The sequence below is a fragment of the Micromonospora sp. NPDC005257 genome (assembly GCF_042872445.1).
Taxonomy (GTDB): domain Bacteria; phylum Actinomycetota; class Actinomycetes; order Mycobacteriales; family Micromonosporaceae; genus Micromonospora.
This window is the reverse complement of the sequence record NZ_JBIAKL010000004.1, coordinates 277,577-471,026: the sequence shown is the minus strand read 5'-3', so window position 1 is coordinate 471,026 and position 193,450 is coordinate 277,577. Positions and strand designations below refer to the sequence as shown.

General features: G+C 72.4%; 179 protein-coding genes, 1 tRNA gene and 1 pseudogene (1 of these 181 only partly in view). 71 read left to right on the top strand and 110 right to left on the bottom strand.

The window, feature by feature from the left end; all coding sequences use genetic code 11:
- Positions 1 to 149: 149 nt before the first annotated feature.
- The 6 genes from ACFYO8_RS12055 to ACFYO8_RS12030 are packed head-to-tail and all read right to left on the bottom strand — an operon-like array spanning position 150 to position 5,258.
- Positions 150 to 1,511, bottom strand: coding sequence for a DUF58 domain-containing protein (locus tag ACFYO8_RS12055; protein WP_355047167.1), 1,362 nt, complete (start codon positions 1,509 to 1,511; stop codon positions 150 to 152).
- Entirely contained in the window at positions 1,511 to 2,509 is a 999-nt protein-coding gene (locus tag ACFYO8_RS12050) for a MoxR family ATPase (RefSeq protein WP_355047168.1), read from the bottom strand. Before ACFYO8_RS12050 ends, ACFYO8_RS12055 begins: the two co-directional genes overlap by 1 nt.
- Entirely contained in the window at positions 2,509 to 3,093 is a 585-nt protein-coding gene (locus ACFYO8_RS12045; protein ID WP_355047169.1) for a hypothetical protein, read from the bottom strand. The genes ACFYO8_RS12050 and ACFYO8_RS12045 overlap by 1 nt, the downstream gene beginning before the upstream one ends.
- A complete protein-coding gene (locus ACFYO8_RS12040) occupies positions 3,090 to 3,818 on the bottom strand; it encodes a DUF4129 domain-containing protein (RefSeq protein ID WP_355047170.1) in 729 nt (242 codons plus the stop codon). The genes ACFYO8_RS12045 and ACFYO8_RS12040 overlap by 4 nt, the downstream gene beginning before the upstream one ends.
- A 20-nt stretch (positions 3,819 to 3,838) precedes the next feature.
- Positions 3,839 to 4,552, bottom strand: a complete 714-nt coding sequence (locus ACFYO8_RS12035) for a uracil-DNA glycosylase (protein WP_355047184.1) — start codon at positions 4,550 to 4,552, stop codon at positions 3,839 to 3,841.
- Positions 4,553 to 4,571: 19 nt separating this feature from the next.
- On the bottom strand, positions 4,572 to 5,258 hold the full coding sequence (locus ACFYO8_RS12030; protein ID WP_355047171.1) for a dienelactone hydrolase family protein: 687 nt from the start codon (positions 5,256 to 5,258) through the stop codon (positions 4,572 to 4,574).
- Positions 5,259 to 5,496: 238 nt separating this feature from the next.
- Between ACFYO8_RS12030 and ACFYO8_RS12025 the strand changes: the two genes are divergently transcribed.
- Complete coding sequence (locus tag ACFYO8_RS12025) at positions 5,497 to 5,814, top strand: helix-turn-helix transcriptional regulator (protein WP_354864932.1); 318 nt, start codon at positions 5,497 to 5,499, stop codon at positions 5,812 to 5,814.
- Positions 5,815 to 5,896: 82 nt separating this feature from the next.
- On the opposite strand, the gene ACFYO8_RS12020 is transcribed toward ACFYO8_RS12025, so the two are convergent.
- From ACFYO8_RS12020 to ACFYO8_RS12010, 3 genes are read right to left on the bottom strand one after another with little or no spacing between them, the layout of a single operon-like run.
- On the bottom strand, positions 5,897 to 6,874 hold the full coding sequence (locus tag ACFYO8_RS12020; protein ID WP_354864930.1) for an HAAS signaling domain-containing protein: 978 nt from the start codon (positions 6,872 to 6,874) through the stop codon (positions 5,897 to 5,899).
- The gene (locus tag ACFYO8_RS12015; RefSeq protein ID WP_041798804.1) at positions 6,871 to 7,203 is read right to left on the bottom strand and encodes a PadR family transcriptional regulator; all 333 of its coding nucleotides are present in this window, start codon (positions 7,201 to 7,203) and stop codon (positions 6,871 to 6,873) included. Before ACFYO8_RS12015 ends, ACFYO8_RS12020 begins: the two co-directional genes overlap by 4 nt.
- A 48-nt stretch (positions 7,204 to 7,251) precedes the next feature.
- Entirely contained in the window at positions 7,252 to 7,440 is a 189-nt protein-coding gene (locus ACFYO8_RS12010) for a hypothetical protein (protein ID WP_355047172.1), read from the bottom strand.
- 178 nt (positions 7,441 to 7,618) lie between these two features.
- On the opposite strand from ACFYO8_RS12010, the gene ACFYO8_RS12005 reads away from it, so the two are divergent.
- Entirely contained in the window at positions 7,619 to 7,807 is a 189-nt protein-coding gene (locus ACFYO8_RS12005; protein ID WP_176921700.1) for a hypothetical protein, read from the top strand.
- A 102-nt stretch (positions 7,808 to 7,909) separates the two neighbouring features.
- On the opposite strand, the gene ACFYO8_RS12000 is transcribed toward ACFYO8_RS12005, so the two are convergent.
- The 5 genes from ACFYO8_RS12000 to eno are packed head-to-tail and all read right to left on the bottom strand — an operon-like array spanning position 7,910 to position 11,920.
- A complete protein-coding gene (locus tag ACFYO8_RS12000; protein WP_355047185.1) occupies positions 7,910 to 8,839 on the bottom strand; it encodes a Ppx/GppA phosphatase family protein in 930 nt (309 codons plus the stop codon).
- A 42-nt stretch (positions 8,840 to 8,881) separates the two neighbouring features.
- Positions 8,882 to 9,391 (bottom strand): amino-acid N-acetyltransferase, encoded by a 510-nt coding sequence (locus ACFYO8_RS11995; RefSeq protein WP_354864926.1) that lies wholly within the window; start codon positions 9,389 to 9,391, stop codon positions 8,882 to 8,884.
- A gap of 1 nt (position 9,392) precedes the next feature.
- Entirely contained in the window at positions 9,393 to 9,950 is a 558-nt protein-coding gene (locus ACFYO8_RS11990) for a DUF501 domain-containing protein (RefSeq protein WP_151011594.1), read from the bottom strand.
- A gap of 22 nt (positions 9,951 to 9,972) precedes the next feature.
- Positions 9,973 to 10,608 (bottom strand): septum formation initiator family protein, encoded by a 636-nt coding sequence (locus ACFYO8_RS11985; RefSeq protein ID WP_354865282.1) that lies wholly within the window; start codon positions 10,606 to 10,608, stop codon positions 9,973 to 9,975.
- A 28-nt stretch (positions 10,609 to 10,636) separates the two neighbouring features.
- A complete protein-coding gene (gene eno / locus ACFYO8_RS11980) occupies positions 10,637 to 11,920 on the bottom strand; it encodes a phosphopyruvate hydratase (protein WP_354864924.1) in 1,284 nt (427 codons plus the stop codon).
- A 212-nt stretch (positions 11,921 to 12,132) separates the two neighbouring features.
- Between eno and ACFYO8_RS11975 the strand changes: the two genes are divergently transcribed.
- Together ACFYO8_RS11975 and ACFYO8_RS11970 are read left to right on the top strand one after the other, a co-directional pair.
- Entirely contained in the window at positions 12,133 to 12,825 is a 693-nt protein-coding gene (locus ACFYO8_RS11975; protein WP_354864922.1) for a hypothetical protein, read from the top strand.
- The gene (locus ACFYO8_RS11970) at positions 12,822 to 13,652 is read left to right on the top strand and encodes an NUDIX domain-containing protein (RefSeq protein ID WP_354864920.1); all 831 of its coding nucleotides are present in this window, start codon (positions 12,822 to 12,824) and stop codon (positions 13,650 to 13,652) included. The genes ACFYO8_RS11975 and ACFYO8_RS11970 overlap by 4 nt, the downstream gene beginning before the upstream one ends.
- A 48-nt stretch (positions 13,653 to 13,700) precedes the next feature.
- Here the strand turns inward: ACFYO8_RS11970 and ACFYO8_RS11965 are convergent, their stop codons facing one another.
- The 4 genes from ACFYO8_RS11965 to mfd all read right to left on the bottom strand — a co-directional run bounded on the left by ACFYO8_RS11965 (position 13,701) and on the right by mfd (position 20,884).
- A complete protein-coding gene (locus tag ACFYO8_RS11965; protein WP_355014904.1) occupies positions 13,701 to 15,320 on the bottom strand; it encodes a DUF885 domain-containing protein in 1,620 nt (539 codons plus the stop codon).
- Between the two features lie 112 nt (positions 15,321 to 15,432).
- Positions 15,433 to 16,407: a nucleoside triphosphate pyrophosphohydrolase gene (locus ACFYO8_RS11960; RefSeq protein ID WP_355014903.1), complete on the bottom strand. Its 975-nt coding sequence runs from the start codon at positions 16,405 to 16,407 to the stop codon at positions 15,433 to 15,435.
- Entirely contained in the window at positions 16,404 to 17,174 is a 771-nt protein-coding gene (locus ACFYO8_RS11955; RefSeq protein ID WP_354864914.1) for a hypothetical protein, read from the bottom strand. The genes ACFYO8_RS11960 and ACFYO8_RS11955 overlap by 4 nt, the downstream gene beginning before the upstream one ends.
- Positions 17,175 to 17,221: 47 nt before the next feature.
- The gene (mfd, locus tag ACFYO8_RS11950; protein ID WP_355047173.1) at positions 17,222 to 20,884 is read right to left on the bottom strand and encodes a transcription-repair coupling factor; all 3,663 of its coding nucleotides are present in this window, start codon (positions 20,882 to 20,884) and stop codon (positions 17,222 to 17,224) included.
- A 157-nt stretch (positions 20,885 to 21,041) separates the two neighbouring features.
- Here mfd and ACFYO8_RS11945 point away from each other — a divergent pair, with 157 nt between their 5' ends.
- Positions 21,042 to 21,947, top strand: coding sequence for a cyclase family protein (locus ACFYO8_RS11945; RefSeq protein WP_355047174.1), 906 nt, complete (start codon positions 21,042 to 21,044; stop codon positions 21,945 to 21,947).
- Between the two features lie 198 nt (positions 21,948 to 22,145).
- Here ACFYO8_RS11945 and ACFYO8_RS11940 read toward each other — a convergent pair whose 3' ends face one another.
- The gene (locus ACFYO8_RS11940; protein WP_355047175.1) at positions 22,146 to 23,186 is read right to left on the bottom strand and encodes a S66 peptidase family protein; all 1,041 of its coding nucleotides are present in this window, start codon (positions 23,184 to 23,186) and stop codon (positions 22,146 to 22,148) included.
- Between the two features lie 84 nt (positions 23,187 to 23,270).
- Here ACFYO8_RS11940 and ACFYO8_RS11935 point away from each other — a divergent pair, with 84 nt between their 5' ends.
- Entirely contained in the window at positions 23,271 to 23,477 is a 207-nt protein-coding gene (locus tag ACFYO8_RS11935; protein ID WP_355047176.1) for a hypothetical protein, read from the top strand.
- Positions 23,478 to 23,600: 123 nt separating this feature from the next.
- Positions 23,601 to 26,387: a phosphoenolpyruvate carboxylase gene (gene ppc / locus ACFYO8_RS11930; protein ID WP_354864904.1), complete on the top strand. Its 2,787-nt coding sequence runs from the start codon at positions 23,601 to 23,603 to the stop codon at positions 26,385 to 26,387.
- Between the two features lie 122 nt (positions 26,388 to 26,509).
- Here ppc and ACFYO8_RS11925 read toward each other — a convergent pair whose 3' ends face one another.
- Complete coding sequence (locus ACFYO8_RS11925) at positions 26,510 to 27,295, bottom strand: hypothetical protein (RefSeq protein WP_354864902.1); 786 nt, start codon at positions 27,293 to 27,295, stop codon at positions 26,510 to 26,512.
- Between the two features lie 54 nt (positions 27,296 to 27,349).
- Here ACFYO8_RS11925 and ACFYO8_RS11920 point away from each other — a divergent pair, with 54 nt between their 5' ends.
- Together ACFYO8_RS11920 and ACFYO8_RS11915 are read left to right on the top strand one after the other, a co-directional pair.
- Positions 27,350 to 28,528, top strand: coding sequence for a DNA recombination protein RmuC (locus ACFYO8_RS11920; RefSeq protein ID WP_354864900.1), 1,179 nt, complete (start codon positions 27,350 to 27,352; stop codon positions 28,526 to 28,528).
- Between the two features lie 148 nt (positions 28,529 to 28,676).
- Entirely contained in the window at positions 28,677 to 31,967 is a 3,291-nt protein-coding gene (locus ACFYO8_RS11915; protein ID WP_355014902.1) for a S8 family serine peptidase, read from the top strand.
- A gap of 59 nt (positions 31,968 to 32,026) precedes the next feature.
- Here the strand turns inward: ACFYO8_RS11915 and ACFYO8_RS11910 are convergent, their stop codons facing one another.
- Both ACFYO8_RS11910 and ACFYO8_RS11905 read right to left on the bottom strand, forming a co-directional pair.
- Complete coding sequence (locus ACFYO8_RS11910; RefSeq protein ID WP_355014931.1) at positions 32,027 to 32,437, bottom strand: hypothetical protein; 411 nt, start codon at positions 32,435 to 32,437, stop codon at positions 32,027 to 32,029.
- A gap of 38 nt (positions 32,438 to 32,475) precedes the next feature.
- The gene (locus tag ACFYO8_RS11905) at positions 32,476 to 33,471 is read right to left on the bottom strand and encodes a 4-hydroxy-3-methylbut-2-enyl diphosphate reductase (RefSeq protein WP_354864896.1); all 996 of its coding nucleotides are present in this window, start codon (positions 33,469 to 33,471) and stop codon (positions 32,476 to 32,478) included.
- Positions 33,472 to 33,559: 88 nt separating this feature from the next.
- Here ACFYO8_RS11905 and xseA point away from each other — a divergent pair, with 88 nt between their 5' ends.
- Both xseA and ACFYO8_RS11895 read left to right on the top strand, forming a co-directional pair.
- Positions 33,560 to 34,834, top strand: a complete 1,275-nt coding sequence (gene xseA / locus ACFYO8_RS11900) for an exodeoxyribonuclease VII large subunit (RefSeq protein ID WP_355014901.1) — start codon at positions 33,560 to 33,562, stop codon at positions 34,832 to 34,834.
- 10 nt (positions 34,835 to 34,844) lie between these two features.
- Entirely contained in the window at positions 34,845 to 35,057 is a 213-nt protein-coding gene (locus ACFYO8_RS11895) for an exodeoxyribonuclease VII small subunit (protein ID WP_355094288.1), read from the top strand.
- Positions 35,058 to 35,125: 68 nt separating this feature from the next.
- Here ACFYO8_RS11895 and ACFYO8_RS11890 read toward each other — a convergent pair whose 3' ends face one another.
- Together ACFYO8_RS11890 and ACFYO8_RS11885 are read right to left on the bottom strand one after the other, a co-directional pair.
- The gene (locus ACFYO8_RS11890) at positions 35,126 to 35,965 is read right to left on the bottom strand and encodes a hypothetical protein (protein ID WP_355094290.1); all 840 of its coding nucleotides are present in this window, start codon (positions 35,963 to 35,965) and stop codon (positions 35,126 to 35,128) included.
- A gap of 93 nt (positions 35,966 to 36,058) precedes the next feature.
- Positions 36,059 to 36,745 carry a DUF4245 domain-containing protein gene (locus tag ACFYO8_RS11885; protein WP_354864889.1) on the bottom strand — a complete coding sequence of 229 codons (687 nt, stop codon included), beginning with the start codon at positions 36,743 to 36,745 and terminating at the stop codon, positions 36,059 to 36,061.
- A gap of 147 nt (positions 36,746 to 36,892) precedes the next feature.
- On the opposite strand from ACFYO8_RS11885, the gene glpX reads away from it, so the two are divergent.
- Together glpX and ACFYO8_RS11875 are read left to right on the top strand one after the other, a co-directional pair.
- Complete coding sequence (gene glpX / locus ACFYO8_RS11880) at positions 36,893 to 37,924, top strand: class II fructose-bisphosphatase (protein WP_357706474.1); 1,032 nt, start codon at positions 36,893 to 36,895, stop codon at positions 37,922 to 37,924.
- Positions 37,921 to 38,904: a DMT family transporter gene (locus tag ACFYO8_RS11875; RefSeq protein WP_387187248.1), complete on the top strand. Its 984-nt coding sequence runs from the start codon at positions 37,921 to 37,923 to the stop codon at positions 38,902 to 38,904. Before glpX ends, ACFYO8_RS11875 begins: the two co-directional genes overlap by 4 nt.
- On the opposite strand, the gene ACFYO8_RS11870 is transcribed toward ACFYO8_RS11875, so the two are convergent.
- Positions 38,901 to 39,839, bottom strand: coding sequence for an NAD-dependent epimerase/dehydratase family protein (locus tag ACFYO8_RS11870; protein ID WP_357706472.1), 939 nt, complete (start codon positions 39,837 to 39,839; stop codon positions 38,901 to 38,903). The genes ACFYO8_RS11875 and ACFYO8_RS11870 overlap by 4 nt on opposite strands.
- A 138-nt stretch (positions 39,840 to 39,977) precedes the next feature.
- Here ACFYO8_RS11870 and ACFYO8_RS11865 point away from each other — a divergent pair, with 138 nt between their 5' ends.
- Positions 39,978 to 40,664: a TetR/AcrR family transcriptional regulator gene (locus ACFYO8_RS11865; RefSeq protein ID WP_357706469.1), complete on the top strand. Its 687-nt coding sequence runs from the start codon at positions 39,978 to 39,980 to the stop codon at positions 40,662 to 40,664.
- 12 nt (positions 40,665 to 40,676) lie between these two features.
- Here the strand turns inward: ACFYO8_RS11865 and ACFYO8_RS11860 are convergent, their stop codons facing one another.
- From ACFYO8_RS11860 to ACFYO8_RS11835, 6 genes are all read right to left on the bottom strand, one after another.
- Positions 40,677 to 41,645: an NAD(P)/FAD-dependent oxidoreductase gene (locus tag ACFYO8_RS11860; protein WP_357706467.1), complete on the bottom strand. Its 969-nt coding sequence runs from the start codon at positions 41,643 to 41,645 to the stop codon at positions 40,677 to 40,679.
- Between the two features lie 104 nt (positions 41,646 to 41,749).
- Positions 41,750 to 42,406, bottom strand: a complete 657-nt coding sequence (locus tag ACFYO8_RS11855) for a rhomboid family intramembrane serine protease (RefSeq protein WP_354864881.1) — start codon at positions 42,404 to 42,406, stop codon at positions 41,750 to 41,752.
- Between the two features lie 105 nt (positions 42,407 to 42,511).
- Complete coding sequence (locus ACFYO8_RS11850; RefSeq protein ID WP_354864879.1) at positions 42,512 to 43,213, bottom strand: transglycosylase SLT domain-containing protein; 702 nt, start codon at positions 43,211 to 43,213, stop codon at positions 42,512 to 42,514.
- A 233-nt stretch (positions 43,214 to 43,446) separates the two neighbouring features.
- Positions 43,447 to 44,853 carry a PhoH family protein gene (locus ACFYO8_RS11845; protein ID WP_354864877.1) on the bottom strand — a complete coding sequence of 469 codons (1,407 nt, stop codon included), beginning with the start codon at positions 44,851 to 44,853 and terminating at the stop codon, positions 43,447 to 43,449.
- Between the two features lie 311 nt (positions 44,854 to 45,164).
- The gene (locus ACFYO8_RS11840) at positions 45,165 to 45,590 is read right to left on the bottom strand and encodes a hypothetical protein (protein WP_354864875.1); all 426 of its coding nucleotides are present in this window, start codon (positions 45,588 to 45,590) and stop codon (positions 45,165 to 45,167) included.
- Positions 45,587 to 45,928: a hypothetical protein gene (locus ACFYO8_RS11835; RefSeq protein ID WP_354864873.1), complete on the bottom strand. Its 342-nt coding sequence runs from the start codon at positions 45,926 to 45,928 to the stop codon at positions 45,587 to 45,589. The genes ACFYO8_RS11840 and ACFYO8_RS11835 overlap by 4 nt, the downstream gene beginning before the upstream one ends.
- Positions 45,929 to 46,192: 264 nt before the next feature.
- Here ACFYO8_RS11835 and ACFYO8_RS11830 point away from each other — a divergent pair, with 264 nt between their 5' ends.
- The 3 genes from ACFYO8_RS11830 (at position 46,193) to otsB (ending at position 48,044) form a co-directional block, all read left to right on the top strand.
- The gene (locus ACFYO8_RS11830) at positions 46,193 to 46,633 is read left to right on the top strand and encodes an XRE family transcriptional regulator (protein WP_354864871.1); all 441 of its coding nucleotides are present in this window, start codon (positions 46,193 to 46,195) and stop codon (positions 46,631 to 46,633) included.
- Between the two features lie 163 nt (positions 46,634 to 46,796).
- Positions 46,797 to 47,150, top strand: a complete 354-nt coding sequence (locus ACFYO8_RS11825; protein ID WP_354864869.1) for a hypothetical protein — start codon at positions 46,797 to 46,799, stop codon at positions 47,148 to 47,150.
- A gap of 69 nt (positions 47,151 to 47,219) precedes the next feature.
- Positions 47,220 to 48,044, top strand: coding sequence for a trehalose-phosphatase (gene otsB / locus ACFYO8_RS11820; protein WP_354864867.1), 825 nt, complete (start codon positions 47,220 to 47,222; stop codon positions 48,042 to 48,044).
- A gap of 44 nt (positions 48,045 to 48,088) precedes the next feature.
- Here otsB and ACFYO8_RS11815 read toward each other — a convergent pair whose 3' ends face one another.
- From ACFYO8_RS11815 to ACFYO8_RS11800, 4 genes are read right to left on the bottom strand one after another with little or no spacing between them, the layout of a single operon-like run.
- Positions 48,089 to 48,859: an isoprenyl transferase gene (locus tag ACFYO8_RS11815; RefSeq protein ID WP_354864865.1), complete on the bottom strand. Its 771-nt coding sequence runs from the start codon at positions 48,857 to 48,859 to the stop codon at positions 48,089 to 48,091.
- Between the two features lie 31 nt (positions 48,860 to 48,890).
- Positions 48,891 to 50,096: a geranylgeranyl reductase family protein gene (locus tag ACFYO8_RS11810; RefSeq protein ID WP_354864863.1), complete on the bottom strand. Its 1,206-nt coding sequence runs from the start codon at positions 50,094 to 50,096 to the stop codon at positions 48,891 to 48,893.
- A gap of 47 nt (positions 50,097 to 50,143) precedes the next feature.
- Positions 50,144 to 51,001 (bottom strand): hypothetical protein, encoded by an 858-nt coding sequence (locus ACFYO8_RS11805; protein ID WP_354864861.1) that lies wholly within the window; start codon positions 50,999 to 51,001, stop codon positions 50,144 to 50,146.
- A gap of 40 nt (positions 51,002 to 51,041) precedes the next feature.
- Complete coding sequence (locus ACFYO8_RS11800) at positions 51,042 to 52,883, bottom strand: phosphoenolpyruvate carboxykinase (GTP) (RefSeq protein ID WP_354864859.1); 1,842 nt, start codon at positions 52,881 to 52,883, stop codon at positions 51,042 to 51,044.
- A gap of 134 nt (positions 52,884 to 53,017) precedes the next feature.
- Between ACFYO8_RS11800 and ACFYO8_RS11795 the strand changes: the two genes are divergently transcribed.
- A complete protein-coding gene (locus ACFYO8_RS11795; RefSeq protein WP_387187502.1) occupies positions 53,018 to 53,908 on the top strand; it encodes a GtrA family protein in 891 nt (296 codons plus the stop codon).
- Positions 53,909 to 53,970: 62 nt separating this feature from the next.
- A complete protein-coding gene (locus ACFYO8_RS11790; RefSeq protein WP_355014930.1) occupies positions 53,971 to 54,660 on the top strand; it encodes a GtrA family protein in 690 nt (229 codons plus the stop codon).
- Between the two features lie 57 nt (positions 54,661 to 54,717).
- Here ACFYO8_RS11790 and ACFYO8_RS11785 read toward each other — a convergent pair whose 3' ends face one another.
- On the bottom strand, positions 54,718 to 55,287 hold the full coding sequence (locus ACFYO8_RS11785; protein WP_354864857.1) for a PH domain-containing protein: 570 nt from the start codon (positions 55,285 to 55,287) through the stop codon (positions 54,718 to 54,720).
- Between the two features lie 109 nt (positions 55,288 to 55,396).
- Positions 55,397 to 56,269, bottom strand: a complete 873-nt coding sequence (locus ACFYO8_RS11780) for a biotin--[acetyl-CoA-carboxylase] ligase (RefSeq protein WP_354864855.1) — start codon at positions 56,267 to 56,269, stop codon at positions 55,397 to 55,399.
- A 96-nt stretch (positions 56,270 to 56,365) separates the two neighbouring features.
- Here ACFYO8_RS11780 and ACFYO8_RS11775 point away from each other — a divergent pair, with 96 nt between their 5' ends.
- On the top strand, positions 56,366 to 57,949 hold the full coding sequence (locus ACFYO8_RS11775) for an acyl-CoA carboxylase subunit beta (RefSeq protein WP_354864853.1): 1,584 nt from the start codon (positions 56,366 to 56,368) through the stop codon (positions 57,947 to 57,949).
- Positions 57,950 to 57,992: 43 nt separating this feature from the next.
- Here ACFYO8_RS11775 and ACFYO8_RS11770 read toward each other — a convergent pair whose 3' ends face one another.
- From ACFYO8_RS11770 to ACFYO8_RS11755, 4 genes are read right to left on the bottom strand one after another with little or no spacing between them, the layout of a single operon-like run.
- On the bottom strand, positions 57,993 to 58,865 hold the full coding sequence (locus ACFYO8_RS11770) for a hypothetical protein (RefSeq protein WP_355014900.1): 873 nt from the start codon (positions 58,863 to 58,865) through the stop codon (positions 57,993 to 57,995).
- Positions 58,858 to 59,361, bottom strand: coding sequence for a SigE family RNA polymerase sigma factor (locus tag ACFYO8_RS11765; RefSeq protein WP_354864849.1), 504 nt, complete (start codon positions 59,359 to 59,361; stop codon positions 58,858 to 58,860). Before ACFYO8_RS11765 ends, ACFYO8_RS11770 begins: the two co-directional genes overlap by 8 nt.
- 59 nt (positions 59,362 to 59,420) lie before the next feature.
- Positions 59,421 to 60,404, bottom strand: coding sequence for a 2-dehydropantoate 2-reductase N-terminal domain-containing protein (locus tag ACFYO8_RS11760; RefSeq protein WP_355014898.1), 984 nt, complete (start codon positions 60,402 to 60,404; stop codon positions 59,421 to 59,423).
- A gap of 58 nt (positions 60,405 to 60,462) precedes the next feature.
- A complete protein-coding gene (locus ACFYO8_RS11755) occupies positions 60,463 to 61,206 on the bottom strand; it encodes a M50 family metallopeptidase (protein ID WP_354864845.1) in 744 nt (247 codons plus the stop codon).
- A gap of 239 nt (positions 61,207 to 61,445) precedes the next feature.
- Here ACFYO8_RS11755 and ACFYO8_RS11750 point away from each other — a divergent pair, with 239 nt between their 5' ends.
- On the top strand, positions 61,446 to 62,198 hold the full coding sequence (locus tag ACFYO8_RS11750) for a GH25 family lysozyme (RefSeq protein ID WP_354864843.1): 753 nt from the start codon (positions 61,446 to 61,448) through the stop codon (positions 62,196 to 62,198).
- 63 nt (positions 62,199 to 62,261) lie between these two features.
- Here the strand turns inward: ACFYO8_RS11750 and ACFYO8_RS11745 are convergent, their stop codons facing one another.
- On the bottom strand, positions 62,262 to 62,474 hold the full coding sequence (locus ACFYO8_RS11745; protein ID WP_354864841.1) for a hypothetical protein: 213 nt from the start codon (positions 62,472 to 62,474) through the stop codon (positions 62,262 to 62,264).
- A gap of 87 nt (positions 62,475 to 62,561) precedes the next feature.
- Positions 62,562 to 64,550: a protein kinase gene (locus ACFYO8_RS11740; protein ID WP_355014897.1), complete on the bottom strand. Its 1,989-nt coding sequence runs from the start codon at positions 64,548 to 64,550 to the stop codon at positions 62,562 to 62,564.
- 91 nt (positions 64,551 to 64,641) lie between these two features.
- Between ACFYO8_RS11740 and ACFYO8_RS11735 the strand changes: the two genes are divergently transcribed.
- A complete protein-coding gene (locus ACFYO8_RS11735; protein WP_355014896.1) occupies positions 64,642 to 64,854 on the top strand; it encodes an acyl-CoA carboxylase subunit epsilon in 213 nt (70 codons plus the stop codon).
- 103 nt (positions 64,855 to 64,957) lie between these two features.
- Positions 64,958 to 65,410, top strand: coding sequence for a hypothetical protein (locus ACFYO8_RS11730; RefSeq protein WP_355014895.1), 453 nt, complete (start codon positions 64,958 to 64,960; stop codon positions 65,408 to 65,410).
- A gap of 292 nt (positions 65,411 to 65,702) precedes the next feature.
- Here ACFYO8_RS11730 and ACFYO8_RS11725 read toward each other — a convergent pair whose 3' ends face one another.
- On the bottom strand, positions 65,703 to 65,957 hold the full coding sequence (locus ACFYO8_RS11725) for a hypothetical protein (RefSeq protein WP_354864833.1): 255 nt from the start codon (positions 65,955 to 65,957) through the stop codon (positions 65,703 to 65,705).
- Between the two features lie 803 nt (positions 65,958 to 66,760).
- Between ACFYO8_RS11725 and ACFYO8_RS11720 the strand changes: the two genes are divergently transcribed.
- Genes ACFYO8_RS11720 through ACFYO8_RS11710 form a run of 3 tightly spaced genes read left to right on the top strand, consistent with a single transcriptional unit; the run spans position 66,761 to position 69,209 of the window.
- Positions 66,761 to 67,879, top strand: coding sequence for a S8 family serine peptidase (locus ACFYO8_RS11720; RefSeq protein WP_355047181.1), 1,119 nt, complete (start codon positions 66,761 to 66,763; stop codon positions 67,877 to 67,879).
- Positions 67,880 to 67,889: 10 nt separating this feature from the next.
- Positions 67,890 to 68,546, top strand: a complete 657-nt coding sequence (locus tag ACFYO8_RS11715) for a Maf family protein (RefSeq protein WP_354864831.1) — start codon at positions 67,890 to 67,892, stop codon at positions 68,544 to 68,546.
- A gap of 9 nt (positions 68,547 to 68,555) precedes the next feature.
- A complete protein-coding gene (locus ACFYO8_RS11710; RefSeq protein WP_354864829.1) occupies positions 68,556 to 69,209 on the top strand; it encodes an O-methyltransferase in 654 nt (217 codons plus the stop codon).
- Positions 69,210 to 69,222: 13 nt separating this feature from the next.
- Here the strand turns inward: ACFYO8_RS11710 and ACFYO8_RS11705 are convergent, their stop codons facing one another.
- The 4 genes from ACFYO8_RS11705 to ACFYO8_RS11690 all read right to left on the bottom strand — a co-directional run bounded on the left by ACFYO8_RS11705 (position 69,223) and on the right by ACFYO8_RS11690 (position 73,044).
- The gene (locus tag ACFYO8_RS11705; RefSeq protein WP_354864827.1) at positions 69,223 to 70,530 is read right to left on the bottom strand and encodes an MFS transporter; all 1,308 of its coding nucleotides are present in this window, start codon (positions 70,528 to 70,530) and stop codon (positions 69,223 to 69,225) included.
- A 62-nt stretch (positions 70,531 to 70,592) separates the two neighbouring features.
- Positions 70,593 to 71,348 carry an ABC transporter permease gene (locus ACFYO8_RS11700; RefSeq protein WP_355047183.1) on the bottom strand — a complete coding sequence of 252 codons (756 nt, stop codon included), beginning with the start codon at positions 71,346 to 71,348 and terminating at the stop codon, positions 70,593 to 70,595.
- A 17-nt stretch (positions 71,349 to 71,365) separates the two neighbouring features.
- Positions 71,366 to 72,325: an ATP-binding cassette domain-containing protein gene (locus ACFYO8_RS11695; protein ID WP_387257174.1), complete on the bottom strand. Its 960-nt coding sequence runs from the start codon at positions 72,323 to 72,325 to the stop codon at positions 71,366 to 71,368.
- A 128-nt stretch (positions 72,326 to 72,453) separates the two neighbouring features.
- On the bottom strand, positions 72,454 to 73,044 hold the full coding sequence (locus tag ACFYO8_RS11690; protein WP_387257203.1) for a PadR family transcriptional regulator: 591 nt from the start codon (positions 73,042 to 73,044) through the stop codon (positions 72,454 to 72,456).
- A gap of 133 nt (positions 73,045 to 73,177) precedes the next feature.
- Here ACFYO8_RS11690 and ACFYO8_RS11685 point away from each other — a divergent pair, with 133 nt between their 5' ends.
- A complete protein-coding gene (locus ACFYO8_RS11685) occupies positions 73,178 to 74,929 on the top strand; it encodes an acetyl/propionyl/methylcrotonyl-CoA carboxylase subunit alpha (RefSeq protein WP_387257172.1) in 1,752 nt (583 codons plus the stop codon).
- A 70-nt stretch (positions 74,930 to 74,999) separates the two neighbouring features.
- A complete protein-coding gene (locus tag ACFYO8_RS11680) occupies positions 75,000 to 76,439 on the top strand; it encodes a GuaB1 family IMP dehydrogenase-related protein (protein WP_354864819.1) in 1,440 nt (479 codons plus the stop codon).
- A gap of 12 nt (positions 76,440 to 76,451) precedes the next feature.
- Here the strand turns inward: ACFYO8_RS11680 and ACFYO8_RS11675 are convergent, their stop codons facing one another.
- Positions 76,452 to 76,991, bottom strand: coding sequence for a TetR/AcrR family transcriptional regulator (locus ACFYO8_RS11675; RefSeq protein WP_354864817.1), 540 nt, complete (start codon positions 76,989 to 76,991; stop codon positions 76,452 to 76,454).
- An 87-nt stretch (positions 76,992 to 77,078) separates the two neighbouring features.
- Between ACFYO8_RS11675 and ACFYO8_RS11670 the strand changes: the two genes are divergently transcribed.
- Positions 77,079 to 77,522: a DoxX family membrane protein gene (locus ACFYO8_RS11670; RefSeq protein ID WP_354864815.1), complete on the top strand. Its 444-nt coding sequence runs from the start codon at positions 77,079 to 77,081 to the stop codon at positions 77,520 to 77,522.
- 48 nt (positions 77,523 to 77,570) lie between these two features.
- Here the strand turns inward: ACFYO8_RS11670 and ACFYO8_RS11665 are convergent, their stop codons facing one another.
- Positions 77,571 to 79,193, bottom strand: coding sequence for a DHA2 family efflux MFS transporter permease subunit (locus ACFYO8_RS11665; protein ID WP_354864814.1), 1,623 nt, complete (start codon positions 79,191 to 79,193; stop codon positions 77,571 to 77,573).
- Positions 79,194 to 79,247: 54 nt separating this feature from the next.
- On the opposite strand from ACFYO8_RS11665, the gene ACFYO8_RS11660 reads away from it, so the two are divergent.
- From ACFYO8_RS11660 to ACFYO8_RS11645, 4 genes are read left to right on the top strand one after another with little or no spacing between them, the layout of a single operon-like run.
- Positions 79,248 to 79,763 (top strand): MarR family transcriptional regulator, encoded by a 516-nt coding sequence (locus ACFYO8_RS11660; protein WP_354864812.1) that lies wholly within the window; start codon positions 79,248 to 79,250, stop codon positions 79,761 to 79,763.
- Positions 79,764 to 79,818: 55 nt separating this feature from the next.
- Positions 79,819 to 80,343 (top strand): MarR family transcriptional regulator, encoded by a 525-nt coding sequence (locus tag ACFYO8_RS11655; protein ID WP_355014893.1) that lies wholly within the window; start codon positions 79,819 to 79,821, stop codon positions 80,341 to 80,343.
- Positions 80,337 to 82,070 carry an ABC transporter ATP-binding protein gene (locus tag ACFYO8_RS11650; protein WP_355014892.1) on the top strand — a complete coding sequence of 578 codons (1,734 nt, stop codon included), beginning with the start codon at positions 80,337 to 80,339 and terminating at the stop codon, positions 82,068 to 82,070. The genes ACFYO8_RS11655 and ACFYO8_RS11650 overlap by 7 nt, the downstream gene beginning before the upstream one ends.
- Positions 82,067 to 84,121, top strand: a complete 2,055-nt coding sequence (locus ACFYO8_RS11645; protein ID WP_355014891.1) for an ABC transporter ATP-binding protein — start codon at positions 82,067 to 82,069, stop codon at positions 84,119 to 84,121. Before ACFYO8_RS11650 ends, ACFYO8_RS11645 begins: the two co-directional genes overlap by 4 nt.
- A gap of 70 nt (positions 84,122 to 84,191) precedes the next feature.
- On the opposite strand, the gene thrS is transcribed toward ACFYO8_RS11645, so the two are convergent.
- Positions 84,192 to 85,406: a threonine--tRNA ligase gene (gene thrS, locus ACFYO8_RS11640; protein WP_354864804.1), complete on the bottom strand. Its 1,215-nt coding sequence runs from the start codon at positions 85,404 to 85,406 to the stop codon at positions 84,192 to 84,194.
- A gap of 502 nt (positions 85,407 to 85,908) precedes the next feature.
- Between thrS and ACFYO8_RS11635 the strand changes: the two genes are divergently transcribed.
- Positions 85,909 to 86,532 carry a DedA family protein gene (locus tag ACFYO8_RS11635; RefSeq protein WP_354864802.1) on the top strand — a complete coding sequence of 208 codons (624 nt, stop codon included), beginning with the start codon at positions 85,909 to 85,911 and terminating at the stop codon, positions 86,530 to 86,532.
- Positions 86,533 to 86,691: 159 nt separating this feature from the next.
- Complete coding sequence (locus ACFYO8_RS11630; RefSeq protein WP_354864800.1) at positions 86,692 to 87,345, top strand: DUF998 domain-containing protein; 654 nt, start codon at positions 86,692 to 86,694, stop codon at positions 87,343 to 87,345.
- Between the two features lie 21 nt (positions 87,346 to 87,366).
- Here ACFYO8_RS11630 and ACFYO8_RS11625 read toward each other — a convergent pair whose 3' ends face one another.
- Positions 87,367 to 88,770, bottom strand: coding sequence for an NAD(P)H-quinone dehydrogenase (locus ACFYO8_RS11625; protein ID WP_354864798.1), 1,404 nt, complete (start codon positions 88,768 to 88,770; stop codon positions 87,367 to 87,369).
- A gap of 106 nt (positions 88,771 to 88,876) precedes the next feature.
- Here ACFYO8_RS11625 and ACFYO8_RS11620 point away from each other — a divergent pair, with 106 nt between their 5' ends.
- Entirely contained in the window at positions 88,877 to 89,332 is a 456-nt protein-coding gene (locus tag ACFYO8_RS11620) for a gamma-glutamylcyclotransferase (RefSeq protein ID WP_354864796.1), read from the top strand.
- A 74-nt stretch (positions 89,333 to 89,406) separates the two neighbouring features.
- Here the strand turns inward: ACFYO8_RS11620 and ACFYO8_RS11615 are convergent, their stop codons facing one another.
- From ACFYO8_RS11615 to ACFYO8_RS11600, 4 genes are read right to left on the bottom strand one after another with little or no spacing between them, the layout of a single operon-like run.
- Positions 89,407 to 90,369 (bottom strand): GNAT family N-acetyltransferase, encoded by a 963-nt coding sequence (locus ACFYO8_RS11615; protein ID WP_354864795.1) that lies wholly within the window; start codon positions 90,367 to 90,369, stop codon positions 89,407 to 89,409.
- 42 nt (positions 90,370 to 90,411) lie between these two features.
- Complete coding sequence (locus ACFYO8_RS11610) at positions 90,412 to 91,152, bottom strand: hypothetical protein (RefSeq protein WP_354864794.1); 741 nt, start codon at positions 91,150 to 91,152, stop codon at positions 90,412 to 90,414.
- 43 nt (positions 91,153 to 91,195) lie between these two features.
- On the bottom strand, positions 91,196 to 92,122 hold the full coding sequence (locus ACFYO8_RS11605) for a hypothetical protein (protein WP_354864792.1): 927 nt from the start codon (positions 92,120 to 92,122) through the stop codon (positions 91,196 to 91,198).
- Positions 92,123 to 92,124: 2 nt separating this feature from the next.
- Positions 92,125 to 92,754, bottom strand: coding sequence for an MBL fold metallo-hydrolase (locus ACFYO8_RS11600; protein WP_354864791.1), 630 nt, complete (start codon positions 92,752 to 92,754; stop codon positions 92,125 to 92,127).
- Positions 92,755 to 92,878: 124 nt separating this feature from the next.
- On the opposite strand from ACFYO8_RS11600, the gene ACFYO8_RS11595 reads away from it, so the two are divergent.
- Positions 92,879 to 93,859, top strand: coding sequence for a DUF4349 domain-containing protein (locus tag ACFYO8_RS11595; RefSeq protein ID WP_354864790.1), 981 nt, complete (start codon positions 92,879 to 92,881; stop codon positions 93,857 to 93,859).
- Here ACFYO8_RS11595 and ACFYO8_RS11590 read toward each other — a convergent pair.
- Complete coding sequence (locus ACFYO8_RS11590; protein ID WP_354864789.1) at positions 93,816 to 95,075, bottom strand: amidohydrolase; 1,260 nt, start codon at positions 95,073 to 95,075, stop codon at positions 93,816 to 93,818. The genes ACFYO8_RS11595 and ACFYO8_RS11590 overlap by 44 nt on opposite strands.
- Positions 95,076 to 95,548: 473 nt before the next feature.
- Positions 95,549 to 97,132 carry a methylmalonyl-CoA mutase family protein gene (locus tag ACFYO8_RS11585; protein ID WP_354864788.1) on the bottom strand — a complete coding sequence of 528 codons (1,584 nt, stop codon included), beginning with the start codon at positions 97,130 to 97,132 and terminating at the stop codon, positions 95,549 to 95,551.
- Between the two features lie 202 nt (positions 97,133 to 97,334).
- Here ACFYO8_RS11585 and ACFYO8_RS11580 point away from each other — a divergent pair, with 202 nt between their 5' ends.
- Positions 97,335 to 99,344 (top strand): serine/threonine-protein kinase, encoded by a 2,010-nt coding sequence (locus ACFYO8_RS11580; RefSeq protein WP_354864787.1) that lies wholly within the window; start codon positions 97,335 to 97,337, stop codon positions 99,342 to 99,344.
- Between the two features lie 49 nt (positions 99,345 to 99,393).
- Complete coding sequence (locus ACFYO8_RS11575; protein ID WP_354864786.1) at positions 99,394 to 101,058, top strand: phospho-sugar mutase; 1,665 nt, start codon at positions 99,394 to 99,396, stop codon at positions 101,056 to 101,058.
- A gap of 86 nt (positions 101,059 to 101,144) precedes the next feature.
- Here ACFYO8_RS11575 and ACFYO8_RS11570 read toward each other — a convergent pair whose 3' ends face one another.
- Together ACFYO8_RS11570 and upp are read right to left on the bottom strand one after the other, a co-directional pair.
- On the bottom strand, positions 101,145 to 101,819 hold the full coding sequence (locus ACFYO8_RS11570) for a GPP34 family phosphoprotein (protein WP_354864784.1): 675 nt from the start codon (positions 101,817 to 101,819) through the stop codon (positions 101,145 to 101,147).
- 99 nt (positions 101,820 to 101,918) lie between these two features.
- Complete coding sequence (upp, locus tag ACFYO8_RS11565; RefSeq protein ID WP_354864782.1) at positions 101,919 to 102,551, bottom strand: uracil phosphoribosyltransferase; 633 nt, start codon at positions 102,549 to 102,551, stop codon at positions 101,919 to 101,921.
- A 136-nt stretch (positions 102,552 to 102,687) separates the two neighbouring features.
- Between upp and deoC the strand changes: the two genes are divergently transcribed.
- From deoC to ACFYO8_RS11515, 10 genes are all read left to right on the top strand, one after another.
- Entirely contained in the window at positions 102,688 to 103,647 is a 960-nt protein-coding gene (gene deoC / locus ACFYO8_RS11560; protein WP_354864780.1) for a deoxyribose-phosphate aldolase, read from the top strand.
- A gap of 5 nt (positions 103,648 to 103,652) precedes the next feature.
- A complete protein-coding gene (locus ACFYO8_RS11555; RefSeq protein ID WP_354864778.1) occupies positions 103,653 to 105,083 on the top strand; it encodes an aldehyde dehydrogenase family protein in 1,431 nt (476 codons plus the stop codon).
- Positions 105,076 to 105,900 (top strand): aldehyde dehydrogenase family protein, encoded by an 825-nt coding sequence (locus ACFYO8_RS11550; RefSeq protein ID WP_355047201.1) that lies wholly within the window; start codon positions 105,076 to 105,078, stop codon positions 105,898 to 105,900. Before ACFYO8_RS11555 ends, ACFYO8_RS11550 begins: the two co-directional genes overlap by 8 nt.
- Positions 105,901 to 105,952: 52 nt before the next feature.
- On the top strand, positions 105,953 to 106,411 hold the full coding sequence (locus ACFYO8_RS11545) for a BlaI/MecI/CopY family transcriptional regulator (RefSeq protein WP_354864774.1): 459 nt from the start codon (positions 105,953 to 105,955) through the stop codon (positions 106,409 to 106,411).
- 10 nt (positions 106,412 to 106,421) lie between these two features.
- Positions 106,422 to 107,327, top strand: a complete 906-nt coding sequence (locus tag ACFYO8_RS11540) for a M56 family metallopeptidase (RefSeq protein ID WP_354864772.1) — start codon at positions 106,422 to 106,424, stop codon at positions 107,325 to 107,327.
- A 102-nt stretch (positions 107,328 to 107,429) separates the two neighbouring features.
- Positions 107,430 to 108,677 (top strand): cytochrome ubiquinol oxidase subunit I, encoded by a 1,248-nt coding sequence (locus ACFYO8_RS11535; protein ID WP_354864770.1) that lies wholly within the window; start codon positions 107,430 to 107,432, stop codon positions 108,675 to 108,677.
- 11 nt (positions 108,678 to 108,688) lie between these two features.
- Entirely contained in the window at positions 108,689 to 109,696 is a 1,008-nt protein-coding gene (locus ACFYO8_RS11530; protein WP_354864769.1) for a cytochrome d ubiquinol oxidase subunit II, read from the top strand.
- The gene (gene cydD / locus ACFYO8_RS11525; protein ID WP_354864767.1) at positions 109,693 to 111,378 is read left to right on the top strand and encodes a thiol reductant ABC exporter subunit CydD; all 1,686 of its coding nucleotides are present in this window, start codon (positions 109,693 to 109,695) and stop codon (positions 111,376 to 111,378) included. The genes ACFYO8_RS11530 and cydD overlap by 4 nt, the downstream gene beginning before the upstream one ends.
- Positions 111,379 to 111,469: 91 nt before the next feature.
- Complete coding sequence (cydC, locus tag ACFYO8_RS11520) at positions 111,470 to 113,251, top strand: thiol reductant ABC exporter subunit CydC (RefSeq protein WP_387189039.1); 1,782 nt, start codon at positions 111,470 to 111,472, stop codon at positions 113,249 to 113,251.
- A gap of 62 nt (positions 113,252 to 113,313) precedes the next feature.
- Positions 113,314 to 113,997: a permease prefix domain 1-containing protein gene (locus ACFYO8_RS11515; RefSeq protein ID WP_387257169.1), complete on the top strand. Its 684-nt coding sequence runs from the start codon at positions 113,314 to 113,316 to the stop codon at positions 113,995 to 113,997.
- Positions 113,998 to 114,068: 71 nt separating this feature from the next.
- On the opposite strand, the gene ACFYO8_RS11510 is transcribed toward ACFYO8_RS11515, so the two are convergent.
- Positions 114,069 to 114,410: a helix-turn-helix transcriptional regulator gene (locus tag ACFYO8_RS11510; RefSeq protein ID WP_354864763.1), complete on the bottom strand. Its 342-nt coding sequence runs from the start codon at positions 114,408 to 114,410 to the stop codon at positions 114,069 to 114,071.
- 114 nt (positions 114,411 to 114,524) lie between these two features.
- Between ACFYO8_RS11510 and ACFYO8_RS11505 the strand changes: the two genes are divergently transcribed.
- The 3 genes from ACFYO8_RS11505 to ACFYO8_RS11495 all read left to right on the top strand — a co-directional run bounded on the left by ACFYO8_RS11505 (position 114,525) and on the right by ACFYO8_RS11495 (position 119,302).
- Complete coding sequence (locus tag ACFYO8_RS11505; RefSeq protein ID WP_387257167.1) at positions 114,525 to 115,511, top strand: DNA primase; 987 nt, start codon at positions 114,525 to 114,527, stop codon at positions 115,509 to 115,511.
- A 40-nt stretch (positions 115,512 to 115,551) separates the two neighbouring features.
- The gene (locus tag ACFYO8_RS11500; RefSeq protein WP_354864759.1) at positions 115,552 to 117,960 is read left to right on the top strand and encodes a transposase; all 2,409 of its coding nucleotides are present in this window, start codon (positions 115,552 to 115,554) and stop codon (positions 117,958 to 117,960) included.
- Between the two features lie 121 nt (positions 117,961 to 118,081).
- Complete coding sequence (locus tag ACFYO8_RS11495; protein WP_354864757.1) at positions 118,082 to 119,302, top strand: ABC transporter substrate-binding protein; 1,221 nt, start codon at positions 118,082 to 118,084, stop codon at positions 119,300 to 119,302.
- A 122-nt stretch (positions 119,303 to 119,424) separates the two neighbouring features.
- On the opposite strand, the gene ACFYO8_RS11490 is transcribed toward ACFYO8_RS11495, so the two are convergent.
- The 4 genes from ACFYO8_RS11490 to ACFYO8_RS11475 form a co-directional block, all read right to left on the bottom strand.
- Positions 119,425 to 120,018, bottom strand: a complete 594-nt coding sequence (locus ACFYO8_RS11490; protein ID WP_269702284.1) for an ATP/GTP-binding protein — start codon at positions 120,016 to 120,018, stop codon at positions 119,425 to 119,427.
- Between the two features lies 1 nt (position 120,019).
- Entirely contained in the window at positions 120,020 to 120,397 is a 378-nt protein-coding gene (locus tag ACFYO8_RS11485; protein WP_354865266.1) for a DUF742 domain-containing protein, read from the bottom strand.
- A gap of 100 nt (positions 120,398 to 120,497) precedes the next feature.
- Positions 120,498 to 120,902 (bottom strand): roadblock/LC7 domain-containing protein, encoded by a 405-nt coding sequence (locus ACFYO8_RS11480; protein WP_013283992.1) that lies wholly within the window; start codon positions 120,900 to 120,902, stop codon positions 120,498 to 120,500.
- Positions 120,899 to 124,558, bottom strand: a complete 3,660-nt coding sequence (locus ACFYO8_RS11475; RefSeq protein ID WP_354864754.1) for a nitrate- and nitrite sensing domain-containing protein — start codon at positions 124,556 to 124,558, stop codon at positions 120,899 to 120,901. The genes ACFYO8_RS11480 and ACFYO8_RS11475 overlap by 4 nt, the downstream gene beginning before the upstream one ends.
- Before the next feature lie 385 nt (positions 124,559 to 124,943).
- Between ACFYO8_RS11475 and ACFYO8_RS11470 the strand changes: the two genes are divergently transcribed.
- A complete protein-coding gene (locus ACFYO8_RS11470) occupies positions 124,944 to 125,357 on the top strand; it encodes a hypothetical protein (RefSeq protein WP_355093523.1) in 414 nt (137 codons plus the stop codon).
- On the opposite strand, the gene ACFYO8_RS11465 is transcribed toward ACFYO8_RS11470, so the two are convergent.
- From ACFYO8_RS11465 to ACFYO8_RS11450, 4 genes are read right to left on the bottom strand one after another with little or no spacing between them, the layout of a single operon-like run.
- Positions 125,358 to 126,434 (bottom strand): adenosine deaminase, encoded by a 1,077-nt coding sequence (locus ACFYO8_RS11465; protein ID WP_354864750.1) that lies wholly within the window; start codon positions 126,432 to 126,434, stop codon positions 125,358 to 125,360.
- 50 nt (positions 126,435 to 126,484) lie between these two features.
- On the bottom strand, positions 126,485 to 126,916 hold the full coding sequence (locus ACFYO8_RS11460; protein ID WP_354864749.1) for a PPOX class F420-dependent oxidoreductase: 432 nt from the start codon (positions 126,914 to 126,916) through the stop codon (positions 126,485 to 126,487).
- Between the two features lie 56 nt (positions 126,917 to 126,972).
- Positions 126,973 to 127,542, bottom strand: a complete 570-nt coding sequence (locus tag ACFYO8_RS11455; RefSeq protein WP_354864747.1) for an NAD(P)H-dependent oxidoreductase — start codon at positions 127,540 to 127,542, stop codon at positions 126,973 to 126,975.
- Positions 127,530 to 128,156 carry a hypothetical protein gene (locus ACFYO8_RS11450; RefSeq protein WP_354864745.1) on the bottom strand — a complete coding sequence of 209 codons (627 nt, stop codon included), beginning with the start codon at positions 128,154 to 128,156 and terminating at the stop codon, positions 127,530 to 127,532. The genes ACFYO8_RS11455 and ACFYO8_RS11450 overlap by 13 nt, the downstream gene beginning before the upstream one ends.
- Before the next feature lie 57 nt (positions 128,157 to 128,213).
- On the opposite strand from ACFYO8_RS11450, the gene ACFYO8_RS11445 reads away from it, so the two are divergent.
- Positions 128,214 to 128,687, top strand: coding sequence for a MarR family transcriptional regulator (locus ACFYO8_RS11445; protein WP_354864743.1), 474 nt, complete (start codon positions 128,214 to 128,216; stop codon positions 128,685 to 128,687).
- A 3-nt stretch (positions 128,688 to 128,690) separates the two neighbouring features.
- Positions 128,691 to 129,542 (top strand): putative RNA methyltransferase, encoded by an 852-nt coding sequence (locus ACFYO8_RS11440; protein ID WP_354864741.1) that lies wholly within the window; start codon positions 128,691 to 128,693, stop codon positions 129,540 to 129,542.
- Positions 129,543 to 129,548: 6 nt separating this feature from the next.
- Here the strand turns inward: ACFYO8_RS11440 and ACFYO8_RS11435 are convergent, their stop codons facing one another.
- From ACFYO8_RS11435 to ACFYO8_RS11370, 14 genes are all read right to left on the bottom strand, one after another.
- Positions 129,549 to 130,229, bottom strand: coding sequence for a DUF4272 domain-containing protein (locus ACFYO8_RS11435; RefSeq protein WP_354865264.1), 681 nt, complete (start codon positions 130,227 to 130,229; stop codon positions 129,549 to 129,551).
- A 100-nt stretch (positions 130,230 to 130,329) separates the two neighbouring features.
- Positions 130,330 to 131,610, bottom strand: a complete 1,281-nt coding sequence (locus ACFYO8_RS11430; RefSeq protein ID WP_354864739.1) for a thymidine phosphorylase — start codon at positions 131,608 to 131,610, stop codon at positions 130,330 to 130,332.
- 77 nt (positions 131,611 to 131,687) lie between these two features.
- Positions 131,688 to 132,389 carry a cytidine deaminase gene (locus ACFYO8_RS11425; protein WP_354864737.1) on the bottom strand — a complete coding sequence of 234 codons (702 nt, stop codon included), beginning with the start codon at positions 132,387 to 132,389 and terminating at the stop codon, positions 131,688 to 131,690.
- A gap of 137 nt (positions 132,390 to 132,526) precedes the next feature.
- Positions 132,527 to 133,423 (bottom strand): hypothetical protein, encoded by an 897-nt coding sequence (locus ACFYO8_RS11420; protein WP_354864735.1) that lies wholly within the window; start codon positions 133,421 to 133,423, stop codon positions 132,527 to 132,529.
- A 61-nt stretch (positions 133,424 to 133,484) separates the two neighbouring features.
- Positions 133,485 to 137,507, bottom strand: a complete 4,023-nt coding sequence (locus tag ACFYO8_RS11415; RefSeq protein ID WP_354864733.1) for an SGNH/GDSL hydrolase family protein — start codon at positions 137,505 to 137,507, stop codon at positions 133,485 to 133,487.
- Between the two features lie 171 nt (positions 137,508 to 137,678).
- The gene (locus ACFYO8_RS11410) at positions 137,679 to 138,959 is read right to left on the bottom strand and encodes an ABC transporter permease (RefSeq protein WP_354864731.1); all 1,281 of its coding nucleotides are present in this window, start codon (positions 138,957 to 138,959) and stop codon (positions 137,679 to 137,681) included.
- Positions 138,960 to 138,961: 2 nt separating this feature from the next.
- Positions 138,962 to 140,149, bottom strand: a complete 1,188-nt coding sequence (locus tag ACFYO8_RS11405; protein ID WP_387187496.1) for an ABC transporter permease — start codon at positions 140,147 to 140,149, stop codon at positions 138,962 to 138,964.
- Between the two features lie 173 nt (positions 140,150 to 140,322).
- Positions 140,323 to 141,939, bottom strand: coding sequence for an ABC transporter ATP-binding protein (locus ACFYO8_RS11400; protein ID WP_354864727.1), 1,617 nt, complete (start codon positions 141,937 to 141,939; stop codon positions 140,323 to 140,325).
- Positions 141,940 to 142,100: 161 nt separating this feature from the next.
- Positions 142,101 to 143,171, bottom strand: a complete 1,071-nt coding sequence (locus tag ACFYO8_RS11395) for a BMP family ABC transporter substrate-binding protein (protein ID WP_354865262.1) — start codon at positions 143,169 to 143,171, stop codon at positions 142,101 to 142,103.
- A gap of 278 nt (positions 143,172 to 143,449) precedes the next feature.
- Positions 143,450 to 143,791 carry a hypothetical protein gene (locus ACFYO8_RS11390; RefSeq protein ID WP_354864725.1) on the bottom strand — a complete coding sequence of 114 codons (342 nt, stop codon included), beginning with the start codon at positions 143,789 to 143,791 and terminating at the stop codon, positions 143,450 to 143,452.
- A 167-nt stretch (positions 143,792 to 143,958) separates the two neighbouring features.
- Positions 143,959 to 145,770 carry a glycoside hydrolase family 13 protein gene (locus tag ACFYO8_RS11385; protein WP_355093519.1) on the bottom strand — a complete coding sequence of 604 codons (1,812 nt, stop codon included), beginning with the start codon at positions 145,768 to 145,770 and terminating at the stop codon, positions 143,959 to 143,961.
- Positions 145,771 to 145,911: 141 nt separating this feature from the next.
- Positions 145,912 to 146,817, bottom strand: coding sequence for a sugar ABC transporter permease (locus ACFYO8_RS11380; protein WP_354864721.1), 906 nt, complete (start codon positions 146,815 to 146,817; stop codon positions 145,912 to 145,914).
- Positions 146,814 to 148,457, bottom strand: coding sequence for an ABC transporter permease subunit (locus ACFYO8_RS11375; RefSeq protein WP_354864719.1), 1,644 nt, complete (start codon positions 148,455 to 148,457; stop codon positions 146,814 to 146,816). The genes ACFYO8_RS11380 and ACFYO8_RS11375 overlap by 4 nt, the downstream gene beginning before the upstream one ends.
- The gene (locus ACFYO8_RS11370; RefSeq protein ID WP_354864717.1) at positions 148,457 to 149,707 is read right to left on the bottom strand and encodes a maltose ABC transporter substrate-binding protein; all 1,251 of its coding nucleotides are present in this window, start codon (positions 149,705 to 149,707) and stop codon (positions 148,457 to 148,459) included. Before ACFYO8_RS11370 ends, ACFYO8_RS11375 begins: the two co-directional genes overlap by 1 nt.
- A 199-nt stretch (positions 149,708 to 149,906) precedes the next feature.
- Here ACFYO8_RS11370 and ACFYO8_RS11365 point away from each other — a divergent pair, with 199 nt between their 5' ends.
- Positions 149,907 to 150,983 carry a LacI family DNA-binding transcriptional regulator gene (locus tag ACFYO8_RS11365; protein ID WP_354864715.1) on the top strand — a complete coding sequence of 359 codons (1,077 nt, stop codon included), beginning with the start codon at positions 149,907 to 149,909 and terminating at the stop codon, positions 150,981 to 150,983.
- Positions 150,984 to 151,263: 280 nt separating this feature from the next.
- Positions 151,264 to 152,907, top strand: a complete 1,644-nt coding sequence (locus tag ACFYO8_RS11360) for a glycoside hydrolase family 13 protein (RefSeq protein ID WP_354864713.1) — start codon at positions 151,264 to 151,266, stop codon at positions 152,905 to 152,907.
- 156 nt (positions 152,908 to 153,063) lie between these two features.
- On the opposite strand, the gene ACFYO8_RS11355 is transcribed toward ACFYO8_RS11360, so the two are convergent.
- A complete protein-coding gene (locus tag ACFYO8_RS11355) occupies positions 153,064 to 153,507 on the bottom strand; it encodes a hypothetical protein (protein WP_354864711.1) in 444 nt (147 codons plus the stop codon).
- A gap of 69 nt (positions 153,508 to 153,576) precedes the next feature.
- Positions 153,577 to 154,308, bottom strand: a complete 732-nt coding sequence (locus ACFYO8_RS11350) for a hypothetical protein (RefSeq protein WP_354864709.1) — start codon at positions 154,306 to 154,308, stop codon at positions 153,577 to 153,579.
- 89 nt (positions 154,309 to 154,397) lie between these two features.
- On the opposite strand from ACFYO8_RS11350, the gene ACFYO8_RS11345 reads away from it, so the two are divergent.
- Both ACFYO8_RS11345 and ACFYO8_RS11340 read left to right on the top strand, forming a co-directional pair.
- Positions 154,398 to 154,871, top strand: a complete 474-nt coding sequence (locus ACFYO8_RS11345) for a hypothetical protein (RefSeq protein WP_354864708.1) — start codon at positions 154,398 to 154,400, stop codon at positions 154,869 to 154,871.
- A gap of 77 nt (positions 154,872 to 154,948) precedes the next feature.
- Positions 154,949 to 157,870, top strand: a complete 2,922-nt coding sequence (locus ACFYO8_RS11340; RefSeq protein WP_354864706.1) for a hypothetical protein — start codon at positions 154,949 to 154,951, stop codon at positions 157,868 to 157,870.
- Positions 157,871 to 157,970: 100 nt separating this feature from the next.
- Here ACFYO8_RS11340 and ACFYO8_RS11335 read toward each other — a convergent pair whose 3' ends face one another.
- The 5 genes from ACFYO8_RS11335 to ACFYO8_RS11315 are packed head-to-tail and all read right to left on the bottom strand — an operon-like array spanning position 157,971 to position 162,025.
- On the bottom strand, positions 157,971 to 158,345 hold the full coding sequence (locus ACFYO8_RS11335; RefSeq protein WP_354864704.1) for a GntR family transcriptional regulator: 375 nt from the start codon (positions 158,343 to 158,345) through the stop codon (positions 157,971 to 157,973).
- Entirely contained in the window at positions 158,342 to 159,283 is a 942-nt protein-coding gene (locus tag ACFYO8_RS11330; RefSeq protein WP_354864702.1) for a YhjD/YihY/BrkB family envelope integrity protein, read from the bottom strand. The genes ACFYO8_RS11335 and ACFYO8_RS11330 overlap by 4 nt, the downstream gene beginning before the upstream one ends.
- 56 nt (positions 159,284 to 159,339) lie before the next feature.
- The gene (locus tag ACFYO8_RS11325; protein WP_387187217.1) at positions 159,340 to 159,927 is read right to left on the bottom strand and encodes a 2'-5' RNA ligase family protein; all 588 of its coding nucleotides are present in this window, start codon (positions 159,925 to 159,927) and stop codon (positions 159,340 to 159,342) included.
- Positions 159,928 to 159,949: 22 nt separating this feature from the next.
- Positions 159,950 to 160,975 carry a tryptophan--tRNA ligase gene (trpS, locus tag ACFYO8_RS11320; RefSeq protein WP_354864700.1) on the bottom strand — a complete coding sequence of 342 codons (1,026 nt, stop codon included), beginning with the start codon at positions 160,973 to 160,975 and terminating at the stop codon, positions 159,950 to 159,952.
- Between the two features lie 33 nt (positions 160,976 to 161,008).
- Positions 161,009 to 162,025, bottom strand: coding sequence for a hemolysin family protein (locus ACFYO8_RS11315; RefSeq protein ID WP_354864698.1), 1,017 nt, complete (start codon positions 162,023 to 162,025; stop codon positions 161,009 to 161,011).
- A 177-nt stretch (positions 162,026 to 162,202) separates the two neighbouring features.
- Between ACFYO8_RS11315 and galE the strand changes: the two genes are divergently transcribed.
- Entirely contained in the window at positions 162,203 to 163,189 is a 987-nt protein-coding gene (galE, locus tag ACFYO8_RS11310; protein ID WP_387187214.1) for a UDP-glucose 4-epimerase GalE, read from the top strand.
- Positions 163,186 to 164,340 (top strand): galactokinase, encoded by a 1,155-nt coding sequence (gene galK, locus ACFYO8_RS11305; protein ID WP_355093515.1) that lies wholly within the window; start codon positions 163,186 to 163,188, stop codon positions 164,338 to 164,340. Before galE ends, galK begins: the two co-directional genes overlap by 4 nt.
- Before the next feature lie 48 nt (positions 164,341 to 164,388).
- Here the strand turns inward: galK and ACFYO8_RS11300 are convergent, their stop codons facing one another.
- The 8 genes and pseudogenes from ACFYO8_RS11300 to ACFYO8_RS11265 form a co-directional block, all read right to left on the bottom strand.
- On the bottom strand, positions 164,389 to 165,690 hold the full coding sequence (locus tag ACFYO8_RS11300) for a GTP-binding protein (protein ID WP_354864694.1): 1,302 nt from the start codon (positions 165,688 to 165,690) through the stop codon (positions 164,389 to 164,391).
- On the bottom strand, positions 165,690 to 166,601 hold the full coding sequence (cysD, locus tag ACFYO8_RS11295; protein WP_354864692.1) for a sulfate adenylyltransferase subunit CysD: 912 nt from the start codon (positions 166,599 to 166,601) through the stop codon (positions 165,690 to 165,692). Before cysD ends, ACFYO8_RS11300 begins: the two co-directional genes overlap by 1 nt.
- Positions 166,602 to 166,680: 79 nt before the next feature.
- Positions 166,681 to 167,514 carry an inositol monophosphatase family protein gene (locus tag ACFYO8_RS11290; protein ID WP_354864690.1) on the bottom strand — a complete coding sequence of 278 codons (834 nt, stop codon included), beginning with the start codon at positions 167,512 to 167,514 and terminating at the stop codon, positions 166,681 to 166,683.
- A 53-nt stretch (positions 167,515 to 167,567) separates the two neighbouring features.
- Entirely contained in the window at positions 167,568 to 168,158 is a 591-nt protein-coding gene (pth, locus tag ACFYO8_RS11285) for an aminoacyl-tRNA hydrolase (RefSeq protein ID WP_354864688.1), read from the bottom strand.
- Positions 168,159 to 168,250: 92 nt separating this feature from the next.
- Positions 168,251 to 168,946 carry a 50S ribosomal protein L25/general stress protein Ctc gene (locus tag ACFYO8_RS11280; RefSeq protein ID WP_354864686.1) on the bottom strand — a complete coding sequence of 232 codons (696 nt, stop codon included), beginning with the start codon at positions 168,944 to 168,946 and terminating at the stop codon, positions 168,251 to 168,253.
- Positions 168,947 to 169,229: 283 nt separating this feature from the next.
- On the bottom strand, positions 169,230 to 170,210 hold the full coding sequence (locus ACFYO8_RS11275) for a ribose-phosphate diphosphokinase (RefSeq protein WP_354864684.1): 981 nt from the start codon (positions 170,208 to 170,210) through the stop codon (positions 169,230 to 169,232).
- A 54-nt stretch (positions 170,211 to 170,264) separates the two neighbouring features.
- Positions 170,265 to 171,830 (bottom strand): annotated as a pseudogene (glmU, locus tag ACFYO8_RS11270) (bifunctional UDP-N-acetylglucosamine diphosphorylase/glucosamine-1-phosphate N-acetyltransferase GlmU); the annotation flags it as partial.
- Positions 171,831 to 171,863: 33 nt separating this feature from the next.
- A tRNA-Gln gene (locus ACFYO8_RS11265) sits at positions 171,864 to 171,934 on the bottom strand.
- A 170-nt stretch (positions 171,935 to 172,104) separates the two neighbouring features.
- Here ACFYO8_RS11265 and ACFYO8_RS11260 point away from each other — a divergent pair.
- The gene (locus tag ACFYO8_RS11260) at positions 172,105 to 172,767 is read left to right on the top strand and encodes a TetR/AcrR family transcriptional regulator (protein ID WP_354864680.1); all 663 of its coding nucleotides are present in this window, start codon (positions 172,105 to 172,107) and stop codon (positions 172,765 to 172,767) included.
- Position 172,768: 1 nt separating this feature from the next.
- Here the strand turns inward: ACFYO8_RS11260 and ACFYO8_RS11255 are convergent, their stop codons facing one another.
- Positions 172,769 to 173,239 (bottom strand): nuclear transport factor 2 family protein, encoded by a 471-nt coding sequence (locus ACFYO8_RS11255; RefSeq protein WP_354864678.1) that lies wholly within the window; start codon positions 173,237 to 173,239, stop codon positions 172,769 to 172,771.
- 109 nt (positions 173,240 to 173,348) lie between these two features.
- Here ACFYO8_RS11255 and ACFYO8_RS11250 point away from each other — a divergent pair, with 109 nt between their 5' ends.
- Complete coding sequence (locus ACFYO8_RS11250) at positions 173,349 to 173,939, top strand: TetR/AcrR family transcriptional regulator (RefSeq protein ID WP_354864676.1); 591 nt, start codon at positions 173,349 to 173,351, stop codon at positions 173,937 to 173,939.
- On the opposite strand, the gene ACFYO8_RS11245 is transcribed toward ACFYO8_RS11250, so the two are convergent.
- The 6 genes from ACFYO8_RS11245 to ACFYO8_RS11220 all read right to left on the bottom strand — a co-directional run bounded on the left by ACFYO8_RS11245 (position 173,940) and on the right by ACFYO8_RS11220 (position 179,772).
- Entirely contained in the window at positions 173,940 to 174,413 is a 474-nt protein-coding gene (locus tag ACFYO8_RS11245; protein WP_354864674.1) for a DUF4383 domain-containing protein, read from the bottom strand. It lies immediately after the preceding gene.
- A gap of 115 nt (positions 174,414 to 174,528) precedes the next feature.
- A complete protein-coding gene (locus ACFYO8_RS11240; protein WP_354864672.1) occupies positions 174,529 to 174,984 on the bottom strand; it encodes a DUF4383 domain-containing protein in 456 nt (151 codons plus the stop codon).
- Between the two features lie 97 nt (positions 174,985 to 175,081).
- On the bottom strand, positions 175,082 to 176,881 hold the full coding sequence (locus ACFYO8_RS11235) for an ABC-F family ATP-binding cassette domain-containing protein (protein ID WP_354864670.1): 1,800 nt from the start codon (positions 176,879 to 176,881) through the stop codon (positions 175,082 to 175,084).
- Between the two features lie 65 nt (positions 176,882 to 176,946).
- Complete coding sequence (locus ACFYO8_RS11230; protein ID WP_354864668.1) at positions 176,947 to 177,900, bottom strand: 4-(cytidine 5'-diphospho)-2-C-methyl-D-erythritol kinase; 954 nt, start codon at positions 177,898 to 177,900, stop codon at positions 176,947 to 176,949.
- Positions 177,901 to 177,986: 86 nt separating this feature from the next.
- Entirely contained in the window at positions 177,987 to 178,856 is an 870-nt protein-coding gene (gene rsmA / locus ACFYO8_RS11225; protein WP_354864666.1) for a 16S rRNA (adenine(1518)-N(6)/adenine(1519)-N(6))-dimethyltransferase RsmA, read from the bottom strand.
- Between the two features lie 13 nt (positions 178,857 to 178,869).
- On the bottom strand, positions 178,870 to 179,772 hold the full coding sequence (locus tag ACFYO8_RS11220; RefSeq protein WP_354864664.1) for a TatD family hydrolase: 903 nt from the start codon (positions 179,770 to 179,772) through the stop codon (positions 178,870 to 178,872).
- 115 nt (positions 179,773 to 179,887) lie between these two features.
- Here ACFYO8_RS11220 and ACFYO8_RS11215 point away from each other — a divergent pair, with 115 nt between their 5' ends.
- The gene (locus ACFYO8_RS11215; RefSeq protein ID WP_355093497.1) at positions 179,888 to 180,739 is read left to right on the top strand and encodes an alpha/beta hydrolase; all 852 of its coding nucleotides are present in this window, start codon (positions 179,888 to 179,890) and stop codon (positions 180,737 to 180,739) included.
- A 53-nt stretch (positions 180,740 to 180,792) separates the two neighbouring features.
- On the opposite strand, the gene metG is transcribed toward ACFYO8_RS11215, so the two are convergent.
- Positions 180,793 to 182,595: a methionine--tRNA ligase gene (metG, locus tag ACFYO8_RS11210; protein WP_354864661.1), complete on the bottom strand. Its 1,803-nt coding sequence runs from the start codon at positions 182,593 to 182,595 to the stop codon at positions 180,793 to 180,795.
- 128 nt (positions 182,596 to 182,723) lie between these two features.
- Between metG and ACFYO8_RS11205 the strand changes: the two genes are divergently transcribed.
- Positions 182,724 to 183,551 carry a hypothetical protein gene (locus ACFYO8_RS11205; protein ID WP_387188880.1) on the top strand — a complete coding sequence of 276 codons (828 nt, stop codon included), beginning with the start codon at positions 182,724 to 182,726 and terminating at the stop codon, positions 183,549 to 183,551.
- A 12-nt stretch (positions 183,552 to 183,563) separates the two neighbouring features.
- On the opposite strand, the gene rsmI is transcribed toward ACFYO8_RS11205, so the two are convergent.
- Positions 183,564 to 184,403, bottom strand: a complete 840-nt coding sequence (rsmI, locus tag ACFYO8_RS11200) for a 16S rRNA (cytidine(1402)-2'-O)-methyltransferase (RefSeq protein WP_387187209.1) — start codon at positions 184,401 to 184,403, stop codon at positions 183,564 to 183,566.
- A 92-nt stretch (positions 184,404 to 184,495) separates the two neighbouring features.
- On the opposite strand from rsmI, the gene ACFYO8_RS11195 reads away from it, so the two are divergent.
- From ACFYO8_RS11195 to ACFYO8_RS11185, 3 genes are all read left to right on the top strand, one after another.
- Complete coding sequence (locus tag ACFYO8_RS11195) at positions 184,496 to 186,166, top strand: phospholipid carrier-dependent glycosyltransferase (protein WP_354864655.1); 1,671 nt, start codon at positions 184,496 to 184,498, stop codon at positions 186,164 to 186,166.
- Between the two features lie 286 nt (positions 186,167 to 186,452).
- Positions 186,453 to 187,748 (top strand): VWA domain-containing protein, encoded by a 1,296-nt coding sequence (locus tag ACFYO8_RS11190; protein WP_354864653.1) that lies wholly within the window; start codon positions 186,453 to 186,455, stop codon positions 187,746 to 187,748.
- Positions 187,749 to 187,750: 2 nt separating this feature from the next.
- Positions 187,751 to 188,527 (top strand): peptidase, encoded by a 777-nt coding sequence (locus ACFYO8_RS11185; protein ID WP_354865256.1) that lies wholly within the window; start codon positions 187,751 to 187,753, stop codon positions 188,525 to 188,527.
- Positions 188,528 to 188,595: 68 nt separating this feature from the next.
- On the opposite strand, the gene ACFYO8_RS11180 is transcribed toward ACFYO8_RS11185, so the two are convergent.
- The gene (locus ACFYO8_RS11180; RefSeq protein WP_354864652.1) at positions 188,596 to 188,871 is read right to left on the bottom strand and encodes a hypothetical protein; all 276 of its coding nucleotides are present in this window, start codon (positions 188,869 to 188,871) and stop codon (positions 188,596 to 188,598) included.
- Between the two features lie 126 nt (positions 188,872 to 188,997).
- Here ACFYO8_RS11180 and ACFYO8_RS11175 point away from each other — a divergent pair, with 126 nt between their 5' ends.
- From ACFYO8_RS11175 to ACFYO8_RS11165, 3 genes are all read left to right on the top strand, one after another.
- On the top strand, positions 188,998 to 189,654 hold the full coding sequence (locus ACFYO8_RS11175) for a 4'-phosphopantetheinyl transferase superfamily protein (protein WP_355093495.1): 657 nt from the start codon (positions 188,998 to 189,000) through the stop codon (positions 189,652 to 189,654).
- 364 nt (positions 189,655 to 190,018) lie between these two features.
- Positions 190,019 to 190,891 (top strand): hypothetical protein, encoded by an 873-nt coding sequence (locus tag ACFYO8_RS11170; RefSeq protein ID WP_354864648.1) that lies wholly within the window; start codon positions 190,019 to 190,021, stop codon positions 190,889 to 190,891.
- Positions 190,892 to 191,051: 160 nt separating this feature from the next.
- Positions 191,052 to 191,516 (top strand): hypothetical protein, encoded by a 465-nt coding sequence (locus tag ACFYO8_RS11165; protein ID WP_354864646.1) that lies wholly within the window; start codon positions 191,052 to 191,054, stop codon positions 191,514 to 191,516.
- 36 nt (positions 191,517 to 191,552) lie between these two features.
- Here the strand turns inward: ACFYO8_RS11165 and ACFYO8_RS11160 are convergent, their stop codons facing one another.
- Together ACFYO8_RS11160 and ACFYO8_RS11155 are read right to left on the bottom strand one after the other, a co-directional pair.
- On the bottom strand, positions 191,553 to 192,416 hold the full coding sequence (locus ACFYO8_RS11160) for an alpha/beta hydrolase (protein WP_354864644.1): 864 nt from the start codon (positions 192,414 to 192,416) through the stop codon (positions 191,553 to 191,555).
- A 110-nt stretch (positions 192,417 to 192,526) separates the two neighbouring features.
- On the bottom strand, positions 192,527 to 193,450 hold the 3' end of the coding sequence (locus tag ACFYO8_RS11155) for a cellulase family glycosylhydrolase (RefSeq protein ID WP_354864642.1). The gene runs 1,212 nt beyond the window's last position; the window shows 924 of its 2,136 coding nt (coding positions 1,213–2,136); its start codon lies beyond the right edge, outside the window; its stop codon occupies positions 192,527 to 192,529.

The window sequence follows — 193,450 nt, the reverse complement described above, 5'->3', positions numbered from 1 at the left end:
GCGGGACTCCGCTTCGCTGCGTTCCTCGCGCTCACCGGGCTGCCTCATCGTTCGCGACTGCGGGACTCCGCTTCGCTGCGTTCCTCGCGCTCACCGGGCTGCCTCATCGTTCGCGACTGCGGGACTCCGCTTCGCTGCGTTCCTCGCGCTCACCGCAGCCCTGCCTTCGGGGCGGTCGCCAACCTGGCCACGTCGCGCAGCACCTCGTCCAGGCTGCCGGAGCCCGCCCAGCGCACCACCGGCACCCCGTGCTCCCGGAGCTGGCCGATCATGGTGTCCCGGTCCAGCCGCCACAGCCGGTACGCCACCTCGGCCCAGCCCCGCTCCTTCGGCACCGGCAGCTCGGCCGGCAGCGTGTCCACCGCCACCACGAACCGCCCGCCCCGGGCCAGCCGGGCCAGCATCTGCGCGGACCGCTCGTCGAGCAGCGGCGTGAGCACCACCACGAGCGCGTCCGAGGAGAGCACCTGAGGGCCGAAGACCTGGTCGTACGGTTCGTGCGGGGACGAGTCGGCCTGCACGTCGAGCAGCCACTCCAGCACGGTCAGGTACTGCCGCCGCCCGGTGGCCGGGCGCAGCCGGCGGGCGGACGGCCCGTACTCCAGCATCGACACCCGGTCGCCGCGGTGCAGGTAGTGCTCGGCGATCGCGGCGGCGGCCCGGACCGTGGTGTCCAGCACCGAAGCGGTCCCGTTCACGCCGCCGGAGCGGCCCGCCTCGGCCAGCACGTCCAGCAGCAGCACCACCTCGGCGTCGCGGTCGGACAGGGTGGCCGCGACGTGCAGTTGCCGGGCCCGCAGCGACACCCGCCAGTCGATCCGGCGCAGCCGGTCGCCGGGCGCGAACACGCGTACCCCGGCCAGTTCGCCGCCCTCGCCCGGCCGCCGCGAGCGGTGCGCGCCGACCAGCCCGGCGGCCCGGGGCATCGCCTCGACCGCGTCGAACGACTCGGTACGCGGATAGATCCGGGCCCGGATCGGCTCGGTGATCACCGCGCGGGAGACCAGCAGCCCGTCGGCGGCGGCGACCCGCGCCCCGGCCGGGCCGATCGGGTGCCGTCCCCACCGCAGCGCGGTGCCGGTCAGTTCCACGTCGACGGCGCTGCCCGGGGGTACCGAGGTGACGAACGGCCGGTCCGCGCCGCCGGAGCGGCTCACGTCCAGCCCGGTGCCGCCGAAGCCGACCTGCTCCACCCGCAGCCAGCGCGACATCCGGGTGCGGACCACCGCCAGGTCGTATCCGACCAGGTCGGGGTTGGCCACCGCGACCGTCGCGGCAATCGGCGAGCCCTCGACCAGGCGGGTGTCCGCGACGCCCAGTTCCAGCTCGGGCAGTCCGGCGGGACGGCGGCGCAACGCGTACGCGGTCCCCAGCGCGAACGGCGTGGCGAGCACCACCAGATCGATGCGACCGAGCAGGACGGCGGCGACGAGCAGCACGCCGGTGAGCAGCACGGCCCGGCCGAGCGCCCAGGTGGGCGCCCAGCCGTTCGCCGCGTCGGCCCGGTCCATCAGCGTCCGGCGGCGTAGCTGGGCAGCGCGCCGCTGGCCGGGGCGGGCGTCGACTCCAGCACCTCGCCGACCACGAAGGACGGATCGACCCGGCGCAGCCACATCTCCGGCCGTAGCGTGATCCGGTGCGCCAGAGCAGGCGCCGCCACCGCCTTGACGTCCTCCGGCACCACGTAGTCGCGGTTGGCGAGCACCGCCCGCACCCGGGACAGCAGCAGCAGCGCCAGCGAGCCGCGCGGGGACGCGCCGACGAGCGCCGACGGGTGCTCCCGGGTGGCAGCGGTGAGCGCCACGATGTAACGACCGATCGAGTCCTCCACCACCACGTCCTCCAGCGCGGCCTGCATCGCGCGCAGCGTGGCCGCGTCCACCGCCGGCTTGATCTCGGCCTCCTCGCGGCGGCGGGCGATCCGGCGGCGTAGCACGTCCCACTCCTCGTCGTGACTGGGGTAGCCGAACGACACACGCAGCAGGAAACGGTCGAGCTGCGCCTCCGGGAGCGGGTACGTGCCCTCGTACTCGATCGGGTTGGCGGTGGCGAGCACGTGGAACGGCTCGTCCAGCTTGTAGGTCACGCCCTCCACCGAGACCTGCTTCTCCTGCATCGCCTCCAGCAGCGCCGACTGCGTCTTCGGCGGCGTCCGGTTGATCTCGTCGGCGAGCAGCAGGTTGGTGAACACCGGCCCGGCCCGGAACGCGAAGTCGCCGCTGCTCTGGTCGTAGAGGAACGAGCCGGTCACGTCGGCGGGCAGCAGGTCCGGGGTGAACTGGAGTCGCCGGAAGTCCAGCCCGAGCGCCTGCGCGAAGCACCGCGCGGTGAGCGTCTTGCCCAGGCCGGGCAGATCCTCCAGCAGCACGTGACCACCGGCGAGGATGCCGGCCAGCACCAGCTCCAGCGAGTCGCGCTTGCCGACCACGACGGTGCCGACCGCGTCCAGGACGGCCCGGGCGAGCCGGCCCACCTCGGCGGGGGCCATGCTCCGGTCCACGTCGTTCATCAGATCTTCTCCAGTTCGGCGACGATCGCCGCGAGGTCGCGCGGCGACGGAGGGCGGCGGACGGGGGTGGCGAGGAACGTCCACAGTGGCTCGCCCAGCACCGACCGGGCGCGGGCCGGGTCGGACTCACGGGTGACGCCGTGGCGCTGGCGCAGCCGTTCGTCGGCCAGCTCGCCGAGGCGGGGCAGGATGCGCTCGTTGAACCGGTCCCGGTTGTCGGCACACCAGTCCAGCGGGCGCTCCCAGCCGTTGATCGCGACACGCAACGCGTCCCGGACGGACCAGTTCCAGGTGCCGGGCTCCTCACCGGCGGGCGCCCGGGCCCCCGCGCGGGGCGGCGGCGGGGGTGAGAGCGCGGTGGTGACCCGGCGTACGGCGAGCACCGCGAGCACACCCGCCACGATGATCCAGATCGGCACCCGCAGGCCGACCGTGCGCAGGACGACCACTGCCACGACCACGATGGCGGCGGTGACCGCGGCGGCCCGCAGCAGCAGCCGGGCCCGGCTGCCGCCGGAGGGCCGGGTCTCCTCCCCGGCGGGCTCCTCGCCGAACGAGAGCAGGTCGTCGATGCTGGTGCTCACGACGCCTCCCCCGTCGCCAGGCTGGTCAGCTCGCCGCGCAGCCGGCGCAGCGCGGCACGGGCCTGGTCCCGGGTGCGCTCGTCGACCGGGTGCGTGGCGTACCGGGCTTCCCGGTAGACGTGCGCGAACCCGTCCAGCACGTCGGCGCTGGCGATCGCCGGGATGCCGGCCGCCGGGTCGCCGCGCAGCAGCCGCGCAACCAGATCGGTCGGGGTGTCGCCGGTGCGCCGGGGCACGCCCACGTCCTCGGCGGCCTCCTCCAGCCGGACCCAGCAGGCGATGACAGCGGTTCGCGGGTCGGTGGCACGGTCGTCCAGTTCCTCCAGCCCGGCGTCCAGGGCGGCCACCACCTCGCGGGCGGTGCCCTCGGCGGTCCGCCGGGTGCGCCGGACCGGCACCGCGCGTGTGGTCCGGCGCAGCGCGCCGCCTACCACGGTGTAGAGCACGTAGCCGACGACGCCCAGCACGATCACGGCCACCAGGGCCACGGCGGCGGTGCCCAGCCAGTCGGCCACCCCGCTCGAGGAGGGGATGCCGGCTTCCCGGGGCTCGACGGGGATCGTCGGCGGCGCCTCGGACGGATATTCCGGGACGTACGGGATGTTCTCCACTGGCGGGATCCGGCTGGCGCCGATGGCGGAGTGGCCGGCGGCGAACGCGGCGGCCACGAGCAGCGCCGCCACCGCGACGACCGGCCACCACCTGCGCAGCACGCCGAAATCCATCCCACCGCCTCAGGTGTCGCTCAGTCCACCCCGGACAGGTGCTTCGCCCGGGTGAACACGTCGTCCAGCATCGAGGGCGTGAGCCGGCCGGTGAAGGTGTTCTGCTGGCTGACGTGATAGCAGCCCAGCAACTCCGGCACGGACTCGCCGGACCAGTGTGCCCCATGACCGAACGCCGGTCGCGGCGTGGGCGGCCGCTGCCCGTACATCTGACGTAGCACCGGCCACCACGCGGCCCAGGCGAACGCGCCGAGCGCGACCACGACGCGCAGCGTGGGACGGATCAGTTCGACCTCGCGGTGCAGCCACGGCGCGCAGGTGTCCCGCTCGGCCGGGGTGGGTTTGTTGTCCGGCGGCGCGCACCGCACGGCCGCGAAGATGCGGGTGTCGCGCAGCGTCAGGCCGTCGTCGGCGGAGACGCTCGTCGGCTGGTTGGCCAGCCCGGCGCGGTGCAGCGCGGCGAACAGCACGTCGCCGGACCGGTCCCCGGTGAAGATCCGGCCGGTGCGGTTGCCGCCGTGCGCGGCGGGCGCCAGGCCGAGGATGGCGATCCGCGCGTCCGGCGGGCCGAGGCCGGGCACCGGCCGCCCCCAGTAGTCCTGGTCGCGGAACGCCGCCCGCTTGACCCGGGCCACCTCCTCGCGCCACGCCACCAGGCGTGGGCAGGCGAAGCAGTCGCTGACCGCGCCGTCGAGGTCGGCCAGGTCGGCCGCCCGCGCGGCGCGGGCGACCACGTCCTGCGGGGTACGCGACTCAGCCAAGCTTCGCCCGGAACAGTTCCAGCGTGCGGGCCCAGGCGGTGGCGGCGGCCCGCTGGTCGAAGTGCTCCGGCCGGTCCTCGTTGAAGAACGCGTGCGCGGTGCCCGGGTAGTCGAACGTCTGGCAGGTGCCACCGGCCGACTCGATGGACCGGCGTACGCTCTGCACCCCGTCGGCGGCGGAGAGGCCGTCCGCCTCGGAGCAGTGGATGAGCGCCGCCTTGCCGGCGTAGTCGGCCCAGTCGGCGGCCATGCCCTCCCAGGGCAGTCGCGGGTAGAACCCGGCGGTGGCCACGATGCGCTCGGAGGACGTGCCGGACCACAGGGCCAGGCTGGCGCCCGCGCAGAACCCGGCGCAGCCCACCTTGCCGGCGACCTCCGGCCGGCTCGCCAGGTATTCGGCGGCGGCGGCGATGTCGGTCGCCGCCTCGTCCATCTGAGAGCTGTTGAGCATCAGCTGCGGCTCGGTCGGCTTCACGGCCGGCCCGCCGTGCCGGAAGTCGGGCGCGAGGGCGACGAAACCGGCCTCGGCGAAGCGGTCGACCACGGCCCGGACGTGGGGCGCGAGACCCCACCAGTCCTGGATGACGATGACCGCCGGGCTGGCCGCACCGCCGGAGGGTATCGCGAGATACCCCTCGCTCGTCCCCCCGTTGCCGGTGAAGCTCACCATCTCGCCCATGGGCCCGTCCTCCTTGCGGTCAGTCAACGTTGGCTGGTCGCACAGTTGGCTGTTACGTGCCGGTAGCGTGCCACGCGGTCACCGGCCCGGGGAAGACGGAACAACAGTGGCATTCACCTCCTGTCGACCTGCCGGACAGGTACACACACCGGGTATAGCGATTGCTAAACTGGCCGCGTGGTAGCTGGAGACTGGGACGTCTACCTGGTCGACGAGGTGCACGAGAGGAGGGGAACGCATGAGCGACTACTCCCGATGGCAGGACATCCGCGCCGACCACGTCGCCCGGGCCGGCGGGGAAGGCGCGGTCGACGCGGGTAAGCAGGAACTCCTCGCCGAGGTCATCGGTCACCGCCTCGCGGAGGTACGGCGAGCGCGCGGCCTGACCCAGCAGCAGGTGGCCGACCGGATGGGCGTCACCAAGGGACGGGTCTCCCAGATCGAGCAGGGAAAGATCTCCGGCCAGGAAGTGGTGGCGCGGTTCGCCGCAGCGCTGGGTGGCCGGCTCCACCAGGCGATCTACTTCGACGACGGTGACATCGCCGCCATCGCCTGACAGCGAATCCCCGCGAGATCTTGGAGGGTTCCGGCCCCTGTGGGGGCCGCTTCCTACCAAGATCTCGCGGGGTCGAGCGCGCTCAGGGCGTCGACGTGGGTTGCGCGGAAGCGCTGGGGGTTGACGCAGAGGGCGCGGCGGGCGTCGGGGCCGCGGACGGGGTGACGCTGTCCGTGGGCGCGAGTGCGGGCGGGGCGATCGACGGCGAGGCCGGTGCGCCGAACGGGGCCAGTTCCGGGCAGTACGGATAGGCGTTGCGGGGTGCGGGCACCGCGCCGGACGAGTCCAGGCAGTTCGGCCAGCCGAGCCGGATCGGCACGCCGTTCTGGTCGAACAGCTGCGCGTCGCGGATCAGCAGCCCCTGCTGGTCGTAGACGAAGACGTCCTCGATGCGCTCGTACCGCCGGTCCACCGACGTCTGCTCGTAGCCGCTGTAGACGTCGGAGCTTGCGTTCCGGTCCACGTCGACGAGCACCGCGAAGCCGAACAGCAGCAGCGCGACCGTGCCCAGCCTGTGCAGGCGACGCGGCCAGCCGGTGAAGCCTGCGGAACGGCGGCCGAGCCACAGTGACGCGACCACCGCGCCGATGAGCAGCAGCAGCCCGGCCGACGCGTTGTCGTTCGGCCGGGGCAGCAGACCGGGCCGGGCACCGTCCACCATCACGCTGATCAGCAGCGCGGCCAGCCAGCCGCGGAGCAGCCACCAGGCCGGGCGCAGCGGACGCAGGAAGTCGCTCACCGTCGCGTGCCCGAGCAGCGGGCCGAGCTGGCGGTCCAGCAGTCGCATCTGAGTGGCCGCCTGAGCCCGCGCCTCGGCCAGGCGGTGGAAGCGCGCCGGTCGCCGCCCCTCCTCGGCGCCGGCGGCGGCGCGCAGCTCGGCCGCGTACGCCTCGGGGGTGCCCAGCCGGTCCACGAGCGCGCCCTCGCCCTCGGCGGCCACCTCGGCGAGGTGTTCCGGCAGGTCCTCGGTCAGCTCGTCGCGGACCCCCGGCGGCAGGTCGGCGAGCGCCGCGCGTACCCGGTCGACGTAGTCCGTGATCTCCTGCCCAGTGACGGTCATGCCGCCATCCCCCGATCGTCGAGCAGTGCGTCCATGGTGGTGGCGAACGAGCGCCAGGTCTTGCCGGAGCGGGTGAGCTGGTCACGCCCGGCGGTGTTCAGCGAGTAGTACTTGCGGTGCGGCCCGGACTCGCTCGGCACCACGTACGTGGTGAGCAGGCCCGCGGCGAACAGCCGGCGCAGCGTGCCGTAGACCGAGGCGTCGCCGACCTCGGTGAGGCCGGCCTCGCGCAGCCGCCGCAGGATGTCGTAGCCGTATCCGTCCTCGTCCTTGAGCACGGCGAGCACCGCCAGGTCGAGCACGCCCTTGAGGAGCTGCGTGGTATCCACGCTCAGCACACTAGTGCGCATTGCGCACTAGTGTCAACGACACAACACCTACTGACGGGCGGTCCACCCGATGAAACGGTCGAACAGGTCGGCCGGATTCGGGTTGGTGCGAAGCAGGTCGGCGGTGGCGTCGAACAGGCAGCCCGCCATGTGGATCGACAGCGCGACGCGGTCACGCCGGTAGTCCAGCAGCAGCAACAGGCGGGCCGGCTGACACGGCCAGGGGGCCGCGCACACCCGGCACAACCACAACGGCCGCATGGGCACGTGCGGCCGCACGACCCGGCGACCGCGATCGGGTACGGGAGAACAGTTCCGCACGCTCACCCCTCGATCGTGTCGCCTCTTGTTGTCTACGTCAATAGTCTCCGTAGTTGTCGCTGTGTGGCGACGCCGACGCTGCCATCGTCAACGCGTGGAGCTGGTAGGCGTGTCGGAGATCCGGGCGATGCTCGGTAACGTGTCGCGCCAACGCGCGTCAGTGATCGCCAATCAGCGGAACTTCCCGGAGCCGATCGCCGTACTGGCGATGGGCAAGGTCTGGCGGAAGTCGGACGTCGAGAAGTGGATCAGGGAACACCGCCCCGACCTGGCGACGGACTAAGGCCCGGCCCCTCCTCGTCGACCAAGGAGTAGGCGTCCTCACAGGCGCCCCGACAGGACACAAACTCCTTGATCACGCCTGAGGAGGCAGCGGGGACGAGGGCTAGGCGAGGCTCCAGGCGATGCCGTCGAGGATGTCGTGCTCGGAGGCGACCACCGACCGCATACCGGCCCGCTCCATGATGATCCGCAGCACCAGCGCGCCCGCGCCGATCACGTCGGCCCGCCCGGGGTGCATCACCGGGTACGCCAGCCGCTGCTCACTGCTCTTGCCGAGCAGGTCGGCGGTCACCTCGGTCACCTGCTCGTACGAGATGCGGGCGTGGTGGATGCGGCTCGGGTCGTACTCCCGGAGCCCTTCGGCCAGGGCGACCACCGTGGTGACCGAACCGGCGAGCCCGACCAGCGTGGCGGCCTCGCGGCCGGGCACGGCGGCGAGCGCCCGGTCGACGGCCGCCGCGATGTCGGCCTCGGCGGCGGCGATCTCGGCCGCGCCGGGCGGGTCGCCGTGCAGGTGCCGTTCGGTCATCCGGACGCAGCCGATGTCCACCGAGATCGCGCCGCGCACGCCCTCGGCGCGGGTGCCGACGACGAACTCGGTCGAGCCGCCGCCGATGTCGACCACCAGGTACGGCGGCTCGGCGTCGGCGGGCAGGCCGCGCACCGCGCCGGTGAACGACAGCCGCGCCTCCTCGTCGCCGGTCACCACCTCGGGCGGTACACCGAGCGTGCGCTCGACCATGGTCCGGAAGTCGGCGGCGTTCGAGGCGTCGCGGGAGGCCGAGGTGGCGCACATGCGTACCCGCTCGGCGCCGGACTTCTCGATCTCGGCCGCGTAGCCGGCGAGCGCCACCCGGGTCCGCTCGATGGCCTCCGGGGCGAGCATGCCGGTCTGGTCGACGCCCTGCCCCAGCCGGACGATCTCCATCCGCCGGCTGACGTCGCGCAGCGGCGCCGCCTCCCCCGCCGACGGGTCCGGCAGATCGGCGATCAGCAGTCGGATCGAGTTGGTCCCGCAGTCGATGGCGGCCACACGCGCACTCACGGCGCCCACCCTACGGCAGCCCGCGCCCGGTCAGAGGCGCAGCAGCATACGGGTGTTGCCGAGGGTGTTGGGCTTGACCCGTTCCAGGTCCAGGAACTCGGCGACGCCCTCGTCGTACGAGCGCAGCAGCTGCTCGTAGACGGGCTGCGGGACGGGGGCGCCGTCGATCTCGCGGAAGCCGAACGAGCCGAAGAATCCAGTCTCGAACGTGAGCACGAAGATCCGGGCGATGCCCAGCTCGCGCGCCGAGTCGATCAGCTCACCGACGATCCGGTGCCCGATCCGGTGGCCCCGGCAGGACGGGTCGACGGCCACCGTCCGGATCTCGGCCAGGTCCTCCCACATCACGTGCAGCGCGCCGCAGCCGACCACTGTGCCGTCCGGCGTCACCGCGACCCGGAACTCCTGCACGTCCTCGTACAGCGTCACCGTGGCCTTGCTGAGCAGCCGACGATCGTCGGTGTAGGTGTCCACCAGCCGCCGGATCCCGCGCACGTCCGTGGTGCGGGCCCGGCGGACCGTGATCTCGTCGGCGCTCATCTCACTGGACCGCGGGCACGTCCACGCAGGGGCCGGCCGCCCACCACTTCTCCACCAGCGCCAGCGTCTCGTCGCCGAACGGGTTGACCCCCGGCCCGGCGGCGAGCGCGTGCCCGAGGTGCACGTGCAGGCACTTCACCCGCCCCGGCATGCCACCGGCCGAGATGCCGGCGATCTCCGGCACCTCGCCGATCGCCTCCCGGCGGGTCAGGTAGTCCTCGTGCGCCGCCCGGTACCGCGCCGCCAGCTCCGGATCCTCGGCGAGCCGCTCGGCCATCTCCTTCATCAGCCCGGCCGACTCCAGCCGGCTGCACGCCGCCGTGGCACGCGGGCAGGTCAGGTAGAACAGCGTCGGGAACGGCGTGCCGTCGGCCAGCCGGGGCGTCGTCTCCACCACGTCGGGCAGGCCGCACGGGCACCTGTGGGCCACCGCCCGGGTGCCGCGCGGCGGGCGTCCGAGCTGCGCGGCCACCGCGGCCAGGTCGGCCTCGGTGGCCGGCTGGCGCTCCGGCGGGGGTACGGAGTCCGCCGCCGGCTCCTGCGGTGGTACGACGTTCAAGGTTGTGCCTTTCGTGTGGTGCTCACTTGTCCCCGCGATCGGCGTTCGCCGCCTGCACACTCGACCAGAGGGTGTCGTACCAGGGCTCGGGCGGTTTCGGCGCCCCCGGCTTGACGTCCTTGCCGGCGTCCTTCGCGGCGCCCTCCGGGTCGGAGAGCACCACGAGCAGCGTCTCGCCCGGCTTGCCCATGAAGAACCGTTCCCGGGCCTGCGTCTTGACGTACTCCGGGTCCTTCCACTTGGCCGCCTCGGCGGTGAGCCGCTCGATCTCGGCCCGCTGGGAGTCCTGCGCCGCCTCCATCCGCTCGATGTCGGCCTGCTGGTCCAGGTAGACCCGGACCGGATAGGTGTACGCCAGCGCGAGCGCGATCAGCACCGCGAAGAGCACTGTGGCACGCCCGGTGAAGCGCCGGGGTTGGGGTGCGGTGAGCCGCTTGACCGGACCACCGGCGGCGGTGCGCCGGGCCGCGGCGGGGCGGCTCGCGGGGCGTACGCCGTCGGTGGCACGGGACGCGCCGGGTGACCGGCCGGCGGCGCGCGCCTCCGCGCGGACGCCGTTGTCGCGTGCCGTGGACCGGACCCGGGCCCCGCCCGCCCGGCCCGGCTGACCCGGCCGGCGGGCGGGCCGCTGGCCACCCGGTGTGCGGCGCTGCTGCATCGTCACACCCCTCCCCCGGAGCGCTCGCTCAGGCCGAACGGTAGCGCGGGAAGGCGCCCGCGCCGGCGTACCGCGCCGCGTCGGCCAGCTCCTCCTCGATCCGCAGGAGCTGGTTGTACTTGGCCACCCGGTCCGAGCGGGCCGGCGCGCCGGTCTTGATCTGCCCGCAGCCGGTGGCGACGGCCAGGTCGGCGATCGTGGTGTCCTCGGTCTCGCCGGAACGGTGGCTCATCATGCACTTGAAGCCGGCCCGGTGGGCCAGGTCGACGGCGTCGAGCGTCTCGGTGAGCGAGCCGATCTGGTTCACCTTGACCAGCACCGCGTTGGCGGCCCGCTCGGCGATGCCCCGGGCGATGCGCTGCGGGTTGGTCACGAACAGGTCGTCGCCGACGATCTGGATGCGGTCGCCGAGCGCGGCGGTGAGGGTGGCCCAGCCGCTCCAGTCGTCCTCGGCCAGCGGGTCCTCGATCGACACGATCGGGTAGTCACCGGCGAGCTTCGTGTAGTAGTTGCTCATCTCCTCGGCGCTCTTGGCGCTGCCCTCGAACGTGTAGGTGCCGTTGTCGAAGAACTCCGTGGCGGCCACGTCGAGCGCGAAGACGATGTCGGTGCCGAGCCGGTAGCCGGCCTTCTCCACCGCCTCGGCGATCAGGTCCAGCGCGGCGGCGTTGGTGGGCAGGTTCGGGGCGAAGCCGCCCTCGTCACCCAGGCCGGTCGACAGGTCCTTCTTCTTCAGCACCGACTTCAGCGCGTGGTAGACCTCGGCGCCCGAGCGCAGCGCGTCCCGGAACGTCGGCGCGCCGATCGGCGCGATCATGAACTCCTGGACGTCGACGTTCGAGTCCGCGTGCGCGCCACCGTTGAGGATGTTCATCATCGGCACCGGGAGCAGGTGCGCGTTCGGGCCGCCCAGGTAGCGGAACAGGCTCAGCTCGGCGCTGCCGGCGGCGGCCTTGGCCACGGCCAGGGAGACGCCGAGGATGGCGTTCGCGCCCAGCTCGCCCTTGTTGTCCGAGCCGTCGATGTCGATCATCTTCTGGTCGATCAGCCGCTGCTCACTGGCCTCGTAGCCGATGAGCTGGTCGACGATCCGGTCCTCGATGTTGGCGACCGCCTTCTCGACACCCTTGCCCAGGTAACGATCCTTGTCACCGTCGCGCAGCTCGACCGCCTCGAAGGCGCCGGTGGAGGCGCCGGACGGCACCGCGGCACGGGCGATCGTGCCGTCGTCGAGCCCGACCTCGACCTCGACCGTCGGGTTGCCCCGCGAGTCCAGGATCTCCCGGGCGACGATTCCCTCGATGGTTGCCACTGAGTCGCTCCTCGTTTGTGTGGTTCCGGTCCGTATGGGCCGCGACGGTGCGGCTGAGGCAGGTGTTGAACGCAGCGTATCGGTCCCCGCCCCGCCGCACGCCGCTCGGGGCGGCCCCCGGGGCGCCTGCTGAGACGGACATTCCCGGATTACCGGTCGTCAACCGGCAACCGGTTTGCGATACGTTGCGCCGATCGACAAGGCTGGGCATCATGCCTGCCGCCACGACGACTCTCCGCGTGCTCGCCGCCTCGGTCATCGCGTCGCTCTCGGTCACCGGCTGCCAGGCCCTGGACGACGCGAACGTCGCGCTCGGCCGCTCCGACCTGGTAAACGACCTCGCCGCGCGGATGGACCGGGCGCTGGAGCAGACCTGGGCCGCCGACTACCAGATCGACGGCGGCCGGACCGCCTCGATCGCGCAGACCAAGAAGCCGCTGCGCTCCACGTACACCTGGCCGGGCGGCAAGATCACGGTGACGCAGGAGTCGGTGACCCGGTGCGCGAGCACCGCCGCCCGCACCTCCTGCACCGTCACACCCCCGGTGCTCACCGCCGGCAAGCCGTCGGTGGTCGTCTACGACGAGGCGCGCAAGGAGGGCCTGGTCACGCCGCCTGCGGTGATCCGGCTGCTCACCGAGGCGGCGCTCGATCCGCAGGCGGTCATCGAGCAGAGCGACACCACGCTCGCCGGACGCCACGCCACCTGCGTCGACGTCACCCACGACGGGGAGCGCTTCAGCGCCTGCGTGACGACCGAGGGCGTGCTGGGGAGCTTCTCCGGCACGCTCGACGGCAAGCCCGCCGAGGTGACGCTGAGCCGCTACACCGAGAGCGTCGAGGCCGCCGCGTTCGCCGTGCCGGCCGGCGCCGGTGTGGTGGACCGCCGCCCCGCCACGTCGTGACCCCGTCCGGGTTCCGGCCCGTCGCCGACCACGGGCGGCAGCCGCAGCCGCACGACCTGGCGTTGCCGGTCGCCGGCCGGAAGCTGCTGACCGGCCCCGACGACGCGCAGCCGCTACGGGTCGGCGCGCTGCCCGGCGACCTCGCCTGGACACCGGTCGGCACGCTCGACGGCGTACCGGCCTGGGCCGCCGAGGTGACCGATCCGGAGTCGCTGCCCGGCCGGTGGCGCAGCTGGCGTGGCCTCGCCGCCGAGCTACCCGCACCGCAGGCGGACCTTGCCGGGCGGGCGCTCGCCGTGGTCACCTGGCGGCGTACGCACAGGTGGTGCGGCGCGTGCCGGGCCGAGCTGGCCGACGTGCCGGGCGAGATCGCCCGGCGCTGCCCGGAGTGCGGGCTGACCGTGTTCGTGCCGCTGTCCGTCGCGGTGCTGACCGCTGTCACCCGCCCCGGCCCCGCCCATGGCGCCGACGAACTGCTGCTGGTCCGCCACGCGCACGGGCCGACGCAGCTGTGGGCGCTCGTGGCCGGGTTCGTCGAGGCAGGCGAGTCGCTGGAGGCGGCGGTACACCGCGAGGTCGCCGAGGAGGTCGGCTTGACACTTCGGCGACCGGCCTACGTGGACAGCCAGCCGTGGGCGCTGTCCGGGCCGGGCACGCTGCTCGCCGGTTTCACCGCCGAGGTGACCGACCCGGCCGCCGAACCGGCCGCCGACGGCACCGAGCTGACCGAGGCGCGCTGGTTCCCGGTCGACGCGCTGCCCGCCGAGCTGCCGCCCGCGTACTCGCTGTCACGCTGGCTGATCGACGCGGTCGCCGCCGGTTCGTGACCGCCGGCCGGGTTGCCGCCGGAGCGGTGGCCGCCGGAGCGGTGGCCGTCACACCCCCAGCAGCGTCCGCAGGTGGCGCGGCGGCGGGCAGTCGTGCGCCAGCATGGCGTCGTGCCAGTCGCGCAGCGGCATGTCGTCCGGCCGCGCGGCGGCGATGCCGGCCATCTCGCTGTAGCCGACGAAGTATGTGGAGAGCTGCGTCGAGGTGAGCAGCGCCCGCCGCCACTTGCCGGACGCCTCGCCCTCCTCCTGGAAGCCACGCCCGGTCATCAGCGCCATCGCCTCGGACTCGGGCAGGTCGTCGCAGTGCACGAGCTGGTCGAGCAACGCGTTGATGGTCATCCGGAGCTGCATCTTGAGCTGCTGCAACCGCACCGGCAGCCCGCCGAAGCCGAGCCCTGCCATCAGCTCCTCGGCGTAGACCGCCCAGCCCTCGATGAACACGCCCGACTCGGTGAGCGCGCGCACCCGGGTCGGACCGTCGTACCGGCGGGCGTGCGCGAGCTGGAGGAAGTGACCGGGCATCGCCTCGTGCACGGTCAGGTTGCGGATCATGTGGTCGTTGTATTCCCGGTAGAACGACTCGACCCGCTGCGCCGGCCAGTCCGCCGGGGTGGGCGAGATGCAGTAGAACGTCGGCACGTCGGCCGTCTCCAGCGGGCCCGGCGAGTCGCAGTAGGCCACCGCCACGCCGCGCGCGAACTCCGGCATCTCCTGGATGACGCACGGGTCGCCGACCATGCTGACCAGGTCGTGGTGGCGGACGAAGTCACTCGCCTCGTCGAGCGTCACCGAGGCCAGGTCGACGATCGTGGCGTCGTCCGGGTGCTCGGCGGCCAGCAGGTCCAGCGCGCGGCGTACCGTCTCGTCGTCGGCGGGACCACCGACCAACTCGACCGACGCCGCGCGGATCTCCTCGGTGACCCGGTCGAGGTTGGCCCAGGCGCGGCGCTGCACCTCGGCGGCGCTCAGCTCGGTGTCGAGTGTGTGCCACAGCCGCGCCTCCCACCGCCGCCGGCCCAGCCGCGGATCACGCCCCGGGCCGGCGTCGGCGGCCAAGCCCTGCCGCAGCCAGGCCACGAACTCCTCCAGCGCGGCGATCGCCGCGGTGGCCGCCGCGCCGACCCGCTCACGCAGCGCCGGTGCCTCGGCCAGCAGCCCGGGCACCTCGTCGCGGATCAGCGCCGCCGTACCGGTGAACTGCCCGACCGCCGTCTCCGCGTGGACCCGCGGCATGTCCCGCAGCGTCGCGCGCGCTGTCGACAGCGCATCGGGTACGGCCGACAGACGCCCGACGAGACTGGTCAGGCGCTCCTCGGCCGGGGCGAAGGGACGGGCCAGCAGGGCGTGCAGCAGCGGCCCCGGGTTGTGGCGCAGCGGATCCCACTCGTGGCTGCGGATCTCGGTGGCCTCGAACAGGCCCCTGTCGACGAGACTGGTGAGCAGCGCGTGGTCGACGCCCTCCGCCGGGTCGAGCGCGTCCGGGTCGATCTCCGCGAGCGCGTCGGCGGCGTCCTTGAGCATCGCCTGGTCGGCGGCGAGGGCGTCGGCGGAGAGGTTTGGCAGCCGGTCGTCGTAGCGGTGGTCCCCGGCGGAGGTCGCCAGCCCGGGCCGGCTCTCCAGCAACGCCTCCACGATCCGCTCCGCCAGCGGTACGAACGACTCCATCCCTCGACCCTACCGGCGGGCGGACGTTATCGGCGATCTTGCACTTTGCGCCCAGTCGGACGGGACATTTGCGACACCTTCGGGGCCGCAACTGCAAGATCGCGAGGGCTGGTCAGGTGGGGCGCTCGGCGGCTCGGACGGCTTCGGCGTACGCCAGGGCGGCCCGCCGCAGGGCGGCCTCGGGATCGATGCCGGCCTGCCGGGCGGCGGCGACGGCGGCCAGCAGGCTCGCGCCGAGCCGGGCCTCCGGGTCCACCTGCGACTCGGCCAGCGGGGGCGGTACGGCCAGGCCGACCCGGCCGGCCCGGTCCAGGATCTTCGCGGCCAGCGAGAGCGCCGGCTGGCTCAGCGCGATGCCGTCGAGCACCGATTCGCGGGTCTTCTCGGCCCGCTTGATCCGCTCCCAGTTCGCCTCGATCTCCTCGATCGAGCCGGCCGGCTCACCGGAGAAGACGTGCGGGTTGCGCCGCACCATCTTGTCGACCAGAGTGCCCGCCACGTCGTCGACGGTCCAGCTCTTGCCCTCCGGCAGGTCCTCCGCCAGCCGGGCGTGCAGCAGCACCTGGAGCAGCACGTCGCCCAGTTCCTCGCGGAGCGCATCGGTGTCGTCGGCGCTGATCGCGTCGTACGCCTCGTAGCACTCCTCCAGCAGGAAACCGGCCAGGGTGCGGTGGGTCTGTGCCCGCTTCCACGGGTCGCCGCCTGGCGAGGCCAGCCGGTCCATCACCTCGACCGCGTCGAGCAGCCGGGCGCCGGGCGGATCCCACGAGCCGTACATCAGCTCCAGTTCGGCCAGGCCGGGCTCGCGGGCCAGCCTCAGGCCGAGTTCACGGGCCAGTCTCTCGTCGCCGGTCGGGCCGGCCAGCCACACCGCCCCACCGTGCGCCGCCGCGGCGTCGAGCAGTGCCTGGGTCGCACCCTCGGTCACGACGTTCACCTCGGCGCCGGCCATCCGGACGGCCCGGGTCAGCTCGCTCTCCCCGCCGGCGAGGACCGGAGCGGAGCGTACGGCGTCCCAGGCGGCCGAGGTCAGCAGTCCGGCGGGCAGCCGGGGCGAGGTGACGAGCAGGATGATGCGCGCGGTCATGCGGCTCCGGGAGCCGGCGAACCGGAGGCCGGCGCCTCCGGCGTCGAGATGTCGGTGACCGGGCCGTCCTGGTTGACGTACGGCAGGGAGTAGAAGACGAACGACTGGCCGGTGTTCACGAGCGACGGCACGCCGGTCACGCCGAACCGGGGGTTGACGCGGACGTCCGTCTTCTCGGCCTGCTGCTGAAGCGCGTTGCTGAGGGCGGTGGCGGTGCGCACGAACCCGGCCTCGCCGAACGCCTGACGAACCTGGTCGACGCTCAGGCCCGGCTGGATCGCCCCGGCCTTCTCGATGGCTTGGTAGACGGCCATCAGGGACTCGTCGCTGAGGTCGGCCGGGGGCAGGCTCTGCTGGAGCGTGCCGGAGAGGTCGACCCACTCGCCCCACAGCTTCGTGTACTCGGTGGTCGCCGGCATGCGCAGCTCCTGCTGGAGCTGCTCCGGGGAGATCTGGTCGGCGACCTGGAGACCCTTCTCGGCCGCCACGCGCTTGCCCAGGTCGATCGCGACCAGCAGGTTCAGCACGTCCTGCCGGGTCACCGGAGACCGCAGCTCCGCCGGCGACGGCGTCTGCGGCGACTGGCTACGGACGGCGTCCGCGTACTGCCGTTGCGCGTCCTCGTAGATCGCGTCGACCCGGTCGACCGAGTACCGGTTGTCGCCGACGTATGCGGCGACGTCCGGGGCGGAACGGCCACAGGCGGCGAGAGAGAGCGCGGCGAGGACCGCGACGCTGACGGCGACGAGGGAACGGCGAGCACGCATGAGGGTCACTCTCTCACGCCCCGTACCGGCCTGTGACTCCACCCACCTCATCCCGCACCCGCCACGGAACCTGCGGGGCTGGCAGAACCGGCCAGCTCCTCGGGCTTGCCGAGGACGTCTGCCAGGAGCTGCCCGCACCACTCCAGCAGCGCCTGGTCGCGCAGCGGCTCGCCGCCGATCCGCCGGGTGCTCGGCCGGGGCACGCTGACCTGGTCGAGCGCCTGCTTGTAGACCGAGTCCGGGTGGTAGCGCTTGAGCCGCATCTGCTTCGAGTCGGGCAGCGGCAACGGGCCGAACCGGATGTGCTTGCCCTGCATCGACACGTCGGTCAGCCCGTAGCGGCGGGCCAGCAGCCGGAACCGCGCCACCGCGACCAGGTTCTGCACCGGCGCGGGCGGCTCGCCGTACCGGTCGGTCATCTCGGCGACCACCTCGCGCAGCCGTTCGGAGTCTCGCGCCTCGGCGAGCTTGCGGTACATCTCCAGGCGCAGCCGCTCCACCGCCACGTAGTCGTGCGGGAGGTGCGCGTCGATCGGCAGGTCGACCTTGACCTCCGTCTCCTCCTCGGTGCTCTCGCCCTTGAAGGCGGACACCGCCTCGCCGACCATCCGGACGTAGAGGTCGAAGCCGACGCCCTCGATGTGGCCGGACTGCTCGCCGCCGAGCAGGTTGCCGGCGCCCCGGATCTCCAGGTCCTTCATCGCCACGTACATGCCCGCACCGAGTTCGGTGTGCTGGGCGATGGTGGCCAGCCGCTCGTGTGCGTTCTCGGTGAGCGGCTTCTCCGGCGGGTAGAGGAAGTAGGCGTACGCACGCTCCCGGCCCCGGCCGACCCGGCCGCGGATCTGGTGCAGCTGGGCCAGGCCGAGCAGGTCGGCCCGCTCCACGATGAGCGTGTTGGCGTTCGGGATGTCGATGCCGGACTCGACGATGGTGGTGCAGACCAGGACGTCGAACTCCTTCTCCCAGAAGCCGACCATCACCTTCTCCAGCGCGTCCTCGCCCATCTGGCCGTGCGCCACCGCGACCCGGGCCTCCGGCACCAGCTCCCGCAGCTTGCGGGCCGTCTTCTCGATCGACTCGACCCGGTTGTGCAGGTAGAAGACCTGACCGTCGCGCAGCAGCTCACGGTGGATGGACGCGGCCACCTGCCGGTCGTCGTACGCGCCGACGAACGTGAGCACCGGGTGCCGCTCCTCCGGCGGGGTGGCGATGGTGGACATCTCCCGGATGCCGGTGATCGCCATCTCCAGTGTGCGCGGGATCGGGGTGGCCGACATGGCGAGCACGTCGACCGAGGCGCGCAGCGTCTTCAGGTGCTCCTTGTGCTCGACGCCGAACCGCTGCTCCTCGTCGATGATCACCAGTCCGAGCGACTTGAACCGGGTGGACGCCTGGAGCAGCCGGTGGGTGCCGATGACGATGTCCACGGTGCCGGCAGCGGCCATCTCCAGCGTCTGCTCGGTCTCCTTCGGCGTCTGGAACCGGGACAACTGCCGGATCGACACCGGGAACTGGCTCATCCGCTCGGCGAACGTGTTGTAGTGCTGCTGCACCAGCAGCGTGGTCGGCACCAGCACGGCCACCTGCTTGCCGTCCTGCACCGCCTTGAACGCCGCCCGTACCGCGATCTCGGTCTTGCCGTAGCCGACGTCGCCGCAGATCAGCCGGTCCATCGGGACGGTCTGTTCCATGTCCCGCTTGACCTCCTCGATGGCGGCCAGCTGGTCGGGCGTCTCCTGCCAGGGGAACGCGTCCTCCAGCTCCCGCTGCCACGGGGTGTCGGGGCCGAAATTGTGCCCCTTGGACGCCTTGCGCGCCGCGTAGAGCTGGATGAGCTGCGCGGCGATCTCGCGTACCGCCTTGCGGGCCCGTGCCTTGGACTTCTGCCAGTCCGAGCCGCCCATCTTGTGCAGCGTGGGCTGCTCGCCGCCGACGTAGCGGGAGAGCTGATCGAGCTGGTCGGTGGGGACGAAGAGACGGTCGCCGGGCTGGCCGCGCTTGCTCGGCGCGTACTCGATGACCAGGTATTCGCGGCTCGCGCCGTTGACGGTGCGCTGCACCAGCTCGACGTACCGGCCGATGCCGTGCTGCTCGTGCACCACGAAGTCGCCGGCCTTCAGCTCCAGAGGGTCGATGGTGTTGCGCCGCCGGCTGGGCATCTTGCGCATGTCGCGGGTGGACGTGCCCCGGCCGCCGGTGACGTCGTTGCCGGTGAGCAGCACGAACTTCGACGCCTCGTCGACGAACCCGGCGGTCAGGCAGCCGCAGGACACCAGCAGCTCACCCGGCGCGGGCGCGGTCGGCACCTCCTCGGTGAGCCGGGCGCCGAGACCGGCGTCGCGCAGCACCTCGACGGCCCGCTGGGCGGGGCCGTGCCCCTCGAACACGAGCGCGATCGACCAGCCCTCGCCGGCCCAGCGCAACAGGTCGTCGACCACCCGGGCGGTCTCGCCGTGGTAGAGCGGGGCCGGCTGGGCGGCCAGGCTCACCGCGATGGCGTCGTCGGGCGTGACGTCGACAGCGGCCGGCTCGTCCTCCCAGGGCTGCCGGGCCGGTGCCGCGTCCGCCTCGACCAGGCCGAACGGGGCGAGCGTCCACCAGGGCTGGCGCAGGGCCCGGGCCGCCGCGCGTACCTCGGCCAAGGTCTTGAAGGCGGCGGCGCCGAGGTCGACCGGGGCCTGGCCGCCGACGGCGGCCGCGGCCCAGCTGGCCTGAAGGAACTCCTCCGAGGTACGGACCAGGTCGTGCGCGCGGGTGCGGATGCGCTCCGGGTCGCAGAGGAGTACGTGGGTGCCGGCCGGCATGCAGTCCACGAGGAGTTCCAGCGCGTCCGCGCCGATCAGCGCCGGGGCCAGCGACTCCATGCCCTCGACCGGGATGCCCTCGGCCAGCTTGTCCAGGATCTCGGCCAGTTCGGGGTGCTCGGCGGCGAGCGCGGCAGCCCGCTCCCGCACCGCCGGGGTCAGCAGCAGCTCCCGGCACGGCGGCGCCCAGAGCAGCGCGACGCCTTCGATGGTGCGCTGGTCGGCGACCGCGAACGTGCGGATCTCCTCCACCTCGTCGCCCCAGAACTCGACCCGGGACGGGTGCTCGTCGGTGGGCGGGAAGATGTCCAGGATGCCGCCGCGTACGGCGAACTCGCCGCGCTTGGTGACCAGGTCGACCCGGGCGTACGCCATGTCGGTGAGCCGGCGGGCGACCTCCTCCAGATCGGCCTCGTCGCCTGCGGCGAGCCGCAACGGCTCCAGGTCGCCGAGGCCCTTGAGCTGTGGCTGGAGCAGCGAGCGGACCGGCGCGACGACCACTCGCAGCGGCCCGGTGCGGCCGTACGCGTCGGCGGCGTCCGGGTGGGCGAGTCGGCGCAGCACGGCAAGGCGCCGCCCGACCGTGTCGGAGCGGGGCGACAGCCGCTCGTGCGGCAGCGTCTCCCAGGACGGGAAGACCGCCACCTGCTCCGGCGGCAGCAGGCTGCCCAGCGCGGAGGCCAGGTCGTCGGCCTCACGGGTGGTGGCGGTGACCGCGAGCACCGGGCGGCCCGCGCCGCCGGCCGGTTCGTCGGCGGCGACCGCGGCCACCGCGAACGGGCGCAGCGCGGCCGGGGCGGTCAGGTCGAGCCCGTCGACCTGCGCGGCACCGGAGCGCGCCAGGTCACGCGCCCGGGCCAGCCCCGGGTCGGCCAGGGCGGCGGAGAAGAGTCCGGTGAGCATCAGTGATCACTTCCAGCGGCTTCGACACACGACGACGACCCCGCGTCCAGCCGGACGGGGGGTGCACGGTTCGAGCCTATCCCCCTCCCCCGACGTTCCGGGGCCGCCCGGCTTGCGGATCTTGACGCTGCGCCACGGCACGTGATGCGGTGGGCGGATGGTCGAGTATCGGGCGGTCTTCGACGCCGAGGTGGACTTCGCAAACGGTGGTGGCCTGCGCACGGACGGGTTCCGGCTGGACGTGCCGCACCCGGATGTCACAGACGACGAGGTGGCCGCGCTGCTGGTCCGGCACCTCGGGCTGCTCATGGTCGGCGAGGTACGGATCACCAACCGGACCGTCGTCGAGGAGCCGCACAAGGGCGGACGCGGGGTGACCGCAGCGGCCACCGGCGGCGGGCGGCGGCTGGTCGAGTTGAGCCACGTGGTCACCGACGGCATGGTCACGCTGCCTGGTTGGCCCGGCCCGGCGATCAGCGAGTGGCTGACCCGGGAGGCGTCCCGGGGGCGGTACGCGCCGGGGGTCGAGTTCCAGGTCGGTCGGATCGACATGATCGCCAACACCGGCACGTACGTGGACACGCCGTCGCACCGCTTCGCCGACGGGCCGGACCTCACCGGGGTGCCGCTGGACCGCCTCGCCGACCTGCCCGGCCTGGTGGTACGCGTGCCGGCCGGTACGCGGGCGGTGGACCGGCTGCTGCTCGCCCCGTACGACGTGGCCGGGTGCGCGGTGCTGCTGCACACCGGCTGGGACGCGCACTTCGGCACCGACGGGTACGCCGGACCGGACGCGCCCTACCTGACCGGCGACGGCGCGCGGTGGCTGGCGTCGGCGGGCGCGGCGCTGGTCGGCATCGACTCGATCAACATCGACGACATGACCCCGGCGGCGGCCGGTCAGCGCCCGGCGCACACCGGCCTGCTGGCCGCCGGGGTGCCGATCGTCGAGCACCTGACCGGCCTGGAGGAGCTGCCACCGAGCGGTTTCCGGTTCACCGCCGCCCCGCCGCGGGTGGCCGGCATGGGCACGTTCCCGGTCCGCGCCTTCGCCGTCGTGTGATCCTCGCCGAGGCGCAGTAGATCTCTCCGCCCACCCGACCGCCGCCAGCAACGAGTGGAACGCCATGGGTGCCAAGACGGGCCCGGGACACCCATGGCGTTCCACTGACCGGCACTTCGATGCGTGAGTGGAACGGCATGGGCGTCAAACGGGGACGTAGACACCCATGCCGTTCCACCGAGCCGGCGAGCGGCGGGCTCAGTAGCGCACGGCGATGCGGCGCTCGATCGCGTCGACGCGGATCTCGCCGCCGTACGGGATGATCAGCTGCGGGTCGGTGTGGCCCAGGTCGACGTCGAAGACCACCACCGGGTCGTCGGTGTAGGGGACGAGCGCCCGCAGGATCGCCGCCCGCTGGTCGGCGGCCCACGCCATGCGCTCCGCGACGGTGTGCGGCCGGTCGAAGTCCCACGCCTTCGGGCGGCCCACCACGATCGCCGGGACGGCGGCGAGCAGACCGCGCTCGCCCATGTTCCGCACGATCCGGAAGACCTCCTGCGCGGGCGGCAGCTCGTTGGACGTCTCCAGCACCAGCACCGACCCGGCCAGTTCGGCGGCCGACGGAATCCGGCCGGTGGCCATCAGCCAGTGCACGATCTCCAGGCAGCCGCCCCACGTGCGGCCCTGCACGACCCGGGCCGGGCCGTGCCAGCGCCAGCCCTCGGACGGGTACATCGGCGGCTCCTCGGCGAGCGTGGCCGGGTCGCGCCAGTCGCTCGGCTCGTCGCCCCACTCGGAGGCGGGGGTCAGCTCGTACCAGCCGGAGGTGAACAGCGCGGCGCGCAGCGAGTCGAGCGTGAGCGGGTGCGGCTTGCCGGAGCGCCCGAGGTGCACCAGCACGGACCCGCCGTGGTAGCCGACCACGCCCAGCCGGTACAGGTGGTTGAGCACGTTGGTGTTGTCCGAGTAGCCGAAGTAGGGCTTCGGGTTGGCCCGCAGCACGTCGTCGTTCAGGTGCGGGGTGACGGTGATCAGGTCGTCCCCGCCGACGGTGGCCAGCACGGCGGTGATCGTCGGGTCGGCGACCGCGGCCGTCAGGTCACGTGCCCGGTCGCGCGGGTCGGCGCCCATGACGCGGGTGGTCGGGTACTCCACCGGTTCCAGCCCCAGCTCGTCGCGGAGCCGGCGCAGCCCCAGCTCGTACACGTGGGGGAAGAGACCCGGCAGGCCGGCGGAGGGTGAGACGACCGCGACGCGGTCGCCCGGCTTCGGTTTGGGGGGATAGATGGGCGCCTGCATGCCCCGACGCTATCGGCCCGGGCCAGCGGTTTTCGCTCGACGAAAGCCCACGAGCCGGGCATATGGCCGCAATAGGCTGAGCGCGTGGAGGACGAGCCGGAGCTGCGTAGCGCCCGCACCGACACCGACCTGTTCAAATCGGCCATCTACTTCGACTGGCGCGGCGGCGGCTGGGCGCTGACCGGCCTGCTGATCTGGGTGGCCACCGGCCTGGCCGGGCTGCTCACCGCGACCAGGTTCCACGCCCGGCCGCGCCCGGAGCCGGGTCGGTACGCCGTCGACCGGGGCTGACCGGCGGGCCGTCCCAGAGTGCAGATCATCACGCCGTCCCCCTCCTGTCCACCGGGGGTACGCGGATACGATCCAGAGGAGTCGGACAGCGCTGTCCTTCGTCCTCGCGTAAGGAGCGCAACCGTGACCGACCAGCACGACCACGACGGCCCCGACGCCGCTCTCCGGGCCGACATCCGCCGCCTCGGCACGCTGCTCGGGCAGACCCTGGCCCGCCAGGAGGGCCGTCCGCTGCTCGACCTGGTCGAGGAGATCCGCGCCCAGGTCCGCTCCGACGCGCCGGCCGCGGCCCAGCGCCTCGCCGGGCTCGACGTCACCACCGGCACGAAGCTGGCCCGTGCCTTCTCCACCTACTTCCACCTGGCGAACATCACCGAGCAGGTGCACCGCGCCCGGGACCTGCGCCGTCGCCGCGCCACGCACGGCGGCTGGCTGGACCAGGCGGCCAAGATGATCGCCGAGCGGGGCGTACCGGCCGAGGAGATCGCCGCGGCGGCCCGGCGGCTTGCCGTACGCCCGGTCTTCACCGCCCACCCGACCGAGGCGGCCCGCCGGTCCATCCTGTCCAAGCTGCGCGCGGTCGCCGACGAGCTGGACACCGAGACCGCTAACGCGATCCTCTACGGCGCCAGCGACGAGGGCCCGGCGAACCGCCGCCTGGCCGAACTGCTCGATCTCATGTGGCAGACCGACGAGCTGCGGCTGGACCGGCCGGACCCGACCGACGAGGCGCGCAACGCCATCTACTACCTGCGGGACCTGTACGCCGAGGCCGCGCCCCAGGTCCTCGACGACCTCGCCGACACGCTGCGCACGCTCGGCGTGGAGACGTCGCCGACGTCCCGCCCGCTGAGCTTCGGCACCTGGATCGGCGGCGACCGCGACGGCAACCCGTTCGTCACGCCGGTGGTCACCCGCGAGGTGCTGCGCATCCAGCACGAGCACGGCATCGCCGCCACCGAGAAGGCGATGGACGAGCTGATCACCGAGGTCAGCGTCTCCCGGCGGCTGCGCGCGGTGTCGCTGGACCTGTCCGCCAGCCTGGCCAAGGACCTGGACGCGCTGCCCGAGGTGGCGCCCCGGTTCCGCCGGGTGAACGCGGAGGAGCCGTACCGGCTCAAGGCGCGGTGCGTGAAGGCGAAGCTCGCCAACACGCGCGAGCGGCTGCGCGCCGACACCCCGCACGTACCGGGACGCGACTACCGGGGCTCGGCCGAGCTGATCGCCGACCTGGAGCTGCTGCGCGCGTCGCTGGCCCGAAACTCCGGTCAGCTCACCGCCGTGGGGCGGCTGGCCTCGACCATCCGTACGGTGTCCGCGTTCGGCCTGCACCTGGCCACCATGGACATCCGGGAGCACGCCGAGAAGCACCACGAGGTGCTGACCCAGCTCTACGAGGCCGTCGGCGAGGTGCCCGACTACCCGGCGTTGTCCCGGCTGGAGCGCACCAAGCTGCTCGCCGACGAGCTCACCGGCCGCCGTCCGCTCTCCACCCAGGACAGCCCGCTCACCGAGTCGGCCCGCAAGACGTTCGACGTGTTCGCGGCGATCCGCGAGGCACAGGACCGGTTCGGCCCCGAGGTCATCGAGTCGTACATCATCTCGATGACGCTCGGCGTGGACGACGTGCTCGCCGCAGTGGTGCTGGCCCGCGAGGCCGGCCTGGTGGACGTGCACTCCGGGCGTGCCCGCATCGGCATCGTGCCGCTGCTGGAGACCCCGGCCGAGCTGAACGCCGGTGGCGAGCTGCTGGACGAGCTGCTGTCGCTGCCCGCGTACCGGGCGCTGGTGGCGGCGCGGGGCGATGTGCAGGAGGTGATGCTCGGCTACTCCGACTCCAACAAGGAGGCGGGCATCACCACCAGCCAGTGGTCGATCCACCGGGCGCAGCGCGCGCTGCGGGACGTGGCCGCGCGGCACGGCGTGCACCTGCGGTTGTTCCACGGCCGGGGCGGCACCGTCGGCCGGGGCGGCGGCCCCACGCACGACGCGATCCTGGCCCAGCCGTACGGCACGCTGGACGGCGCGATCAAGGTGACCGAGCAGGGCGAGGTCATCTCCGACAAGTACACGCTGCCGGCGCTGGCCCGGGAGAACCTGGAACTGACGGTGGCCGCGGTGCTCCAGGCCACGCTGCTGCACACCGCGCCCCGGCAGCCGGCCGAGATGCTGGAGCGCTGGGACGCGGCCATGGACGTGGTGTCGGAGTCGGCGTTCCGGTCGTACCGGTCGCTGGTCGAGGACCCGGACCTGCCCGCGTACTTCTGGGCCTCCACCCCGACCGAGTTGCTCGGCGCGCTCAACATCGGCTCCCGGCCGGCGAAGCGCCCGAACACCGGCGCCGGCCTGTCCGGCCTGCGGGCCATCCCGTGGGTGTTCGGCTGGACGCAGACCCGGCAGATCGTGCCGGGCTGGTTCGGCGTGGGCTCCGGGCTGGCCGCCGCGCGGAGGGCCGGACTGGCCGACGTGCTCGCCGAGATGAACCGCAACTGGCACTTCTTCCGCACGTTCCTGTCGAACGTCGAGATGATGCTGACCAAGACCGACCTGACGATCGCCCGACGGTACGTGGAGACGCTGGTGCCGAAGAAGCTGCACCCGATCTTCGACAAGATCGAGCAGGAGTACGAGCTGACCAAGCAGGAGGTGCTGGCGGTCACCGCGTCACCGGCGCTGCTCGACAACTCCCCGGTGCTCCAGCGCACGCTCGCCGTGCGGGACACCTACCTGGAGCCGCTGCACCACCTGCAGGTGGCGTTGCTGCGGCAGTACCGCGAGTCCGGCGCGGCCGGGCGGGCGGTGGCGACCGCGCCGGGTGGGCGACGCGCCCCGAACGACGGTACGGCCCTGGAGCGGGCGCTGCTGACCACCGTCAACGGCATCGCCGCCGGCATGCGCAACACGGGCTGATCTGTAAGGAAGGGCCCCCTCTTAACGCCTCGTGCATAAGAGGGGGCCCTTCTTAACGCGTGCGCCGAGCGCGCCGCCAGCAGCGCGTCCGAGGCGCGGCGTCCGAGGCGCGGCGGCGTCGGCTAGAAGTCGCCGCCGCCGAAGTCGCCGCCGCCGAAGCCACCGAAGTCGCCGCCGCCGCCGAAGTCGCCTCCGGCGTAGTCGCCACCGCCGCCCATGTCGCCACCGCCCGCGTCGCCGCCCTGGTCGCCGAAGTCCTGGCCGTCGCCGAAGCCCTCCTGGTAGCCGGCGTCGTAGCCGGGATCGGCGAACGCGGGCGAGAACAGCGCGTCCGCGATCAGCATGCCGCCGACCACGCCGACACCCGCGCCGAGCGCGGTCTTCCACCACGGCGTGGAGTACCAGCCGGCCGGAACCGGCCGCCCCTGGAACCGCCCACCGGGGTAGTAGTAGGGCGTCGCGTTCCCCGGCTGCGGGCCGGCCCGGAACGTCTGCCCCTGCACGTCGACCTGGCGTTCCTTGGTGAGCGCGCCGGCGCCCTGGGCGGAGGCCAGCGGCGGCAGCTCCGGGCCCGGGTCGATGCCCATCGCGGTCCGCGCCGCCCGGATGTACGCCAGCCCTTCCAGCGCGGTCTCCCGGGCCAGCCCGAACTGGCGCGGCGTGCTCGCCTGCTCCAGCTGTGAACCGGCAGCGTTGTACCGCTCACCGGCGTCGGCGAGCGCCTGCCGGACCGCCGGGGCGTCGCCGTGCAGGTTCATGAGCTGGCCGCCGAGCCGCTCGTACCAGCGCTGCGCCTCGGCGCGGGCGTCGGCCAGCTCGTTCGCCCGCCGCGACCTGCTCCCCCGTCTCCAGAACACGAACGCACCTCCGAGCAGCAGGATCAGGACCAGCCACAACGCGAACTCCATGACTCAAACGTACCCACCGGGCGCTCGTCGTACCCGTTTGGCAAGCTCTTGGCCATGAGCTTTGCGACGCTGGCCGTGGTGCTGCTCTGCCTCGCCGCGGGCGGCGCGGTGGGCTGGCTGGCCGCCCGGGCGCGTGCGGCGGCGGACATCGCCCGCCTGGAGGCGACGCTCGCCGCCACCAAGGCCGGCGAGGGGCGGCTGGAGCAGTCCATGCGGGCGCTCAGCTACGAGGCGACCGCGCAGTCCCAGGAGGCGGTGGCCCGCGCGGTCGCGCCGCTGCACGACACGCTGCGCCGCTACGAGCAGCGGGTGGCCGAGCTGGAGCGGGACCGGGTCGACGCGTACGCCGAGCTGCGCGAACAGGTGCGGTCCATGAGCGCCGTCTCCGGCGAGCTGCGCACCGAGACCAAACAACTGGTCGCCGCGCTGCGCGCGCCGCAGGTGCGGGGCCGCTGGGGCGAGCACCAGCTCCGCCGGATCGTCGAGGCCGCGGGCATGCTGGAGCACTGCGACTTCAGCGAGCAGGTCACCGCCGCGACAGACCACCAGGGAGTACGCCCCGACCTGGTGGTACGGCTGCACGGCGGCCGGACGGTGGTGGTGGACGCGAAGGCGCCGTTCGACGCGTACCTCACCGCGATGGAGGCGCGCGACGAGCGCGGGCGCGACACCCACCTGGACGCGCACGCCCGGCACCTGCGCGCGCACGTGAACGCCCTGGCCGCCAAGTCCTACTGGTCGGCGTTCGACCAGACGCCCGATTTCGTGGTGTTGTTCGTGCCGGCCGACCCGTTCCTCGACGTGGCCCTGCAACGCGACCCCACGCTGCTGGAGCACGCCTTCGCCCGCGACGTGGTGCTCGCCACCCCGGCCACGCTGGTGGCGCTGCTGCGCACAGTGGCCTACTCGTGGCGGCAGGAGGCGCTGGCGCGCAACGCCGCGACCGTCCACTCGCTGGCCCGCGAGCTGTACGGGCGGTTGTCCACACTGGGTGACCACGTCGGCAAGCTCGGCAGTTCGCTGAGCGGGGCGGTGACCGCGTACAACAGGGCGGTGGGCTCGCTGGAGGCGCGGGTGCTCGTCAGCGCCCGCAAGCTGGCCGAGCTGGGCGTCTCCGACGACGAGCTGGCCACACCCGCGCAGGTCGAGCTGGCGCCGAGGCAGCCGCAGGCGCCGGAGCTCCTCGAGATGCCGTCCACATCGTCCGATAGGTCGACGAACGTCGACCTTTAGCACGACGCACGCGATGACGTAGGCCGATCCGCATCACGGAGTGATCACAAACCCGGGCCGGGTAGTGACACCTGCCGTCGTGACACGCAGGATCACCGTCACACGTGCCCTGTCCCTCGAGGGCCCTGTTCTCTGGAGGAAGAGAACGTTGAGTAAACCCCGCACGCGCAGCCGGCGGTCGTCCGCCGCGCTCCTGGCCTCGGTCCTCGCGGCCGGCGCTCTGACCGTCGGAGGTGGCGCCGGCACCGCGAGCGCCGCCCCCGCCCCCCAGCCCTCGCAGCCGACCGCCGCGAAGGCACTGGGCGCACACGACGCCAAGCTGCTCGACGAGGCCGAGGCGAAGAACGCGCCGACCGTCACGATGATCGTCGCGGCCAAGAAGGGCTCGACCAAGAAGGTCGTCGACGGCCTGACCGGCCTTGGCGCAACAGTCACCCAGCGGTACGACCAGATCGGCTACGTGCTGGCGAAGGTCCCCACCGCCAAGGCGCTCAAGGCCGCCACGCTGCCCGGGGTCGCCGCCGTCGACCTGGACGAGACCATCAAGCTCCCCGACCCGGCGCCGGAGGCGGCACCGAAGGGCGCCAAGACCGCCGCGCAGGCCCAGACGCTGGCCGGGCCGGGCGGCGACACCGGTGCGGTGAACCCGTACATGCCGACGAACGAGACCGGCGCGGAGGCCTTCAAGGCCGCGAACCCGCAGTGGGACGGCCGCGGCGTCACCATCGGCATCATGGACTCCGGTGTGGACCTCGACCACCCGGCGCTCCAGCAGACCACCACCGGCGAGCGCAAGATCGTCGACTGGGTCACCGCCACCGACCCGCTGGAGGACGCCTCCTGGCGGCCGATGCTGACCGAGGTCAGCGGCCCGACGTTCACCACCTCGCTCGGTACCTGGACCGCGCCGGCCGGCAGCTACCGCTTCAACGTGTTCCGCGAGAACATCACCGCCAACAGCGACGCGCGCGGCGACCTCAACCGCGACGGCGACACCACCGACTTCTGGGGCGTGCTCTACAACCCCACCACGGGTGACGTCCGCGTCGACGCGAACCAGAACAACGACTTCACCGACGACGAGGTGATGCGGCCGTACAAGGAGAAGTTCCAGGTCGGACGCTTCGGCACGGACAACCCGGCCACCGCCGTACGCGAGCAGATCCCGTTCGTGGTCGAGTACCGGCGCAACGTCGACACCACCCCGGTCGGCGGCCCCGGCCTGGTCGACTACGTCAACATCGGCATCGTCGAGAGCACCCACGGCACCCACGTCGCCGGCATCACCGCCGCCAACGACATGCTCGGCAACAGCGCCTTCGACGGCGCCGCCCCGGGCGCCAAGCTGGTCTCCGCCCGCGCCTGCTCCTGGGGTGGCGGCTGCACCGCGGCGGCGCTCACCACCGGCATGGCCGACCTGGTGATCAACCGCAAGGTCGACGTGGTGAACATGTCGATCGGCGGCCTGCCCGCGCTCAACGACGGCTCGAACGCCCGCGCGGTCCTCTACAACGACCTGATCAACAACTACGGCGTGCAGCTGTTCATCTCGGCCGGCAACTCCGGCCCGGGCCTGAACACGGTCGGCGACCCGTCGGTCGCCACCGACGTGGTCAGCGTCGCGGCCAACATCAGCAAGGACACCTGGCTGGCCAACTACGGCTCGGTGGTCCGCAAGGACAACGCGCTGTTCAACTTCTCCTCGCGCGGCCCGCGTGAGGACGGCGGCTTCAAGCCGAACATCGCCGCTCCGGGCTCGGCCATCTCCACCGCGCCGACCTGGCAGCCGGGCAACCCGGTGCCGGAGGCGGGCTACCCGCTGCCCCCGGGCTACCAGATGCTCAACGGCACCTCGATGGCCGCCCCGCAGGCCACCGGCGCCGCCGCGCTGCTGCTGTCGGCCGCCAAGGCGACCGGCAAGGGCGTCACCCCGGCCGCGCTGCGCCGGGCCGTCTACACCTCGGCACAGCCGATCGCGGACGTCCCGACGTACGCGCAGGGCTACGGGATGTTCGACGTGCCGGGTGCGTGGAGCCTGCTCGCCAAGGGCGTGGCGACCCGCACCTACACCTCCGAGGCGTCGGTCTGCACCGAGCTGTCGCCGAACCTGACCCGCTACGACCGGGCCTCCGGCACGTTCGTGCCGACCCCGAACGTCGGCACCGGCCTCTACAACCGCTGCGCCGCCGACCGCGGTGGCCAGAAGGTCAAGGAGAGCCGCTACTACGAGGTGAAGCTGACCCGTACCAGCGGCCCGAACAAGGGCATCAAGCACGAGGTCGCCTTCCGCGGCAACGACGGCACCTACAGCGCCCCCAAGGTGGTCTGGCTGCCGCTGAACACGACCGTCACGGTCAAGGTGAAGGCCAAGCCGATGACGGCCGGCGCGCACGGCGCCATCATGACCGTCGACGACCCGGCCACCAACGTGGTCGACTTCGAGGTCGCCGCCGTCGTGGTCGCCTCGAACCCGGTGGCCGCTCCGGCGTACTCCTTCTCGGCCGAGGGCTCGGTCGAGCGGAACAGCTCCCGGTCGTACTTCGTGACGGTGCCGCAGGGTGCGGGCGCGCTGCAGGTCAACCTGTCCGGCGTCGCGACCGGCTCGCAGACCCGGTTCATCGCCATCAACCCGTACGGCGTGCCGGTCGAGAGCACCGCCAGCACCGCCTGCTTCACCAACTTCTCCGACGCCGCCGTCTGCAAGCCGCAGGAGCGGGACTACCAGAACCCGATCCCGGGTGTGTGGGAGATCGAGGTGGAGGCGCGTCGCACCTCGCCGGCGCTGGACAACCCGTTCCAGCTCCAGGCCCGCGTGCAGGGCGTGAAGGTGGAGCCGGCCGTGGTGCAGCTTCCGTCGGTCACCGCCGGCACGCCGGCTCCGGTGAGCTGGAAGCTGACGAACACGTTCGGCCCGGTCCAGGTGACCGGCGTCGGCGGCCCGCTGGCCAGCGTCCGCACCGAGCGGCCGAGCATCACCCAGGGCGCCAACCAGGAGTACCTGGTGGAGGTGCCCGCGGGCGCCACCTCGTTCACCGCACGCATCGGCAACCCGTCCGACCTGAGCGCCGACCTGGACCTGACGGTCTTCCGCGGCACCACCCAGGTGGGGCAGTCGGCCGACGGTGACTCGGAGGAGGCGGTGACGCTGACCAACCCGACGCCCGGCACCTACCGGGTCGTGGTCGCCGGTTACTCGATGAGCGACCCGAGCACCGCGTACGACTACCGGGACTCGTTCGCGTCCCCGGCGCTGGGCACGCTCTCCGCGCCGTCCACGCCGCTGTCCCTGGCCAACGGCGCCACCGCCACCCTCACCGGTTCGGTGACCGCCCTGTCCACCCCGGCCGCCGGCCGGGAGCTGTACGGCGACATGGCCGTGACCACCACCGAGGGCGCGGTCGTCGGCCGCGGCTCGGTCGAGGTCCTCGCGGTCAACTGAGCCGCTGACACGACGGAGCCCCGTCCCCCGTACGCGGGGGGCGGGGCTCCGTCGTGTCGTCAGGCGGGGCGGGCGGACTCGACCACGAACGGCGTGCCCTGCTGGCAGGTGGTCATCATGCCCGGCTCGGGGCGGCCGGTGACCTCGACCCGGGCACCGGCCTTCAGCACGTCGCGCGGGCCGCCGACCAGCAGGTGGCCGTCGAGCAGCAGGCAGTTCGGCTCGACGCCGGCCTGCACGGTGCCGGAGATGACGGTGCCGCCGACGCCCGGCGGCGTGGACGGGCCACCCTTCCATGAGGGGTTCGGGCGGCTCGGGCTGATGCCGGGGTCGGGCTGGCTGGTCACCGGGGCGGCTCCCGTCGTACTCGGGCTCGGGCTGGAATCGGCGGACCCGTCGCCGGGTGCGGCGCAGGCGGTCAGCGCGAGGCCGGCGAGCAGTGCGACGAGCACCGTACGAGGAGTCTTCATGATCGGTTGGACGCGGCGCACGGCCGATCCGTTCCCGGTCAGCCGCGCGCCGCGGCGGCGGCGGCGGCCTTCATGTCGCGCTTGAGCTCCTGCGGCAGCGAGAAGGTCAGCCGCTCGTCCGCCGTGGTGATCTCCTCGACGTCGCCGAAGCCGCGCTCGGCCAGGTGCGCGAGCACCTGCTGGACCAGCTCGTCGGGCACGCTCGCGCCGGAGGTCACACCGACCGTGCCGGCGCCGGCCAGCCAGGCGTCCTCGATCTCGTGCGCGAAGTCGACCAGGTAGCCGGCGCGGGCCCCGGCGTCGAGCGCCACCTCGACCAGCCGGACCGAGTTCGAGGAGTTGCGCGAGCCGACCACGATCACCACGTCGCACTCCGGGGCGATCTCCTTGACCACGTGCTGGCGGTTGGAGGTCGCGTAGCAGATGTCGTCGCTGGGCGGGGATTGGAGCAGCGGCAGCCGCTTCTTGAGGCGGGCCACGGTCTCCAGCGTCTCGTCCACGGACAGCGTGGTCTGGGACAGCCAGACCACCTTCTCCGGGTCACGCACGGTGACCTTGTCGACCCCGTCCGGGCCGTCGACGAGCTGGATGTGGGCGGGCGCCTCACCGGCGGTGCCGATGACCTCCTCGTGCCCCTCGTGACCGATGAGCAGGATGTCGTAGTCCTGCGCGGCGAAGCGGCGGGCCTCGTGGTGCACCTTCGTGACCAGCGGGCAGGTGGCGTCGATCGCCCGCAGCGAGCGCTGCTCGGCCTGCTCGTACACCTCGGGGGCCACGCCGTGGGCGGAGAAGATGACTGTGGCGCCCTCCGGCACCTCCTGGTTCTCCTCCACGAAGATCGCGCCCTTTGCCTCAAGCGTGCGCACCACGTGCTTGTTGTGCACGATCTGCTTGCGCACGTAGATCGGGGCGCCGTAGAGCTTCAGCGCCTCCTCGACGGTCTGCACCGCCCGGTCCACGCCCGCGCAGTAACCGCGGGGGTTGGCCAGGAGCACGCGCTTGCCGGTCCGGGGAGTCGTCTCAGCGTCATTCACAGGGCCCATCGTACGTGCCGTTCTCCCGCGCGGCAGTGGCCGCGAGGCGCGCGCGGGCGCTGTCGGTCCCGGGCCGTAGGGTGGGCGGGTGAGCGCAGGCGAGGAGGGGCGGGGCACGTCTGAAGGGCGGGGCACGTCTGACGGGCGGGGCACGCCTGACGGGCGGAGCACGTCCGAGGAGCCGTGGCCGGTCCGGGTGGTCAGCCAGAAGGTCGGCGCCTGGATCGCCCGCCTCGGCTGGGTGTGGGTCGACGGCCAGGTGGCGCAGATCAGCCGCCGCCCCGGCGCGAGCACCGTCTTCCTCACGCTGCGTGATCCGTCGGCCGACCTCAGCCTCACCGTCACCACGAACCGGGACGTGCTGGACGCGGGCGCGCCGGAGCTGCGCGAGGGCGCCCGGGTGGTGCTGCACGCCAAGCCCGAGTTCTACGCCGCCCGGGGCACGCTGAGCCTGCGGGCCGACGAGATCCGCCAGGTCGGTCTCGGTGAGCTGCTGGCCCGGCTGGAGAAGCTCAAGAAGCTGCTCGCCGCCGAGGGCCTGTTCGACCGGGCCCGCAAGCGGCGGCTGCCGTTCCTGCCGGGCCGGGTCGGCCTGATCACCGGCCGCGCCTCGGCGGCCGAGCGGGACGTGCTGACAAACGCCCGCCGCCGGTGGCCCGCCGTCGACTTCCGCACGATCAACGTGGCGGTGCAGGGGCCGAGCGCGGTGCCGGACATCGTCGGCGCGCTCAAGGTGCTCGACGCCGACCCGGCCGTCGACGTGATCGTCATCGCCCGGGGCGGCGGCGGCCTGGAGGACCTGCTGCCCTTCTCCGACGAGGCGCTGTGCCGGGCGGTCTTCGCCTGCCGCACACCTGTGGTCAGCGCGATCGGCCACGAGACGGACGCGCCGCTGCTCGACTACGTGGCCGACGTACGCGCCTCCACCCCCACCGACGCGGCGAAGCGCATCGTGCCGGACCTGACCGAGGAGGTCCGGCTGATCGGTCAGGCCCGGTCCCGGCTGGAACGAGCGGTGCGCCACCTGGTCGACCGCGAGCAGCACCGGATCGACCTGCTGCGCTCCCGTCCGGTGCTGGCCCGCCCGCAGGTGATGGTCGAGCAGCGGGCGGTGGACGTCTCGGCGCTGCGCGACCGCGCCGGCCGGTCCCTGGAGCACCGGCTGCGGGGCGCCACCGACGACCTGCGGCACACGCTGGCCCGGCTGCGCGCGCTGTCGCCAGCGGCGACGATGGAGCGCGGTTACGCGATCGTGCAGCGCGCCGACGGCCACGTCGTCCGCGCGGCCTCCGAGGTGGCGAAGGGCGATGCACTGCGGGTACGCCTCGCCGAGGGCGAGCTGACCGCCACCGTCGACGGCTGAGGGAGACACGATGACCGGGACGAAGCAGGACGAACAGCTCAGCTACGAGCAGGCCCGCGCCGAGTTGGCCTCGGTGGTGGAGCGGCTGGAGGCGGGTGGCACCTCGCTGGAGGAGTCGCTGGCTCTCTGGGAGCGCGGCGAACAGCTCGCCGGGGTGTGCCAGCGCTGGCTGGACGGCGCCCGCGCCCGCATCGACGCCGCCCGCCAGCGCGCCGAGGGCTGACAAGGCGAATCTCGGGCAGTTCCCGTCCGGAACGGGACGGAAACTGCCCGAGCTCTCGGAGCGGACTGTCAGCTGAACAGGCCGTACAGCTCAGCGGGCGCCTCGACGACCTGGGCGGCCGAGGGCTTCTGGGCCGGGGCCGCGTTGCCGTAGTCGGTGTAGGTGATCTTCAGGTCCTGCGCGGCGCTCTGGCCGGCGGCCGGGATCTTGAGCACCATCTCGCTGAGGCGGCCCTGCGTGTCGACCTTGGCGGTGAACGGTACCGACTGGGCCTGCGCCCCGAGCGCGGTGATCACGGCCGGGTCGAGTGAGCCCGCCTGGGCGGCCTTCGACACGTCGACGGTGCCCTCATACGCGCCCTCGCCGGTCTGCCGTACCTCGGTGATGCCCTGGGTGAGCACGGCGCTGCCGGCCGGGTCGAGCTTCTCGAAGTCGAAGCCCAGCGCCCGGTTGCCCTTGATCCGGTTCTGGTCGAGGTGGTGGTACTTGCCGGTGTTGAGGTTCTTCACACCGGGGATCTGCGCGGCAGCCGTACCGCCGAGTTCCAGCTTGACCCAGCTGTCCGGCTTGGCGTGGATCAGGTCCAGCTTCATCATCAGGTCCGACGACGGGTCGCCGATGGTCATCCGCATGTCGGCGCTCTGGCTCGGCTCGTGCACCTGCCCTTCGGCGGTGGAGCCCGCACCGGTCATGGTGAACTTGAAGTTCCCCTCGCGGATGGCGTTCGTGGAGTCGAGCAGTGCCTGCTTTGCCGCACTGCTCGACGCCGTGGCGCTCGGTGCGACGCTGCCGGAGGCGCTCGGGGTCGCGGAGGCGTCGGACGTCGTCCCGTTGCCGTTGCAGGCCGCCAGGCCGGGAATGAGCAGCGCCGCGGCGAACGCGGTAGCGCTGAAGCGTCGTATCTTCACGTCAACCTCTCCAGGTGGGTCGTCCGGGCTCGATGTCCCTTCTGTTCCCGGAAGCGGCCTTCCGCAATCCCGCGTCCCCCGGAGGAAGGACGGTCAGCGCAGCGACGTGGCGAGTTTGCGCAGCTCCGCCTCGCCCGCGTCGCCGACCACGATCACGGTACGGTTCGGCTCCAGCAGGACGAGCGCCTGCTCGTTGCCGCGTGCGGTGTAGCGCTGCCAGCTCAGCTCACCGGGCAGGTCGGCCGCGCCCTGCGGCTGCCCCTCGGGCAGCTCGGCCGGCAGCAGCTTCTCCGCCGGGACGTTGCTCTCCACGAGCTGCGCGCCCCGGCCCTCCGGGGTCACGTACCCGATGCGCAGCGTCGAGCCGTCCCCCTCGGTCCGGAAGCGGGCGTTCACCGTCCGCCAGTCGTCGCCCAGCCCGGTCGGCTCGCCGACCGGGAACGCGTTCGCGGAGCGGGCCTGCTCCAGCGCGGGCGCCGGGTCGACGGTGACCGGCGAGTCGCCGCCGAGGAAGCCACGGTAGAAGGCGAGCAGCAGCGCGATCGGGACCAGCAGGATCAGCAGGGACAGCGCCATGTCCTTCGGCGACCGCTCGGACCGGGCCCTGCCGCCCGCCGGGGCGGGCGCGGGCGCACCCGCTGCCGGTGCCACGGCGGCGGGCTCGACAGCGGCGGGCCGACCGGCCGCGGGTGCCTCGGCCGCGGGCTCGACCAGCGCGGACTGGCCCTCCGGCGGGGTGGCGTCGGTCGGTGGGCGGTCGGCAGGCTGTGCGGCTTCCACCCGGCCATTGTCGCAGCCCACCGGGGGGCGTGATCCTGGCCTCCTCCGCCCCGCCGGGACGGCGAACCTGAGATCGTGTGAGGATCAGCGACAAAACCGGCGGTGGTGACCGCCGGTCCCACCCCGCAACGTCGCGAGGAGGCCGCCATGACAACCACCAGGACGCGGACGCCCCAGGATCTCGACCGCAACCTCGCCCTCGATCTGGTCCGGGTCACCGAGGCCGCGGCGATGGCCGCCGGCCGCTGGGTCGGCCGGGGCGACAAGGAAGGCGGCGACGGCGCAGCGGTCGACGCCATGCGAAAGCTGATCAACTCGATTCCGATGCGCGGCGTCGTGGTGATCGGCGAGGGCGAGAAGGACAACGCCCCGATGCTGTTCAACGGCGAGGAGGTCGGCGACGGGACCGGTCCCGAGGTGGACGTGGCGGTCGACCCGATCGACGGCACCACGCTGATGAGCAAGGGCATGCCGAACGCGCTGGCGGTGCTCGCGGTGGCCGAGCGCGGCGCGATGTTCGACCCGAGCGCTGTCTTCTACATGGAGAAGCTGGCGGTCGGCCCGATGTACGCCGACGTGGTGGACATCAACGCCGGGGTGGCCGAGAACATCAACCGGATCGCCAAGGTCAAGGGCACCGACGCCGCCGAGGTGACGGTCTGCGTGCTGGACCGCTCGCGCCACGACGACCTGGTGAAGCAGATCCGGCGTACCGGCGCCGGGATCCGGTTCATCTCCGACGGCGACATCGCCGGCGCCATCGCGGCGGCGCGGGGCGAGTCGGACGTCGACGTGTTGATGGGCATCGGCGGCACCCCGGAGGGCATCACGGCGGCGTGCGCGCTCAAGTGCATGGGCGGCATGATGCAGGCCAAGCTCTGGCCGAAGGACTCCGACGAACGACGCACGGCGCTGGACGCCGGGCACGACCTGGACCGGGTGCTGTTCACCGACGACCTGGTCACCGGCGACAACTGCTTCTTCGTGGCCACCGGCGTCACCTCGGGTGACCTGCTGCGCGGCGTGCGGTACCGCTCCGGTGGGGCGTACACGCAGTCGATCGTGATGCGCTCCAAGAGCGGCACGATCCGGGTGATCGACTCGTACCACCGGCTGGAGAAGCTCGCCCTCTACTCGGCTGTCGACTTCGACGGCCGTCCACTGGCCGAGCAGGAGTGAGCCGGACCGGGACGGCGGCACCACCGGCGCCACCGACGCTGTCGACCGGACGACGTGTCGCCGGTGTCGGGCTGGCCACCGCCTCGGGCGTGATGGTCGCCGTCCAGTCCCGGATCAACGGCGAGCTGGGCGTACGCCTGGCCGACGGGATCGCCGCCGCGGTGGTCTCGTTCGGCGTGGGTCTGCTGACCCTGCTGGTGCTGGTCCCCGCCACCCCCGGTGGCCGGCGGGGACTGGCCGCCCTGCGTGACGCGCTGCGCGCCGGCTCGCTGCGGCCGTGGCAGTGCCTGGGCGGCGTGTGCGGCGCGTTCCTGGTGGCGACGCAGGGGCTGACCATCGGCACGCTCGGCGTGGCGGTCTTCACCGTCGCGGTGGTGGCCGGGCAGTCCGGCAGCAGCCTGCTCGTCGACCGGGCCGGCATCGGCCCGACCGGCCGGCAGCCGGTTACCCCGAACCGGCTGATCGGGGCGGTGCTCACCGTGCTGGCGGTCCTGCTGGCGGTGGGCGACCGGCTCGGCGACCCGAAAGCGCTGGTGCTGGCCGTGCTGCCGCTGGCGGCGGGGGTGGGCATCGCCTGGCAGCAGGCGGTGAACGGGCGGGTCCGGGCGGCGGCGGGCAGCGCCATGACCGCCACGCTCGTGAACTTCACCGTGGGCACCGCGGCGCTGCTGCTCACGTTCGCGGTGGACCTCGCGGTACGCGGCCGCCCGGACGGCATGTTCCCCAGCGAGCCGTGGCTCTACCTCGGCGGCCCGATCGGCATCGTGTTCATCGCGCTGGCCGCCGCCCTCGTCCGGTTCACCGGGGTGCTCCTGCTCGGCCTGGCCACCATCGCCGGGCAGATCGTCGGCGCGGTGCTGCTGGACCTGCTGCTGCCGACCGCCGCCTCGCACCCCGGGCTGGACACGCTGCTCGGTGCGGCGCTGACCCTGGTCGCGGTGCTCGTCGCCGCCTTCGGGCCCACCCGCCCGCGCCCCTAACGGGCGGCGGTGGGCGCGGGGGCGCGCAGGCCGGTGACCATCTCGTCGACCACCCGGTCCAGCGGCGTCCCCTCGATCCCGAACGTCTCGACGGCGGCGGTGGAGTCCATCACGAACGGTCCGGCGAACTGGTGCGCGGTCTCCCGCATCTCCTTGGCGAGCGGGTCGGCCAGGCCACCGAGCCAGAGCACCGGGTAGGGCATCCGGGTGAGCCGGGGCGCCGGCGCTCCGGCCCGCTTCGCCGCCCGGTCGGCGAGCGCCCGCATGGACACCGGGGATGCGCTCGGCACGTGCCAGGCCCGTCCCCAGGCCCGCGGGTCGGTGGCGGCTGCGACGAGGGTACGGGCGACGTCCCCGACGTACGTCCAGGTGTGCGGGGCGTCCCAGGCCACCGGCAGGAACACCCGCCGTCCGGCGAGCACCTTGGGCAGCACCATCATGGGCAGCGAGTTGCCGCCGAGGCCGATGTAGTCGGAGCCGCGTACCTCGGTGATCCGGGCCCGGCCGGCGCGGTGGGCGGCCACGGCGTCGGCCCACATCCGGTTGCGGACCCGGCCCTTGACGCCGGTGGCGGCGAGCGGGGTCGCCTCGGTCATCGGGGCGTCGACCGGGCCGTACCCGTAGAGGTTGCCGACGGTGGCGAGCACGGCGCCGCTGCGCTCGGCGGCGGTGAGCAGGGCGGCTGCGAGCGGCGGCCAGTCCGTCGCCCAGGTGTGGTACTCCGGGTTGGCGCAGTTGTAGAGCGCGTCCGCGCCCTCGGTGAGCGCGGCGAGCCGGTCCGCGTCGGCGGCGTCGGCGGCCACCCGCTCGATCGCCGCGTGCTCGGGGCCGGTGCCGCGCCGGGTGATCACGCGCACGCGCTCGCCGCGCTCGGCGAGGAGGCGGGCGGTGGCGGTGCCGACGGGGCCGGCGCCCACGATCACGTGCAGTGCCATGGCAGGTCCACCTTAACTGAAGCAGTTGTCCAAAGCGAGAGCAGCGCTCTCGAAACAGAGCATGACTCATGGAGCCCGCTGCGTCAAGAGCACTGCTCTCTCTTTTGATTGCCGCTCTCTCCATGGCAGAGTGGAGACATGGTCGCTCCCTCGCTCCGCGCCCGGGTCCGCGCCGGGATGATCGAAGAGATCAAGACCGCCGCCCGTCGCCACCTGGACACCGACGGCGCGAACCTCTCCCTGCGCGCGGTCGCCCGGGACCTCGGCATGGTGTCCTCGGCGATCTACCGCTACTTTCCCAGCCGCGACGACCTGCTCACCGCGCTGATCCTGGAGGCGTACGACGCGCTCGGCGACGCGGTGGAGGCGGCCGACACCGCCGCCGACCAGACCGACCTGCGCGGACGCTGGCTCGCCGCCTGCCGGGCAGCCCGCACGTGGGCGCTCGCCCACCCCGCCGAGTACGCGCTGCTCTACGGCAGCCCGGTGCCCGGGTACGCGGCCCCGGATGAGACCGTCCTGCCGGCCCAGCGCCCACCGGTGACGCTGGTCGGCATCCTGCGCGACGGGCTGGCGTCCGGCCGGCTCGCCCCGCCCGACGAGGAACTACCCGAGCCGCTGGGTGGCGACGTGGCCGAGCTGGTCGACCTGCTCGGCATGGACGTGCCGCCCGCGCTGCTGGCCCGTGGCATGGCCGGCTGGACCCAGCTGTTCGGGCTGATCAGCTTCGAGCTGTTCGGCCGGATCAACCGGGCGCTGCCGCACCGCGACGAGTACTTCGACCACCAGATCGGCCTGATGGCGGACCTGGTCGGCCTGCCCTGACGCCGGTCGGCGTCAGGTGCCGTCGGAGGAGTGGCCGGGGAACAGGTGCGCGGTCGGGTCGATGACGACAGCCGCGTTGTTCACCGCGGTGGCGGCCTCGCCGAAACCGGTGGCGATCAGGCGGACCTTGCCCGGGTATTCGGTGATGTCCCCGGCCGCGAACACCCGGGGCAGGTTGGTGGCCATCGCGCTGTCCACCACGATGTGCCGCCGGTCGAGCTTCAGCCCCCACTCGGCGAGCGGGCCGAGGTCGGCGGTGAAACCGAGCGCCGCCACCACCGTGTCCACCGGGAGCGTCTCCACCTCGCCGCCGCGTACGGTCAGCTCGGCACCGGTGACCGTCTCCTCGCCGTACAGCCGGCTCACCTCGGCGTTGACCACGATCCGCACCGGCAGCGCGCGGACGCGCTCGATCGTGGCGGCGTGTGCCCGGAAGCGGTCCCGCCGGTGCACGAGCGTCACCGACCGCGCCAGCGGGGCGAGCGTGGCGGCCCAGTCGAACGCCGAGTCGCCACCGCCGACGATGAGCACGTGCCGGTCGGTCAGCTCGACCGGCTGCGGCACGAAGTAGACGATCCCGCCGCCGGTGAAGCTCTCCGCGACCGGCAGTGGCCGGGGCGTGAAGCTGCCGAGCCCGCCGGTGACCAGCACCGCGCCGCAGTTGAGCTGCTCACCGCCGGCGAGGCCGAGCACCGGCCGGCCGTCGAGGTAGGACAGCTTCTCCGCGCGTACGCCGAGCCGGTAGTCGGGGTGGAACGGCGCGGCCTGGGCGACCAGGTTCGCGACCAGCTCGCGGCCCTTGATCGCGGGGAAGCCGGCGACGTCGAGGATCAGCTTCTCCGGGTACATCGCGGTGACCTGACCGCCCGGTTCGGGCAGCGCGTCGATCAGCGACACGGAGAGTCCACGGAAACCGGCGTAGTAGGCGGCGAAGAGCCCGGCGGGACCGGCCCCGATCACGGCGACATCGACCTCGCGCATGGCGTACCGTCACTTTCCGCTTCGGATCACCCGTGCTGATGCGGAAACGGTAGGCGGGCGGGTGGCCGTGGGCAAGCACGTCCCGCGCTTCGATCAACGCGCCGTCAAGGCAGCGTCATCCTCGGTGACCCGAGACGGTCGTACTCGCCCGCGTCGTTGCGGCGCCGGAACAGAATCGCCGCGACCACGCCGCCGAGCAGCCCGAACAGGTGGCCCTGCCAGGAGACGCGCTCGTCGGTGGGGAGGATGCCGAGCAGTTGCCAGCCGTAGAGCAACCCGACCAGCAGGCCGACGGCGAAGTTCCACCAGCTCCGCTCCACCACGCCCCGGGTGAGCAGGATGCCGAGGTAGCCGAAGATCACGCCGCTGGCGCCGACCACCACCGAGTTGGGCGAGCCGGTGAACCAGACGCCCAGGCCGCTGACCAGGATGATGACCGCGGTGGACCAGAGGAACCGCCGGGTGCCCGCGGCCAGCACGAACGTGCCGAGCAGGATCAGCGGGATGCTGTTGCTGTAGAGGTGGTTCCACCCCGCGTGCAGGAACGGCGAGAAGAAGACGCCGTCCAGCCCTTGGAGCCGCTGCGGGATGATGCCGGCGGTGTAGTCGAGACCGAGTCGCAGGCCGACGTCGAGCGCCTCGACGAGGAACAGCACCGGCACGACCGCGCACATGGCGACGAAGGCCCGGCCGAGCGCCGCGTAGAACGCGTCGGTGCCGAACCGATGGGGGTCGCCACTTGGGCCGCCGTGCCAGGTCACCTACCAAGTGCTATCAGCAAATGCGGCGGGCCGCCAGTCGGGCGGCGGTACGACGACGGCGGGACACCCCGGTCTCCCGGTGTGTCCCGCCGTCGTGGTGCTGTGTCAGTACCAGCCGGAACTCTGCGACTTCTGCCACGCGCCACAGGGGGTGTCGTACCGGCCCTTGATGTAGCTGAGACCCCAGGTGATCTGGGTCGCCGGGTTGGTCTTCCAGTCGTCGGCCACCGAGGCCATCTTGCTGCCCGGCACGGCCTGCGGGATCCCGTACGCCCCGGAGGAGCTGTTCGACGCCTTCGGGTTCCAGCCGCTCTCCTTGGTCCAGAGCTTGTCCAGACAGGGGAACTGGTCGATGCCGAAGCCCTTGTCGAGCATGATGGCGCAACCAACCTTCCGGTTGCCGCTGTACTCCGCGCACGAGGACGGGATCGGGCCGTTGTACGGCTTGACCTTCGCCTCCTTCTCGGCCGCCTCCGCCGCCTCCGCCGCGGCGCGCTCCTTCTTGCGGGACGCGGCGGCCGCCTCGGCCTTCCTGGCCCGCTCGGCGGCCTCCTTCGCCGCCGCGGCGGCGCGCAGCTTCGCCTGGTACTCGGCGGCACGCTTCCGGGACGAGTCCAGGCGGTGGTCGGACAGCCGCTCACGCTGGTACGCGTGCTCCGCCTGGTCGACCTCCAGGCCGACCTGTGCGGTCAGGGCCTGCTGCCGGCCCTGTCGATCCTCGCCCAGATAAAAGCCGCCGGCAACGCCCACGGAGAGCAGTGCGACAGCGGCCGTACGGGCGCCGAACCGGCTCCACAGCCGACTCACGAGGTTTCCCTTCGTCGGGGGCAGGGACACGGCACACGTGGGTCCACTGTCGGTCACGCCGGGTGCCGTGAGCGCACCGGTACCGGTGTGACTCCGGGCCGTGTCCGGCTCTGGAGTGGTAGGCGACGCTCGATGGACACCATTGCGCACGGTGAGGCCGGTGGGAAATGGCCGGGCCGAAAAGTGATCTGCGTCACCATCAATATCGTGATGAAATAGGACAAAACCGGCGGTCAGCCTGGGATGTCCTCCAGCAGATCGGTAACCATGGCGGCGATCGGCGAGCGCTCCGATCGGCTGAGCGTGACGTGCGCGAAGAGGGGATGCCCCTTCAGCGCCTCGATCACCGCGGTCACCCCGTCGTGCCGGCCGACCCGCAGATTGTCCCGCTGGGCCACGTCGTGGGTGAGCACCACCCGCGACCCCTGACCGATCCGGGACAGCACGGTGAGCAGCACCCCCCGCTCCAGCGACTGCGCCTCGTCCACGATGACGAACGCGTCGTGCAGGCTGCGACCGCGGATGTGGGTCAGCGGCAGCACCTCCAGCAGGCCGCGCGAGGTGACCTCCTCCAGCACGTTCTCGTGCACCACCGAGCCGAGCGTGTCGAAGACGGCCTGCGCCCAGGGCGACATCTTCTCCGACTCCGACCCGGGCAGGTAGCCGAGTTCCTGACCGCCGACCGCGTACAGGGGACGGAACACGATCACCTTCTTGTGCCGGCGTCGCTCCATCACCGCCTCCAGGCCGGCGCAGAGCGCCAGCGCGGACTTGCCCGTGCCGGCTCGCCCACCGAGCGACACGATGCCGATGGACTCGTCCAGCAGCAGGTCGAGCGCGATCCGCTGCTCCGCCGAGCGTCCGTGCACGCCGAACGCCTCCCGGTCGCCCCGGACCAGCCGGATCGTCTTGTCCGGCAGCACCCGGCCCAGCGCCGAGCCCCGCGCCGAGTGCAGCACCAGGCCGGTGTGGCAGGGCAGACCCGCCGCGGCGTCCACGTCGAGCGTCTCCCCCGCGTACAGCCGGCCGACCTCCTCCTCGGCCAGGTCCAGCTCGGCCATCCCGGTCCAGGTCGGATCGCTGGCCTGGCCGTGCCGGTACTCGTCGGCGCGCAGGCCCACCGAGGCCGCCTTCACCCGCAGTGGCATGTCCTTGCTGACCAGCGTGACCTCGCGGCCCTCGGCGGCCAGGTTGAGCGCCACGGACAGGATGCGCGCGTCGTTCGACTCGGTGCGGAAGCCGGGCGGCAGCACGCCGTCGTCGGTGTGGTTGAGCTCCACCCGCAGCGTCCCGCCCTGGTCGTTGGCGGGCACCGGGCGGTCCAGCCGGCCGTGCCGCACGCGCAGCTCGTCCAGCATGCGCAGCGACTGACGAGCGAACCAGCCCAGCTCCGGGTGGTGCCGCTTGCCCTCCAGCTCGGAGATCACCACGAGCGGCAGCACCACCTCGTGCTCGGCGAAGCGGTGGAACGCCGCCGGGTCGGAGAGCAGGACCGAGGTGTCCAGGACGAAGGCCGGGCCGGCTGGTCGGGGCTCCTCGGCCTCGGCGGCGGCGCCGCGGCGGCTGCGGGTGGTCCGGCGGGTCGGGGCGGTCGAGGCCGGGGTCTGCTCGGCTCCGGCGGGGGTACGGCGAGTGGTCACAGGCCTGCTCCGCGGATGGGCACCCGGCCACCCGAGTTCCGCCTCTTCCGGTGCCCGGAGGACACGGGGTCGGATGCGGGCCCCGTGCGCGAGGACGCAGGTCCGGGCTGTCCGGCTGGCCCGGGAAAACCCCGCGCCATGCCTAGACGCTAATCGCCTCGGGGCCGCGGGGCTAGAGGCGCGCGTGGATCACCGCATGGTCTACGCGGGCGAACACCTGTGCGAGTGACGGGCGGACCGCAACCGGCCGGGATGCATGCCCCCTGCGCGCACCCCGGCCGGTCGTCTGGCGCCGCGACGCGGCGCGGGCCTCAGCCCTGCCGGCGCACCAGCGTGCCGGCCCGTGGCCCGGCGCCGGCCGCGCCGAACGACGATCCGGTGTACGTGGTGCCCACCCGGCCGGCGGCGCCGAGCTGGGCGGTCGCGGTGACCCGGACCGCCGGGGCGGAGCCGGGCCGGGTGGCGACGGCGGCGGGTACCGAGGTGCCGGCGAACGGCACCGCCGAGCGCCCGGCCGAGGTCACCACCGTCGGGCCGGGACCGGACAGCGCCGAGGCGATCGCCGCCTGGGCGTCGCGCCGGCGGCGGTTCCAGGCGCCCCGGTCGCCGTCGAAGTAGCCCTGGCGGTAACCGAACCGGTAGCCGATGCGGTAGCTGAGCTGGCCGTGCAGGCGCCCGGCCGCGTAGCAGGTGGAACCGAGCACGAGGACGAGCACCACGGCGAGAAAGGGGGTCATCGCTCGTCCGTCCCGGGCAGCGGGCCGACCACCAGCAGCCGCTCCAGGTCGTCGGTGCTGACCTCCTCGATCAACTCGACGCTGATCCGGCATTCGTCGAGAACCACCTCGGCCACCGACGCCCGGCGGATCTCCCCGCCGGAGTCGTAGACCCGCACGCTCAGCTCGGGGCAGCCGAGGTGGGTCCGCCAGGCGTCCCACTCCCCCCGGTCGCCGACGCTGAGCGAGAGGTACCGGCACCCGCGGGCGAGATAGAGACGCCAGGGGGCGCTCAGCCCGGCGGACACTCCGTCCGCGATCAGCCCGAAGGCCTGGGCGCGGGTCGCGAGCTCGGTCACGAGACCCCCTCGGCACCCGCGGAGTGACGCATGTGAGCACTGGTCGTCTCAGGCACGTGACACACCGTAAGTTGTCTCATGAGCGTGACAGTATCAGCTTTTCAGGCCTTTGCCGCCGTACTCGCGTCCATCTATTGTGGCCGGGTGACACCCCTCCTGAGCAGCACTGGATCGTTTACCGGAAATTCCCCGACAACGTCCCGTCGGCGTGACAGCAGCGTGCCGAGCCACCCCCTCGGGACCGACTGGCCGTACCGTCACGGGGTGACCGAGACGGCCAACGCACGGAAGATCGCCTTCGCCACCTTCGTCCGGCGCGCGCTCGACGACGCCCGCGCGCTGCGCGCCTGGAGCGGCACCGAGGTCTCCCGGCGCACCGGCGTCTCCCGCCAGACCATCAACCGATGGGTACGCGGCGACTGGGCCAGCGACCCGGAGGCGGAGCGGGTGGTCGCCTTCTGCGAAGGGCTCGGCCTCGACCCGATCGCCGCGTTCACCGCGCTCGGCTGGGACCGGGCCGCCGGGCCGCGCACCGAGCCGACGCCGCCCCCGATGGACCCGGATGTGGAGGCGTTGCTGCGCCGGCTGGTCGACCCGAACGTCTCCGACGCGGAGAAGTTCCACATCCGAGAAACCATCCGTTACCTCGCATATCGCCCCACCCTGCCGGGTGGTGTCCGAAATAGGGGGAAACAGGCGGGCTAGTTCCTCAGATGGCGAAAGAACGGAAGAGCAGACCCGATCGTTTCGCCGCGGGGACGGATCGGACCCGCTAGCGTCCACGTTTGTACTGCTAGGGGCTCGTCATCGGCGGGGGGACGGGACACAGCCGAACCCAGCCCAGCGGGACAGAAGGAGGGGTCTGTCGATGACCCTGAAATGGTTGGCAGTCGTGGTCGCGGTGGTGTCGCTGACATCGTGCGTGACCGGCAACGTGGTGGTCGGCGTACTGGACGGCGGGCAGCTCCCACTGGTCGTCAACCTCTTCGCGCTCACCACGGCCGGCACCGCGGTGATCCTCGCCGTCGTCGCCGAGCTGCACGATCGGCTCAACGACCGGGTCAGCGCGCTCACCGAGTTCCTGGTGGCGCGGCTCAACGAGATCGAGGCGCACAGCGGCGACCGCAACACCGGCTTCGTGGAGGGCTACCTGCTCAGCCACGGGCAGGAGGCAGCCGTGGTGCCGTTCGGTCGCCGGGGACGAGGAGCCGCCGAACGCTGATCCCCACGTCGTTCCGACGTCGCATCTCGGCCACGAATACGCCGCCCGGCGCGGGGTACGCTGACGCGCGTGCCGCCGTTGAATCTGGGCAACCAGCAGCCGAAGACCCCGTTGAACGCGGAGCACGCCTGGCGTGCGACCGCCGCCCGCGCGGGTGACATCGTCCTCTTCTTCGACTTCGACGGCACCCTGGCGCCGGTCGACGACGATCCCACTGCCGTACGGCCGGCGCCCAACGTGCTCACCGCGCTTGAGGCGCTCGCGCCGCACGTGCGCCGGATCGCGATCGTCTCCGCCCGCCCGGTGGACTTCCTCCGCGGTCACCTCGGCGGCCTCGCCGGCATCGACCTCTACGGGCTCTACGGCCTGGAGCACAGCCACTCCGGCGGCGAGACGGTCACCGAGCCGGCCGCCCTGCCATGGGTGCCGACGATGTCCGAGCTGGCCGAGCAGGCCCGCGCCGAGTTGCCGCCCGGCGCGCTCGTCGAGTTCAAGCGGCTCTCCGTGGCGCTGCACTGGCGTACCGCCCCGCAGCTCGGCGAGCTGGTGCAGGAGTGGGGCCGGGCCCAGGCCGAGCGGCTGGGGCTGCGCGCCCAGCCGGGCCGGATGGTGCTGGAACTGAAGCCCCCGGTCGACCGGGACAAGGGCATGGTGATCGGCGAGACGGTCCGGGACGCCGGTGGCGCCTGGTACTTCGGTGACGACGTCTCCGACATCAAGGCGTTCGCCGCGCTGCGCGCCCGCGCCGCCGACGATCCCGAATTCCTCGGTGTCTGCGTCGCTGTCGCCAACCCGGAGACCGGTCACGAGGTGGCCGACGCCGCCGACCTGACCCTCGACTCCCCCGCCGCCCTGGGCGACTTCCTCACCGCCGCCCTGCCCCACCTCCGCTGACGCCTCCCCGCCGAGGCGCCGGGGACGCGCGGCGGGCGGGGCGGTCAGGTGCCGAAGCGGCGTTGGCGGGTGGCGTAGGAGCGCAGGGCACGCAGGAAGTCGACCTTGCGGAAGTCGGGCCAGTTCAGCTCGCAGAAGTAGAACTCAGAGTGCGCGCTCTGCCAGAGCATGAAGCCGGAGAGCCGCTGCTCGCCACTGGTCCGGATGATCAGATCCGGATCCGGCAGCCCCTTGGTGTAGAGGTGCTCGGAGATGTGGTCGACGTTCATCGAGGTGGCCAGCTCCTCGATCGTGCCGCCGTTCGCCGCGTGCTCCAGCAGCAGCGAGCGGACCGCGTCGGCGATCTCACGCCGCCCGCCGTACCCGACCGCGATGTTGACCTGAGCCCCGCCGTCGCGGTCGCGGGTGCGCTCCTCGGCGGCCTTGAGCGCGGCGGCATGCTGCGCCGGCAGCACGTCGAGCGCGCCGACCATCCGCAGCCGCCAGGGGTTGCCCTCCTCGGCCAGCTCGGTGCTCAGGTCCTCGATGATCTGGAGCAGCGGGTCCAGCTCGGCGGCCGGGCGGGAGAGGTTGTCGGTGGAGAGCAGCCAGAGTGTGACGTGCCCGACGCCGGCCGCGTCGCACCAGCGGAGCAGTTCTTTGATCCGCTCGGCGCCCATCCGGTGGCCGTCGTTCGGGTCGACGAAGCCCATCTCCCGGGCCCATCTGCGGTTGCCGTCGCACATCACGCCGACGTGTGCGGGTACGGGCTTGCCCGCGAGCTTCGCCGTCAGCCGGCGCTCGTACACGGAGTAGAGGAGTTTCCGCAGAGTCATCACCTTGCAGGGTAGCGACCCGCGGGAGAGATCAGTGTCTCGGTGGCATATCACCTGAGGGCGAACCGCTCCGGCGCGGTCGCGGCAGGTCCGCCCCGATCGCCAGGAGCGTGCGCGCGTCCAGCCGGCCGTCGCCGAGCCCCAGCTCGACCACCGTGCGGTAGACGCGTTCGTCCCGCCCGGCCGCGCCGATCGCCGCGTCGACCACCCGGCGCCGCCGGGCCAGCCACGCCGCCACCGAGCTGTGCCGCAGGTGGGTGCCGAGCCGGGCGCGCAGCGCGGCGGCGTACGCCCGGGCGGCCCCGGCCGGGAAGCCGGCCGCCGCCGCACCGGCCAGCGCACCCGAACGCAGCGCGTAGAAGATGCCCTCACCGGTGAACGGGTTGATCAGCGACAGTGCGTCCCCGGCCAGCACGACCCGTCCCCGGCCCGGCGCCGGCCGGTGCGTGGACAGCGGCAGGTGGTGCGCCCGCAGGCCGGTCACCGTGGCCGGGTCGACGCCGGGGAGCAGCGCGGCCATCCGGTCCAGCAGGTGCGCGCGGGTCAGCGGCTCGCCGCGCAGCACCTCCCCGTACCCGACGTTCGCGCGACCGTCTCCGATCGGAAAGGCCCAGGCGTACGCGGGCCAGCGCGCCGCCGAGGTGACGATCAGCTGTTCCGGCGGCCCGGCGGGCGCGGGCGCGTAGCCCCGGATCGCGAGCGCCAGGTGCCGGTCCGGGTTGACCGGATGCCCGAGCGCGCGGCGTACCACCGATCCGGCGCCGTCCGCGCCCACCACCGCCCGCGCGGACAGCTCACCGTCGAGCAGCACCCGGTCGGCGGCGATCTCCACCCGGCGTACCGTGTGCCGCCGCAGCTCCGCGCCGGCCGCCACCGCCGCCGCCACCAGGCGTGCGTCGAACACCTGGCGGGGCACCGTGTACGCGGGCCGGGGCAGTCTCCGCGCGACGGCGCCGCCACCGGGGCCGACCAGGCGCAGCGCGGGCAGCGGCGGGTAGCCGTCGACCGCGCCGGTCACGCCCAGCTCGGTGAGGACGTCCAGCGCGTGCGCGGCGATGCCGTCGCCGCACGCCTTGTCGCGGGGGAAGTCGGACCGGTCGAGCAGCAGCACCCGCGCCGCCCCGGCCCGCCGCGCGCCGAGCGCCGCGGCGGCCCCCGCCGGCCCCGCCCCCACCACGACGACGTCCCACACCCCCTCATCCTCCCCGCCGCGCCGCCTTCCTGGGGCGTCGATCATGAAGTTGACGGCAGTCAAGGAGATCGAACTCGCCGGCAACTTCATGATCAACGGAGTGGAGGCGGGGTGCGGGTGGCGCGGTTCAGGGAGTAGAGGGTCAGGGCGGCGGCGGTGACCAAGGGGGCGCCGTCGCGGATCAGGCCGTCGACGCCGAGCAGCCACCAGCACAGCGGCAGATCGATCGCGAGGACGCCCAGGGTGACCACGACCAGCGCTCGGCGCGCCCACGGGCGGTCGCGCAGCAGGAACGCGGTGCAGAACAGCACGGCGTAGCTGACCGCGATGCCAGCGCCGAACCAGAGGATCAGGGCCGGCACGGCGGACAGCCGCCCGTCCAGCACGGTGCCGGTGGCGACGAGTGCCGGCACCAGCATCAGCGGGCTGTAGGTGAACGCCGCGACCCGGGCGGTGAGCAGCCAGCCGTTCGCCTGCGGGCGCTTCGGGGTGACCTCCCGCCAGGCGATCGTCCCACCCTCGACGACCAGGCCCTTGCGGTGCCGGACCAGGTGGGCGCGGATCGTCTCGGAGCGGTACAGCAGCACCACCACGGCGACGCAGAGCGCGGTGAGCACGGCGAACCCGGCCAGGCCGGGCAGCGCGGGCACCCCCTGCCGGGGCACGATCAGCCGCCCGACCGCGAAGATCGTGGTCACTGCCAGGATCAGCCCGAACGGCCGGGCGCCCACCCGGCCCTGGTTGACCTGCCCGATCAGCAGCAGGAAACCGAGCGACCGGAGCATCGCCCAGCCGGTGCGTACGGCCAGGCCGAACTCCTGCTCCGGGGCGTACCAGTAATTCAGCAGCTCGACCACGACGGTGGCCGCCGCGGTCACGGCGAGCAGCGTGGTGAGCGCCCGGACGGCGGACGGCCGCCGGACCTCGACAGGTTCAGCGGCCGTCCTCATGGCATCCGATGTTGCCCGGCTCGGGCAACAGGCACACCTGTTACTTCTGCGGCTCCGCGTCCAGCCGGGCGCGCAGCGCGTCCAGCTCGGCCCAGAGCACGCCGGGGAGCTTGTCCCCGAACTTCTCGAACCACTCGGTGACCAGCGGCAGCTCGTTGCGCCACTCGTCCGGGTCGACCTTCAGCGCGATCCGGACGTCCTCCGGGGTCATGTCCAGGCCCTCGACGTCGAGCGCGTCCTGCGCCGGGACCATGCCGATCGGCGTCTCCACGGCCTCGGCCCGGCCCTCCAGCCGCTCGATGACCCACTTGAGCACGCGGGAGTTCTCGCCGAAGCCCGGCCAGAGGAAGTTGCCCTCGGCGTCCTTCCGGAACCAGTTCACGTAGTAGATCTTGGGCAGCTTGGCCTCGTCGCCGTCCGTGCCCTTGCCCATCTCGATCCAGTGCCGGAAGTAGTCGCCGCCGTTGTAGCCGATGAACGGCAGCATGGCCATCGGGTCACGGCGGACCACGCCGACCGCGCCGGAGGCGGCGGCGGTGGTCTCCGAGGAGAGCGTGGCGCCCATGTAGACGCCGTGCACCCAGTCGCGCGCCTCGGTGACCAGCGGGATGGTGTCCCGGCGACGGCCGCCGAACAGGATCGCGTCGATCGGGACGCCGTTCGGGTCGTAGTAGTCGTCGGCCAGGATCGGGCACTGCGTGATCGGCGTGCAGAAACGGCTGTTCGCGTGCGAGGAGAGGTTCTCGCTCTCCGGCGTCCAGTCGTTGCCCTTCCAGTCGATCAGGTGCGCCGGCGGCTCACCCATGCCCTCCCACCAGATGTCGCCGTCGTCGGTGAGCGCCACGTTGGTGAAGATCGAGTTGCCCCGGTCCAGCGTCCGCATGGCGTTGGCGTTCGTCTTCCAGTCGGTGCCGGGGGCGACGCCGAACAGGCCGTACTCCGGGTTGACCGCGTAGAGGCGGCCGTCGGGGCCGAACCGCATCCAGGCGATGTCGTCGCCGATGGTCTCGACCTTCCAGCCCGGGATGGTCGGCTCCAGCATGGCGAGGTTCGTCTTGCCGCAGGCCGACGGGAAGGCGCCGGCGATGTGGAAGACCTTGCCCTCCGGCGAGGTGATCTTGAGGATCAGCATGTGCTCGGCCAGCCAGCCCTCGTCGCGCCCCATCACGCTGGCGATACGCAGCGAGTAGCACTTCTTGCCGAGCAGCGAGTTGCCGCCGTAGCCGGAGCCGTAGGACCAGATCTCCCGGGTCTCCGGGAAGTGCGAGATGTACTTGGTCTCGTTGCACGGCCACGCCACGTCCTGCTCGCCCGGCGCGAGCGGGGCGCCGATGGAGTGCAGCGCGTGCACGAAGTCGACGTCGTCGCCCATCGCCTCCAGGACCGACGACCCCATCCGGGTCATGATCCGCATCGAGGCGACGACGTACGGGCTGTCCGTGATCTCCACGCCGAACATGGGGTTCTCGGCCTCGACCGGGCCCATGCAGAACGGGATGACGTACATGGTGCGCCCGCGCATGCTGCCGCGGTACAGCTCCGCCATCGTCCGCTTCATCTCGGCCGGCGCCATCCAGTTGTTGGTGGGGCCGGCGTCCGCCTCGTCGACGGAGCAGATGAAGGTGCGCTCCTCCACCCGGGCGACGTCCGTGGGGTCGGTACGCGCGTAGAACGAGTTGGGCTTCTTCTCGGGATTCAGTCGGATCAGGGTGCCGTTCTCGACGAGCTCGTCGGTGAGGCGGCGCCACTCCTCGTCAGACCCGTCCACCCAGACCACGCGGTCGGGGGTGGTCAGTTCCGCGACCTCACGAACCCAGGCGAGCAGCTTGGGGTGGGATGTCGGGGCCTGATCGATACCCCGAACAGCAGCCGGAGCAACCATGTCACATCTCCTTGTGGTCGACGCTGACCGATCTATGGGGTGCACGAGTTCCGGCGGCCGGTACGCCGCCTCGTGGAAACCTGGGATTGGGCTCAGCGTAAACCGGACTGGCTCGTCAGTCAGTGGGACTGGTTGTGAACAACTGCACAAGGTACGGCCACGCTGCGGCTTCACGATCTGATACCCGCTTTCGCGAGCAGTTTCACGCAAATCCTGCGGCGAACCTTCGGCGGCCCACTCCGTCACGGAGTGACCGTGACGCCCGATCACGGGTGCGTGTACGAACATGTCGCGAAAGACGATTCCGTGATGCGCTCCACAGATTCGCACAGCGCGTTACGCTCTGCTCACGGGTATCGAGAACGGGCGACGCTCCCCGACCCGGGCGGTCCGAGTGCGCCGGCCGCGGCGAAGCCGTCGTGGCCGACTCGCCGTTGGAGTCCGCCCCGTTACCGGACAACCGGTACGCTCAGCGGGTGGCCGCGACGATGACCGGAGACCAACCGGGGGCTCCGCAGACCCGCCGGGGTCCGATCGGAGCACTGCTCGACCGCTTCGGCCACCTCATCCAGGAATTGAGCAAGTTCGCCACCGTCGGCGGGCTCGCCTTCGTCGTGGACTTCGTCCTCTTCAACTACCTGTCCAGCGGCCGGGACATGCCGCCACTGGCCGCGAAGACCATCTCCACGGTGATCGCCGCGACCGTCGCCTTCCTCGGCAACCGGTTCTGGACGTGGCGGCACCGGCAGCGGTCGAACCCGGCCCGCGAGTACGCGCTGTTCTTCTTCTTCAACGCTGTCGGCCTCGGCATCGCGGTGGCCTGCCTGGCGATCAGCCACTACGGGCTGGGCGCGCTCTGGCCCGCGGTGTTCAAGACCCCCCTGGCCGACAACATCGCCAGCTTCATCGTCGGCACCGGCCTGGGCACGCTCTTCCGGTTCTGGTCGTACCGAAGGTTCGTCTTCGTCGAGACGGGAACACCTCCCGTTCCGGCAACGAGCCACGACCGAGAGTCCGGGGCGTGACGACCCGCCCATCCCGACCCGCCGGGCCCAGCCGGCCCAGCCAACTGCCTAAGGTGTTCCGCATGCCTGGAGTCCGTCTGCTGCCCGAGCGCTGGCAGAAGTTCATCCATGAGGCGCTCAAATTCGGCATCGTCGGCGGCATCAACACCGTCATCAATTACGCGGTGTTCAATGCTCTCGCACTCACGGTTTTCCGCGACGGCCAGCTGAAGGCGACCGTGATCGCGACCATTGTCGCCACGATCACGTCGTATCTGATGAATCGCCACTGGACGTACCGTGATCGACCGAAATCGGCACTCCGGCGCGAATACGTCCTGTTCTTCCTTTTCAACGGCGCGGGCCTGATCATCGAGCTCGGCGTCCTGGCCCTGGCCAAGTACGGCCTCGGCGTACACGGCCTGCTCGCCCTGAACGTCGCCAAGACCATCGGTGTGCTGCTGGCCACGCTGTTCCGCTTCTGGTCCTACCGGACCTTCGTCTTCCAGCCGGTCGCCCAGCACGCCGAGGAGACCTGGCACTCGGTCCCGCGTGACGAGTGGGACAACGTCGCGGAGATGGACCCGGTGGCCGAGCTGGCCGAGTCGGTCAGCGAGCTGGAGGAGGAGGAACCGCCTCCGGGCCGGCCGGCCGACTACGCGCCGCCCCGGGGCCGCCCCGCACCTGCGGACTCCGGACTGGGCGGCGCGCTCGGCTCCGAGCTGGACGCCGAAATCGCCGCGGAACTCCAGCCCCGCCGCGCCCGCCGCTGAACGACGGAAAGGCCGGCGCCCCTGACGAGGGGGTGCCGGCCTTCTCCGTCGAACGGGTCAGGGCTGGTCGCGCAGGGACTTGCCCTCGGTCATGTCGGCCAGGATCTCGCGCATCTCGCCGTCGCCCAGGCTGTGCTTGTCGTGATGCGCCTCGACCAGCTCGTAGAGCTTCGTCTGCACCCGGTCCACACCCGGCACGTCGTGCAGCACCGACTGGCCGCGCTCACCGGCCGACTCGATGGTCAGCGTGCCGCAGCCGAGCAGCCGCTCCACGAAACGCTGATGCATGGCGTGGTCGTTGATCCGGGTCAGCGGCAGATCCCGCCGGTTGCGCGACAGCACCCCCTGCTGGAGCAGCACCCGCTCGTTCGTGAACAGGTAGTGCGTGGTGCGCCAGACCAGAAACGGCCACAGCCCCAGCCACAGCACGAGCGCCAAGCCGACCGCCGCGATCACGTAGAGCGCGATCGCGCCGCCGCCACCGTCGGGCAGCAGGAGCCACCCGACGACGACCGCCGCGACGGCGAGCACGAGCACGAGGACCGGCCGGATCAGGGCCTTCCAGTGCGGGTGCAGGTGCAACACGACGTGCTCGTCCTCGGTGAGCACGTCTTCGGGGAACGCCACGGCGGAACCTCCTCGCAGAACCGGACGCGCTGACCGTAACCGGTCGGGGCATCCCGTCGGCATCGGCCGCGCGGACGGCTGCCCGTGGTTGTGGAGAGAGGGCCCTTCCTTACCGCAGGTGCAGCACGTCTCCCGCCGCGAGCCGCAACGTCTCCCCGTCGGCGTCGATCAGGAGCTGCCCGTCTGCGTCCACGCCGGTGGCGGTGCCGTGCGCGTCGCTGCCGTCGGGCAGCAGCACCCGCACCCGCCGGCCGATGGTGGCGCACCCGGCCAGGTACGCCTCGCGCAGCCCGCTGGCCTCCGCATCACCTCCGGCGTCACGCCAGCGCTCGTACCAGTCGGCGAGCGAGCGCAGCAGCGCCCGAAGCAGCGGATCCCGGTCGGTGGCGGTGGCGCCGGCGAGCTGGAGCGACGTGGCGGGCAGCCCGGTCGGGTTCTCCGGCAGCTCGTCGGCGCGCAGCGTCACGTTCAGCCCCACACCGACCACGGTCGCGGGCGGCCGGTCGGTCTCCCCCGGCACCGCCTCGGCCAGCACCCCGGCGCACTTCGCGCCGTCCACCAGCAGGTCGTTCGGCCACTTCAGCCGCGCGTCCACCTCGGCCAGCAGGCGTACCGACTCGACCAGCGCGACACCGGCGAGCAGCGGCAGCCAGCCGTACGCGGTGACGGGCACCGGCGCCCAGCCTCGCTCGGGGACCGCCTCTCCGGGCCGCAGCAGCACGCTCGTGGCGAGGCCGGCGCGCGGCGGCGACTGCCAGACGCGGCCCCGCCGTCCACGGCCGGAGGTCTGCCGCTCGGCGACCACCACCAGACCCTCCGGCTCGCCGGCTCGCGCCGCGGCCACCGCGTCCGCGTTCGTCGAGCCGGTCTCGGCCAGCAGCTCCAGCCGGCGCCAGGGCCCGTTCGGCGCGATCAGCGCGCGCCGCAGCCGGGCCGCCGACAGCGGCGGTCGGTCCAGATCGGTGTACGGCGAGCCGGGCATCCCGCCAGCCTACGGCCACCGGGCTCGCCGGTCGCCGGGAAGCGGTGAGGCGCACTGCACAGCCTCTTCCACCTGAACCATCGTTATATTCCACGGGTGACTACCGACACCGGGTTCAACATCCACACGACCGCCGGCAAGCTGGCGGACCTGGAGCGACGGCTCGACGAGGCGGTGCACGCCGGGTCGGCACGGGCGGTCGAGAAGCAGCACGCGCGGGGCAAGAAGACCGCACGCGAGCGGATCGAGATGCTGCTCGACGAGGGCTCGTTCGTCGAGCTGGACGAGTTCGCCCGGCACCGATCGACGAACTTCGGGCTGGAGAAGACCCGCCCGTACGGCGACGGCGTGGTGACCGGCTACGGCACCGTGGACGGCCGGCAGGTCTGCGTCTTCTCGCAGGACTTCACCGTCTTCGGCGGCTCCCTCGGCGAGGTCTTCGGCGAGAAGATCGTCAAGCTGATGGACCTCGCCATGAAGATCGGGTGCCCGGTCGTCGGCATCAACGACTCCGGCGGCGCGCGGATCCAGGAGGGCGTCACGTCCCTCGGGCTCTACGGCGAGATCTTCTTCCGCAACGTACGGGCCAGCGGCGTCATCCCGCAGATCTCGCTCATCATGGGCCCGTGCGCGGGCGGCGCCGTCTACTCCCCGGCGGTCACCGACTTCACCGTCATGGTCGACCAGACGTCGCACATGTTCATCACCGGCCCCGACGTGATCAAGACGGTCACCGGCGAGGACGTGGGCATGGAGGAGCTGGGCGGCGCCCGCACCCACAACGCCCGCAGCGGGAACGCGCACTACCTCGGCACCGACGAGGAGGACGCGATCGAGTACGTCAAGGCGCTGCTGTCGTACCTGCCGTCGAACAACCTGGACGAGCCGCCGGTCTTCGACGCCCCGGCGATCCTCGACGTCACCGATGAGGACCGGGAGCTTGACACGCTGATCCCGGACTCGGCCAACCAGCCGTACGACATGCACCGGGTCATCGAGCACGTCCTCGACGACGGCGAGTTCCTCGAGGTGCAGCCGCTGTACGCGCAGAACATGGTGGTCGGGTTCGGTCGCGTCGAGGGGCGCCCGGTGGGCGTGGTGGCCAACCAGCCGATGCAGTTCGCCGGCACGCTCGACATCGCCGCGTCGGAGAAGGCGGCCCGGTTCGTGCGCACCTGCGACGCGTTCAACGTCCCGGTGCTGACCTTCGTGGACGTGCCCGGCTTCCTGCCCGGCACCGGCCAGGAGTGGGACGGCATCATCCGCCGCGGCGCGAAGCTCATCTACGCGTACGCCGAGGCCACCGTCCCGAAGGTCACGGTCATCACCCGCAAGGCGTACGGCGGCGCGTACGACGTGATGGGTTCCAAGCACCTCGGCGCGGACCTGAACTTCGCCTGGCCGACCGCGCAGATCGCGGTGATGGGCGCGCAGGGCGCGGTCAACATCCTCTACCGCTCGGAGTTGGCGAACGCCGAGGACCCGGCCGCCGTCCGCGCCGAGAAGATCGCCGAGTACGAGAACACGCTCGCCAACCCGTACATCGCGGCGGAGCGCGGCTACGTCGACGGGGTGATCCCGCCGCACGAGACGCGTACCCAGATCGTGCGGGCGCTGCGGGTGCTGCGCACCAAGCGCGAGACGCTGCCGCCGAAGAAGCACGGCAACATCCCGCTGTAGTGCGCCGGGTGCCCCCGCCGGTCCAGCGGCGGGGGCACCGGCGTCAGCAGCCCGGGTTCGAGGCCACGCACATCCGCTCGGCCGCAACCCGGCCCATCTGTTTCACCTGCTCCTCCGTCACCCGCGGCTCCGGGACATCGGTGCGCAGCCCGCCGGACGGGATCAGCACCGCCACCAGGTCGCCCACCCGCAGGACCAGCCGGTCCTCGGCCAGCGGCGGATAGCCGGGCGGCTGGCCGGTCACCTCGTCCTGCGGCACGGTGACCTCGTGCCGCAGCAGCAGCGCCTCATCTCCGGCGAAGCCGCTCGCCGCGACGTACCAGCGGTGCACGACCTCGGCGCCGGTCATCCCCCGCTCGGTGTAGACCTGGCCCGTCGTCCGCCACGCGCCGCAGGCCGCGACAGTGCCTTCCAGGTCGGCGACGAACCGGTCCGCCGCGCCCGGCGCCATCCGGTAGACGTCCTGGGTGAGGACCGTTCCGATGGTGGTCGCGGGCTCGGTCGGCGGTTCCATCAGGGTCTGCGACCGCGAGTAGCGCGAGCGCGGTTCCTCAGCCGGCCGCCCCTGTTCCCGGGCGCAGACCTGGAGGAGGTCGTCGACCCGGACCGGCTCGTCGAGGCCGGTCTCGCTGAGCCGCTCACCGGTCGGAGCGGGTATGTCGGCCGGTTCCAGCATCGCCTCGGCCACGATCTCCCCCGGCCCGTCGACCGCACCGGCGGCGGGCGGTGGCGACGCACCGGTCCGGTCCACCAGGGTCGCGGTGAGCGCCGCCACGACCACCACCGAGACCGCGGCGAGCGCGGCAGAGCGCCGGCTGCGCCGCCGGGCCGTGGCCCGGATGGCCTCCGGCTCCGGCCAGGTGACGTCGCGCAGGTCCCGGTGCAGCAACTCCACGAGCGCGACGTCGTCAGGCATCTGCCGCCTCCTCTTCCAGGTCCACCACGGCGAGCAGCTCGGCGAGCGCGGTCCGCCCCCGGAACAGCCGGGCCTTCACGGTGCCGATCGGCGCCTCGGTCTCCCGCGCCACCTCGGCGACCGGCATGCCGAGCAGGTAGTGCATGGCGATCGCGGTGCGCTGAGCCTCGGGCAGCCGGCGCAGCGCGGCGACCACCTCCAGCGTCTCGGTGCTCGGCGCCGGCACGTCCGCCACCGCGCCGTGCCGCAGGTAGGCGCGCGCCCGGCTGCGCAGGCTGCGCCAGCGGCTCACCGCGATCCGGCTCGCCACCACCCGCACCCAGGATTCCGGGTCGTCGTACCCGCGCACCGTGGACCACCGCTGCCAGGCCCGGATGTACGCCTCCTGCACGGCGTCCTGCGCCTCGGCGAGGTCGCCGGTGAGCACGTAGACGAAGCCGAGCAGCCGCTGCCGGCTGCCCCGGTAGAACTCGTCGAATCCGTCGCTGTCGGGCACCTGCCACCTCCCCGTGTTCGTGAGGGGACACGCCTGGCGGCGCGGCGCGGGTTGCCCGCTCAGCCGACCAATTTCTCCAGAACGCCTCGCGGGAAGCCGCCGGCCGGGATCCGGTCGCGGACCGCCCGGCGGACCGCGACCTGCACCGCCGCGTTGGCCGGGGTCGGCACGCCGTGCAGGCGCCCGAGCAGCACGATCTCGCCGTTGAGGTGGTCGGTCTCGACCGAGCCCGCGCCCCGGGCGAGACTCTGCCAGGTGGAGCCGCCGGAGCGCTCCTCGCCGCCGACCGGCCGGTGCGACACCCGGTCACCGCGCTCGGCGGCCTCCTCCTCGACGGTGGTGTGGACGATGCCGGCCGCCGCGAGCGCCGCCTCGCCCTCGGCGCGCACCCGCTTCGACAACGACTCGGGCACCTCCCGGCCGAGCAGCGCCTGGAGGCCGTTGCCGAGGTTGGCGAGCAGCTTGCCGTACTTCCAGCGCATCACGTCGTCGCGCACCGGGGCGACGAACCCGGCGACGGTCAGGTCGGCGGCGACCGCCCGGCTGGTGTCGTCGGCGCCGCTCGGGTAGCGGCCGATGTGCAGCATGCCCGGGTGCGGGTGGCCGTTGGCGACCACCACGCCCGGCTCCAGGTGGGTGGCGGGCAACCAGACGCACACCGGGTGTACGCGGGCGAAGCGGCGCAGCGCTTCCGGCTCGTTGGCCACGCCGTTCTGGGCCAGTACGACCGGCAGCCGTTCGCCCGCCGTTCCGCCGCCCTCGACCGGGGCGTCCGCCCAGGTGTCGAGCGCCGCCACGGTGTCCTGCGACTTCACGGTGAGGACCAGCACGGTGTCGGCCGGCAACGGCGGGCCGTCCGGCCCGGCCACCGCCGGGAGCCGGACGGTCACGGCACGGTCGGGCGTGCGCAGCGTCAAGCCCCGCTCTCGCAACGCGTCCAGGTGCGCGCCGCGGGCCACGAGTGTCACGTCGTGGCCGGCGTCGGCCAGGAGTACGCCGATGGTGCCGCCGACCGCGCCCGCTCCGATGATCACGTATCGCACGGTCCGATTCTGCCCTGCCGGGAGGCGGCCCGCTCCGCGACGCGGTGTGACGCGATGATCAGGCGGTGAGGCCCGTGTCGGCCAGGATCGGGCCGGCCAGCAGCAGCGCGCCGGCGGCCAGCGCGCCGACGCTCACCAGCAGGAACACACCCACCCAGAACAGCGCCGGGAACGGCGTGATCCGGGCGAGCTGGTCGGCGTCGGACTGCGGCATCCGGCCCCGGGCGCGCTGCCGGTGCAGCTCGAACACCGGCCGTACGCCGCCGAGCAGCAGGAACCAGACCGACGTCCAGGCGAACGCGGCCTGCACCTCGGGCGAGGTGTACCAGGACACGGCGAGCACCACGCCGCCGGTGACCAGCAGCGACAGCACGCCGAACAGGTTGCGGATCATCACCAGCATGCCCAGCAGCAGCGCGACCGCGAGCCAGAGCAGCAGCGTGATCCGGTTCCCGGCCAGCAGCCACGCGCCGCCGAGGCCGAGCAGCGATGGCGCGACGTACCCGGCGAGCAGGGTGAGGATCATCCCGGGCCCGGTGGGACGGCCAGCGGACAGCGTCAGCCCGGAGGTGTCCGAGTGCAGCCGGATGCCGTGCAGCCGCCGGCCGGTGAGCAACGCGACGAGCGCGTGGCCGCCCTCGTGCGCGATCGTCACCGCGTTGCGGGCGACCCGCCAGGGCAGCCGGGCCACGACCACCGCGAGCGCGACCACGGCGGTGAGCACCACGAGCAGGGGCGGCGGGTCCGGCTGGGCGCTGGTCAGCGTGTCCCAGAGCGTGGTGAGACCGTCGATCAGGGGCATGGGCGGGGAGCCTACCGGCCCGAGCCGTGTCGCTCGACCGATGAGCCTCACAGAGTGTGAGACGACGTGGACCGATGACGGCGTGATCCTCGACGGTGGCCACCACGTCGAGGTCGCGGTGGCCGCGCCACCTGGGCCAACGACAGCCGTCGATGAAAATTTCCTTCTCCCTATTGTGATCTAGGGCATTAACCTCCAAAGATGGACATCAATCAGTGCATGTCCCTCTGGAGGCAATCATGGCCCGTACCAGACTCTCCGTACGCCGGCTTCTCGCCGCCGGCCTGGCCGCCGCCGCCACCGCGGCCGTGGCCCTCGTGGCGACCGCCGGACCGGCCGCCGCCGCGACCACGCCGGGGATCGACGTCTCCCGCTACCAGGGCGGCATCAACTGGACCAGCGTCCGCAACTCCGGCATCCAGTTCGCGTTCATCAAGGCCACCGAGGGTACGAGCTACAAGGACCCGAACTTCAACGCGAACTACGTCAACGCGTACAACGCCGGGGTGATCCGGGGGGCGTACCACTTCGCCCGGCCGAACATCTCCGCCGGTTCCACCCAGGCCAACTACCTGGCCAGCAACGGTGGCGCCTGGTCGGCGGACAGCCGTACGCTGCCCGCCGCGCTGGACCTGGAGGGCAACCCGTACAGCGGCGGCTACTGCTACGGCCTGAGCACCACCGGCATGCGCAACTGGGTCCAGGACTTCCTCAACACCTACCGCTCCCGCACCGGCCGGTACGCGGTCATCTACACCACGACGAGCTGGTGGAACCAGTGCACCGGCAGCTGGAGCGGCCCGTGGGCCAACCACCCGCTGTGGCTCGCCCGCTGGGCCAGCTCGCCCGGCACCCTGCCGGCCGGCGCTCCGTTCTATAGCTTCTGGCAGTACACCAGCTCTGGCTCCGTCTCCGGGATCAGCGGCAACGTGGACCGCAACTACTGGAACGGCGACCGCAGCCGGCTCATCGCCCTGGCCAACAACACCTGACGTACGTGCGACACAAGTGGGACCGCCTCTTCACGAGGCGGTCCCGCTGTCGTCGTACCCGGGTCAGGCTCTGCGGCGCGCGGTGGCCGGGACGGGCACCGGCGTGCGGCGCGTCAGGCGCCACGCCGCCACACCGGCGACCGTGAGCGTCAGCACGCCGAGGACCGCGACCGGCGCGGACAGGCCGGCGGCGACCAGGAGCAGTACGACGTCGCCGAGCGCAACGAGCATCCACAGTGCCAGCCGCGGGCCGGTGTACCTCCGTCGGTAACCCATGTCGCGCCTCCTTCCGTCGTTGGAGGAATTCATACCCCCGAGGACGGAAAGCCATGCCAGCGAGTTTCGTGACCGGTGGGATTCCGGTCAGTTCCGGCGGTCCGGCACGAAGCCCTTGGTGATGATCTCCCAGTTCGCCAGGTTGGCGTCCCAGTCCTTCGCGGGCACCTCCCAGCGCAGCGCGAAGCCCCGGTTGCTGGCCGTCGCCACACCACGGTTGCGCACGTGGAAGCGGGTGTCGCCGTTGCGCGTCTCCAGCCAGTCCCAGTCGGCGCAGGTGCGGAAGTAGGGGTCGCACTTGGTGATGCCGACCAGCTTGTAGTCCCGGACGCGGGAGGCGCGGTACGGCTCCTGGCCCTTCCAGTCGGTGTACGCGTCGTCCTTCGGGTTCGGCGTCCACTGGATGAACAGCACGCGCCGGGCACCGCCGACCTCGTAGAGCACGACGTTGTCCCCGCCGACCCGCGCCTGGAAGTTCTCCGGGATCGGCACCTTGAAGCCGTTCGGGCCGGTGTAGAGACGCCAGCCGGCCGGCAACGCAACCCCGGACGCCGACGGGCTGGCCGACGGCGTGGGGCTGGCCGACGCACTGGTCGCCGGGGCGCTCGGCGACGCGCTCTCGCTCGGCGCGGGCGGCGGCGCCGCCGACGCCGAGGTGCCGGCCGTCGGTTCACCGCCGTCGCCGTCGTCACCGTTGTTCAGCAGCGGCACGGCCACCACCAGGCCGACGAGCAGCAGCAGGACCAGCGCGCCGATCAGCAGGTTGCGCCGGTTGGGCGCGGACTTCTCGACCGGCAGCACGGTGGCCCGGCCGGTCGACGGCGCCGGATCGGCGGAAGCCGGGCCGACCGGCGCGGAGCCGGACGTGGCCGGGCTGACCGGCACCGGAGTGCCGGTGACCGGCTCGCCGTCGAGCCGCGTCTCGTCAAGCGCCGGGTCCACGCCGTCCACCCGGGCCCCGTCGTCCACAAGCGTCTCGTCGGCCGAGGGGGCCGGATCGAGCTTCGCCGTCGGGTCGGCGGGCGGCGGGGTCACCTTCGCCGTGGGCCCGGCGTCCGAAGTGGGCGCCGGCGCCTCAGCTGCCGGGTCGGCGACTGCCGCCGTACCCCCGGTCGCGGCGACGCCGGACGCGGCGCTCGCCGCGCGTTCGGCCTGGTCGGCCGGGCGCGGCGCGGGCACCAGCGGCGGACGCGGCACACGCGGACCGTTCGGCCCCGGCCGGCGTACGCCGTCCAGCAGCGAGATGCTCTTGGCCCGTCGCCCTCCGGCCTTGCGCAGCATGCGCTCCGCCACCTCGGCGGTGATCCGCTCCTCCGGGTCCTTGCGCAGCAGGCCCTGGAGGAGCGGCTTCAGCGGCCCGGCGTTGCGCGGCGGCGGCATCGGCTCGGTGGCGAGCGCGGCCAGCGTGGCGATCGCCGACGGACGCGCGTACGGCGACTTGCCCTCGACAGCGGCGTAGAGCGTGGCGCCGAGCGACCAGAGGTCGGCCTCCGGGCCGGCCGTGCCTTCGCGGGCGCGCTCCGGAGAGATGTACGCGGGCGAGCCCAGCACCATGCCGGTGCGTGTCACGTTCGGGTCGCCGGGGATGGTGGCCAGGCCGAAGTCGGTCAGCACCACGCGGCCGTCCTCGCCGAGCAGCACGTTGCCCGGCTTGACGTCGCGGTGCATGACGCCGGCCTTGTGCGCGGCGTTCAACGCGTTCAGCACGCCGAGGCCGATCTCGACCGCCTTGGCCGGGGTGACCGGGCCGTCCTCGGCGATGGTGTCCTGCAACGACTTCGACGCCACGTACTCCATGACGATCCACGGATCGCCGTCGGTGCGCAGCACGTCGAAGATGCGGACCACGTTGACGTTGTTGAGGCGGGCGATCGCCCGCGCCTCACGCAACGAGCGCTCGCGCATCTCGCGGCGCTCGTCCGGAGTGAGACCGGGTGGCGGGACCAGTTCCTTGATGGCCACGTCCCGGTGCAGCACCTCGTCCCGCGCCTTCCAGACGCGGCCCATGCCGCCTTGACCGAGCGGCGTGAGAAGCCGGTATCGGTCTGCGACGAGTTGGGGGAGCGCGTTCGACATCGCAGAAACCGTACCCGGCGGCTGCGACGCTCACACCGTCGGCACGCCACTGTACGGCGAAGATCGAATTCACGACGCGTACCCTTGGGTCATGCCTGCCGAGGAGCCGCTGTTCCGCATCGTCCGTGGCGTGCCCACCGCCGAGGAGCTGGCCGCTCTGGTCGGCGCGATCGTGGTGCGCACCCGCCCGGCCCAGGCCGCCGCGCCGGCCCCCGTGTCGCACTGGGCGCACAGCGCGCGGCCCGCGCCGGCCGGCCCGATCGCCGGCCCCGGCGCGTGGCGGGCCTCCGGCTTGCCCCGCTGACGTCCCGTTCCGTCCGCCCGGCAACCCGTGTGGGGCTGCCGGGATCCACGTCGAGCCATTAACCTCACTCAGGGAAACCGTGTGGTGACGGGCAGGAGGCTCGATGATCCCGGAGGACAACCGTCCGGCTGGCTGGCTACGCGGCTACGGCGGCATCGAGGCCGACATCCGACAGATGCGGGAGTTCGCCGGCCGCCTCCAGGACGAGGTGACACGCAACTACTCGCCGCACCTGTCCTACATCGCCGACGACATGAAGGCCCCGGTGCCCAACCCGGCCGACGCCTTCATCGAGCTGGTCCAGTTCCTCCAAGCCCACCACGACACTCAGACGGCGGCGGTCAGCGCCGTATGGGACCTCGCACCGGCGACCGGCCGGCTCGCCGACGCCGCCGGACGGATCGCCGCTCGCTACGGCGACGCCGACGCGTTCTCCTCCGCCCGCGTGGCCGACGTGGAGCGAGCACTCGCCGGGCCGTCCAGCACCGTCGCCCGCCCGATGCCACCGCTTGCCGACCCCACCGCCCCCGAGCAGGGCCGGGTGAACCTGCCGTGATCGAACGGGGCAGCGGACGCACCTCCGGGCTGACCGACTGGCGGCTGATGGACGTCCTCAGCATGTGGGCGTGTGTGCAGGACCAGGACACCGCCGGCCAGTGGAAGCAGGTGGCCGGCTGGCGCAAGGTCTGCGACCTCGCGCTGACCCACCTGAGTCGCCTGCGGGAATACCGGCGCGGCCTGGCCGAGGCGTGGCCGCCGGAGACCAACGGCGCCGCGCGGGCGTACATCGCCGAACTCGACCAGCTCATCGACCGCGTGCAGCGCACCCACGACGCCGCAGCCGCGAACTACGACGCGCTGGCAGCAGCCGCCCGCGCCATCGGCAGCGCGCGGGCCGAGCTGCAACCACTGCACGAGGAGTACGAGAAGAAGCTGCGGCAGAAGCAGGCGTACGAGGCGACGATCGCCGACACGAAGGCGGTGGCGGGCAGCCGGTTGCCGGAGCGGCCGCCGGTGACCGACGACGATCTGGAGCAGTTGAACGTACGGGCGCGCGGGTTGATGACGGGGTTGAGCGGCGAACTCCAGCAAGCCCAGGTCATGCTCCAGCGCCCGCCTGCTGTTCCTCGACCTGGCATCGAGACGAATAACCCAGATATCTATGGGGCCAGTGGGGCAGCACCTGTTATCCCGCCAATCGCTCCGATTGCTCTCACAAGTCCAAGCCGAAGGTCAAAGCCATCGCCGCTTGGTGGCGCTTCCAATAAAAGGTCACAAAGTCCCCCCGCGGTGGGCGTCGGACCAGTCCTTGGCAGCGCCGGCCCCACCCTGACCCCTTCTCAAAATATCGCCACACCAAACGCTCCGCTGACTCCCCCGGCGTTGCCAAACTCGGCTCCCCTGCCGCCGACCGCTCCTGGCACTCTAGGCGCTAACCCATCTTCGCGGGATACTCGACACCCCTTCACTGGCAGATCAGGTTCAAGCGAGGCGCCGAAGAACGCCTTCCCCCGAACGCAGCCGAACGGATTAATCGGTCAGCCAACCGGCCCGGCTATCGTCCCGCCATACTCTCCAAATTCCACGCCCCGCAGGGTGAATCCCGTAGGAGGCGTTATCGGAGGTGGAGGCGCGGGCACCGCGCCCACCGGCAATGCTGGATCGCGCCCCGGAATTGGACGAAACTCAATGATGAGCCCAATGGGCGGACCACCTCTTGGCGGCTATCCCTCCACGAGCAACCGATCCAGTCGCCAGAACGAGCCGGGTGGATCATCCCCAACGTGGGATCCAGACCATCCCTGGGAGACCGATAAAGGGGTTAGTCCGGTCGTGCTACCCCCGACCGACGACGGTCCGATTGATCCAGGACCATCCATCGGTCGAGATCGTTGACTGATTCACCATGCGCGTAGCCCTCTCGATCTTGGCCGCGGCCAGCTTCATCGCAGTTCAGACAGTGCAGCCAGTCGCGTCAGCGGACGCGTCGCGCATCCGAAAAGATCAGTGGCATCTTACCTTCCTCAAGGTAAACGAAGCCCATAAGATCTCTCGCGGAGCCGGCGTCCTAGTGGCCGTCCCTGATACTGGCGTTGACCCCCATCCGGACCTCTCCCGAAACCTGCTTAGAGGCAAGAACGTTCTGACAGGCACCGGAGATGGTTTGCATGACGCAAACAGCCACGGAACCGCCATGGCGGGGCTCATCGCGGCCCATGGCTCCAACGGGACAACCGGCGCACTCGGCATAGCGCCCGAAGCCAAGATTCTCCCAATCATATCGTCCACATCGGACAACTACGGCGAGGCTGACAAGCTCGCCGAGGCAATAGACTATGCAGTCACGCAACACGCCGGGGTGATAAGCATCTCCAGCGCAGGTGTCACAAGCGATGAACTGATCCGTTCAGTGAATAATGCACTGGCCGCCGACATAGTCGTTATCGCAGGCGTTGGCAATCTCCCCGAAGCCGCCATGATCGGTTATCCAGCCGCAGAGAAAGGCGTCATCGCCGTAAGCGGGACCGATCAGGCCGGGAACCATGCCTCAATCGCAGTCACAGGATCTAAGATCGATGTCGCCGCTCCTGCTGTCGATATCTACAGCACGAGCTACGGCGGCAAGTACTCGAAGGGCACGGGGACCTCCAGCGCAACCGCGATCGTTGCCGGGGCTGCTGCTCTTATCCGCTCCAAGTATCCCGACCTCCCCGCTGCGGAAGTCGCCCATCGGCTGACCGCCACCGCCGTCGACAAGGGACCGCCGGGCCGCGACGACCAGTACGGCTACGGCGTGATCGACCTAGTCGCCGCGCTCACCGCCGACGTCCCCCCGCTCGGCTTCGAGTCCTCGAACGTCACGCCACCGGCATCGGCGGAGGCAGCCCCGGACAAGGGCGACGACAGCAGCGCGACCGTACGCGGGCTCGCCACCCTGGGTGTGCTGGTGGCAGCGGGCGGCGGGTACCTGTTCTGGCGTCGGCGCCGACGTGCCGACGACCCGCCGCCGAGGGTCAGCCGGTAGCGTCGTCGGGGTGTCGACCTCCGTACCGGTGCGCCTCGTGCTCGCCTCGCAGTCCCCCGCCCGCCGCAAGTTGCTCCAGGCGGCCGGAATCGAGCCCGACGTGCTGGTGAGCGGCGTGGACGAGTCGCAGGTGGTGAGCGATCGGGCCGAGGATCTGTGCCTGGAACTGGCCCGGTTGAAGGCGCAGGCGGTACGCGATCGGCTGCGGCCCTCGGCGGACGGGCGCACGCTGGTGCTCGGCTGCGACTCGGTGCTCGCCTTCGACGGCGAAATCCTCGGCAAGCCTGATGACGCGGCGGACGCCACCCGGCGGTGGCAACGTATGCGCGGGCGAAGCGGCGTCCTGCACACCGGGCACTGCCTGATCGATGTGACTCACGGGTCCCGCGCCGAGGGGGTCGCCTCGACCACCGTGCACTTCGCCGACATCAGCGACGACGAGATCGCCGCGTACGTGGCGACGGGCGAGCCGCTGGCGGTGGCCGGCGCGTTCACCATCGACGGGCTGGGTGGGGCGTTCCTGACCGGGATCGAGGGTGACCCGGGCACGGTGGTGGGGTTGTCCCTGCCGCTGCTGCGCCGGCTGCTCGCCGAGGTGGAGCTGAGCATCGTCGACCTGTGGACGAAGGTCGCGCCCGGGGGCCAGGAGATCGAACATCTCGGCTAACGTCCGGACATGACCACGAAGACGCTGCCGCTCACCCCCGAACTGCACGCCTACCTGGTGGCCCACGGGTCCACGCCGGACGAGATCGTCCGGGAGCTGGCCGAGGAGACCCGGGCGGCCCTGCCGGCCGAGGCGGTCATGCAGGTCGCGCCGGAACAGGCTGCGTTCCTGACGTTCCTGACCCGGCTCCTCGGCGTACGGCAGGCGGTCGAGGTGGGCACGTTCACCGGCCTCTCCTCGCTGGCGATCGCCCGAGGGCTGGCCGAGGGCGGCCGGCTGACCTGCTTCGACATCTCCGAGGAGTACACGGGCGTGGCCCGGCGCTACTGGGAGCGCGCGGGTGTGCAGGACCGGATCGAGCTGCGCATCGGTCCGGCCGCGGACACGCTGCGGGAGCTGCCCCGCGAGCGTTACCTGGACTTCGCGTTCATCGACGCGGACAAGGTCGGCTACCCGGTCTACTGGGACGAACTGGTGCCCCGGATGCGTCCCGGCGCGCTGATCGCCGTCGACAACACGCTGCGCGACGGCCGGGTCCTGGCCCCGTCCAACGCCGACGACCGGGCGATCGCCGCCTTCAACGACACGGTCGTCGCTGATGTGCGTGTGGAGGCGGTCATGCTGCCGATCGCCGACGGGGTCACGCTCGCCCGGGTGCGCTGAAGCCCTGCGGCTCTCAGGCCGGTAGGGCCGCCGGGCGCAGGGCACGGCCCAGCCGCACGGTGAGCAGCACCGCCACCGCGATGAACGCGGGCAGCAGCAGGAACGCCGGGTGCGGGCCGACACCGTCGGCCACCCACCCGAGCGCCACCGGCGCGATCCCGAAACCCACACCCATCGAGTACGCGGACCAGCCCGCCGCCTTGTCCGCGGCCGGACCGGCGACCGCGAGCGCGATCGAGATCGCCAGCGGGTAGTGCAGCGCGTTGCCGAGCCCGAGCACCACCAACCCGGTGACCGCGAGCCAGCCGACGGTGCTGGCCCAGAACAGCGCGAACCCGGCCAGCGAGACGGTGAGCGCGCCGAGCAGCAGCGGCACCGGCGCCCAGCGCAGCGCGGCCCGGCCACCCGCGAGCCGGCCGGCGAACATGCCGCAGACGATCGCGGCGACCGCCGCCGACGCCCCGCCCGCGCTCAGCCCGGCATGGGTCCGCAGCACGTCGGCCGTCCACAGGGACAGGCAGACCTCGATCGACCCGGTGACGGACATCAGAACCCAGGCGATCCAGTACGCGCGCGGCAACCGCCCCGACGCCGAACGCGCCCCGGAGGCGGGCATTTCCGAAGCGGGCACGGCCGAGGCGGGCACGGGAGAAGCGGGCAGAGCGGCGTCAGACGCCCCGGATGCGGGGACTGCGGGTACCCGGGTGGAGCCGGCCACGGGGACGGGGACGCCGGCAGCCGCGACAGCGGGGGCGCGTCGCGGCTCGCGTACCCGGAAGGCCAGGGTGGCGAGCGCGACCAGCGTGATCAGGCCGACCTCGACGGCCATCAGCGGTCGCCAGCCGAGGCCGGCACCGACGCTGGCGCCGATGACGAGCGGCGCCAGGATGCCCATGCCGGCGCAGGCGGCGTTGGCCTCGGTGAGCGCCGCGGGCGCGGCGGGTCCGTGCCGGGCGGTGAGCACCACGTTGACGCCGCTGATGACGAGCATGCCGGCGGTGGCGACGACAGCTACGGCGACGATGGTGGCCGGCAGCGGGCGGAGCAGGCCGAGCGCTGCGGCACCCGCGGCCACACCGGCGAGGCCGAGCCAGATGGCCGGGCCGCGCCCGAGCCGGCGGGCGATCGGGGCGAACAACGCGCCGCCGGCGAGCGCGCCCACCGCGATGCCGGTGCTGTGCAGGCCGGCGACGGCGGCGCCGGTGCCCTGTTCGTCGCGGAGCAGGGGTACGACCGGGCCGAACCCGTAGAGGAAGAAGCCCCACAGACCGAGCTGGGCGTAGGTCAGCCAGGTGATGCGGTCACGGGTGAGGCGAGGCACCGGCCCACGCTACGCGCGCCCGGCCGATGCCCCGCCCCTGCTGAGAGGTAGGTCTCCCCTGCTCAGCGGACGCTGCGGGCGAACTGGCGGGCGGCCCAGAAAACACCGGCGGCGGCGAGCACCGCGATGATGCCGAGGCCCTGCCAGACCCGGTCGTTGCCGAGGTCGCCGTTGAACAGCGCGCGGGTGCCCTCGACCGCCCAGGAGAACGGGTTCCACTTGGCCACGCCCTGGAGCCAGCCGGGCGCGAAGGTGAGCGGCAGCAGGATGCCGGAGAGCAGCAGCACCGGCTGCGCGACGGTGTTCATCAGCGGGGCGAGCGCGTCCTCGCTCTTGACCTTGAGCGCGATGCCGTAGGAGACGGCCGAGGTCATCAGCGCGATGAGGGCGAGCATCAGGTACGCCAGCAGCAGGTTGCCGATGAACACGCGCAGGTCGAACGCGAGCGCCAGCAGCGTGATGATGACCGCCTGCACGAGGAGCGAGACCACGTCGCGCAGCGAGCGGCCGAGCAGCAGGGCGAGCCGGCTGACCGGGGTGACCCGGGAACGCTCGATCACGCCGGCGCGCAGCTCGGCGATCAGGCCGAAGCCCTGGAACAGGCCACCGAAGATGGCGAGCAGCACGAGCAGGCCGGGCACGAAGATCTTGTACGCGGCGGCCTGGGTGGGCGCGTTCAGCGCGGGCTTGAGCAGCGGGGCGAACAGGAGCAGGTACATCACCGGCTGGAAGACGCCGACGAAGATCCACACCGGGTTGCGCAGGAGCAGCAGCGTCTGGCGCTGGAAGATCAGCCAGGTGTCGCGGGCGAGTTTCATGGCAGCTTCTCCGGGGGTCAGGACTCGCGCAGCGAGCGGCCGGTCTTGGTGAGGAAGACGTCGTCGAGGCTGGGTCGGTGCAGCTCGATCGAGCGCAGGTCCAGCCCGGCGTGGTCGAGACGGCGCAGCACCTGCGGGATGGCGGTCGCGCCCTCGTCGACGTAGAGACGCAGGCCTCCCTCGTCGACTGTCTCCAGCTTGCTCACGTACTCCTCGGTGTCGAGCAGTTCGGCGGCGCGCGGGGTGCTCGGCGCGTCCAGGCCGACGATCACCACCTCGCCGGAGATCTCCCGCTTCAGCTCGGCCGGTGTGCCCTCCGCGACCACCTCGCCGTGGTCCATGATCGCGATGCGGTCGCAGAGCGCGTCCGCCTCGTCCAGGTAGTGCGTGGTGATGAAGACGGTCATCCCCTCGGTACGCAGCCGGCGGATCTCGTCCCACATGTGCGCGCGGCTCTGCGGGTCGAGGCCGGTGGTCGGCTCGTCCAGGAAGACGATCTTCGGCTCGTGGATGATGCCGAGCGCGATCTCGACGCGCCGGCGCTGCCCGCCGGAGTAGGTCTTGCACTTGCGGTCGGTGTACTCGGTGAGCTGGAAGGCTTCCAGCGCGCGCTCGGCACGGCGGTGCGCCTCGGCCTTGCCGATGCCGTAGAGGCGGGCCTGGAGCACCAGCTCCTCGCGGGCGGTCGACTCGTCCCAGGTGCTGCCGCCCTGGGCCACGTACCCGATCCGGCGGCGCACCTCGGCCGGGTCCTTGCGCAGGTCGGCGCCGGCCACCGTGGCCTGGCCGCCGTCCGGCTCGATGAGGGTGGCGAGCATCCGCAGCGTGGTGGTCTTGCCGGCGCCGTTGGGCCCGAGGAAGCCGAAGATCTCCCCCGCGGCGACGTCGAGGTCGACGCCGCGGACCGCGTCCACGGTCTTCGTCTGGCGACCCTCGCGGGAGCGGTACGACTTCCGCAGCCCTCTGGTCTCGATCATCTCTGCTCCTGGTCGTCCGGGCGGACCGGAGTGGCCGCCGATCGTCCGCCGAGGACGCACGAATCCCCCGCGATCCCCGCCGAGGCTAACGCGATATAGCTTCTTTGGTCAACGTTGATTATGTCGTGTCACTGCGATCCGTCGGTCCAATCCGACCAGCCCTCCGCTCGTTCCATCCCATCGGGCAGGTACGACACTCCGGACTCGATCCGCTCCGCGATCCGCTCGCACCAGGCCGTCTCCGCCTCGGCGCGGGCCAGCCACAGCTCGAACATCCACCCGACGTGCACCGGCTTGCGGGTGCGCACCCAGTCCGAGTCGAGCGAGGCACGCATCGACTCCACCCCGGCGCGCAGCAGGTTCGCCCGGTTGCGCAGCGCCGCCGCAGCCTCCTCGCGGGGCATCGCCGGCAGGAACGAGAACGCCGCCACGAACGGGTCCGGCGACTCGTGGACCTGCCACCACTGGGCCCGCAGCAGCGTCTCGAACTCGTCCTCCCCCTTCGGCGTCACCTCGTACGTGGTGCGCGCCGGACGGGCGCCCACCTGCTCGACCGAGACGGTCCGCAGCAGGCCCTCGTCGGTGAGCTTGCGCAGCGCGTGGTAGATCGAGCCCGGTTGCACGTTCGCCCACTTGTCCGCGCTCCAACTGAGCAGCTCACGGCGCACGTCGTAGCCGTGCACCGGCTGCATCCACCTGACCAGACCGAGAATCATCATCCGCGTCGCCGACACGGACGCAAGCGTAATAGGCAAGTTTGACTACAGTGCCACATCCCACACTGAGCGATCGTTAGGCCCCGCAGCTCGGCCGCTAAACTCCCGGCAACGACCTCCCGGGAGGAGCCCCAAGGTGCGCAAGGTTCTCATCGCCAACCGCGGCGAGATCGCCGTCCGCGTCATCCGCGCCTGTCGCGACGCCGGACTGGCCAGCGTCGCCGTCTACGCGGACTCCGATCGGGACGCCCTGCACGCCACGCTCGCCGACGAGGCGTACGCGCTCGGCGGCGACACCGCCGCCGACAGCTACCTGCGCATCGACAAGCTGATCGACGTGGCGGCCCGCTCCGGCGCGGACGCGGTGCACCCCGGCTACGGCTTCCTCTCCGAGAACGCCGACTTCGCCCAGGCCGTCATCGACGCCGGGCTGACCTGGATCGGCCCCACCCCGCAGGCGATCCGCGACCTGGGCGACAAGGTCACCGCCCGGCACATCGCGCAGCGTGCCGGCGCGCCGCTGGTGCCCGGCACCCCGGACCCGGTGGCCAACGCGGACGAGGTGATGGCGTTCGCCGTCGACCACGGCCTGCCGGTCGCCATCAAGGCCGCCTTCGGCGGTGGCGGGCGCGGCCTGAAGGTCGCCCGCACCATGGAGGAGATCCCGCACCTGTTCGAGTCGGCCACCCGCGAGGCGGTCGCCGCCTTCGGCCGGGGTGAGTGCTTCGTCGAGCGCTACCTGGACAAGCCGCGCCACGTCGAGGCGCAGGTGCTGGCCGACCAGCACGGCAACGTGATCGTGGTGGGCACCCGGGACTGCTCGCTCCAGCGCCGGCACCAGAAGCTGGTCGAGGAGGCGCCCGCGCCGTTCCTCACCGCCGCCCAGCGCGCCCAGATCCACGACAGCGCCAAGGCCATCTGCCGGGAGGCCGGCTACCACGGCGCCGGCACCGTCGAATACCTGGTCGGCGCGGACGGCACGATCTCGTTCCTGGAGGTCAACACCCGCCTCCAGGTCGAGCACCCGGTCACCGAGGAGACCGCCGGCATCGACCTGGTGCGCGAGCAGTTCCGCATCGCCGACGGGGAGAAGCTGCGCTTCACCGAGGACCCGGCGCCGCGCGGTCACGCCATCGAGTTCCGGATCAACGGCGAGGACCCGGGCCGCAACTTCCTGCCCGCCCCGGGCACCGTCACCGCGCTGCGGCTGCCCTCCGGGCCGGGCGTGCGGGTGGACACCGGCATCTCGGCCGGCGACGTGATCGGCGGCAACTTCGACTCGCTGCTGGCCAAGGTGATCATCGTCGGCGAGACGCGCGCCGAGGCGCTGGAGCGGGCCCGCCGGGCGCTGGACGAGATGGTGGTCGACGGCATGGCCACCGCGCTGCCCTTCCACCGCCTGGTGATCCGCGACGAGGCGTTCGCCGCCGAGCCGTTCACCGTGCACACCCGGTGGATCGAGACCGAGTGGGACAACACCGTACCGGCCTTCACCGCCACCGCCGGCGCCACCGACGAGCCGGCCGCGCGCGAGACCGTCGTGGTCGAGGTGGGCGGCAAGCGGCTGGAGGTGGTCCTCCCCGCCGGGCTCGGCGCGGGTACGGCGGCAGCCACGCCGGCCGCGAAGAAGCCGGCCCGTCGGGGCGGCGGGGGCAAGGCGGGCGCCGCCGTCAGCGGTGACGCGCTCACCTCCCCGATGCAGGGCACGATCGTGAAGATCGCGGTGGCCGACGGCGACGAGGTGGCCGAGGGCGACCTGGTCGTGGTGCTGGAGGCGATGAAGATGGAGCAGCCGCTGCACGCGCACAAGGCCGGCACCGTGAGCGGGCTCGCCGCCGAGGTCGGCGCCGTGATCACCTCCGGCGCGGCGATCTGCACCATCGCCTGACGGCGCGGGCCGAGGGTGGTCTGAACCACCACCGGCGGCGGGACCGCGCCCGGGCGGGAATGATGGCCGGGTGCGGTTCCTTCACGGCGCGGTCCCCGCGCACGACCTGACCTACAACGACGTCTTCATGGCGCCCAACCGTTCCGAGGTGGGCTCCCGGCTCGACGTCGACCTGGCCACCACCGACGGGACCGGCACCACGATCCCGCTCGTGGTGTCGAACATGACAGCCGTCGCGGGCCGGCGGATGGCCGAGACGGTGGCGCGACGCGGCGCGGTGACGGTGATCCCGCAGGACATCCCGATCGAGGTCGTCGCCGACGTGGTCGGCTGGGTCAAGCAGCGGCACCTGGTGCACGACACCGCGATCACCCTCGGCCCGACCGAGACCGTCGGCGACGCCATCCACCTGCTGCCGAAGCGCTCGCACGGCGCGGTGGTGGTGGTCGACGCGGACGGGCGGCCGATGGGCGTGGTGACCGAGGCGGACACCGTCGGGGTGGACCGCTTCGCCCAGCTCCGGCACGTGATGTCGACCGAGCTGCACACCGTCCCGGCGGACGCGGATCCGCGTACCGGGTTCGACCGGTTGTCGGCGGGCCGGCGCCGGATCGCGCCGGTGGTGGACGGCGACGGCCGTCTGGTCGGAGTGCTGACCCGGCAGGGCGCGTTGCGCGCCACGCTCTACACCCCGGCCGTGGACGACAGGGGGCGGCTGCGGATCGCGGCCGCCGTGGGCATCAACGGCGACGTCACGGGCAAGGCCGCCGCCCTGCTGGAGGCGGGCGTGGACACGCTGGTCGTGGACACCGCGCACGGGCACCAGGAGCGGATGCTCCAGGCGCTGCGGGCGGTCCGCCGGCTGGACCCGCCGGTGCCGGTGGCGGCCGGGAACGTGGTGACCGCCGACGGGGTACGGGACCTGGTCGACGCGGGCGCGGACATCGTGAAGGTGGGCGTCGGGCCGGGCGCGATGTGCACCACGCGGATGATGACCGGGGTGGGCCGCCCGCAGTTCTCCGCGGTGCTGGACTGCGCCGCGGCGGCCCGTTCGCTGGGGCGGCACGTCTGGGCCGACGGCGGCGTACGCCACCCGCGGGACGTGGCGCTGGCGCTCGCGGCGGGCGCCTCGAACGTGATGATCGGCTCCTGGTTCGCCGGCACCTACGAGTCCCCCGGTGATCTCTACACGGACGCCGACGGGCGGCGTTACAAGGAGAGCTTCGGCATGGCGTCGTCGCGTGCGGTGAGCGCTCGTACGGCCGAGGACAGCGCGTTCGACAGGGCCCGGAAGGCGATCTTCGAGGAGGGCATCTCCTCGGCCCGGATGTATCTGGACCCGAGCCGGCCCGGCGTCGAGGACCTGATCGACGAGATCATCTCCGGCGTGCGCAGCGCGTTCACGTACGCGGGCGCACGCAGTCTGGAGGAGTTCCACGAGCGGGCGCTCGTCGGCGTGCAGAGCGCCGCCGGGTACACCGAGGGGATGCCGCTGCCGACGAGCTGGTGACGCCGGCCCGCCTCAGCTGAACAACCGCCTGATCACGGTACGGGCGGCGGCCTCCGGGTCGTCGCCCACCCGTGGCGGCAGCGCGCCGGAGAGCCAGAGCGTGGCGAAGCCGTGCACGATCGACCAGGCGGCCAGCGCGTCCGCGTCCGGCTCCCGCCCGGTGTGCCGGGCCACCCCGCCGCGCAGCAACTCGCCCGACCGGGCGCGGGCGGCGATCAGCTCCGGATCGTCGGCCCGGTACAGCTCGGGCCGGAACATGACGTCGAAGTGCGCGCGGTGCCGCACCGCGAACCCGACGTACGCCACCCCGGTGTCGAGCAGGTCGTCGCCGGCCCGCCGGAGCGCGTCGGCGAGCAGGTCGAAGCCCTGGGTGGCGAACGCGGTGAGCAGCCCCGCCTTGTCGCCGAAGTGGTGCGCGGGCGCGGCGTGTGAGACCCCGGCCCGCCGGGCCAGCTCACGCAGGCTCAGCGCGGCCGGCCCGGACTCGGCGATCGCCTCGGCGGCGGTGCTCAGCAGGACGCGGCGGAGGTCGCCGTGGTGATACGAGGCCATGCCGCCACCCTAACTTGTCATTGACAAGATGGTGCCCGTCGGCGCAATCTTGTCACCGACAAGATCCTGCGTCGGAGGGACTGACCCATGGCACCGCTGATCACACTCCTCGCCGGCACCGCGCTGGCCCGGCTCGCCGGCCTGCTCGGCGCGGACGCCCTGGACGGGTGGCACCCCGCGCTGCGGGTGGGGCTGGCGCTGATGTTCGTGCTGACCGGCGTGGCCCACTTCGCGTCCCGCCGAGCCGACCTGATCGCGATGGTCCCGCCGTCGCTGCCCCGGCCCGGCCTGCTGGTCACCGTCACCGGCGTGCTGGAACTCGCCGGCGCGCTCGCTCTGCTGTTCCCGGCCACCGCGCGTCCGGCGGCGGCCGGGCTGGCGGTGCTGATGCTCGCCATGTTCCCGGCGAACGTGTCGGCGGCGCGGCGCGGACTCACGCTCGCCGGCCGCCCGGTGACGCCGATCGGCGTCCGTACCCTGCTCCAGGTCGTCTTCGTGGCCGCCGCGCTGGCGGTGGCCCTGGGCGGGTGACCCGCCGCCTACCCGCCGGACGAGACCGGCGGGCCGGCGGGACGCGGCTCAGGCGCCGACCGGCTCCGCCTCGGCGGGCGGGGAGTCCCCGGTCCCCTCGTGGCGCACGGTCGGCAGGCGCAGGCAGGCGACCAGGCCGATCAGCAGGAACCCGGCGCCCGCGAAGGCCGCGTACCGGGTGGCCTCGGAGAACGCCGCCTTCGCCTCCTCGGCGATCGGCGCGGTACGCGGGTCCGCCTCCAGCCCGCCGATCGCCGCGCCGGCGCTCTCCTTGACCGCGCTCACCACCTGGTCCCGCTGGGCGGGGGTGAGTCCGGGCTGGTCGGCCAGGCGGTCGCCGAGGATCCCGCCGAGGCCGGCGAAGAGGACGGTGCCGAGCACCGCGATGCCGAGCGCGGAGCCGACCTGCCGGGCGGTGCTCTGCAGGCCCGAGCCCTGGCCACTGCGGCGTAGCGGCACCTGCGACAGGGAGACGCCGGTGAGCTGGGCGGTGGCCAGGCCGACGCCGACGCCGTACACGAAGAGGAAGCCCAGGGGCGCCCACCAGCTGGTGTCCGGCGCGACCACGAACCCGAGCCCGGCCACGCCGACCAGCTCGGCGGCGACGCCGAGCTGGACCACCCGGGCCGCGCCCCAGCGCTGCGTCAGCGGCGCCCCGATGCCGCTGGCCAGGAAGCTGCCGACCGCGAGCGGCAGCAGCGCCAGGCCGGTCCGGAAGGCGCTGTAGCCGAGCACGTTCTGGAACCAGAGCGGCAGCGCGAACAGCAGGCCGAACTCGCCCAGGCTGACGATCGCGGCGGCCAGGATGCCGTTGCGGAACGAGCCGATGCCGAACAGCGACAGGTCGAGCAGCGCCGGACGGCCGGCCCGGTTGCGACGTACCTGCTGGGCCAGAAAGATCCCGAGCGCGACGAGACCGACCAGCGCGGCCACCGGCACCGGCGAGATCGACGCGGTCCAGTCCAGCCCGAACAGGCTGAACGGCCGCTCCCGCTCCCACCAGCCGTAGGTGCGGCCCTCGATCAGGGCGAAGACCACGCCGGTCATGCCGACCACCGACAGCAGCGCGCCGGGCAGGTCCAGGCCGCGCTCGGCCTGCTCGTCGCGGGACTCGGCCACGAGCACGAGCGTCGCCACGATCACGGCCAGGCTGACCGGGACGTTGATGCCGAAGGCCCACCGCCAGGAGTACGTGGTGGTGAGCCAGCCGCCGAGCAGCGGCCCGAGCGCCGCCGCGCCACCGATCGTGGATCCCCAGACGGCGAACGCGATGCCCTTCTCCCGGCCGGTGAAGTTGGCGTTGAGCAGGGAGAGCGAGGTGGGCAGCATCATCGCCCCGCCGATGCCCTGGAGCACCCGGGAGGCGATGAGCGTCTCGCCGGAGCCGGCGAGCGCCGCGAGGACGCTGGCGACCACGAACACGGTGACGCCGACGAGGAACATCCGCCGCCGCCCGGACCGGTCGGCGAAGCGGCCGGCGACCAGCAGCAACGCGGCGAAGACCAGGGTGTACGCCTCCTGCACCCACTGCGCGTCGGAGGAGGTGATGTCGAGGTCCCGGATGATCTGCGGCACCGCGACGTTCACGATGGTCGCGTCCACGATGATCATCGCTACGCCGAGGCTGATGGCCAGCAGCCCGAACCAGCGTCCGCGCCCGTCGCCGCGCATTGCGCCCTCCCTTTAGCTAGATTCTCTAGCTACCTGAGATGCTAGCTTTATCCCATGGAGGAGGTGCCGTCAAGCGGGGAACCGACGCCGGCCGCGCCGCCGAGCAGCGAGACGTCCCGGGCGCTGCGCGACGCGCTGCGGATCGCGGGTGACACCCGGGCCGCGCTGGCCCGCCGCCTGGGCCTCAACGCCACCGACGCCGCGGCGATCGACCACCTGGTCTCCAGCCCGGAGCCACTGGGCCCGGTAGAACTGGGCAACCGCCTCGGCATCCGGTCCGCCTCGGCGACCACGCTCGTCGACCGGCTCGTGCAGGCCGGTCACGTCGCCCGGACGCCGCACCCGCACGACAGGAGGCGGCTCAGCCTCCAGGTGACCGAGAGCGCCGTCGGCGAGGTGCTGGAGGCGCTGCGCCCGATGCTCGTCGGCGTCGACCGGGCGGTCGCCCGGCTCACCCCGGAGCAGGCCGAGGCCGCCACGGCGTTCCTGCGCGAGGTCACCGAGGTGATGCGGGAGTACGTCGCCACCGCGCCGGACGAGCCGTCCCGGGCCCGCGCCGACCGCGACTGAGGAGACTCTCAGAAATAGTTTGGGCCCTGATGATTCGGGAGCTAATCTGACGCTCGTGAACACGGGCCCGCTCGTCCGCTTCCCCGACGCTCTGCACCACGCGCCCCTCGGCCGGCTGATCTCGATCGCCGGTCACGTCGTGGAACAGCACTGGGGGCGTTACCTCGCCGAACACGGGCTCACGTCCGCCGGCATGCGGGTCCTGATGATCCTCCTGCGGGCCGGCGAGGTGAGCCACCGGGAAATGGCCGAGCTGTGCTTCGTCCGGCCCGCCACGCTCACCGGCATCGCCGACACGCTGGAACGCGACGGCTTCGTCAGCCGCCGCCGCGCCCCGGAGGACCGCCGCACGGTCCGGCTCGCCCTGACCGACAAGGGCGGCGAGCACGCCCGCACCGTCATCGACATGATCCACAGCGACCGGCCGTTGACGTCGGTCGACGCCGACCCGGCCAACCGGGCGGTGATCCGCCAGTTCCTGATCGAAATCATCACCGGCATGTCCGACGGGGACCTCCGTCGGTTGGACCGGGACAGCGAGTCCGACACCGAGCCGCCGACGGGGAGCCATCCGTGTTGATCCGCCTGCTCCGCACACATCTGCACCCGTACCGACGATGGCTGGCCGCCGTGGTGGCGTTCCAGTTCGTCGGCACCATCGCCTCGCTCTACCTGCCGAGCCTGAACGCCGACATCATCGACCGGGGCGTCGCGGTCGGCGACACCGACCAGATCGTGCGTACGGGCGGGTGGATGCTGCTGGTCAGCCTGCTCCAGATCGCCTGCTCGATCGCCGCCGTCTATTTCGGCGCGAAGACCGCCATGGCGTTCGGCCGCGACGTACGCGGCTCCATCTTCCGGCGCGTCAACAGCTTCTCCGCCCGCGAGGTCGCCCGGTTCGGTGCGCCGTCTCTGATCACCCGCAACACGAACGACGTCCAGCAGGTGCAGATGCTGGTGCTGCTGAGCTGCACCATGCTGGTGGCCGCGCCGATCATGAGCGTCGGCGGCGTGGTGATGGCGCTGCGCGAGGACGTCGGGCTCTCCTGGCTGATGCTGGTCTGCGTACCGGTGCTGGCCGTCGCGCTGGGCCTGATCATCCGCCGGATGGTTCCGGGCTTCCGGCTCATGCAGACCCGGATCGACACCGTCAACCGGGTGCTGCGCGAGCAGATCACCGGCATCCGGGTGGTCCGGGCGTTCGTACGGGAGCCGTACGAGACCGACCGGTTCCGGGTCGCGAACACCGACCTGACCGCCACCGCGCTGCGGATCGGGCGGCTCCAGGCGCTGATCTTCCCGATCGTGATGCTGGTGCTGAACGTCTCCAGCGTCGCGGTGCTCTGGTTCGGCGCGGAACGTGTCGACTCCGGCCAGATCCAGGTCGGCGCGCTCACCGCGTTCCTGCAATACCTCATGCAGATCCTGATGGCGGTCATGATGGCCACCTTCATGCTGATGATGGTGCCCCGGGCGGCGGTCTGCGCCGAGCGCATCGAGGAGGTGCTCGACACCGACTCGTCGGTGGTGCCGGCGGCCGACCCGGTCACCGAGGTCACCGGCCGGGGCGAGTTGGAGTTGCGTGGCGCCGGATTCCAGTACCCGGGCGCGACCGCGCCGGTGCTGCACGACATCTCGTTCCGTGCCCACCCGGGCCGGACCACGGCGATCATCGGATCCACCGGCGCCGGCAAGACCACGCTGCTGACGCTCATCCCCCGCCTGGTCGACCCGACCGCCGGCGCGGTCCTGGTCGACGGCGTGGACGTACGAGAGCTGGCCCCGGACGAGCTGTGGCGGCGGATCGGGCTGGTGCCCCAGCGGCCCTACCTGTTCACCGGCACCGTCGCCAGCAACCTGCGCTACGGCAACCCGGACGCCAGCGACGCCGAACTGTGGGCCGCCCTGGAGATCGCCCAGGCGCGTGACTTCGTCGCCGAGATGCCGGGCGGGCTGGAGGCGCCGATCGCGCAGGGCGGCACCAACGTCTCCGGCGGCCAGCGGCAACGCCTGGCCATCGCCCGCGCGCTCGTCCGCAAGCCGGAGATCTACCTCTTCGACGACTCCTTCTCCGCGCTCGACCTCGGCACGGACGCCCGGCTGCGGGCCGCCCTCAAGCCGGTCACCGCGGACGCGGCGGTGGTCATCGTGGCCCAGCGGGTCTCCACGATCATCGACGCCGACCAGATCATCGTGCTCGAGGACGGGGGTGTCGTCGGGATGGGACGACATGAGGAACTGCTGGAGAGCTGCCCCACGTACGCCGAGATCGTCGCGTCGCAGCAGACGGCGGAGGTGGCCGCATGACCTCGTCGGTTCCGCAGCAGAAGAACGAACCCACACGACTACCTCCGGCCGGGCGGCGTCCCGGCGGTGGCCCACCGCACATGAGCATGGGCATGCCGGCCGAGAAGGCGATGAACTTCGGGCCGTCGGCGCGCCGGCTGCTGGGGCGGCTGCGGCCGTACCGGCTCCAGCTCACCGGCGTGCTCGCGCTGGCCCTGGCCAGCGTCGGGCTCAGCGTCATCGGGCCGAAGGTGCTCGGCCACGCCACCGACATCATCTTCAGCGGGGTGATCGGGCGGCAGTTGCCGGCCGGCACCACCACCGAGGCGGCGGCGGAGGCGGCCCGCGCCCAGGGCAACGGCAACTTCGCCGACATGCTGGCCCGGATGGACGTGATCCCCGGCCTCGGCATCGACTTCTCCGCACTGGGCCGGGTGCTGGCGTTCGCCGTCGCGCTCTACGTCGGCGCCGGCATCCTCCAGTGGGCACAGGGCTGGGTGCTGAACGGGATCGTGCAGCACACCGTGCTGACGTTGCGCGCCGACGTGGAGGACAAGCTCACCCGGCTGCCGCTGCCCTACTTCGACAAGCAGCCCCGCGGTGAGCTGCTGAGCCGGGTCACGAACGACATCGACAACGTGTCGCAGACGCTCCAGCAGACGCTGAGCCAGTTGCTCACGTCGCTGCTCACCGTCGTCGGCGTACTCGGGATGATGTTCTGGATCTCACCGCTGCTGGCGGTCGTCGCGCTCGTCGCGGTGCCGCTGTCGGTGGTGGTCACCGGCCAGATCGCCAAGCGGTCGCAGGGCAAGTTCATCGCCCAGTGGAAGCACACGGGCGAGCTGAACGGCCAGATCGAGGAGGCGTACACCGGGCACGAGCTGGTGAAGGTCTTCGGCCGGCAAAAGGAGGTCGAGGCCGCTTTCCACGCCAAGAACGAGGAGCTGTTCCGGGCCGGCTTCGGCGCGCAGTTCGTCTCCGGGCTGATCATGCCGGCGATGTTCTTCATCGGGAACCTCAGCTACGTCGCGATCGCCGTGGTCGGCGGTCTGCGGGTGGCGTCGGGCTCGATGAGCCTCGGTGACGTGCAGGCGTTCATCCAGTACTCGCGGCAGTTCACCCAGCCACTCACCCAGGTCGCGTCGATGGCCAACCTGCTGCAGTCCGGGGTGGCCTCGGCCGAGCGGGTCTTCGCGGTGCTCGACGCCGACGAGCAGAGCCCCGACCCGGCCGAGCCGGCCCGGATCGCCGACCCGCACGGGCGGGTCGAGTTCGAGCACGTCTCCTTCCGGTACGACCCGGAGAAGCCGCTCATCGACGACCTGTCGCTGGTCGCCGAGCCGGGCCACACGGTGGCCATCGTCGGTCCCACCGGCGCCGGCAAGACCACGCTGGTCAACCTGGTCATGCGGTTCTACGAGCTGGACGCCGGGCGGATCACGCTGGACGGGGTGGACATCGCCACGATGCGCCGCGACGAACTCCGTGGCCGGATCGGCATGGTGCTCCAGGACACCTGGCTGTTCGGCGGCACCATCCGGGACAACATCGCCTACGGCCGCCCCGACGCCACCGAGGAGGAGATCCTCGCCGCCGCCGGGGCGACGTTCGTGGACCGGTTCGTCCGCAGCCTACCGGACGGCTACGACACGGTGATCGACGAGGAGGGCAGCAACGTCAGCGCCGGGGAGAAGCAGCTCATCACCATCGCCCGCGCGTTCCTGGCCGAGCCGTCGCTGCTGATCCTGGACGAGGCGACCAGCTCGGTGGACACCCGGACCGAGGTGCTGCTCCAGCGCGCCATGGCGGCGCTGCGCTCGGACCGGACGAGCTTCGTCATCGCGCACCGGCTCTCCACCATCCGCGACGCCGACCTGATCCTCATGATGGAGCAGGGCCGGATCGTCGAGCAGGGCACCCACGACCAGCTCGTCGCCGCCGGCGGCGCGTACGCCCGGCTCTACCGGGCGCAGTTCACCGGCGCGGTGATCGAGGACGAGATCCCGGCGCCCACCCCGCCCGGTCCGTCGAGCGGGATCCGCGCCGGCGCCGGCACGCCGGTCGGGAACTGACGTGGACCCGGCGACCGGCCCGGCGCCGGTCCCCGTCCGGGTGCCTTCCCGGCACCCGGACGGGCCGGAGTCAGGCCGGCAGCAGCCCCGCCGACCGGCTCGCGACCACCGCGCCGATCAGGCCCAGCGCCTCGGCGGCGGGCATCGGGTCGAGCACCCGGCCGGCGCGCAGGCGCAGCGAGACCGAGCCGTCGGCCGCCTCCCGGGGGCCGAGGACCCCGGTGTACGGGACGCGGCGGCGGGACGCGTCCCGGATCCGGGCACCGAGCGAACCGGCGTGGTCGACTTCGGCCCGCAGCCCGGCCGCCTCGGCCCGGCGGGCCAGCGCGACGGCCGCGTCGGCCTGCGCCGCGTCCACCGGCAGCAGCAGCAACTGCACCGGGGCGTACCAGGCCGGGAACGCGCCCTGGTGCACCTCGATCAGGTACGCGAACAGCCGCTCCATGCTGCCGACGAGGCTGCGGTGCACCATCACCGGCCGTTTCCGGCGGCCGTCCGAGTCGGTGTACGACAGGTCGAACCGCTCCGGCTTGTCGAAGTCGAGCTGCACGGTGGAGATGGTCGACTCGCGGCCCGCCGCGTCCACGATCTCAATGTCGATCTTCGGCCCGTAGAACGCGGCCTCGCCCGGCGCCTCGACGACGTCCACCCCGTCGAGCGCGGCGCGGAGCAGTTCCTCGGCCCGCGCCCAGCCGGCGTCGTCGCCCACGTACCGACGGCCCGGCCCGCGCAGCGACAACCGGAACCCGGCGGGACGGACGCCGAGCGCGGCGTGCGCCTCCCCGATCAGCCGCAGGATCTCGCGGACCTCGTCGCCGACCTGCTCCAGCGCGCAGAAGTTGTGCGCGTCGTTGAGCGAGATGGCTCGTACGCGGGACAGCCCGCCGAGCACCCCGGAGCGCTCGGCCCGGTACATCCCGCCCAGTTCGGCGACCCGCAGCGGCAGCTCCCGGTAGGAGCGCCCGCGGGCCCGGAACACCAGCGCGTGGTGCGGGCACAAGGCCGGACGCAGCACGAACTCGTCGTCGGCGCTCAGCCGCATCGGCGGGAACATGTCGTCGGCGAAGTAGCCCAGGTGCCCGGACAGCTCGAACAGCTCCCGTTTGCCCAGCGGCGGCGAGTAGACGTGCCGGTAGCCGGCCCGGCGCTCCAGTTCCCGCACGTACTCCTCGACGGCGTGCCGGGCGGCGGCGCCGGCCGGCAGCCAGATCGGCAGTCCGGCGCCCGCGAGCGGGTCGGAGACGAACAGCTCCAACTCCCGGCCGAGCCTGCGGTGGTCGATCATGTCGCTCTCCTTGATCGGGTACGACCCGGAGGCGAGCAGGCCCGGAACGCCGCGAGGCCCCGGAGCGGATCGCCCCGGGGCCTCGTCGACGGAAACGTCAGTGCGGCACGCCGGGAACACCCGGCGTCGTCGTCACTACCGCGCTGCACATGCCCCGACGCTAGACGCGCGGGCGTCGATGGCGCACCTGAATTACGGAGAGCGGGGGCGGGTCGCCGGCACGGGACCTGCCGGCGACCCGCGGCGGCCCGGGCATCGAGAACGGGGGACCCGACGACTCCGGCGCCGCGTCCCACCAACGGTACTCCGCGTATCGATGATGTGCCGCCCCGCCCCGGCCCGGACGCGCCGGTGACCCGTCACCTTTCGGCAGGCTGCCTCGTTCCACATCTACGGCCTGCCGGTGTCGGCTGTCACCGCACGGTGGGGCCGGTGGTGGTGACGCCGGACACGGCGTCAGGCTCGGTCCGGTCGAACGGAGAACTCCGACGAGGTGGCGGTCGTGGCCGAACTCATCTCTGACGTCGCGTCGCCCATGTGGGCGTACGCGCTGCTGTTGATCCTGCTGGTCGTCGACGCCTTCGTCCCGGTGGTGCCGACCCAGCTCGTCATGATCACCAGCGGGGCGCTGACCGTGTACGGCGGGCTCAGCCTGCCGGTGACCATCGCGGTCGGCGCAGCCGGTGTGTTCATCGGGGATCTGGCCTGCTACCTGATCGGCCGCAGCACGCCGACCCGCCGCCCGGCACGCGCCACCACACCCGGACGGGCACGCCGGGCCGTCACCCGGGTCACCCGTGGGCTGCGCGAGCCGGGGCCGCTGGTGATCCTGCTCTGCCGCTTCGTGCCCGGCGGCCGGATGGCGGCCTGTTTCTCGGCCGGGCGCAGCCGATACCCGTACCGCCTGTTCCTGCCCTACGAGGCGGCGGCGGCGCTCGCCTGGTCCAGTTACGGCACGCTCGTCGGTCACCTGGGCGGTACGGCGCTGACCCACTCGGCGTGGCGGCTGCTGCTGGTCGGCGGGGTGGCCGCAGCGGGATTCGCGCTGGCCGGGTGGGCGATGACCTGGATCAGCAACAACCGGCAGACCCGCGCCGAGACCGCCGCCGACTCAGCCGGCAGCTGACGCGCCGTCGTGGGACGCAGGCCTGTCCCAGGCGCGGATCAGCCAGATCGAGAGCGGCGAGAGCGATCCTCCCGGGGTGCCGGTAGGGGACGACCCGGGTAGCGAAGTGGGTGGTGGTCCCGGATCCGTCTGGGGCGGTTCCGGCGACAGGCTGGCCGTATGCCTGGAACGCGGAGAAGCGGCCTGCTGGCCCTCGGCGGGATCCTCCTGGCGGCGGTGCTCGCGGTGATCGGTCACCTCGGGGTGAGCGACGACCTGGATCCCTGGTCGCTGACCGTCAGCGACTTCGCCGTCTCCGATCGGGGCGGCGCCATCGACACGGCGATGGCGGTGCTCGCGGCGGCCGGCCTCGTACTCCTGCCGGAGCTGCGCCGGGCCGGCGCGGGCCGGGTGCCACTCGCGCTGCTGGCCGCCTGGTCGGCCGGGTTGCTGGCCGCCACCGTGGTGCCCACGAACGAGCCGGGCACGCCCATGGACACCGCCGCGTACGTGCACCGGTACGCCTCGGTGCTGTCGTTCCTGGCCCTGCCGGTGGCCGCTTGGCTGCTCGCCCGTCACCCGGTCGCCGGAGCATCCGCCTGGCTGCGCGGGCTGACCGTGGCCAGCCTCGTGCTGGCAGGCGCGATGATCTGGTCCGCCTACCCCGGCGACCGCGCGCTGCTCGGCCTGATCGAGCGCCTGCTCATCCTCACCGAGACGGCCGTACCCACCACCCTGGCCCTGACCCTGACCCGCCCCAGGGCCGTCGATCATGCAGTTGGGGCCCCGCACAGACCGGACATACCGGTCGGATCGGGGGCCGCAACTCCATGATCGACGAAAGCCCGCACCGGGCTACTCCAGCTCGTGGAGCATGAGCTGGCGGGCGGCCTCGGTGATGGAGCCGGACAGGCTCGGGTAGATGGTGATGGTGTGGGCCAGCTCGTTGACGGTGAGGTTGTTCTCCACCGCCATCGTGATCGGCAGGATCAGCTCGCTCGCCTTCGGCGCCACCACCACGCCGCCGATCACCTGACCGCTCGCCGGCCGGCAGAACAGCTTGACGAAGCCGTCGGCCAGGTCCGCCATCTTCGCCCGGGCGTTGCCGGCCAGCGGCAGCATCACCTGGCGGGCCGGGGTCTTGCCGGCGTCCACCTCGTCCTGCGAGACGCCGACGGTGGCCAGCTCCGGGTCGGTGAAGACGTTCGCCGCGACGGTACGCAGCCGTAGCGGCCGGACCGCCTCGCCCAGCGTGTGCCACATGGCGATCCGGCCCTGCATGGCAGCGACGCTCGCGAGCGGCAGCACGCCGGTGCAGTCACCCGCCGCGTAGATGCCCGGCACATTGGTACGGGAGACCCGGTCCACTGTCACGTAACCGCCCCGGGCCAGCTCCACGCCGTACTCGGCCAGGCCCAGGTCGGCGGTGTTCGGGATCGAACCGACAGCGATCAGCGCGTGCGAACCGGTGACCTGACGGCCGTCGGAGAGCACCACCTCCACCCCGTCGCCGACCCGGCGGACCGCCTCGGCGCGGGAGTTGTTCAGGATGCTCATGCCGCGGTTGCGGAACACCCGCTCGATCGCCATCGCGGCGTCGGCGTCCTCGTGCGGCATCACCCGGTCGCGGCTGGAGACGAGCGTGACCTTGACGCCCATGGCCAGGTACGCGCTGGCGAACTCGGCGCCGGTCACGCCGGAGCCGACGACGATCAGGTGCTCGGGCAGCTCGGGCAGGTCGTACACCTGGCGCCAGGTCAGGATGCGCTCGCCGTCCGGTACGGCGGTGGGCAACTGGCGGGGGGTCGCGCCGGTCGCGACGAGCACCGTCGACGCGGCGATCGAGTACTCCTCGCCGCCGTCGGCCGGGGTGACGATCACCCGGTGGGTGTGGCCGAGCGTGTCCTCGCCGAGCCGGGCAGTGCCGGCCACGAACTCGACGCCGGCCTTGACCAGCTTGGTGTGGATGTCGGCGGACTGGGCCAGGGCGAGCCGCTTGACCCGCTCGTGCACCGTCCGGGCGTCGACGGTGACCGCCTCCAGGCCGTCGGGGTGCACTCCGAACTCCTCGGTGTCCCGGTAGCCGGTGACCACCTCGGAGCTGGCAATGAACGTCTTGGAGGGCACGCAGTCGGACAGCACGCAGGCGCCGCCGGCACCTTCCGCCTCGACCACCGTGACCTCGGCGTCCAGCTGCGCGGCGACCAGGGCCGCCTCGTACCCGGCCGGTCCGCCGCCGATGATCACGATCTGGCTCACAGGAATAGCCCCTCGTCTGTGCTCACAGTGACTTTCTTCTCCCCGTCCCGTCCGACACGCACTGTCGTATTCTCCCCCACCCGCCAGCCGGGCTATCGTCGTCGCCGTGGGTCTCTATGCTGCTTACGGCTCGAACCTGGATCCCGCCCGCATGCGCGCCTACTGCCCGCACTCGCCGATGGTGGGCACCGGCTGGCTGGAGGGGTGGCGCCTCACCTTCGCCGGCGAGGACGTCATCGGGTGGGAGGGCTCGGTCAGCACCGTGGTCGAGTCCCCGGGTGACCGGGTGTTCGTGGCGCTCTACGACATCCACCCGTACGACGCCGCGCAGCTCGACGAGATCGAGGGCGTGACCGCCGAGACGTACCGGAAGTTGACGGTCCGCGTCTCGACGCTGGACGGCGACGTGACCGCGTGGGTCTACGTGTTCGACGGGTACGAGGGCGGACTGCCCACGGCGTGGTACCTCTCGGAGCTGGCGAACGCCGCGGAGAAGGCGGGCGCGCCGGACGACTACGTCACCGAGCTGCGGTCCCGCCCCACCGGCACCGCGTCGGCGTAGCGCGTCTCCCACACGGACAGTCTGCGCCGCGCGGCCGCACCCGCGCTCGGCGACCCCGGTACAGGGGTGCCGGGTCACACCCGCGAGGCGGGCACACTCCGCTCGTACATGTCGGCCCAGTGCTCCTCCACCAGCCCGACGGAGCGGTAGAGCGTGACCGGCGCGGTCGGGTTGGCCAGGTCGACGCCGAGCCCCGCCCCGGCGCGGCCCTTCGCCGCGTAGACCGCGAAGGCCCGGCGCAGCAGCGCCGCACCCACCCCCCGGCGCCGGTACGCGGGCAGCACCGACAGCGTCCGCACCCACCCCCGGTCCTGGTCGAGTGCCTGGTCGGAGGACTGGAGCGCGCCGGCCGGCTCGCCGTCCACCTCGGCCAGCAACCACTCGTCCCAGACCTTGCCGTACGACGGCAGCAGATCCCGCCACTGCTCGAAGTCGAGCGGATCGTGGTCCGGGGTGTCCCGGAACGCGGTGTCGTAGATGCGGTGGAACAACCGCAGGTCGTTCTCGTCGTCGGCGCGCAGCGGCCGCACTGTAACCCCCGGCGGGGGCGCCGGCTCGGCGGGCAGGTCGGCGAGCGACCGGGACATCCGGATGTAGCGCTTGATCCGGGTGAACCCGGCCTCGGCCAGCTCACCCGCCCAGCGGGCCTCCGGCGCGTACACCCCGGCGCGGGCGGTCAGCGCGGGCAGGCCGCGCTCGGCGGCCCGTTCGGCGACCCGCTCCAGCAGCCGGGCCAGCAGCGGCGCACGCAGGTCGGCGCCGCGGTCGGGGTCGACGAGCACGTCCACCCACTCCCGGCCCACTCCGCTCGGGTTGGCCAGGATCGACCAGGCCACCGCCGTGCCGTCCGGGTCGGTGACCAGCCAGGAGTCCCGGGCCGGGTCGACGAACGGCGCGGTCAGCGCGGACCGCACGTCCTCGTCGTCGAAGTCGGGGTGGCCGACGGCGAACATGTCGGCGGCGTGCACCACCGCCAGGATCGCCGGCACGTCGTCGAGGGTCGGGCGGCGGGCCGACCAGCCGGCGGGAAGCGTCACGGGCCAGATCCTGGCAGCCGGACCCGGCGCATCGCCTCCCATTTATCCGCCGCGGGCGCGCTGCCGTGCCGCGGCGAGCAGACCCAGCAGCTCAGCGCCCTCGGCGGTGCTCAACACGCGGAACGCCGCCGAGGCCAGCCGGTCGGTCACCGCCTCGGCCCACAGCCGGCGCCGCACCAGCGGCCCGACCGGCGGGTACGGGGGCGCCCAGCCGCACGCGGCCGCGCCCGTCTCGCCCTCCGGCCCGGCCAGCACCGCCTCCAGCGGCGTCAGCCCGGCCGCGCGCACCGCCAGCAGGTACGCCCCGGCGAAGTGCTCGCGCAGCAGCAGCATGCCGACCGCCGCCCGCGCACCGGGTGACGGTTCGGGCACCGGCATCGCCCGCCAGGCGGCGAACAGCGGCATGCCGCTGCCGTCGGCCGCGTCGACCGCCCGGCCCAGCAGAACGGCGAGCCGCGCCGACTCGGTGCCGTCGCCCAGCCGGGCGGTGCCCCACCGGCAGCACTCGGCCAGGTTGGCGGCGGCCACCTCAAGCGGCGGAACGATCCGCGCGGCGGCGTCCCACCCGTCGGTGACCGCCTCCGGCGCGATGAAACCGAGCGCCGCGGCCACCGTCTCGGCGCGGACGTCACCGAGGGCCCCGGCCCGCCCGGTGATGTAGAAGGCCCACCCGGAGATGCCGAGCAGCCGCGCCCGTCGAAGCGTGGACGGGCAGCGGGCGAACGCCTCCCCGAGTTCCAGCACGAGCGGTTTGCAGGCGGCGGCGAGCTGTTCCGGAGTCATCGGCGGCCCGTCACCGTCACTCCACCGTGGCCATTCATCACGCTCAGTCTGCCCGGTCGTCACCCGACCCGGAATCCCCCTCTTCGGCGTCGAGCGCCTCCAGCACGGCCTCCACCTCGCCGGCCCGGCGACGGGCCGCGGTGACCGCCCGCTCCGCGCCCCGGCGGGCCAGCCGGGCCCGGCTCAGCTCCTGCTCGGCCACGGCCCGGCGACGCTCCAGCTCGGCCAGCTCCGTCTCGATCCGGTCCAGCGTCGCGGCTCCGTCCCGCTCGGCCGAGTCGGCGGTGGCCAGCTCCTTCTCGGCCCGGTCCAGGTCCGCGCGGGCCCGGGTCAGCTCCCGGGTCGCGGTCCGCCGCCGCCCGGCCCGTTCGGCCCGCGCCGCCCGCTCGTCGCGGGCCCGGCGCGCGTCGGTCCGCCCGGCCGCCCGATCCGGTACGACCGGCGCCTCCTCGCCCTCTGTCACGAGCCGCAGCTGGGGGCGGGGCACCTCGCCGAACCCGGCGTAGTGGCTGGCCCGCAGCAGGCGTCCGGCGCGTACCTGCTCGGCCACCTCGGTGTCCGACAGCGCGGCGTTGAGTGTCGCCTCCACCTCGCCCAGCGGCAGTTTCCCGGCCGGTGGCGCGGCGGGTTCGGCGGCGGCGAGCCGGCGTACCTCGGCCACCAGCGCGGCCACGACGGCGCGTCGCTGCGCGGACAGTTCCCGCAGTGTGCCGCCGCGCAGGTCGCGTTGCGCGGCGCGCAGCGACTCGGCCAGCCGGGCGAGGTCGGCGACCAGCTCAGGACGGCGGATGGCCAGCAGGTTGACCAGCCAGGCCGCGACCGTCGGCCGGCGCAGTTTGCCGATCTCCCGGGCGGTACGCGGGTCGCCGGACTGCCGCGCCTGCGCGACAGCGGCGTCCCGGGCCGCGACGAACCGGTCCGGCGGCGTGGCGTAGAGCCGCCGGATCACCTCCGCGGGCACCTCGGCCATGCTCAGGCGTCGATCCGGGTGCCCGGCTCCAGACGGCGGTAGTCGGTCTTGGACAGCGCCGTGTACTGCCGGTCCAGCACGCCGAGGCCGTTGTCGTTGAGCAGCCCGTCGTGCAGCGCGTACGCCCGGCGCGGCGCGACCGCGCGGATGAAGTCGACCACCTCGGAGAACTTCGACCAGGGCGCGTGTATCGGGGCGAACAGCGTGTCCACCTCCACGTCGTCGGGCACGAACAACGCGTCGCCCGGGTGGTACACCACGTCGGCGAAGAGGTAGCCGATGTTCTGGATCACCGGGATGTCCGGGTGGATGACCGCGTGCTGCCCGCCGTACGCCCGCACCGGCACTCCGGCGACGGTGAACGACTCGCCCGGCGCGACGGTCACCAGCGCCTCGGCGGCGTCGCCGAGCACCCCGGCGAGCGACGCCGGGCCGTGCACCGGCACCGGCCTCCGCTCCAGCGCCCGGGTCAGCGCGCCGACGTCCACATGGTCCGGGTGTTCGTGGGTGATCAGCACCGCGTCCGCCCCGTCGAGCGCCGCCGGATCGCTGAAGACCCCCGGGTCGACGACAAGCACCGCACCGTCGTGCTCCAGCCTGAGGCAGGAGTGGGCGTACTTGGTCACCTGCATCGTGATCCCTCGCTTATCGAATCGTGATGTCCTCAGCGCAGTCTGCCGGAACCGGCGCGACCACGCGTCACGTCCGAGGTATCGGTCCCGGCGAGCGGGGCCGTCGAGGATCGGAGTACGGGGCATGGGTGGACGACGGCTCCGGGGCGTGGCCCTGGTGGCGGTGGGTCTGATAGCGGCGCTGGGCGTGGGCGCCTGCAGCGCGGGCGGGGACGGCGGCAGCGACTCGGCCGTGCCGGCGGCCGACGAGGGCGCGGCGCGCGAGCAGGCCACCGTGGGCGGGGCGGACAGCGACCAGGCCGCTCCCGGCGGCACCGGCGGCGCGGACCTGCGGGTCGATCAGCGGTCCATCATCTACACCGGGACCATGCAGGTCCGGGTGGACGATGTGGAGGCCGCCGCGCGGGAGGCGACCACGGCGGTGACAGCGGCCGGCGGATTCGTCGGCGCCGACCGGCGGTCGAGCCGGGCCGCCGAGGCGCGGGCGGCGCTGACGCTGCGGGTGCCGGCGGACCGGTTCACCGCGGTGATCGACCGGCTCGCCGGGTTGGGCCGGCAGGAGCGGCGGGAGATCCGCACCGAGGACGTCACCGAGCAGGTGGTCGACCTGGACGCCCGGATCGCCACCCAGCGGGCGCGGGTGGAGAGCGCCCGCAAGCTGCTCGCCCGCGCCACGTCGGTGGACGAGCTGGTCCGGCTGGAGAACGAGGTGGGCTCCCGGCAGGCGGACCTGGCCTCGCTGGAGGCCCGCAAGCGCCGACTGGCGGACCTGACCGCGCTGTCCACCATCACCGTGACGTTCCTCGGTCAGGACGCCAGCACCGCCGAGGAGGAGGCCGACCTGGGCTTCCTCAGCGGGCTGGGCGGCGGCTGGTCGGCGTTCCTGGCCTCGGCCCGCATCGCGCTCACCGTGCTCGGCGCGGTGCTGCCCTTCGCGGTGGTGATCGGCGTACCGCTGTGGTTGCTGCTCCTGTGGCGGCGCCGGGTGCGGGCCCGGCGGACGCCGCCGCCCGGCGTGGGCGCGATGCCGCCGATCCCGGCCGGGCCGGCCGGTGGTCCGGTCAGCGCGCCGCCGCCAGTGCCCGCAGCGCGGTCTGGACCATGAGGCGTACGCCGGCTTCGATGGCGCGCTCGTCCACGTCGAACGAGGCCCGGTGCAGGTCGACGTTGGGCCCGCTGCGGCCGACTCCGAGACGGGCGAGCGCGCCCGGCACGTGCTCCAGGTACCAGGAGAAGTCCTCGCCGCCCATGCTCTGCGGCGTCTCGGCGATGCCGTCGGGGCCGAGCGCCGCGGCGGTGGCGGCGGTGAGCACGCCGATCGCGCCGGCGTCGTTCGTCACCGGGGGCCGGCCGCGCAGGTATTCCAGGTCGACAGTGGCGCCGGTGGGCGCGAGCACGTCCCGCACCACCTGAGCCACGATCTCGGGCGCCTGGTCCCAGGTGTCGCGGTCCATCACGCGCAGCGTGCCGGCCGCGCACGCCTCGGACGGGATGACGTTGTAGCGGGTGCCGGCCGAGGCGTGGCCGAACACCAGCAGCAGTCCGCTGTTGGCCGGCACCCGGCGGCTGATCAGCGTCGGCACCTCGGTCACCAGCCGGCCGAGCGCGTCCACCAGGTCGACGGTCAGGTGCGGGCGGGCGGTGTGCCCGCCCGGCCCGGTGAGCTTGACCGTGACGTTGTCGGCGGCGGCGGTGATCGGGCCGACCCGCAGGCCGACCTTGCCCACCGGCAGGTTCGGGTCGCAGTGCAGCGCGAAGATCTGCACCACGTCCTCCAGGCCGCCGGCCTCGATGACCTCCAGCGAGCCGCAGGGCAGGATCTCCTCGGCGGGCTGGAAGATCAGCCGGACCCGGCCGTCGAGCCGGCCGTCGTCGGCGAGCTGGGCCAGCAGCATGCCGACGCCGAGCATCACCGCCGTGTGCACGTCGTGACCGCAGGCGTGGCAGACGCCCTCCACAGTCGAGCGGTACGGCACGTCCTTCGGGTCGCTCAGCGGCAGCGCGTCGATGTCGGCGCGGAGCGCGATCACCGGCCCGTCCGGGCGCCCGTCGATGTCGCAGATGACGCCGTTGCCCTTGGGCAGCAGGCGCGGCTTGAGACCGGCGAGGGACAACTCGCGGTGCACCAGGGCGGCCGTCTCGAACTCCTCGCCGGACAGTTCCGGGTGGGAGTGGAGGTGACGGCGCGTTTCGATGAGGCCGGGTACGCGCAGCGCGAGCAGATGGTCGAGCTCGAAGGGCAGGGGCAGGTAACCGGTCGGCGCCTCGGGCCGGGACGACGCCAGCGGGCCGCCGGAAGGCAGCGTCAACGCACTCGTCACGTCGAATTCTCGATCACTAGAGATGGATGGATCTTCGGGTCGGACAGCAGACAGCCTAGACCTCCGACGGTGACGCTGCGCAACATCTTTCGTGTAGCGGTCGGACAGCGCAGCGTCACGAATGCCCTGGTGAGAGGGGTCGAATATCTGCGGGATAGCAGGTAGATCGCGGTCGAACCGCATCATCCGCCTCCCACCTCCTACAACGCGTAACCGTTCAGCGGCCCCTAAATACCCGTCCGCCGTTCCGAATTGTCGCATTAGTCGCGGCGATTAACTGCCTCTCCGACAATTGCACGACAACTGTCGGCTTCCGGAAGACTCCCGACGGTGACACGACCGCCCGACCGTCGCCCGCACACACTGTCCGTCCCCGTTCACCCGATCGGGTTACCCGGAACACCGAATCGCACACGCGCGACGGCGGCCCGCGCCACGCACCGGAGTGCGTGGCGGGGCCGCCGCCGGACGACTCAGAAGCGGTCGCTGGGCCGGTAGATCCCCCACACCTCGCGCAGCGTCCCGCAGACCTCGCCGACGGTGGCGCGGGCCCGCAGCGCCTCCTTCATCGGGTAGAGCACGTTGGCGTCCCCCTCGGCGGCGGCACGCATCTCGGCCAGGGTCCGCTCCACCGCGCCGGAGTCCCGCTCGGCGCGCAGCCGGGCCAGCCGATCCCCCTGCGCCGCCTCGATCGCCGGGTCCACCCGCAGCGGCTCGTACGGCTCCTCCTCGTCGATCCGGAACCGGTTGAGGCCGACCACCACCCGCTCGCCCGAGTCGATCTCCTGGGCGATCCGGTACGCGGACTGCTCGATCTCCCGCTTCTGGAACCCGGCCTCGATCGCGTCCACCGCCGAACCGTGGTCGGAGACCCGTTCCATCAGCTCGACGGCCGCCGCCTCCACCTCGGCGGTCATCGCCTCCACCACGTACGACCCGGCGAACGGATCGACGGTGGCGGTCAGGTCCGTCTCGTACGCCAGCACCTGCTGGGTCCGCAGCGCCAGCCGGGCCGCCTTCTCGGTGGGCAGCGCGATGGCCTCGTCGAAGCTGTTCGTGTGCAGGGACTGGGTGCCGCCCAGCACCGCGCCGAGGCCCTGCACCGCCACCCGGACCAGGTTCACCTCCGGCTGCTGGGCGGTGAGCTGCACGCCGGCGGTCTGGGTGTGGAACCGCAGCATCATCGACTTCGGGTTCTTCGCGCCGAACTCGTCGCGCATCAGCCGGGCCCAGATGCGCCGGGCCGCGCGGAACTTGGCGACCTCCTCCAGCAGCGTGGTACGGGCCACGAAGAAGAACGACAGGCGGGGCGCGAAGTCGTCCACCGCTAGCCCGGCCGCGAGCGCCGCGCGCACGTACTCCACGCCGTTGGCGAGCGTGAACGCGACCTCCTGCGCGGGCGTGGCGCCGGCCTCGGCCATGTGGTAGCCGGAGATGGAGATGGTGTTCCACTTCGGCACCTCCGCGCGGCAGTACGCGAAGGTGTCGGCGACCAGCCGCAGGGAGGGCTTCGGCGGGAAGATGTACGTGCCCCGGGCGATGTACTCCTTGAGGATGTCGTTCTGGATGGTGCCGTTGAGCGCCGCCCCCGGCACGCCGTTCTCCTCGGCCACGAGCTGGTAGAGCAGCAGCAGCACCGAGCCGGGCGCGTTGATGGTCATCGAGGTGGAGACCTTGTCCAGCGGGATGCCGCCGAACAGTGTGCGCATGTCCTCGATGGAGTCGATGGCGACGCCGACCTTGCCCACCTCGCCGTGCGCGATCGGGTCGTCCGAGTCGTACCCCATCTGGGTGGGCAGGTCGAACGCGACGGACAGGCCCATGGTCCCGGCGCGCAGCAACTGGTGGTAGCGCGCGTTGCTCTCGGCCGCGGTGCCGAACCCGGCGTACTGCCGCATCGTCCAGGGCCGGGAGGTGTACATCGTCGGGTAGACCCCGCGGGTGTACGGGAACTCGCCCGGCTCGCCCAGCCGGGCGTCCAGGTCCGCCGGAAGGTCTGCCGCCGTGTAGACGCCCTGGATCGGGAAACCCGACTCGCTTGACCGCGCATCGCTCATTACCGGATGGTAGGACGAGCTGACCGCCGGGTGGGTGAGGGATACCGCACACCTCGCGGCGCGTCTCACCGGAGGTGAGCGAGCGACCACATACCGTCCAGTAGGTAAACGCCCGCCGCGTCGGGTTTCGCATCGGGCGTCGGAACCAGCAAGATAGAGGGGTTGTGTCCCAGCCCCCTCGATATCCCCCGGTGGCTTTTCTGTGACTCAGATTCCGACGTGGAGCGGCGGACCGGCCAGTCCTCCCACTGGACGCGCGGCGCCCGGCACCACCATCGGTGGTCGCTACTCGCTGCGCTCCCCGGTGGGCAACGGAGGCATGGGCACGGTCTGGCGGGCCACAGACACGTTGCTGCGCCGTGATGTGGCGGTCAAGGAGGTCGTCCTCCCGCCGGGGCTCGCCCCGAGCGACCGCGACGCGCTCTACGAACGGACGCTGCGGGAGGCACGCGCCGCCGCCGCGATCCAGCACCCGGCCGTGGTGCAGGTATACGACGTGGTCACCGAGGGTGGCCGGCCGTGGATCGTGATGGAGCTGCTGGACGCCCGCAGCCTGGCCGACATGGTGATCGAGGACGGGCCGGTCGCGCCGCGCGCCGTCGCCAAGATCGGGATTGCGCTGCTCGGCGCGCTCGAGGTGGCGCACGCGATCGGCGTGCTGCACCGCGACGTCAAGCCGGCGAACGTGCTGATCTGCACCGACGGCCGCTGCGTGCTCACCGACTTCGGCGTCGCCCGGATGCCCACCGACGTGCAGCTGACCACGCCCGGCATGGTGCTCGGCTCGCCGCACTTCATCTCCCCCGAGCGGGCCATGGGCCAGGAGTTCGGGCCGCCGAGCGACCTGTTCTCGCTCGGCGTGACGCTCTACACGGCGGTCGAGGGCCGGCCCCCGTTCGACAAGGGCGACCCGATCGAGACCATGCACGCGGTGGTCGAGGACCCGCCCGCCACGCCGCAGCGCAGCGGCCCGCTCACCGGGGTGCTGATGGGGCTGCTGGAGAAGGACCCGGCCCGCCGGATGGACGTGCACCGGGCCCGCGCCAACCTGCGCGAACTGCTCGCCGGGCCGCTGACCAGCACCGCCAACGTCGTCAACTCGGTCACCGACCCGTACGCGGTGGTGCCGGTGCCGCGCCCGACCACGCCGCCGGCGATCACGGCGGAGCCGAAGCCGAGCGGGCAGATCGGCGGCCGGGCCATGATCGGCCCGGAAGAGTCGCTCACCGACCGGCTCGCCGCGCTGCGCCGCGGTGAGCGGCCCACGGCGGAGAAGCCCGCGGCGGGTGCCGCCGCGCTCGACGAGACCAGCGCCGACGCGCTGGCCGGTCCCCTGCACACGCCGACCGGCGCGATGTCCGGGCCGGGCACGCCGGAGGCCACCCAGCGCATCTCGCCGGACGCCACGGTCCGGCTCGGCCAGGGCGCCGCCGGGGACGCGACCCAGGCGGTGCCCACCGCCGTGCCGGCCACGTACGGCCGCACCGTCGACGCCACCCAGCCGGTGTACGGCGGCAACCAGTGGTCGGTGCCCGGCACCGGCCAGCCGTGGACCACCCCGTCCACCGCCCCGGACACCGCAGGTGACGGCGGCGCGAAGGGGCTGCTCGGGCGGGTGAAGGCGTGGCCGCGCAAGGTCCAGCTCGCCGCCGCCGGTGGCCTCGCCGTGGTGCTGCTGGTGAGCGTGATCGCGCTGACCGGCGGCGGCGACGACGCTCCCCCGCCGATCGTGGGCGCGCTGCCGTCGAACTCGGCCGCCGCCTCCCCGGTGGAGATGCAGGAGCAGACCGTGAAGGGCATCACCGTCCAGGTGCCGAAGGGCTGGGACCGCAAGAGCGGTGGCCTCTTCGTCGACTACGTCGACCCGAAGGACAGCGGCCGCAAGGTGCGGCTGCTGGCGGAGAACTGGGGCGGCACGTCGGTCAGCTGGGCCGAGTTCGCCTCCCGCAACCTGCGCGACAAGAGCAAGTCGTGCGCCAAGCCCTACGAACAGCTCGCGATGACCGAGACGACGCTGGCCGGCAAGCCGGCTGCCGAGTTCGAGTACACCTGCGGCGAGGGCGACGAGAAGCGGCACGGCGTGTGGCGCGGCGTGGTCCAGGGCGGCAAGGTCTACTCGTTCTATCTCACCTCCAGCGACGCGACCTTCGCCGAGAGCAAGCCGATCTTCGACGCGATGGCCGGCTCGTTCCAGCTCACGGCGGCCAACTGAACCGAGGCCGACGGCCAGTGGTGATCCGCCGCCGTGTTTTCATGAGGCAATGGCGGCGGAAACCACTGACCTTGACGACCTTCGCGGACGAGCCGAGCGCTGGCTCGCCGACGACCCGGACCCGGCCGACCGCGACGAGCTGCGCGGCGTCCTCGACGGGCTGCCCGGCACGGCGGCCGACCTGGCCGACCGGTTCGCCGGTCCGCTGACCTTCGGCACCGCCGGGCTGCGCGGCCCGCTGCGCGCCGGGCCGAACGGCATGAACCTCGCCGTGGTCACCCAGGCCGCCGCCGGGCTCGTCGGCTGGCTCGCCGCCCAGGGCGGCGAGGGCCCGCTGGTGATCGGGTACGACGCCCGGCGCGGCTCGCGTGCCTTCGCCCAGCGCACCGCACAGGTGGCCACCGGTGCGGGCCGCCCGGCGCTGCTGCTGCCCCGGCCGCTGCCCACGCCGGTGCTGGCGTTCGCGGTCCGGCAGCTCGGCGCGGTCGCCGGCGTGATGGTCACGGCCAGCCACAACCCGCCGCAGGACAACGGCTACAAGGTCTACCTGGGCGCGCAGCTCGGCGGTGAGCTGGGCGCGGGCGCGCAGATCGTGCCGCCCGCCGACGCCGGGATCGAGGCGGCCATCCGGTCCGTCGGCCCGCTCGCGGCGGTGCCGCTCGGCCCGGCCGGTCAGGTGCTCGGCGACGACCTCGTGGCCGCGTACGTCGAGCGGGCCGCCGCCGTGGTGGATCCGACCGGACCGCGGGACCTGAAGGTGGCGTACACGCCGCTGCACGGGGTGGGCGCCGCGGTGCTGACCGCCGCGTTCGCGCGCGCCGGGTTCGGCGTGCCCGGCGTGGTGCCCGAGCAGGCCGAGCCGGACCCGGCGTTCCCGACGGTGAGCTTCCCCAACCCGGAGGAGCCGGGCGCGGTGGACCTGCTCGTCGCGCTCGCCGACCGCACCGGCGCGGACCTGGCCATCGCCAACGACCCGGACGCGGACCGCTGCGCGGTGGCCGTACGCGACGCCGGGTCTTGGCGGATGCTGCGCGGCGACGAGGTGGGCGCGCTGCTCGCCGACCACCTGATGCGGCGCGGCGTGACCGGCCTGTACGCCACCACGATCGTGTCGTCGGCGCTGCTTCGGGCCATGGCGGCGGCCCGAGGGCTGCCCTACGACGAGACGCTCACCGGGTTCAAGTGGATCGTGCGGGCCGGTGGTGGCCGGGAGCCGCTGGTGTACGGATACGAGGAGGCGCTGGGCTACTGCGTCGCGCCGGAGCACGTACGGGACAAGGACGGCATCACCGCCGCGCTGACGGTCGCCGAGCTGGCCGCCGGTCTCAAGGCCGAGGGCCGTACGCTGCTCGACCGGCTGGACGAGCTGGCCGCCGAGTTCGGCGTGCACCACACCGAGCAGCTCTCGGTGCGGGTGGAGGACCTGCGGGTCATCGCGGACTCGATGGCCCGGATCCGGGCGGCCACGCCGACCGCGCTGCTCGGGCAGCCGGTGACCGAGGCGTCCGACCTGCTTCCGGACGCGGACGTGGTGATCCTGCGTACCGGCGCGGCCCGGGTGGTGATCCGGCCGTCGGGCACCGAGCCGAAGCTCAAGGCGTACCTGGAGGTGGTGGAGCCGGTGAGCGGCGGCGACGTGCCGGCTGCCCGGCAGCGCGCGCGTGCCGCGGTGACCGAGCTGCGCAACGAGATCGCCACCGCCCTGGGCCTCTAGCCCGGACGTGAGGAAGGGCCCCTTGTCAACACCGGGTGTCAACAAGGGCCCTTCCTCTACCGGAGGCGTTAAGAGGGGGCCCTTCCTTACCGCTTGCCCAGGGCGGCGTCGACGGCCTGGGCCAGCGCGGCGATGACCAGGCTGATCGACGGGCGTACCACGCTGTCGTCAAGGCTCACCGTGCCGGAGAACCCGGCCCCGGCGGCGATCTCCGGCAGCCGCCGGCCGGCGTCCTCGGCGGCCGGGCCGGTCAGCCCCAGCGCCGGTTCCATCCGCAGCACCGCGACGAGCGTGGCGAGCGCGGCGGTCCGCTCGTCCGGGAGCTGCCCGCTGGTCAGCGCGTCGGCGAGCCGCCCCCGGATGTCCGCCTCGACCGAGGCGTCGGCCACCGGGTAACGGTGCACGTGGATGAATCCCAGCTCGGTCTCGTCGATGTCCCGCACCACGCCCCGGTCGCAGAGGTCGGAGAGGATCCGGTCGCGCAGCCCGTGCCGCAGCCGCTGCACCCACGACGAGGGTGTGTGCGGGGTGTCCGCGGCGATCTTGGCGAGTACGGCGTCGGCGATCGGCTCGCCGGTCGGGGACGGGTCGACCACCGCCAGGTTCCCGTCCGCGTACGCGACCCGTCCGGCCAGGGCCAGCTCGACCAGCACCGCGGCGGCCATGCCCAGGTCCAGGCTGATCCTCGGCATGGTGGCCTTGCCGGTTTCGTCGTCATACGCGAGGAGCAGCAACTCCTCGGCGAGCGCAACACCAGTCATGGCCCGGAACGCTAGCGCCTCCGCGCACCCCCGCGCATCGACTCGCCGGGTGGGTCCGGCGCCCGGTGCGGAGGGCCGTGCCTCCGCACCGGACCGGTCTCAGAAGCGGGGCATGCCGCCGAACTGGCGGTCACCGGCGTCACCCAGGCCGGGGACGATGAACTTCCGGTCGTTCAGACCCTCGTCGATGGAGGCGGTGACCAGGCGCAGCGGCAGGCCGGAGCGCTCCAGCCGCTCGATGCCGACCGGCGCGGCCAGCACGCAGAGCACTGTGATGTCGGTGCAGCCGCGGTCGGCGAGCAGCCGGCAGCAGTGCTCCAGCGAGCCGCCGGTGGCGAGCATCGGGTCGAGCACCAGCACCGGCAGGCCGCTGAGGTCGCGCGGCAGCGACTCCATGTACGCGCGGGGCTCGTACGTCTCCTCGTCGCGGGCCAGGCCGACGAAGCCCATCGACGACTCGGGCAGCAGGCCGAGTGCGGCGTCGGCCATGCCGAGACCGGCCCGCAGCACCGGCACCAGCAGCGGCGGGTTCGCCAGCCGGGTGCCCTCGGTGGCGGTGACCGGGGTCTGGATCGAGTACTTCTCGATCGGGAAGGAGCGCGCGGCCTCGTACACCAGCATGGTGGTGAGTTCGCGCAGCGCCGCCCGGAACGACGACGAGTCGGTTCGGGCGTCCCGCATGGCGGTCAGCCGCGTCTGGGCGAGCGGATGGTCAATGACGTGTACGTCCACGATCGCCCAACCTACCGTTTGGCGGCGCGGCGCAGGGCGGGTGCGGTTCGACAGGCGACCCCGCTCACGTATGACGCTCACGACCCGTGGATCGTGAGCAAGATCACCCGACTCGCTGGTGCGTACTATTCGGGGCATGACGGCGACAACGACGTCGGCCCGTTCGGACCTCACCGAGCTGGGACGATCCGAGACCGCTCTGCGGACCTTCCTGCACGGCCTGCCCGGCGTGGACCAGGTGGGCGCGGAGCAGCGGGCGGCGCAACTCGGCACCCGCTCCATCAAGACGACCGCCAAGGCCGAGGCGATCGACCTGGCGATCCGGATGGTCGACCTGACCACCCTGGAGGGGGCGGACACGCCGGGCAAGGTGCGGGCGCTGGCCGCGAAGGCGCTGCGCCCCGACCCGGCCGACCCGAGCTGCCCGCACGTCGGCGCCGTCTGCGTCTACCCGTCGATGGTCCCGCACGTGGCCGAGGTGCTGCGCGGCAGCGGAGTGCACCTGGCCAGCGTGGCGACCGCGTTCCCGTCCGGCCAGGCTCCGCTGGAGATCAAGCTCGCCGACGTGCGGGCAGCGGTCGAGGCGGGCGCGGACGAGATCGACATGGTGATCAACCGGGGCGCGTTCCTGGCCGGGCGCTACGCCGAGGTCTACGACGAGATCGTGGCCACCAAGCACGCGTGCGGGGACGCGCACCTCAAGGTCATCCTGGAGACCGGTGAGCTGGCCACCTACGACAACGTGCGGCGCGCCTCCTGGCTCGCCATGCTGGCCGGCGGCGACTTCATCAAGACCTCCACCGGCAAGGTCCCGGTCGCGGCCACCCTGCCGGTGACGCTGGTGATGCTGGAGGCGGTACGTGACTTCCGCGCCGCCACCGGGCGTCAGGTCGGCGTCAAGCCGGCCGGTGGCATCAAGACCACCAAGGACGCCATCAAGTACCTGGTCATGGTCAACGAGACGGCCGGCGCCGACTGGCTGAGCCCGGACTGGTTCCGGTTCGGCGCGTCCAGCCTGCTCAACGACCTGCTCATGCAGCGCACCAAGCTGACGACCGGCGTCTACGCCGGCCCCGACTACTTCACCCTGGACTGAACGCGATGTTCGAATACGCTCCCGCCCCCGAGTCCCGCTCGGTGGTGGACATCAAGCCCTCGTACGGGCTCTTCGTCGACGGCGCGTTCGTCGACCCGGCCTCCGGCGGCAGCTTCAAGTCGGTGAACCCGGCCTCCGAGGAGGTACTGGCCGAGATCGCCGAGGCGGGCGAGGAGGACGTGGACCGCGCGGTGCGCGCCGCCCGGACCGCGTACGAGAAGGTCTGGGGTCCGATGCCGGGCCGGGACCGGGCCAAGTACCTGTTCCGGATCGCCCGGATCATCCAGGAGCGCTCGCGCGAGCTGGCCGTGCTGGAGTCGCTCGACAACGGCAAGCCGATCAAGGAGTCACGCGACGTCGACCTGCCGCTGGTCGCCGCGCACTTCTTCTACTACGCGGGCTGGGCGGACAAGCTGGAGCACGCCGGGTTCGGTGCGAACCCGCGGCCTCTCGGCGTGGCCGCGCAGGTCATCCCGTGGAACTTCCCGCTGCTGATGCTGGCGTGGAAGATCGCCCCGGCGCTCGCCGCCGGCAACACGGTGGTGCTCAAGCCGGCCGAGACCACCCCGCTGACCGCGCTGCTGTTCGCCGAGATCTGCCAGCAGGCCGACCTGCCGGCAGGTGTGGTGAACATCGTCACCGGCGCGGGCGACACCGGCCGGGCGCTGGTCGAGCACCTGGGCGTGGACAAGGTCGCGTTCACCGGCTCCACCGAGGTCGGCCGGGCCATCGCCCGCGCGGTCGCGGGCACCCGCAAGAAGCTCACGCTGGAGCTGGGCGGCAAGGCCGCCAACATCGTCTTCGACGACGCCCCGATCGACCAGGCGGTCGAGGGCATCGTCAACGGCATCTTCTTCAACCAGGGCCACGTCTGCTGCGCCGGTTCCCGGCTGCTGGTCCAGGAGTCGGTGGCCGACCGGGTGCTGGAGTCGCTGAAGCGCCGGATGGCCCAGCTGCGGGTCGGCGACCCGCTGGACAAGAACACCGACGTCGGCGCGATCAACTCGGCCGCGCAGCTCGCCCGGATCCGGGAGCTGTCCGACGCCGGATCCGCCGAGGGCGCGGAGCGCTGGTCGCCGCCGTGCGAACTGCCCGAGCGCGGCTTCTGGTTCGCGCCGACCATCTTCACCGGGGTCACCCAGGCGCACCGGATCGCCCGCGAGGAGATCTTCGGCCCGGTGCTGTCCGTGCTCACGTTCCGCACCCCGGCGGAGGCCGTCGAGAAGGCCAACAACACGCCGTACGGGCTGTCGGCCGGGATCTGGACCGACAAGGGCTCCCGGATCCTGTGGGTGGCCGACCGGCTGCGCGCGGGCGTGGTGTGGGCCAACACGTTCAACAAGTTCGACCCGACGTCGCCGTTCGGCGGCTACAAGGAGTCGGGCTACGGTCGCGAGGGCGGCCGGCACGGGCTGGAGGGGTACCTCAATGTCTGAGCGGGTCGCGGTACGCAAGACGTACAAGCTCTTCATCGGCGGGAAGTTCCCGCGCAGCGAGTCGGGACGGTCGTATCTCGTGCAATCCGCGAACGTGTCTCTTGCCTCCCGGAAGGACGCGCGGGACGCGGTAGTGGCCGCCCGCGCCGCGGTGAAGGGCTGGGCCGGCGCGACCGCGTACAACAGGGGTCAGATCCTCTACCGGGTGGCCGAGATGCTGGAGGGCCGGCGCGAGCAGTTCGTCGCGCTGGGCGTACCGGCCGGCGAGGTGGACGCGGCGATCGACCGCTGGGTCTGGTACGCCGGCTGGTCCGACAAGCTGCCCCAGGTGTACGGCGGCGCGAACCCGGTGGCCGGCCCGTACTTCAACCTGTCCGCGCCGGAGCCGACGGGCGTGGTGGCCGTGGTGGCCCCCGAGGAGCCGGCGCTGCTCGGCCTGGTGAGCGTGATCGCCCCGGCGATCGTCACCGGCAACACGGTGGTGGTGGCCGCCTCCCCGGCGGCGCCGCTGGCGGCGGTGACGCTGGCCGAGGTGCTCGCCACCTCCGACCTGCCCGGCGGCGTGGTGAACATCCTCACCGGCCGGCTGACCGAGACGGTGCCGACGCTCGCCGCGCACATGGACGTCAACGCGATCGACCTGACCGGCGTCGCCGACGCCGAGATGGCGGCGGACCTGGAGATCAAGGCCGCGGAGAACCTCAAGCGGGTGCTGCGGCCGGCTCCGGCCGACCACGACTGGCACACCGACCCCGGCATCACCCGGATGACCACGCTGCTGGAGACCAAGACGGTCTGGCACCCCAAGGGCGCCTGACCCCGGCAACCGGCGGTCGGAAGGGATCTACTACCGGGGGTAGGATTGTCGGGTGACTCGGCTGGGGGACCTTGAGCGTGCGGTGATGGACGTGCTGTGGGACGCGGCACCCGCCGCCTCCGGTGGCGTGACGGTGCGCGAGGTCGCCGACGCCCTCGACGGGCGCGAACTGGCCTACACGACCGTGATGACAGTGCTCGACCGGCTCGCCGGCAAGGGCATGGTGCAGCGTGAGCGGGAGGGTCGCGCCTGGCGCTACCGCCCCGCCGCCACCCGTGAGGCGCACATCGCCCAGCTCATGCTCGAAGCCCTCGACCTCGGCGGCAGCCGGGACGCCGCGCTGGTGCGCTTCGCCCGCTCGGTGACCGGCACGGAGGCGGACGTGCTCCGCGCCGCGCTCAGCGCCGAGGCCGGAGCGACCGGCCCCGCGACCGTCGAGGACGGGCCGGTCGGCCGGGTGGAGGATCCCCGGCCCGGCCGGCCGGCGCTCGACGAGGCGACGGACCGGTAGGGCGGCTGCCGTGGCGTACGCCCTGCACTTCGCCGCGATCATCCTGGCCTGCTGGCTGACCGCACAGGTCCTCGCCGTCGCGCGCTGGACCTGGCGGGCGCCCCGGGTGGCGATCATCTGCTGGCAGGCGGTCGGGCTGGCCCTCGGCCTGTCGGCCATGGGACTGCCGATGGCGCTGGGGCTCGACGCGTACGACCGGGCGACCGGGTGGGCGCTGCTGGCGCTGGCCGACGACCTGGCCCACGGCACGCTGCCGGCCGGGGTGGGCGCGGTGCACCTCAGCCTGGTGGGCGTCGGTCTCGGCATCGGCGTGGTGCTGCTCACCACGACGGTACGCAGCCTGCACGGCGCGGTCCGCGCCCAGCGCCGGCACCGCGAGCTGCTGCACCTGGTGGCCCGGCACGACCCGACGGTGCCGGGGGCGCTGGTGCTCGACCACCCGAGCGCGGCGGCGTACTGCCTGCCCGGGGTGCGGCCCCGGGTGGTGGTGAGCGCGGGAACGCTCGACCTGCTCGATCCGGCCGAGCTGGCGGCGGTGCTCACCCACGAGCGGGCACACGCCCAGGAGCGGCACGACCTGGTGCTGCTGCCGTTCACCGCGCTGTGCCGGGCGCTGCCCTGGTTCCAGTGGGTGCGGGACGCGCACGCCCGGGTGGCGCTGCTGGTCGAGATGCGCGCCGACGACAAGGCCCGGGAGCTGCACGCGGACGCGCCGCTCGCCGGTGCGCTGCGCCGGTTCGCCGCCGCCGAGCACCGGGTGCACCCGGCCGGCACGCTCGGACTCGGCGACCGCGACCTGGACGTACGCGTGCAACGGCTGCTCGACGCGGACCGCCCGCCGCGGGTGCTCGGCGCGATGGCGCTGGCCGTCGCGGGCACGCTCGTCTCCCTGCCGTTCGCCCTGTTCCTGAGCTGACCTCACCCCTACGGGACTTCTCCGGGTTCGCGCGCCCCTATAGGTAGCGAGTCTACGTGTAGGTTGACTACGACAAGAGAGCCAACCCATCGGAGGACGACAGTGGACCCGCTGCTCCTCGCCCGCCTCCAGTTCGCCGCCACCACGTCGATCCACTTCCTCTTCGTGGCGGTCACGCTCGGCCTGGTCACGCTCCTGGTCGGGTTGCAGACGGCCGGCTACCTGACCGGCAAGCCGGTGTACGAGCGGCTGACCCGGTTCTGGGGGCAGCTCTACGTGATCAACTACGTGCTGGGCATCGCCACCGGGATCGTGATGGAGTTCCAGTTCGGGCTGAACTGGAGCGGGCTGTCGCGCTACGTCGGCAACGTGTTCGGCGCCCCGCTGGCCATCGAGACGCTCGTGGCGTTCTTCCTGGAGTCCACGTTCCTCGGGATGTGGATCTTCGGGTGGCACCGGCTGCGGCGCGGCGTGCACCTGGCGCTGCTCTGGGGTGTGGCGCTGACCGCGTACGCCTCGGCCTTCTGGATCATGGTGGCGAACGCCTGGCTGCAGAACCCGGTCGGGTACGAGGTCCGCGACGGCGTCGCCCACCTCACCGACTTCGGGGCGCTGCTCACCAACCCCACGTTCGGCATGGCGTTCGGCCACGTCGTCTCGGCGAGCCTGGTCACCGGCGGCCTGCTGATGGCCGCGGTGAGCGCCTGGCACCTGCTGCGGCGGACCAGCGACTACGCCCTCTTCCGCACCTCGCTGCGGCTCGGCCTGGTCACCGCGGCGCTCGCGGTGTCGGCGCTACAGGGCTTCGGCTTCGCCCAGTTCGGCCCGGTCGGGCAGCTCCAGCCGACCAAGTTCGGCGGCGGGCCGGACCGGGACGCGCTCGTCGCCGACTGGACGGCGCGGTTCGGCCCCGGCGACTGGGAACCGCCGGTGTTGTCGAACGTGGGTCTCGGTTTCATGATCCTGATCGGCTTCACGCTCGGCGCCCTCTGGCTCCTGCTGCCGCTGCTCTGGCGGGACTGGATCATCCGGCTGAGGGTCCCGCTCTGGCTGATCCTGCTCGGCCTGCCGCTGCCCTTCGTGGCGATGCTGCTCGGCTGGATCGCCCGCGAGGTGGGCCGCCAGCCCTGGGCCGCGTACGGGCTGCTGCCCACCGCACAGGCCGTCTCGCCGGTGTCCCCCGGGCTGATGCTCACCTCGCTGATCGGGTTCAGCCTGCTGCTCGGCGCGCTCGCGGTGACCAACTGGGTGCTGCTCGCCCGGCACGCGGCACGCGGGGCGCACGACCCCGCGCTCGGCCGCCCGCCCGCGCCCGACACCGACGCCCACCATCAGCCCGTCCTCGTCTGAGGGAGCCCGTCGTGGAACTCACCTGGTACGCCCTGCTCGGCCTCTTCTTCGCCACCTACCTCGTGCTCGGCGGCTACGACTACGGCGTCGGCCTGCTGCTGGCCCGGCGCGGCCCGGCGCCGGGGAGCCGGGCCACGCTCGCCGCGCTCGGGCCGTTCTTCCTCGGCAACGAGGTCTGGCTGGTGGCCGCCGTCGGCATCCTGTTCGGCGCGTTCCCCCGGCTGGAGGGCGAAATGCTCTCCGGCTTCTACCCGGCCGTGCTCGCCGCGCTGGCCGGTGTGGTGCTGGTGACCGCCGGGGTGCAGCTGCGCAGCCGCCCGGTTTCCGCCACCGCTCGCGCCGGCTGGGACCGGGTGGTGGTGGCCGGCTGCGTACTCGCCGCGCTGGGCTGGGGCGCGCTGCTCGCCGGGCTGCTCCAGGGCGTACCGGTGAGCGCGGACGGCCACGTGGTCGGTGTCGGCCATCTCGCCACCCCGTTCGTCGCCGCCGCCGGGCTGGCCCTGCTCGGGCTGGTCGCGGTGCACGGTGCGACATTCCTCACGCTCCGGCTGCCGGCCGCCGACGCCCCGGCGCTCGCCCGGCTCGCAGGCGGCCTGGTGCCCGCCGCGCTCACCGCTGTCGCAGCGGCCACCGTCCTGGGCGTGCTCTCCGACCGGGTACGCGCCGCGGTGGCGCGCCCGGCGGTCGCCGTACTCCTGCCGTTGGCGCTGGCGGCCGCGCTGCTGATGGCGCGCGCGGCGCTGCGGCGGGGTCGTGCCGGGGTGGCCTTCGCGGCGACCGCGACGGCGCTGGCGCTTCCCGCGCCGCTGGTCGGGGCTGCGCTCTGGCCCCGGATCCTGGTCTCCACGACCGACCCGGCGGCGTCGCTGACGGTGGCCGAGGCGGCGGCCAGCCGCCCGACGTTGGCGCTGTTGGGATGGCTCGCGTTACCGCTCCTGCCGGCCCTACTAGGCTTTCAGGCGATGTGCTGGTGGGTTTTCCGGGGACGGATCGACGGCAGGGCACCGGTGTACTGGTGAACCGCCGCCCGTTCGACCCGCGTCTGCTGCGTCGGGTCCCCGCGGCCCGGCGCGACCTCGCCGTGCTCGCGGTGCTGGGCGGGCTCACCGCACTGCTGGTGATCGCTCAGGCCACCGCGCTGGCGACGCTGCTCGCGACGGCGTTCGACGGGCGGCTGCACCGGCCGGCGCTGGCCGGGTTCGTGGCCGCGGTCGCCGGGCGGGCGCTGGTGAGCTGGGCGCAGGGCACGGTGGCGGCGCGGGCCGCCGCCACGGTCAAGGCGGCGCTGCGCGCCGATCTGCTCGACGCGGTCGGCCGGCACGGCCCCACCTGGGTCGCCGGGCAGCGGGCCGGGCAGCTCGCCACGCTGGCCGGGCGCGGGCTGGACGCGCTCGACCCCTACTTCACCGGCTACCTGCCGCAGTTCGTGCTGAGCGTCACGGTGCCGGTGGCGGTGCTGGCCCGGATCGTGTTCGCCGACTGGAGTTCGGCGGTGATCATCGCGCTCACCATCCCGCTCATCCCGATCTTCGGCGCGCTCGTGGGCTGGCAGACGCAGGCCGCCACCGAGCGGCAGTGGCGGCGGCTGTCGCTGCTCGGCGGGCACTTCCTCGACATGGTGGCCGGGCTGCCCACGCTGCGTGCGTTCGGCCGGTCCCGGAGCCAGGTCGACGTGGTACGCCGGATGGCCGACGGCCACCGTCAGGCCACCATGAAGACGCTCCGGATCGCGTTCCTGTCCGCGCTGGTGCTGGAACTGGTCGCCACGCTCTCCGTCGCGCTGGTCGCCGTGCCGGTCGGCATCCGGCTGCTCGGCGGCGGCCTCACGCTCTCCACCGCGCTGCTGGTGCTGCTGCTCACGCCGGAGGCGTACCTGCCGCTGCGGGCCGCGGGCAGCCGCTTCCACGCCAGCTTGGAAGGGCTCACCGCGCTGGACGAGGCGCTCACGCTCTCCGCCACCGACGCGCCCGCCACCGACGCCGAGGCGCCCCGCCGGCCCGCGCCGGACGGCCGGGGCGAGATCCGCTTCGAGGGCGTCACAGTCGCGTACGACCGGACCACAGCGCTGCGCGACGTCACGCTGGCCATCCGGCCCGGCGACCGGGTGGCGATCATCGGGCCCAGCGGCGCGGGCAAGAGCACGCTGCTCAATCTGCTGCTCGGCTTCGTCGCACCGACCTCGGGCCGGGTCACCGTCGACGGGGTGGACCTGGCCGGGGTCGATCTCGACGCCTGGCGACGCGAGCTGGCCTGGGTGCCGCAGCGGGCGCACCTGTTCGCCGGGTCGCTCGCCGACAACATCCGCCTCGGCGCACCGGACACCCCGGATGCCGCGCTCGCCGCCGCGGTCACCGGCGCCGCGCTGGACGAGGTGGTCGACGCGCTGCCCGACGGGCTGGACACCCGCCTCGGCGAGCGCGGCCACGGCCTGTCCAGCGGCCAACGGCAGCGGGTCGCGCTCGCCCGCGCGTTCCTCCGGGACGCGCCGGTCGTGCTGCTCGACGAGCCGACCGCGCGGCTGGACAGCGCCAGCGAGGCGATCGTGCTGGACGCGACCCGGCGGCTGGTCGCCGGACGTACCGCGCTGCTCGTCGCGCACCGGCCCGCGCTGCTCGCCGACGCCGACCGGATCCTGCGCGTCGAGGACGGCCGCGTCACCGAACTGCACCCGACCACCACCGGCCCGGCGGCGCCCCGATGATCCACGTCTCCCCCGCCCGCCCGGCGGTGACCCGGTGACCGCCGCCGACGGCGTGACGCCGGTGGGCCGCGAGCCCGCCGGGCCGACCGGTGTGCCGGTGACGCCCTCCGGCTCGCCGGAGCCGCCCGCGCCCGCCCGGCCGGGTGCCGAGCGGGCGGTGCTGCGCCTGGCCCGGCCGTACCTGAGCCGGCTGCTCGGCGCCGGGCTGCTCGCCGCCGCGACCGAGTTCGCCGGCCTGGCGCTGATGACCACCGCCACCTGGCTGCTGATGAGCGCCGCCGGCCGGCCGCCGCTGGACCGGCTGACGGTGGCCATCGTCGCGGTCCGGGCACTGGCCGTGAGCCGGGGCGCGTTCCGGTACACCGAACGGCTCGCCGGGCACGACGCCGTGCTCCGCATGATCACCGACGTACGGGCCCGCGTCTTCGCCACGCTCGCCACCCGGCGCGACACCGGCCGGCGTACCGGGGACGCGCTGAGCCGGCTGGTCTCCGACGTGGAGGCGGCCCAGGACCTGCTCCTGCGCGTCCTCGTGCCGGGAGCGGCGGCGGCACTGGTGAGCGTGCTCGCCGTGGGCGTCGCCGCGCTGATCTCACCGCCGGCCGCCGGTGTGCTCGCAATCGGTCTGCTGGTGGCAGGCGTGGCGCTGCCCGCGCTCGCCACCCGGATCACCCGCCGCGCCGCCGACGAGGTGGCCCCGCTGCGGGGCGCGCTCGCCGTGGACGCGGTCGACCTCACCCACGGGGCCGCCGACCTGGCCGCGTTCGGTGCGACCGGCGCCGCGCTCGCCGCCGCCGGGAACCGGGGCGCCCGGCTGGCGAAGCTGGAACGCCGGCTCGCCGCGACCGGCTTCGCGGTGGACGCGCTCGGCGTCCTCGTCGGCGGCCTCACCTCCGCCGCGGTGGTGGTCGTGGCGCTGCGGGCCGGGGTCGGCGGCGTGCTGGTCGGCGTCCTCGCGGTCGGCTCGCTCGCCGCCGTGGAGGTGGCACTCGCGCTCGTCGCGGCGGCCCGCCAGCGCACCCAACTGCGGGCCGGGCTGGCGCGAGTCGCCGACCTGCTCACCGAGCCCGCCGAGGCGACGCCGCAGACGACGCCGGAGCCCGGGACCGACGGCCACGACGTGCGGTTCGCCGACGTGACGGTCCGCTACCGGGCCGGGGCCGCCCCCGCGCTGGCCGGATTCGACCTCGACCTGCCGGCCGGCCGGCGGGTGGCGGTGGTCGGGCCGAGCGGCGCCGGCAAGAGCACGCTCGCCGCGGTGCTCACCGGCGCGGTACGCCCGGACACCGGCCGGGTCACGGCCGGGGGCGTGCCGGTGTCCGAGATCCCGGCCGAGCACCTGCCAGGGATCGTCGGCGGCCTGCTCGCCGAGGCGTACGTCTTCCACGCCACCGTCCGGGAGAACCTGCTCCTCGGCCGTCCGGGCGCCACCGAGGCGGACCTGGAGGCCGCGACCCGGGCGGCCGGCCTGCTCGACTGGGTACGCGAACAGCCCGAGGGCTGGGAAACGGTGGTCGGTGAGCAGGGCGGACAGCTCTCCGGCGGGCAGCGGCAGCGGCTCGCGCTGGCCCGGGCGTTGCTGGCCGCCCCGCCGGTGCTGGTGCTCGACGAACCGACCGAAGGGCTCGACCCGGCGGCGGCCGACGCCGTGCTGGACTCCGCGCTCGCCGCCACCCCGGCCGGGCACTCGGTGCTGCTGATCAGCCACCGGCTCAGCGGCCTGGCCGGGCTGGACGAGATCGTGGTGCTCGAAGGCGGCCGGGTGGTGCAGCGCGGCCGGCACGACGAGCTGGTGGCCCGCCCCGGCTGGTACCGGGAGCAGTGGCTGCGCCAGGAGACGGCCGAGCGCGGTTACCTGGCCGTCACGCCCTGACACCCGCCCGATCGGGGTTTTCCCTGACGCGGCTGTCGGCCGTCGATGGCAGGCTTACCCGCATGCGGGTGCACGAGGAGGCAGTGGTCGACCGCCGGCTGCACGAGTTGTCCACGCGGTTGCACGGGCCGGACCGGCTCAAGGCCGACCTGCTGACCGAGGCGCGGCACGCGCTCGAGGACGCCGTCGAGGCGTACCGGGACGGGGGCCTGCCGCCGACGGAGGCGCAGCGGCGGGCGGTCGCCGAGTTCGGCAGCGACGCCCAGCTCGTGCCGGGTTTCCAGGCCGAGCTGGCCGCCGGTGCGCTGCGCGGGCTGGCGCTGCGCACGCTCGTGGTGGCGGTGGTGCTCCTCGCCACCGGTGACCTGACCTGGCAGGGGTCGAGCTGGAGCGACGGTCCCCCGCCGCCTGCCGCCTATCTGCTGCTCTCCGCCGCGCTGAACGCCATCTGGGGCGTGGTCGCCGCGCTGGCGCTCGCCGCGCTGCTGGCCGGTCCGCTCGTCGCCCGGTGGAGAACAGCACGGCTCGTCCGCCCGGCCCGGCTGATCGGTTTCGGTCTGACCGGCAGTCTGCTGCTCGGCGCGGCCGCCGGGGGCGCGCTGTTCGCCTGGTCGGTCGGGCTGTGGGACGCCGCGCTCACCTGGCCACCAATGATCATCGGGATGGTGGTGATCTCGGCGGCCTGGTTCGCCCTGGCCCGGGCGGCCCGCTGCTGGGTGCTCGCCGAGCGCCGGCTGGCCGGCTAGCCGGCGGCCTGCGCGGGCGGGCCGCCGCCCGTCTCCGGCTCGGCCGCCGGGTGCCCGCCCGCCGGCCGCGGTCAGGCCGGGGCCGTGGGCGGCTCGTCCGCGCCGAGGAACCGCCCGACCGTGGCGCTGAACTCCCGCCAGCCGGCCCGCTCCCCGGCCAGCGCCCGGCCACCGGCCTCGGTCAGCTCGTAGGTGCGGCGCTCCCGGCCGTTCACAGTGCTCCACGTGCTCGCCACCAGCCCGGCGCGCTCCAGCCGGCGCAGCGCCGGATAGATGGTGCCGGTGGGCAGATCCAGCGCGCCGCCGCTGCGGGCGCGCAACGCCTCGATGATCGCGTAGCCGTGCAGCGCGCCCCGTTCCAGCACCGCGAGCAGCAGCGCGTCCAGGTGTCCGTGCAGCGCCTGCGCCTTCATGTGTAGCAACGCTACTTGTCGGCTCGCCGCCACGCCATGGGGTGCACCTCCCGGTCAGAACGGTCGCCCACTAGGGTATGTGCCCAGAGTCACTCGGCGGCGCGACGCCGCCGGGTGGGCAACCGAACGCACACGGAGGTCAGCGTGGCCCGCCAGTCGCCCCAACGGCCCGACGCCGACGAGCCCGAGCTCGACGACACCGACGCCGCCGTCGCGGCCGACGAGGTCGAGGAGGACCGCCCGCCGGCTGACCGCGCGCTCTGGGACGAGGTGCGGATCGACCCGGTGGAGATCGCCCTGCCCGCCGGCACCGGCTTCACGCTGCGGGCGTACCGGCAGGCGCGCGAGCTGGACCCGACCGACGTCGCCGAGCGCGACCAGGACGACCCGTTCCTGGCCCGCCGCCAGGTCGTCGAGACCGAGGACGACGAGGAGGTGGTGATCCTCGACGAGGAGTTCGCCGCCCTCTCCGCCGAGGAGGACGACGAGGACGAGGAGAAGGACGCCAAGTCGCGCCGCAAGGCCAAGGCCAAGGCCGACGCCTCGGACGACGAGGACGCCGCCGAGTCCGACGACGAGGACGAGGGCGACGAGGACGAGGACGAGGCGGGCGACGAGGAGGTGCCGGTCTTCCTCACCCACAAGGGCCGGCTCCTGCTGTTCAAGACCCCCGAGTCATTGGTCACTTTCATCCGTTCCGGTGCGCCGAACGACATGTCCCAGCTGGACAGCTGGAATGAACTGTCCGAACGGCTGGAGCCGGCCGACATCGCCCCGCTGGACGAGGACACCTACGAGCTCGACCTGGTGGTGGAGAACCTGCGCGGCGGCCACGACGCGTGGGACCACGAGCTGCTGATCGAAGCCGGTGAGATCGCCCGCGACCTGGCGTACGCCCTCCGGCTACCGGCGGTGCTGGACATGCTCTCCGCCGGCTCCAGCCTGGACGACCTGGACGAGGCGCTGCGCGCTTCCGTCAACGGTGGCGTCGGTGGTTTCCTGGGTCGTCGGCGGCTGAAGAAAATCGGGGCACAAACCGCAAGTCTGGGTTGGCGCACCATTGTCGGGAAGATCTCTGCGGTTGTGGACTGGCGCGACTGACCCGGAGCGGGGAGCATCAGTCTCTGGCAGTGCAAGACCTGTGTCCCGGGAGGAGGACGACGCCGTGGCGCTCGTGCGCGTGTACTGCGGTCTGGCCTCGGCAGATCCGGCCGACCGAACGGCTTCGGCCGGAACGACGCTGACGTCCGCTGTGGTCGACGACGCAGGCCGTCTGCTGCACGTCTGCGAGATCGGTGACGATCCCGCCGGTTACGCCCGGCTGGTCGCGCTGCTGGTGGAGCGGTCCGGCGGTCCCAGCGGGGCGGCCATCGCCGCCGACAGCGACGACCACATCGTCACCTCGCTGCTGAGCGCCGCCGGCCGGCCGCTGGCGATCGCCGACGACGACTCGGTCGACGACTTCGCCGAGCGTTTCGCCGACGACGACTCCCTGGAGGAGATGCAGTCCCCGCCCGCCGAGCGCCGGGCGGTCGGGCTGGCCCGCGCGCTCCAGGCCGGCGCGCTCTCCGCGGTGACCCTCCCGGCACCGCGCGAACTCGCCGGATACACGCAGGTCCTGGCCGCGCACGCGGCGCTGGCGAGTGGCCGGCACTCCGCTGCGGTGACGCTGCGGGAGGTGCTCCGCGAGCTCTACCCGGCCGCGCTGCGGGCCTATCCGGACCCCGCCGACCGGGTCGCCCTGGCGGTGCTCGACGCGCTGCCCGAGCCGGGCATGCTCACCGGCCCCGCGGCCCGTGGCGGCCGCGACGGCGGGCTGACCGCCGACGCGGTGGTCGCCCAGTTGGCCGGCGAAGGGGTGGCCGACGTCGATGCCGTCTCCGACGCGGTGACCGCGCTGCGCGTCGCCATCTCCGAGACGCCCCGGCGGGCCACCGTCAACCGGACGCTCACCGCGGCCGTCGCCGAGACCGTACGGCAGGCCGTCGCCTCCGTCCGGACCTGTGACGCCGGCTGCGACGCGCTCGTCGGCGCGCTCGCCGAACGCACCGCTCCCACTCCCGCGACCGGCCGCCGGGCCGCCGCCCGGCGGGGAGAGCAGGTCGACGAGCTGGCCTCGACGTCGGTGGCCGACCTTCGTCCGGTGCCCGCCATCCAGCCGGGCCCGGTCGCCGAGCCCCACCACGGTCGTCCCGAGCCGGCCGGGGCACCCGAGCCGGCCGGCCGCCGCGGCCGGCCCGAGCCGGTCCCCGGTGGGCGGCGCAGCCGTCCGGAGCCGGTGTCCGGTCCGGCCGCCACGACGACACCTCGGCCGCTCGGCCCGCCGCCTGTCGCACCCGCCCCGGTGACGCCGCCGCCCGTCGCCCCGGCCCCGGTCACGCCCGTCGCTCCGGCTGCCGCACTGGGCCGGCCGGCGTCGGCTCCCCCGGCACGGCCCGAGCCGACCGGCGCGCCGCTGCCGTCGCGGGTGGACGGTCCCACCAACCGGCCGGTCTCCGCGCCGCCCCCGCCGCCACCGGGCATCACGCCGATCGCGCCGTCCCCGCGCGGCGCCGTCCCGCCGGCCGAGGCCGGCGAGCCGTTCCGCCCGACCCTCACCACCGCGGCGATCAACAAGGCGCGGGCCGAGCGGCAACGCACCGTCATCCCGCCCCGGCCCAAGACCAACCAGCACCAGGAACCGCCGACCGGTGGGTTCAGCGCCACCGACCTGAGCATCCCGGTGCCGGCCCCGCGCCCGCCCGCGCCGGAGGCGGCGCCGCCGGGCTCCCGGGCCAACTGGCCGCTGGTGAACAACGAGGACGACGCAGCGCGGGAGCGTGAGGGCACGACCTACTCGTACGGGCGAGGCGTTGACGCACCGAGCGACCCCGGCCGCGTCACGCCGCCGTGGCTCGCCGACGACCTGCCTCAGGAGCCGCCGATGCTGCGGCTGGTGGAGCCGCCGCCGCTCGCCGACCGCGCGCTGCGCGACGAGATGAGCCGGTCGGCCGACGCCGGCCTGGAGACGCCCCCGCTGCGTCTGGTCGACCAGGTCGACCCGGGCCGTGTCCCGCTGCCCGCCGCGCCCGAGCGGCGGCCCGCGCCGAAGGAGCACCGGCCGCCGCCGGTCTCCGACGAGGGTGACGGCGATCTGCTGATCTTCGCGCAGGCCAAGTCCGCCTGGTTCGTCGGGCACGGCGACGAGGCCGACCTGGAGTGGTCGACCACCGCCGACACCGGTTGGCAGGCGGCCGAACAGGCGGCCCGCCCGGCCATCGGCGCGGAGACCAAGGCCGGTCTGCCCAAGCGCGTGCCGCAGGCCAACCTGGTGCCGGGCTCCCCGCTGCGCGAGGAGCGTCCACTGCGCATCATCCGGAACGCGGCGAGCCTCGCCGAGAACACCACCGGCTACTTCCGGGGGTGGCGGCGCGGCCAGGAGATCGGCGGCTTCGCCGTGGGCGGCCGTCCGGGCCGTGAGGCGGCCGGCGGCTGGGACTTCACCCGCGACAGCGGTGACCGCGACGACGACCGGGAATACGAGTACCGTTCGGCGGGCTACCGCACCTGACCTGGACTCGCCGGGTGTTTCATCCCACACCGGGGCGATTTGACGCTGCGCTGGGCCGGCCGGGAACATACCCGGCGGACCAGCGGCGGCGCCTGTTCGCCGGGGTGGGAAGGCGATTCCATTGGCGACACCGGCGTTCGACTCCACTGTGCTCACCCGGCGGGGTTTCCTCGCCGCCACGGCCGGGAGCCTGCTGCTCGCCGGGTGCGCGCCGCAGGGCCATCGGCCGGAGGACGGGCCGTCCAGCAGCGCGCCGGCCGACCAGGACCTGATCATCGGGGCGAGTCTGGAGCTGACCGGCGCGGGGGCGCTGCTCGGCGTCGCCCAGCAGCAGGCCCTGCAACTCACCGCCGACTCGCTGAACCGAGCCGGCGTACCGGTCGGGAACCTGGTCCGATCGGTCCGGCTGCAGATCCTGGACAACGGCAGCAATCCCGAGGTCGCCGCGCGCCATGCCGCCGATCTGACCCGGGTCGGTGCCCAGGCGCTGATCGGCGGTGTGCTCGGCGAGACCTCGATGGCCCTCGCGGCGGCCGCCCAGCGGGTCAAGACGCCCTTCCTGTCGCTCGGCTACGGTGACCGCATCGTGCTGCCGCTGGACGAGCGCACGTTCACCTACAAGCTCACCCCGGACGCCGTGGACATGGCCGGACGCCTGGTGGAGCTGTTCGAGGCGAAGCGGATCCGGCGGGTGTCGGTGCTCGCCGCCGCCGGGCTGCACGGCGACTCGGGGGTGCGGGCGATGCGGGAGGCGCTCGCCGACAGCAGCACCGACCTGGCCCGCACGGTACGCCTGACGGCGACCGGCCGGCGGTTCCGCGCCGCCGCCGAGCGCGTCGTAGGCGGCCAGCAGGACGGCGTGGTGATCTGGGGTACCGCGCCCGACTCCGGTGCCGCGGCACGGGAGCTACGCGCCGCGGGCCACCGCGGACCGATCTTCTTCGACGCCGGGGCGGTGGCCGACGACACCGTGCAGGGCGCCAACGCCGCGGCCGTGGAGGGCGCGTACGCGGTGCACCCGGCCTGCCTGGACGTCTCCGCGGCCACCGCCACCACGACGGCGCAGCTGGCCCGCCGGGACTTCGTCAACCGCTACACGCAGCGCCACGGCGTCAGCCCGGACTTCGCCCCGTACGCCTCGGACGCGCTCCAGCTCCTCGCCACGTCGGCGCGGATGGCGACGAGCCTGGACCGGGGCCGGCTGCGGGCCCTCCTTCAGGCGCAGACCGTCGAGGGCATCGCCGGCGGGTACGCGTTCCGCGCCGACCGGCACGGCGGCATGGAACCCGACTCGCTCGCCGTGTACCAGGTGTTCCGGGGCACCTGGACCCGGTACGCCTGACCGGAGACGCACCCGGTGACCGTCCCGCCTGGAGGGTCACCGGGTGATCGCGTACCGTGTCCATCCCCAGACGCCAGGAAGCGCCCGGTGGCCTCAGGCCGCCGGGCGCTTCCGCGCGTCGGTCAGGCGGGCGCGACGGCCCGCGAGCGCCGCATGGTGAGCACGTACTCGACCAGCGAGATCAGCACGTGCTTCGTGGACTCCCGGTTACGGGCGTCACACGGCACCACCGGCACGTCGCGGGAGATCGCCAGCGCGTCCCGGACGTCCTGCGGATCGTGGTACTGCATGCCGTCGAAGCAGTTGATGGCCACCAGGTACGGCAGCCGCCGGTGCTCGAAGAAGTCGATGGCGGCGAAGCAGTCGGCGAGCCGCCGGGTGTCGACCAGCACCACCGCGCCGATCGCACCACGGACCAACTCGTCCCACATGAACCAGAACCGCGTCTGACCCGGCGTACCGAACAGGTACAGGATCAGGTCACGGTCGATCGAGATACGACCGAAGTCCATCGCCACCGTTGTCGTCGTCTTACCCGGCACCTGCCGGGTGTCGTCGACGCCGACACCGGCAGAAGTCATGATCGCCTCGGTGGTCAGCGGCGTGATCTCCGAGACCGAGCCGACCAGCGTCGTCTTGCCGACGCCAAACCCACCGGCGATAACGATCTTCGCCGACGTCACGCGGCCGCTCTGGGCCGGCGGCCGGTGCGACATGTCAGAGCCTGCGAAGTCCACTCAGCACCCTCTCCAGCAGTTCAGTGCCCATCGCGTCGTCGGAGTCGTCCAAAATGGTCGGCTCGTGGACCGCGACCAGGCCGTCCGTCGCCATGTCGGCGATGAGCACCCGGGCCACGCCGAGGGGAAGCTGCATCCGCGCCGCGATCTCGGCGAGCGACTGCACACGTCCGTCACACAACGCGGCGATGTACTGGTGTTCACGACCTTGGCCACCATTGCCAGTGGCAACCGCTCGACCGCGCACCGTCGTCTCGACGAGCGCCTCCAGGGCGATGTCGAGCCGGGGACGGGTACGACCGCGGGTAACGGCGTACGGCCGGACCAACGCTCCGGTCGGCTCGTCACGATCCGCCATTTCGCCGCTCACCTCCCTCGTACCCGGCACCGGCTCGCCCCGGTGGCATCCGTCGCTGTCGTTGTCGTTCCCGCACCTGACCCACCGGCCAGCGCGTCATTCAGCCCATCATCCCCACAGCCGTTCGCGGCTGCGGCGTCAGGGCATCGCCCACCCGGTCCACGAGCAGGGCCATCTCGTACCCGACCTGACCCACGTCGCAGCTCCGCGCCGCCAGCACCGCGAACGACGAGCCGTCCGAGATGGACATCAGGAACAGGAAACCGTTGTCCATCTCGACGACTGTCTGCAACACCGCCCCGCCCTCGAAGCAGCGGGCCGCGCCCTGGGTCAGGCTGACCAGACCGGACGCGATCGCGGCGAGCTGGTCGGCGCGGTCCCGCGGAAGGTCCCGGGACGAGGCGAGAAGCAGGCCGTCGGCCGACACCGCGACCGCGTGCGCCACACCGGGCACCCGGTCGGCGAAGTTGGCGAGCAGCCATCCGAGATCCTGCGTAGTAGTCATCCTTGTTGCTCCTTCTGCCCGCTCCCGGCCACCGGGCCTGAGCCAGACTGCGAGGACTGCTGCCCGCCCGGAGTGCCCTCCGGGCCGGTCGTGTTGCTGTCGGTGTTACGCCCGCGCTGCACGCCTCGATGGTAGGCCGAGAGCAGGCCCCGGACTCCCTCCGGCGTACGCCGCTGCACCGACGCAGAGGGCTTGTCGATGCTGCCCGGCACGAGCTGCGCCATCGGCGTCCGCTTCGGCAGGCCCTTCTGGGTGGTCTCCGCCACCGGCACCTCGGTGGCCGCCGAGGCGGCCCGCCAGCCGTCGTCGGCCGCGGTCTGCCAGGGGGAGGAGGACTGCGACGACGCCGTCGGCTGCCGGCTGGGCAGCCCACCGGTGTACGTGGGACGCGTGTTCCCGTTCGCCGGGCCGTTCTCACGCGGTGCTCCGCCGGCCGTCGGAGTGTGTGCCATCGGTGTGTTACCTGTCGTTGCTGGTGTCGGCTGCGGCACGGGCCGGCCGGCGGTGTCCACCTTGGCGAACTGCTGGGTGGCGGCGGCGCCACCGTTCGTCGCCGGGGCCGGGGCCGGGGCGGCCGCCGCCTCCTCGGGCCCGGGCCGGCGGGTACGGAACCACGCCGACTCCAGCTCGCGGAAGATCGGCAGCTCCATCGTCTCGTCCGCGTACCGCTGGCGGTTGCCCGGCTGCTGCGGCGTGGCCGGCCGCGACACCGGCGTGGCCGGGGTGGCGGGCCGGGCCTCGGACGGCCGGTTCGCGGCCGGAGCGGCGAACGGCTGGCCGGCCCTCGGCTGCGGGGTGGCGGGCATCTCCGTGCGCGGCACCCGGGGCAGCTCGGTGGTCATGTCCATGCCACTGGCGGGCCGTTCCGGCGCCGGCGGAGCCGGCGTCGGCGCGACCGGGGGCCAGACCGGCGGGGCGCTGACACCCGGGGCGGGCCCCGGGCGCGTCGGCAACTGGTTCGCCGGCGGCGCGGAGGCCGGGTGACCGGCGGTGGGCTGCCCGGAGACGGGGGCGGCCGACGCGGGGTGCCCGGAGACCGGCGCCGCCGAGACCGGACGGTACGGCAGCGGGTCACCGGAGACCGGTGCCGCGGAGACCGGACGGCCCGAGAACGGGTCGCCGGAGACCGGGGCGGCCGAGACCGGGCGGTACGGCATCGGGTTGCCGGAGACCGGTACGCCGGAGACCGGCGGCAGCGGCGGCGCCGACACCGGCGGCACGGGCGGCGCGGAGACCGGCGGCGGGCTGTAGGGCCGCGCCTCCGGGCTGCTCGGGAGCTGACGCGGGATCGCCGGCTGCTGGCCGCTGCTGCCAGGGTCGCCGTCGGCCGGGTTGCGCCGCTGGGGCAGCGGGTCCCTCGACTGGCCGTTTGCGGGCCGGGGACCGAATCCGCCGTCCCCGCCGGCCGGGTTGGCGCCGGTCAGGTCGGACCAGGCCGGCATGGCACGGCCGCCGCCGGCGTTCGCCGGGGTGCCCGAGCCGTTGCGCGGCGCCGGGTCGAAGGCGCGTCCACCGAGCGTGACCTGGTTGCCCGAGGAGCCCGGGTGGGACGCGGGCGGAAGGCTCGGCGCGTTGTTGCCGAAGGCGGCCAGGGCGCCGAAGGCCGGCGCCGGGCCGTTCTGCTGCGGGCCGGCGGCCGGCAGGGCCGGTGCGTACGGTCCGCGGCCGGACAGGGCGCGCGGCACCAGGACCGAGGTCGGCAGCGTCACGTCGGCGACGGTGCCCCGGTCGGCGCCCGGTCGCAGTTCGACCCGGACGCCGTGCCGGGCGGCCAGCCGCGCGACCACGACCAGGCCCATCATCCGGGAGACCGCGACGTCCACCTGCGGCGGCGTGGCCAGCCGCTCGTTGAGGTCACGGAGCTGCTCCGGGCTGATGCCGATGCCCCGGTCCTCCACGTAGAGGGAGGCGCGGTCGCCGACCCGCCGGGCCTCCACCATGACCTGCGAGTCCGGCGGGGAGAAGGCGGTGGCGTTGTCGAACAGCTCGGCGACCAGGTGCACCAGGTCGTTCACCGCGTGCGCGGCGACCTCGATGTCCCGGTCGATCACGCCGAACTCGATCCGGGTGTAGTGCTCGACCTCGGACTGGGCGGCACGGAGCACGTCGATCAGGGCGGCGGGCTCGCGCTGCACGCGGGTGGAGTCCGCACCGGCGAGGACCAGCAGGTTCTCGTCGTTGCGGCGCATCCGGGTGGCCAGGTGGTCGAGCTGGAACAGCTCGGCCAGCCGGTCCGGGTCCTCCTCGCCGCGCTCCAGCCGGTCGAGGTGGCCGATCAGCCGGTCGACCAGGATCTGCGAGCGGCGGGCCAGGTTGACGAACATGGTCGCGACCGACGCCCGCAGGGCGGCCTGCTCGGCGGCGGTGCGGACGGCCTCCAGGTGGACGGCGTTGAACGCCTCGGTCACCTGGCCGAACTCGTCCTTGCTGCGCACCGGCAGCGGCTCGGCGATCTGGTTGGCCAGTTGGACCGGGGAGAGCTGGCCGGTCACCTGCGGGTCCCGCAGCCGGGCGACCGCCTGTGGCAGCCCGTACTGGGCCACCGCCAGGGCGCCATGACGCAGGTCGCGCAGCGAGCGGGCCATCGACCGGGCCACCAGGTACGCGAACAGGATGGCCAGCAGCAGCATGGTGAGCAGCAGGCCGGTCTCCAGGAACACCTGGCGCTGGGTGTCCGAGCGCAGCGCGTCGGCCTGCCGGACCACGTTGCCGTCGAGCCGGTCCTCCACGGTCCGGATCAGCTTGGCGTTGGCGACCATGGTCTGGTCCCACTGGTCCGACCCGAACGGGGCGTTCTCCATCGAGCCGTTGTTGTTGCCGGAGACGAAGCTGGTGAAGCGGTCGGCCTTGCGCAGGTCGGGCCCGGAGACGGTCTGCTCGTAGAACAGTTTGTCGGGCTCGGTGGCGACCGCCTGGAAGGTCGCCAGCGACTGCGACTGGCCCGTGCCGCTGGCGATGAACTGCTCGCGCAGCGCGGCGGTGTACTGGTTCTGGGTGAGCGCCTGGTGGACGACGACCCGGCGCTGGGTCAGGTATTCCTTCTGGCGGGCCACGGCGGCCGACGCGCGCATCCGGTCGCTCAGGTCGTTGTCGCCGGCGAGCTGGGTGGCCGAGTCGCGGATGGCCAGCAGGTCCTCGATGAGCTGGCGGTACGCCTGGTCGGCATCATTGATCTTGAGCTTGCCGTTCAGCACCTGGCTGCGTGTCGCCGGGAGGTCCTTCAACTGGGTGTCGATCGTGTCCAGCAGCCCGACGAAGTTGCGGGGCAGGTCGTCGATCTCGCCGCGCTGCCGCAGGTAGGGCGACTTCGCCTGGTCCACCCGCTGGTTGGCCCGGTTGTAACCCTCCTGGTACTGCGCCCGGGTCTGGAACTCCTTGGCGCCGAGGAAGAGCACGGCGCCGACCCGCTCGTCCTGCACGGTGTCGACCAGGTCACCCGAGTAGCCGATCAGGTTGGCCAGATCGCCCGCCCGGTTGGCATTGTTGAGCGTCTCCAGGTGGTCGACCAGACCACTGGTGCCCACCACGACCGTGGCGATGGTCGGCACGATCATGATCAGACCGAGCTTGGACCAGATCGGCATGTCGCGCAGCCGGCTCATCGGCCGGCGTAACCGCGACAGGAAGGAGCCCGCCGTCGTTGGCCGTTTGCTCACGTCACCGCCCTCGCATTACCGCGCTCCGCGCCACCCTGAGGGCAACGCCGAGCGACCGACCCGGCGGGTCGGACCTCCGAGATTCCATCACGCCGCTCCGCAAAGAGAAAGACCAGGTTGTCCCTCGCCGGAGGTGTGATGAGATGTTGATGCAATTTGATAGCAATCCGTCTGGCCGGAGTCACTGAAGGTAATGAATCACCCGCACCGCGTCGTCCTGCTAGCTGGCCCCTCCGGGTCGGGAAAGTCGTACATAGCCCAGCGAACCGGACTTCCGGTGCTCTGTCTGGACGACTTCTACAAGGACGGCGATGACCCTACGTGTCCACGTCGAGACGGACAGGTAGATTGGGAGTCCCCGCTGTCCTGGGATGCGGACACAGCGGTGCAAACAATCGCCCGACTGGCCCACGAGGGCAAGGCCGAAGTGCCGGTTTATGCGATCGGCGCGGACCGCCGGGTGGCCACCCGGCCATTCGATGTCGACGGATCGCCAATCTTCGTCGCCGAGGGGATCTTCGCAGCCGAGATCGTGGCCGAGTGCCGGCGACGCGGGCTGCTCGCCGGGGCGTACGCGCTGCGCCGCCCGCGCGGCGCGACGTTCCTGCGCCGCCTCGCCCGGGATCTCGCGGAGCAGCGCAAGGCGCCCCGGGTGCTGCTCCGGCGCGGGGTGGCGCTGCTGCGCGACGAGCCGGCCGTGCTGCGCCGGCAGACCGGGCTGGGCGCCGAGGCGGCACGGGCCGGGCAGGTGCTGCGCGGGGTGGCCGCGCTGCTCTCCGGCCACCCCCGCCAGTCGTGATCAGCCGATCAGCTCGGCGTACGCCGGCTTGATCACCTCGTCGATGATCCGCAGCCGCTCGTCGAACGGGATGAACGCGCTCTTCATCGCGTTGATGGTGAACCACTGGAGTTCCTTCCAGCCGTAGCCGAAGGACTCCACCAGCAGCGCCATCTCCCGTGACATCGAGGTGCCGCTCATCAGCCGGTTGTCGGTGTTCACAGTCACCCGGAACCGCAGGTCGCGCAGCAGCCCGATCGGGTGGTCGGCGATCGAGGCCGCGGCGCCGGTCTGCACGTTCGACGACGGGCACAGCTCCAGCGGGATGCGCTTGTCCCGCACGTACGCGGCCAGCCGGCCCAGCACCGGCGGGTTGCCCGGCGTGATGTCGTCGACGATGCGTACGCCGTGGCCGAGCCGGTCGGCGCCGCACCACTGGATCGCCTGCCAGATGGACGGCAGGCCGAACGCCTCACCGGCGTGGATGGTGAAGTGGAAGTTCTCCCGCTGGAGGTACTCGAACGCGTCCAGGTGCCGGGTGGGCGGGAAGCCCGCCTCGGCGCCGGCGATGTCGAAGCCGACCACCCCGGTGTCGCGGTGCCGCACGGCCAGCTCGGCGATCTCCTGCGAGCGGGCCGCGTGCCGCATCGCGGTCAGCAGCGTGCCGACCCGGATCGGGGTGCCCGCCTCGGCGGCCAGCGCGCTGCCCTCCCGGAAACCGGTGACGACGGCGTCGACCACCTCGTCCAGCGTCAGGTGCTGCTCCAGGTGCTGCTCCGGCGCGAAGCGCACCTCGGCGTAGACCACACCGTCGGCGGCCAGGTCCAGCGCGCACTCGCGGGCGACCCGGCGCAACGCGGCAGGGGTCTGCATGACCGCCACCGTGTGCGCGAACGTCTCCAGGTAGCGCTCCAGCGAACCGGAGTTCGCCGCCTCGGTGAACCAGAGGCCGAGCGCCGCCGGGTCGGTGGTGGGCAGTTCGTGGCCGACCTCGGCGGCCAGCTCGACGATCGTCGCGGGCCGCAGGCCGCCGTCGAGGTGATCGTGCAGTAGCGCCTTCGGGACCTTGACGATGTCCTCGTACGAGATTGCGACCATGCTCAGACCCTAGTCACCCCGAGTGTGTGCCGGACTGTCGACCGGGCCGGTCAGGGACGCCAGCCGTACACCCGTTCCACCGCGAGTCGCAGGACCACCCGCCCGTCGGCCACCATGACGGCCCGGTACTCGGCCCAGTCCGGATGCTCGCCACGGATCCGCCGGTAGACCTCGACCAGTTCCTCGACTGTGGCGTCGTCGGCGGCGGCGGCCGGCGGGGTGAGCGTCACGGTGCCCTCGGCCACCGCGTACGCCCCGCCGTCGGCGGTGGTGACGTGGAAGCCGGCCCGGGGGTCGCGGCGCAGGTTGCGCACCTTTGCCCGGTCACCCGTGGTGGAGCAGCGGATCAAGCCGGGCTCGGCCAGGTAGTCGAGGTTCGACAACTGGGGCCGGCCGTCCCGGCGCAACGTGGCGAGCACCCCGCGCCCGCGCTCGCCGAACAGCTCCCAGAGCCGCGATTCCGGCCCGCTCCCGGCGCTCACCGTGCCGCCTTTCGTTCGCGGCTGCGGGGCTCGCAAACCCGGCTCACTCCTCGCGCTCACGCGGTCACCCGCAGCGGCGCGAGCGCGGCGGCCAGCCGGGCGAGCTGATCGAGCATGAGCGCGGCGGCCTCCTCACGGCCGGGGTCGGGGCGCAGCTCGCCCGACTCGTCCAGCGCCTGCCGCAGGAAGACGGCCACCTGGTCGTTTACCGGCGTCATGTTCAGCGTGGTCACCACCTGCTTGATCATCTGCACCGCGCGCAGGCCCCCGGAGGTCATGCCGTAGCTGACGAAGCCCACCGGCTTGTGCTGCCACTCGTGGTAGAGGTAGTCGATCGCGTTCTTCAGCGGCGCGCTGAAGCCGTAGTTGTATTCCGGCATGACCAGGACGAAGGCTTCCGCGGCGTCGATCTCGGCGCTCCAGGCGCGGGTGTGCTCGTGCAGGTAGACCCGCTCGGATGGGTGGTGCGGCTCGTCGTGGAAGGGCAGCGCGACCTCGGCCAGGTCGAGGAGGCGTACCTCGTCGAAGCCGGCGTGGCGGACGGCGGCCGCGGTGAACCAGTCACCGATGCGACGGCCGACGCGGCCGGGGCGGGTACTGGCGACGATGACGTTCAGGCGGGGCATGGCGAGGTCACTCCTGTCGGGGCGGCGGCCGGGGCCGGCGTGGTGAGTCGGGGAACGAACCAGGCGATGATCGGCCCGATGCCGATCGCGTAGAGCACGGTGCCGGGGCCGACGGCGCCGCCGAGCAGCCAGCCGACCGCCAGCACCGTCACCTCGATCCCGGTGCGGGCGGGGCCGAGCGGCAGGCCGCGGGCGGCCAAGCCGGTCATCAGCCCGTCCCGCGGGCCGGGGCCGAGGCGGGCGCCGAGGTAGAGCGCGGTGGCGAGGCCGTTGAGCAGGACGCCCGCGAGCAACAGGCCGATCCGGCCGGCGAGCGGGTCGACCGCCGGCAACACTGCCAGCGTCGCGTCGAGGGCCAGGCCGACGAGCGCGACGTTCGCGACGGTGCCGACGCCCGGGCGCTGCCGCAGCGGGATCCACAGCAGCAGCACCAGCAGCGCGACGCCGTTGACCACCAGGCCCATCGGCAGGCCGGTGCGGCCGGCGAGACCGTGGTGCAGCGCGTCCCACGAGGCGAGCCCGAGGTCGGCGCGGACCATCAGCGCGACGCTGACGCCGAACAGCGCCAGGCCGGCGAACAGCCGCACCAACCGGGACGGCATTTTGGTTGACATGTCACCAACCTAGGCGGCAACTCGATGACATGTCAACAACACCGGTAGGATCGGCACATGGACGAACCGCGCTGGCTGGACGAACAGCAGGACCGCGCGTGGCGCGGCTACCGCCGCATGCGCCGCCTGCTCGACCTCGAACTGGCCCGGGAGCTGATGCAGGACGCCGGGCTCTCCGAGCCGGACTACGACGTCCTGAGCGATCTCTCCGAGACCCCGGAGCAGCGGCTACGGCTCAGCGAGCTGGCCGACCGGATGCTCTGGTCCCGCAGCCGCCTGTCCCACCACATCTCCCGGATGCAGCAACGCGGCCTGGTCACCCGGGAGGAGTGCGCCACCGACGGCCGCGGCTCGGTCGTCGTGCTCACCCCGGCCGGGCGCCGGGCCGTCGAGGCCGCCGCGCCGGGGCACGTGGCCGCCGTCCGCCGGCACCTGATCGACCGGCTCACCCCGGCCGAGGTGGCCGCGCTCGGCACGCTCAGCCAACGGGTGATCGGCCACCTCACCGGCCGCCCGGAAGCGGAGGGCTGAGCCGTGGACGATCGCATCCTGGCCCGGCTGCGCTGCCCGGTCTGCGCCGAACCGCTCACCGAGACCACCGCCGGCACCGCCCGCGCGCTGCGCTGTCCGCGCCGGCACAGCTTCGACATCGCCCGCCAGGGGTACGTCAACCTGCTCGCCGGCCGCGCCCCGCACACCGGGGACAGCGCCGAGATGGTCTCCGCCCGCGCCGACTTCCTCGCCGCCGGCCACTACGGCACCGTCGCCGCCGCGCTCGCCGACACCGCGGTACGCGTCGCGGGCGTCGATCCGTACCCCCTGGTCGTCGATGCCGGCGCCGGGACCGGGCATTACCTCGCGGCGGTGCTGGCGGCGCTGCCGGACGCCGCCGGCCTGGCCCTGGACGTCTCCAAGCCGGCGCTGCGCCGCGCGGCCAAGGCGCACCCACGGGCCGCCGCCGCGCTGGCCGACACCTGGCAGCGGCTGCCGCTGGCCGACCGGTCCACCGCCGTGCTGCTGAACGTGTTCGCGCCGCGCAACGGCCCGGAGTTCCACCGGGTGCTCGGCCCGGGCGGCGCGTTGTTGGTGGTCACCCCGGCCGCCGACCACCTGAGCGAGCTCGTCGACGCGCTGGACCTGCTGCGGGTGGACCCGGACAAGGCCGAGCGGGTCGCCGGCAGCCTCGGCGCCCACTTCGCCGAGGAGTCCGCGACCGGGCACCGGGCCCGGCTCGCGCTGACCCGCGCCGAGGTCGCCACGCTCGTCGGGATGGGACCGAGCGCCTGGCACACCGGCCCGGAACGACTCGCCGCGCGCATCGCCACGCTGCCCGAGCCGGTGCCGGTCACGCTCTCGGTCCGGCTCGGCGTGCACCGCCCGCGCTGACCGCGCTCAGGTGGACAGGTCGACCTCTTCCCAGCCCGGCGGCTCCTCGTGGTACGGCCCGCGCAGCACCACCGCCCACTCCAGCGCCCAGCGGCGCTGCCCGATCGCGTTGGCGTCCACCAGCCCGGGCAGCGGTCCGCCGGCCTTTTCCGTCTCCAGGTACGCCCAGTCCAGGCAGTAGTGCAGGTCGAGCAGGGCCGCGGCGTCACCGGGATGCTGCGGTGCGGCCAGGATCCGGGCCCGCCACTGGCCGAACGTCTCCCCCGCGACCAGGTTCGGCATCCGCTCGACCAGCCGCTCGTCCACCGGCACCGTCGGGTCCAGCTCCTTGGCCAGTCCGAGCACCCAGGCCAGCGAGAACAGGGCGTCGTGGTGCAGCACGAACGACCTGTGGTCGCCCCGGCCGCCCATCACGAACTGCCACTCCGGCGGCGTCACCGAGTCGACCAGGTGCGACTCCAGCAGCCAGCTCATCGCCGCCTGTGCGGGCATCCCGAAGCAGCGGGCCAGGATCACGTGCAGCACCGCGATCCGGGCCTCGATCTCCGCTGTCGGACGCAGCTCGATCTCGTCGCCCGGCTCCCAGACCAGCGGGAACTGCGGCGGTGGCAGCGGAAGACCCAGCCGGGACAACTCGTCCAGGCTGGCCTCCCGGACGGCCCGGGGGTCGGGAGCGGGTACGCGCACGGTCAAGCCCCTGTCTGCTCACCCCGGCTCGTCGCCGGCCGATCCCCCTTGGCCTGGGAGGATAGCGGCTCCGGACAGGCCGGCACCACGACCGGCCCGGTCAGCCGATCCGCTCGACGACAAGCGGCGTCGCGTCCGGCGCATCCGGCGCCACCCGCACCGCGGCGCGCGCCTCGGCCAGCGCGGCGGGCATCCGCTCGGCGTGCTCGGCGCGCAGCTCGAACAGCGGGTCGCCGACACGCACCCGGTCACCGCGGCGCTTGTGCAGCACCACGCCGGCCGGGATGCTCACCGGGTCCTCCTTGCGGGCCCGGCCCGCGCCGAGACGCCAGGCGGCAACCCCGATCGCGTACGCGTCGACCTCGGCCACCCAGCCGTCCTCGGTCGCGGTGACCAGCTCGACCTCGTTCGCGGTGGGCATCGGCGCGTCCGGGTCGCCGCCCTGCGCCCGGATCATCGTGCGCCAGGCGTCCATCGCCCGGCCGTCCCGCAGCGCCGCCTCCGGGTCGGCGTCCGGCAGGCCGGCCGCGTCGAGCATCTCCCGGGCCAGCGCCAGGGTCAGCTCCACCACGTCGGCCGGGCCGCCGCCGGCGAGCACCTCCACCGACTCGGTCACCTCGACCGCGTTGCCCACGGCCAGGCCGAGCGGGGTGGACATGTCGGTGAGCAGGGCGACGGTCCGTACGCCGTGCGCACCGCCCAGCTCGACCATGGTGCGGGCCAGCTCGCGGGCGTCGTCGACGTTCTTCATGAACGCGCCGGAGCCGACCTTCACGTCGAGCACCAGCGCGCCGGTCCCCTCGGCGATCTTCTTGCTCATGATCGAGCTGGCGATCAGCGGGATCGCCTCGACCGTGCCGGTGACGTCGCGCAGCGCGTACAGCTTGCGGTCGGCCGGGGCGAGCCCGTCGCCGGCCGCGCAGATCACCGCGCCCACGTCGCGGAGCTGGGCGATGAACTCGTCGTTCGTGAGCGCCGCCCGCCAGCCCGGGATCGACTCCAGCTTGTCCAGCGTGCCGCCGGTGTGGCCCAGGCCCCGGCCGGACAGCTGCGGCACCGCCGCGCCGCACGCGGCCACCAGCGGGGTCAGCGGCAGGGTGATCTTGTCACCGACGCCGCCGGTGGAGTGCTTGTCCACTGTCGGCCGGGCCACCGGCGACAGGTCGAGCCGCTCACCGCTGGCGATCATCGCGGCGGTCCACCGGGCGATCTCCGGGGCGGTCATGCCGCGCAGCAGGATCGCCATGGCCAGCGCCGACATCTGCTCGTCGGCGACCAGACCCTTGGTGTACGCGTCGACCACCCAGTCGATCTGCCCGTCGCTCAGCACACCCCCGTCCCGCTTGGCCCGGATGACGTCAACCGCCGTAAAAGCACTCACTTCTCAAGATCCAATCAATTGATCGCGCGTGGCCGCACCGACCCGCGAACGGTGACCAGCTCAGGCCGGGGCCGACCTCAACCCCAGCGAACCGGAATCTCCGTAGGAGGCTCACCCTCACCGGCCCAGAAGATCGTGCCGGACGCGTCCACCACCACCACGCGTGGCGTCCGCGCCAGCCCCCACTCGATCGCCTCGGCCGGTTCGTCCCAGGTCGAGCCCTCCTCCAGCACGCCGGTCTCGGCGCCGGTCTCACCGGACGACCGCTCCCAGTACGCCGTCCACACCTGCTGCCCGGCCGACAGGTCGGGGTGCACGAAGACGGTGCCCCGGCCCCGCCAGGCGGCCAGCCGGTCCGGCACCACCGGCACCGGGTGCTCGCCGGTCACCGCCTCGATGTCGGCCACGTCGAAGGCGTGCGGCAGCAGCTCCGCCATCCGCAGCGGCCCGTCCTTCGCCTCGACGAGGCATCCCGGCCCGCCCTGCTCCCAGAGCAACTGCCGGCACCTGCCGCACGGCATCAGCGGCTCACCGTTGGCGTCGACGCAGGACAGCGCCACGATCCGGCCCCCGCCGGTGGCGTGCAGCTGCGAGACCACGCCGCACTCGGCGCAGAGGGTGACGCCGTAGCCGGCGTTCTCCACGTTGCAGCCGACAACGAGCCGGCCGTCGTCGACGAGCGCGGCGGCACCCACCGGGAACTTCGAGTACGGCACGTAGGCGTGCCGCATAACCTCGGTGGCGGCGGCCCGCAGCCGCTCCCAGTCGATCTCGGTCATCCCACCATTCTGCCGCATGCGCTCGTGGCGACGGCAACGGAGCGTCACTGCGAGGACTGGTGTTCTCGCGCCCCGCCTCCGGCCGTGACCGGAGCCGCCCACACGCACACGTTCCCGGCGCGACCCTCCCCTACGCGCTACCGGTTGGCGAGTTCGGCCAGCCGGGCCGGAGACACGGGGGTCAGCGTCCGCGCGGCCGTCTCCACGTCCGCGGACGGCGTGCCATAACCCGGCTCCAGCAGCACCAACGTTTCGCCGCGACGAACGAGGTGGACCTGGCCCACGGGTTCGGACCGGGTCCAGTGGTCGGGGCCGACCTGCCGGCAGCCCGGCGCGGACCCGGCACGGCCTGCGGACCCCACGTCGGCGACGGCAGGCCCGCAGCGGGCAGGCGGCGCGAAGTCAGCCGGCAGGTCGATCAGGGACATGTAGATCGAGTGGTCGCTACGGGTCACGGTCACCCAGAGCAACCGCCTATCCGGGTCGGCCCGGGCGGCCGTCACGTCGTAGCCCGGCGCGCGCGGCACCACCAGCGCCAGCCCCGACTCGGCGAACGTCCGGCGGTCATGGGCTCGCCCGGCCTCCCGCCGCACCGCCGGGAACGCGGCCATCGGGGCGAGCAGCACCAGCACCAGCACCACACGGAGAGCCGGCGGCACGGGGACCGCGACGACGGCGGCCCCGGCACCGAACCCGACGACGCCCAGCAGAAAGGCCAACCCCGGCGAGGTCGGCGTCCCCCCGCTGTCCACCGCCTGCTGGAGCAGGACGCCGCCCACCGTGGCGAGCGCACCGAGCCCGGCGCCCCAGCCGGCCGGTTCGGCACCGGTGGCCCGCAGCGCGAACCAGACGGCTGCGGTCACCAGCAACGGGCCTACCAGCAGGATCGGCACGCCAGGGCTGAGACACCCGCCGATCGTGTCCGACTCGCAGCCGGCCACCACGTCGGCCTCGTGCCGCCAGAGGGCGGCGAGCGCAGCCGCGCCCAGTCCACCCGGGACGGCTGCGACGGCCATGCGGTACAGCACGTTCATCGAGGCCTCCACGACGGGGCGGGGGCCCGGACGGTGCGCGGCCGGGCCCCCGGATCGTAGGTCACCAGCGATAGTTGTAGGTGGCCATGTAGTCGTTGAGGACACTGGCGTAGGCCAGGCCGCCGGCCTTGTTGGGGTGGAACGACTCCATGCTCACGAGCTGTTTCGGGTCGCCGTCGTCATCCCTGAGGACGTCACCGGCCACCGGGCCGTTGATGTAGTAGTCCCCGCCGCAGACGGTGTGCCCGGCGAAGGTGCCCCGGGCGTCCATCCCGTGGACCTTGTTCGCCGCGTCCGACGGCAGCGCCTGGTTCGTGAGCATGTCCGCCATCTGATTCAGGAAGATCGTCTCGTCCCAGGAGAACCCGATGGTGATGCCGGGCAGGACCAGCCCGAACTCGCAGTTCGGCTCGAACAGATGCGGATAGCCCATCACGAAGATCCGGGCGTTCGGCGCCCGCAACCGGATCTGCCGGACCACCTCCCGGACCGACTCCTTGACCTCGCCCTGGACGAGCTCCGACTGCATCTGGCGCAACGGTTTCGGATCGCCGTCCATGACGTAGTCCGACGCGCTGCAGTCGGTCTGCCTCGCACACGCCATGGCGACATCGGTGAAACGTGCGTCGTTGCCGCCGATCGAGAACATCACCGCTGTGGTGTTGGCGTTCAGCGAACCCTGGTCGAGCTGGCTGATCTCCCCGTACTTGCCCTCGACGTCGTTGCCGTACCACTTCTTGTCAGCGGTGGACACCAGGTCGGGGCTCAACATGTTATGTGTACGGGCGCCGCTGCACGCCACGAACTGCGCGTCGATGAGTGGATTGTTCGCGGCGGCGAGGCTGCCGATGTTCCCCGGCGCGCCCGGGATGACGGCCTTCTGCGACCAGGCGTTCGCGCTACGCCGGCAGGAGTTCCGTGTCAGATCGTCGTCGCCGTACTGGTCGCTGACCCTGGTGTAGTCCCCGGTCCCCTCCCCGGACGAGTAGGAGTCGCCGAGCGCCACGACGAAGTGGCGCGGCTTGCTCGCCAAGGGCTGTACCGCGATGGCGTCCCACGCGACGTCCTGCACACCGGCGCCGTCCCTGGTGAAGTTGCTCAGCTCCACCTTCGGCGTGCCGGAACCGGTGAAGTCGAAGACACCGAGGTTGACCCAGCGGTTCGACTCCCACTGGGTGGGGATGATCCGATGCTCGACCGCCCCGTTCGGGCGGCGGATGATGTAGTCGGCCTGCCGGGTGTGCGCGCCGTGATCGGGCAGGTGGGCCCAGACCCGGGTCCAGGCGTTTGTCGGGTTGATGGTCCAGGTGCCGGTGATCCGGTACGTCGGCTGCTGGTCCTTGTGGTACGTGTGGCTGAACCAGAAGTGCCCGCCGAAACCGGCCCCGATCTGGTGCAGGTCGACCTTGCCCGGTGTGACCACGTTCCCGCCGTACTGCGTGTAGGTGGCGAAGTTCATCGAGAACCTGCCGCCCTTGGTGTAGTCGGGCCGGCACCCCTCGGCGCCGAGGGGGACTGTCGTGTCGATGTCGTCAATGATCTTCACGCCCGTTGACGGCAGGCCCTCCACCTTGCACGCGCCGTCCGAGGTGACGGGTGTCGGGTGGACGTTGTCGCCCGGCTGCGCGTAGGGCCGGGGCTCCACGGCGGTGTATCGCCTGTTCTCCAGACCACAGTTGACGGCACAGTCGGTCCAGGTGACCGGCCCGTGCCACCAGCACCTGAGGTCGTCCCGCTGGCAGGCCCCGGCCGCCGTCTTCGGGAAGTCGCCGGGGATCTTCGGCGGCAGCGTCTCGTCGCAGTCGTTGATGTCGGGCTCGCAGAACGTGTACCGCGCCGCCTGGGCGACGTCGGGCTGCCGGGCCTGGGCGGTCGCGTACGTCGGCGTCCACCCCTTCGTCTTGTAGTTGTAGCGGATCAGCGAGGTGTAGGCGAAGCCGGTCACCCGCTCGGGGTAGGACCAGTGATTCGGGTGCTTCGCGTTGTCGTAGCCGACCTCGTCGTCGATGGGCGGGTCCGCATTCGGCACGTCCAGCGGTGCGGTCAGGAAGCGCTTGCGGTCGGCCGGATAGTCGGTGTTCGCCGGGTTGTTGGCCCAGCCCACGCCCCACGGCGCCGAGGGATTCTGCGGGTCCTGCGGGTAGAAGCCGGTGTTGTACGCCCAGATGGCGAACCACCAGTTCTCGATGTACTTCGGGTCGCCGTTGTTGGCGATCAGGCCCGCGTTGCGGGTCTGGTTCCACTTGTCCTGAAGGATCCGCAGGCCCGCCGCGACGTTCGTCGCGTAGTCCAGGGCCACCGCCTTCTGCTTCGTCTCGGTCCACTGCACGCCGGCGATCCACTGGTCCTTGTCCGTGCGCTTCATGCCGGAGGTGACCTGACCCGCGCCGTAGCCGCAGTCGGTCTTCGCCCAGTCGATCAACTCGTATTTCGGCGATCCCAGGTCGAGCCCGTAGTAGCCCACACTTGTCAGCGGGTTGCCCACCGAGGCGTCGACCGCGTGGTAGCTGGCCTGCCAGAGGTTCGACTCCTGGGCGAGGATGCCGAGGAAGACCTGGGCGGGCACGTTGCCCCCGCCGGCGAGGGCCAGCGACGGGAACATCTCCTGCGGCGAGTAGGCCGCCATCCCGTTGTTGTTCCAGTTGGCCGGTCGCTGGAAGGTCAGCATGTTGCGCACCGCGAGGTCCGCCGCCCACTCCATCTGGGCGACGGTGGGCTGGTAGACCTGGATCTTCGGGTCGTTGCGCGACACGGCACAGCTCCGGTCCGGGTCGTCGGTCACATCCGGGTCGCCCGTCGACGCGGCCGTCCGGGCACCCGTCGAGCCACCGGCCCGAGCACCGGCAGATCCGCCGCTGGCGCCGGCCAGCGACGGCGACGACACCCGGCCGACGCCCGTCACCTGCGGGTCGACCGAGAAGTCCAGCCGGTTGTCGTTCGCCGTCCGGCGGGCCAGGATCTCCACCCGTTCCGCCTGGCCGTCACCCGGCCGGGCCTCTAGCCGCCCGGCCGCCTCCCGGCCCGTGGTGGCCCGCAGCACAGCGAGCGCACCGGTGGTGGAGATGTCGCTGTCGGGCAGACCGTCGACCGCCCGCCAGGTGCCCGGCAGGCCCTTCGCCATCCGCTCCTCGGCACGTCCGCCGACCGCGAAGACACGTCCACCGGCACCGGCGCGCAGCTTGACCTCACCCACGGGGGCCGAGCCGTGGGCGGTGACCCGGCCGGCGGAGAACCGCTTGAACTCGGTCCGGCCGTTACGCACGACCTGGAAGGCCACCCCGTCCGGGCCGTCGGCGAGCAGCCGGAACGGCGTCGCGTCGGTCGAGGACAGGGATTTGACAGCGCCCTTGGCGCCGACCTGCACGAGGCTGAGTCCCTTGGCGCCGATGAGCCGCTTCCCGACCGGCAGGGCAGAGCTGACCTGCCCGGTCGCCCGGACCACACGGATGGCGGCGGCGGGACGGCGGGTGTCCACCCTGCCCAGCCAGGTGCGGGCGTCCTCGCCGGGTCGGCTGGGTTGCTCGAGGCGGGACAGGACGACGTCCTCACCGGCCCCACAGCCCGGGTTGTGATAGGCGAGCGACACCCGCTCCGGAAGCTTCGTCACCGCGCCGGTCTTCAGGTCGACCACGGCGGCGAACCCGCCCCGCTGCATCAGGACATCCTTGTTGGTGAAGGTCCGCGGGGCGTACACGACCACGGCGCGACGACCGGAACCGGTGACGCACGCCTGCCCGATCCACTGGTCGGTGTCGAAGCCGGGCTCGGCGAGGGTGGCGGCGGTGCGCCACGCGTATGCCTGTGACTCGTCGGCGACGAGCACGTGCAGGCCGGTCGCGTCGCTGGAGGTCGTGACCGCGCGGTCCGCCGAGCGGCGCCAACCGGAGCCGAGGCGGGCGTCGGGGTCGCGTACCCGGTCGGGATGCGCCGCGGGCCGACGGTGCGACGGGGCGGACCCGGCTGCCGGCGTGCCGGAGCCTGCCGGTGCGGCCCCCGGATCCGGAGGTCTGGCGCTCGCGGTGGACGGAGCGAGCAGGGTGGAAGCGAGCAACAGCGCTCCCACGGTGGCCAGCGGACGTTTCATGATCACCTCACGCAGACGAGAAGATGCTGCGTGCAGATTGATCAGCGTCGTCACCGCCGGGCCATCACGCCGTCACCGTCCGGGCACGGAGGAGTGCGAAGCGCGGCGGTCCCGTACCGAACCGGCGTAAGCCGGCCCGGTACGGGACCGCTGTGGGATCGTTCGGCCCGGTCAGCCCTTGATGTACGGCTTGCCGTCGGCGGCTGGCGCCCGGACCTTGCCGACCAGCCCGGCCACGGCCAGGATCGTCGCGAGGTACGGCAGCATCGCCAGGAACTGGCTCGGGATGCTGCTGCCGATGGCCCCGAGGTAGGTGGCGAGCTGGTCGGCGAAGCCGAAGAACAGCGCCGCGAGCAGGGCACCGGTCGGGCTCCACCGGCCAAAGATCAGCGCGGCCAGGGCGATGAAGCCCTTACCGCCGATCATGTTCTTGGTGAACGAGTAGAGCGCCAGCGTGTAGGAGGCGCCGCCGACGCCGGCCACCAGACCGGCCAGGATCACGTTGCGGTAGCGCAGCCGCAGCACCTTCACGCCCAGCGTGTCGGCGGCCGTCGGGTGCTCGCCCACCGACCGGGTCCGTAGACCCCACCGGGTACGGAACAGCGCCAGGTGGATGACCAGCACCAGCAGCAGGCCGAGGTAGAGGAAGATGTTGCCCCGGAACAGCGCCGGACCGATCAGCGGGATGTCGGACAGCAGCGGGATCTCCCAGTTGCCGAACCGGGGCGCGCTGTTGTACTTCGCCGCGTCGGTCTGCATCAGCCGCTCGTAGAGGAAGCCGGTGATGCCGACCGCGAGCAGGTTGAGCACGATGCCCATGACGACCTGGTCGACCAGGTAGCGGATGGAGAACACGGCCAGCAGGAACGAGATGAACGCGCCGCCGATGGCGGCGGCCACCAGGCCCACCCAGACGCTGCCGGACATGCTGCCGAACAGCGCGCCGGAGAACGCGCCCATCAGGAGCTGACCCTCGATGGCCACGTTTACCACGCCGGAGCGCTCGCACAGCACACCGGCGAGCGCGCCGAAGATCAGCGGCAGGGCCAGGATGAACGTGCCGCGTACGACGTTCACCAGCGGCATGAAGTTGCGGCCCTCGGGCGCGGCGGAGACCTGCCAGCACAGGAAGCTCAGCACGAAGGCGACCAGCCCGGCGCCGAGCAGCAGCGTGAACCAGCGCTTCGGCACACCGGCCAGCAGCGCGCCGCCGGCGGCGGCGGTGATCAGCCCGAACAGGATCGCGCCGACCGTGCCGTTGATCTCCAGGGCGGCGCCGCCCTCGGTCTCGCTGAGCGTGAACCGCGCGTGCTGGTCGGTCGCGAGCGCGCCGAACAGCACCGCCGCGAGCACACCGAGCGCCAGCAGGACCGCGCCGATCTTGCGGTTACGGGTCCAGAAACCCTCGTCGACCGGGGTTACCGCGACCTCGGGGACAGCGGTGGTGGACATGCTCACCAGCCCTTCGCGAGGCTCGTCTGCAGCCGGGCGGCACGGGCCGCCCGGAGCTGGAAGATCGTCTTCACCAGGGCAGGCGCGGCGATGAAGATGACGATGAGCGCCTGGAGCACAGTGACCAGTTCGAGCGAGATGCCGGAGTACGACTGCATTCGGTTGCCGCCGGCCTGGAGCGCGCCGAACAGCAGCGCGGCCAGCAGCACACCCCACGGCTTCACGCGCCCGAGCAGCGCGACCAGGATGCCGTCGAAGCCGATCTGTGCGATCACCAGCGGGGTCAGCGCGTTGGCCGTGGTGCCGAGCACCATGGTCGAGCCGCCCAGACCGGCCAGCATGCCCGCGAACACCATCACCAGCACGTACGTCTTGGTCACGCTGATGCCGGCGGTCCGGGCCGCGTCCGGGTTCGCGCCGACGGCGCGCAACTCGAAGCCGAGCGTGGAGCGGTTGAGCAGCCAGGCGATGAACCAGGTGGCCGCCACCGCGAGCAGGATGCCGAAGTGCACCCGCAGGTCCTCGCCGAACAGCCGGGGCAACTGCGCGGAGGAGTCGACCGGCTTGCTGATCGCATCCGCGCGGTTCGGGTTCTGCACCCCGTTCTGGACGATGATCCAGGACAGGAAGTAGACCGCCACGTAGTTGAGCATGATCGTGTTGATCACCTCGTGCGCGCCGGCCCGCGCCTTGAGGATGCCGGGGATGAAGCCCCAGAGCGCGCCGCCGAGCGCGCCGGCGATCAGCGCCACCAGCATGTGCACGACGGGCGGCAGCGGCAGCGCGAAGCCGGCCACGGCGGCCAGGATGACGGCGATCGTCGCCTGACCCTGGGCGCCGATGTTGAACAGGCCGCCCCGGAAGGCGAGCGCCACCGACAGGCCGGTGAAGACGAGCGGCGCGGCGTAGGTGAGCGTCTCCGAGATCGGGCTCAGGGCGGCGGTGAAGCCGACCGCGTCCGGGTCGAAGATCGCGCCCTTGAACAGGTTCGCGTACGCCTCGCTGACCACCGTCCAGCTCGCGCTCAGCGCGTCCGAGGGGCGAGCCGTGATGTAGCTGTAGGTGGCCAGCACCTCCGGGTCGGACACGATGATCAGCACCGCGCCGACCACCATGGCCAGCAGCACCGCGAGCACCGTCACGGTGACCGTGTTGGCGGCCCAGAAGTTGTCCAGGAACAGCCGGCCCATGCTGGGGCGGGACTCCTCGTCCGGGGCCGGCTTCTTCGCGGTCGCGGTGGCGGGCACCGTCTGCTCGGTGTCACCGGCCGGCTGTGTCGGCGTCGCCCGGGCCTCGCTCAGCGACTCCTGCGCCTCGGTCGCCGGTTCCTTGTCCGGCGAGCCCGAGACGGGGTTCGGGTTGGTCATGCCTCGTCCTCGTTGCCAGGGCCGTCGTCGGTCGCGGTGACGGCGTCCGGGGTGGCGGCGTCCGGGGTGATGCCGGCCATCAGCAGGCCGATCTCCTCGCGCGGGGTGTCCGGGCCGACGATGCCGAGGATCCGGCCGCGGTACATCACCGCGATCCGGTCGGCCAGGCCGATCACCTCGTCCAGTTCGCTGGAGACCACCAGTACCGCGGTGCCGACATCCCGCTCGCGGATGACCCGGCTGTGGATGAACTCGATCGAGCCGACGTCCACGCCCCGGGTGGGCTGGGCGGCGATGAAGAGCTTCAGCGGCCGGGACAGCTCCCGGGCCACGATCACCTTCTGCTGGTTGCCGCCGGAGAGCGTGCCGACCGCCGCGTCGGCCGAGGAGGTACGGACGTCGAACTGCGCGATCCGTTCCCGCGCCGACTTCGCGATGGCCTCGGGCTTGAGCGACAGGCCCCTGCCGAACGGGGGCCGGTCGTACATGTCCAGCACCAGGTTCTCCGCGACGGAGAAATCCTTGACCAGGCCGTCCACGCTGCGGTCCTCGGGCACATAGCCGACGCCGGCGTGCAGCACCTTCTTGGTCGACCAGCCGGTCGTCGGCTGGCCGTCGAGGCTGATCGTGCCGGCGAGCACCGGGCGCAGGCCCATGATCGCCTCGATCAGCTCGGTCTGTCCGTTGCCCTGCACGCCCGCGACGCCGAGCACCTCACCGGCGTGCACGGTCAGGTCTACGCCGTCGACCGCGCGTACCTGCCGGTCGTCGTCCACGACCAGGCCGGAGACCTCCAGGATCGGCTTACCAGGGGTGGCCGGCTTCTTGTCCACTGTCAGCCGGACGCTGCGTCCCACCATGAGCGCCGCCAGCTCGTCCCGGCTCGCGCTCGGCTCGGCGGTGCCGACCGTCCTCCCGCGCCGGATCACGGTGATCCGGTCCGCGATCGCCTTCACCTCGCCCAGCTTGTGGGTGATGAACACGATCGACTTACCGGCGGCCTTGAGCGACCGCATGACGGTGAGCAGTTCCTCGGTCTCCTGCGGGGTGAGCACGGCCGTGGGCTCGTCGAGGATCAGCAGGTCGACGTCGCGGGTGAGGGCCTTGACGATCTCCACCCGCTGCTGGATGCCGACCGGCAGGTCCTCGATCACCGCGTCCGGGTCGACCCGCAGGTTGTACCGCTCGGAGACCTCGGCGACCTCGCGCCGGGCCCGCCGCCGGTCGAGGATGCCGGCGAAGGGCCCCTTGACCTGTTCGGCGCCGAGCATCACGTTCTCGGCCACGGTGAAGACCGGCACCAGCATGAAGTGCTGGTGCACCATCCCGATCCCGGCGGCGATCGCGTCCGACGGGCCCTTCAGCTTCAGCGGCTTTCCGTCGACCAGGATCTCGCCCTCGTCCGGCTGGTAGAGGCCGTAGAGCACGTTCATCAATGTCGACTTGCCGGCGCCGTTCTCGCCGAGCAGGGCGTGGATCTCTCCAGGCTCCACCGTCAGGTCGATGTGGTCGTTGGCGACCACATCACCGAACCGTTTGGTGATGCCGCGCAGTTCGAGTCTCAGCGCAACCTCCTGGAGTGCGAGCGATGGTGCAGCGTAGCGACCTGCCACGCCGCCACCTCGCCGGGTGGGGATGTTCGGGGGATTTCAAGATGATCGGCCGTCCCGGCGCGGGGGAACCTTCCCCGTCGGGCCGGGACGGCCGGATCGTCAAACCTGGTGCCCGCCGGCCCTCGCTGCCGATGATCGCACCGTGAGGGCCGACGGGACGGTCACTTGGTCGGCTGGGCCTTCGAGGTGACAGTGATGGTGCCGGCGGCGATGTCCGTCTTGATCTTGTCGACCTCGGCCTTCAGGTCCGCCGGGACCTTGCTGTCGAAGTCGTGGTACGGAGCGATCGAGACGCCGTTGTTGGCGAGCGTGCCGACGAAGCCCGGCGTGGACTGGAGCTTCTCGCCGCCGGCGGCCTTCACCACGGCGTCCTTGACGGCGTCCGGGATGTTCTTGACGACGGTGGTCAGGATCGCCGCGCAGTCCGGGGTGCTCTCACAGCCGTCGATGTCCACCCAGACGACCGAGTACTTGCCGCCCGAGGCCTTGGCCGCGGAGGTGGTGCCGAGACCGGCGCCACCGGCGACCGGCATCACGATGTCGGCGCCCTGCGCGACGAGCGCGTCGGAGACCTTCTTGCCCTCGTCCTGCTTCTCGAACGAGTTGGCGAAGGAGCCCTTCTGGGTGGCCTTGTCCCAGCCCAGCACCTGGACGTTCTTGCTCTTGGCCTTGTTGTAGTTCGCCACGCCGTCGGCGAAGCCGTCCATGAAGATGGTGACCGGCGGGATGGGCAGACCACCATAGGTGCCGACCTTGCCGGTCTTGCTCATCCCGGCGGCCAGGTAGCCGGCCTGGAACCCGGCCTGCGCGGTGTCGAACTGCATCGGGTAGACGTTGCTCACACCCGGGTTGGCGTCGACGATGCCGAACTGCTGGTTCGGGTTCTTCTCCGCCGCGGCCTTGGTGGCGTCCGACATCAGGCCACCGACGGCCAGGATGAAGTCGCACTTCTGGTTGACGAACCCGGTCAGGTTGACCTCGTAGTCCGCCTCGGCCTTCGACTGGACGTACTTGATCTCGATCTTGTCGTTCTCCTTCTGCGCCTCCTGCAGGCCCTTCCAGGCCGAGGCGTTGAACGACTTGTCGTCGATACCGCCGACGTCGGTCACCATGCAGGCGCTGAACTTCTTGCCACCGTCGCCACCGGCGTTGTTGTCGTCGTCCGGAGCCTCACCACACGCGGCAGCGCCCAGCACGAGTCCACCCGCCAGAATGGCGGAGGCGATCCGCATCCCACGCACAGAGCGCAAGACGTCTCCTTCCCCTTGCACACCGCGTCGTGCGCGGTTGTGCAGCCCTTGCGCCGGCCTGCGATGTGCCGCCGGCGTCCCACGTTACGGACGGGAGCGTACGCCCGCGCCCACCCACCGGCCGCCAATCGTGCACGACTGTTGAGCGTCCGTTACCCCGGTGTAACCCTTGCGTGGGGCACGTCACTTATCCGCCCGGTAGGCGTGCGCGGTGGTGTCGCGAACGTCCGTTTTTCCGAGCTTCCCCAGCGTGCGGCGAATTAACGCCAGAACACCGCGACGGCTGCGTTGACCAGCGTCAACCCGACGATCGCGAGGAAGTGGCCACGGTTGACGGTCTCCCGCTTACGGGAGAAGAAGACCATGACGAAGATGACCAGCGCGAGCACCAACTTGGTAACAAGTTTTGCCGGTGCCGGCTCGTCCCCGTCACGCAGCGGGGCGGACAGCCCGATGCCGGTGAGAACCTGAATGATCGAGCCCCACAACATGGCGGCGTTGATCCGCAGCTTGCCGCTGACGTACTGGGCGATCCCACCGCCGAGCAGCAGCGCGAAACCGATCAGATGAACGTAGAGAAGAATCAGTCGAAGAGCTTCCACGCGCTCCATCCTCCCCTATCAACGACGCTTCGTAGTAATGACCCCGACCACCTGCCGTCATACCGTGACCCACCCGCCCCCGCGATCTTGCAGTCACCGCCCCGGCAAGCGGGACGAAAGCCGGGCGCCACGGGCCGAAACCGCAAGATCGCGGGGCGAGGGATGTCTCAGCGCAGGCGCCAGAGCTGGAAGGTGGGGCCTTCGGCGGGGAGGGTCACCGTGCCCTCGGCGTCCGGGTGCAGGGCTTCGGCGTCGCCGTAGATGTTGGTGGCGGCGGGCAGGCCGGCCAGGCGGACCGGGGCACCGAGGGCGCGGCGGGCCAGCACCAGCACCGTCGACGTGGGCGCCTCGCGCAGGAAGACGAGCGTGTCCGCGTCCGCGTGCACCCAGCGCAGGCCGCCGTGGCGCAGCGCCGGCTCGTCGCGGCGCAGCGTCAGCAACGCCCGGTACGCCTCGAACGTGCGCCGGTCCCAGCTCTCCGGCCGGTGCCACGGCATCGGAGTACGCGAGCCCTCCCCGTTCGTACCGGTCAGGCCCAGCTCGTCCCCGGCGAAGACCACGGGCGTGCCGGGCATCGTGGCGAGCAGTCCGGCCGCCACCTCCTGCCGGGCCGCGTCACCGACCACCGTGCGGATCCGGGCCGAGTCGTGCGAGCCGAGCAACTGCCACGAGTGCGTGTACGACCGCCAGGACACCAGCGACCGGTACGTGTTCATGGTGGCGAGCACCGCGTCCGCGTCGCGCCGCCGTACCCCGCCCGGGGTGCCGAGGAAGTTCGGCACCGGGTCGTCGCCGTGGCGCAGCCAGGACCAGACCGGGTCGGTGAAGCCGACGTAGTTCATCGTCCCGTGCCAGCCGTCGCGGTCCAGGTCACCGGTGTGGTCGTGGCCGTGCTCGGCCAGCAGCAGGCCGTCCGGCCGGGTTTCGGCGACCACCTCGCGCAGCAGCCGCGCCACCTCGTGGGTGTACGCGTCCGCGCCCCGCCGGCCGGTCATGTTCGCCACGTCGACCCGCCAGCCGTCCAGCCCGTACGGCGGGCGCAGCCAGCGGCGCAGCAGCGAGTCCTCGGCGGTGGCGAAGCGGCGGCGCAGTTCCGCGCTGCCCCAGTTGAGCTTCGGCAGCGACTTCACCCCGTTCCACGACTCGTAGTCGCCGCCGGTCAGGTCGAAGTAGTACAGATCGCGTTCCGGCGCGTGCACGTCGGAGACGGCGGCGGTGAACCAGTCGTGGGCGTCGCCGGTGTGGTTGCTGGTGATGTCGCCGAGCAGCCGCCAGCCCCGGGCGTGCACCGCGTCGGCGAGCCGGGCCAGCGCCGCGTCGCCGCCGAGCAGCGGGTCGACGGTGTCGAAGCTCGACGCGTCGTACCTGTGGTTGGAGCGCGCCGGGAAGACCGGCGTGAGGTAGACGGTGTTGACGCCGAGCCGGTCCAGGTGGTCCAGGCGCTCGGCGATCCCGTCGAGGTCGCCGCCGTAGAACTGCCGGGGCGTCTCCGGGCCGCGGCCGATGACCGGGGTGTCCCAGTCGCATCCGACGGCCCAGTCCGGCACGGTGCGGCCGTCGGCGGCGGCCGAACGGGCGAACCGGTCCGGGAAGATCTGGTAGATGACCGCGTCCCGGGTCCAGGCCGGCGGCGGGGCGTAGCTGACCAGCTTGAAGTCGCCGTTGTCCGGCACGTCGTGACCGGCCAGCCCGGCCGCGTTCAGCCAGCGGGCGCCGCGCTCGCCGTCGAGCAGGAAGCGGTAGTTGCTGACCGGGTTGCGGACCTCGACGTCGGCCCGCCACCACACGTCGCCGCCGTCGGTGCGGTCGATCCGCGCCTCGGCGAAGCGCGGCTCGCCGTCGCCGGTGGTGCGCACGTGCACCTGGGAGACGCCGGAGCCGGCCGGGACCCGGACGAAGACCGGCACTGTCTGCCCGAGCGCGGGCTCCTGCTCCGGGACGTAGGTGGCGGAACCGTCGTGGTGCGGCTGAAGGGACATGGTGCTGCCTTTCGCGTCGTACCGGCAGGGAGAGGGGCGGGCACCCGCCGCGGCCGGTTCACCCGACCGCGGCGGTCCGCCCGTGAACCGCTCCGGTGTACGCCGACACGACGCCCTTGCCGCAGCGTGAGCCGAGGAGGCTCAGCCCTTTACCGCTCCGGAGGTGAGTCCGGAGACGATGTAGCGCTGGAGCAGTTGGAACACCAGCACCGTGGGGATCGCGGTGAGCAGCGTGCCCGCCGCGAACATCCCGAAGTTGTTGTTGCGCTCGCCCGCGACCAGGCCGTACATGCCGACCGCGAGGGTCTTCGACTCGGGTTCGGTGAGGAACACGTTGGCGATGATGAACTCGTTGATCGACCCGATGAACGCGAGCAGGCCGGTCACCGCCAGGATCGGCGCCACCAGCGGCAGCATGATCCGGAAGAAGATCTGCACGTGCGATGCGCCGTCCATGGTCGCGGACTCGTCCAGCTCCTTCGGCAGGGTGTCGAAGAAGCCCTTCATCAGCCAGGTGTTCGCCCCCAGCGCGCCACCCATGTAGAGCAGGAACAGGCCCCACGGGGTGTTGAACCCGATCCCCGGGTAGAGATCGGTGAGCGTGGTGAAGATCAGGAAGATCGCCACGATCGCCAGGAACTGCGGGAACATCTGGATCAGCAGCAACGCGAGCAGGCCGACCCGGCGCCCGGCGAAACGCATCCGGGAGAACGCGTACGCCGCGAGCGACGACAGGAAGATCGACGCGAAGCTGGCCACGCCCGCGAGCAGCAGCGAGTTGAGGAACCAGTGGCCGAACGCGGTCGTGTCGAACAGGTTGGTGAAGTTCTCCAGCGACGCCCCGGTCGGCAGCAGCTCGGTGGAGGAGAGCGTGCCGAGCGGGTTGAACGCCGCCGAGATCACGAACAGGATCGGGAAGAGGCTGAACACCACCGCCAGCACCCCGACCAGGTGCCGCCAGCCCACCTGGGCGAACCAGCGGCTGCGCGAGCGACGGGCCGGCTTGCGGGTGGCCGTGGGTGCGGGCGTCTCCGCGATTGTGGTCACGAGTACACCTCCTCCTGCTTGCGGGTCCGCCGGAAGCTGATCGCCGAGACCGTCGCCACGATCGCGAAGATGAAGATCGAGACGGTGGCGGCCAGGCCGAACTCGGCGCCCTGCGCGCCGAACGCGAGCCGGTACGTGTAGGTGATCAGCAGGTCGGTGGCGCCGTTTGTCGGGTTGTCCGGCGCGAAGGGGCCGCCCTCGGTGGTGAACAGGATCGCGTTGACGTTGTTGAAGTTGAACGCGAACGACGCGATCAGCAGCGGCGACAGCGCCACCAGCAGCAGCGGCAGGGTGACCGCCCGGAACGACTGCCAGGGCGACGCGCCGTCGACCGAGGTCGCCTCGGTCAGCTCCCGGGGAATGGCCTGCAGCGCGCCGGTGGCCACCAGGAACATGTACGGGTAGCCGAGCCACAACTGCACCAGCAGCACCGCGATCCGGGCCGACCAGTTGCCGCCGAACCAGTCGACGTTCAGCCCGAACAGGTTGTTGAGCAGGCCGAAGTCGGTGTTGAACATGTCCCGCCAGATCAGCAGCATGGCGAACGACGGCATGGCGTACGGCAGGATCAGCACCATCCGGTAGAGGTTGGTGCCACGCATCCGGGGTGAGTGCAGCGCGAGCGCGATGGCCATGCCGAGCAGGAACGTCAGGCCGGTGGAGCCGATCGCGAACGCGAAGTTCCAGGCCAGCGTGCCGAAGAACGGGCCGGAGATGTTGCCGTCGGTGAGCACCGCGGCGAAGTTCTTCAGCCCGACGTCGACCTTCCAGCCCTGGGCGAGTCGCTCGCCGTCGGCGGCGACGAAGGCGCCGGTCTTCTCGTCGGCGGTCCACGTCTTGCCGGTCTCGCTGTCCTTGACGCAGTCGCACGCGGCGTCGTACGCCCGGATCGCCTTGCCCTCGTAGGCGCGGGTCAGGCCGTTGGAGCGGATGGCGCCCTCGTCGGTGGGCACGACGAGCGCGGTGACGGCGTCGCTGCGCGCGCTGGCCTGCCCGATGTTCAGGACGGTGTAGCCGTCCGCAGCGGTGATCTTGCCGCTGAGGCTGCTCACCTCGACGTCGGCGGCGTCGAGCTTGCGCAGCCCGTCCGCGTCCCCGGCGAAGACCTCCCTGGTCTTCGGGTCACCGAGCAGGAAGACCAGGTCACCGGTCGCCGGGTCGCCCTCGGTGGCGATGGTGAGGTTGTACTCGGTCGAGCCGGGCACCTGCTGGACCGAGGCGGTCTGCACGGCGACGATCGCGTCGTCCTTGCTGCCCCGGTGCCCGTCGCCGAAGTTCGTGAACGCGGTGCTCGCGGTGTAGAGCACCGGGACGACCTGGAAGGCGATCAGGAAGAGCGTGCCGGGCACCAGGTACTTGGCCGGGATGTGCCGGCGGCTCAGGTAGAGGTAGAACAGGCCGGCGGTGGTGACCACCAGGACGCCCAGCCCGATCCAGTGTTCGGCCTCGATGAGCGGGAACGCCGCCCACATCGCGATCCCGGCCACCAGGCCGAGCAGGACCACCTTGGCGACGAGGCCGGTCGCGGTGATCGGCGCGTGTTGCCGCGCGGTACGGGACGTGCGCGGGAGCCCACGGCGTACGGGCTCCCGGCCCGGGGCCTGCGGTGCAGACCCCGGGCCGGACAGCGGCGCGCTCATTACTTGATCTGGCCCTGGATGGTCTTGCCGGCGGCCGTGATCGTCTTGGCCGGGTCGGCGCCGCCGATGATGGCGGCCTCCGCCTTGCCGAACGGGTCCCAGATCGCGGCCATGGCCGGGATCGCCGGGAGCACCTGGCCGTTCTTACCGGCCTCGGAGAACTTGGCCAGGTCCGCGTCCTCGCCCTTGACCTGTTCGAAGGCGGCGGTCAGCGCCGGCGGACGCGGCTCGGCCTTGTACAGCGCGACGGCCAGCTCGGGCTTGGTCACGTAGTTGGTGACGAACTCCTGGGCCAGGGCCTTGTTCTTGCCCTTGGCGGCGACGTAGAACGCCTGGACGCCCACGAACGGCTGGGCCTCCTTGCCACCGGCGAAGCCGGGGACCGGGGAGATGTCGTACGCGATGTTGGCCTTCTTGGCGTCGGCCACGGCCCACGGGCCGGACACCAGGTAGGCGCACTTCTTGCCGGTGAAGGTGGCGATGGAGTTCTCACCGGTGATGGAGCGCTTCAGCGCACCCTCGCCCTTCTCACCCAGCTTCGCGATCTTCTGGAAGGCCGCGATCGACTCCGGCTTGCCCACGCCCAGGTCCTTCGGGTCGTAGTCGCCGTTGGCAGTGGTGCCGAACAGGTAGCCGCCGCCGGAGGTGTACAGCGGGTAGATGTGGTAGGCATCGCCGTTCTGGCCGGACTGCAGGCACAGGATCTCGCTGGCCTTCTTCTCGGCCTTGAGCTTCTTGCCGGCGGCGACCAGGTCCTCGATCGTCTTCGGCGCCTCGGGTGCCAGCTCGGTGTTGCGGATCAGCGCCAGGTTCTCGGTGGCGTAGGGCACGCCGTAGAGCTGGCCGTTGAAGGTGACCGCCTTGACCGCCGTCTCGTTGAAGCCCGCCTTCTGCTCGGCGGTGAGCTGCACCGGGTCGATGGCGCCGTTCTGGACCATGTTTCCGATCCAGTCGTGCGCCCCGACCACGACGTCCGGGCCGCTGCCCTGCTGGGAGGCGGTGACGAAGTTGGTCTGCAGGTCCTTGGAGACGGCCTGGACCTCGACGGTCACGCCGTTCTCCTTGCCGAACTCCTCGGCGAACGGCTTGAGCGCGGCCGCGCGCTTGTCGTCGGCCCAGATGACCAGCTTGCCACCGGTCGCCTTGGCGGATTCGCCGGCGGCCGGCTTGTCGCTGCCGCTGTCACCACAGCCGGAGGCGGCGAGCGCCAGGCCGAGGACGGCGACCACACCCGCGGTACGGATGCGCATCGGTACTCCTGTCGTCATGGCGGCCCGCCGGGGGAAGGGCGGCCCGCCAGTGGAAACCTCTGAAAGTTCTTGCTGACCGGCGCCGAGGTGCTGCGCCGCTGCTCCCGCATGTTGCGGGGACGTTAGCAAGAGGTTGCAGAGAATGGAAGGGCTTGCAGAAGTGTACGCAAGACTTTGCCGTTGGGCTAAAGTGCCGCACATGCGCGCTCGACTATCCGACATCGCCCACCAGGCTGAAGTCAGCGAGGCCACGGTGTCGCGGGTGCTCAACGACCGCCCCGGTGTGGCCCCCGAGACCCGGCAGGCCGTCCTGACCGCCCTCGACGTGCTCGGCTACGAGCGGCCGGCTCGGCTGCGCAAGCGCAGCGCCGGACTGGTCGGCCTGGTCGTGCCGGAGCTGGACAACCCGATCTTCCCGGCGTTCGCCCAGATCATCGAGTCCGCGCTGGCTCCCACCGGCTACACACCGGTGCTCTGCACGCAGACGCCCGGCGGCGTCCGCGAGGACGAGTACGTGGAGATGCTGCTGGACCGGCAGGTCTCCGGCATCGTCTTCGTCTCCGGCCTGCACGCCGACACCGCCGCGGACCACGACCGCTACCGCACGCTGCTGGCCCGGCCGCTGCCGATCGTCATGATCAACGGATACGCCCCGGGCATCCCCGCGCCGTTCGTCTCCTGCGACGACCGCGAGTCCGCCGAACTGGCGGTCGCCCACCTGGTCGCTCTCGGGCACCGCCGGATCGGCCTGATCACCGGCCCGGACCGGTTCGTACCCGTGCAGCGCAAGGTCGCCGGCTACAAGGCCGCGATGGGGCGCCTGACCGACACCACCGAGGACGATCTGGCCGAGCTAACCGAGCTGTCCCTGTTCGGCGTCGAGGGTGGCGAGGCCGCCGCCGGCCGGCTCATCGAGCGTGGCGTGACCGGGCTGGTCTGCGGCTCGGACCTGATGGCGCTCGGCGCGATCCGGGCCGCCCGCCAGCGCGGACTGTCGGTGCCGGGCGACATCTCCGTGGTCGGGTACGACGACTCCCCGCTCATGGCCTTCACCGACCCGCCGCTGACCACCGTGCGCCAGCCGGTCGCCGCGATGGCGGTCGCGGCGGTCCGCGCCCTGGTCGACGAGATCAACGGCCACCCGTCCCCGAACTCCGAATACCTGTTCCGCCCCGAGCTGGTGGTACGCGGCTCGACAGCGGGGGCCAAGCCCACGAGCCCGCCGGCCCTCCAGCGCCCCGCCACCCCTTCCCCCTCCCTCCCCGTCCCCGCCTGACCCCACCTCCCCGGTGATCAAGGAGTTTCGGCGGAGTCGATCTCCATTCCGGACACCAACCCCTTGATCAACGCCGCTGGGCAGCCGGGTCGAGGGCGGGGTGGGACGGGGTGGGCGTCTCGGGATGCGGGAGACGGTCCAGAGGGCGGAGGCGCCCGCGAGTGGGTGATTGCCGTCATTTCTTGCGCAAGGAATGCTTGACTCTTGCATGGCGGTGGCGGCATTCTGCTCAGACACTCTGCGCCGCACCAGAAGCCGCCACAGAACGGGATCGACAGCGATGACCTCCGCCCCCAGCACCACCCCGCGCACCGCCGACGACGACTGGTGGCGGTCCGCGGTCGTCTACCAGGTGTACGTCCGCAGCTTCGCGGACGCGAACTCCGACGGTGTGGGTGACCTCCAGGGCATCCGGCAGCGCCTGCCCTACCTGCGCGACCTCGGCGTGGACGCGCTCTGGCTGACGCCGTTCTACACCTCGCCGCAGGTCGACGCCGGCTACGACGTGGCCGACTACCGCGACGTCGACCCGCTGTTCGGCAACCTGACCGACTTCGACGAGATGATCAGCGACGCGCACGCGCTCGGTCTGCGGATCATCGTCGACATGGTGCCCAACCACACCTCCAGCGCGCACCCGTGGTTCGCCGCCGCGCTCGCCGCCGGACCGGGCTCGCCGGAGCGCGAGCGCTACCTGTTCGCCGACGGCAAGGGCGAGCAGGGTGAGCTGCCGCCGAACGACTGGGAGAGCATCTTCGGCGGCCCGGCCTGGACGCGCGTGGTCGACGGCCAGTGGTACCTGCACCTGTTCGACCCGGCGCAGCCGGACCTGAACTGGCGCCACCCGGAGGTGCGGGCCGAGTTCGAGGACGTGCTCCGCTTCTGGCTGGACCGGGGCGTGGACGGCTTCCGGATCGACGTGGCGCACGGGATGCTCAAGGCCGAGGGACTGCCGGACGTCGGCTTCAGCTCGATGACCACCGGCCAGCGCCAGTCCGAGCTGCTGGGCAAGGGCCGGCTGCCGTACTTCGACCAGGACGAGGTGCACGACATCTACCGCGCCTGGCGGCCGATCCTGGACAGCTACCCGGGCGGCCGGATGGCGGTCGCCGAGGCGTGGGCCGAGACGCCGCAGCGGCTGGCCCGCTACATCGGCCCGGACGAGCTGCACCAGGCGTTCAGCTTCGACTTCCTCGACGCCACCTGGTCGGCCGACTCGTTCCGCAAGGTGATCGACACCGCGCTCGCCGAGGCGACGATCGTGGGCGCGCCCACCACCTGGGTGCTCTCCAACCACGACCGGCAGCGGCACGTCACCCGGTACGGCGACGGCGAGGTCGGCCTGCGCCGCGCCCGCGCCGCCGCGCTGCTGATGTTCGCGCTGCCCGGCTGCGCGTACGTCTACCAGGGCGAGGAACTGGGCCTGCCGGAGGTGCTGGACCTCCCGGACGAGCTGCGTCAGGACCCGGCGTTCCGGCGTACCGGGGAGAGCCGGGACGGCTGCCGGGTGCCCATTCCGTGGGGCGGCGACCTGCCCCCGTACGGCTTCGGGCCCGCCGGCAGCGAGCTGAGCTGGCTGCCGGCGCCGGCGACCTGGCGGTCACTGTCGGTGGCCGCCCAGACCGGGGTGCCCGGCTCGACGCTGGAGCTGTACCGGACCGCGCTGCGCATCCGGCACGAGCACCCGGCGCTGGCCGGCCTGGAGGGGATCACCTGGCTGGAGACCGAGCCCGGCGTACTCGCGTTCCGTCGCGCCGCCGGGGACGCCGAGGTGACCGGTGTGGTCAACATCAGCGGCGCCGACGTGACGGTGAGCGGCCACGGCCGCCCGCTCGTCGCGAGCGCCGAACTCACCGAGCGGGGCGACGGGCACGTCCTGCCGGTGGACGCGGCTGCGTGGTTCGAACGGCGTCCAGCCGGGTAACCCGCCATCGACCTGGCCGTCCGTTGTGCCCCGCGCCGACGGGCGGCTGGGGCTGCCGACCCCTTGTGGTGGGGGTGAGGTGGTCCCGGCCCCTCGGGAGTCCGCTCCCGGGGGGCCGGCGTCCATCGGGAAGCACGTGACCAGCGCTGAGCGTGCTCAGCCGCCCTTGGCGGTGAGCAGCGCGGAGATCCGGGCGAACCCGGCACGGATCTCCTCCCGGTCGGGCGCCTTCGCCGGCTCGGGCTCCGGTTCGCGCTCGGCGGCCCGTTCCAGTTCCTCGTCGATGACGTCCTCGAAGTCGCCGTAGAGATCCGCCCGGTCGACCTCGGCCGCCTCGTCCTCGGCGGCGATCTGCGCGGCGGCGATCTCGCCCCGGATCTCCTCCGGCGTCAACGCCGGCAGCAGCGGCTCCACCACCGCCATCAGCTGCTCCTCGGCCACCACCGCCTCGGCCAGCGCCAGCGCGTGCGGTCGCTCGTACGGGCCGCAGACCACCGGCTCCCAGTCGTCCTCGGCACCGAGCGGGCCGAACGTGATGATCCACGGCAGGCCCCGGATCGGTGAGTCGTCCGGCAGGTCCAGTGTCACGAGTGCGCCCACAGGCACATCATGGCCGTTGCGGCCCCGGACAGGGGGTCATTCGCCTCGACGTACGCCGACCGGCCCGGGTCAGCGCGCGTTCAGGGTCAGCATCAGATTGGGCTCGGCGTTGCGGTTCACCTGCAGCTCGAAGCGAGGCGACCGCTTCATCTGGAAGTGCGGTGGGGACAGGTCGACGCCGGTCAGCCAGTCGCGCACCGCCGCGCGTTCGTCGGTCTTGAGCACCGGGCCGAGGCAGCCGTCGACGAGCGTCCGCAGCAACGACCGGGACAGGCTGCCCTGAAGCTTGACGCGACAGATGACGTGTCCCACCTCGTCTCGGCGGTCCTTCGTCGGCGGAACGACCGCCGCGGACAACTCATCCCGCGTCCCCGGCAGCGTCACGTTGATGATGCGCAACGAGCGGTCCATCGTCACCGGCCCGGGCCACCGCCGGACCCACGCGTCCGTGACCTCCTCCGCTGTGGTGCCGGCGAACACCTGTGCCGGCCCCGACGCGGTGGGGACGGCAGCGGTCGGGACGGACTGGTACTCCCCCGGTTCGCCCCTGGCGCCGATCGGCGCCGGGGGGCGGCCCGGTTCCGCGCCCCGCTCGCCCCACAGCACGAAGCCCGCCGCACCGGCCAGCAGCAACACCAGCACGGGCACGGCGATCCGGAGCCGTCTGCCGGGCGGCCTCGTGCGGCCCGCGGGAGCCGAATCGGCCTCGCGCGCGGTCGTCTCGTTCACATTGCGCTCCCCGTGTCGTGGAACGGCCCCGACGTCGCAATCCACCACGGCCGCATCGCAGGCTACCCGCACTTACGACAACGGTCAATGCGTTGCACCCTCGCCATTCCTCTGCCAGCCTGTTGCTCGCGGCAACTGCCGCAAACCACGGGGAGGAATAGTTGACGAAGAAAATGCGAAAAACGGCCACGGCTGCGCTGATCTGCGCCGGGCTCGTCGCGGCCCTGTCACCGGCGACGGCGGCGGCAGCCGCCGGATGCAGCCGGACCGGCTGCAACGGAAAAATGGCATCCGCCAACGGGTGCGTCACCGGCGCGTACGCAATTGCCAGCTTCTCGCGCGTGGACGGGAACGACCCGGACGACAACGTGGCGCACGGCGATCTCTACTACTCGCCGACCTGCGGCGCGATGTGGGGCGAGTACAACGCCGCCTGGTTCGGGGACGTCTCGACGCTGCGGCTGGACTGGCAGCCCACATACGGGGGCCTGAACCAGACCGCAACTTCGGTACAGGTAAGCGGAGTCGGCAACTACGTCACGACGATGGTCAGTTGGGAATACTCCCTGCAGTGGTGCGCATCGTCACCCACGGGCAATCCGGACGGCAATGACACGTGCACCGCGTGGCGATGAGGGAAACGCCGAAAGGCAAGTTGTTCGGGCGCCTTCCGGTGCCTTCCAAGAACGGGGGAAAATTGAAGAGAAGCGGTATGAAAAGATGCGTCGCCTTAGCGACGCTCGTCACACTCGCCGGCGGGGCCGGCACGACACCGGCGACCGCGAGCAGCCGGCCCGGTGGTACGCCGGCGCACGCCCCGTCCGCCGTTCAGGACCCGGATGCGGCGCTCGGCGACGGCTGGTCGACCTCCTCGGACGTCGTGGTCACCGGAGCGGGAGACAGCAACGGCTTCCATCTCTACGTGGCGCGGGAGCGGGACGCCTTCGCCTGGTCCACCCTGGCCACCCTCTCCGCCTCGGCGCTGGACGTGGGCCCGTGGATGGGTGAAACCTGCGTGACCGGTTCCGGCCGTTACGCGGTGGCCGTCTTCGCTCCGAAGATGGCCGCGAACAAACCGACACTGGTGCGGGGCGGAGGAATAGCCGCGGTGGTGGACATCGCCACCGGCAAGGCGACCAGAGTGGCGACCGGACTGCAACTGGCGTACTTCAACCCGGCATGCGGGCCGGACGACCGCGTGTTGCTCACCCGGGCGGTCGGCGAGGACATGCAGCAGACCGATCTGCTCACCGTGGACGCGGCCGCGCACCGGGTCACCCAGACCCGGCGGATCGCGGCCCAGTTGACCACGCCGGCACCGGCGGCCGACGGTGACTACGGCGTCGCCCGGGGCCGGCTGGTGAAGGTCGGCGCCGCCGGGGAACTGACCGAGAAGGCCCGGCCGGCCGGGCCGGTCTCCGCACTGCGAGCCACCGCACGAAGCGGGATCGACCTCGTCGCCGTCGTCGGCGAACGGGCCGTGGCGCAGCGCTACCAGGACGGCCGGATGAGGACCGTGACGACCGGCGAGCGGGGCCACCTCCAGCTGATGGGGCGGCTCGGCGGGCAGAACACGCTGATCGGCACCGCACCGGCCCCCGGCCGGGCCCTGCCCGAACTGTCCGTGATCCGCTCGGACCACCGGGTCCGCGCCGCCTCCGGGCAGGGGCATCTGCTGGTCCGGGAGATCGGCACCGCACAGGCCGAGAAGTCCGTACGCGACCCGTTGCTGCCGGCGGACCCGGCGGACGCGGGACGGGTCCGGGTGTCGGTGGAGGCCACCGCCACCGGCCGCCAGTCGACAGCCACCTTCGACACGGCCCGGAACGCACCCCGGCTGGACGCGCTACCGACCCGCACGGCTGCCGCGCCGACGGTGGGCACCCTGGCGGTGGATCCGAACATCTCGAACCCGAAATGCGCGGTACGCCGTAACGACCCCAAGGTGCAGGCGCAGCAACCGAGCGCCAACATGGTCGAATGGGCGGTGGACCGGGCCGTGCACGGCACCCTGACCACGTCCCGGCCCGACAACTATCTGAAGTCGGGTCTACCGGCCTACAGCCCGCAGGGCCTGTTCCCGCGTCGTGCGGTGGCCGGCGGCGGCGAGGTGCCCGCGCAGCTCATGCTGGGCATCCTGGCCCAGGAGACCAACCTGTCGCAGGCCTCGTGGCACGCGGTGCCCGGCGACCTCGGCAACCCGCTGATCGCCGACTACTACGGCAACGCGGGCGCCAGCATCGACATCATCAACTACCCGAAGGCGGACTGCGGGTACGGCGTCGGTCAGGTCACCACCGGCATGAGCGTCGGTGACACCGTCTACACCCGCAACCAGCAGGTCGCCATCGCTGTCGACTACGCGGCGAACATCGCTGCCGGGCTCAACATCCTGATCGAGAAGTGGAACCAGATCTACAACGAGCCGCTCGGCCGCAGCACGCTCAACAACAACGACCCGAGCTGGATCGAGAACTGGTTCCTGGCCGTCTGGGCGTACAACAGCGGTTTCCACCCCAGCAGCGAGGCGGGCGGCCACAACGGCCGGTGGGGCATCGGATGGCTGAACAACCCGGCCAACCCCTCCTACGATCCGGCCCGGTCGGGGTTCCTGCGGGACACCTACGCGGACGCGGAGACGCCGAACCACTGGTCGTACCCGGAACGGATCATGGGGTGGATCGAGACGCCCCAGCTCAAGGGCTTCCCGATCGCCACCGAGGCCTACTCCCAGCCGACGTACGGAGCCAACTCGCCGAACTACCCGAGCCGCTTCACCAAGGTGCTGTCGCTGCCGGGGATCTACACGTTCTGCTCACCGAGCATCAACAGCTGCACCCCGAACGTGGCGAGCCCGTGCCCGGCCGACAGTGAGGCATGTTGGTGGCACGGCAACGCGACGTTCGCCAACTGCCCGGGCGGGCAGTGCGCCAAGGAGAAGCTGACGTACGGCTCGTCGTCGGCCGAGCCCGGGGTGCAGCGGGTCTACGACCGGGACTGCTCGGTCTTCACCGGCAACTCCGACCCGGACAAGGACGCCACCCGCAGAACCAGCGTCGTGTACACGACGATCGACTCGTCGCAGTACGCCATGGGCTGCACGAGCGATCCGAACGACGGGAAGTTCACCATCCGGGCCGGCTACCCCACAGGCAGCACGAACGCCCTCTACGCCGACATCGACCTGCACCAGCTCGGCGCCGGCTATCAGGGACACATGTGGTTCAGCCACGTATACCCGACGGTCAACGGCAGCCCCAACCCCAAACACCACCTCGTCGGCGCCTGGACGCCCAACCTCGACCTGCAACCCGGGGAACGGATGCGTTTCGACGTCGTCGCGCACCTGCCGAGCCACGGCGGCGAATACAAGCCCGCGGAGTACGTCATCCGCGGCGGCAACGACGGCAGCGAGTACTACTGCGAGCTGGACCAGGGCACGGGCATGCCCGGCGTGAACGGCCACGACAAGTGGGTCTACCTGGGCGCCTACAACCTCGGTCGGGGATCCCAGGTGCTGCTGAACAACTCGGGCCCGTCGAACGCCACCGGTAACGTCGACATCGCCTGGGACGCCATGGCGTTCATCCCGATCTACAACCGCACCGGGCACAATTGCAAGGACCCCTACTAGGAACCCGCCGGGTACCCGCCCGGCCGTGCGACCTGTAGAACGTCAGGAAGCGTCCCTCGCCGTCTGAGACGGCGGTGAGGGGCGCTTCCCCGTCCTCGGCTCAGTCCTGTCCGTCGGCGTCGAGGGCGGCCCGCACCAGGGTGAGAGCCGTCCGGCGGGGAACGCCCAGGCGACGCGCCTCGGCGGCGTACCCGGCCGCGGCCCGGTGCAGCCGGTCGGTGGCGTCGTCCCGGCCGGGGGCGACCACTGTGCCGTGCCGCCCGCGCGTCTCGACCAGCCCGGCGCCCTCCAACTCCCGGTACGCCCGCGCCACCGTGTTCACCGCCAGCCCCAGGTCGACGGCGAGCTGCCGCACCGCCGGGAGCCGGGTGCCCACCGGCAGCCGCCCGTCGCCGATGCGCGCCGCGAACTGCGCCCGCACCTGCTCGTACGGCGGCACCGCCGACTCGGCGTCGATCCGGATCAGTGCGCTCATCCCGCCCCTCCCGGCGTGCCCGGTTCGGTCTCCTCGTCGAGCACGTCCGCCTCCACGTCCACCTCCCGGGCGCCGCCCTCGGCCATGTCCACCACCCGGCCGTACGGGCTGGTGGCGGCGAGCGCCGCGCCGAAGAGCACCAGCTGGTTGAGCAGGTAGAGGTAGAGCAGCAGGCCCACGGCGGTGGCCACCACCGTGTACGCGGGGTTCCGCTCGGTGCGTACCACGTAGTAGCGCCCCACGGTGTTGAGCAGGGTGATCCCGATCGCGACGGCGAGCACCGCCGGGCGCAGCCGGCGGCGGCTCATCCGCAGCCGGGGCACGGCCAGCAGCAGCGCGGCGGCGAGCACGGCGTTGACGAGCACGCTCAGCACCGCGCTGATCGTGGTCAGGCCCACCGAGCCGGTGCTGCGCAGCAGGAAGCGCAGCAGCGACTCCAGCGCGTCCACGGCGGCGACCGAGACGAACAGCAGCACGAAGACGGCGACCAGCACGCCCAGGTCGACCAGGCGCCGCACCACCAGGTTGCCCGGCTGCTGGTTGAAGCCGTACATCAGCCGCTGCGAGGAACGGATCGCCTCCACCCAGGCGATGCCGGTGAAGACCAGGATGACCAGGCCGACCACGCCGACGGTGTTGCTGCTCTCCGCGATCAGCGCCGGGTCGAGGAAGGGCAGGTTCTCGTCGAGGAAGTCGGCCGCCGCGCGGCTGACCTCCTCGTTGTCGCGCAGCACGGCGCCGAAGACCCAGTACGCGACGAGCGCGAGCGCGAACACGGCGAAGAAGCCGTAGTACGCGATGGCGGCGGCGAGCCGCCCGGCGAGCAGGTCGGCGTAGAGCGTCCCGGCCCGCCAGACGTGGTCGAAGGCCGACGATCGGCCCCGGGCCGCGTCGATGCGGCGCCCCACCGCCGCCTCGATCCGGCCGAAGACGTTCACCCCGTCATCCTCGCCGATCTCCGCCCGTGGTGGAGGGGCCCCGGCCGGTCGGATGTTCAGCTCCGGCCGCCGAGCCGGAAGTCGCGGCGGGGCTGCCACCGGGTCGCGCCGCTGTGCGAGAACAACGTGAACGCCTCCACCTGGAACAACGCGGAGAAGTCGGCCAGGTCCTCGTACGCCTTGTCGAGCACCTCGGGCGGCACGTCCTGCGCCACGGTGACGTGCGGGTGGTACGGGAAGCGCAGCTCGCGCCGCAGCTCGGGGGCCGAGTTGATGGCGGCGGCGAGCAGTTCGCACTCGCTGATCCCGGCCGCAACCGCCACGAAGACCACCTGGGTGACCGGGCGGAACGTGCCGGTGCCGCGCAGGTGCAGCGTGAACGGCAGGTGTGTGGCGGCGACCCCGGCCAGGTGCTCCTCGACGGCGGGCAGCGCGCGTACCGGGATCTCGGTGGGTCCGAGGAGGGTGACGTGCGCGGGGACGGCGAGCGGGTCGCCGGCCTCGACCCGGCGGCGGGTGAGCATCCCGCCCCAGGGCTCGGGGACGTCGACAGCGATCCCGATCTGGATCGTGTCCGCGCCGCCCGGCGCCGTGTCACTGCCCGCCACGTCGCGCGCCACCCCTCCGGCCACCGGCTGCGTCACCCGTCTCCGTCCGTCCGGGCCGTTACTCGAACCGCACCGGCGGGAAGAAACCGACCCGCTCGTACGCGTTCCGCAGCGTCCCGGCGGCCACCGCGCGGGCCTTCTCCGCGCCCTGCGCCAGCAGCTTGTCGAGCTGGGCCGGGTCGTTCAGGTAGGCGTTCGTGCGTTCCTGGATCGGCGTGACGAACTCCCGCACCACCTCGGCGAGGTCCTTCTTGAGGTCGCCGTAGCCCTTGCCGTCGTACGCGGCGACCAGGTCGTCGATGGAGCGGCCGGACAGCGCGGAGTAGATGGTGAGCAGGTTGGTGATCCCCGGCTTGCCCTCGGCGTCGAAGACGATCTCACGGCCGGTGTCGGTGACCGCCGAGCGGATCTTCTTGGCCGAGCGGGCCGGGTCCTCCAGCAGGTCGATGATGCCGGCCGGGGAGGACGACGACTTCGACATCTTGGCCGTCGGGTCCTGCAGGTCGGTGATCTTGGCGGTGTCCTTCACGATGTGCGGGGCGGGCACCGTGAAGGTGCTGCCGAACAGCGAGTTGAACCGTTGCGCCAGGTCACGGGAGAGTTCCAGGTGCTGCCGCTGGTCCTCGCCGACCGGCACCGCGTTCGCCTGGTAGAGCAGGATGTCGGCGGCCTGGAGGATCGGGTACGTGAACAGGCCGACGCTCGCCCGCTCGCTGCCCTGCTTCTGCGACTTGTCCTTGAACTGGGTCATCCGGCCGGCCTCGCCGAACCCGGTGATGCAGCCGAGCACCCAGGCCAGTTGGGAGTGCTCGGGCACCTGCGACTGCACGAACAGCGTGCTGCGCTCCGGGTCCAGGCCGAGCGCGAACAACTGCGCGGCGGCCACCCGGCTGCGGCGCTTGAGCACCGACGGGTCGTGCCCGGCGGTGATCGCGTGCAGGTCGACCACGCAGTAGTAGGCGTCGTGGCTGTCCTGCAACGCCACCCAGTGCCGCAACGCGCCCAGGTAGTTGCCGAGGTGGAACGAGTCGGCCGTCGGCTGGATGCCGGAGAAGACGCGCGGGCGGGCGGGTACGTCGGACATGGCGGCAATTCTGTCAGCAAGCCCCGGCGTCCGTCATGACGGGCCGGTGGATCGGACGGGTACGGACGGAAGCGGGCCGTTGCGCTCGCGTCGGGGCTCGGGCAGCCGCGCGGCGGAGACCGCCAGGCGGGACACCCGCCGGCCGTCGAGGGTGAGCACCCGCAGCAGCCAGCCCGCCGGATCGGCCGCCACCGATCCGGTGGCCGGGTCGACCGCCACCGGCACCTCGTCGCCGGCTACCGGCAGCCGGCCCAGCGCGGCCATCACGTACCCGCCCACCGTCTCGTACGGCCCGGCGGGCAGCGGCACGCCGGTGCGCTCGGCGAAGTCGGTCAGGTTCAGCCGGCCCTCGACGACTGCGGGCAGGCCGGCGGGTTCCGGTTCGAGCGGGCCGTGCTCGTCGTCGCGGATCTCCCCGACCAGTTCCTCCACCAGGTCCTCGCAGGTGACGATGCCGGCGGTGCCGCCGTACTCGTCGACGACCACGGCCAGGTGGTGGCCCTCCCGGCGCATCTCGGTGAGCGCCGCGAGCACGCGCTTGCTGTCCGGCAGGCGCTTCACCTCCCGGATCAGGTCGCCGACGAGCAGCGGCCGGTCCGGTTCCGGGCGCAGCAGCACGTCGTGCAGGCGCACCAGGCCGACCACGTCGTCGTGGGTGCCGTCGACCACCGGGTAGCGGGTGTGCGGATCGGCGCGGACCAGCCGTTGCGCCTGCGCCAACGGCAGCGCCGCGCCGAGGAAGACCACCTCGGTGCGGGGCACCATCACCTCGCGGACGAGGCGGGCGCCGGCCACCAGCACCTCGTCGATGATCCGCCGTTCGTCCGGGTCGAGCAGTGTGTTCGCCGCGACCAGGTCACGCAGTTCGGCCTCGCTGATCCGTTCCCGCCCGGCCGTGGGGCTGGCCCCGAGCAGGGCGGTGACCAGGCGGGTGGCGCCGTCGGCACCGCGCACCACGAGGCGGGCGACGGTACGGGCCACCGGGCCGGGTTCGCGTCGGGGCCGCCCCGGCGGTCGCCGCCGGGGCCCGGGACCACCACCCTCCCGCATGAGAAGGATGGTAGACAGCGGTCACCGTACGCTCAGGCAAATGTTCGGATCTGTTCAATCATGAAGGATTATGATGGAATGGCGGCGCGTACAACATGGCAGCCGCGACCCGGCCCCCGGCCGTAGGGTGAGCGCGGGACGGCCGCCGCGGGACGCGGCCCAGGCAGGAGGACCGACGTGAAACTGCTCGTCACCGGCGGCGCCGGCTACATCGGCAGCGTGGTGACCCGGATGCTGCTCGACCACGGACACCAGGTGACCGTGCTGGACGACCTGCGCACCGGTCACCGGGAGGCCCTCGCCCCCGACGCCACCCACGTCGACCTGCCGGTGCACGAGGCCGCCCGGGTGCTCACAGCCGACGCCGGATTCGACGGCGTGCTGCACTTCGCCGCCCTGATCGCCGCCGGCGAGTCGATGATCCGCCCCGAGTTGTACTGGCACAACAACACGGTCGGCTCGATCGCGCTCATCGACGCGGTCCGCGCCGCCCGGGTGCCCCGGATGGTCTTCTCCTCCACCGCCGCCGTCTACGGCAACCCCACCGAGCTGCCCATCCCGGAGACCGCCGTCAAGGCCCCCACCAGCACCTACGGCGCGACCAAGCTGGCCGTCGACATGGCGCTCACCTCCGAGGCGATCGCGCACGACCTGGCCGCCGTCTCACTGCGCTACTTCAACGTCGCCGGGGCGTACCTGCGCGACGGGCTGGCCATCGGCGAACGGCACGACCCGGAGACGCACCTCATCCCGATCGCGCTCGACGTGGCCGCCGGGCGGCGGGAGAAGCTCCAGCTCTTCGGCGACGACTACCCCACCGTCGACGGCACCTGCGTCCGCGACTACATCCACGTCGAGGACCTGGCCCGCGCCCACCTGCTCGCGCTCGACGCGGCCACCCCGGGCCGGCACCGGATCTACAACCTGGGCAACGGCAACGGCTTCACCAACCGGCAGGTGGTCGACGTGGTCCGTGAGGTCACCGGGCACCCGGTGCCGGTCGAGGTGGCCCCCCGCCGCGAGGGCGACCCGGCCGAGCTGGTCGCGTCCTCCGCGCTCGCCCGCGACGAGCTGGGCTGGACGCCGGCCAAGCCGACCCTGCACGACATGGTCGGTGACGCCTGGGCGTTCTACCGCGAGCACGTCGCGGGACAGCTTTCATGAACGTCGCCGACCGCGCCACAGCGGGCTTCCGGCAGCGGTACGGCGCCGAGCCGGCGGGCCGCTGGGCGGCTCCCGGGCGGGTCAACCTGATCGGCGAGCACACCGACTACAACGACGGCTTCGTGCTGCCCTTCGCGCTGCCGCTGCGTACCGTCGTCGCCGCCGCGCCCGCCCCCGACGGCCGCTGGACCGTCTGGTCGGAGCTGGACGAGCAGCCGGTCGAGTTCGGCGCGGCGGAGGCCGACGAGCCCGGCCGGGTCGACGGGTGGGCCGCCTACGTGGCCGGGGTGGTGTGGGCGCTGCGCGCCGACGGCCACGACGTGCCGGGCGCGCGGCTCGCCGTCGCCTCCGACGTGCCGGTCGGCTCCGGGCTCTCCTCCTCGGCCGCGATCGAGTCGGCGGTGCTGGCCGCCCTGGTCGACCTCGGCGGGCTCGACCTGCCCGCCGGGCGGTGGCCCCGGCTCGCCCAGCGGGCCGAGAACGACTACGTCGGCGCGCCCACCGGGATCATGGACCAGTCCGCGGTGATCCGCGGCCGGGCCGGGCACGCCCTGTTCCTCGACTGCCGCACCGAGGAGATCGAACAGATCCCGTTCGACCTGGACGACGCCGGGCTGGCCGTGCTGGTGATCGACAGCCGGGCGCCGCACCGGCACGCCGACGGCGAGTACGCCGCCCGGCGCAAGAGCTGCGAGCGGGCCGCCGCGACGCTCGGAGTGACCGCGCTGCGCGACGTCTCGGTGGCGGACCTCGACAACGCGCTGGCCCGCCTCGACGACGACGAGACCCGCCGCCGGGTCCGGCACGTGGTGACCGAGAACCAGCGGGTGCTCGACACGGTAGCGCTGCTGCGCGCCGGCCGGGTCCGCGACACCGGCCCGCTGCTGACCGCCTCGCACGCTTCCATGCGCGACGACTTCGAGATCACCGTGCCGGAGATCGACACGGCGGTCGAGGCGGCGCTGAGCGCCGGGGCGCACGGCGCGCGGATGACCGGTGGTGGCTTCGGCGGCTGCGTGCTCGCGCTGGTCGACGCGGACGCCGCCAAGGCGGTGGCCGCCGCCGTGGCCGCCGCGTACGCCGAGCGCGGCTTCACCGCCCCCGGAACGCTGACCGTCCTCCCGGCCGGCGGCGTCACCCGCCTGGACTGAACGCGAAAGGCCCCCGGCGTCGCGCCGGGGGCCTTCTCGTCGCGTGCGTCAGCCGGCATCGACGATCATGCCGGCGCCGACGGTACGGTTCGTCGACTCGTCGATGATCACAAAGCCGCCGGTGGTGCGGTTGCGCCGGTACTCGTCGGCGAGCAGCGGAACCGTGGTCCGCAGCCGGACCCGGCCGATCTCGTTGAGCTTCAGCTCACCGGCCGTCTCGTCGCGGTGCAGCGAGTTGATGTCCAGCCGGTAGTGCAGCCCGCGCACGATCGCCCGCGCCGAACGGGTCGTGTGCTTGATCGCGTACCGGCCGCCGACCTGCAACGGCCGGGTCTCGTCCATCCAGCAGATCATCGCCTCGATGTCCTGCACCGGCGTGGGGGCGTTGTTCGGCCGGCAGATCATGTCGCCGCGGGAGATGTCCAGCTCGTCGGTCAGCCGGACCGTCACCGACATCGGCGGGAACGCCTCGTCCACCGGGCCGTCGGCGGTCTCCACCGCGGCGATCCGGCTGGTGAAGCCGGACGGCAGCACCATCACCTCGTCACCGGGCTTGAGCACGCCCGAGGCCACCTGACCGGCGTAACCCCGGTAGTCGGTCACGGTGGTGGACTGCGGCCGGATCACGTACTGCACCGGGAACCGCACGTCGACCAGGTTGCGGTCGGAGGCGATGTGCACCCGCTCCAGGTGGTGCAGCAGCGACGGGCCCTCGTACCAGGGCATGTTCTCCGAGCGGGTGACGATGTTGTCGCCCTGGAGCGCGGAGACCGGCACCACCGTCAGGTCCGGCACGTCGAGCTTCGCGGCGAACGCGGTGAACTCGTCCGCGATCCGCTCGTAGACCCCCTGCGACCAGTCCACCAGGTCCATCTTGTTCACGCACAGGACCAGGTGCGGCACCCGCAGCAGCGAGCAGAGGAACGCGTGCCGGCGGGACTGCTCCACCAGGCCCTTGCGCGCGTCCACCAGGATCAGCGCCAGGTCGGCGGTGGAGGCGCCGGTGACCATGTTCCGGGTGTACTGGATGTGCCCCGGGGTGTCGGCGATGATGAACTTCCGCCGCGGCGTCGCGAAGTAGCGGTACGCCACGTCGATGGTGATGCCCTGCTCCCGCTCGGCACGCAGGCCGTCGGTCAGCAGCGCCAGGTTGGTGTACTCGTCGCCCCGGGCCGCGCTGACCGCCTCGACGGCGGCGAGCTGGTCGCTGAACAGCGACTTGGTGTCGTAGAGCAGACGGCCGATCAGCGTGGACTTGCCGTCGTCGACGCTGCCCGCGGTGGCGAACCGCAGCAGGTCCATCGGCCGGGCGGTCTCGCTCTCGGCCGGGGCCAGGGTCTCGACGCTCATCAGAAGTAGCCCTCTCGCTTGCGGTCCTCCATGGCGGCCTCGCTGACCCGGTCGTCGCCGCGGGTCGCGCCGCGCTCGGTGATCCGCGTGGCGGCCACCTCCTCGATCACCTTCTCCACCGTGTCGGCGTCCGAGCGGACCGCCGCGGTGCAGGAGGCGTCACCCACGGTCCGGTACCGCACCTGGGCGGTGAACAACTGCTCACCGGCGCGGGCCCGGAAGAACTCGTTCACCGCGTAGAGCATGCCGTCGCGCTCGATCACCTCGCGCTCGTGCGAGTAGTAGATCGACGGCAGCGGGATCCGCTCCCGCGCGATGTAGTGCCAGACGTCCAGCTCGGTCCAGTTCGACAGCGGGAACACCCGGATCGACTCGCCCGGGTGGTGCCGGCCGTTGTAGAGCGCCCACAGCTCCGGACGCTGGTTCTTCGGATCCCACTGGCCGAACTCGTCGCGGAAGCTGAACACCCGCTCCTTGGCTCGCGCCTTCTCCTCGTCGCGCCGGGCGCCGCCGAACAGCGCGTCGAAGCGGTGCTTCTCCACCGCTTCCAGCAGCACCGGCGTCTGGATCCGGTTGCGCATGCCGTCGGCGGACTCGCGGACCAGGCCCTTGTTCAGCGCCTCCGGCACACTCGCCACGATGAGCTGCAGGCCCAGCTCGACCACCCGCCGGTCGCGGTAGTCGAGCACCTCGGGGAAGTTGTGCCCGGTGTCCACGTGCATCACCGGGAAGGGGATGTTGGCCGGCGCGAACGCCTTCTGGGCCAACCGGAGCATCACGATCGAATCCTTGCCGCCGGAGAACAGCAGCACCGGCCGTTCCATCTCGGCGACGACCTCGCGCATCACGAAGATGCTCTCCGCCTCGAGCGCGTCGAGGTGCGACACCTGGTACGCGGCAGGGGACGTCATGAAGCGAACTCGATTCGCTCAGATCCGTACATCGGATTCCAGACCTTTCAGGTCGGAGTCGTGAGGAAGAACGCTCAGGTTACCCGGAATGCCGCTGCAACGCTGCAAGCAACCGACTCGCGAGATCCTTGCGGCAGACCAGCAGATCCGGTAGGCGCGGGTCGGCCCCGTTGTATTTCAGCGCAGAACCGTCGATCCGGGAAGCATGCAGACCGGTGGCCGTCGCCACAGCGACCGGAGCGGCCGAATCCCACTCGTACTGACCGCCGGCGTGGATGTACGCGTCGACCTCGCCGGTGACCACGGCGGCGATCTTCGCGCCCGCCGAGCCCATCGGAACCAGATGAGCGCCGACGTCCTCTGCCAGGTCGGTCAGGAAAACCGGCGGACGGCTACGGCTGGCCGCCAACCGGATGACCCGCGCGCCGCCACCGATAGCCGCCTCCACTGTCATCGGCGGGTACGCCGGCGGGTGGTCCGTGCCGAGCACCCGGTGCTGGGCCGGCAGGGCCACCGCGCCCGCCACCAGACCGTGCGGCGCCGACGCGTTACGCGACCAGAGCGCCACGTGCACCGCCCAGTCCGCGCGCCCCTCCTCCGCGTACTCCCGGGTGCCGTCCAGCGGGTCGATGATCCAGACGCGGTCCGCGTTCAGGCGCGACAGCGCCGCGCCGGTCACCTCGGCCGTCCAGGCCAGCCGCGAGCCCTCGTCCTCCTCGGACAGCACCGCGTCCGCCGGCCGCCACTTCGCCAGCTCGGTCCGGATCAGGTCGTGCGACACCTTGTCCCCGGCCGACCGGAGCGCGCCCGCGTCGGCGAAGCCCATCTCCGCGCGCAACGCCGTCAGCGCCTGACCGGCCCGGGACGCCAGCCACCGGGCGAACCCGCCGTCGATCATCGGAGGACTGCCCATGATGCTCCCGTCGCCCGCCCTTCGCTACCGAGGCGCAGACTACCGGCCGCCGGTCAACCCCCGTGGTACAGGTTCTGCGTCGGCTCGACGCCCTTGACGACCACCGACTCCACCACGTCCGCCGCGCGGTCCACCAGGAACTCCAGCTCCTTGCGCTCCGACGGGGAGAAATCCGAGAGTACGTAGTCAGCCGGGTCCTGCCGGCCCGGCGGCCGGCCGATGCCGAACCGCACCCGCACGTAGTCCTTGGTGCCGAGCGACTTCGACATCGAGCGCAGACCGTTGTGCCCGCCCTCGCCGCCGCCGCACTTCACCCGCACCTGCCCGTACGGGATGTCCAACTCGTCGTGCACCGCGATCACGTGCGCCGGCGGGATCTTGTGGAACTGCGCCAGCCCGGCCACCGGACCGCCGGAGAGGTTCATGTACGTCAGCGGCTTGAGCAGCACCAGCTTCGGACCGCCGAACCCCAGCCGCCCCTCGGCGGCCTCGGCCATCGCACGCTTGTGCCGCCCGAACTTCGCGCCCACCCGGGCCGCCAGCAGGTCGGCCACCATGAACCCGACGTTGTGCCTGTTGCCCGCGTACTCCCGGCCGGGGTTGCCCAGGCCGACCACCAGCCACGGTCCCGTCTCGTCCGTCACCCGACGCCCCTTCCCGCTCGCCTGCCCGTCCCGATACGCCGACAGGCGCCCCCGGAAACCGGGGGCGCCTGTCGCACAGCCTTGCGGACCGGTCAGGCCTCGGTCTTCGCCTCGGCCGGGGCCCCCTCGCCCTCGGCGGCCGGAGCGCCCTCGGCACCCTCGGCGGTCTCCTCGCCGGCCTCGGCCTCGGCCTCCTCGGTGGCCTCCTCGACCTCGGGGAGGGTGGCCTCGAGCTGCTCGGCGGTCGGAGCGGCGGTCACCGAGGCGACAGCGGTGTCCTCGTCGGTGGCCAGCTCGACGCCGGACGGCAGTTCGACGTCGGCGGCGGTGATCGTGGTGCCCGGCTCGGCGCCCTCGATCGACGCCTCCAGGTGGTCCGGCACCTTGGTCGCGTCGGCGGTCACCGACAGCGTGTCGTGGTCGTGCACGATCAGGGTGTCCTTCGCGGCCTCACCGGTCAGCTGGACCGGCACCTCGACGGTGACCTTCTCGCCCCGGCGGACCAGCAGCAGGTCCACGTGCTCGAAGGTGTCCTTGATCGGGTCACGCTGGATCGCCTTCGGCAGCGCCAGCACCTGGGCGCCGTTGCTGACCTCGATCGCGAAGAGCTGGTTCGCGCCGCCCTTGCGGATCGCGGCGGCGAACTCCCGCGCCGGCAGCGCGATGTGCTGCGGCTTCTCGCCGTGGCCGTACAGCACGGCGGGCACCATGCCGGCCCGGCGGGTACGACGGGCACCACCCTTGCCGAACTCGGTACGGGGCTCGGCGCTGATCTTTACCTCGGACACGGGGAAACTCCTGATGCTTCGCTGCGGCGGCTTGTCGTCTGGCGGTGCTGGGCGAGGGGCTCGCTGGGGCTAGGGTCATGAACGACCGCCCGGAGCACCGCGTCGATGACGGCGCCTCCGTGCGGTGCTTGTCAGCAGCCCGCCGGGCACCCTCGCCGTGGCAACCGCACCAGTCTACCCGAGGGATTTCCCGGCTCTCCGGCAGTCCCCCATATCACCGCGGAGCCTGCTCCGCAGCACGTCGGCCCGGCCGCCGGAACACCGGCGACCGGACCGGCACTCCTCAGCTCAGGCCACCGAACAGGGTGGTCACCGACCCGTCGTCGAAGACCTCCCGGATCGCCCGGGCCAGGAGCGGGGCGATCGACAGCACGGTGAGCTTGTCCAGCTGCTTCTCCGACGGCAGCGGCAGCGTGTTCGTCACCACGACCTCGCTGATCGGGCTGTTCTTCAGCCGCTCCGTCGCCGGGTCGGACAGCAACGCGTGGGTCGAGGCGACCACGATCTCCGCCGCGCCCTGCTCCTTGAGGATCTCCGCCGCCTTGGTGATCGTGCCACCGGTGTCGATCATGTCGTCCACGATCAGGCACACCCGGCCCTCGACCTCACCGACCACCCGGTTCGCCACCACCTGGTTCGGCTTGAGCGGGTCGCGGGTCTTGTGGATGAACGCCAGCGGGCAGCCGCCCAGCCGGTCGGTCCAGCGCTCCGCCACGCGCACCCGGCCCGAGTCCGGCGCTACCACCGTCATCGGCCGGCCCGCGTACTTGTGCTCCACGTACTCGGCCAGCACGTCCATCGCGAACAGGTGGTCCACCGGGCCGTCGAAGAAGCCCTGGATCTGCGCGGTGTGCAGGTCGACGGTCAGGATCCGGTTCGCGCCGGCGGTCTTCAGCAGGTCGGCGATCAGCCGCGCCGAGATCGGCTCCCGGCCCCGGTGCTTCTTGTCCTGCCGCGCGTACGGGTAGAACGGAAGCACCACGGTGATCCGCTTGGCCGAACCGCGCTTCAGCGCGTCGACCATGATCAGGGTCTCCATGACCCAGGTGTTCACGCCGTGCGTCACGGACTGCACCACGAAGGCGTCCGAGCCACGGACCGAGTCCTTGTACCGGACGAAGATCTCGCCGTTGGCGAAGTCGTACGCGTCGGCCGGCGTCGGCGCGACGCCGAGCACCTCACCGATCTCCTTGGCCAGCTCCGGAAAACCCCTCCCGGAGAAGAGCATCAGGCTCTTGCGGTTTTCGGCGACGATGCTGCCCATGGGCCCGTCTGCTCCCGTATGTCGGTGGTGCCCGGCGGCGGTGGGCCGGGGATGTTCGGTTGCAGTATGCCCCCGGTTCAGCGATCCACCCACGGCCCGGCGATCCCCGTGGAGTCAGTCACCTTCGCTTGCGACGCCGCCCGGCTCCGACGCATCCTCACCGGCCCGCCGCGCCGCCTCCGCGGCCTCCGTACCGGCCCGCTTGCGCAGCACCCAGCCCTCCACGTTGTGCTGCTGGCCACGGGCCACCGCCATCGCACCCGGCGGCACGTCCCCGGTGATCACCGAACCGGCGGCGGTGTACGCGCCGTCGCCCACCCGCACCGGCGCCACGAACATGTTGTCCGCTCCGGTACGGGCGTGACTGCCGATGGTGGTGTGGTGCTTGCGTACCCCGTCGTAGTTGACGAAGACGGTGGCCGCGCCGATGTTGCTGTGGTCGCCGATCGTCGCGTCGCCCACGTACGACAGGTGCGGCACCTTCGAGCCGTCACCGATCGTCGCCTTCTTGGTCTCCACGAAGGTGCCGACCTTCGCCTTGCGGCCCAGCCGCGACTCCGGCCGCAGGTACGCGTACGGGCCGACGCTCGCCTGGGGGCCCACCTCGGCGCCGTGCGCGTGGCTGCGCACGATGCTCGCGCCCGCGCCCACCACCGTGTCCACGAGCGTGGTGTCCGGGCCGACCAGCGCGCCCTCGCCGACCACCGTCGCGCCCTGGAGTTGCGTGTTCTGGTCGATCACCGCGTCGCGTTCCACTGTCACCGTCACGTCGATCCAGGTGGTGTGCGGGTCGAGGATGCTGACCCCGGTACGCATCCAGCCCTCGTTGATCCGATCCCGCAACAGCCGGCGCAGCGCGGCCAGCTCGACCCGGTCGTTGCAGCCCAGCGTCTCCACGTGGTCGGCGGCGCAGTGCACAGCCACCGGCTCCCCGGCGTCGCGCAGCAGCGCGAAGACGTCGGTGAGGTACTCCTCGCCCTGGTCGTTGTCGGTGGAGAGCTTGCCCAGCGCCTCCCGCAGCCGGGCCGCGTCGAACGCGTAGATGCCCGCGTTGATCTCCCGCAGCGCGCGCTGCTGGGGCGTGGCGTCGCGCTCCTCGACGATCTGCTCCAGCCGCCCCTGCACGTCCCGCACGATCCGGCCCAGGCCGGTCGGGTCCGGCACCTCGGCGGCCAGCACCGTCGCCGCCGCGGCGGCCTCCTCGTGCGCCTCCACGAGCGCCTGGACCGTCTCCGGCCGCAGCAGCGGCACGTCCCCGTTGATCACCACGACGGTGCCGGTCGCGTCCGGCACCGCGTCCAGCGCGATACGGACGGCGTGCCCGGTGCCGAGCTGCCGCTCCTGGAGCACCGGGGTGGCGTCCGGGGCGACCTCGGTCAGGTGCTCCCGCACCCGGTCGGCGCCGTGGCCGACCACGACCACGGTGCGGTCCGCGCCGAGCGGGCCGGCGGCGGCCAGCACGTGACCGAGCAGGGTACGGCCGAGCAGCGGGTGCAGCACCTTGGGCAGGGACGACTTCATCCGCTTGCCCTCACCGGCGGCGAGCACGACAACGGTGCGGAGGTGGGGCTGGGACACGACGTGGCTCTCCCGTCGGGACGGTGACAGTCTCGCGGTCATGCTAACCACCCGCGGGAGGGCAAACAGCAGAAGCTCCCGGGAGAGGATTCGAACCCCTATAATCAGGACCAAAACCTGACGTCCTGCCATTAGACGACCCGGGACGGTCGAAAACGGGCAAATAGTATTACGCCCGCCGGCTGCCTACACCTTACCGGTCACGAGGTGGATCTTCATCGCTCATTCCCTTCATGATCCCCCCGATCCTCCAATGGAGACGGGCTCCACCCACGACGGGCACGGTCGGGCATGCCGCGCCTGGCAGGATGGACGGGTGACCGACGTTCCCGGCAACGACCGCGCTCGTCGGCGGCCCGTGCCGGCCAAGCCCTCCCGGGTGCGAATGTCCGCGACGCAGCGGCGCGAGCAGTTGATCTCGATCTCCCGGCAGATCTTCGCCGAGCGCGGCTTCGACGCGACCTCGATCGAGGAGGTGGCGGCGCGCGCCAAGGTCTCCAAGCCGGTGGTCTACGAGCACTTCGGCGGCAAGGAAGGGCTCTATGCGGTGGTGGTGGACCGCGAGGTCCGCGCCTTGCTGGACCGGATCACCACGGCGCTGACCGCGGGCAATCCGCGGGAGCTGCTGGAGCAGGCCGCGCTGACGTTGCTGACGTACATCGAGGAGGAGACCAGCGGCTTCCGGGTGCTGGTCCGGGAGTCGCCGCTGATGTCGGCGACGGGCAACTTCAGCAGCGTGATGAACGACGTGGCGCACCAGGTCGAGCACATCCTGGCGGGCGAGTTCTCCATCCGGGGGTACGACCCGAAGCTGGCGGAGCTCTACTCGCAGGCGCTGGTGGGCATGGTGGCGCTGACCGGCCGCTGGTGGCTGGAGGTTCGCAAGCCACGCAAGGAGGCGGTGGCGGCGCACCTGGTGAACCTGGCCTGGAACGGGCTGTCGCACCTGGAGTCGAAGCCGGGGCCGATCGGAAGTTGAGCTACGCCCCCGTGGCGGCTGTCCTGGCGGCCTCGATCGCCGAGGCGAAATCGGGGGCGGCCCCGATCTGGGCGAACAGCACGTTCGCCGCGTTGTAGCAGTCGAACCGCTCGATTCTTCCGTCACGGAGATACCAGAGGTCGGCCGTCGGCACGTCGATCCGGTTGCCGGTCGGCGGGATCTCGCCGACCGGGGTGGGGAACCCGCCGAGGTGCTTTCCCTGAATTCGCAGTGCGACGGCGACGACGTCACCGAGTGCGTGCACGTCGAGCAGCTCGCGGTGGACGTCGGGAAAGACCTCGGCGTAGCCCGTCACTGCCTGCGGAATCTCGTCCCCGCGGAAGGTCAGCGAGTTGGGCATGTCGTTGAACGTTCCGTCCTCCGTGAACAGGGCGCGAAAACCCCGCCCGTCGAGGACGCTCCCTTTCGCCAGCCGGTACGCCTCGCGAACGATCTCTTCGTTGCTCTTCATTCTGCCCGTCCTTGATCGTGGTGCCGCTGGAGAAACAGTTCTCATCGATGCGTGCCCCACCACGCCAGCAAGTTTTTGACCATATGGTCAATAAAGTAGGCTCGATCACGTGCCTCGCCCCCGCAAGTTCCTGGAGAGCGATGTCGTGAGCAGCGCCGGCGAGGTGTTCGCCGTGCACGGCCTCGCCGCCGCGACACTTGACGACCTGGTGCGGGCGACCGGTCTGGGCAAGCAGAGCCTGTACAACGCGTTCGGCGGGAAGCGGGAACTGTTCCTCCGGGCACTGTCCGAGGATCGGGAGGAGGCGACGCGCGCCGTCTCGGAAGCGCTCGGGCACGAAGGCGCCTCGCCGCTGGAACGAATTCGGGGTCACATGCTCCGCATGGCGATCGAGTTCAGCAGCGGCGATCGGCGGGTATCGCTCACCACGCGCGCGCTTGTCGAGTCGACCGGCGAGGACGACGAGCTCTCGACGGTCACCAAGGCCGGCATCGAACAACTCGCCGGGGTCTACGCGCAATGCCTGGAACATGCGCGGGAGAACGGGGATCTCCCGGAGGAAGCGAACGTGCAATCGCTCGCGGTCTACTTCGTCGCCGTCACCCGCGGGATGGAGTTGCTCGGCCGCGCCGGTGTCGGCCGCGGCGTTCTCACCGCTGTCGCACTCGACGCGCTTCGCGCGCTCCACGGTCAGCGGTAGTCATCGAGGCCCCTCGGCGACCGGGTGGTAGCGGCGCTGCCGTTCCTCCTCGGCGTGCTCGGCCGTGCCGACCTTGTCGTAGAGGCCGGTGGCGAGCAGGACCAGCCCGAACAGCAGCGACACGATGACCGTCGACATGGAGAAGTTCAGGAAGTTCGCCGGGGTCTGCAGCACCGACATCATCAGGATGCCGGTGACCAGGAAGACCACGCCGGCGGTGAGGTTCATGTAGTGGCCGAGGTTGTTGCGGCGGGACGCACCGACCAGCAGGACCGCGCCGAAGACCACCGAGACCAGCGAGAAGGCCAGGTTGGTGCGCAGTCCGAGCACCCAGTCGCCGTCCCGGCCGAACAGTCCTTCGCCCCAGGTCAGGAAGACGCCGTAGACGCCGAAGACCAGGATGTAGAGGCCGATGAGCCCGGACAGCACCCGGTAGAGCGGCCGTGCGGGGTGGTTCACCGGGAAGTGCGCCATGATGCCCTCCAGCCCTGTGACTGATTCGGGGCAATTGTCGCCCGGGTCGTCCGCTCGCGTCCGGAGAACACCGAAGGCCCGGCGCACTGCGCCGGGCCTTCGGTACGTGACGGGATCAGAGCACCAGGCGGGCCTTCTGCCAGGCCTCGTGCTCGTCGTCGGAGCCGACCTTGCCGTACATGCCCACCATCAGGAGCACCAGCGACAGGGTCAGGACCACCACGACGGTCATGATCGAGAAGTTGAAGATGTTGGCGTCGGTCTGCAGGAACGCCAGCGCGGCCAGGCCGATCACCATGAGCGTGTAGGCCAGCCACTGGTTGACCGCCACGTCGAGGTTGCGGCCGATCGCGGTGCCGACCAGGATCACGACGCCGACCAGCACCGACAGCAGCGAGAACGCCATGTTGGTGCCCTGGCCGAGGACCTTGGTGTCGTCCTGGGCGACGAAGTCGTTGCCGGCGCTGGCGATGATGCCGAGGCCGCCGAAGACGACGAAGTACAGACCAACGAGCCCGCCGATCGCCCGGTAGATCGGCCGCGCGGGGTGGTTGACGGGGGTGTGGGCCATCTCTGCGTCTCCAAAAGACCGAACGGACGAGGGTTCCACCGGTGATTGTCCCGTACGCCGGTCGGTGACGCCGCACACCCCCCACCTCGGCGGCAGGTCAGCCGCCCGGAAGCTCCTCGGCGACGGCCAGCCAGGTCTCCTCGGTGCGGTCCCGCTCGGCCCGCACCTCCTTGAGCTGGGTGTCCAGCTCGGCGACCCGGGCGTAGTCGGTGGCGTTCGCGGCGAGCTGCTCGTGCAGGCCCGCCTCCTTCTGTTCGAGCTTGGCGATCTGCCGTTCCAGCCGGTTCAGTTCCTTCTTCGCGACGCGTACCTCGGCTGCGGACATGCCCTCGCGGGCCGGCGCCGCCGTGGCCGGGGTGAGGTCGGCGGGCGCCGGGCCGCCGTCCGCGGCGGCGCGCGCCAGGTACTCGTCGACGCCGCCGGGCAGGTGCACCAGCCGGCCGTCACCGAACATGCCGTACGCGACGTCGGTGACCCGCTCGATGAGGTAGCGGTCGTGGCTGGCCACCACGATCGTGCCGGGCCACGAGTCGAGCAGGTCCTCCAGCGCGGCGAGCGTGTCGGTGTCCAGGTCGTTCGTGGGCTCGTCGAGCAGGAGCACGTTCGGTTCCCCGGCGAGCAGCCGCAGCATCTGCAGGCGGCGGCGCTCGCCGCCGGACAGGTCGCTCACCGGGGTCCAGAGCCGCCTGTCGTCGAAGCCGAAGATCTCGGCGAGCTGGGCGGCGCTGATCTCCCGGTCGCCGAACTGCACGCGCCGGGCCACCTCCTCGACGGCTTCCAGCACGCGCAGGTGGCCGGGGAGTTCGGCGAGCTCCTGGGACAGGAACGCGGGCCGGACGGTCTGCCCGGCGGCGAAACGCCCGCCGTCGGGGCCGGTCACCCCGGCCAGCATCCGCAGCAGCGTGGTCTTGCCGGCGCCGTTGCGGCCGAGGATGGCGACCCGGTCGCCGGGGCCGACCTGCCAGGTGGTGTCGTGCAGGATCTCCTTCGGGCCGGCGTGCAGCCGCACGTGTTCGAGGTCGTACACCTGCTTGCCGAGCCGGGCGGTGGCGAGCCGTTGCAGCGACGTGGTGTCGCGGGGTTCCGGCACGTCGGCGATGAGCGCGTTCGCCGCGTCGATGCGGAACTTGGGCTTGGAGGTGCGGGCCGGTGCGCCGCGGCGCAGCCAGGCGATCTCCTTGCGGAGCAGGTTCTGCCGACGGGCCTCGGTGGCGGCGGCGACGCGTTGCCGCTCGACGCGGGCCAGCGTCCACGCGGCGAAGCCGCCCTCGTACGCCCGGACGGTCTGGTCGGCGACCTCCCAGGTGCTGGTGCAGACGGCGTCGAGGAACCAGCGGTCGTGGGTGACCACGACGAGCGCGCCCTTGCGGGTGACGAGGTGCCGGGCCAGCCAGTCGACGCCGCCGACGTCGAGGTGGTTGGTGGGCTCGTCGAGGACGAGCAGGTCCGCGTCGCGGACCAGCAGCGCGGCGAGCGCCACGCGGCGGCGTTCCCCGCCGGACATCGGGCCGACCGGCGTGTCCAGGCCGAGGTGGGGCATGCCGAGGCCGTCGAGGATCGCGCGCACACCCGCGTCGCCGGCCCACTCGTGCTCGGCGCCCATGCTCTCGCCGAGCCAGGCGGTGCCCAGCACCACGTCCCGCACGGTGAGCTCGGGGGCCAGGTCCAGGCGCTGCGGCAGCCAGGCCACCCGCAGGTCGCGGCGGTGGGTGACGCGGCCGTCGTCGGGCTCCTCGGTGCGGGTGAGCAGCCGCAGCAGCGTCGACTTGCCGGCGCCGTTGAGGCCGACCACACCGACCCGGTCGGCGTCGTCGAGACCGAGCGAGACGTCGGTGAGCAGCGGCCCCGCGGCGCCGTACCCCTTGGACACCCGGTCCAGGTTGACGATGTTGGCCACTGACCCACCCTTCACGACTCAGGCGTCCCGGGGGCCCGGGACGCCTGAGTCAAGGGTACGGGGCGTCAGACCACGCGGGCGCCGGCGACCGGGCCGTACGCGACGCGGGCCTCCCGGCACACCCCGGCGGCGGTGATCTCGGCGGCGATCCGGACCGCGTCGGCCTCCCCGGTGGCGAGGAAGACGCAGGTGGGACCGGAGCCGGAGACGATGCCGGTCAGCGCGCCGGCCGCCTCGCCCGCCTTGAGCGTCTCGGCCAGCGACGGGCGCATGGTCAGCGCGGCGTCCTGGAGGTCGTTGCCGAGCGTGGCGGCGAGCACCCGCGGGTCACGCTGGCGCAGCGCGGCGAGCAGCGCGTCGGTGCTGCCCAGCGGCGGGCCGGCGGCTCCGGCGTCGCGTAGCCGGTCCAGTTCCCGGTACGCGGCCGGGGTGGACAGGCCGCCGTCGGCGATCGCCACCACCCAGTGCCAGGAGGTGGGGCGGGCCAGCACCGGGCTGACCGCCTCGCCCCGGCCGGTGCCGAGCGCGGTGCCCCCGTGGATGAGGAACGGCACGTCGGAGCCGAGGTCGGCGGCGATGCCGGCCAGTTCGTCACGAGACAGCCCGGTGCCCCAGAGCGTGTCGCAGGCGACCAGCGCGGCGGCGGCGTCGGCGCTGCCACCGGCCAGCCCACCGGCCAGCGGGATCTGCTTGCGCAGGTGCAGCCGGGCGTGCGGGGCGACGCCCGCGTAGCCGGCCAGCGCGTGCGCGGCGCGCAGCGCCAGGTTGGTGTCGTCCAGGGCCAGCTCGCCGGCGCCCTCGCCCTCCATGGTGAGGGTGAGCGTGTCGCCGCGACGGGCGGTCAGCTCGTCGTAGATGGAGATCGCGTGATAGACGGTGTTCAGCTCGTGGTAGCCGTCACGCCGCAGCGGCCCGACCCCGAGATGCAGGTTGACCTTGGCGGGCACCCGCACCTTGACCGGGCCGCTGGACCCGCGCCGCTGCCCGTCCTCGTCCTCCGGTCGCCATGCCTCGGTCACCGGGTGGACTCCACCGGACGTGGGCGGCTGTCGAACGGCTTCGGCACGGTCAGCTCCTCGGCGGGGGTCGGACAATCGGCGCCAGCCTACTGCTCGGCGGCGGGGGCGTCCGGAGCCGACGCGGCGATGGCGGCGAACTGCTCGACGGTGAGGGACTCGCCGCGCGCGCCCGGGTCGACGCCGGCAGCGGTGAGCGCGGCGGCGGCCCGGTCCGCGCCGCCGGCCCAGCCGGCCAGGGCGGCGCGCAGCGTCTTGCGGCGCTGCGCGAACGCGGCGTCCACGACAGCGAAGACGGCCCGCCGGGGTACGTCCGCCCGGGGCGGCTCACGCCTGGTGAACGCCACCAGGCCGGAGTCGACGTTCGGCACCGGCCAGAACACGTTCGGCGGGACCTTGCCGGCCGCGCGGGAGCGGGCGTACCAGGCGAGTTTGACCGACGGGATGCCGTACACCTTGGAGCCGGGACCGGCGACGAGCCGGTCGGCGACCTCCTTCTGCACCATCACCAGGCCGTGCCGCAGCGTGGGCAGCTCGGCGAGCAGGTGCAGCACGACCGGCACCGCGACGTTGTACGGCAGGTTCGCCACCAGCGCGGTCGGCGCCGGGTCGGCCAGGTCGGCGGCGGTGACCCGCAGCGCGTCGGCCGGGTGGACGGTGAGCCGCTCGGCGGCCGTACCGGCGAAGCGGGCGGCGGTCTTCGGCAGCGCGGCGGCGAGCGCCGGGTCGAGTTCCACAGCGTGCACGTGCGCGGCTACCGGGAGCAGGGCGAGCGTGAGCGAGCCGAGCCCGGGTCCGACCTCCAGGGCCACGTCGTCGCGGGTGAGCCCGGCGGTGGTGACGATCCGGCGCACGGTGTTCGGGTCGTGCACGAAGTTCTGGCCGAGCTTCTTGGTCGGCGTGACGCCGAGGCGCGCGGCGAGTTCCCGGATCTCCGCCGGGCCGAGGAGTCCGGTCACGCCGGGCATCCTCTCACCACGGCCCGAACGCGCGGTTGCCGGTCGCGGAGATGGTGGCGCAGAGTTCGTCCAGGTCGGTGCCGGTGGTCTCGGCGAGGAAGCGGACGGTGAGCGGGATCAGGTACGACGCGTTCGGCCGTCCCCGGTACGGCATCGGGGTCAGGTAGGGCGCGTCGGTCTCCACGAGCATCTGCTCCGGCGGGGTCACGGCGGCGGCCTCACGCAGCGCGGCGGCGCTGCCGAACGTGACGGTGCCGGCGAAGCTGAGCAGGAAGCCGCGCCGGACGCACTCGCGGGCGAAGCCGGCGTCGCCGGAGAAGCAGTGCATGACCACCGTGTCCGGGGCGCCCTCGTCGTCGACGATGCGCAGCACGTCGGCGTGCGCGTCCCGGTCGTGGATGACGAGCGCCTTGCCGTGCCGCTTGGCGATGGCGATGTGCGCCCGGAAGCTCTCCTCCTGCGCGGCCCGGCCCTCGTCGCCGGTACGGAAGAAGTCCATCCCGGTCTCGCCGACGCCCCGGACCCGGTCCCGGCCGGCGAGCGTCTCGATCTGGCGCAGCGCCTCGTCCAGGTCGGCCAGCCGGGGCGCCTCGTTCGGGTGCAGCGCGACGGTGGCGAGCACCGCTGCGTACCGGTCGGCGACGTCGGCGCTCCACCGGGACGAGTCGACGTCCACCCCGACCTGGACGAGCCGGTCCACGCCGGCCCGGGCGGCGACGTCGATCGCGGCGGCCACCGGGTCGTCGTCGGGGGTGCCGCCGGGCGGCGTGCCGAACTCGCCGACGGTGATGTCGAGGTGGGTGTGGCTGTCCAGTACGGGCACGGGCAGCGGCTCGGGGACGGGCGGGAACTCCCCCGCCCGGCGGGCGGCGCGCTGCTTGCGGGTCTCGGTCTGCTCGGTCATCGCGGCCAGCATCACACACCGGCCCGGGGCGGCGTTCCCGGACCGCCACCCGGCCCGGCACGCATAGCCGGGTGCAGGCCGGGAAGGCGGTGGCGTCCGAGAAACCCGCGCGAGGGGGAATCCCGACATGCCTTTCGTCACCGTCGGTACGGAGAACTCCGCACCCATCGACCTGTACTACGAGGATCACGGTTCCGGTCAGCCGATCGTGCTGATCCACGGTTTCCCGTTCAACGGGGCGACCTGGGAGAAGGTGAGCGGCAACCTGCTGAACGCCGGATACCGGGTGATCACGTACGACAGGCGTGGATTCGGCAACTCCGCCCAGCCGGCCATGGGCTACGACTACGACACGTTCGCCGCCGACCTGGACGTGTTGATGACGGAGCTGGACCTGCGCAACGCGATCCTGGTCGGTCACTCGATGGGCACCGGTGAGGTGACCCGCTACCTGGGCGCGTACGGGTCGGACCGGGTGGACCGGGCGGTGCTCATCTCGCCGTTGGCGCCGTACCTGCTGAAGACCGCCGACGATCCGCAGGGCGTGGAGAAGAGCTTGTTCGACGGCTTCCAGCAGGCCATCCTGGCGGACCGGTTCGCCTACCTGACCGCGTTCTGCGACGCGTTCTTCGACTCCGGCGGGAAGCGGGACCGGGCGGTCAGCAACGAGGCGTACCACGCCCACTGGCAGATCGGCACGCAGGCGTCGGCGAAGGGCACCCACGACTCGGTGGACGCCTGGCTCACCGACTTCCGTCCCGACCTGCCGAACATCGACGTGCCGGTGCTGATCATCCAGGGCACCAGGGACGCGGTGCTGCCGTACGCCGCGACCGGCCAGCGGCTGGTGGACATGCTGCCCGACGCCCGGCTGGTCACGCTGCCGGACGCTCCGCACGGCCTCCCGTGGACCCACGCCGGCGAGGTCAACAAGGCGGTGCTGGAGTTCATCGGTCAGCCGAGCATGGCCCGCGCCTGACCTGCGCGCACGACCGCGGCCCGGGAAGACCCCGGGCCGCGGTTCGCGCGTGTTCAGCCGGCCAGGCGGGCCAGCTCCTCCTCGACGATGGACGGGTCGAGCTTGCGGAACACCGGCTTCGGCGCCGCGAGCGGACGGCCCACCTCAAGAGGTACGGACTCCCAGCGCGTTCCGACCGTGTAGTCACCGGTCAGCACCGGGTACGACGGCCCGCCGTCGAGGTCGTCGACCTCCTCGATGACCGGCATCGGCGCGTGCACACCGGTGCCGCCGAGCAGTTCGTGGATCTTCTGGGCGGAGTGCGGCAGGAACGGGGTGAGCAGCGTGTTGGCGTCGCTGACCACCTGGAGCGCGACGTGCAGGATGGTGCCCATACGGGGCTTGTCGTCAGCGCCCTTGAGCTTCCAGGGCGCCTGGTCGGAGAGGTACTTGTTGGCCTCGGCGACGACCTTCATCGCCTCGCCGATGGCCTGCTTCTGCCGGTGCCGGGCGATCAGGTCGCCGACCACTGCGAAACCGGCCTTCGCGGTGTCCAGCAGCGCCTGGTCGGCCTCGGTGAGCCCGGCCGGGTCGACCGGCGGGATCGCGCCGAAGTTCTTCGCCGTCATCGACACCGACCGGTTGACCAGGTTGCCCCAGCCGGCGACCAGCTCGTCGTTGTTGCGGCGCAGGAACTCGGCCCAGGTGAAGTCGGTGTCGTTGCTCTCCGGCCCGGCCACCGCGATGAAGTAGCGCAGCGCGTCGGCGTCGTAGCGCTCCAGGAAGTCCCGGACGTAGATGACCACCTTGCGGGAGGAGGAGAACTTCCGCCCCTCCATGGTCAGGTACTCGCTGGAGACGACCTCGGTGGGCAGGTTGAGCCGGCCCAGTTCGCCCGGCTCGCCGTCGCGGGCGCCCTCGCCGGAGTAGCCGCCGAGCAGCGCCGGCCAGATCACCGAGTGGAAGACGATGTTGTCCTTGCCCATGAAGTAGTAGGAAAGGGCGTCCTTCCCCTCGGCGTCGGCGGACCACCACTTGCGCCACGCCTCCGGGTCGCCGGTGCGGCGGGCCCACTCGATGGACGCGGACAGGTAGCCGATGACCGCGTCGAACCACACGTAGATCCGCTTGTCCGGGCGGTCGCGCCAGTCGTCGAGCGGGATCGGCACACCCCACTCCAGGTCGCGGGTGATGGCTCGGGGCTGGAGGTCGTCGAGCAGGTTGCGGGAGAACCGCAGCACGTTCGGGCGCCAGCCCTCGCGGGTGTCCAGCCACTGCCGCAGCGCGTCGGCCAGGGCGGGCAGATCGAGGAAGAAGTGCTCGGTCTCGACGAACTCCGGCGTCTCCCCGTTGATCTTCGACTTGGGGTCGATCAGGTCGATCGGGTCGAGCTGGTTGCCGCAGTTGTCGCACTGGTCGCCGCGCGCGCTGTCGTAGCCGCAGATCGGGCAGGTGCCCTCGATGTAGCGGTCGGGCAGCGTCCGGCCGGTGGAGGGGGAGATCGCCCCGGTGGTGACCTTCGGGACGATGTAGCCGTTGCGGTACAGGCCGGTGAACAGTTCCTGCACCACCGCGTAGTGGTTGCGCGTGGTGGTGCGGGTGAACAGGTCGTACGACAGGCCCAGCGCCCGCAGGTCCTCGGCGATCACCCGGTTGTAGCGGTCGGCCAGCTCGCGCGGGGTGACCCCCTCCGCGTCGGCCTGCACCTGGATCGGGGTGCCGTGTTCGTCGGTGCCGGAGACCATGAGCACGTCGTGACCGGCCATCCGCATGTACCGGGCGAAGACGTCGGAGGGAACGCCGAATCCGGATACGTGGCCGATGTGGCGCGGGCCGTTGGCGTAGGGCCAGGCGACCGCGGCGAGAACGTGACTCATGAGCAGCAAGCCTAGTGATTGCCGTGGCTGCGCCGCGAACCAATAGGGGTGTGCGCTCCGCCCGTACGTCCGATTTGTTGCCGACACGCGGCGTGAGCTGCCCGACAAGCCCGACATACCGGTGTGCAATGAACATCGTGACCAGCAGACCAGCGGCGCCCGAGCCGTCGGCGGCCGCCGCCCGGCGGGCGCGGCCCGCGCCGCCCGGCGGGCCCGTCGCCCCGCAGCCACGGCTGGACCCGGCGGACCCGCCGGTCGAGGTGGAGCCGACCACCGGGGCGCCGGTGGACGCGGTGCCGAGCCGGGTGCCGGTACGCCAGCCGCGCTGGCAGCGCGCGTCCGCGCCGTCCGGCGGCTGGGCGCCGATCGAGGAGGTGCACTGGGACGGCACGCCGCTGCGCGACGAGCCGCGCCCGGGTCCCGCCCGCCCTCCGGCGCGGCGGGAACGCGCCCGCCCGGTCGTGCCGCCGAGCCCGCCCGCCGGCCTGGCCGTGCTGCTGACGCTGAGCCTGCTCGCCGCGTTCTTCGCCTGGGTGAGCGCGGGACCGCTCTGGCTGGCGGCGGGGCACTCCAGCGGCGGCACCGTGATGGTCACGAAGTGCGTGGGCGGCGGGCTCACCCAGCGCTGCCGGGGCATCTTCTCCGCCGACGGCGACCGGTTCCAGGCCCACGGGGTACGGGTCAGCGGCGTACCGGCCGGCCGCACCGACACCGGCAGCTCGCTGCGCGCGCGGATGACCGGGCCGGGCGGGTCCACCGCCTACGCGGACACCGGCACCGGACGGCACCTGCGCTGGCTGCTGGGGCTGGCGCTGGTGGCCGGCTGCGCCGCCGGCATCGCCAGGTGGACCGGGGCGACCCGGCTCGCGGACGAACGGCAGCGGCGCTGGGCGGTCGGCCTGGCGCTGGCCGGGCCGGCGTTGATCACCGTCGGTTTCCTGGCCGCCGCCTGGTAGGTGCCCGGCTCGTCAGCTGTGCACGACCGCGTACACCTCGCGCCGCCGCAGCCCGTACGCGGTGGCGACCTCGGTGATCGCGTCCCGGCGGGACAGCCCGGCCGCCTCGCGCTCGGCCACCGCGGCGCGCAGCGTCTCGTCGTCCGGCCGGACCGCGGGCGTGGCCGGCGCGCCCGCCACGACGAGCGTGATCTCGCCCCGGGGATCGCCCTCGGCGGCCCACTCGGCCAGCTCGCCGAGCGGCCGGCGGACCACCTCCTCGTACGTCTTGGTCAGCTCGCGGCAGAGCGCGGCGGGCCGGTCGGCGCCGAACGTCTCGGCGAGGTCGGCGAGCGCGCCGGTGATGCGGTGCGGCGCCTCGAAGAACACGAGCGTGCGCTCCTCGGCGGCGAGCGAGCGCAGCCGGGAGCGGCGGGCGCCGGGGGTACGCGGCAGGAAGCCCTCGAAGCAGAACCTGTCGCAGGGCAGCCCGGACAGCGCCAGCGCGGTGGTGACGGCGCTCGGCCCGGGCGCGGCGGTGACCGGCACGCCGGCGTCCAGCGCGGCCCGGACCAGCCGGTAGCCGGGGTCGGAGACGCTCGGCATGCCGCCGTCGGTGACCAGCGCGACCGTGTAGCCGGCGGCGAGCACCTCGGCCAGCTCGGGCGTACGCCGTTCCTCGTTGCCCTCGAAGTACGAGACGATCCGGCCGGGCACCGTCACGTCCAGGTCGCGGGCCAGCCGGGTGAGCCGCCGGGTGTCCTCGGCGGCGACCACGTCGGCGGCGGCCAGCACCTCGCGGAACCGGGCGGACGCGTCGGCCGGGTTGCCGAGCGGCGCGCCGAGCAATACGAGTCGCCCTACCTCGGACATTTCCCCCACGATGTGCGCTCCCTCATCGATGGTCGTACCAATTTCGGAGACGACGGACGCCACCGGGCACCCTCGCAGCCTACGATCGCCGGGTGACGAGTGCGTCGACAGCACAGAGCGCGAACCCGGACCCTTCCACCACCGACCGGGGCGACGGCGCCGGGGGCGGGATCCCCGCCGCCGTGCGGCGCCGGCTCGCCACCGTCGACGACCGCATCGGCCGGGGTCAGGCGTGGCTGGCGACAGGCGTGGTGGTGGCCATCGCGGCGATCCTGCGCTTCGTGGGGCTCAGCTTCCCGCCCGGGAAGGTCTTCGACGAGACCTACTACGCCAAGGACGCGTACGGCCTGATCGACCGCGGTGTCGAGTGGAACTACAAGGACAACGGCCCCTCGTACGTGGTGCATCCACCGCTGGGCAAGTGGATGATCGGCATCGGCGAGTGGGCCTTCGGCTACCAGGACGCGGACAGCCGCGTCTCGGTGCCGGGCCACCTGATGACCACCTCGCCGGAGTTCGGCTGGCGGTTCGGCGCGGCGGTGGCCGGCACGCTGTCGGTGCTGCTGCTGGTCCGCATCGGGCGGCGGATGTTCCGCTCCACGGTGCTGGGCTGCGCGGCCGGTCTGCTGCTCGCGCTCGACGGCTACCACCTGGTGCTGTCCCGCACGGCCATCCTCGACATCTTCCTGCTGCTGCTCGTGCTCGCCGCGTTCGGCGCGCTGGTGCTCGACCGGGACGCCCGGCGACGGCGCTGGGCCCGGGCGCTGGAGGACGGGCTCGACCCGACACAGCCGGGCCGGGCCGGACGGCCGCCGTCGGGCTGGCGGAACTGGCCGTGGTGGCGGCTGGCGGCCGGGGTGCTGCTCGGTTGCGCCTGCTCGGTCAAGTGGAGCGCGCTCTACTTCGTACCGGCGTTCGCGTTGCTGGTGCTGCTGTGGGAGGTGGGGGTACGCCGCTCGTCCGGGGTACGCCGGCCCTGGCGTGACGCCGTGCTCGACGAGCTGCCGTGGCTGGCCGCCGCGGGCGTGCTGATGCTCGTGACCTACATCGCCACGTGGTCGGGCTGGCTGCTCAGCCAGGACGGCTACTACCGCCTGGCGGAGCGCTACCCGAACAACCCGGAGCTGAGCGACACCCCGTTCGTCGGGGCGCTGATCAACCTGTGGGAGTACCACAAGGCCGCGTACGGCTTCCACACCCAGCTCGACGACCCGCACAAGTACCAGTCCTGGCCCTGGCAGTGGCTGCTGCTCGGCCGTCCGGTGGCGTTCCACTGGTCCGGGGACGGCACTTGCGGCGCGCCGAGCTGCGCCTCGGAGGTGCTGCTGCTGGGCACGCCGCTGCTGTGGTGGTCGTTCCTGCCGGCGCTGGCCGCCACCGTCTGGCTCGGCCTGGCCCGGCGGGACTGGCGCGCGGGCGCGATCCTGCTCGGCGCCGCCGCCGGCCTGCTGCCCTGGTTCTGGTTCGCCCTCGACGGGCGGACGATGTTCTCCTTCTACGCCGCTCCGGCGGTGCCGTTCCTGGTGCTCGCCGTGGTCTACGTGCTCGGCGCGATCGCCACCCCGGCACCGGCCACCGGCACGGCGGCGCCACCGGACCCGCAGCAGGTGCACGACCGGCGGCTGGTGGGCGGGATCATCGCGGGCGCGTACGTGTTACTCGTGGCGCTCTGCTTCGCCTACTTCTACCCGATCTTCGTGGGCCGGGTGCTGCCGTACGCGGACTGGTCGGCGCGGATGTGGCTGGACGGCCGCTGGATCTGACGCGGGGCGGCGGGCGCACAGAAAAGCGCGCCCCCATCGCCTGCCACGGGGGAAGCGGGCGATTGGGGCGCGCAAGACAGAGCTTAGCCACACTCCGGCAACGGCACAACGGGTCCGGGGCGGCCAGATTTCCGACGAGTGCACCACCGGCCGAAAGGGTTACATGGTGCAGCTGACGGCGGTCGCCGCGACCGGGCATGACGGTCCGGCGAGGCCGGAATGCGGCCCCGCCGGGCACCTCCGACCCGAATGATCCTCCAAAGTGGATCTCACTACACTTCGCCCCGTGATCAACAAGAGACGATCGACGGCCGTCCTCATCGGACTGCTGGCGGCGGCCGCGCTGATCGGGCCGAGCCCCGCCGGGGCCGACGACGACAAGACCACCGAACCCGTCGCCGAACCACCGAAGGTCGAGCTGGTCCTGGATGTCAGCGGGTCGATGCGGGCCCGCGACATCGACGGGCGCAGCCGGATCTCCGTCGCCCAGCAGGCGTTCAACGAGGTGGTCGACGCCCTGCCGGACGAGACACAGCTCGGCATCCGGGTGCTCGGCGCCACCTACAAGGGCAAGGACAAGAAGCAGGGCTGCCTGGACACCCAGCAGATCGTGCCGGTCGGCCCGGTGGACCGTACGCAGGCCAAGGCCGCCGTCGCCGGATTGCGTCCGACCGGTTTCACACCGGTCGGACTGGCGCTACGCTCCGCCGCGCAGGACCTGGGCACCGGCAGCACCGCCCGCCGGATCGTGCTGATCACCGACGGCGAGGACACCTGCGCCCCGCCCGACCCCTGCGAGGTGGCCCGCGAGCTGGCCGCCCAGGGCACCCGGCTGGTGGTCGACACGCTCGGCCTGGCGCCGGACGAGAAGGTACGCCGGCAGTTGCTCTGCATCGCCGGCGCGACCGGCGGCACCTACACGGCCGCGCAGAGCGCCGACGAGCTGACCGGCCGGATCAAGCAGCTCGTCGACCGCGCCCGGGACACGTACACCGCCGCCCCGGCGGTGGTGGGTGGCGGCACGGCCTGCGAGGGCGCCCCGCTGCTCGCCCCCGGCGTCTACAGCGACCGGGAGGTTTTCTCCGAGCACCGCTGGTACCGGGTGCCGGTGCGGCCCGGGCAGGAGCTGCGCGCCTCGGTGAGCGTCGCGCTGGACCGGCCGGTCAACCCGGACTACGGCGTGCTGCTACGCGCCACCGCGCCGGACGGGCGGGAACTGGTCCGAGGCGTCGATGCCGGCAGCGGCCGTACCGACGTGGTCTCCGCCGGGCTGCGCTGGTCGGCCGCCGAAGAGGAGGAGGACGGCCCGAGCGCCGAGCCGACGCCGGGCGCGGAGCAGGCGGTACGGACCGTCTGCCTGGTGGTCAGCAACTCGTTCGCGGCCAGGCCCGGCACCCAGGCCCGGCCCGGGATGCCGGTGGAGCTGACGGTGGACGTGGTGGCCGCCTCCCCCGCGCCGGACGGGCCGGACCTCGGCCGTGGCTGGGTGCTGCTGCTCCTGCTCACGCTGGCCGGACTGCTCACCGGGCTGGTCGCCGGGCTGCTCACCCGCTGGTGGGTGCACACGTGGAGGACGAACTGAGCATGCGTACGCTGATCCGCGCCGCGGCGGCCACGACCGCCGTGGGGCTCGCCCTCACCCCGGCGGCGGCCCTGGCCGCGCCCAGCCCGTCACCGGGCGCGACCACTGTGACGAAGGCCGGCACCTCGTTCCTCACCGCCACCACCGTCAGCGCCGGGCAGCCGGTGCGGGTGGGCGCGTCGACGGGCGACCACCTGTACTGGTCGTTCCGCGCCGACGCCGGGCAGGTGCACGAGATCACCGCCACCGTCACGTTCCCGAAGCCACGGAGCGGCGTGTCCACCTGGACCGTCGAGGTCTTCGACGGGCTGCGCCGCCGGCAGGCGTGTACGGCGGGCGCGCAGACCCCCACCGCCGGCGCCTCGGCGACGAGCGTCGCGCTGGGCTGCACGCTGCGCCGGGTACGGCCGTGGGCCGAGCCCTGGTCGGGCGACCCGCTGCCCGGCACCTACTACGTCCGGCTCTCCGTCACCGAGCTGCCCGAACCCGAGCTCGGTCTGCCGATCGAGGTGGAGATGCTCGTCGGCGCCACCGACGAGGGCGGCGCGTCGGGCGACGACGGCGAGCTGGCCGCGCCACTGGTGCCGAACACCAAGGCCGGCACGGTGCTGGCCGCCGAGCCGACGCCCGAGCCGGTGGCCGACGAGGAGGACTTCGACCTGACCGGCTGGCTCCCCGACGCGGGATCGCGCTGGGTGTGGACCAGCGTGGGCGGCGTCCTCGCCGCCGTGGCCGGCGTGATCGGCTTCGGCCTCACCCGGCGGCCCCGCCGGCCCTGAGAACCGCAACCTCCGAGGACCGCAGCCGGTGGCCGCCGCGAACCCGACGCGGCGGCCACCGGCCGCGCTCACGCCTCAGCGGTACGCGGACCGCGCGGCACCCAGCCGATGAACCGGTCCTGGAGCGCGGTGACCGGCACGGAGCGCAGATCCTGCGTCGCCGCGGCCAGGCAGGATCCGAGATAGACGCTGAGCGACGCCCGGTCCACCTTGTACTCGCGCAGCAGGTGGTGACGTTTCGTGGCGCAGGGCCAGTCGTCACCGCACGAGCCGCAGGTCCAGTCGGGGGTCACCGGCACGTGCTCGCCTCCGGCACTCCCCGAAGTCTCCGCGCCAGGCGTCATCGGCCGCTCCTTCCGAGTCAGGAATGGTGGTGATGGACCGCTTACCTCCCCGCGACGTTCCTTCAGCGCCGCGCCACGCCCAAGCGTTACGGTACGTTCACCGCGTGTCCCCGTCATCCACCTCTCGTGCGTGACCTGCTTCCGGCCTCGGTCGCCGTAGCGGTGGCCGGCCCGGCCGACTGGTCCGGTGAGCTGCTTCCTGCCGAACTGGCCACACTGGGTGAGCGTGTGGTGCCCGGCCGTCGCCGCGACTTCACCGCCGGGCGGCTCTGCGCCCGGCGGGCGCTCGCCGCGCTCGGCCGGCCCGCCACGCCGGTGCCCGCCGGCGCCGACCGGGCCCCGATCTGGCCGGCCGGCGTCGTCGGCGCGATCACCCACACCAGCGACTACTGCGCGGCCGCCGTCGCCCGGGCCGCCGACGTGCGCGCCGTCGGTATCGACGCCGAGCGCTACCGGCCGCTCTCCCCGGGGGTACGCCGGAAGGTGTGCCGCCCCGACGAGGAGGTGGAGCTGGCCCGGCTGCCGGCCGGCACGCACTGGCCGACCGTGGTGTTCAGCGCGAAGGAGACCGTCTACAAGATCTGGCACCCGCTCGTGGGCACGTGGCTGGGCTTCGCCGACGCACAAGTCGTCATCGATCCGGAGGCGGGCACGTTCCACGCCGAGATCGCGCCGGCCCGGCTCGCCGCCGCACCGGTGCCCGATCCGCCGTCGGCGGTGACCGGACGGTTCGTCGTGGACGACGACCTGGTCCGTACCGCCGCCGTCCTGCCACATCGATGAGGCCCTGTTGGCCGACTTGCCTCGGGCCTATACCGTCGATCCGACCGGATACCCCGAAGGCGCCCCAAGGAGTACGGTGAGCCACCCTGAGCCTCCGTCCGGGTCACCCGACCCGAACCAGCAGCCGCCGGAACCGCCGACTCAGGCGTTCCCCCCCGCCCCGATGCCGGCGCCGAGCGACCCGTACGCTCCGCCGCCCGCTCCCACCTCGGGTGCGCCCTCTCCGCCGCCCTCGGAAGCGCCGCAGCCGCCCGTCTTCAGTGCGCCGCCCGTCTCCGGGGCGCCCTATCCGCCGCAGCCGGGTCCGGGCGAGCAGTACCCGCCCGCGCCTGCCGCGGCGTTCCCGCCGCCGCCCACCTCGGGGGTGCCCTACCCATCGCCGGGCAGCGAGTATCCGCAGGCGGGCGGGGCGTATCAGCCGCCGGGATTCGAATACCAGCCCCCGGGCGGGGCATACCAGCAGCCGGCATCCGGGTACCAGCCTCCGGGTGGGACGTACCAGCAGCCCGGCGGCGAGTACCAGCCGGGCGCCTATCCGCCGCCGGGCGGTTACCCGCCGCCGGGTGGTGGCGCGTACCCGCCGCCGCCCGGTCAGCCGTTCGGGCCGCCGGCGAAGAAGTCGAACAAGAACGTCTGGATCACTGTCGGCGTCATCGCGGCGGTCCTGCTGCTGCTGTGCTGCGGCGGCGGCCTCCTCGCCGTCTACAGCGGCGCGAAGAAGACCCAGGAGGCGATCGACTCCCTGCCCACCCCGGGCGTCACCTACGGCCAGCCGACAGCCGGCCCTCCGACCGGTGACACCCCGACGGGCACTCCGCAGCCGGGCACCACCGGCGGCGCCGCGTTCAACATGCCGGCCGGCGCCAAGCTGACCGTCAACGACGACCGCGGCACCATCGAGGTCACCGTCGGCAACTTCCGGACCAGGAACGCCGCCTGCAGCGAGATCATGCCCGGCCCGAAGAACGGCATGTTCCTGATCGCCGACGTGACCGCCGAGATCACCAAGGGCACCGGCTCGATCAACCCGTTCTACTTCACCTGGGTCGCCGCGGACGGCACCGAGGAGAGCGGCATCGGCGGCGCCTTCTCCGGCTGCGGCAAGCTGATGACCTCGGGCACCAACCTGCCCGAGGGGTCCAAGCGCAGCGGACAGCTCATCTTCGACGTGAAGGACCAGAACGGCGTGGTCGAATACAAGCACCGCTTCCGTTCCGCCGGGTCCTGGAAGCCCTGAGCTCACACGAAACCCCGCACGGGGGCAGGTCCACAGCGGACCGGCCCCCGTGTCCGTTAGATCTTGCTAGCAAACGGCCCTCATATGGGCCGAAATCTTCCAAGATCGCCCCGGACTGGCGTGGATGGGCAGTGTCGGGGGTGGTTCCTATTCTGCGGCGATGGTTCTCACCGACGTCACCGGGTCCTGGGTAGGCACCAATGGCTTCCGGCTGATGCCCGCCGATCCGCTCGCCGAGTCGTCGGCCGCGCTGACCGTCGCCACCGCGGCCGGCGGGCACCTGACCACTGTGGCGTACTCGTGGGAGCATCCCGAAGACGGCCCGCAGGACGGCCTGCTGGTGATCGCCGCAGGCGACCGGCCGGGCTCGCTCGTCGCCTGGTGGGGCGACTCGTGGCACCAGCAACCGTCACCGATGACGCTCACCGGCGAGGCGGGCGGGGCGGCGGCGGTCGAGATGACCGCCGGGTACGCCGGCGGCTGGGTGTGGCGGATCGTCCTCGACGCCGCCGGCCCCGGCACGCTGCGGCTGCGGATGGAGAACGTGGTCCCCACCGACGAGGCCGGGCCCGGCACACCGGCCGGGCCCTACCCGGTGATGGTCACCGACGTGCGCCGCGCCTGAGCCGTCGCGGGCATCCGCGTCACGGCGCCGCCGCAGTCAGGCGTCGAGGATCTCCCGCAGCCGGCGCGCGAACGCCTCCGGTTGCCCGGCGTAGCCCGTCTCCTCGCCGAGGAACCCGCCGTGGTGGCTCGGGAAAACGGCGGGCTGTCCGCCCAGCAGCTCGGCGGTGGCCGCCGACGTCCGCGCGGTGAGCGTGTCCGCCGACTCCTCGCCCACCGCGATCACGACCCGGGTAGGCGCGGCGCGCAGCGCGTCGACGTCCGGCCGGTAGACGGTGACCGCCGCGGACCGGTCGGAGAGCAGCGGGTCGTCCCGGCTGCCGTCGTCCTCGGCCGGCATCCCGAACGCGGCGGGGTCCGGCGCGGGCTGGGCGAAGTAGTCGTCGGTGAACTCGCCCCGCCACGACGTCATGACGATGAACGTCGCCATGCCCGCGCCCCGGCCGTTCTTCCGGTACGCCTCCTGGCAGGCGGCCATGGCCCGGCCGGCCGCCTCGGCGTCGGGGAGCAGCGTGGTCAGCGGCGGCTCGTGCGCCACGAGCGTGGTCACCGCGTCCGGGTACGCGGCCACCAGGGCGAGCGCGGTCACCGCGCCGCCGCTGCTGGCGAACATGTCGACCGGGCCCATGCCGAGGGCGTCGACGATGTCGCGTACGTCCCGGGCCTGCACCTCGGGCAGCGAGTCGTTCCGGCCGTCCTTGCGAACGCTCCGGCCGAGCCCACGCGGGTCGTACGTGATGACTGTGCGGTCGGGGAAGTACGACGCGAGCGTGGTGAAGCCGTCGGCGCACATGGGCTGGCCGATCATGAACAAGGGGCGGTGCCCGGCCTCGGTCGCCTCGGGGGCGTGGACGTCGTAGACCAGGTCGACCTCGGGCGTCTGGAGAGTGAGCGTCTTCATGCCTCTGTCGACCGGCGCCGGCCGCGGAAGTCATCGGTCCAGCGGAAACGTGTTCCGGGCACGGCTCGCGGCGGTGTCGACACCCACGCCGCGAGCCGTGCCCGTCGCGGTCAGCTCACCGTGCCGGTGACGGTGCTGCCGGACTTGGTGACGTAGTAGGTCAGCTTCGTGCCGCTCCAGAAGTGGAACGTCAGCGTGACCCGCTGGCCGTCGTTGACCTCGGCGAAGAACTCCGGCTTCAGCACGATCGTGTTGCCGGTGTAGTCCGGCGCGAACGTCACGTCGAACTCCTTGTACGAGGTCCAGTTCTGCGGCCCGGCGTTGCTGCCGTCGGCGTACTTCGCCTCCATGGTGGCCAGTTGGTCGCCGCGGAACTGTGCCGGGAGCGTGAACGCGGCGGTGGTGCCGCTCGCGTTCGACAGCACCGGCGGGTCGTACGTGATGATGCTGATCCGCCACGGCACGCCCGCGGAGAACCGGGCCGTCAGGTTGGCGTTCACCCCGTACGCGCGGGAGCCGACCAGCCGGGTCAGCGCCGACGCGGTGAGCGTCAGGGTGTTGCCGGAGACCGTGTAGTCGGTGCCGTTCACCAGGTCGGTGGTGCCCTGGCGCAGACCCTGGAACGTGGTGCCGTTCAGGTTGAGCGTCAGGCTCTTGGCGGTGATCGAGCCGGTACGCGGCACGTACACCTGGTCGCTGGAGGCGGTGCCGGAGCGGGTGGTCCAGCTCGACTTGATCTGGGCGAACAGCTCGGGGTCCTTCCACACGAACGAGGTCCGGTCGAAGTGCTGGCCGTTGTCCCAGAGCTGGGTGGTCAGCTTGCGGCTGCGCGCGTAGTGGCCGAGGAACTCGAAGAACTTGAGCTTCTCGCCCTGTTCGATGGTGCCGGTGTGCCGGTCGAAGCCGAGCAGCCCGTACTCACCGATGATCACCGGGATGTTGCGGGTGACGAAGGCGTTGTAGACGCGGTCGAACTGGTCGGTCAGGTCCTGCTGGACGGTGGCGTCGAACCGGGTGCCCCCGGCGATGTTCAC

What these genes read in the sequence shown, in the direction of transcription:
- ACFYO8_RS12055 (WP_355047167.1), bottom strand. Translation starts at nt 1,511, where the DNA reads ATGGACCGGGCCGACGCGGCGAACGGCTGGGCGCCCACCTGGGCGCTC.
- ACFYO8_RS12050 (WP_355047168.1), bottom strand. Translation starts at nt 2,509, where the DNA reads ATGAACGACGTGGACCGGAGCATGGCCCCCGCCGAGGTGGGCCGGCTC.
- ACFYO8_RS12040 (WP_355047170.1), bottom strand. Translation starts at nt 3,818, where the DNA reads ATGGATTTCGGCGTGCTGCGCAGGTGGTGGCCGGTCGTCGCGGTGGCG.
- ACFYO8_RS12030 (WP_355047171.1), bottom strand. Translation starts at nt 5,258, where the DNA reads ATGGGCGAGATGGTGAGCTTCACCGGCAACGGGGGGACGAGCGAGGGG.
- ACFYO8_RS12025 (WP_354864932.1), top strand. Translation starts at nt 5,497, where the DNA reads ATGAGCGACTACTCCCGATGGCAGGACATCCGCGCCGACCACGTCGCC.
- ACFYO8_RS12020 (WP_354864930.1), bottom strand. Translation starts at nt 6,874, where the DNA reads ATGACCGTCACTGGGCAGGAGATCACGGACTACGTCGACCGGGTACGC.
- ACFYO8_RS11995 (WP_354864926.1), bottom strand. Translation starts at nt 9,391, where the DNA reads ATGAGCGCCGACGAGATCACGGTCCGCCGGGCCCGCACCACGGACGTG.
- ACFYO8_RS11985 (WP_354865282.1), bottom strand. Translation starts at nt 10,608, where the DNA reads ATGCAGCAGCGCCGCACACCGGGTGGCCAGCGGCCCGCCCGCCGGCCG.
- ACFYO8_RS11975 (WP_354864922.1), top strand. Translation starts at nt 12,133, where the DNA reads ATGCCTGCCGCCACGACGACTCTCCGCGTGCTCGCCGCCTCGGTCATC.
- ACFYO8_RS11965 (WP_355014904.1), bottom strand. Translation starts at nt 15,320, where the DNA reads ATGGAGTCGTTCGTACCGCTGGCGGAGCGGATCGTGGAGGCGTTGCTG.
- ACFYO8_RS11960 (WP_355014903.1), bottom strand. Translation starts at nt 16,407, where the DNA reads ATGACCGCGCGCATCATCCTGCTCGTCACCTCGCCCCGGCTGCCCGCC.
- ACFYO8_RS11955 (WP_354864914.1), bottom strand. Translation starts at nt 17,174, where the DNA reads ATGCGTGCTCGCCGTTCCCTCGTCGCCGTCAGCGTCGCGGTCCTCGCC.
- mfd (WP_355047173.1), bottom strand. Translation starts at nt 20,884, where the DNA reads ATGCTCACCGGACTCTTCTCCGCCGCCCTGGCCGACCCGGGGCTGGCC.
- ACFYO8_RS11945 (WP_355047174.1), top strand. Translation starts at nt 21,042, where the DNA reads ATGGTCGAGTATCGGGCGGTCTTCGACGCCGAGGTGGACTTCGCAAAC.
- ACFYO8_RS11940 (WP_355047175.1), bottom strand. Translation starts at nt 23,186, where the DNA reads ATGCAGGCGCCCATCTATCCCCCCAAACCGAAGCCGGGCGACCGCGTC.
- ACFYO8_RS11925 (WP_354864902.1), bottom strand. Translation starts at nt 27,295, where the DNA reads ATGGAGTTCGCGTTGTGGCTGGTCCTGATCCTGCTGCTCGGAGGTGCG.
- ACFYO8_RS11920 (WP_354864900.1), top strand. Translation starts at nt 27,350, where the DNA reads ATGAGCTTTGCGACGCTGGCCGTGGTGCTGCTCTGCCTCGCCGCGGGC.
- ACFYO8_RS11910 (WP_355014931.1), bottom strand. Translation starts at nt 32,437, where the DNA reads ATGAAGACTCCTCGTACGGTGCTCGTCGCACTGCTCGCCGGCCTCGCG.
- ACFYO8_RS11895 (WP_355094288.1), top strand. Translation starts at nt 34,845, where the DNA reads ATGACCGGGACGAAGCAGGACGAACAGCTCAGCTACGAGCAGGCCCGC.
- glpX (WP_357706474.1), top strand. Translation starts at nt 36,893, where the DNA reads ATGACAACCACCAGGACGCGGACGCCCCAGGATCTCGACCGCAACCTC.
- ACFYO8_RS11870 (WP_357706472.1), bottom strand. Translation starts at nt 39,839, where the DNA reads ATGGCACTGCACGTGATCGTGGGCGCCGGCCCCGTCGGCACCGCCACC.
- ACFYO8_RS11865 (WP_357706469.1), top strand. Translation starts at nt 39,978, where the DNA reads ATGGTCGCTCCCTCGCTCCGCGCCCGGGTCCGCGCCGGGATGATCGAA.
- ACFYO8_RS11860 (WP_357706467.1), bottom strand. Translation starts at nt 41,645, where the DNA reads ATGCGCGAGGTCGATGTCGCCGTGATCGGGGCCGGTCCCGCCGGGCTC.
- ACFYO8_RS11840 (WP_354864875.1), bottom strand. Translation starts at nt 45,590, where the DNA reads ATGACCCCCTTTCTCGCCGTGGTGCTCGTCCTCGTGCTCGGTTCCACC.
- ACFYO8_RS11825 (WP_354864869.1), top strand. Translation starts at nt 46,797, where the DNA reads ATGACCCTGAAATGGTTGGCAGTCGTGGTCGCGGTGGTGTCGCTGACA.
- ACFYO8_RS11815 (WP_354864865.1), bottom strand. Translation starts at nt 48,859, where the DNA reads ATGACTCTGCGGAAACTCCTCTACTCCGTGTACGAGCGCCGGCTGACG.
- ACFYO8_RS11810 (WP_354864863.1), bottom strand. Translation starts at nt 50,096, where the DNA reads ATGATCGACGCCCCAGGAAGGCGGCGCGGCGGGGAGGATGAGGGGGTG.
- ACFYO8_RS11805 (WP_354864861.1), bottom strand. Translation starts at nt 51,001, where the DNA reads ATGAGGACGGCCGCTGAACCTGTCGAGGTCCGGCGGCCGTCCGCCGTC.
- ACFYO8_RS11800 (WP_354864859.1), bottom strand. Translation starts at nt 52,883, where the DNA reads ATGGTTGCTCCGGCTGCTGTTCGGGGTATCGATCAGGCCCCGACATCC.
- ACFYO8_RS11790 (WP_355014930.1), top strand. Translation starts at nt 53,971, where the DNA reads ATGCCTGGAGTCCGTCTGCTGCCCGAGCGCTGGCAGAAGTTCATCCAT.
- ACFYO8_RS11780 (WP_354864855.1), bottom strand. Translation starts at nt 56,269, where the DNA reads ATGCCCGGCTCGCCGTACACCGATCTGGACCGACCGCCGCTGTCGGCG.
- ACFYO8_RS11770 (WP_355014900.1), bottom strand. Translation starts at nt 58,865, where the DNA reads ATGCCTGACGACGTCGCGCTCGTGGAGTTGCTGCACCGGGACCTGCGC.
- ACFYO8_RS11755 (WP_354864845.1), bottom strand. Translation starts at nt 61,206, where the DNA reads ATGCCCCTGATCGACGGTCTCACCACGCTCTGGGACACGCTGACCAGC.
- ACFYO8_RS11750 (WP_354864843.1), top strand. Translation starts at nt 61,446, where the DNA reads ATGGCCCGTACCAGACTCTCCGTACGCCGGCTTCTCGCCGCCGGCCTG.
- ACFYO8_RS11745 (WP_354864841.1), bottom strand. Translation starts at nt 62,474, where the DNA reads ATGGGTTACCGACGGAGGTACACCGGCCCGCGGCTGGCACTGTGGATG.
- ACFYO8_RS11740 (WP_355014897.1), bottom strand. Translation starts at nt 64,550, where the DNA reads ATGTCGAACGCGCTCCCCCAACTCGTCGCAGACCGATACCGGCTTCTC.
- ACFYO8_RS11735 (WP_355014896.1), top strand. Translation starts at nt 64,642, where the DNA reads ATGCCTGCCGAGGAGCCGCTGTTCCGCATCGTCCGTGGCGTGCCCACC.
- ACFYO8_RS11730 (WP_355014895.1), top strand. Translation starts at nt 64,958, where the DNA reads ATGATCCCGGAGGACAACCGTCCGGCTGGCTGGCTACGCGGCTACGGC.
- ACFYO8_RS11725 (WP_354864833.1), bottom strand. Translation starts at nt 65,957, where the DNA reads ATGACCTGGGCTTGCTGGAGTTCGCCGCTCAACCCCGTCATCAACCCG.
- ACFYO8_RS11720 (WP_355047181.1), top strand. Translation starts at nt 66,761, where the DNA reads ATGCGCGTAGCCCTCTCGATCTTGGCCGCGGCCAGCTTCATCGCAGTT.
- ACFYO8_RS11710 (WP_354864829.1), top strand. Translation starts at nt 68,556, where the DNA reads ATGACCACGAAGACGCTGCCGCTCACCCCCGAACTGCACGCCTACCTG.
- ACFYO8_RS11700 (WP_355047183.1), bottom strand. Translation starts at nt 71,348, where the DNA reads ATGAAACTCGCCCGCGACACCTGGCTGATCTTCCAGCGCCAGACGCTG.
- ACFYO8_RS11695 (WP_387257174.1), bottom strand. Translation starts at nt 72,325, where the DNA reads ATGATCGAGACCAGAGGGCTGCGGAAGTCGTACCGCTCCCGCGAGGGT.
- ACFYO8_RS11690 (WP_387257203.1), bottom strand. Translation starts at nt 73,044, where the DNA reads ATGATGATTCTCGGTCTGGTCAGGTGGATGCAGCCGGTGCACGGCTAC.
- ACFYO8_RS11675 (WP_354864817.1), bottom strand. Translation starts at nt 76,991, where the DNA reads ATGGCCTCGTATCACCACGGCGACCTCCGCCGCGTCCTGCTGAGCACC.
- ACFYO8_RS11670 (WP_354864815.1), top strand. Translation starts at nt 77,079, where the DNA reads ATGGCACCGCTGATCACACTCCTCGCCGGCACCGCGCTGGCCCGGCTC.
- ACFYO8_RS11665 (WP_354864814.1), bottom strand. Translation starts at nt 79,193, where the DNA reads ATGCGCGGCGACGGGCGCGGACGCTGGTTCGGGCTGCTGGCCATCAGC.
- ACFYO8_RS11660 (WP_354864812.1), top strand. Translation starts at nt 79,248, where the DNA reads ATGGAGGAGGTGCCGTCAAGCGGGGAACCGACGCCGGCCGCGCCGCCG.
- ACFYO8_RS11645 (WP_355014891.1), top strand. Translation starts at nt 82,067, where the DNA reads ATGACCTCGTCGGTTCCGCAGCAGAAGAACGAACCCACACGACTACCT.
- thrS (WP_354864804.1), bottom strand. Translation starts at nt 85,406, where the DNA reads ATGATCGACCACCGCAGGCTCGGCCGGGAGTTGGAGCTGTTCGTCTCC.
- ACFYO8_RS11630 (WP_354864800.1), top strand. Translation starts at nt 86,692, where the DNA reads ATGCCTGGAACGCGGAGAAGCGGCCTGCTGGCCCTCGGCGGGATCCTC.
- ACFYO8_RS11610 (WP_354864794.1), bottom strand. Translation starts at nt 91,152, where the DNA reads ATGACTCCGGAACAGCTCGCCGCCGCCTGCAAACCGCTCGTGCTGGAA.
- ACFYO8_RS11605 (WP_354864792.1), bottom strand. Translation starts at nt 92,122, where the DNA reads ATGGCCGAGGTGCCCGCGGAGGTGATCCGGCGGCTCTACGCCACGCCG.
- ACFYO8_RS11600 (WP_354864791.1), bottom strand. Translation starts at nt 92,754, where the DNA reads ATGCAGGTGACCAAGTACGCCCACTCCTGCCTCAGGCTGGAGCACGAC.
- ACFYO8_RS11595 (WP_354864790.1), top strand. Translation starts at nt 92,879, where the DNA reads ATGGGTGGACGACGGCTCCGGGGCGTGGCCCTGGTGGCGGTGGGTCTG.
- ACFYO8_RS11585 (WP_354864788.1), bottom strand. Translation starts at nt 97,132, where the DNA reads ATGAGCGATGCGCGGTCAAGCGAGTCGGGTTTCCCGATCCAGGGCGTC.
- ACFYO8_RS11575 (WP_354864786.1), top strand. Translation starts at nt 99,394, where the DNA reads ATGGCGGCGGAAACCACTGACCTTGACGACCTTCGCGGACGAGCCGAG.
- ACFYO8_RS11570 (WP_354864784.1), bottom strand. Translation starts at nt 101,819, where the DNA reads ATGACTGGTGTTGCGCTCGCCGAGGAGTTGCTGCTCCTCGCGTATGAC.
- deoC (WP_354864780.1), top strand. Translation starts at nt 102,688, where the DNA reads ATGACGGCGACAACGACGTCGGCCCGTTCGGACCTCACCGAGCTGGGA.
- ACFYO8_RS11555 (WP_354864778.1), top strand. Translation starts at nt 103,653, where the DNA reads ATGTTCGAATACGCTCCCGCCCCCGAGTCCCGCTCGGTGGTGGACATC.
- ACFYO8_RS11550 (WP_355047201.1), top strand. Translation starts at nt 105,076, where the DNA reads ATGTCTGAGCGGGTCGCGGTACGCAAGACGTACAAGCTCTTCATCGGC.
- ACFYO8_RS11515 (WP_387257169.1), top strand. Translation starts at nt 113,314, where the DNA reads ATGCGGGTGCACGAGGAGGCAGTGGTCGACCGCCGGCTGCACGAGTTG.
- ACFYO8_RS11510 (WP_354864763.1), bottom strand. Translation starts at nt 114,410, where the DNA reads ATGAAGGCGCAGGCGCTGCACGGACACCTGGACGCGCTGCTGCTCGCG.
- ACFYO8_RS11490 (WP_269702284.1), bottom strand. Translation starts at nt 120,018, where the DNA reads ATGTCGCACCGGCCGCCGGCCCAGAGCGGCCGCGTGACGTCGGCGAAG.
- ACFYO8_RS11485 (WP_354865266.1), bottom strand. Translation starts at nt 120,397, where the DNA reads ATGGCGGATCGTGACGAGCCGACCGGAGCGTTGGTCCGGCCGTACGCC.
- ACFYO8_RS11480 (WP_013283992.1), bottom strand. Translation starts at nt 120,902, where the DNA reads ATGACTACTACGCAGGATCTCGGATGGCTGCTCGCCAACTTCGCCGAC.
- ACFYO8_RS11465 (WP_354864750.1), bottom strand. Translation starts at nt 126,434, where the DNA reads ATGGTCGCAATCTCGTACGAGGACATCGTCAAGGTCCCGAAGGCGCTA.
- ACFYO8_RS11455 (WP_354864747.1), bottom strand. Translation starts at nt 127,542, where the DNA reads ATGCCCCGCCTGAACGTCATCGTCGCCAGTACCCGCCCCGGCCGCGTC.
- ACFYO8_RS11450 (WP_354864745.1), bottom strand. Translation starts at nt 128,156, where the DNA reads ATGTCAACCAAAATGCCGTCCCGGTTGGTGCGGCTGTTCGCCGGCCTG.
- ACFYO8_RS11445 (WP_354864743.1), top strand. Translation starts at nt 128,214, where the DNA reads ATGGACGAACCGCGCTGGCTGGACGAACAGCAGGACCGCGCGTGGCGC.
- ACFYO8_RS11425 (WP_354864737.1), bottom strand. Translation starts at nt 132,389, where the DNA reads ATGACCGAGATCGACTGGGAGCGGCTGCGGGCCGCCGCCACCGAGGTT.
- ACFYO8_RS11420 (WP_354864735.1), bottom strand. Translation starts at nt 133,423, where the DNA reads ATGAACGTGCTGTACCGCATGGCCGTCGCAGCCGTCCCGGGTGGACTG.
- ACFYO8_RS11415 (WP_354864733.1), bottom strand. Translation starts at nt 137,507, where the DNA reads ATGAAACGTCCGCTGGCCACCGTGGGAGCGCTGTTGCTCGCTTCCACC.
- ACFYO8_RS11410 (WP_354864731.1), bottom strand. Translation starts at nt 138,959, where the DNA reads ATGTCCACCACCGCTGTCCCCGAGGTCGCGGTAACCCCGGTCGACGAG.
- ACFYO8_RS11405 (WP_387187496.1), bottom strand. Translation starts at nt 140,149, where the DNA reads ATGGGCCGGCTGTTCCTGGACAACTTCTGGGCCGCCAACACGGTCACC.
- ACFYO8_RS11395 (WP_354865262.1), bottom strand. Translation starts at nt 143,171, where the DNA reads ATGCGGATCGCCTCCGCCATTCTGGCGGGTGGACTCGTGCTGGGCGCT.
- ACFYO8_RS11385 (WP_355093519.1), bottom strand. Translation starts at nt 145,770, where the DNA reads ATGTCCCTTCAGCCGCACCACGACGGTTCCGCCACCTACGTCCCGGAG.
- ACFYO8_RS11375 (WP_354864719.1), bottom strand. Translation starts at nt 148,457, where the DNA reads ATGAGCGCGCCGCTGTCCGGCCCGGGGTCTGCACCGCAGGCCCCGGGC.
- ACFYO8_RS11370 (WP_354864717.1), bottom strand. Translation starts at nt 149,707, where the DNA reads ATGCGCATCCGTACCGCGGGTGTGGTCGCCGTCCTCGGCCTGGCGCTC.
- ACFYO8_RS11365 (WP_354864715.1), top strand. Translation starts at nt 149,907, where the DNA reads ATGCGCGCTCGACTATCCGACATCGCCCACCAGGCTGAAGTCAGCGAG.
- ACFYO8_RS11360 (WP_354864713.1), top strand. Translation starts at nt 151,264, where the DNA reads ATGACCTCCGCCCCCAGCACCACCCCGCGCACCGCCGACGACGACTGG.
- ACFYO8_RS11340 (WP_354864706.1), top strand. Translation starts at nt 154,949, where the DNA reads ATGAAAAGATGCGTCGCCTTAGCGACGCTCGTCACACTCGCCGGCGGG.
- ACFYO8_RS11335 (WP_354864704.1), bottom strand. Translation starts at nt 158,345, where the DNA reads ATGAGCGCACTGATCCGGATCGACGCCGAGTCGGCGGTGCCGCCGTAC.
- trpS (WP_354864700.1), bottom strand. Translation starts at nt 160,975, where the DNA reads ATGTCCGACGTACCCGCCCGCCCGCGCGTCTTCTCCGGCATCCAGCCG.
- ACFYO8_RS11315 (WP_354864698.1), bottom strand. Translation starts at nt 162,025, where the DNA reads ATGCGGGAGGGTGGTGGTCCCGGGCCCCGGCGGCGACCGCCGGGGCGG.
- galK (WP_355093515.1), top strand. Translation starts at nt 163,186, where the DNA reads ATGAACGTCGCCGACCGCGCCACAGCGGGCTTCCGGCAGCGGTACGGC.
- ACFYO8_RS11300 (WP_354864694.1), bottom strand. Translation starts at nt 165,690, where the DNA reads ATGAGCGTCGAGACCCTGGCCCCGGCCGAGAGCGAGACCGCCCGGCCG.
- cysD (WP_354864692.1), bottom strand. Translation starts at nt 166,601, where the DNA reads ATGACGTCCCCTGCCGCGTACCAGGTGTCGCACCTCGACGCGCTCGAG.
- ACFYO8_RS11290 (WP_354864690.1), bottom strand. Translation starts at nt 167,514, where the DNA reads ATGGGCAGTCCTCCGATGATCGACGGCGGGTTCGCCCGGTGGCTGGCG.
- ACFYO8_RS11275 (WP_354864684.1), bottom strand. Translation starts at nt 170,210, where the DNA reads ATGGGCAGCATCGTCGCCGAAAACCGCAAGAGCCTGATGCTCTTCTCC.
- ACFYO8_RS11255 (WP_354864678.1), bottom strand. Translation starts at nt 173,239, where the DNA reads ATGAAGAGCAACGAAGAGATCGTTCGCGAGGCGTACCGGCTGGCGAAA.
- ACFYO8_RS11245 (WP_354864674.1), bottom strand. Translation starts at nt 174,413, where the DNA reads ATGGCGCACTTCCCGGTGAACCACCCCGCACGGCCGCTCTACCGGGTG.
- ACFYO8_RS11240 (WP_354864672.1), bottom strand. Translation starts at nt 174,984, where the DNA reads ATGGCCCACACCCCCGTCAACCACCCCGCGCGGCCGATCTACCGGGCG.
- ACFYO8_RS11220 (WP_354864664.1), bottom strand. Translation starts at nt 179,772, where the DNA reads ATGCTGGCCGCGATGACCGAGCAGACCGAGACCCGCAAGCAGCGCGCC.
- ACFYO8_RS11215 (WP_355093497.1), top strand. Translation starts at nt 179,888, where the DNA reads ATGCCTTTCGTCACCGTCGGTACGGAGAACTCCGCACCCATCGACCTG.
- metG (WP_354864661.1), bottom strand. Translation starts at nt 182,595, where the DNA reads ATGAGTCACGTTCTCGCCGCGGTCGCCTGGCCCTACGCCAACGGCCCG.
- ACFYO8_RS11205 (WP_387188880.1), top strand. Translation starts at nt 182,724, where the DNA reads ATGAACATCGTGACCAGCAGACCAGCGGCGCCCGAGCCGTCGGCGGCC.
- rsmI (WP_387187209.1), bottom strand. Translation starts at nt 184,403, where the DNA reads ATGTCCGAGGTAGGGCGACTCGTATTGCTCGGCGCGCCGCTCGGCAAC.
- ACFYO8_RS11185 (WP_354865256.1), top strand. Translation starts at nt 187,751, where the DNA reads ATGCGTACGCTGATCCGCGCCGCGGCGGCCACGACCGCCGTGGGGCTC.
- ACFYO8_RS11180 (WP_354864652.1), bottom strand. Translation starts at nt 188,871, where the DNA reads ATGACGCCTGGCGCGGAGACTTCGGGGAGTGCCGGAGGCGAGCACGTG.
- ACFYO8_RS11165 (WP_354864646.1), top strand. Translation starts at nt 191,052, where the DNA reads ATGGTTCTCACCGACGTCACCGGGTCCTGGGTAGGCACCAATGGCTTC.
- ACFYO8_RS11160 (WP_354864644.1), bottom strand. Translation starts at nt 192,416, where the DNA reads ATGAAGACGCTCACTCTCCAGACGCCCGAGGTCGACCTGGTCTACGAC.